Genomic DNA, 168,025 nt, shown 5'->3' with positions numbered 1-168,025 from the left:
GGTCGATTCCTATCACTCTTAGCTGTTCCATAAACCACCTCCCGCGAAGAAACTGAAGTTTCAGTGTAAGGGAGGGGTGTCCATTTCATTAGCTTGTTGGTTACGATACATCACCCTCTCAGGTAGAGATCTGGGCGGAATTCAATAGTAATATCGATGGATCGGATACCTGTTTGAATGGTGCCACCTGGTACTATGGTCTGGATGATCCTGAGGATGACAGGCTATCTCTACTCTCCGTTGCCGTGCATGAGATCATTCATGGCATGGGGTTCTCTTCATGGCTGGCCAACGATGGTGCTTCGTATATATGGAGAGACACTGAAAGCGGCGAGCGGGTAGAGTTATTTGATCCGTTTACCGTAAATATGGTCAACGCTACCACCGGAAAATCGATCACCGAATTTTCGAAGAGTAGTCGCTTACAGTTATTGCGCAGTGGGCAAAACCTCGGCTGGTCGGGCGAGCTGGTGAATAGTAAATCCGCCAACTATTCCGACGGTTTTACTAATGGCCGGGCGAGACTTTATGCCCCCGGAGTCTACAAGCCCTACAACAGCGCTTCACACTTCGACACAAGCTTCGCCCCAGATGAAATAATGGAACCTGCGTATACCAGTTTCATTTCAAGCATCGGATTAGCACGTGAAGCTCTTATCGATATCGGCTGGTCTGCTAATCCAGATAACCCACTGAACTTCCCGCCAGTATTCACAGAAATACCGGCCCAAACAACGGCAGAGGATACTTCGTTCATCGTTCAGCTAAGCGCAAGTGATATCGATGAAGACGAGCTGACCTTCGATGTATCGAGCGCTTCTGATGGCCTGTCAGCAAGTGTCAACGAATCAACCTTAACGGTAAGGCCCGACGAGCATTTCTTTGGTGAAGGCTCTGTCACTGCCTCTGTTTACGATGGTGAAAATACTGTGACCACCAGCTTTAATGTGACAGTAACACCAGTGAATGATGAGCCGGTTATTGCAGAAATTACCGATATCACCTTCCCTGAAGGGGAAACAACAACTTTCACGATCCCAGTCTCTGATGTAGATCACGACCTGGATGAGTTAAACATTTCTGCGACTACAACAAACTCTGAGTTAGGAATGAGCCTGAGCGGTCGTGAAGTTACATTTACTCCGGACGAAAATTACTTCGGAGAGGGTTCTGTAACTGTGACAGTAAGCGACGGAGAGAAACAAAATAGCCAGAGCTTTAGTGTCACGATCACCAACGTTAATGACGAACCAGTGCTTTTGACAGAGCCACACCAAACGTTGACAGAGGATACCCCTCTTACACTGACACTGACTGCAGTGGATTTGGATGGTGACGCTCTGACCTACTCAATACTGGGAACTCGTCAAGGTGTCAGCGCAGCCATCACGGGAGCAGAACTTACAATAACTCCCGATGAAAACTTTAATGGTAGCTCGTCACTGACTGTGATCGTCAGTGATGGCATTGCAGGTCGTGGAACTGCGATCAGTCTGACTGTTACGCCAGAAAATGATGAGCCTGTGCTCGACGATATAGCAAATCGCTCTTTCGAACAGGCATCGGGGGCTACGGTTGCCCTCAGTGGTAGTGACGTCGACGGCGACGCTCTGAGTTTCAGTGCGCAAAGTCTTAACCCGGAAATAGTAACCGCTACAGTCGAAGGCACCACACTGACACTGGCTGCCGCGGATGAATTCAACGGCAGTGCAACAGTATCGGTAAGTGTTACTGATGGTGAGTTGTCTGACACCAAAACCTTTATCGCGACAGTTACCGACGGGACCGAGCCATCTCCCCTCCTCATTCTGGTTGATGATCAGGTCGTAGCATCTGGCTCTGACGTTGCACTGGACTCCCTGGCACCAGTACAGCTCGACGCATCTGGAGGCAATGGTCAGTATAGTTTTGAGGTTTTCTATCAGGGTGACCGCCCTGATCTTCTTGTCGGGGAAGGTAACAGCCGTGAGCTTACACTGCCAACAACCGGTGCATTTGCTGGTGATTACCTCATTACTATCGACGATGGTTTAGCAAGCGTTGACAAGGCAACGGTTACCCTGAGCCGACCTCTACTGCTTACTACTTCAGTTACCCCAGTGATGGCAGGATCAAGTCAGGCCAGACTGATTGCAACAGGCGGCACTGTCGGCTCGGACGTGATCTTATCCATAAACAGTGATGAACTACCGGAAGGCAGCACTGCCCCAGGGTTCGCTGACAGTGAGGGCGGCACGGTCACTACTGCACCTGCAGCGGATAACTCTGCAGCTAATAACCCGGCTTCTGTATTTATAAATGCAATGGGAGCGACGCCTGGCACTTACTCGGTTGAAGCTGCTCTGAGTTCTGCACCAACCGCATCGCTTGACCTGCAAGTCGTTGCGGGAAATCAGGTAATGTTTAATGTCGTAGATAGTACAGATACTGGACTCGAAGCTCTGATTACGGTCGATGACGAGCGCACTAGTGCCTGGGGAATCCAACAAACGATGACGACGGCTAATGATGGCTCAGCAGAGCTGACTCTCCCGGATACCAGCCTCAACCTGATTGTGAGTAAACCGGGATATAAGTCAAAGGTAATCGAATATCAGGGATCTTCTGACGTGACAGTGTCCCTGGAAGTATCGGATGGCTACTACCGGTTGACTGGCCTTGTTACCGCAGAGGGTTTCGATTTCCGCTTTATACGCCCTGAACTCAAACTAACCATGTCGGATGAATCAGTACAATCGATCCGCCCGACAACGGTCGCGGATAATCAGGTACAGTTTGAGTGGATCGATGACGTTCAGGACGTATCTCCACAGACACTGACGGTTACCCACCGAAGTGCAGATGCTGTGGAGTTGGCCTTGCGACCTGACCTCGGAGAGGAGGAGGTTTCCATCTCTCTGATCGGGCCCGATGTGGCCCCTGCACCGGGCAACGCAGACAATGAGTCTGGTCAAACAGATTCAGGCAATAGCGACTCCGGCAGCTCTGGCGGCGGTAACGCAGCTTGGTTGCTTGTAACGGTACTGGCATTGATTGGTCGCCGTCGTCTGAGAACTTCCTGAAAGCGTCTGAGAACAGTGTCTCGGTAACACAGAGACACTAACAACGCTTACATGGATTAACGGAAACGCACTGGTGTGCGTTTCCGTCAGAGCTACTCTGTAATGACAGAATCCTGCAGGTAGCTCCCATGACATATCTCGCCCGCCTATTCGCATCACTGGTGTTGGCAGCCCCATCAATCGCTCTGGCGAACATCGTCATCGTCAATAACGACTCAGCAGGCGAAGGGTTTAACGATGCTACCTCGGTCTCTGCCGTGGGCGGCAACCCGGCAACTACGTTAGGCCAACAGCGCCTCAATGTGTTCCAGCGCGCAGCGGATATTCTGAACAATACCTTTGATGTTGCGGTAACCGTCAGAGTAGGCTCAAGTTTTGATCCGCTCACTTGCTCTTCGGGCTCCGCAGTTTTGGGGCAAGCAGGGCCAGCCGCATTTGACTACAATTTCAACACACGAACCATCACCCCTCATGCGCTCTATAACCAGCAGGTCGGTTCGGACGCCGACACAGGTGAAGTCGAAATAAGCGCTCAATTCAATTCATCCATAGATAACAACGACAACTGTCTGTTCAACACCAACTGGTACTACGGCTACGATGCACCTAGCGGAAACGATAACTCCCTGCTATCAGTAGTCCTTCATGAGATTCTCCATGGCATGGGATTCCTCAGTACTTTGCAGTCTGATGGAAACAGTGGTGGCGGCTGGAGTACTTCTGGTGGCTTCGTTGAAGGTTTCGACCCATATACCTACAAGCTCAAAGATGCATCTACGGGTCAGATGCTGACGGATCAGGCTGCCGGCACACGTTACAACGTGATGCGCAGCGGAACTAACCTGGTATGGAGCGGCACCGAAGCCAATGCGGAGTCGGGTAATTACTCCTCAGGTATCAACTCAGGCGAGGTACAGATGTACGCGCCGGGATCGTATGAACCAGGCTCATCGGTTTCTCACTTCGATACCGCAATGACTCCAAATGAATTGATGGAGCCGCAATATACCGAGTTCCTTGATACCGCTGGGCTCGCAGAGCAACTGCTCGTTGATATCGGCTGGAGCTACAATGCAGCGAATGCTCCGAACAGCCCACCGTCTCTGAGCGTCATAGGTAATCGCTCGCTCAGCGAAGACGGCAGCCTGAATGTCGCTCTTTCTGCGACGGACGCGGATGCTGACTCTCTCACGTACTCTCTGGGTGCCAACAGTGCCGCACTCGGTGCCAGCATCAGTGGTACCACGCTCAGCATCAATCCAATTGCTGATTTCAACGGTTCAGGAACCCTCACAGTTAACGTCACAGATGGCGAGGACACTGACTCAGAAACTATCACGGTGACGGTCACCCCGGTCAACGACACGCCAGTATTGGCCAGTATCGGAAACCAGACGGTTAACGAAGAATCGAGCACTTCTATCACGCTGAGTGCGAGCGACGTCGACGGAAACTCCCTGACCTACCAGCTAGATAGCGCAACAGCGGCACTGGGAGCCTCTCTGAACGGCAACTCTCTCAGTATCAACCCGACGACAGACTTCACAGGCTCCGGCAGCGTAACGGTCAGCGTGTCAGATGGCAGTCTGAGCGACTCTGAAACCTTTACTGTGACGGTCAACAACATCAATGATGCGCCTGTACTGTCGGCGGTATCAGATCTGACAATCCCAGAAGACACTTCAACCACAGTCACGCTGACTGCAACTGACATCGACGGCGACAGCCTGACGTACAGCATTACCAGCTCCTCAGCAGAGCTGAATGCCACTATTTCCGGCAGTACCGTCAGTCTCGCACCTGATTCTAACTACAGTGGTACGGGCAATGTTTCTGTGCAGGTGAGCGACGGCGTACTGACCGATTCAGATACCTTTGCAGTGACAGTATCCGGCACTAACGACGCGCCAGTCCTCGCATCAGTGGGCGCTCAGAGTCTTAATGAAGACGCAACTCTCAGCTTCAGTCTCTCAGCAACAGATGCAGATGGTGACTCCCTGACCTACGCCATTACCAGCGCAGACAGTGATCTGGGCGCCAGCATCTCTGGAAACTCAGTCACCCTGACGCCTGCGGCTGATTACTTCGGCAGTGGCAACCTGACGGTCAGTGTGTCTGATGGCAACCTGACGGATTCAGAAACCATCAGCATTACCGTCAATAACCTCAATGATGCTCCAGCCATTAACAGCATCAGCAATACAACCCTTGCGTGGGACAGCAGCCGGAATATCAGCCTCAGTGGCTCTGACGTGGATGGCGACAGCCTGACCTTCAGTGCCGTATCAGCAGATACTGGCGTCGCGACCGTTGCGGTAAGCGGCTCAACCCTGACAGTCACTGCAGCGACTGCAAACTCCGCGACCACAACGATTACAGTCACAGTGTCTGACGGCACCCTCAGCGCCGATACCAGCTTCTCAGTCGAGCTGACAGACCCATCAGCCGTTCCGCCGATTACAATGACGCTTGGCGGCGTATCAATCAATGACGGAGCAACCTATGAAGCCCCACTCGGAGCGCTGACAGTCACTCCGGCTGGCGGCACCGGAAATTACACGATCGGCGCCTTCTTCAACGGTGAGGATCGTAGTGAGCTGATCAGCAATGGGTCTCTGCTCATGCCGGACTCGGGTGCCTTCGCGGGAGTCTATACACTCGACGTCAATGACAGCAGCGGCAACACAGCGACCTTCTATGTTGAGCGTCCGCTTCGCCTGACCGCTTCCGTCGACCCTCTACTGCAAAGCACAGATTCTGCATCGCTTTATATCGAAGGTGCCAGTGCAGCAGCCACCATCAGCCTATCAGCCACGGGAGGCATCTCATTCACGGACACTACGGGAGCTGCACTGACCTCTATCGATGCACCGGACTCCACCGCAGACTTCAATCGAGCCAGCGTTGGCCTGTCCCTGAGTGCCATCCTCAACGGTACAGTAACCGCAACGGCAAGCAATATTCCAGACAGCGAACTCAACCTCAGTATCGTCGCAAGTCGCACAGTGACTATTACGGTGACGGACGACAGTGGCCGCCCGGTTGCTGGCGCGGACATCACTATCACAGACGAAAGAGTTGAAGGATGGGGCCTTGACGCAGACAGCGAAACAGATGCCAACGGACAAGCAACCATCACACTACCAGCGACTGCGGTAGACATTGAAATAGACGGGGATGAGTTTAGTTCAGAAGAACTGCAGGTGCCGGCCAATACCAACGCGGTTTCTGTGACTCTCGATCCGGCAGCAGTGTCATACACGCTCACCGGTCTGATTCAGGCGCAAGGCTTCAACTTTGACTCAGAACTGCCCGAAGTCCGGATTAATCTCAGCGACGGTAGCCAGTCATTGGCCGACCTGAACGAATTGAGCAATACCCGAGTTGAGTATGAGTGGACATCAACACTGGGTAGCGCACTGCCGGAGAGCATGACTGTTGACCACAGCGCCCTGCCACCGGTCACTGTGAATCTCAACCCAGCCGCGAGCTCTGAAGTTGTCGACATCACCCTGATCACAGAAACGGATGACGACTCAGCAACCGGTGCCGGAGCAGTCGAGCTTTGGGCAACACTGATACTGGTACTGCTGGGCCTTAGACGTCGTTCACTCAGCCCCAGAGCAGCTTAAGGCCCACCAGCAAGGTAATGACCTCATACAGTCGCTTAATCAGCAGATTACCCGACTGTATAGAGGTGTGCGCACCGAGGTATCCGCCGACCAGCGAGCCGGCGATCAACGCAGGAATCCAGTCCCACTTCACTTCAGCGACCGCCCCCATAGTAACGGCTCCCGTGCCATTCCAACCCAGCCCCACTGCGACCAGTGTCTGAGCGACCGCGAGTTTGTACTCGAGACCGAACCAGTACACAAGCCAGAGCGTAACGAACAGGCCGGATCCTGCGGATAAGGCGCCATTAGCAAAGCCGATAATAAACAAACCCAATGCGCCGATAGCCAACCCGGTAACGTCACGATGTTTTTCTGAAGTAGTTAATCCCAGCTCAGGGCGAAACCAGGAATACAAAGAGAGCATCAGCGTCAGGATACCGAGCGCGATTTCCGCATGGCGCCCGTTCACGTCAAGAATAAAGAGCGCGCCCAGAACAACACCCGGTGCACCCGCAAGAAAGATAACCAGCAGAATCAGTTTATCGAGATGCCCTTCTCTCAGGTGCCGCATTGTCGCCCCAAGACCAAGAGCAACTGTCGCGATTTTATGTGTCGCCAGCGCCAGCGAAAAAGGCAGCCCCATGAAAATCAGAATAGGCAGTTGAATCAAGCCGGCTCCGCCACCAGCCAATGCTGAAAACCAGTTGGCAACAACGGCAATAAGAAACAAGACCAAATGTTCTGTATACTCGATCATAGAACTCTCAGTTAAAGGGATATCCCTGCATGACTTACGCTCTCTACTATCACGACTATTGCCCATTCTGTCAGCGCGTTCTTATGGCACTGCCGAGCTTCAGTGTTGAAGTAGAAAAGCGCAACGTTATGCAAAATAGCGCATATCGAAAGCAACAGCAGGAAGCAACCGGTCGTACCACGGTACCGTGCCTGCTGATTGACGATGGTGAAACTCAGGAATGGATGTACGAATCAGGCGATATTATCCGTTATCTGAAGTCGCTCTGATTGTCTCCAGCAGCGAGCCTAACGCCTCAGACGACCCAAGCAGACGCTGAACGGTATCTACAACCGCCTGTGTCTGAGGGTCGACTTCTACATTGATCATATCCCCCACAGCCACCAGGCCAAAGGTGGTTACGTCACGAGTCTCAGGAATCAGATGCACTGCAAAACGGTCGCCAGCCACTTCCGCGATAGTCAGGCTGCAACCGTTAAGTGCGACATAGCCTTTATCTAACAGATAAGGAGCGAGATTGTCTGGTCGCTCCATCCATACCACCAGGTTATTCGCAGTCTCAATAACCTCAACGACCCTGATCTGCTGCATCACGTGACCCGATAGCAGATGACCGCCAATCTCATCACCAAACTTAGCTGCACGCTCAATATTCACGATACTTCCGGCCTCCAGGTCGCCAAGGTTGGTGACCTTCAGAGTTTGGCCAATAGCGTCAAAACTCACACGGCTACCAGTACTACTACCAGCATCACTCCCAGAGCTGGCCGGAATAATTTCCCGTGCCGTCAGGCAGGTACCATTGATAGCAACGGAAGCTCCAACCACAAGCCCATCAGCAAGCTCATCAGAGAAATCAAAAATAAAGGTCGCGAAGTCCTCCTTCGTGAGAACATCAGCAACAGCGAGTCGGGTCTGCACAATTCCAGTGAACATTTCGGGCCTCGGGTCATCACAGTTGTGGCCATTATGCACTATACTCGGGGCTTATTCATAAAAGTCGAACGACCCTCTGGAAGGTGATTTTGGACGTTAAAAAATCAGGGCTGATTCTGTCTGGTGGTGGTGCCCGAGCTGCGTATCAGGTCGGTGTATTAAAAGCTATTCATAAAATTCTCCCCAAAGGCCACTACAATCCGTTCGATGTTATTTCAGGGACGTCTGCAGGTGCGATTAACGGCGTAGCACTTGCCAGTTACGCAGAAAATTACCGGATAGGTATTAAGCACCTCGAACGTATCTGGATGCACTTCACTCCTGAACATATTTACCGCACGGATTTTCTCGGTGTTTCGCATGGCATTTTGAGAATGGCACGCTCAATGGTCATGGGAAAGCGATTTAAAAATGATCCAGTGTCGCTACTCAATAATCAGCCATTGCGGGAATTACTCGGCGAAGCCATTAAATTCGACCAGATTCAGGGCGCTATTGATAACGGCGCACTTCATGCGATCGCGGTTAACTGCTCGGGTCTTGAAACTGGAGAGTCCGTCGCTTTTTTCCAGGGGCACTACAGTATTACAAACTGGAACCGCCACCGCCGCATTGGCAAGCGCACGCGAATAACGCTTGACCACCTGATGGCATCCTCGGCGATTCCCATGATATTTCCTGCGGTTAAATTACACGGCGAATATTTTGCCGATGGCGCAGTTCGCCAGCTTGCGCCGATCAGCCCTGCACTTCACCTGGGTGCAGAGAAAGTTATGGTGATTGGTGTTTCGGGTATCGCCCATAAGCGCAAAGATCACGTGAAACCTCCGGCGGCTTATCCAAGCCCGGCGAAGGTCATGGGTCACATGTTAAATGCCGCCTTCCTCGACAGTATGGAAACCGATGTCGAGCGCCTGCGGCGCATTAACCGGACTCTGACCAGTATTCCTGAAGATGTTCGAAAGGAAGCAGGAATGGAACTCAAACCCATTGAGTTACTGGAAATTAATCCAAGCCGTTCCATTGATCAGATTGCCGGCGAGCATGCTGCTGAAATACCTAAAGCCCTGAAAATGACCTTAGGTGGCAGTGGTAACGCAGGTCAGAACGGTTCAGGTATTCTCAGTTACCTGCTGTTTTCTAAGGGCTTCTGTAAAGCACTGATTGACCTCGGTTATAGCGATGCCATGCAACGCGCCGATGAAATTCGCGGATTTTTCTCAGATCACTTTGAGGAAGAAAAGTAATGAGCACTCCGAAACGGATTGTCGTACTGACTGGCGCGGGCATTTCAGCCGAATCAGGCATTAATACGTTCCGGGACAATGGCGGCCTGTGGGAAAACCAACGCCTCGAAGACGTAGCAACACCAGAGGCCTTCGAGCGTGACCCCGAGCTGGTTCAGCGCTTCTACAACGGCCGCCGTGCACAACTTGCTAAAGTCAAACCCAACCCTGCTCACATTGCTCTCGCTGAATTTGAAAAGGAATTTGCCGGTGACTTTTTACTGGTGACACAGAATGTTGACCATCTGCATCATGAGGCTGGCTCGAAGAACCTCATACATATGCATGGTGAACTGAAAAAATCGCGTTGTCTCACTACCGGAAAAATCCACGGTCAGCAGGCAGATATTGATGCAACCAGCCTATGTGCATGCTGTGGCACAGCCAGCTTAAGACCACATATCGTCTGGTTCGGCGAAATGCCGTTATACATGGATGAAATCTATCAAGCGTTAGAGCAATGCGATCTGTTCATCAGTATCGGTACTTCTGGCAACGTCTACCCAGCAGCCGGATTTGTAGAGGTAGCTAACAGCGTTAATGCCAAAACGGTAGAAATAAACCTGGAGCCTTCACGTGGCGCCGATACGTTTCAGGAAGCTTTACACGGACCGGCCTCAGTTAAGGTCGCCGAGTTTTTATCTACAATCAGCTGAGTTTCTATCTACAATCAGCTGAGCTTCTATCTATAGCCAGCTGAGGCTCCTGCTTACCCACTTCAAAGAATACAGACATAAAAAAACCCGCCGAAGCGGGTTTTTTCAACAGTACTGAAAATCAGTCGTTGTTAGTCGAGCCAATTTTGTGGATCGACAGGTCAGCACCGTTGAACTCTTCTTCTTCGCTCAGGCGAATACCCGATACAGCCTTCACCAGACCGTACACGATAAAACCACCAATCAGAGCGACTGCGATACCAGCAAGGGTACCAATCAGCTGTGACATCAGGCTGACGCCGCCCAGGCCGCCCATGGCTTCTGTACCGAAGATACCGCAGGCAATACCGCCCCACGCACCACACAAGCCGTGCAGAGGCCATACACCCAGTACGTCATCGAATTTAGGGAACTTGTTCTGAGCAAGAGTGAACACCCACACAAACAGTGCACCAGCAACACCACCGACCAGCAGAGCACCGATTGGATGCAGAACGTCTGAACCCGCACACACAGCAACCAGACCTGCCAGAGGGCCGTTGTGGATAAAGCCCGGGTCATTGCGACCAACGATCATTGCAACAACAACACCGCCAACCATCGCCATCAGGCTGTTCACAGCGACCAGACCTGAAATGCCATCCAGCGTTTGCGCTGACATCACGTTAAAGCCGAACCAGCCAACAGTCAGAATCCACGCGCCCATAGCCAACCACGGAATGTTTGATGGTGCGAACGCGGTTACTTTACCGTCACGGTAACGGCCACGACGAGCGCCCAGCAGGAAGACAGCTGCAAAGGCAATCCAGCCACCAACACCGTGCACAACGACTGACCCTGCGAAATCGTGGAAGCCAGCACCGTACGTTTCTTCTAACCATGCTTGCAGGCTGAAACCAAAGACGGCATTCCCGTTCCAGATGATGCCCTCAAAGAATGGATATACAAATGCAACCGTCAGGGCAGAAGCAATCAGAATTGGGTAAAACTTCGCACGCTCAGCAATACCACCAGAAATAATGGCTGGAATTGCCGCCGCAAAGGTCAGCAGGAAGAAGAACTTCACCAGCTCATAACCATTGTTTTCAGTCAGCTCCGCGGCACTGGCGAAGAAGTCCATGCCGTAGGCTACCTGATAACCGATGAAGAAATAGGCAATGGTTGAGATACCGAAATCAGTAATGATTTTTACCAGGGCATTTACCTGGTTCTTATGACGTACTGTACCGACCTCTAGAAATGCGAAGCCCGCGTGCATCGCCAGTACCATGATGGCACCCAGCAGAATAAACATTGTATTCGCGCTGTACATAAGAGTTTCGACAGCGGAGTTGATACCTGTGATATCCACGAGTTGTCCTCTGATAGTTCGTTAAATGTGTATTTGGCGCGGCGCACTCTAGCGGTGCCCTTTGCGCAACATCAGGGCAAACGCCCATTAGAATCCTTCGATAGGGGAACGTTTAAGCAGAAGGCGTGCCACTTTGTCCACTTTGCGACAATCGAGCAATAGAAAACGCACAACTATAGAGCTGGCGTGCGCTAGCGTGATGCAGGAATTCGTACGCGAAAAGAATGATCAACCAAACCCACCCCAATATGGCACCAACATCTAACACAGAAAATGTGATTGCACTTTAATAGTGCATTCAATCTGCAGGCCACATCCCATCCATCATCATTGGATAGGCCACGGGCTTAAAATCAGTAAACTCGATGTCTCTGACCACCTCAAAATCACTCCAGAGCATCCGTGCCCCCTTCAACCACTGGGTCGAAGCAACGCGTTTATGAATCATCTGAAGTTCTTCAGTCGTAGCTGGCCGCGCCGGGCCAGCTTTGCCGTAGAGGCGAACACCGGGTTCCGAGGCAAAACGTCCTGTTAGCAGCGACTTAAGCCAGAACCAGCGCCCCACATTTACTGCCGACACGCAGACGCTTGGGTTCGAGTCTATGTTCTCACCCAATGACACTGCGTAGTGATCGAAGAAGAACCCTGTCTGATTATCACGGAGGAATACCGTGCCGACAGGGGTAATATGCGGAGTACCGTCAGGACAGACCGTCGCAATGGAGCAATGCACTGCTGAGGCCTGCGACTGCTCTAACGTCCGTTTGATTTGTGGCCAATTCGATTTTAACGACATGCTTTAACCCTCCCTGGTTAAGCCAAACTTAAAGTTTAATCGCGGTACGAGATTTCAAAACATACATGAATATTCTGGCGACGTTCGAAGTCTTTAGGGATCGACTTGCCCGTCACATCACGGATGCTGAACTCCGACAGGGATTCACGATCGAGGCTGAACTTACGCAGGTTGTTAGAGAAGATCAGTGTACCGCCCGGTGCCAGCCGGTCCATCGCCATGCGGATCAGGTCAACGTGGTCACGCTGAATATCGAGTACGCCTTCCATACGCTTCGAGTTTGAAAAAGTCGGCGGGTCCATAAAGATAAGATCGTACTCGCCGGTGTCGTCTTTCAGCCACTGCAGGCAGTCGGCCTGAATAAAGCTGTGCTCGTCCGGGTTCAGATCATTCGCACGGAAGTTATCCCGGCCCCAGTTCAGGTAGGTCCGCGACATGTCCACACTGGTCGTCTTAGCACCGGCTGCCGCGGCATGCAGCGACGCTGTCGCCGTATAGCAGAACAGGTTAAGGAAACGCTTACCGCTCGCCTGTTTCGCGATATACAGACGCGTCGGCCGGTGATCAAGGAACAAGCCTGTATCGAGATAATCGCGAAGATTCACCAGCACGCTCACCTGTCCTTCGCGGACGGTCAAGGTGCGCTTTTCATCGCTCTGCTTCTCGTACTGACGTTTACCACTCTGACGTTCACGGCGCTTAAGTACAATCTGCTCCGCAGGCACGCCAGTGACTTCAGGTAAAGCTGCCAGAACATCCAGCAGACGCTTTTCGGCGACCTGAGGGTCAATCGACTTAGGCGGTACGTATTCCTGAACGTGGAGCCAGTCTTCGTAGCGGTCGACAGCCACCGCGTATTCCGGAATATCCGCATCATAAATACGATAACAATGAACGTTCTCACGGTTTGCCCACTTACCGAGGTTCTTCATGTTCTTTTTCAGGCGATTGGCAAACGCTTCTACCGGGCCACGTATCGCACTCGGCTGTGGTCGTGATGAGCGTTCATCGGCAGCCCCGAAAACCAGCAGCTTGGTCTCGATCTTACCGTTCATAAACTTGTACTGTTTATCGAGAGGGCGACGGATAGCGCGGGCCAGGTCCGTATTGCCGGTAAAGATAGCAACACGCCACTCAGGCAATTTCATGGTGGCATCATGCAATTGCTGATACAAAGGCGCTAGCTGAGGTAATTCGCTCAGGCGCTCACCATAAGGCGGGTTAGAAATCACCATACCGCCCTGCTGTATCACCTCTTTCTGCACGCGCAGATCGTTAATATCGCGGCGCTCCAGATGCACCTTGCCAGCCAGCCCTGAACGCTCCAGGTTCTTGTTGGCCGCATTCAGCTGCTCAGAATCAATATCAAAGCCATACAGGCGGTTCTTCATAGCATTGATGCCATCGGTACGACGCTGGCGTGCTTCATCAACCAGCTTCATCCAGAGCTTACGCTCATGGCTCTTCCAGCGATCAAACCCCCAACCCTGTCGGTTAAGCCCTGGCGCAACATCCGCGGCCATGAGCCCGGCTTCAATCAGCAAGGTGCCGGAGCCACACATAGGATCAACGAGGGTCTTGCCCTCTTTTGCCAACTCAGGCCAACCCGCACGGATCAGCAGGGCTGCGGCCAGGTTTTCTTTTAGCGGTGCTTTACCCGGCTGTAAGCGATAGCCACGGCGATGCAGGCTGTCCCCGGAGACATTCAGAAACAGCGACAGACGTCCTTTGCGTAACTGGGCTTCGATACGGATATCGCCCGACTTATCGACCGATGGACGCACGCCCGTTTGCTCACGGAAGACATCGACCACCGCATCTTTTATGCGCTGCGCGCCGAACTGAGTGTTGTTGATAAAACGACTGCTGCCGTGAAAGTCGATACGGAACGTGGCTTCAACAGGAAATAAAGAGGGCCAGTCGACCGTCTTCGCCATTTTGAACATTTCATCGGCGCTTTCTACCTGACATTCCAGTAATGGAAGCAGCAATCGGCTGGCGAGACGTGACCATAAACACACCCGGTACGCCGCTTCGAGATCACCATGCCAATAGACGCCTATGTGGCTTTCTTTATCAACACTTCCGCCTAAGTGTCTGATTTCATCGGCCAGCAGTGCCTCGGTGCCTTTTGCACAAACAGCCAGCCAATTGGTATTTGGATCGTTATATTCTACGTCACTCATACATTCATACACTCAGGGTAATAGCGAAAAGGCGCTAAAACCTTATCACTTAGAAGAAATAATTCATTAACATTCACCGTGTTGTCACGGTACAACTGTACGTGGTCCGCCGATTTTTCTGTGGCTAACCGATGTTTTAATAACAGCGAGGAAGCAACTCTATGAAAAGACAGAAACGCGACATGCAGGAAAGAGCCTTTGCACGTGGCTACCGGGCAGGCGTAGAACGCCGCTCCAAAGATCTGGCCCCAGCAGGCCCAACACACGACGACTGGATGGCTGGTTGGCGATCCGGACGCGAAGACAACTGGGATGGTTATACCGGCGTTTCTGGTATTCATCGAATGGCGGTGTAATTACCCGCCACTGAAGAATTTTACTCCACTCCTGACGAGTTTCGTCAGACTCACGCCTCCCCCACCCGGGGAGCTTAGCCCGGCTTTGCCGGGCTTTTTATCTGCTGTTATTTAATCAGGCTTTACTGAGAGAGCGTACACACTCACCGATCAGTTCTGGACCACGATAAATAAAGCCAGAGTAAACCTGCACCAGAGACGCGCCCGCACGTACTTTATCAACCGCGTCTTCACCTTCAAGAATACCGCCAACGCCGATAACCGGCAGACGATCACCTAACACACCACACAGTCGCTCAATGGTCATGGTTGAAAGATCAGTCACCGGCGCGCCGGATAAACCACCAGCCTCTGAGCCATGTTTAGAGCCTTCAACGCCTTCACGAGACAAGGTGGTGTTGGTCGCAATGACGCCGTCGATTTCACAATCGAGAAGCGTCTGCGCCACAGTATCAATTTCTGCGTCTTCCATATCGGGCGCAATCTTCACGAAGATTGGTTTGTAGCCATGCTCCTTTGCCAGTTCGGCCTGACGCGCTTTCAACGGCATCAGCAGGTCACGTAGTGCATCGCCGTACTGCAAGGTACGCAGCCCTGGTGTATTTGGTGAAGAGATATTGACCGTGATATAGGTGGCGTACTGATAGACCTTCTCAAGGCAGATCAGGTAGTCAGATGTCGCTTCTTCAACAGCGGTATCAAAGTTCTTGCCGATGTTGATGCCCAGCACACCTTTAAACTTCGCTTTCTTTACTTGCTCAACGAGGTGATCAACACCTTTATTGTTGAAGCCCATGCGGTTGATGATGGCGCGCTCTTCCGGCAAACGGAACAGACGCGGCTTTGGGTTACCAGGCTGTGGACGCGGTGTGATAGTACCGATCTCAATGAAACCAAAACCCAGGCGCGCAAAAGCATCAATGTAATCGCCATTTTTATCCAGCCCCGCCGCCAGTCCGACCGGATTCGGAAAGGTAATTCCAGCAACGATTACTGGCTGATCTTGCACCTTCTTAGCCAGTAAGCCCAGTACACCAAGCTTCTCAGCCCTGCCCAGCATTTTCAGCCCCAGATCATGGGATGTTTCTCCATCCATCATAAACAGGAACTGTCGGGCAAGGCTGTACCAACTCATAGCTATCTCTCAATACATCAGGGTGATAATAGATTTGCGCGCATTATAGGGACTAATGCGGCCGCTGTAGATCCCTCTCGGCTAAAAAGTCAGCCGACGCGCTCAATTCCCTCGAATTTGCCTTGCTGGTTGAACAGAATCGCAAAGCGTCCGCGCACACCATCACGGGTAACAACGCGCTGCAGCACACCTGCCGGAAAGCGTACTTTCCTACCGTCAGTTGAATACGCCAGTACCGTCCGGGCATCGCCCTGATAGTAGCGGAGATACTCATCGCTGCTGATATTCAGGTCGACAATGATTCGTTGCATCATGGTGCGACTCCCTGCCGATCACCCGCAACGGCGCGTTGTTCACGCTTCACATCCTGCCGGATACGCCATTTTTCCAGCCACTCCCGAACGCCTTTTATCCAGGAAATACGGCTTTCGGTCATAAGTTCAGGGTGACGCTGAGTCAGAATAACCTCGGGCTGAAGATAATCCGGTAGCACCGCAAGACCGTGCTGGTTAAAAAGCACAGGCGCCAGTTCGCCATAACGCTGCCAGGGCAGCAGCATTGGATTACACACAGGCCCGGTATTCAGTACTTTCTCGAGCAGGCCGAGTGTACGCATCATCGAGCAGTTAACACTCTCATTCCAGGCCGGATCAATGTACTCACGCCAGTCGAATTTTGCCGCAACGACCCACTTTTCATCCTCACAAGTAACATAAGGTGGAAGTGCCCGCTCTGACAGTGGGTCCGGGTACTCCGACAGAATACGATTCCAGAACCTGAGGCCGTTAAAATTAGCGACCAGATCAGCAAACGAATACACCCCTGTGGTTTCAGCACCAAAATAGACTGACTCAGTCCACTCCCCAAATAGGAAAGCCTGCTTCAGCGGCAGAGTCATCCTCTCCGTTTCGCGAAAGTAGCTGTAACCTTCGGTGAAGAAGTGCCCGAACTTATCCGTACCGACAAAGTGCTCGCCGACACGAACGACGGACGCCACCCGCTCAGACAGAACGAGGGTCGGAGAATGCGGCCAGGTGAAGTCGCGATAGATAGAATCCGGAAGAGTCATGCGAATACGATCGAGAGCAGGATGCTGCTCAGCAAACGATTCGACCTGACCCACAATTGGCCGGGCCAATAACACACGGAAAGAGTCGTAGAGGCGGTCCACATCACAACGCGACTGCTTGGGAACACGCTGAACTTTACGAGGCTTGAGGTGTGGGGCATTGCGGTTAGCTCGTACCAGAGCACGGTCAATCCGCTGCGCCACTTCAGCATTGAGAAGCGAACGGCTATCGGCCATGTCCACGTCAGGCAACTGGCTGAAATGATCAACCTCTGCGGCCTTCGCAACAACAGGAAGAAGTATCGACAGCAGAAACGGAAGAACTAGTAATCTGATCAAAACCTGAATACACGCCAGTGAAAACCGCAGTTTGCACCGGCGCAGGCATCAGATCAAATCTCAGGCGTGGCGGCTCGCTTGCGCAAGGTCCAGAAGCTCTCTCAGAGCGACCGCTATCATCGGGAAGCTGGTCTGCTCGATACTCTTGAGGTCTTCAAGCATACGTCCCCAGCGCTCAACCAGGATGTCCTGTTCTTTCTCCCAGTGCTCAATCGCCAGTTCGAGATCCGTTTCGTCAGAATGTCCTTTAAGGATACCGACAGTTAAGGACCGCTGCTGCCAATCAAGGTCATCACGGAAACTTTCACGTGCCATCGCTTCCCAATGGTTACTCGTGGGCAGATCATTAATCTGACGCAAGAACCAGTTAAGCGACAGGTGATCACCAACACCGAAATAGGCCTGAGTAACACGTTCAACCGGACAGTCAGATTGAGCCGCCGCTTCGATAATACCCAGCGAAGAATAAAGTTCTCCGGCACCGGCAGTAAATGCCGCTAGCGTCTCAGGTACGCCCTGCTCACGGCGTTTATCGAAGTCCTGCTGCCAGCGCTTAAGCGCATCGCCTTTCAGGGTCGAGTTGAGGTTGTGAGCGATGTGTCGAACCGCTGTACCAAAACGTTCGACTTCGCTGGCGATATCGACCGCAACACGACGATTACGCAGGAACCAACGAGTAGCACGTCGCACCAGGCGCATCAGCTCTGCCATCATATTTTCCTGTACCGCCGTAGGAACTTGGTAGTCCAGCGCGCTGATCTCCCGCCAGTGTTCATGCAACGAGAAAGTATCTCGTGCTGTTACGTAGGCCCGTGCGATATCAACAATCGAGGCTCCAGTAGAATCGCCCAGGCGGTTCACAAAGGTGATACCCATATGGTTAATCATGTCATTCGCTAACTGAGTCGCGATGATCTCTTTACGCAGGCGGTGATTGTTAATAGCTTCAGAGAATTTCTTATTCAATGCATCTGGGAACGCTGTCGACAGAATCTTCGAAATGTATTCATCTGAGGTAATCTTCGACGCATTTAAACGCTCTTTCATATCCGCTTTGGTGTATGAAATCAGTACAGCAAGCTCGGGTTTCGTCAGCCCCGTATTATCGTTGCGTCGATCCTGTAACTCTTCTTCATCTGGTAGGAATTCGAGTGCGCGATTTAGCTTGCCCTGCTGCTCGTAGTCTTTCATCAGACGAATATATTCATCGAGGCGTTCGCGGCAGTCACGATATGCAAGCGCTATCGCCTGTGTCTGATGGTAGTTATTGTTCAGTACCAGATCAGCAACAGGATCAGTCTGTTCGAGGAAAACCTGATTCCGCTGTTTGCGGGTGAGATCACCATTATCCATGATCTCATTCAGCATGATCTTAATATTTACTTCATGGTCAGAGCAGTCAACACCACCGGCATTATCGATAAAGTCGGTGTAAGACGCGCCCCCATTCAGTCCAAACTCGATACGACCGAGCTGAGTCACACCGAGGTTGCCCCCTTCGCCTATAACCTTGGCACGGACGTCCCGGCCGTTAATTCTGAGTGCATCATTGGCTTTATCACCGACGTCAGAGTCCAGCTCGGACGACGCTTTGATATAGGTTCCAATACCACCGTTCCAGATCAGGTCGACTTCAGCTTTCAGCGCCGCTTTAATTAACTCATTCGGGGCAAGCTTACTCTCTTTAATACCGAAACGTTTTTTCATTTCAGGCGTAATATCGATACTCTTTGCCGAACGTAAGAATATACCGCCACCCTTGGATATCAGAGACTTATCATAGTCCTCCCAGCTGGATCGCGGCAGCTCAAACAGTCTTTTTCGTTCTTTGAAGCTAGAGGCTGAATCTGGCTCAGGGTCGATAAAAATATGCATGTGGTTAAATGCAGCAACCAGCTGAATGTGCTCAGACAACAACATGCCATTACCGAACACATCACCGGCCATGTCGCCGATGCCCACGACAGTAAAGTCATCCGTCTGAACATTCACACCGCGTTCACGGAAGTGACGTTGCACGGATACCCAGGCACCGCGTGCTGTGATGCCCATTTTCTTATGGTCGTAACCCACCGAGCCACCGGAAGCAAAACCATCTCCCATCCAGAAGCCACGATTGACCGCAATTTCATTGGCAATATCTGAGAAGGTTGCTGTGCCTTTATCTGCTGCAACAACAAGATACGGGTCAGGCTCGTCGTGTCGAACCACCGACTCAGGAGGAACGATCTCACCTTCAATCAGGTTATCGGTGACATCCAGAAGTGCACTGATGAAGGTCTGATAACAAGCCACACCTTCAGCAATAAAGGCATCACGTCCACCTTCGGTTGGTGGGCATTTCGACACAAAGCCACCCTTAGCACCGACAGGCACAATCACCGCATTTTTCACCTGCTGTGCTTTTACCAGACCGAGCACTTCGGTACGGAAGTCATCGACGCGGTCAGACCAGCGTAAACCGCCACGGGCGACCTTCCCGCCCCGTAGGTGCACACCTTCGATACGGGGAGAATAAACAAATATTTCAAACATCGGGCGCGGCAGAGGAATGTCGGTGATCTCTGACGGCTTGATTTTGAATGAAAGGTAACTCTTTGTTTTACCATCCGCATCCGGCTGGAAGTAGTTGGTACGCAGCGTTGCTTTGATCAACTCAATATAGCGACGGATGGCTCGGTCTTCGTTAAGTTGATCTACATCGTCGAGCGCTTCATGAATCTTATTTTCGACCTCAGCGACTGCCTGGTCACGATCCTCAGCAGACTGCTCACCAAGACCAAAACGCACATGAAACAGATTAACGATCTGGGCACTGATCGGAATATAACGGCTCAATGTGTCGGCGATGTAATTCTCAGAAATACCGAAGCGGATCTGCTTCATATAGCGTGCGTAGGCTCTGAGCAGCGCAATATCTTTCCAGCCAAGCTTGGCACCCAGCACCAGCCGGTTAAACGAATCGTTTTCAGCCCGGCCATCCCAGATAGCACGGAAGGCATCCTGAAATACCTGCTTTACCTCAGCAATATTAATGCTGTCAGACAGAGTATATTTCAGTGAGAAATTATGAATCCAGACACGACGACTGTCACTGCAGACAATTTCATAAGGGTGCTCGCCCATCACCCGCAAGCCGAAGTTTTCGAGCACTGGAATAATGTCAGACAGTGGTAGAATGGTGTCCGGGTTAAACAGCTTGAACCTGAGTTGGTTCTGATCGCCTTCGAGCTCCCGATAAAAAGACATACCAAGCTCACCGTTCGCAGCCGATTTTAGTGTATCCATATGCTGGATGTCGGCGACGGCAGTACGAGCAGAAAAGTCTTCACGGTAACCTGCAGGGAACGCAGAGCGGTATTCATGATAAAGAACGTTGCCACGCTCTTCACCCACCTGCTCCACCAGCGCAGCATGTAAATCATCAGTCCAGGAGCGAACCACCTGACGAATTTTGTTGGCGACAATATTTTCGTCGTAACTCAGCTCTTTCTCTGGATTCAGGCGAACGATAAAATGGGTCCGGGCCAGAACCGATTCAGAAAAATAAGTATTGAATTCTATATCGAGTGGGCTGAATTCCTGAGTCAGAATATCTTCCATCTTCTGACGTAGCTCTGTGTTGTACACATCACGCGGCGTGTATGCGATACACGATAGGAATTTACTGTAGGTGTCCTTTCGCAGATACACTCTTGTCTGGCGTCGTTCCTGAATATTCAGGACACTATTGGCTGTCTTATAGAGCTGGTCAACATCGGACTGGAACAGTTCGTCGCGTGGGTACACTTCAAGGATACGATCCAGCTCTTTCGCGCTATGGCTCGAACGCTCAAAACCGGACTTCTCACGAATCGCTGTCAGTTTACGGCGGATAATCGGAATATTGTTCGGGGTTTCGATATAAACAATCGAAGTAAACAGGCCCATGAAGCGCATACCACCGACGACGTTTCCATGTTTATCGAATCGCTTTACAACGACATAATCTGGATAGGCAGGACGATGTATACGGCTGCGGTTACCGGACTTCATAAAGTTGATCAATGAAGGACCGGTAATAAACTCGCGAATTTCAGGTTCAAGCTCCTTCAGCTGAACCCGTGACCGCGTGGTGTCTATGTTGCGGAAAATCCCAAGATCATGCGTTGGATCTCGATCTACGACCTTACCCGATTTCGCGTCACTGACAGTGAACTCATCGTACGCCAGAAAAGTGAAGTGGTTAGAGGCCATCCAGTCGACGAACTCAGCTGCTTCACTGCAGGCTTCTTTGTCATTGACTGTGCAGGCGTCACGCAGCTCCTGAGCTGTATTCTTCGCCTTCTCCAGCATTTCAGGAAAGTCGCGGACACAGCGCTGAACCTCACTCAGCACCTCCTCTATTTCCTGTGCCAGATCGGCCATCAACTGCTCGTCAGAATGATGATCTACCTCAATGTAGATAATGGCCTCTGGCGTCTTCCCTTTTCCCGGCTTGTGCCACTGACCGGTCGACTTGAAGTGACCTTTATCGTCGCGCCCAGCGTGCAATACGCAGTAATGAATGGCGTGCAACGACATCTGACGAGCATTAAGCTGCATTCGCACGGAATCAACCAGAAACGGCATGTCGTCGAAGACGATTTCAATCACAGTGTGCAGCGACTGCCATCCATGATTTTCATGGTCGGGGTTAAATACGCGTACCTTTGGCTCGCCTGCTGATCTATTCTGGATAAACTGCCAGCACGACAACGTTGCCCCGTACAGATCCTCTACTGAGCGACTCAGAACTTCATCCGAGGGCGCACCCGAGTAGTACAGGTCTGCGAATCGCGTTAACTGAGACGCAAGAGAAGAGTCATTCCGTTCGTTGATCAGAGCGTGTAAAGGTGTAAGCATTGCAGTCACTCGCCACAGGGTTCCAGTAATAGTTATGTCTAAAGCTTAGACCATCTGCCAGCTTTGCCACTTGAGCGTACGCAAGGAATGTTTACGCTACTTTACGGACATGCAGATAACTTTATTAACAAGGCGTGATCAGAGCGTTGACCGCCACTGCGGAATCTCTAAAATCCTTGTCACTCTGTAAAACAGAGGCCAACACACCGATAAGAATCAGGACTGGATTCAGATGAGCTTACAGAACGGGTTCCAACAACTCCGTGATAATTTACAGAAAACCATCATTGGTCAGCCTCAATTAGTGGAGCGCCTGCTCCTGACACTGCTAGCAGATGGTCACTTATTGGTAGAAGGCGCACCTGGCCTTGCTAAAACCAAAGCCATTAACGCGCTCGCTGACCGCATGGAAGGTGAATTCAAGCGCGTTCAGTTTACGCCCGATCTCCTGCCGGGAGACATCACTGGCACCGAGATTTACCGCCCTGAAACGCAGAGCTTTGATTTTCAGGCCGGGCCGATTTTCCACAACCTGATTCTCGCCGACGAAATTAACCGGGCACCGGCGAAGGTTCAGAGTGCACTTCTTGAAGCCATGGCCGAGCGCCAGGTAACCGTCGGCGGTGTGACACGTGCACTACCTGAAGTGTTTATGGTCATGGCCACGCAGAACCCAATTGAGCAGGAAGGTACCTACCCCCTCCCTGAAGCTCAGCTGGACCGCTTCCTGATGCACGTAAAAATTGATTACCCGGATGCCAGCGCAGAACAGTCGATTCTGCGTCTGGCCCGTGGCGAAGCGCTGGCTCATAAAGACTACGATGGCAGTAAACTGACCGAGAAACACCTGATCGCTGCTCGCAGCCAGGTACTGCAGATGCACATGAGCGAAGCCGTCGAAGAATATCTGGTGCAACTTATCATCGCGACACGTGAACCCGGTAAATACGGCGATGATCTCGCACGCTGGGTCGAGTTTGGCGCCAGCCCTCGCGGCACCATTGCGCTTGATCGCTGCGCCCGCGCCTATGCCTGGCTTGAAGGGCGTGATTACGTCAGCCCCGATGACGTACGTGCCGTAGCGCACGATGTGCTGCGTCATCGTATTCTGCTCAGCTTTGAAGCCGAAGCCAGTGGCCTGACCACAGATACTGTCATCAACGAACTGCTGTCGCGGGTACCAGTAGCCTGATGATCCGCCGCGAGTTTTCTGATGGAACAGTGATCAACCCCGCTCGCCTTGCGGGTTTGAGAGTGCTGGCCAACCTTCTGCCACTGCACCGGCAGAAGAAAATCCTGAACGAGCAATCGGGCACTCATGCCTCTCGTCTGCGTGGCCGGGGCATCGATTTTGCGGAAGTTCGGGGATACCAACCCGGTGACGACATCCGCTCAATGGACTGGCGCGTCACTGCTCGTACCGGTGAACCTCATATCAAAGTATTCCGCGAAGAGCGGGAGCGTCCCGTACTGCTGGTCACTGACCTGCGCAGTTCCATGAACTTCGGTACCCGGCGTGCACTCAAGCGAGTGGTCGCAGCTGATATTTCAGCCCTGCTGGCTTGGGCAGCGGCCATGCAGGGAGACCGCGTTGGCGGCCTGATATTCAATGATACCAACGAATTCGATCTGCGCCCGCACACCGGCCGGAAAACATTGATGGCCTACCTGCATCGTTTGGCTGAAATGCCCGTCACAGAAGCCGCAGCCGCTCAACCGCGCATGCTTGATATCTGCCGTCACTTGGCCCGCGTTGCACGCCCGGGATCTGCAGTTTATATCGTCTCCGACTGGCAGGGCTTTGATAAAGAGTGTGAGCGAGCCTTGTATAGCGTCTCCCGGCACTGTGACCTGATTGCTATACGCGTCATTGATCCACTGGAAATTCAGAAGCCTGCGGGCGACTACGTTCTGACCGACGGCCGACAACGCTCGCGACTGAGCATCAGCAACCGGGACAGCGCCGAGCAGCTCAATACCTGGCAGGAACGAACTAACCAACTGAAGCACTCGCTGCTGCACCTGCAGGCACCATTAATTGATGTTCAGACCCACGAGGACCCTCTCGATTGTCTGCGTCAGGGGATGGGCTTCAGCGCAGATCTGTCCGGAGTCACAGTATGAACCCGGGTGCCCTGCCGTTAGAAGACATCATTGAACCCGCCGCCATTGGATTATTTCCGTTGGCCTGGGGGTGGTGGGCCAGTGCAGCCGTCGCGGTTGCTGTCGTTGCCGCAATGACATGGCTATTTATTCGCTGGCACCGACATCGTGCGATGCTCACGCTCACGTTGCCGCTGCTCGATCAGGCAAAAAATGATTACGCTGAGAACGAAGACTCAACGCGGTATTGTCAAAGCCTGAACAAAACACTGAAGCGCTACCTGAAGGCCTGTGACGAAAACAGCCAACTATCACTCAGCGGAGAGGAATGGACGGCCTACCTGAACCGCATCAACCCCAGGGCGACACTGTCCGGTAAGACAATCAATGCACTGGCTCATGGCTCATATCGACGTGAACCTGAGCTGGCCATTGAATTAATCGACAGTGAGCTGCGTCAGTGGTTAAAAAGAACAACGCCAGAACGGGTGCGCAAAGGCGTCTCGAATACTGGCAGGAAGGCGCCCCATGTTTGAATTTCAGTTCCCATGGGCGTTTCTATTTCTGGTGCTGCCATTCATTGCGCGCTACCTGCTACCGGCCAGAGTTCAGGAAGACGCTGCCCTTAAAGTGCCAGACCTGAACGACTGGAACAGCACATCAGGCAGTACACAAGACAACACCGCGAGTGGTATCGGCTGGGTAGTGCCAGCGCTAGCCTGGCTGGCCTTGGTGTTTGCGCTGGCGCGCCCTGTCTGGCTCGGAGAACCGATTCGTCTGCCCGCAGAGGGGCGTGACCTTATGCTCGCGGTCGATATCTCAGGCAGTATGGATACCGCTGATATGGAGTTGAATAATCGCCCGGTGAATCGCCTCGAAATTGTTAAACACGTGCTGAACGATTTTATTAATCAGCGCGAAGGCGATCGCCTGGGATTGATTCTGTTTGGCTCGAACGCCTATCTGCAAGCACCACTGACGTTCGACCGTGAAACCGTGCGTACCTTTATGAATGAAGCGGCACTCGGACTTGCCGGGAAACAAACCGCGATCGGTGATGCCATTACCCTCGCCGCCAAGCGTATGCGCGAAAATCCGTCAGACAGCCAGGTGATTGTTCTGCTGACCGATGGAGAAAACACGGCCGGTAAAGTAGACCCCGTCAGAGCCGCAGAACTGGCTTCTGAGCTGGGCATTAAAATTTACACCATTGGTCTGGGCGCTGAGAGCATGCAAGTCCCAAGCTTCTTCGGCAGTCGTACAATCAACCCGTCACGTGAATTAAACGAAGGCGAGCTGCAAAGTATCGCCGACCTGACTTCGGCACGGTTTTTCCGCGCTCGTAATACTGAAGAGCTGAGCCAGATTTACGACTTAATTGATGAGCTGGAACCGACCGAGCGGGAGAATAAAACTTACCGACCTGAGTCCGGACTGTTTCAGTGGCCGCTGCTTGCTGCCCTGTTGCTTGGCTGGGTTCAGCTAGTGCTTGTACGACGAGGTCTGTCATGAGTGAGTTTCTGAATAACATTCACTTTATGCGCTCTATCTGGCTGATCCTCCTTATTCCGGCTGTCGTTATGACCGTCTGGCTGGCACAGCGGACGCTGCGCAAAGGTCGCTGGGATCAGTTGATTGATCCCGCACTGCAAGCACACATGCTCGACCGCACACCAGGTAAATCGTCCATCCTCGGCGTGATTGCCATATTCATTGCCTCAGCCATCGCCATCGTCGCCATATCCGGCCCAAGCTGGCAGCGCAAAGCGGTGCCTGTGATCAGTAACCCGGATGCTTTGGTGCTACTGATTGATATGTCGCTTTCAATGAACGCAACCGATGTCGCGCCTGATCGCGCCACCCGGGCAATTCGCAAAGCCACCGACATCGTCCGTGGCCGTGAAGATGGCATCACTGCAGTCATCGCCTACTCTGGCGAAGCCCATACTGTCGTGCCCTTTACTGACGATAAAGCAACCGTTGAGCACCTGCTGACATCATTGTCTCCCGAGATCATGCCGAAACTCGGTAGCCGACCAGATAAAGCTCTGACTCAGGCTCAAACGCTAATGACGGATGCCGGTGTCAATGAAGCCTCCGCCCTGCTGATTACCGACGGTATCCAGAACAAAGACGTCGAGCGCATTGCTCTCGCTCTTGGTGACTCGATTGACCTTAGCCTGATTGCCGTCGGTACGGCTGAAGGGGCCCCCGTCCCTATTGGCGAGCAGGGTTTTCTCAAAAAGGGAGATGGCACCATCGTCCTGCCAAAGCTGGATACCGCGCCGATGCAGGCACTGTATGAGGCTACAGGCAGCCGCTGGCGGGCCATGAGTTATAACGACAGTGACTGGCGCAGCCTCACCAACAGTCTTCCCGGGAGTAACGACGCCAACGCACAGGAAACAACATTCGAAACCTGGCAGGATGCAGGCTACTGGCTGACCTTTTTGCTGATCCCCATCGCCGTTGCAGGCTTTCGCCGGGGTGTACTCTTCAGCCTTGTTTTAATCCTGCCACTGCTCCCCGAAACGGCGAGCGCGAACGCCTGGAAAACGGACAACCAGCAAGCCGCTGAACTTATGGAGAGCGACCCGGCCCGAGCTGCTGAGCTGTTCAATAACCCTGAGTGGAAAGGCACAGCGCACTACCGCGCCGGAAATTACGAAGCTGCCGAAGAGGCCTTTACGCAAAGTGATTCTGCACAAGCGAAATACAACCTGGGCAATGCCCGCGCTCAACAAGGCAAGCTGGAACAGGCGGCTGAAGCCTATCGTGATGCACTGAAAGCAGATCCTGACCTGACGCAAGCGCAGAAAAATCTCGACCTTGTCGAAGAAGCAATGAAGCAGCAGGAGCAATCGTCGTCTGACTCTGAGGGTGATTCTGAAAATTCTGACAAGAATTCTCAGAACGACCAGCAACAGGACAGCTCGCAAAATAATGGTGAGAACAGCTCACAGGGCAATTCATCAGAGTCGCAGAATTCAGACCAGAATCAGAACAACAGTAGTCAGAATAACAATAGTCAGAACAACAGCAATTCCTCGGAAAATTCAGACGGTTCTTCAGGTCAGAACTCAGATAACCAGAATTCAGACTCTGAAGAGGACTCTGAACAGGAGTCAGCTGATGATGCCTATGCTGACAACATGGCTGAAAAAATGGCAGAGAAAAAGGCCGAAGAACAAGCCCAGAAGCAGGCTGAAGAAAAAGCCGGAAAGCAAGAACAGCAGAAAGCAGGAAAAGCCCAACAGCCTGAGACCGGAAAATCCGGAGATCGCGGTCTGGAAGACCAGCAGGAATCACAGAACGGCGATGAAGGTCAGGCCCAGAAACAAACGGTCGCAGAGCAACAGCGCAATGAAGAGAATGGAGAGTTCAGCCACCTGTCCCGCGAGCAGCAAGCGGCGATGGAGTCTGTACTCAACGAGGTCGAAGATAACCCGGGTCTGCTGATGCAACGGAAGTTTTTATATCAGTACCGCCAGAATGCAGATCAGACGGAAGAGGATGTTTTATGGTAATCCGCTGGATTATTACCGCAGCGCTATTAATAACCAGCCAGCTGGTACTCGCGGCTGAATTTATCTCAAGCGTTGATCGCAAACAGATTGGCCGCTCAGACCCGGTGACTCTGCAACTGCAGCATGTCGACAGCCAGGGTGGCTTTCTGAATCTGTTATCGACCGACATGCCAGACCTGTCGCCACTGGAGCGCGACTGGAATGTCGTCGGCCGCCCACGCATCAGCAAAGAAAGCTCAAACGTTAATGGTAAAAGTACCTCAACCACCCGCTGGGAAGTTGAATTATTACCCCGCCGGACGGGCGAAGTACTGATTCCGGCCCTGTCATACAAAGGCGAATACAGTGATCCTATTCGCATCAATGTCGAAGACACAGCGACGACAGAACCCGAAAAGTCCGAGCATTTTTTCTTCGAAGTGGAAGTCAGCAGCGGCACTCACTACGTACAGGAACAGCTGCTTTATATTGAGCGCATGTACTACACAGTGAATCACGATGATGCTTCTCTGTCTGAGTTCGAAGTTGCTAACGCCCGCGTTCAACCTCTCATGGACCCGAAGAAACACATTACCGTGGTTGATGGTCAGCGTATCGGTGTTTACGAACGCCGCTACGCTATTTTCCCTGAATCTTCAGGCACATTAGTAATACCGGGGCAGCGCTTCACAGCGCGTGTTACCGACCGCTATAACCGCTTCCGTGGCTCAGCAGAAACCATCGTCAGCAAACCCATCGAGTTAACCATTAATCCGATTCCTGACAGTTATCCGCAAGCGCCATGGATTCCGGCCAGCCGCTTTGTTCTGGAAGAAACATTCAGTACGCCTCCGACCGAGTGGCAGGCAGGCGAACCAGTAACCCGTACTTTTACTATCAAAGCGACCGGGCTGAATTCCGGCCAGGTCCCCCCCGTCCCTATGGCAGAAGTAGAAGGCCTGCGTTACTACCCGGACCAGACTCAGGACAACAGCTCTATTTCAGAACAAGGCATTGTGACCACGATTACTCAAAGCGTCGCCTTGGTACCGGGAGCTGCCGGTGAGCTTATTCTGCCCGAGGTACGTATCCCCTGGTGGAACACACTGGAAAACAAAGTCGAATACGCAACCTTGCCCGAGCACGTAATCACGGTCACTCCAGCAGCGACTGCGCCGCCCTCTTCTCAAACTTCACCCGGCATTTCTGAGCCCCCTGTCGAACCAGTCGCTGGCGAACTACCCGTTGATTCAGGGATCTGGAAACTTGCACTGGGTGCCTCTGTCGTTATGAATGGTCTGTTATTAGCAGTGGTTGCCTGGCTGATGCTGCGCCAACCTTCGAGTAGTGCAGCATCTGTAGTTCCGGATCATCAGGCTCGTAAAGAAGCCGCCGATAAAAAACAAAAAGAAGACGAGCACTACTACTGGCGAGAGCTTAAAAAGTCTGCCCGCGAGAACAATGCTCAGGCCATCCGTGAAAACATTATTCATTGGGCTTCAGCGGCATCAGGACGCCCGATGACCTCGCTTGCTCAGGCTGAGGTCTGGTTGAATGATGTCAGGTTAAGCGCAGCTCTGGCTGAGCTGGATGCGACTCTTTACAGCGCCGATAAAAACAGCGCTTTTAATGGAAGTAGTATTACGCTGTTAATCGAAAGAGCGATGAAAGCAAACAAATCGCAGGAAAATCAGGAATCCCTTCCCGAACTCTACTGAGCATTATCAGGCTTTGCTCAGTTTCTTATGCTCGGTTTTCATGAGCGCGCTGAGCAGTCTTATTGACTGTTCAGCTCGTCCAGTAAGGCTTTAAACCCTGCCTCATCGTACACCGTCACTTCTAGTTTCTGCGCTTTAGCGAGTTTCGAGCCCGCTTTATCACCTGCAACTAGAAAGTCGGTTTTTGCCGATACGCTGCCCGTGACTTTAGCTCCCAGAGCCTCGAGTGCCGCCTTGGCATCATCTCGTGTCATATCCGACAGTGTGCCGGTAATGACCGCGGTTTTACCATTAAGAGGCGCGTCTTCGGCACTGCTGACGGGTTCTTTTTCTTCCCAATGAATGCCCGCTTTCTGCAACTGCTCGATTACCGCGCGGTTGTGCTCTTCAGCAAAGAAATTAACGATATGTGCAGCCACAATATCGCCAATGTCATCTACCGCCACCAGCTGTTCATGCGTGGCAGACATAATGCGCTCAAGAAAACCAAAATAACCGGCAAGATTATTGGCCGTAACCACGCCAACCTCACGGATACCGAGAGCATAAATAAAGCGTGCAAGCGTCGTCTGCTTCGATTTCTCAAGAGCGTTCAATACGTTCTGCGCACTTTTCTCAGCCATACGTTCAAGCCCGGCGATATCTTCAACGGACAAATGAAACAGATCATCGAGAGTGTCAATCAAGCCCGCTTCGACCATCTGCTCGATCAGCTTATCGCCCAGGCCTTCAACGTCCATCGCCTTTCGTGAAGCAAAATGTTTAATCGCCTCTTTACGCTGAGCAGAACACACCAGCCCGCCGGTACAGCGAGCGACAGCCTCACCCTCTACTTTCTCGACATGTGACTCACAGACCGGACAAGCATCCGGCATCTGAATATCAGTCACAGTATCGGGACGACGTTCTTCAACAACAGAAACGACTTGAGGAATCACATCCCCTGCACGTCGGATAATAACGGTGTCACCGATTTTTACGCCCAACCGGGCAATTTCATCCATATTATGGAGCGTTGCATTACTGACCGTTACGCCGGCCACATGCACAGGTTTTAAACGCGCTACAGGGGTTAAGGCACCGGTACGGCCAACCTGAAAATCAACGCCCAATAATTCTGTTAATTCTTCTACCGCCGGAAATTTATAGGCAATCGCCCAACGCGGTGCTCTGGCGACAAAACCCAACTGTTGTTGTAATGCCAGAGAGTTTACCTTGAAGACAGTTCCGTCTATTTCGTATCCCAGACCCAGACGCTTTTCACCAAGGCCAGCAAAAAACTTTTCAGCCTCTTCACGACCAATTACAACTCGCATTTCTTCATTAATGCGCAGCCCCCACTTCTGGATCTGTTCGAGCGTCGCGCTGTGAGTTTCTGGCAGCGTATATTCCTCACTGACCACTCCAAGACTGTACGCACAGAATTCCAGCGGACGCTTCGCCGTGATACTGGAATCCAGTTGTCGCAGCGAGCCCGCTGCCGCGTTTCTCGGGTTAGCGAATACTTTCTCACCCTGCCCCCGCGCACGTTCGTTGTAGGCTTCAAAGCCTCCCTTGGGCATATAGACTTCGCCGCGAATCTCAATGCGCTCGGGCACATCATCACCGATTAAACGCAGAGGAATATTTTTAATCGTGCGAACATTCTGGGTGACATCTTCACCTGTTTCGCCGTCACCACGCGTCGCTGCACGCTCCAGTAAACCATCGATATACAACAGGCTGATCGCCAGACCATCCAGCTTTGGCTCACAGGCATACTCGATGTCTTCACTGCTCTTCAGGCGATCACGAACGCGCTGATCGAACGCCGCAAACTCCTCTGCATTCATGGCGTTGTCCAATGACAGCATAGGCCGTTCATGCTGAACTTCAGTGAAACCTGAGAGAGGTGCTCCACCGACCCTCTGCGTGGGCGAGTCAGAGGTGATTAACTCAGGATGATCACTTTCCAGCGCCTGTAGCTCACGCATCAGGCGATCATATTCAGCATCAGGGAGCGACGGCTCGTCGAGCACGTAATAGAGGTAATTATGGTGATTTATCTGGTCGCGTAATTCCTGAATTTTATCTTCAGGTGCGGAAGTAGAAGAGGCGCCGGATGAAGGCGCCTCTGAAAACATATCTTGCTGGCTCATACTCGTTTTTTCGCAGCCAGCCGTTGCTGGCGTTCATATTCCAATATCTGCTGACGCTCATGTTCCATCGTCTGAGTCGTCATCGCACTGTGTGACTCGTCGAGCACATCAGCATTGAGGTTACGGGAAACCACCATCGCCATTTCAGACATCGCTTCGTACGCTTCCAGAGGGCGTTTGGCCCCCGGCAGGCTCATGAAGAAACTCAGCCCCATAAAGCTCTGATCTGCCATATGCGAAGGATCAAACGTTCCCGGATTACGCACCTGTGCAACCGAGAACTGAATTCGCCCCTCACCATCAGCTTCTTCAAAACGGTGGAAAATATCTTTCTCGCCATAACGAAGGTCACAGCTGTTAAACAGGAACAACAGATCACTGCCGTTAAAACCACCTTCTTCGCGAGCGATGGTATGTATCACCAGCACCAGTTCCGGGTCGGGACGATTGGCCAATACCTCTGCATTGGCACCCGCATAATTAACGGGCTGCGAGATAACCGGCTCTTCCGGCATGCTCTCGACTTCCTGATCAAGGTGCGGATCTTCAATATATTCCGGATCTTCGACTTCTGAGGTCTGGTAGGTCTCGTCGCTCTCCTTTGAAGAACCGACAGGAGATGACGCTTCAGCTTGCTCATGAGTCTCTGAATCCTGATAAGCGTCAGACATCACATCGTCTGTGGTCGGCGCAGGATCAGTTTTAGCTACAGGCTCCGTTTGTACTGCCGGAGAAACGACTCGCGCAGGAGAAACGATACCTTCTTCGAAACTACGCTCGTCCCCCAACTCTTCAACGTCCAGCAGCACCGGCACCTTTTCATTCAGGTCGACAGGCTTAACCGTCGGGATAATATCCGCTCTCGGCGGAGTCGTTTGCGCTGCTGGTTCTGAATGTACTTTTGGCTGTGTCGATACGCCCGATGGCTCAGAAGAAGCCTCAAGAGAATGCTTGTGAGAAGCCTCCTGAAGCGGGCTTTCGTCTTCACTGTCCGAGATTGCACTGCCGATTTTCAGGTCGTCTGCGGCTGAAACCTCATCCTCATCATGGTTACCAAACGACGGCTCGCGGCGCTCCGCTGCCTGCAGGACTGAATCCGGAGTTGCGGCATCCGCTTTTTCTGATGAGCTACCAATCTGAAACTGACTATCATCTGCTGGCGTTTTCTCTGAGGCAGACGCCTTTGCAGAGGCACTGACTACCCGAACAGTACCCGGTAACTCAGGGTTGTAATCTTCGTCATCCAACTCATCCATGCCCGGCTGAATATCCAGCCGTAATGCTTCAGCACGAGCCCGCTTCATGCGGCGGAATCCATCGACCATGATAGCGGCAATAGCCAACAGGCCTATCAGGATCAATACTGTGCGCCAGCTCCACTCCATATTTTCCTCAATAATTCTTTCTGTGTTCTAACAAATATTGTCTATCGATGTCTCAGACAGACCGCTATACTGGCCTGTGTGGGGTATTACACCACGAGCAGCCATAAAGGCAAACCACCCTTTTGAGTTTCATCTCAGGTCTGTTTAATTTGTACTCAGAGCACAGAAAGGATCGTCGGTTCCCTGACGTCTGAGGTTATCTGTGAGAAGGGGTACGCCGATCTGTGGTTTTTCTGACGGCCCATGTGCGATAACGCACTTGAGCTCAGCCGTTTTCAACCATCACTGCGGCTTCTTCAACATCGACAGATACAAGTCGTGACACACCCGGTTCGTGCATGGTGACCCCCATCAGCTGGTCGGCCATCTCCATCGCGATCTTATTGTGGGTGATGTAGATGAACTGAACCTTCTCAGACATAGCTTTAACCAGACGCGCGTAACGACCAACGTTGGCATCATCCAGCGGCGCGTCTACCTCATCGAGCATACAGAAAGGCGCCGGGTTGAGCTGAAAGATAGAAAACACCAGCGCAATGGCAGTCAGTGCTTTCTCACCACCAGAAAGCAGGTGGATCGTGCTGTTCTTCTTACCCGGTGGTCTGGCCATGATGGCGACCCCCGTAGTGAGCAGATCATCCGAGGTCAGTTCGAGACTGGCATGGCCGCCACCAAAGACTTTCGGGAAAAGATCCGCGAGACCGGCATTCATGCGATCAAAGGTTTCCTGGAAACGGTTCCGGGTTTCTGCATCGATCTTACGGATTGCGCCTTCGAGAGTATCGAGCGCTTTCTCCAGGTCATCATTCTGAGAATCCAGATACACCTTACGCTCGGACTGCAGCTTGTACTCTTCAATGGCCGCCAGGTTGATCGCCCCAAGGCGTTGAATACGTTCACCGATGCGGGTCAGTTCATTCGCCCACTGTTCTTCATTCGCAGCCTCCGGCAGGCTATCAAGTACATCAGCCATGCTGAGTTTGTCTTCACGCAGCTGATCCACCAGCCCGTTCCGACGAATATCGAGGGCCTGACACTCCATGCGAATCTGTTCGAGCTTATTACGCTCAGCCAGAGCCTGCTGCTCCGCTTCAGAGCGCTCCTGCTCCAGCTGACGTAAACGTGCGTCCGCCTGTTCGAGAGCATGGCGGGCCTCTGTCATGACCTCTTCGGCCTGCAGTTTCTCTTCCTGGAGAGCTTCCATCTCAGCACGCAGCAATTCAAGGTCGGCACTGTGGTCGCGATTCTGATTAGCGTTGATCTGTTCGCGGCGCTCTTTCAGCTTCTGCATGGCTTCGGCCAGGCGACTGATTGCATGACGAGTGCTCTCCTCGCGACTGTTAAGCGCCTGAAGTTGCAGCTGTAACTGATGCAGTCGATCCTTTTGCTGGCCCGCCGCCATACGAGCCTGACTCAGACGCTGCTCGACCTCACTGCGCGACTGCTGCAGACGCTCACGCTCGTCGGTGTCTTCATCGACCGCACTCATGGCTTCCTGCCATTCAAGCCGCAGCTCAGCTAAGGCTTCGGATTCGAGTGTTCGGGTTTCTTCTGTCTCGCTCAGCGATTGCTCAATTTTTTCGGTACGCAGACGCAACTGCTCAGCCTTAGCCTGCTGACCAGACAGCGATGCTTTCTGCTCCATCAGTTTGCGTGAAATCGTCTGCCACTCCTGCTGAGCATTATCTCTTTGCTGTTCTAATGAGCGCTGACGCAAGAGCACACTCTCAAGATCGGCTTCCCACTCTTCGACGGAAATATCCAACTCGTCGGCTTCAGCATCGATTAGTTCGAGCTCCTGCTGGCGCGCAAGAATACCGCCTTCGTTATCCTGGTCCCGGGCCACCCGCAACCAGGCAGGCCCCAGCCAGATACCGTCGGGGGTTATCACTGATTCGTCCTGTGCCAACTGTGAACGCATAGCCATCGCCTCGGGCAAAGTCTCTGCAGTGCGGACTTTGCCCATCAACGAACTCAGTTTCTGATCCGTCGTCAGCTTATCGAGCAACAGGCCGCCACCTCCGGCACCTGCGCTGTTGGCCGTTGATTCCCATAACGTCAGCGTGCCGTCGGCAAAGCCCGACAACCAGGGTTCTGCAGCGTTTACGTCGTCGACAACCACCGCTTGCAGGTAATCACCCAGCACAGTTTCTACGGCGGTTTCCCAGCCCTCAGCAACCGTCAGCTGCTGCGCCAGACGGGGCTTACGGGCCAACTGATGACTCTCAAGCCAATGGGTCACACCTTCACTGCTTTGACCTAACGCGGCTTTCTGCAGAGCCTCCAGAGTCGCCTTACGCCCCAACATCTGTTGCAGGCGCTGTCGTCCCTCTTCCAGTTCTTTACGTCGGCGCTCGCTGTCTTCGCGAACGTCTTCAAGCTGGCCCCGAATCTCTTCAAGTCGTGCCTGTTGTTCTTCTGCCTGTAACTCAGCTTCGCTGACTTCTTCCTGCAGCAGGGCAAAATCGCCCAGGTCGGGATCTGAGGTCAGTTGTTCGCGCTCCTGCTTCAGGCGCTCGATCTGCTGCTCTAATCTCAGTACCTGCTGTTCGGTCGCCTGAATACGGCTCTGAGCCACATCCGCGCGTCGGGTAGGCTCACTGGCACGCTGCGTAAAAGCATCCCACTGGGATTGCCATTGGCGCTGGGCCTCTTCGGCTTCCAGCAGCTCGGCTGCATGTTCTTCTTCAGCCGCCTGAAGCATCTCGACTTCGGGCTCAAGCATTAAACGCTGCTCTGCCAGCTCTTCCTGTTGAAGCTGATCCTGCTCCAGCTGACGCTGGGTATCGAGGATGTTTTTTTCAACTTCGGCAAGATCGCTGTCGAGCTGCAAGGCCAGCTGCGACTGGTGCTCTATCTTCTGCTCCTGACGGGCAATACGGTTACCGACCTCGTAGTATTTGCCCTGCGCCGTACTAAAGGCATCGGTCCGCGCCTGATGATCGAGACGCAGCTCTTCAATGCCTGCGTCCGCTGCACGCTGCTTTGCCATATGCGCTTCGAACTGCACTTCGTGCTCACGGATCACTTTCTCGCGCTGACCGTACTCTTCATTGAGCGCAGTCCAGCGAATCGCCAGAAGTTCGGCCTTTTTCTGGCGTTCTTCTGCTTTCAGTTCTTTGTACTTTTCTGCAGCCTGTGCCTGTCGCTGAAGGTGCGCCAATTGGCGTTCTAACTCATCGCGAATATCACTGAGGCGCTCAAGGTTTTCCTGCGTGCGACGCATGCGGTTTTCGGTTTCACGACGACGGTCTTTATATTTGGAGATACCCGCAGCTTCTTCGACGTACACACGCAATTCTTCAGGCTTCGCTTCGATTAAGCGCGAGATCATGCCCTGCTCAATAATCGCGTATGAACGTGGCCCAAGGCCGGTGCCCAGAAAAATATCAGTAATGTCTTTGCGGCGGCACTTGGTGCCGTTGAGATAGTAGGTCGATTGACCGTCACGCGTTACCTGACGGCGCACACTGATTTCCGTAAATTTCGCGTGCTCGCCTTTTAAGGTGCCATCGCTGTTATCAAACACCAGATCGACACTGGCTTTACTGACCGGTTTACGTTCGGCCGAGCCGTTAAAGATTACGTCCGTCATGGCGTCGCCACGCAGGTACTTGGCCGAACTCTCACCCATCACCCAGCGCACCGCATCAATCGTGTTCGATTTGCCACAACCGTTCGGCCCCACGATACCCGTAAGGTTGGTATTGAACGGCACAGACGTCGGATCAACGAAAGATTTGAAACCGGATAATCGGATGGCTTTCAGGCGCATAGCAGGGAGGGACGTCCTTTTAACTGAACCGGGGCCATGCCACCGGAAGCCGCAATAAAGAAGATGATGTTATCACAGTTCACGAGTGACAAAAGCCGGACGGCTCTGTCGATGACGCGGGGGTCAATCCAGAGCCGGAACCGGATTTTCAGCCATGGCATCCAGTACCAGCTGGCGCTGATAAAGACTGAATTCACGGAAGAGCGGAGGCAGTTCGTCTGCTTTGCGGGCCAGAATCAATTCGACTACTTTGGCGAAAAAGTGAATCGTACGCTCCAGACCTTCCTGAGAAAAACGGATAGATAGCGCGTAGGTCCGCTGAATGGCTGGCTGAAGATCGCTCAGCAGAGTCGACAGATACGGATTATTGATGACGTCAGAAGCCGCCCGCATCAAGTCGAAGCCTGCCAGCATAAACATGAACTTGTCTTTCTTAAGTTCTGGCGACTGCAGCTTCATGGCTTGATTTAACAGGGGCATTTTATTTTCGTCAGTCCACTGCAAGGCGACCTGAGTAGCCAGCAATGTCAGCAGTGCTTCGTAGACATCATAAAGACTGTTCACCCGCTCAACGGTCAGCTCTGCCACCATAGCGCCACGGCGTGGCTGAATGGTGACCAGATGCCTGGACTCCAGCAATAACAGGGCCTCGCGAACGGAACCACGACTCACCTGCAATTCCTCGACGACGCGAGCTTCCTGGATTCGCTCACCAGAGATCAACTCTCCTTTGATGATGCGCTCCGCCAGATGGGCCGCTATTTTTTCTGCAAGACTTTCGTGGGCTACAAAACTCATAACTATACTGAAATCAGTGAGATGCGCGGCATAGTACCACATTGAGCCAATACCACATTGATATTGGAGGACTTTTGTCTTCTCCGAACCTGTAACCTATCAGAATCCATGTTAGATTGTAGGACAATATAACAATCAAACAACAAAACTAATTCAAATTCCTGTTATGGAGGCCGTATGACTCAGGCAACAGCACAGACTATCAGCGCCGATGACTGGCGTATGCAACTCAAGAAGTACGGTTATCTGATCGTTTTGATTCCGGCTGTGCTCTTTCCAATTGCTCTGTTTGGTTGGGAAGCAACCGGCAGTCAGCATGACGCTTGGTGGTATTTCCCTATTTTTGTTGTGTTCGGCATTATCCCACTGCTCGACCACCTGATTGGTAAAGACCCATTCAACCCAGATGAAGAGGCAGATGTGCCACGCATGTCTCTGGAGAAGTGGTACCCCTTCCTTACCATCATGACTCTGCCTGTCATGGCAATCACGATTGCTTACGGCGCAGCGCTCTTCTCAAGCGCAGAAGTTGGCCTGTTCGGTAAGATTGGTATGGTGATCTCAATGGGCGTGATCACTGGTATTGTCTGCATTAATGTTGGCCACGAGCTGATCCACAAGGACAGCACTCTGGAGCAATGGACCGGTGGTCTGCTGCTGGCTCTGGTTACATATGCAGGTTTTAAAGTTGAGCATATCCGTGGTCACCATGTGCATGTATCAACGCCTGAAGACGCGTCTTCATCACGCTACAACCAGACTCTGTATCAGTTCCTGCCGCACGCGTATTTCCACAATTTCATGAATGCGTGGAAACTCGAAGCGAAAAAACTGAAGCGCAAAAATCTGCCAGCGCTGCACTGGAAAAATGAACTGATCTGGTGGTACGCCATTTCAGCGGCAACCATGATCGGTTTCGGCCTGGTATGGGGCTGGATGGGTGCCCTGTTCTTCATCGCGCAGAGCTTCTTCGCCTTCACCCTGCTGGAAATCGTTAACTACATTGAGCACTACGGTCTGCACCGTCGTAAGCTGGAAAACGGCCGCTACGAGCGCACGACCCCAGCGCACTCATGGAACAGTAACTTCCTGCTGACCAACCTGTTCCTGGTACAACTGCAGCGCCACTCGGATCACCACGCTAACCCTAAGCGTCGTTACCAGGTACTGCGTCACTTTGACGAAAGCCCACAGTTACCAAGCGGCTACGCAGGCATGGTGGTACTGGCAGTGATTCCACCACTGTGGTTCAAAGTAATGAACCCACGTGTCGAAGCCTACTACAAAGGCGAAGAACATCAGCTGACTGCTAATCAGCAGGGCTAAAACGCTTTAACCCCCTTGGGGAGCCTCCGGGCTCCCCTTTTTTATGCCTGCCTCTATACGCGCCACTAAGTAACAGCCCGCGACAGACAGCACAGAATCTGTAGAATCTCATCAAAAAATAATAAAGGATTCACTATGCTTCTCTATCGCCTCGCCGTTGCGGCCCTGCTATTAACTGGATTCAGCACATCCAACGCCGCAGAAAATCCCGACTATTCGGATTCAGATAACTGGCTATGCCACCCGGAGCAACGCGATCAGAACAACGTCTGTCTTCGGGATCAGTCTGTTATTAGTGTCGCCGCCAATGGCAGCAGCTCAGTGACACCTGGCTACATCGAACAGATCCCAGCAGTCGATTGCTTCTACGTCTATCCGACCGCCTCTATGGATGTCACCGCAAACAGCAACCTGATACCGGATGCGCAAGAGAAAGACACCACCGCAATACAATTCGGTCGTTACGGCGAAGTCTGCCGTACGTTTGCCCCGGTCTACCGCCAGCGCACCCTGACTTACCTGGGTATTGGCGCACTCGGTGACGGCCTGGTGTCGGAAGAGACCATGGCAAAAGCCAACGAAACGGCCTATCAGAATGTTCGTAGTGCGTTTGAGCACTACCTGAACAACGACAGCAATGGTCGCGGCTTTATTCTGGTTGGCCACTCTCAGGGAGCACGCCTGCTTGCCCGCCTCCTGCAAGAAGAGATCGAAGACAACGACGCGCTCAGCAAACGCCTGGTGGCCGCTCATCTTATTGGTACAGGGATTTCGGTTCCTGTCGGTGAGCAAGTTGGCGGTACCTTCCAGCAAACGCCTCTGTGTACTTCGGCCAATCAGTCTGGCTGCGTCGTCGCCTACTCGACCTTCCGTAAAGGCGATCCAGAGCTGGAAATGCCGCGCTTTGGCGTTGTTTCTGAGCCAGGTTTCGAGGCTGCTTGTACCCACCCTGCTGCGCTTGCTGGCGGAACCGAAACACTTCAGGCGCGCCTGCCTTTCGATCAGCCTTACGCCTTCGACGTGTTACTGGAGATGAAAGGTTCCAGTGGCCCGTATAAAAGTTGGTGGAAAAGCCTGAGAGCCAAACGCGAAGCGGATTTTTACGCCGTACCCGGTCAGTTCTCCGGTCAATGCGTCAGAGATTCACAAGGCGCACACTATCTAGAGGTGAGCATCGACAGTGACCCGGAAGACCCAAGAGCTGACGACTATCGCGGTGAACTCATTGTAGTGAAAGGCTGGGGATTACATCTCATCGACGTAAATATCGCCCAAGGTGACCTGATCAGATTAGCGGGCGATCAGATCAACGCGTGGGATCAGCGGTAGCAAGCCCGTTGCATTCAGGGTGATGACTACTTCACCGACTGCACTAACGCAGGAATCGAGTCATCACCCATCTGCCAGTCACGATAAGGTTGATCAACCATTGCCAACCCCAGAATTGACCGATCCATGTGTCGGGCTGCTTCAGTAATAAAGTGATCAATCGGCCCCCCCTTTGCTTCGTGTGCGATAACCGCATGCACATCGTATACCTTGTACAACTGACGCTGAATCCCCATCAAGCCCAGGTCAAACAGAACAGGATCTGCCCCAGCGTCGGCAAATATAAATCCGTCAATACGGCCGCTTTCTAGTTTCCGCAGGGAGCCCTCAATTGAGTGATCTTCAATCGTAGGGAAAGGGAAAAGATTCGCATGGCCACCGTGCGTAGCAATCCGATGGTCCCCTAGGTTATCAATATCCAGCGATTCTCCCCTGCGGCTGTATAGCACAAAATTAATCGTAAAAATGGTCGTCGACGAATACCCGAAAGGCAGTGCATTATCGGTTTCATCCTGATCCTTGATCAAAGGAAAATGGAAATCAGCTTCACCAGAAGCTGCCATCATCAGAGAACGTTTAAAAGGAAAACGCTCGATCGTGATTGCCCGCCCTGTTTCTGTACGCCACTGACGAATAACATCAACAAGAGGATGTTCAGGCCCTTGACCCGGGGCATCTCCCATAAATGGTACAACAACCCTTAGCGGCTTTTCAGAGAGGGCGTCTTCGTGGGGAGCGGTAGAATCGGGTTGCGCGACCGCCTGACCGATACAAGCGGAAAAGAAAAGCGGGAGAATAGCTTTCAGCATCGTTGGGCCTCTTGTTGTGTACTCCCCCTGTACCGGCAGAATCCCTCATAGTTGGTCTTAAGGTTAGTCCCGCAACGCCCCATACTCAATGTGAATGCGCAAAAAGTCTTAGAGTATTTCCAGAGTGTGACCGCCTTCGCAATCAGACAGATATAAAGTCAGGTAGCAGAACACCGAGTATCATGTCGCGCTTCGAGGAAAACCCGCCGTCCACCGGAAACTCAATGCTCGCGCCCATCGCCGGAAACACCAGATGAAAGTACGTAAGGCTCATCAGGCAGTAAAAGAAACTGTCATTTGAGTGATTCGCCAGCGCAGGTATTTCCTCTTTCGCCTGGCTAAATAATCCATCAATCGCTTCGTGTAACGCAGCAAAGCGCTTCTGACAATATTCTGCGCGCTCGCCTTCGCCCTTGGTTTCAAGCACAAATAACCGCGTGTACTCTGGATTCTGCAGCGATATATCAACAAAACCGCAGACAACCTTACGAAAACTCTCAGCCGCACTTAGAGGAGGTTCCTCAGAGGCAGACTTATTCACTGAGCTGAACAGTGGCACCATGTAATTGGCGAAATGATCAAACACCTGATCCATCACCTGGGTCCAGAGCGCCATCTTGCTGCCGAAATGATGACGAAGAACACCGTGGCTAACGCCCGCTTCACGGGCAATATCCCTGACACTCGCCTTATCAAATCCCTGCTCTGCAAACGCCGCCAATGCTGCTCCAATAATGGCACCGCGTGTTCGTTCTGCGTCGCTGGCACTGCGTTTTCCAGGGCGCCCTGCTGTCATTCTCGGTTCCTGAATCAGTTGAGCCCCTTCGGTGTACTTCACGGCTCATGTGGTTGGTATTGCAATCAATCCCTCTATTGTCCGGGCAATTTGTGCCATTGTCATGGGCTCTGCGTTTCTTTTTAATAACACACATGTATTATTAAAAGAAAAAGGAGAAGCTCTCATGACAACCCGAAGTAATAAAGCTGTAAAACATACCGCCCCATTAGTGCTTATGAGCCTGATGCTGGGTACAGCCGAAGCCTCACTGCCCGAAGGCTACAGAATTGCCATCGAATTCGACCAGAACATCGAAGGGGTCGCCCCCGAAATGCTGGACTGGTGGTGGAATAACATTCGTACTGAAGAACGCTTTATCTCCTGGAACCCTGAACAGCACATCAGTTTCGAACTGGTTTCGCCTCCAGCCGACCCAGACTCATTGGATATTGCGGTTGGAACCGTACAGAACATATCGGAGTATCTGGGAGGCTTCACCATTGATACACAGGTCACGTGGGCTGAACCCTACAATACTGACGCCGGAGACTATCAACTGGTTGCGGAGATTGAATTCCAGAGGCTTCAAGACATATCAATCCCCGGCAACGGCTGGCTTGTGTACGACTATCAGCCCGATGAAAACCTGACAGGAACAGACGTACACGTTACGCTCCTGCTGCCAGACGTCGCTGCCATTGCATTCCCCGGAATACAGACCACCCTGACCGAGCACCTACGTTCAGACCTCACCCGTACTAGCGAGTTTTTACCGGAGCTTTTTCAACAGGAGTTCATCGAAACTGAACTTGAATCCCGAGGCACCTACCGTGTAGAGAAAAACGGCTTCTGGTTAAAAACCGTCATCGTAGATCAGGAAATCAAAGGCCTGACGCCAGACATGATGAACTGGTGGTGGGACAACATCGACAGCAGCTATCGTTACAAGCGCTGGCACCCGACTGCGCACCTGAGCTTCGAGTGGCTTGAAGCCCCCGAAAGCCCGAATAATACGACCTACTCGCCCGGGGCAGTACAAAAGGTTGATGAATACCTTGGGCCTTATAAGAATTCGCTTCTGATTACCTGGCTTCCAAAAGAAGAAGCGGCAGACCGGGTGGAATACGAGCATTGGCTCTATGCTCAGACTGATCTGGCCGGACTCAATGGCATCATGCCGCAGGATATGATTCACGAATATCAGATGAACGACACTGGGGACGGCATCGTGATGCGATCGACGTTCAATGTCCCCTTCTTTCTTAACTGGGTAATGCCAGGTTTTACAGATGAACTGGGGAAACATGCACTGCAAGAAATGCAGATGCTGCAGTATTTCTTACCCGAGCTGTTCGCAGAACAAAATCTGGAACCTGTTGAATAAGCGAAAGCCCCTCCGGACGGAGGGGCACATCACGATCTATTGATTCAGCGTACTATCAAGCCAACTATGTATATCTTCCACCACTGACTTTCGATGACTCAGGCCCAGACTGTCATTAAAGGTGTGATCAAGATTCTCGTATGCTATGAACTCGATATTATTTTTCTGAACTTGCCGCAGAGACTCAATCATCTCGCTTACTTTGGCTGGCGAAACAGAAGAATCCCGTCCTCCCTGAATAAGCAATAAAGGCGTATTCACTTCTTTGAGAATCTCAAGCTGGTCTATCGACAGCATTTGATACCACCAGTGATACCCGTGACCACTGACTTGCAAATCTGATGGCTCGCTGTTCAGGACATGATTTGAAAACCCAAGAAAACCCTGAGCGGCCTCTACTGCTTCCTCGCTGTTAGCAGCGCCCGCATCGATACTATGCAGAACATCATCAACGAACATCTGGCCACCGCCGTTAAAAGCAACAGTCGCATCGATAGTGTCTATTTCCGCCGCCAGGAGATTAGCCACGAGAGCGCCTTCACTCCCTCCCACAACAATGAATCTCGGGTAAGCAAAATCTCTGCGTACCTCCCGTAAAACTGCCTTAATATCTGAAACCCGCTGCTTCGGGCTATCGTTCTGAATATACGCATGCGGACAGTCAGACCGTTCTGCATCGGAACTGAATGCTAACTCACGCGTTATCCCATACTTCTCGATAAGAAGAAGATCTGCCTCTGGCCACACGTTCTTTAAGTTTGAAAATATCGATTCTACCTGTAAGACACTGTTGCAATCTGAACCTTGTAAAATAAGCAATAGCGTATCACTCGGGGAGGCATCTGATTTATTCAGAAGATAGTAATCAACGAGAGATCCATCTTGTCTCTTCAGCGTTTGAGTCGTAGCCTCATGAGCACCGACGACGACGGAAAAAAATATCGTCGCAAAAATTAATACCTTACGCTTCATCATATCTACTACTAAAGCCCGCTTAATTGCCTTCAGAAATATCTTCAACGAATGACACCTTGTTACCCTCAGGGTCGCAGATGTCTGCCATCTTAATCACGCCAGGATATTCCTGAACGTCACCTAAAGTGATGCCTGCATCGTTACACAACTGACGTTGCTGCTCGAGATCGTCCACACCAATCACCACTGTTGTACTGCCTGCTCGCTCCGGATCAATACTCACCTGTAGCCATGCGCCTTCCGCCAATTGCCACTCAGCGACCTCATCCACAGGAATAAGATCGGCCTCGCGACCCAAAAGTGTTGCGTACCACGCTGAAGCTTTATCGAAGTCTTTTACGGGAATCACAGCCACAAGGCTATTTATCGGGGATCTCATAGTTAGATTCGTCCTTGATCAATAATGGCTGACATATTGTCTTACATTGAACCACTACATTAATGCAGTTCTGTTGTGGTACACAACCTTATAAGTACCTGGCGTGTGAGAGAGGCTATTGAATACTCCCCGGAGTAACGCACGCGATAGCACGGAACTCCCGGGTCATATGTGCTTGATCACTGAATCCGAACTGCTGAGCAACATCAGCCAACCCAACCGCCTCATGGGTCTTCAGGAAGTCGATGACCTTTTTGACTCTAAGAATCCGCTGATAGTGCTTAGGAGTCATATCTAGCCACTGCTTAAAAATCCGCTCTATCTGGCGTTGGCTCAACTCAACACTATGATCGAGTTTTCCCAGAGACTGATTTCGTTCAACAGACCGCAATACTGCTGCCAGCGTACCAGGAACTATCTTGTTGGTAGTAAGATTGGTAGCAGCCCAACGATACAGAGCTTCGATTCGGGAGTCGGCGTCGATCGCCTCCGTCAGCTTATTGTAGATACTGTGAAGACCGTACCCCTGATCCTGCTCAGGTAGAAGCAGAGTCGCTCTATCGTAGTGACAACCAAGAACGCCGTAGCCAACAGCAGGCAGAAAGCGAATGCCCGCTAACTCGGCGCCTGGAGCCATCACAATATTCTCTGCCGTTTTCTTCGTTGGTAGCATGATGACACCTTCTGGCATAACCTGGTCGCCGATAATCAAGTCACCAGAAAGATTAAAAATGACACCACTACCTGCGTCAGAATACAGCGGTTTCGTAACGGGAGCAGACCGAGTGACAGACGCTGACCATATTCCCTGTACACAAGTGGATAGCTGCCCCGAAGGTCTGGTCAGCCGCAAGTCCAGAGCCTGTCTGAATGATCTACTGTGATTTATAGCTACCTACCTCTGGCTTAAATGTTTTAGCAATTCGGTTCCAGCTATTGATGGCATTCACCGCAATAGTTAAATCAACGATAGCTTGCTCGCCCAGCCCATCAATTGCCTTTTGATAGATATCATCACCTACAGGCTTACCAGACGTCAGGTGCTCAGCCCATTCCAATGCCACGCGCTCGACTTCCGAATAGAACGGCATATCCCGCCAGGCATTCAAACCAAGAATACGCTCGCTGGCCTCACCCTGACTCAGAGCATCTTTACTGTGCATATCAATACAAAAGGCACATTGATTTATCTGGGATATCCGAAGTTTAACCAGTTCCCAAACGGATATTGTTAACGTTTCTGAAATACTGAATTGACCTCTCAGGTAGGATTCCTGATTCATCAGAATTTCCATACCTTTATCGGCCAGGGCGAAGTAGTTTGCACGTAACGTCATATCTCATCTCCTCTTAATTTGTTAGAGCTAAGATAAGATATGACTCAGTGTGGATATTGAATATTTTCGACATTCATACAGAAATAAATGACTGTCTTCTCTTTATCCTTATTCATACCTCACTAACGCAAGGAATGCACTTTATCCTCCAGCGCCAACCACTTCTGTTTTACACTCTGAAGCCATTGATCAAGTTCGGACTTCCGCGAATGAGCATCCTCTTCTTCAGGCAGAGGCGGCAGGATATGAGCAAAATACGTGTTGTCCAATAGTCTGTGAAGAATACGTTCCCCCGGAAAAGGTTTTCCGTTATTAAGTGCTCTGGCACCTTTCAGAAGATGACGGATGTCATACTGCGTCGGGCTGATGTCAGCAACGCGCTTGGGGATACCTAGCAATTGATAAACGCCAATTTTTGCTGTTCGCACTGAACTCTCCATCGTAAAAACAACGTCATTGTTCGTCTCTACAAACTGCCCAACAAGCGCCAGATTACGACACCCGTCAGGAACGACGCGTGGACGATCTCCCGCAGCGCGAGGCATGAACTCCGCTGTAATGTATGGCATAAAAGCCGTCCGCACCTTAGTCGATGCCTCAATATCCTGTAACCCATCTTTCAACCCAAGGTGATAGCTGAGCTCCTGCAGAATTTCGCGACCTGTGCATTCGCGCATCGGTTTACTGACGAAATCACCCGGTACATCAATACGCAGAGCATAGACCCAAGCAACTAACACATCTTCAGGTTGGTCGCGAAAGTGCGGCTGTCGATTAAGTGTTACGCTCATAACCCAGGCCGAATCGGTAAAGGTAATAATGCCACCTGTTACAGTACCGCCTGAATATGGGTCATTTACCGAGAGTTCGGCGAATTTCTCTGTCAGATGTGATGGAGAGCAAGTCAGTGTTGCCGAAATCCAGGCAGAGCGATCCGTATCACTGACGAACTTATCAGGCTGACCAAATCGCGCCGACCGACGTGCAAGGTTCTGCCACAGTTCCCAGTCGCTTCCAGGCCCGGGCTCATGAACTCCCCGATCAGAGTGTGCAACCGTATCCATATCACCATAACCTGACCCTTCGGTCATTGATCCTGTCAAAGCAAATACCAGATCATCATCAGCGACCTCGATACGCTCACCATCTCCATATAAAAGGCCGGTAACCGTCAGCTCTTCACCTACCTCACTGAACTCAAGATCACGGATGCGCTCCTGCGTAACAAACTGAACGCCCTTTGCTTTCAGCATAGTTACCAATGGCAGAACAAAGCTCTCATACTGATTGTATTTAGGGAATACCAGCGCGGACATGTCGTTCAAACCATCAATTGCATCCAGAAAACGATGCATGTAGAGCTTCATCTCCAGCAGGCTATGCCAATTCTGAAAGGCAAACATGGAACGCCAGAAGAACCAGAAGTTCGTCTCAAGAAAACTCTCTGAGAAATATTGTTCAATGGTGAGATCATTGAGATCTTCTTTACGTTTCAGAAGAAGCTTCAATAACTCCCACTGGTGTTTCTTGCTCAAGCCAAAATCGCTGAAATCGCGAATCGTGCCACACTGATGCATCAAGCGCGCACGAGAATAATTTGGATCAGCATCGTTCAACAGACGATATTCGTCTAACACGCTGAAACCTTCTGGTAACTCCAGCGCCGGCACCTCCTGAAACATGTCCCAGAAGTTGTCATAATTCCAATTCATTTCACGACCGCCGCGTATAAGATAGCCCTCTTCAGCATTACCCGCACCATCCAGTGAGCCACCTTCTTTAGGCAAACTGTCATAGACAGTAATATTAGCAGCGGGCATGTGCCCATCGCGGATCAGGTAAAATGCCGCCGCTATCCCTGCAATACCACTACCGATAATATGCGCCCGACGTTTCTCAACACCGGTGGTCGGCAAAGGCCGGAAACGCATATAAGGGCCCATCATATCCGGAGGGGGAAGTGTATTACTGGATGAATTGCTCCAATACCCAGAGGTGGCATCTGCTTCAGTGGTAGCGTTACGGTAGGTTGAATCTGTCATCTTAGTCAGCACCTGCACTAGTGATTTCTCACGCAAGATAGCAGGCTGGCCGAAATGCTTTATTGACTTCAGTCAGTCGATTGGCCCACTGAGACACATATGTGTTCCATGAGAATTACCTCAACCAACCGGCTAACCGCCCTGATATTGCATACCGAGTAGGATGGTACATTCTGAACTACCGGATGCATAAATACTTGAGCAAAGAAAACCCTCCTCTGCGAAGTAACTCAGCAACTCATCCCCTGCAGCTTCATACTCACTCAAGGTTGCATTACCATGAGCGAGAAAGACACCGCTAACAACGCAGCCTAAACTCTGTTTTTTTAAAAATTCCAGAGCTGAACACACACTATTGAACGCAAACAAACAATCCGAGTAGAGATTGATATTCCGGATATCTGCAATGCTCAAATTTTTGGGCATTTCGTCGGAGAAGAGTTTACCGGCGAGATTCAGAACAACGTCGCTGATGACGGCCAGATCGTTCGATGGATTTTCAAACTGCACAAGCTCAATGTCATTGTCGTCACAGGTTTGAGATAACTGACTGCACTTATCTACAGTCAGATGATCACTCAAGCCACCGACAAAAATTGCATCAAAACCGGATTTCAAAGCCAGAGACTCAGTGATGCTATTCAGTGAAATTAAGTGGCCATGGGGTACGAATTCCAGTTCTGGCAAAGCAATGGCTAATTGGAGTTCATAGCAATCTGTTATTTCTTCAAACATTACTGGGCCTGCTCATTACTGTCTTTGCTCTTTAGGGGGCACCGAGTCTAACACTCTGAGCGCAGCAAGGATGCGTTCAGAACAATCAGATGAATCGATCAGAAATGGCCCGTGAGAAGCATACTAGCAATTAGTCGTATATGGGTGCCCTATTATTATCCAGATGGTATATTGCGCGCCAAAGTGAAGAGCATAAACGACTGATTTTATTAAATTTTCCAAGATGGGGACTTATAGCGGATGCGAGGTTTTTTAGGGGACACATTAGCAGGGCTACTAGGTAATCGGGTAGGTGTAGGTGCAGTTCCTGCCCTAGCCTTTCTGTTTATTATTTTTGTTTTTATCGGTGCCTACGATTATGCCACGCAGCTCATATTCGAAGAGCCCATTTCCGCACTGACCAACCCCTGCATGATGCTGATTTACTACCAGATCGCCTGGTTTATTTCACGCTCAGAAAACTCAAACTACTTTATGCATGCCACCGGCGTTCTGCTTGTTCCGCTGCAGGCAACATTCACGATGTGGTTAGTTCTAGCACTGATCCCAGAAAGTATTCTCGACTATCGGCATGTCTCAACCTTCATGAAGATTTACCACAAACTTCACGAGCTTGCTTTTGGTGACCTGTATAAACAGTTTGAATACTTTCCCCGCATGCGCTGGCTAGCACTCAAACACGACAGCTATTGGGCAATCATGTGGCTCATCGGCATTGTCAGCGCCTTCTGGGTGTTGTTCAACCTGTTCATGCATAAGGAATCCATGATTAACCTGGTGTCCATGCACACTAAAAAACCGAAATATGAAACGCTGGACGTTTACCTTGCTCTGCCCATAATGTGGCTGATAACCGGTTTCCTCATGGTATTGTTCTACCCGGCGATGTACACAATGTTAGATTCTTCATTGCCTGACTCCGTCACCATACCTCTTATGTGGCTGATATTACTGTCTCCGATGTACGCTGTGCTGTTACCCTCCGTGAACTGGAACCGGCCAAAAGATCAGCGACTGGCTACCTTTATTCCCAAGTTCTATTTCGTGGCACTCACTTTGTATCTCGCGTTCTGCGCCTCGGAAGCGATTCCTTATCTCCAGGACCCTTACAACGTCAAAACGATATTCGCTGACTTCTTTTTGCTGTATTCCACCGTGGCACTAATACCTTTCTGGCTATTTCTATTGGTGTATCTGATCAGAAATCCAAAACCTAAGGCTGAGAAGCTACGTGATCGAAGCATGGCCTAGTCAGAGCGGTAGTCAACCTATAAGAAGCCTGTGGAGAATCATCCTGAGAAGAATATCGATACTTCAATTGGGTAGATTAATCCAGCCAGCCAACATCTGGAGGATGTATACCATAGCCAGGGAGGCAGCTGGTATTCTTACTATGACTGACCATAGTGTTCTGCGTGGCTGACACCCAGCTGCAACTCCTGCTTTCCGGCTTTAGCATAGCGGAGAACATTCAAAAGTATAGGCAACACCTATCACAGCCTGGATTCTGATCAATCGGAAGAGAGTACTACGGTGGGTGTCCTATTAGTACTTACCCGCCCATTCATAAAGATTCGATCACTCTACATCGCTAAAGCATAGTCGTGAACTTTCGTGACAAATTGGCAGAACGATGTATCAAACCGTGACACTCTCCTTATCATTACTTCTCTGACAAAAGGAAATCCGTATCATATTTATATAGATTTTACTATTCCGGACAGAAACTAATTTATTCCGGAAATATTGGCCATATAAAACCGAAAATAATAAAAATACGGGAAAGTTTATGAATTTAAGAATTATTTCCTCTGCATTTTTTGCCCTTGTTCTTACCTCTTTATCCTGGGCATCAGATATTTCAGAAGAAGCCAAAACTTCAAAAGAAAAATCGGATGCACGGCTCAAATCAGCAATCATGAGTCAGAACATCCCACTGGAAAAACGAGTCAAAGCTCTGAAAGAGCTATACCATGACAGAACAGTCAATGGCAGGATTCACCGTCACTTCTGCATCTGGGACCCTCTAGGTAAACTCGGCCCTATTGCCTCTACTGTACAAGACCAAACAGTGCGATCTGTCCACTATGGTTTAGATGCCAGCATCACCATATTCAATAATGAACAAGAACTTATCGAGAACTTTAAAAAAGAAAAAACCTGTGATGCCATTCTTGTCCGGGGCGCGCTCGCGAGAGAGTTCAACAAATTCGCTGGAACCATCGAGGCCATCGGCGCATTGCCAGAAAGAAAGCATCTTCAGTTACTGATGCAAGTATTCACTAACCCGCGCTTAAACCGATACATGACGGACGGTGAGTACACTGTGATGGGCTTCGCCACCATTGGTGGAAACTATGCATTCATGAGGGATAAAGCTTATAACTCCCTTTCGGCGCTAGAAGGAAAACAAGTCGCGGTACAAACAATTGAAGCTCCCATGACAGCTCTGGTAAAGCAATACGGCGGAACGCCCATCGAAGGCGGTATGATGAGAAACGTACTGGCTTACACGGATGGGCGAGTTTCCTCCATGATATCCACCGCGATCGCGTACCTTGTGATGGGCAGTGGCCAATCAGGCGACTCAACCGGTGTACTCCGCAACCCTCTTTCACAATCCACCATGCAACTGATTGGTCGCGCTGAACAATTTCCAGATGAACTCGCTCAGCTACTTCGCGAGGATTTTTTATTAAAATTTAATAACTATGCGGGACGTGTAGATACCGAGATGAATCTGGTTCCTGATGAATTCTGGATCGAAACGCCAGCAGACGAGACAAACAAACTAGAAGATGCAACTCGCGAAGTACGCCTCACAATGCGGGAAAACGGATACTACGACGGCACAATGCTTCGCATTGCTCGTAAGATTCGCTGTCGGTTTAATCCAGAGAAAGCCGAGTGTGTTGATCCTGTTGAGTAGGATTACTCTGAGTGAAATCGCATGCGGTCGATGTACTCACAATGCTACTGAGTACATGTCACGTCACTAGGTATTGATATTTCTCTTACTGACGATACGCCCATCAAACTCAGGATCAGCAGGCTTACTACCATACATATCACCATAAACGGCCTCACCTTCGCCCGAAGCCCGTACGTGTACTTTGTCGGCCTGAATACCTTCTCACCGGGAAGAGGACTTTGTCCTATGCGTAGTATTTGTAATGATCGCTTGCCTTCCATCGCGAGGACTAATAATCCAGTCAGGACAGGAAGGCCAACAAAAGCGGAATAGAGCAACAACTCAGAACCTTTAAAACTACCGTAATCGTAGCAGTGTGCTTGATCAGCGTAGTCAGTGAGCCAGGGGATGAACCAACACACTACGACAAAGAAACTCGGAATCACCCACCCAGAATGCACCGCGACAATCCGCAATCTTTCCTTTCTAGTGTACTCCGGTGCATATTCAGACATGTGATAGCCATATTCCCTTGTTGGCAAAATTAGCCGAATCGAAGCTGCCCACAGGAAACCGCTATGGACACAGCTTATTGGCTGATATTCTTTCTAAAACCTAAATATAATATTACGACACTCAATGAAATCATAAACACAAAATATGACAGATTCAGAAATAGAACTCCCGAGTTAGCTTCAATTATCTTTTCTAATAGCTCGGGGGTAATAAAATTATGCATTTCCTTAACTAGTCGTTGACAGCTAACGAGATCTTTAGCTTCGGGAAAGACCGTATAACAAGAGTAGTTCTTCTTCAATATATCCAGAAGCCACCAACCGAGTAGCCAAACCAAAACTAAAAATATTATTCTAGGGACTAATTTCTTCACTTTTTTAAGCACCTCAAAGATGATCGTAGAGCTATTGAAATCATATTATTTGATATCAACAGTACCTACACTACGAATTTTAATTGAAAAACTCTGATCGGAGATGTCTAACATACAACTAACCAACTACTATTCAACTGGAAAATTTTAATCAGTATTTCTCCCCTTACGGTGACTGCCGCAGTAATTCTCACAACTCGCTATTTAGGATCTAACAACCAGAGCATAGCTCAGGTCAACGCCTTAAAAATCAGATGATTCGACATCGAAATAGCCTGTCTGAAGCAAATCACTAAAAAGCAACTAAAAGGCTATTAAAGAATAGCCAGAACCTTGCAGAATGCACCGCGACGACCTGCAACCTCCCCGGAAGTACTCTAATAATGAGTAGACCTAATTAGGAGAGGGTTACAATATCTGCTGCTTTCTTGGCTTTGGCATAGTGTTGATCCTTCAACGAATGCACCAATCCGGTTGAATAACAACCGAAGGGGTAGAGACGGCGCATCGCTGTTATTGAAACTGGGCACTACGCCCAGTCTTAAGATCAACAGAAAAAATGCCCATATCTGTGACAGCCAAAATGACATCTAAGCCAGGAATGTACTGAATTTCGTAATTGCCACGAGTGCTACCCAGAGGTACATCCCCTAATGCGAGCGTTGTTATAAATGTCAGCTGATTCCCATCTATGTCATAAGAATAGATATCGGAGTTTCTGCATAGAATATAAAGAGTATTGTCTAAAGCGGAAAGGTACGTAGCCTTAGGTGCATCCGGAGCAGAAATTTTCAGAAGATCCTCAAATACTCTGAGCCTCTCACCTGATTCCAGATCGACCCTCACTATTTCGTTCGCCAAGGGAAGTTGACCAGAAACCCAAATTGAACTCCTATCTGCATCATACTGAATGTCACTTACGGATTCAAAATTAAGATCGTCATCTATAGACTGAGAAATAAGCGAAAGCTCTCCATCATCAATGCCAATTTCAAATAACTGGTGGCCGTCAGAGGAGTAAATAACCCCACCAGAACTATCCATCGCCATCCCATAGGCTTGAAACTCATCAATTCCTGATGGCTTTATAAGGCTAATTTCTGTACGGTTTCCCGTATCCAGATCAACAAAATAAAGATTCGACCGGGAGTCCAGCACAAAAGCCTTTCTGTTTTTTCTATCAACCAACATTTCATCTATCTTACCAATATCTCCACCTTCACCAATAATTGAATCATGGAAAAGGTGATTATCGCTAGAGACTATTTCCCCCCTGCCACTATCAATGGAGTACTTACCTATTCCATCTAAATATGAAAAATAAATCTCGCCAGATTCTACATCAAAATAAGAATGGTCATAGCCACTAATTACGGACCACTTATCTACGTGGCTACTGATAACCAACTCTGCAATGCCACTATCATCAAGCCGATAAATATTACCGGTTATTACATTAGGGAGATAAACGCTGGTTGTACCTGGAAATGAAAGAACTGAGCGAAAGCCATATATTTTATTACTATCAATCCCGGATACCGCTTCTTTGACTATTTCTCCTGTGCTCATGTCAAATGAGATGATCTTATCATTATATGAATCTACTTTAAGATAGAGTGTATTTTCGTCAGCACTGATACCAATAGCAGAGTACGAGTGAGAAGTATTCTCCACAAGGATAGTTCTGTCACCTGATACAACATCCATCTTATAAAGATTATAAGATCCTTCAGTACCAGTTGTGGAATTAACATAGAAAGCCTTATCGGTATGACTATAGACCCCTCCCCTGCTGAAATAAAAGCGATCACCAATACCTCGGGGACCACCTGAGACTTCAGTTAAGGCACCACTATCGGGATCAACACGATATAGAACGTGTATTTGATCACCGTAGAAGTCAATTGCTTCACCATTGTATCCACTCCCCGTGTAATAGTAGAGGTCGCCAGTTTCCTTATCTGAATGCAAACTACCGCCCGGACCTCTCCAGGAAATTCCATCTACGCCATGCTGCTCAAGGTCGTAGTGAGCAACAGTAAGACCTCTGGAAATACTATGTACCCATAGCCCTAAATCGGAGGAGTAAATACTGTCACCATTTATTGCCAGATGACGCTCACGATTTGCATCCTCAACACTCATCAGTGGGTTTACGATACCTGTTGTGAAATCTACCTGAAAAATGGCATTTGCCGGATAGCTGAAATAGTATGCTTCTGTTTCTTGACCAATTATATTTGAACTGATGTTTCCGGGGCTGCGTAGCACGCGATAGTCATCTGAGTGCAAAACCGTGTCACCCGACAATAAAGAAACTCTGATAGTATTTATCAATGATTTATTAAGAGGGATTCCATCAGCACGCCAGAACCCATTTTCGTCGACATCTACGCTGACTGAAAATCCATCTTTAGTTACGCGAATACCATCAGTACTTTCACGATAGGCTGCTTTAATACTTCCTACGAAATCGATATCATCACCAAAATAAAGAGAATCTGCACCGGGGTACAGCAAAGTGGAAGCGTAGCTAACTTCATCTGGAATCGCCTGCTCTGCAATCTCTGCCGGATCAGAGTCACTACCAGATGCGCCCCCAGAAGAATTACCACAGCCCGATAATAAAATTGGGATAACGAAAATCAGGAGACTTATCTTCATACTGCTTCCCTATAAAGCTCAATTCCTTTGCCGCACTATGGATGACGACGCAGAGCACACTATAAAGGATATACTTCCTTAATCATAGATTTCACTGGGTATTATGAGACCATCTGGACGTATAAGTCAGTATCGAGTAATGATCGCTTACGCAGAAATTTCAATAGCGAAGGTTTGGGGCAAGGCCAGTAATTTATCTTCCAGCCAGCCACGGCGATGTTCGTAACATTCACCCGTCAATTTATCTGTTCTGCAAAGAAATGCTCGACGAATACAACGTGAAACGCAATGATAATAAGGAGTCGTATCTAGCGATATCTGATGTTTTCATGGCTTTGGCATAGTGTTGATCCTTCAACAAAGACCACCAAAGCGTATCAGAGCCTAAATTTTGTTCAATCGGAATAAAGTACTACGATGGGTGTCCTATTACTTTTTGCACTACACAACCAGCGCCTGCTGGGATTTTTCGTACCTGAAATACCAGGAATTGAGAAGAAATCACCCGCTTCTTCTAAGTGAGAGCTCACAGCGTTTGCTCCATTCTCGCTAGATTTTCGTCAGCTCAACCGCTGGGTATTACCATAGCTATCCATTTGGGCACCGTACTACAATAGTCAGTCAAAACCCTTGCATGGTGTAAGCATATATTGTTCTATGGAGTCATAATTTTCCTTACTATCTAGTGTGTAAAATCCTTCGTCTATCGCACTCGATAGATCTGATACATGTATTTCATGCACAATGACTTCGCCTGTACCACAGATAAAGCACGCCTGACAGGTCGCAAATGTTGTTGGGTAACCACAAGCTGAATTGCTTACAGCAACACCTATGCTAGTTAGAAGCTGCTTACTGTTTTCGAGCGAGTAATTTTTTTGACACTGCATGCGTTGGCGAGAGTCATAAACCCATACGTTCTTATTCGATTGGCTTACGTTGTTAGCGCATCCCAGAATACTCATTATAATACCTAGTAATAGATAATTTTTCCTCAGTGTTAACATGTATACTCTGACTCAATCCCGAATATGGTGGTAATAAAATAAAATTACACTTAAAAATTATTAGTCACTTTTACTATCATTACCAGCCTCATCATCTTCAAATATCTTCGACGGATCACCGGTATGCTGAGGCTCATCAAAATCTGGGCCATTCTCAAAAATCTCCTCAGAGCGCTTTTTCAGCTTTTCCTGAATCTCTTTTAGTCGCTCATTATTCGACTTATGTTTATCAGTCATACTACAACCTCTTGTATAGGTAATGAGGTTTCTGTTCGTGCACGTCGTCAAGTCCCATAGTACCTTTGACGTATTTATATCCGTAGCGGGAGTAATAGTTTACGAGCTCTTGGTTAGATGGGTGCATGATACGCAGTTCGTCTGCACCAATGCGTTGTGCATAACCTTCTGCTGCGAGCAGGTTTAATTGCATGACTTGCCCACGCAATGGGCAGTTGTCAGGTGCGCGCTCAACAAAATCTATTCTGAGTCGAGAGCCATTGTATGACGGGCGACCAATCGACAGGCCGCATAGGATATCAGACTTCCAGATCGCAAGCTCAAATCGCTTAGGGTAACGACGGCTGTATACGTTCTAGCCCGCTGTCCATTCCTAATCAACGTGCCGCTTATCACTCACCTCCCAAGCCTTAGCCCGAGCAAGCGAATGCGAGTCGATACCTTTCAGACTCACAACACCTTTATATTTGGGTGGTAGTGACGCTTCAGCTAATTTGCGAGCCTTTAATCGAAGTTGCTCGTATCTTCGCTCTGCATCTAAGTGTGTTGCTTGCATTAGATATCCTTATCGTAAAACTCGGCGGTTGAGTAACGGTACTACCCTACTATCCGACGATCAAGTGTGAGTATACGAACACTGATTAGGCCCCATCGCGAATAGCCTCCGGCTGATTCGCTCCCACAATGAGCCGCAGTCTCAAAGAAAGAATTGGTTCAGTGGAGAAATCAATCGCGCAAGCTTCGCGTTGCGCTCCTACAACACTGGAGGTTACGACGATAAGAAGTTTAGCTACCGCCAACACCGTCGGGAATATGATTCCCTCCTACAAATTCCCGCCCTGTCACAAATCTCAGGCACAAAAAAACCGGCCAAGTGGCCGGTTCTTTTTGCAACGTCTCGGGTTAGGAGCGCGTCGCGAGCGATGGCTGACCGAGGCAAAGATCTCTGAGCAAGCGGAGTGTAGTTAGCCTACATGAGCATTGCGAAGAGATCTTTAACAAAGGTCAGGCGAGCGCAGTAGCGCTCAGTCCATACGCTCCCACACAGTCGCGATACCCTGACCAAGACCAATACACATAGTGCTCACACCGTACTTACCGTTGTTCTGCTCCAGAACGTTGATCAGCGTGGTTGAGATACGTGCACCAGAGCAGCCCAGTGGGTGACCCAGGGCGATTGCGCCGCCGTGGATGTTGATGCGATCTTCTGCGATGTCTTTCAGCTTCAGGTCTTTGATGCATGGCAGTGACTGCGCTGCGAACGCTTCGTTCAGTTCCCAGTAGTCAATGTCAGTGGTTTCCAGACCTGCACGCTTCAGTGCTTTCTTGGTCGCTGGAACCGGGCCGTAACCCATGATTGCAGCGTCAACACCAGCAACGGCCATACCCAGGATACGAGCGCGTGGCTTGAGTCCCAGTTCCTGAGCTTTTTCGTAGCTCATCAGCAGCATGGCTGAAGCACCGTCGGTGATCTGTGAAGAGGTACCTGCAGTAACAGTACCGCCTTTAGGATCAAACGCCGGGCGCAGACCAGACAGGCTTTCAGCAGTGGTTTCAGGACGGATAGTTTCGTCCTGAGTAACCAGTACTTCTTTGCCGTCTTTATCGTGACCGTACATAGGTACGATTTCGTTCTCGAACTTACCTTCCTGAGTCGCTTTGTGCGCCAGGCGGTGTGAGCGAGCTGCGAATTCGTCCTGCTGTTCACGAGTGATGCCGTGCATTTTACCCAGCATTTCTGCGGTCAGACCCATCATGTTGGATGCTTTTGCAGAGTACTTAGACGCTTCTGGGTTGTGGTCGAAACCGTGCTGCATGTCGACGTGACCCATGTGCTCCACACCACCAACAACGAATACGTCGCCGTTGCCAGTCTGGATAGCCTGCGCCGCAGTGTGGATCGCAGACATTGCAGAACCACACAGACGGTTAACAGTCAGTGCGCCTGCTTCTTTAGGCACAACAGTCATCAGACCGATCTGACGAGCAACGTTGAAACCTTGCTCTTTAGTCTGGTTCACACAGCCCCAGATGATGTCTTCGACCAGTGCTGGGTTAACGTCTGGGTTACGCTCAAACAGAGCGTTGATCAGGTTGGCAGAGATAGTTTCTGCACGTACGTTGCGGAATACGCCACCTTTGGAACGACCCATTGGTGAGCGCACTGCATCTACTACAACTACGTCTTTTGGATTGTAAGACATGGTTTAAATTCTCCTGGTGCGCTTATTAACCGAAGTAGCTTTCGCCGTTCGCTGCCATTTCACGCATGCGATCGGTTGCCTGGTACAGATTGCCGAGGTGAGCGTACTTGTCGCACAGTGCAACGAAGTCAGCCATGCCTACAGAATCCATGTAACGACATGCACCACCACGGAATGGAGGGAAGCCGATACCGAAGATCAGGCCCATATCTGCTTCAGAAGCAGTGTCTACGATGCCTTCTTCAATACAACGTGCTACTTCGATACACATTGGAATCATGCAGCGTGCGATGATTTCTTCTGCGTCGAATTCTTTTGCGTCGGCAACAACTGGCTTGATCAGCTCGTAAGTTGTTTCATCAACAACTTTCTTCGGCTTACCACGCTTGTCGGTTTCATACACGTAGAAACCTTTGCCGTTCTTCTGGCCGTAACGTTCGTTTTCGAACATCACTTCCATGGCCGACTTGAAGTCTGCCTTCATACGGTCTGGGAAGCCTTCAGCCATCACTTCGTTGGCGTGAACGCCAGTGTCGATACCAACAACGTCAAGCAGGTAAGCAGGACCCATTGGGAAACCGAACTTCTCCATCACTTTGTCGATCTTGGTGAAGTCGCCACCGTCACGTACCAGGCCAGCGAAACCAGCGAAGTAAGGGAAGAGTACACGGTTAACCAGGAAGCCTGGGCAGTCGTTTACAACGATTGGGGTCTTACCCATTTTCTTCGCGTAAGCAACAACAGTAGCAACCGCTTCTTCTGAAGTTTTAGAACCACGGATAACTTCAACCAGAGGCATCATGTGCACTGGGTTGAAGAAGTGCATACCCAGGAAGTTCTCAGGACGCTTCAGGTCTGCCGCCAGCAGGTCGATACTGATGGTAGAGGTGTTAGAGGTGATGATGGTGTCTTCAGTTACCTGATCTTCCAGGTCTGCCAGTACAGCCTTCTTCACTTTCGGGTTTTCAACAACAGCTTCTACAACTGTGTCTACGTCACCGAAATCGCCATAGCTCAGAGTAGGACGAATGCGGTTAAGCGCTTCACCCATGGCAGCAGGCTTCATTTTCTTCTTCTCGACGCGCTTGGCCAGCAGCTTGTTGGCTTCGTTCAAGCCCAGCTCGATACCTGCTTCGTTGATGTCTTTCATCATAATTGGGGTGCCTTTCAGTGCAGACTGATAAGCGATACCGCCACCCATGATACCTGCGCCAAGTACCGCAGCCTTGTTAGTAGGCTTGGCTTTCTTGTCGTAGTCTTTTGCTTTTTTCTTCAGCAGCTGGTCGTTCATGAACAGACCGATCAGAGCGTTGCTCTCTGAAGTTTTAGCCAGCTGTGCGAAACCTTTTGCTTCTGCTTCCAGAGCTTTGTCGCGTGGCGAGTTAGCGGCTTTCTGCATAGTTTTAATCGCAACAATTGGCGCTGGGTACTGACCTTTAGTCTGACCAGCAACGAAACCTTTAGCAGTTTCGAATACCATCATGCCTTCCATCGCGTTGAGCTTCAGCTTAGCTTTTTTCTCTTCGCGACGTGCCTGCCAGTTGATCTCACCTGCGATTGCAGACTTCAACATAGCAACGGCTTGTTCGTGCAGCTTGTCAGCAGCAACAACTGCATCTACTGCGCCGTCTTTCAGTGCTTTGTCCGGGCGGTTTTCAGCGCCCATGCAGATCCACTCGATCGCGTTATCTGCGCCGATAACGCGTGGCAGACGAACGGTACCACCGAAGCCGGGCATCAGGCCCAGTTTAACTTCAGGCAGACCGACCTTGGCTTTGTCAGACATGATACGCAGGTCTGAAGCAAGGCACATTTCAAAACCACCACCCAGAGCGATGCCGTTAATCGCTGTCAGAGTTGGTACTTCAAGATCTTCGAATGCGTTGAAAATCTGGTTGGCTTCGAGGGTCCAGGCAGCGATTTCTTCTTCGCTACGCTTGAACGTTTCGCCAAATTCGGTGATGTCCGCACCTACGATAAATACGTCTTTGCCAGAAGTAACAAGAACACCTTTAACGTCACTGTTGCCCTGGATTGCTTTAACAGCAGCGTCCAGATCTTCAATAGTTACGCGGTTGAACTTGTTAACTGATTCGCCCTGCAGATCGAATTTCAGTTCGGCGATTCCGCCGTCGATCAGGGTTACCGTGATGGCTTTACCTTCGTAAATCATCAACTGATCTCCACATGGTGGTTAGCTGTTGGCAGTCAGATACCCGTTTGGATACCGCGCCGGTTGGTGAAACAAGGCTCAATTGCTTAAAAAGCAAACAATTCATACGAGCGTTTGAATCTGAGAGGCACACCTTCCCAGAGAGGCGCATGAAAGTCAATAGATCACGCCAGATTCAGAATCAGGGCATGTCGGGATATTGACGTTCATAGGCCTTTAGCACCGCTGCCGATCAGGCCAGAATTGTTACCCTTTGTAAGCGTCTATGGGCTGGATTGTAAGTTAAGAATAAACTGACGGGATTGCTTGTTAGAAAGTCACCAGAGACACATTATGAACAAGACCCGCATCACCCTTTTTGTAGCCACCTTTTTTTTCAGTTTTCGCGCTGTTGCTTCAGACCCGGCCGATATCCATACGCTTAAGGTTCAGATCACTAACGCCATGGCCAGCTTCTACATGTATCAGGGGCTGGATGCGGATCTGAAGTACGCCAACCGGGTCGATAATTCGATGGCCTCAGCCTATGCGGCAGCAAGCCGTATCATTAGTGGTTCAGAGGATGAAATCCCAGCAGACACAGCGAGCGACCTGGTCAAACGTTGGGATCATTTTAATAGCCTGATGGCTGCCAACCGCAAAGATATCGTAACCCGGGGTTATCCGGACATGCGTTTAGTGAATGACATGGGTGACGCCTGCCTTGCGTTAATTACCGCGGCCGATCAGTTAGAAAAGACAGGCGAAGTTAGTGAAGTGACTAGCCTGGCTCGCGCCCTCGCCTTCCGGATGTCTGACATCACGTCTCAGTACACAGGTCGGGGGACGAGTTACCTTGGGCAGGTATTTGTTGGGTATCAGGAACAGAGCCCGAAAGAGATGGCAGAAGACTTTGAACAGCTTCTGAACAAACTTGATGCGGTTATTCCAGAAGAAGACGAACTGCGCGTCAGTGCCATTCGTCATAAGTGGGAGTTCCTGAGTCGGTCGATTTCGAACTACAACGAAAACTCTGTCCCGTTTCTGGTGGTTAACTACAACGACAGTATCGTTGAAGCGCTCCACCAGCTGGCTGCTTCTTACGAGTGAACGACTGAGTTCAGTATTTCGGTAAGAAACGCTTCATAGGCGGCTGCGTTGGCCGTCTTGTTTTCTGCCGGCATCATGGTCACCCGGTTGCTGTATACCTCAAGCAACAGCAAATCATCCGGCAGTTCTTTTACAAGCCGTGTAACTAACTGAGCATCCTGCTCGCTGCCCTGATCATGCCAGGCAAGTCCTTCTGGCAATCCATCATTATCCCAACCTTGCTGACCAACGACGCGCCACAGAAGCTCACCGCTATCGCGCTTTTTCGGTTTCGGGTCCATCAGGGTGTAGTTGGTCCCTGTAAAGGCGTCACGAATGCCGGTTTTCGCCGAGTCCGGTTTAAAGGTGTATTGACGCACATGCAGCTTGCGCTTAATGGCATCCAGCCTGAGTGCAGCAAGGCGCGTGTCACGCGGGCTCGGTTTTAACCAATAAACCGATCCGAATACCACGAGCCCTACCAGGATTGCTATTGGCCAGATCATTCGGTCATCTCCTCCAGTTCGAGCCAGCGCATTTCAAGCACTTCCAGTTGCTCTTCTACCTCAGCAAGTTTTGCCAGAGTTGCCTGAACGTGATCCTGATCACCGCTGTAAAAATCTGCCGCTTCGGTCACGGCAACAATGGTATCCCGCTCTGCTTCCGCCGTGGCAATCTGCTCGGGCAGCATATCCAGTTCACGCTGAAGCTTATAAGACAGCTTTTTCTTTTCCGTTTTTTCAGCGGGTCTCTTACCAGACTGTACTTCTGGCTTAGTTTCGGGCTGTGCTTCTGGCGTTCTATCAGCGGACTTCTGCCCTGGCGCTTCGGCTTTTTGTGTCTTTCTATGACCGCCGGTACGCTCATGCCAGTCACTGTAGCCACCGACATGTTCATCAATATGGCCACTGCCATCAAAAACCCAAAGCTGAGTAACGACGTTATCGATAAAGGCACGGTCGTGCGATACGAGTAATAACGTGCCGTCGAAATCAATCAGGCGCTCTTCCAGCAACTCGAGAGTTTCAATATCGAGGTCATTGGTAGGCTCATCCATCACCAGTAAGTTGCACGGTTTAAGGAACAGCTTGGCCAGCATAACCCGGTTACGCTCGCCACCGGATAATGCTTTGACCGGAGTACGTGCGCGTTCTGGCGGGAATAGGAAATCCCCCAGATAGCCAATTACGTGGCGGCTCTGACCATTTACGATAACGTGGTCTTTGCCATCTGCGACGTTGTCGGCAATGGATTTATCTTCTTCCAGCACATCACGCGACTGATCGAAATACGCAACTTCGAGTTTGGTGCCCGTGCGGATATTGCCTGACTGAGGCTGCAGCTTTCCAAGTAACAACTTTAATAAGGTACTTTTACCCACCCCGTTCGGGCCGACCAGACCTATCCGGTCGCTGCGCATGACTAAGGTCGAGAAATCTCTGACCTGGCTGACGTCCTTCCACGCGTAGCTCACGTCGGTCAGCTCGAATACCTGCTTACCTGAGTTCTCAGAGCCGGTCATGCTGATGTTGGCTGTTCCCACGCGATCGCGGCGCGCAGAGTGTTGTTTCCGCATTTCTTTCAGGCGTTCGACCCGACCTTCGTTACGCGTACGGCGAGCCTTGATACCCTGGCGAATCCACTTTTCTTCTTCGGCAAGGCGTTTATCAAACAGCGCGTTTTGGGTGGCTTCGTCTTCGAGGCGCTTTTCACGAAACTCCAGGAAGCCGCGGTAATCACCCACCCAGTTGTAGAGGTTGCCCCGGTCCAGATCGACGATACGCGTAGCGAGCGCCTGAACGAATGCCCGGTCGTGACTGATGAATACCAGAGCGCCGTTAAATTGCTTGAGCTGTTCTTCCAGCCACTCGATGGTTTCAACATCCATGTGGTTGGTCGGCTCATCGAGGATGAGTAATTCAGGGTCAGTTACCAGAGCCCGCGCCAGCATGACACGGCGCTGCCAGCCGCCAGATAACTCATTAAAGCGGCTTTCTGAAGGAAGGTTCAGGCGCTGAATCATGGCATCCACACGCTGCTGGATGCGCCAGCCATCGGCAGCTTCGATTTTTGCCTGAAGAGTCTCCAGCTTTTTCAGATCAGCATCTGCACCGCGTGCTGTTTCTTCGTGATATCGCGCCAGTACCGCGCCGAGGTCACCAATACCATCGGCAACGACGTCATAAACTGACTCATCAACGCTTTTAGGAAGCTCTTGCTGCAAAGCGGCAACCCGCAGCGTATCCCGGTACTGAACCACCCCATCGTCCGGGGTTATTTCACGGTTAATGATTTTAAGCAGTGTCGACTTGCCTTCACCATTACGACCGACGACACACAGACGTTCACCGCTCTGAACATCCAGATCGACTTTATCGAGGAGAACATGATCACCGAATGCCAGTTCAACCTGCTGTAGTCTGACTAATACCATTTATTTAGCCTTTTCGTGTTTTAACGGCAGCTGTAACAACGCCGTGAGATATCGCGCGCATAGTATCAGCGAGAGCCCATACCTGCGAACTCCGGCGTAATCTTCGACTATGATTGTCCTGTACCTGCAACAATCTGTAACGTGAAATGTTACGGTCGGCCATTGTTTTAAACAAATCACGCATGTACAAAAACTGCCACCGTTGTGCACTGTTTTGGGGATTCAACGGTCAAGACAGGAGGGAACGCCGTATCGGCGCCCCCGGATTTCAGGAAAGTATTATGAGTAACGCACTGAAGCTGAGCTTCTCACACAAAGTCGCACTGGCGATCCTGTTCATTCTTGTTCTGTGGGTGATTACCGGCCCTGCACATACCGAAGATGTCACAGACCGCCCACTCTCTCAGGAAGAGCTCAGCCTGACGGTGGCTTACAAGGTACTCAAGCCTGAGATCAAAGAACGCTCGGTGAAGGTCTCGGCGCACGTCGCGGCAAACCGCGCGGTGGATATCGTGGCGGAAGTCAGTGGTAAAGTGACTGGATTGCCGGCCACCAAGGGCACTCAGGTAAACGAAGGCCAGTTATTGCTCAAAATTGATCAGCGCAACCTACCAGCCAGGCTGAAGCAGGCAGAGGCACAGCTAAAGCGTCGTAAACTCGAAACCCAGAGTACCCGCAATCTGTTCGACCGAGACCTGACCAATCAATCTGCAGTCGTCATCGCAGAATCCGAACTCGCAGAAGCGGAAGCGGCGCTGACCGACATTAAACTCGACCTGGAAGCTACACGCGTAAAAGCACCTTTCGACGGTATTTATGACCAGCGTTACGTCGAGGAAGGTGAGTACGTATCACCGGGGACGGCACTGGTTCGCGTCATTGATAACCGCACCATGCTGATCAAAGGTGCCTTATCTGAAAAGTCGATCAATGATGTCCGTGTTGGCTCTGAGGCCTATGCTGAATTGCCAACCGGCAAGCGGGTAAAAGGCACCATCCGTTTTATCGCCGCTTCAGCCTCCGCAGACACTCGCACATACGCCGTAGAGATGGAAGTCACCGGCGACCGCGACGGCCTCTATGATGGCCAGACCGCAACATTAATGATTCCTCAGGGTAAACAGGATGCCTACGAGATTTCGCCTGCCCTGCTGATTATCACCGAAGACGGCGGCCTCGGCGTTAAGTTACTCGATGAAGACAACCGGGTGGTCATTGTCAGCGTCGATATCCTTGAAGCGGGTACTGACGGTATCTGGATTTACGGCCCCCAGGGCGATATCCGCCTGATAACCGTGGGTCAGGGTTTCGTCGACATCGGCCAGAAAGTCGAAGCCAAAGAACAGGTATCTTCACGCTCTAAGAAAAACGAAGACACCGATAGCACTCAGCGGGATGACGACGCGGACGAACATCAGCAGAAGGCCGCTGAAATATGAGAAGTCTGATCGAAGCCGCTATCAACCGGCACCGCACTGTCATTATGCTGTTTGTGCTGATGCTGATCACCGGCACAGCCACGCTTATTACGATTCCGAAAGAAAGCTCACCCGACGTTACTATTCCAAATGTCTACGTCTCTGTGGTTCACAACGGTATTTCTCCTGAAGATGCCGACACCTTGCTTTATGAACCCCTGGAAACTCAACTACAGGGCCTTGAGGGACTGAAAGAAATGGTGTCCACAGCCACATTCGGACACTTGTCGATTCAGCTGGAGTTTTATAGCAACGTCGATATCGACAATGCGCTCGATGATGTACGCAACAAAGTCAATGATGCTGTTGGTGAACTGCCTGCCGACAGTGAAGAGCCTATTGTTCGGGAAATTAACGTCGCTCTCTTCCCTGTGATGGTGGTGACCGTTGCGGGTGATGTTGACGAGCATGTTCTTTATCTGGCTGCCGACGAACTGAAAAAACGCATCGAATCGTTACCGGGCGTACTGGAAGTAGACATTAAAGGTAAGCGTGAACAGGTCGCCGAGCTGATTATTGATCCTGCAAAAATGGACAATTACGGCTTATCTCTTACCGAAGTCGGCAACCTTCTCCGTAATAACAGCCTGCTCGTCGCCACAGAAGATATTAATAATGAACAAGGGCGCTTCAGTGTAAAAATTCCGGGCAGGATTAACGATATTGAAGGGCTTCTGAGGTTGCCGGTTAAATCGGTTGGTGACGAAGTGGTTCTGTTTCAGGACGTGGCCGTAGGTCGTCTTTCTTTTAAAGACCCATCTACCGGTGCACGTGTTAACGGCCACCAGGCCGTTACCCTGGAAATTAAAAAGCGTATCGGCGCTAACATTATTGAGACGCTGGATGAAGTCCGGGTCATTACAGATGCTGCCAAAGAGATGCTCCCTGAAGGAATAAAACTCGGCATTATTCAGGACGAGTCAAAGCAGATCCGCACGATGTTGAACGATCTGTTCAACAGTGTTCTGGTGGCTACGCTGCTTGTATTCCTGCTGATTCTCGGCAGCCTCGGTGTGCGCTCTTCCATACTCGTTGGCCTCGCCATTCCCGGTGCCTTCCTGATGGGGATTATGGCCATTAATGCGATGGGCGATACGCTAAACATGGTTGTTCTGTTCGCGCTGATTCTCTCTGTCGGCATGCTGGTCGACAGTGCCATCGTTGTGGTTGAGTACGCCGACCGACGTCTGGCTGAAGGTATGCGGGCGCGCGACGCTTATAACGAAGGGGCTCGCCGGATGGCCTGGCCGATCATTGCTTCGACCGCTACAACGCTTGCCGTATTCCTTCCGCTTCTGTTCTGGCCGGGTGTAATGGGCGGATTTATGAAATACCTGCCGCTGACACTGCTTTTTACCTTGACCGGCTCGCTGGTTATGGCGCTGATCGTGATTCCTGCGGTAGGCAAAGTCCTCGGACGTGCCGGGCACCATGATCAGGAAGCACTCGATGTGATTGTCGCTGCCGAAAACGGAGACTTCGACAAGATGAGCGGATTCTCTGCCCGCTACGTAAAAGTGCTTCGCAAAGCACTGGAAAATCCTGGGACGACATGTGGCATCGTTCTGTTATTTGTAACAGCATCGTTCGGTATCTACGGTGTTGGTGGGCATGGCACCGAGTTTTTCCCTGAAGTGGATGTTGATGTCGCCATGGTAGATGTCCGTGCCCGTGGCAACCTCTCATTCGCCGAGCGCGAAGCGCTGGTCAGAGAAGTCGAATATGAAATCTTCGACATGAAAGAAATCGACGCCATTTATACCTCTGTATTTGTGACCGCACCGCGTGGTGGCATGGAGTCATCCCCGCCCGACCTGGTTGGCCGCATTCAGCTGGAATTAGTCGACTGGCAGTCACGCCGTACTGCTGACGATATTCTTGCAGAAATTGAAGAGCGCACAGCGCACTTGCCCGGCATTATCATCGAGACCCGCAAAAAAGAAGGCGGCCCAGCCGGCGGCCCTCCAATTCAGTTACAACTGAGCAGCCGCAGCGAGAGCAATATTGTTCCCATGCTGGAAAAAGTATTGCCCATGCTCCGAGAAGATCCTGAATTAAAAGATGTGCGCGATGACCGCCCTCTTGATGGTGTCGAATGGCGTCTGGATATTGATCGTGAAGAAGCCGTACGCTTTGGTGCCAGTGTTGCGGAAATCGGCTCTTTGATTCGTATGATTACCGGTGGCCAGGTCATTACTCAGTTCCAGCCTGATTACGCAGATGAAGAACTCGATATTCTTCTCAGGTACCCAGAGCAAAAACGCACGATCGACCTGTTCACCGATATTAATATCAAGACAGCAAAAGGCTTGGTACCGCTCAGCCAGTTTGTCACCCGCGTACCGATTAATAAAACGGGCGATATTGTGCGCGTCGACGGCAAACGTCGCTACCTGATCACAGCGAACGTCGCCGAGGGCGTCAACTCAAACGAAAAAATCGCTGAGCTTGGTGAAAAACTGAAAGAATTCGACTGGCTGGAAGCTGAGGTTGAACCGAAATTCCGCGGTGACTTTGAGCAACAGATGGAAACGGGCATATTCCTGATGAGCGCCTTCTCTATTGCTATCTTCCTGATGGTGACCTTGCTCGTGACTCAGTTTAATAGCTTCTATCAGGCAGGCCTGATTATGAGCGCGATTATTCTGTCGGTTGCAGGCGTACTCATGGGACTGCTGATCCGCGGCGAGCCGTTCGGCATTGTAATGAGCGGCGTGGGTGTAATCTCGCTGGCGGGCATCGTGGTGAATAACAATATCGTATTGATCGATACCTACAACCAGATCCGTATGACCGGCGTGAGCGCCTTTGACGCAGCGATGCGCACGGGGGCCATCCGTCTGCGCCCTGTGCTTCTGACGGCTGTTACAACGGTCGTCGGCCTGGTACCAATGGTGATGCAGTGGAACATCGACCTGATCCATAGAGAAGTCAGTATGGGTGCTCCGTCATCGCAATGGTGGACCCAGTTATCGACCGCTATTGCCGGCGGGCTGACCTTCGCCACCGTACTGACATTGATCTTTACCCCGGCATTGCTGGTTTGGCGCGACCGCAATAAGGACCGCGACCACGAACATAATGCAAGTCACTGAAAAAAGTAGAAAAAATTGCATATAGCGTTTGACATCCGCCCTGACGCGAGTAGAATGCGACCTCGCTTCAGGGCATGGGTGATTAGCTCAGCTGGGAGAGCATCTGCCTTACAAGCAGAGGGTCGGCGGTTCGATCCCGTCATCACCCACCAAATCCTGATGCAAGAGTCTGAAAAGACTCAGTTTTTGAAAGTGGACTGGTAGTTCAGTTGGTTAGAATACCGGCCTGTCACGCCGGGGGTCGCGGGTTCGAGTCCCGTCCAGTCCGCCAACTTCAAAAACAGTTTTTGTTTCATCGCATCTACTGCCTCAAAGCGGTTTGATGATTGAGAATGATACAAGGCGTACCGCAGCGAGTACCCTGAGACATACCTACTGGTAGGCGAAGGGACGAGCGAGGAACAACGCAGTAGCAACTCAATCAGCGAAGCGATAAACGAGTTTGGGTGATTAGCTCAGCTGGGAGAGCATCTGCCTTACAAGCAGAGGGTCGGCGGTTCGATCCCGTCATCACCCACCAAATGTGGACTGGTAGTTCAGTTGGTTAGAATACCGGCCTGTCACGCCGGGGGTCGCGGGTTCGAGTCCCGTCCAGTCCGCCAACATTGACTAAGACGCTGATTAATTTAGCCTTGGTCGCGGTCCGGAATGCCGGCCCAGTCGGGTCCCGTCCAGTCCGCCAACATTGACTAAGACGCTGATTAATTTAGCCTTGGTCGCGGTCCGGAATGCCGGCCCAGTCGGGTCCCGTCCAGTCCGCCATCTTCCTCTTAGATGAAAGTCAAAGAGCTTCTCTCAAGAAGTAAAATTGAAATGCTTTCACCGCTCTCGATGCGGTTTGATGATTGAGAATGGTACAAGGCGTACCGCAGCGAGTACCCTGAGACATACCTACTGGTAGGCGAAGGGACGAGCGAGGAACAACGCAGTAACAACTCAATCAGCGAAGCGAAAAGCCTATTAGGGTGATTAGCTCAGCTGGGAGAGCATCTGCCTTACAAGCAGAGGGTCGGCGGTTCGATCCCGTCATCACCCACCATCACTTTGCAATAAAGTGAATACAATGCGGACTGGTAGTTCAGTTGGTTAGAATACCGGCCTGTCACGCCGGGGGTCGCGGGTTCGAGTCCCGTCCAGTCCGCCATCTACTTTTTAGATCCCCCTACTTCACTCGATAGTTCTTAATTAGTCTTCTTCATCTCCAACAGATCTTTACGCTCCGGTATCAGAGTTTCCGAGCCAATGTCATATCCACGTCATATTGGCTGACTATCTTTTACACATAGTCGCAGGGAAGTCTGGGAACTCGGGCAAGGATGCCTGGTCTTTTCTCCAGTAGCGACTATATTTACTTTAAGTGGCACGCTATATGCTGAATTCGTTTGAGTACTTTCTTCACGATCAGCTGTGTACTTTTAAGTCGTCGCTCAGGAAGAGTTCCTGTAGTGGCAAACCAACAGGATTGGATTAACAACAAAAAGGAGATCGAAAATGTCTGATTACATTGAAGATCTGTTAGATGTCGGCTTTGACGATTACGAAGACGACTGTGATGACGCCGTAGAGATGTAACTGCGGCTCTGCCCTAGCGGCAGTTTTCCCTATAGCGGCCCGGCGCCTCGCCGGTCCAGCGCCGGAATGCGCGCTGGAATGCCGCAGCAGACCCAAACCCCAGCAAATACGCTATTTCCCCTAATGTCAGAGACGTATCCCTGATATAACTTACCGCCAGATCTTTGCGCGTTGCGTTGAGTACATCCTGATAGGTCTTTCCTTCAGCCTGAAGGCGCCTGCGAAGCGTCCAGGGCGCCATATTCAGTCGACTGGCAACCTTACTCAGCTCAGGTGTCTCACCGTCCAGCAGCGGCGCCACAGTGCGGGCTACCTGCTCTGTCACGCTGAGACCTAGCCTTACCCTATCGAGTTCTCGTTCTGCCTGACGTTTCAAGCCTTCATAAACCGAGTGGCAACTTTGGATCACGGGTAAATTCAGTGCTTCATTTTGGAGCACTAATCGATTAGAGCCAGCGCCAAAATTCACCGGACATTTAAAGTAGCGACGATAAACATCCGCATAGCCCGGATCTGAAAACTCAATATCGACAGATTCAAGGATACCGTCGGTTTGCCCGCTGATAACCCCAAGAATGTGTGCCCAACTCGAAAGCACCGAGTCGACCACAAACAGGTTATAGGCGTTATAAGGGCTGACAGAGTAGAACTTAAGCGCAGGCTTACCCTCCTTCAACGAGAACGAACTCGCACCACGCGCATTAAAGCTCGACAGCAGTTCAAAGCCTGCAATCGCCTGACAGGCCCGACGGAGATCCGGAGCCGTCATCGCGACCAGGCCCGCTAAGCCCAATTGAGCTGGCCAGGTATGGCGGCCCATTTCTAAACCAAACCAAGGGGATTTGGTTTGCTGAATGGCATCGTGTCCGATGCGCATAAAGCGAGGAATACTGATTCGGGTATCAGGGGATGCAAGCGTTTCAGGAAGAATATTGTACTGACCCAGCAGCGCATCCGGGTCAGCACCGAGGGTGCGCATGGTGGATGCGATCACCTCGACGTAGGTAATGCTCAGATCACCCAGCTTCATGTTTGATCAGGCGTCCATTCCATCATCGTCATCCTTCTCAGGAGTGACCTCTTCACCTTCATCCGGCTCATAGAACTCAAGCAGGAATTGGTAGCTGAGCGAGAGTACCGTAATTGAAATCAGCGTCATTGAGTAGATCCCAAATGCCGCGACGATATCAGTAACTACGTTATCCAGAGACACTAGCAATAAGAACGGAAGGTTAACCACAAGAGGTAAGGCCAACGCCACGATAACCAGACGAGTACCGTTACCCTTGCTCATCCGCCAGGCCCGCCCGAGATCAGAGCCCTCGGTACCGATCGCAATTTCAGGCAAGGTAATCGACAAACGTGCGAGGATGTAGAGCATTAACATGAAGGCTGGAATAAACGCCAGACCAACCACCTGCTGCATCGCCGCAGGATCACTGGCGCCGGTCACGACTCCCAGAATTACCATCGCGACAACCGTCACGCCAAGGCCAGCCCCTGCAGAGACAAAAACCAGCTGTAATGAGCGGAGTAAGTAACGCCAGTCTGAGCGATTAGGAACTCGTAGTGCATTGCTTGGCCAGTGAGACGCATCCTGCAAAGTGAAGCGGTGTACAGTGGTCGCAAGAAGGACACTCAATAGCCCGGATATGCCCGTGACTATCCAGAATTCCAAAGGAAAGCCCATCTCCATATTTCCGCCTTCCTGTCCCATCGCAGCCATAATCGGTTCAGTAATAGCCGCGCTGTATCGATCAAGAACAACCAGTACAAGAATAATGGGGAGGAACATACTCAATAAGCGACCGCGCTTTGCCCACAGCAAAAACAACGCGTCTTTGAACAGCTCAAATACCGGGATTCTGGCTTCCAGGCCAAGCGGACTTTTCATTCTTACTCCAACGACAAACGAGTGCTAAAAAAATGCCCCTGAACAGAGGCTCTGTCAGGGGCATTAGTTTACCTGCTTTCGGAAGTATTATCCCGCAGGTGGTACCTCACCGTGCTTTTTCTTGTGGCGTGCCAGCATGCTCTCTGGTTTGAGCAGGAAGCTCGCCAGAGCAGGAAGCAGAATCAATGCACCGAGCATGTTCCAAAGGAACATAAAGGTCAGCAGAATCCCCATGTCGGCCTGGAACTTAATTGGCGAGAGCATCCAGGTTGCTACACCAATGGCCAGAGTCACGCCGGTAAAGCTAACGGCCTTACCCGTCGAGCGCAGGGTTTCAAAGAAGGCTTCCTGCATCGACTTACCAGCCAGAATCATAACTTCGAGGCGGTTATAGATATAAATACCGTAATCGACACCGATACCGACACCCAGCGCGATCACTGGCAGCGTTGCCACCTTCACACCGATATCCAGGTACGTCATCAGCGCCTGACTCAGAATAGAAGTCAACGCCAGAGGAATCAGAATACAGGCAACGGCACGCAAGCTACGGAAGGTGATAAAGCAAAGCACAAAAACAACCACGTAGACGAAGATCAACATGGTGCCCTGCGCATCAGCAATTACCTGATTCGTCGCAGCTTCAATACCCGCGTTACCAGAAGCTAACTGGAAGCGCACAGGCACCGAAGCGATTTCACCATCTTCGATCGCCTGCTCGAGTTCGTTGTAGCGATAGCCGTAGAACTTCATATCGACGTCATCGTCGTAGCTGTCTTTAAAGTTTTCGACAGCGGCGACCACAGTCTCAAGTGTCTCAGCTTTGTGATCGTTCAGGTAAATAATCACTGGCGCCATGGAGCAATCTGAATTCAGCAGTGCACCCGGCGCACGTTGAATGGAGGTATTCAGAACCGTCTGGTTGCGCGACAACGCTGACCAGTTCAGGTTACCTTCGTTCATCGATTTGGTTACCAGCTTGGACACAGTGACAAGCGAGGTCGCAGACTGAACGCCCGGGACGTTCTCCATGTACCACATGAAGCGATCCATAGCGTCCATGACTTTATATGCATTACAACGCTCAGGAGCCGTCTCGACCATAACAACAAATACGTCTGAACTGGTGGAGTAATTCCCGACCATAAAGGCGTTGTCTTTGTTGTAACGGCTGTCAGCGCGAAGTTCTGGCGCACCTTTATCAAGGTCACCAATTTTCAGATCCTGACTGTAGTAATAACCACCGATCCCCATTGCGATAGCGATAGCAATTGGAAATGGTGCAACCTTACGGCTGGCAAATGCAGAGAGGCCACGCCATACCGGCGCCTTGCTCTGAGATGCTTTATAGGCATGGTCGATACCCGGCTGGCTGATACCGATGTACGACATGATCACTGGCAACAGTACCAGGTTGGTCACGATGATCATTGCGACACCCACACTCGCTGCAATCGCCAGTTCCTGAATTACGCCGATATCAATAAAGAGCAGCGTCAGGAAGCCAATCGCGTCGCTGAGTAGTGCCAGCATGCCTGGGACATATAAACCACGGAATGCGTGACGCGCCGCCTGAACCGGCGATGCCCCTTTACCGGATTCAATCGCAATACCGTTAATGATCTGAACACCATGACTGATACCAATCGCGAATACGAGGAAAGGCACCAGAACAGAATACAGGTCGATGGTGAATCCCATCAGCGCCAGTGAACCTAACTGCCAGACTACTGCAATCAGAGATGCCACAATAGGAACGATGGTGCCGCGGATACAGCGGGAATAGAGATAAAGAAGAATCGCAGTCATCACCATAGCAGCGAGGAAGAAAAGTGCGATCGACTGTGCCCCCTCGAGCAGGTCACCCAGTTTTTTAGGCGTACCGGTGATATAAATACGGTACTGATCACTGCCGTATTTGTTGCGAATTTTTTCTTCGAGATCAGCGCTGAATGTTGCGTAGCTTAGTTTTTCACCCGTGTCCGGGTTGTACTCAACCAGTGGAACATTAATGATCGAAGACTCGAAGTTGTTCGCCACCAGACGACCAACCTGACCCGACTTCAAGACATTCTGACGAACCTGTTCGAGGCTGTCAGGAGAACCATCATAGGTGCTCGGAATAACCGGGCCGCCCTGAAAACCTTCCTCCGTCACTTCCATCCAACGGACGTTCGGTGTCCAGAGAGACTCCATTCCGGAGCGGTCGACACCTTTAACGAAAAAGATTTCGTCACTGATTTTACTCAGAGTATCCATGTAGTCCTGGGTAAAAATGTCACCGTCAGTTGTTTCGACAGCAATTTTTACGTTGGCTACACCACTTTTCATCTCATCTTTATGAACAAGGTAGTTCTGGATGTACTCGTGGTTCAGAGGGATATATTTTTCGATACTGGCATCCAGCGTAACCTTACTCAGGCCATAGCCAAATAACGCAGTCAGGGCCATCAGTACGACGATGACCAGCGAGCGATTGTTAAAGATCAGGCGTTCAAGAAACGGCTCCGATTCTGAAGACAGAATGTAGTGCTCCGGCTCAGAGGAGTAATGGTGCTTTTGTTCACTCATTGCCTTTCTCCTCGCTCATTTCCGCCTGACGTTGCAACAATTTGCCCTCTCTGCTTACCAATTGAATACCAGCGTCGCCGGCAATAACGAAATGCCCGGCTTCACTGCGAATAACTGATGCTGCGCCTTTGCGGCCAGCGATGATTGTAGATTCTGCTCCAGATAGCTGAGCGTTCAGCGTCACCACGCTACCGCCGTTACCGACCAGCATTGCACCACGATCTGAACTGAAGCCGCCCAGCAGAGTCTGCTCAGAGCCGGTATCCAGCGCCTGCCAGGTAATGCCATCGTCGTCGGAGCGATAGGTGTGTCCTCGCAGAGCGAAAAGAATCTGGGTATCCCCTTCATCCAGCAACCCGAAAAGAGAGCCGTCGTAAGGCGCTGACTGACCAACCCAGGTTTCACCCATATCGTCGGATCGAAGCATAAGCCCCATTTCACCCACAATAGTCAGTGAGCGTTCGCCGACGCGGGTAATTGCGTTGAGGTGCAGGCGATTCGGGTTTGGCAATCTTGAGCTGATTTCAAACCACTCACTACCACCGTCCATCGTCTGGAAAGCCATGCCGTAGGCCCCCACTGCAATACCTTCTTTGGCTGACCAGAAATACACATCAAGAAAGGGTTTTGTCGAGCCGGTTTCGAGGTCGTACTCGGCGTCCTGGAATGCAAATTCTGCATTCTCCAGAGCAGTCATGGCCTGCTCTACTTCCATATCTGAACCCGTTTCCTGAATTTCTTCTGAGCGCTCTTCAGCATTTGTCAGATTATTCCGCGCCGAGGTCAGCATCGCTTCGTTGGCTTTGAAGCCGTCAAACTGTTTCGTCCAGTTTAATCCACCGTCCGCCGTATTAAGTATCACGCCGTCATGGCCGACCGCCCAGCCGTTCTTTTCGTCAGCAAAATCAACGGATGTGAGGGTAGTGGTCACAGGAACGCTGCCCTGAAACCAGGTGAAGCCATTATCTGTTGAAACGATAGCGTGACCATAGGCACCAACACTGACAAGCGCGTTTCCACGTTCTGTAACATCGAGTAACAATGATTGATGCGCTTTGTCGGACGACATTGCAGGTGTCTGGAGAGGGTCCTGCCACTCTGCGAATGCTCCGGTTGATGTAGCCAGAGCCCCGGTAATGAACAGACCCGAGAGGAGGCTTAGCCCGCTCTTTTGGTTGCCTGTCCATGGCCTGACCAAATCAGAAAACATATAAAACCCCGTATTATTAGCATTATTAAAGCGGCGCTAGTCTAGCGGACAGCCCTACCACTGACTAACACGCACTTGTTACGTTATGTAATCCAGCTGGCGCTTCCCGCACCTTACTGCTACGCCCCCTTGACAGAGAAAATTAACGGGGAGGTGTTATCGGCGTCCGCGTCGACGCAATTCAGCCGGTGTGAAGTAACGATCACCCGGAGGTGGGTTACTGTAATCAATTTCTTCGGGCTCTTCGTTCGTCATGCCCTGTACATGGTAGCGGCGATCACGAAGGTCATGGAATACGTCCATGCCTGTCCAGGTCACCGGTAGCTCATAATACGTCTTAATATAGGCCATGCTCACACGCCACAACTGGCCATTCATATCGTACTGATCTGCTACCGCAATGCTCCAAGTATCTTCATCAATATAGAACACTCTTTTGCTGTAAACATGCCTCATACCATCTTTAAGCGTACCTTCAACGACCCAGACACGATGTTTTTCATAGCGGGTGTATTCTGGGTTGAGATGCCCTGGGCGCAGAATATCGTTGTAACTTGCCTCATTCGAGGTGAGACGATAGTTATTATATGGAATGTAGATTTCGCGTTTATCGATAAGTTTCCAGTTATAGCGGTCCGGTGAACCGTTATAAATGTCCGTGTCGTCGGCATAGCGTAAGCCATCTGCAGCGGCAATAGGCGTGTCGTACGCAAGGTTAGGGGCACGACGTACACGACGCTGACCAGCGTTGTAACCCCAGGCCTGTCGGGCATCGTTTGCCTGGTTGAGAGGTTCATGGACCAGTACCGCGCCACCGGCTAGACGCGCTGGTGCTTTGGTCACAGACAGATAATAGAAAAGTAGGTTATCCAGCTCTTCAATCGTTTTATCCTGCCTGTAGTAGTTGAATTCAACCTGTTGCTCTACCGTAGTCGGTGTGAACTTGCCGTCCTTATGCACTGCAACCTCTGAAGCCTGCAGCTGCAGGTAGGTGCCACGCCAGCGAGTAATGTGATTCCAGACCGCCTGGATACCCGCCTGATTTTTATTATCACTCAGGATGGGGAAAGGAATACCAGCGTACGAATAAAGAAGCGAATCACCACCGTCTGCTAATTCGGCGCGTAACGCATTCTTATAGGTGTTTTCATACACCCACTCAGGTGCCGCTGCGGTACGACGAGTTTGATATACAGGCATTTTGAAGGTGTCAGGGTAGGTCCTGAACATCTCTTTCTGACCTTCTGTCAAATTATTACTGTACTGATTCATATTCTGAGCAGTCACAGTAAACAGAGGCTGATCGTCCGGAAACGGATCAGGGTGATGTTGCCCCGGCTCTTTGTACTCAACCGGCGGCAGAGTCAGTCCACCCCGCCATGGGGGAATATCACGGCCATTGCCCTCGCGCTGCCCACCCATAGGTGTAAGGACAGACTTAAGCTGTTCGGCTTCAGAAACTGAGACAGAGGCATAGGCCTGAGACACAAACATACCACCCGCCACGCATAGCGTGGCAAGCAATGAGGAACCGCGTTTTACACGGATGACACCTGAAAGATCCATCAGATCAGTTTTCCTTAAACCAAACTCTTGCTAACAACTTCATACACGTCTTTCGAAAGACTGCCGCTATCCATGATTCGTTGCAACTCAGCTTTCATCAAGTGTGACTGACTTGGCACTAAACGCTTCCAGCGGGTCAGTGGCGTCAGGAGTCGTGAAGCAATCTGAGGGTTGCTGGCATTCAATCGGATAACCGCATCCGCCAGCAGGCGGTAGCCGCGTCCGTTTTCACTATGAAAATGACACAGTGCCTGATTCGCAAACGCACCAATGACTGAGCGCACCTTGTTGGGGTTACGCCAATCGAATGCTTCGTGTTCAAGCATTTTTTCAATGTGATCCGGCGAGCCCAGTCGTGAAGAGCCACATTGGACTGTCAGCCACTGATTCACAACCAGTGAATCGTGTTTCCACTGCTCGTAAAACGCATTCAGTGCTTCCTGCGCTTCAGCTTGATCAGCGCACGTTACGAGAACACGCAGTGCCGCCATCTGATCGGTCATGTTGTCTGCACTTTTAAACTGCGCCTTAGCCGCTTCGATACCATCCGAAGATGCGCGAGCCCAGTACGAAAGCGCCAGGTTTTTCAGCGAGCGACGGGCCATATCAGCCGGTGCAGGCTGGTATTCGGCCGGGACATTCAAGCGTTCGTAGCAAGCTTTAAAGTCTTCGATTAACGCTTCAGCCACCTCAGACAGAACCTGCTCACGACCATTGTGAATAGCGACAGGATCATAAGACTTCCGCGTTTCTGCGATGTACGCCTCGGATGGCAATGCCAGCAGATAAGCGACCATCGCCGGGTCCAGGCTCTCGTCACTGATTACACTGTGCAGTGCAGCGATGTCTTCTTTGACGAGTTTAAAACGCCCTTTCTCGGCCAGCTCAATCCAGTGCAGCATCAGTTGCTGTCCGGCATCCCAGCGATTAAAACCATCGCTGTCGTGCTGTAACATAAAGCGCAAAGCAGACTGGCTGTGCTGATAATTAATACGCACGGGGGCGGAGAAATCCCGGAACAGTGACACAACAGGCTCTTCGATCACACCGCCAAAGCTGAAAGTTTGCTCGGCTTCACGGAAATGCAGTACCTGGCTTTCTTCCGTCCAGAAATCAGGCTGATCGGGGCGCACTTCTATATCTTCACCACTGTGCGCAATGAAGCCCAGCTGAACGGGGATCCACAGCGGTTTCTTATTCGTTTGCCCTGGTGTGTCAGGGGTACTCTGGCGCAGGTTAATAGTCAGGCGTTCTGCCGCATGATCGTATTGGGTAAGTACTTCGACCACTGGCGTGCCCGACTGTTTGTACCACAGACGAAACTGGCTGAGATCAACGCCATTGGCGTCTTCCATCGCCTGAACAAAATCGTTGATGGTGACAGCCTGACCATCGTGGCGTTCAAAGTAGAGATCAGACCCTTTACGGAATCCTTCGGCACCCAGAATTTTGTGCAACATACGAACGATCTCAGCGCCTTTTTCATAGATGGTCACTGTATAGAAGTTCGAAATCTCTATGTAGGAATCCGGCTGTACCGGATGTGCCATAGGTCCACCGTCTTCCGCGAACTGAACGGTGCGCAGCATACTCGCATCTTCAATGCGTTTAACGGTCGATGAATTCATATCCGCAGAGAAACAGGCATCACGGAAAACAGTAAAACCTTCTTTGAGGCTTAACTGAAACCAGTCGCGACAGGTAACGCGATTACCCGACCAGTTGTGAAAATATTCGTGAGCCACAATGGCTTCAATACGTTGATAAGCTGCATCGGTCGCGGTAGCGGGGTTAGCAAGAACACAGGACGAGTTAAAAATATTCAGACCTTTGTTTTCCATGGCCCCCATGTTGAAGTCATCAACGGCGACGATCATGAAAATATCCAGATCGTATTCGCGGCCATAGACTTCTTCGTCCCATCGCATCGAGCGCTTCAGAGCGTCCAGTGCGTACTCTGTTTTGTCAACGTTCTGAGGTTCAACAAAAATCCGCAGCAGCACTTCACGACCGGAGCAGGTAGTGAAGTGATCATCACGAACCTGAAGATCCCCTGCCACCAGCGCAAACAGGTAGGCCGGCTTCTTATGCGGATCGTGCCAGACGACGTGCTTTTTGCCATCTTCAGTTTTTTCACTCACCGGGTTGCCGTTCGACAGCAACACCGGGAACTGTTCAGCATCGGCGATTATTTCAGTTGTAAACACTGACATAACATCCGGGCGGTCCGGGTAGTAAGTAATACGACGGAAGCCTTCGGCCTCGCACTGTGTACAATACATACCGCCTGAACGATACAGCCCTTCCAGTGCTGTATTTTTTTCTGGATATATCTGAGTGGATATTTCCAAGGTGTGTGATGCGCCTAAGCCACTAAGGGTCAGAGTTTCGTCACCCAGCACATAGTCATCGGTTGTCAGTTCGTTTCCGTCAAGACGGATACTGAGAAGTTCGAGGTCCTGCCCGTTGAGAACAAGTTCATTACCGTCCCCGACCTGCTTAAGTGTCAGAACGGAATGCACCTGGGTATAGCCATCGTTTAATTCGAATTTAAGATGGGTATCCGTCACTTCATAGGCGGGTGCTTGGTAGTCCGCTAACTGAATCGCCTTCGGTTGAGCGTCACGCATGTTAAGACTCCCTGTTCACTGTCACTCTGACGTTGTATGAGGTAAATTTCCGCAAATTGATGACTCCAGTATCGAGAATCAGGTACTGACCCTTCATGCCCATCAGGCGCCCCGATACTTCTGCGGTTTTATCGAAATTATGACTACTTACTTTGGTCGGGTATTCAATTACTGGGTAATTAAAGTGCCGGACGCTCTCGTTCGTCAACCATGTAATTGAGCCAGGACCTTGTTCCAGCTCAAGCTGATTGAGTTCTTCAGCAAAATGCTCTTTGAGGCGGTCTCTTTCTGAGACCAGATCCAGTTCTGGCGAATCGCCTTTCAGCATTGCCCGCCAGTTCGTTTTATCGGCGATATCGCGGCGGATAATATCTTCGACCAACCCAGCCAGTCGTCGTGTTGCAACTCTCGCAATTGGTAAGGCTTGCGCGGCGCCCTGGTCCAGCCAACGGGAAGGCATATTCTTCATCCGCGTAATGCCGACCTTGATGCCCGACGAATTGGCCAGGTAAACGATATGGTCGTTAAAACAAACGCGCTCGCCCCACGCTGCATCCCGGCAGGTGCCAAGGTGAAAGTGGCACTTTTCAGGGCTCATGATGCAGGAATCGCATTCCGGCAGTTTAGTAAAACAGGGGTAACAATATCCCTGGCTGAAACTTTTATTGGTTGGCCGGTTACAGGCACGACAATGGATGTCGCCCTCCCACAAGAGGGACAGGCTTTTTCCGAGAAAATCGTTGATCGGGTACTCTTCATTGTTGAGCACAAGCGAGTATGCCACCGTTGCCGCCGGGTGAATGCGCATCTTATCCAGATGGCCGGAAAATTCTGACTTACTCATTGGATATTCAGCGGTTGAGTGTCGTCGTCTTTGTCAGATTTGCACCCCTGATCGAGATATCCTACTCGTTGATCGGCAGGCACATCGTGGGTGTTTTCGTAATAGATGATAGCTTCCATGCATAATTCCCGCTGCCCATCCTCAAGCTTGCGGCCATTTGGCCAACGCCCGGTTGCAACAGCATTTTTCAGGTTTTCGTACACTTCGGGTGTGAGTGAACGGATCAGGTCTTCAAGATTCATTATTTCTCCGATTAGGATTTGGCCAGATCACGGCCAGCAGGAAGCCACACAATAAACCGCCCAGATGCCCGCCATGAGCAGACCCCGACAGGCCCGGCACCACGGTGTCTCCGAACAGCATAATCACCATAAAGAAAATCATTACCCCCAACAAGGCCGGAGGAATGCCGTAATTTATTCTGTAACGGTACTGACGAAGCCCGGTCCAGGCCGCTAACCCATAAACAACGCCCGAGATACCACCGAACGCTGGGCCAGCTAGCCACCATTGCAACAGATTTCCGCTAATGCCGCACAGTATGAGCAATGCCAGAATTCCGAAACGCTCGCCCTGACGTTCCATGGCTCCGGCCAATACCCAGATCCACAAGGTATTGAACAGCAGATGCATCACACTGAAATGCAGCAGCGTTGGTCGCCACATTTCCCAGAACGACATGTTCAGATAGGTAGAAAGCTGATTGCGGGCGTCGGGCCATAAAGACTGGCTATTCTCCAGCCATGCGTGCCAGTCATTCGAAAAATGCTGCCAACCAAACACGCAAGCCACCAGCACTATAAGAGCAACCGTTAACGGCACGGCAGTGAGCCGTTGGATGATTGAAGGGCCAGAACTCCCGACAGGCACTGGCTCCGCTAATGAGCCTTCTCTCCAGTCATCCAGCAGCTCTTTGATACGCTCGATATCGTCGGGGTCGGCAATCAATAACACCTGCTGATTACCTTCCTCGACAACGCGATGCACTATTTTCTCTGACCACAAATGCCGTGTCAGAGGCGACAGGTCAGTCTCCAGTGGAGCACTTAATACGGCCAGCGGTTGCATCAGCGCTCTTTCTTTTCAACACGGACCCAGGCAAATTTGCCCTTCTGCAGATGACGCTCGGTATCCATCCGATACGCGACCAGACGACCGTACTTCACCGCACTGTAATCGAGGCAGGCGATGTTGGGTACGATGGGCTCGGGCAAGCCTGACATCCAGTAGTGCCCGATAAACAGAGGTTTTTCGTCAGGCCCGTAAAACAGCAACTGCTCCTTCTCATCTTCACTGAGTAACGCATGCTGCAGATCTTCAGGCAGAGGGTCGGGCTGAAAAATCACATCGTTATAGCGCTGCGGATCACCCGCCCAGAACTTGGTTCTGAAGAACTGTCTGACCATGCCGTCTTTTGCCGTCATTGAACGACCATCAGGCAATTTCAGCGAGGTGCCACGCAGCATCCGGTCCAGAAACTGGTACAGAAATGAATCCGTCTGCACAGACTCAGGCAGCATCTCTTTAGTAATCTGGTTGGAGCCGTAGCGGCGCAGATACTCGTCGATCATCTGATGATCCCAGCAAGCATGGACCACCCGGAAGTGTTCGTACTCACGGAACAGAGGGATGGTCAGAAACCAATCGAGCATTTCATTGAATTCCTGCGGGTAATTCGCAAACTGCTCCAGCGTCTGTTCAACAATGAAATTGTTACGCGGTGTGTGCGGACGCAGAAACGGCTGGCGCATGCCCGCCGGCGCTTCACTCAGATAGGTAACGACGTTGTACTCGTGGTTACCCATAACAATATCGGCGTGCCCGGCTTCCACCATGTCTCGCACGATATGACACGCAAGCCGTATATTTGGCCCGCGGTCCACGATGTCTCCCAGGAAGACAACTTTGCGCTTGGGGTGCTGGTACACCCCGTTTCGCTTGCTATAACCCATCTGTTCGAGCAGGTCGATCAGCGTCAGGCCACAGCCGTGAATGTCGCCTATCAGGTCATATCCCTGATGCATATTCAGTCTCCGAGGTTACTGCTCCAGCCCAACTTAGTACGACAGATCTCGTAAAAGTTATGACCTTTCGGATGGATCAGCTTCAACTTGTGCGCCTTTTTACGAATGGTAATGCTGTCACCCGGTGCACAAGGAATGTGTGTCTGGCCATCGCAACTGATCGTTGGGTACAGCCCCTGGCTTGCATCCACAACAATTTTCACTTCTGCCTTACCGTCGACCACGATAGGTCTGCTCGACAGTGTGTGCGGGAACATCGGCACGAGAACCAGGGCATCAAGGCGCGGATGCATGATGGGGCCGCCTCCAGACAAAGCATAGGCGGTAGATCCGGTCGGCGTTGAAACAATCAGGCCGTCAGAACGCAGGTGGTAAACAAATTGTCCTTCGATGTAGAGATCAAAAGCAATCATCCGGGCGGACTTACCCGGGTGCAGAACCACGTCATTAAGACCTGTCGCAGAGCCAATCGGGTTCCCATCCCGCTTGATTTCAGCATCAAGAAGAAAGCGTCGTTCTTCTATATATTCACCATCAAGAACTGCCTGAACCGCTTCACACATTTCATCGTCCGGGCTGATATCAGTCAGAAACCCGAGGCGACCACGGTTAATCCCAAGAACAGGTGTATTAAATTTAGCAAGTGCCCGTGCAGCACCGAGAAGGCTGCCATCACCGCCCACTACGATCACCAGATCACAGATCTCGCCCAGCATATTCACGTTACTGACCTGCATTCCGTGACCAGGCATCACCTCCGCGATACGGTCGTCCAGAATGGTGTGATACCCCTCGTCGAGCAGATAACGCGACAAACGACGGATAGTATCTATCACTTTATTACTGTTCAGTCGGCCGATCAGACCGATATTGCGGAACTCTTCCATCAGAAAACTGGTAACCTCAACAAATCACGGGCTGCAGTCACCATCCTGCTGCAGCGTCTTTTTATATACTATACCGCAGAACACCAGGCTTGACCCCATGGCGACCACCCCGGAAGCATTCTTCGACATTCAGGATAAAAACAAACGCGATCTGCTCTGGAGCATCTTTGGTCCGTCTCTCCTGAGCAGCAGCGTAACACCGCCGCTAACCGAAATATTGCCAGAGCTGTGCGAAAGCCGTTTGAAAGGGACCACTCTGTCACCCGACTTTCAAAGCCCGCGCCTTGGTTTTCGTTTCGAGCAACTGTGGCAATCCGCACTGAACAGTTGCGAGATTCCGTTCATCGCTAACCAGCAGATTACCGACGAAGGCAGAACCCTCGGCGAACTGGATCTGCTGATTCCGCGCGGACAAAGCACCCTGCACATTGAGCTTGCACTCAAATTCTACCTTGGCGTCGAGGATGACTGGGTCGGCCCGAATCGCCGGGATCTTCTCAGCCGTAAAATACAGCACACCTTCGATCACCAGTTACCACTGGCTCAGAACCCAGTCGCTCTGAGTGAAATCAAGCAGCTTGCCCCTGCCCCCGTGCAATCTTTCGCCATTATGCGTGGCTGCCTGTTTGCGCCAGCGCATGATGTATCGGCAGCACCTTTGCCCGTCGAAATCAGCCCAGACCACTGGTCGGGCTACTGGTGCCCGATTGAGCAGGCTCACTACTTACCCGAAGGACACTGGTACGTTTTATCAAAACAGGATTGGCTAAGCCCGGTATTCTCTTCGTTTGCGATCACGCGGGATGAGCTTCTGAAATACCTCACCTGTGCTTATCAATATCTGAGCATCCCTCTTGCGATTGCCCGGATGGAGAAGCTCCAGAACGGTTGGGGAGAAACTGAACGTTGGATGATGGTCGCGCCTGACTGGCACAGTTAACCCCCAAACGATACATCTATAACGTTGAGTACCTAAGACCCGATACACCGCGGCGACCTTGCAGTCCGCCACTATGAACCAGCAGGCTGCGTCTTGGCTCAGTATCCTGTGCCATGAGCCAGGCCGCGAGCAGACGTACGGTATAGACAGGGTCAAGCATCAGGCCCGCCCGGTCTGCATCGGCAATCAGTTCCCTGAGCGCCGGAGATAATTTACCGAATCGCAGGTTTTCTGGCTGGTGCGCAAAACGTATCTCAGGCAGGTAGGAGGCCGCCTTTAACTGTGCCTCAAGCGCTCCCTGATCCTGGACGGCATTGACGACCACTAAGGTCTGATCAGATCTCAACTGCTCAGCAATTCCCTGCGCCGTCGTCCCTGTGCCCGCCGCAACCCAGACTTCGTCGTAGGGCTCGAACAGCGACGCAAGCAGGCCGAATCCCTCCCAGCCTTCTGGACCGTCGCCCCCCTCGGGAATCACCCAGGCATCTGACTCAACCGCCAGTTGAGTCCTCCACACTTTGTCGTAACGCATAGCGTATTGATCACGGCCGCAGAAGCGTATTCTCATGCCAGCATCGATGCAGTCCTGCAAGGTGGGCGTCAGAGGCTGTTCGGGGTAGCCCAACACCCAGGCCTCCACTGGGATGTTGAGCCGTTGTGCGGCAAATGCTAACGCATGCAGATGATTAGACCAGCGGCCGCCAAAGCTGATCAGGGATGACCTTCCCGATTCTTCCCACGCCTGGAGGTGTCCGAGCAGTTTAAAGACTTTATTACCGGACATCAGAGGATCAATCTGCTCAAGGTGCAGGCATTCAAAATCAAGGCCTCGAACGTTATGACGTGCAATCAGTCCAGAACCCATACTCAGGTCGGTAGTAGGCAGCAAGCGTTCGAGCAAATGAGTGAAATCAGACACAGCGGAAGAGCAGATAAATTTTGCAGAGAGTAGAGGTAACTAAGATGCCAGATGTAATCCTCGCTGTCATGCTACCTCGCACAGCGGAGGCTCAATCTCACTTCAGTAGCGTTTTTTGACTGCGCCAGGATCGCTGGACATGCCAAACTCATTCGTTTCTGAGGCCACTTCTTTCGATAGCGCTTTGGACAGATTGTCGTTCGGACCCTCGGGCTCGTCGAGGACCTCATTTTTCTCACCGCGATAGAGCGCAGCCGTTTTCTCGGCAATGGCCTTCACCCTCTGGTTTTTCTCCGGAAACTGAATATCAAATTCGATCAGGAGTTTACGCGCAGCTTTGTAATAGTTGGCCGCAGTCACTATATCACCACGCCCAGCAGCAACATCGCCCTGAGCGGTGTATGTATCTACCTCGCGCTCCAGCAGGGTCATCTTTAGGTAACGCCGATACTCGACCATGGCCGTCTCGGAAATCTGCTTCTTCTTTGCCATAAAGGCCAGCGCTTTGAGCACTGCCGAGAATTGCCGGCGGCCGTATTTCAGCTCGCGGTCGCTCTTCAGAACACGGCGACAAGGGCCATCAGCCTTAATTTTCTGTTCGTAAGGTTCCGCATCAAACTGCCCTGCACCAGCATCAGTCCCAGCCTGGCTTGCCGCCAGCGCGTACAGCTCTTTCACCCGTTCCAGCACGGCCGACTGAATGTCGCGGTGACTGTCGACCAGCATCAGGTACTCCAGCGCCTCGAGCAGGTCTCCGGCCTTCTGACGGATCAGTCGCGCCTGATTCTGCTTCGCCTGTTTCTTCTGCAGGTTGCGGTTATAAACAACGGCACCAAGCATGATTAACGTCAGCGGTACAGCGATCGCCAGAACCAGTCCGATTGCCGACATATTTTCCAACTCCGTATGTTTTGTGCTATTCCTGACAACAGGTGGCAAAGTTAAATAATGGGTGTTGATCTACCAAAGTTTAGCAAGTTTCTGACTGTCCGCTGATTTACTGCGCTGATCATGAGACTTGACCTCACCCCATGTTTTGGTTTTAAAGTGTCGCCTAATTGAGCCTGTCCGGCGTCTTCATCAAGCCGGTCAGTGGAATTTCAGGCGCTGGCATCCTCTGCCCGCGCCCTATTAAGGTATCTGAACGGACTATGGGCAAATCACTGGTGATTGTGGAGTCGCCTGCTAAGGCGAAGACGATCAATAAGTATCTCGGCAAAGATTTCATCGTAAAATCCAGTGTCGGCCACATCCGCGACCTGCCCACCTCGGGGGGAGCAACCAAGTCAGATCCGAAAGAACGTGCCCGTCAGGCAGCCCTGACGCGCAAGATGTCCCCGGATGAGAAAGCCGAGTACAAAAAGAAGAAGGCGCATGATCAGTTGATTAACCGGATGGGGATCGATCCGGATAACGACTGGAAAGCCAGCTACGAAGTGCTCCCAGGTAAAGAAAAAGTTGTCGAAGAACTGCAGCGTCTGGCAAAGAATGCCGACCAGATCTATCTCGCAACGGATTTGGACCGCGAAGGGGAAGCCATTGCGTGGCACCTGCGGGAAGTTATCGGCAGCGAATCAAAACCATACCGTCGTGTGGTGTTTAACGAAATCACCAAGAAGGCCATTCAGGCGGCGTTCGAGCAGCCCTCAGAGCTGAACATCAACCGTGTGAATGCACAGCAGGCGCGTCGTTTCCTCGACCGTGTTGTTGGCTTTATGGTTTCCCCTCTGCTGTGGGCAAAAGTCGCCCGCGGCCTGTCTGCGGGGCGTGTTCAGTCCGTTGCCGTTCGCCTGATCGTCGAACGCGAACGTGAAATTCGTGCCTTTATTCCAGAAGAGTACTGGGAAGCCTTTGCCAATCTGAAATCAGACAGTGGTGATGACCTGCGGGCGCAGGTGGTAAAAGCCGCCGGCAAAGAATTCCGCCCGAACAACGAGGCTGATACAACGTCAGCACTGGATATCATCCGCAAAGGGCCGTTCAAGGTCACCAAGCGCGAAGACAAGCCAACCAGTTCCCGCCCTGCGGCACCTTTTATTACATCGACGCTGCAGCAGGCCGCGAGTACCCGCCTGGGCTATAGCGTTAAGAAAACAATGACACTGGCTCAGCGTCTGTATGAAGCCGGTTACATCACCTACATGCGTACGGACTCAACGAACCTCAGTCAGGATGCCGTGGCCAGCGTTCGCGATTACATCAACGACAAACTGGGCGCGGAGTACCTGCCGGATAATCCTCGCCAGTACAGCAGCAAGGAAGGCGCACAGGAAGCGCACGAAGCAATCCGTCCTTCTGATGTCCGCCTGCGTTCCGGAGACCTGTCGTCCATGGAGCCGGACGCCGAGCGCCTGTACGACCTGATCTGGCGCCGCTTTGTTGCCTGTCAGACCAACGATGCCAAATTCACCAGTACTACCGTAACGGTTCACTCTGGTGACTATGAGCTTCGCACGAAAGGACGCGTCATCCGCTTTGACGGTCACCTTAAAGTACTGCCACCTGCTGGCAGCAAGGGCGACGATGATGTTCTGCTCCCTGACGTTCAGGAAGGTGATGTACTCACTCTTGAAGAGCTCGAACCGAAGCAGCACTTCACGAAGCCGGCTCCGCGTTTCTCTGAAGCTGCATTGGTTAAAGAACTCGAGAAGCGTGGCATTGGCCGCCCTTCTACCTATGCTTCGATTATTTCGACCATTCAGGATCGTGGTTATGTCAGTCTGAAAGGCCGACGCTTCTATGCTGAAAAGATGGGCGATATTGTCACCAGTCGTCTGACAGAAAACTTCACCGACCTGATGGACTACAGCTTTACCGCCACAATGGAAGAAAAGCTGGATGAAATCGCCGACGGTGATGCTAACTGGAAGGCGGTACTGAACAACTTCTACAACGACTTCACCGATAAGCTGGAAGAAGCTGGCAGTGAAAATGGCATGCGTCCGAACGATCCTGTCGACACGGACATTGAGTGTCCTACCTGTAGTCGCCATATGCAGATTCGTAATGGTTCTACCGGTGTATTCCTCGGCTGCTCAGGTTACAGCCTGCCACCGAAGGAACGCTGCACCCAGACACTGAACCTGATTCCCGGTGATGAAGTCATCAGCGCTGACGAAGATGACGAGGCAGAAAGCCGCCGCCTGATGGATAAGCGTCGTTGTAAGATCTGTGATGCCGCCATGGAAAGTTACCTGCTGGATGAAAAACGCAAAGTACACATCTGCGGCAATAACCCGGACTGCGAAGGCTTCGAAGTTGAGGAAGGTCAGTTCCGCATCAAAGGTTACGACGGTCCAACGCTCGAGTGCGACAAGTGCGGTTCTGAAATGCAGCTCAAGTCTGGCCGCTTTGGTAAGTACTTTGGCTGCACTAATGACGAGTGTAAGAACACGCGTAAACTGCTGAAAAACGGTGAAGCTGCGCCGCCTAAGATGGACCCGGTCCCGATGCCGGAGCTGCAATGCGAAAAAGTGGAAGATACCTACGTACTACGTGACGGTGCCAGCGGTCTTTTCCTCGCAGCCAGCCAGTTCCCACGCAAACGTGAAACCCGTGCACCACTGGTATCAGAGATCATTCCTCACAAGGATGAGATCGATCCTAAGTACCACTTCCTGATGAGTGCGCCGGAAAAAGACAGCGACGGCAACCCGACCATCATCCGTTATAGCCGTAAGTCCAAAGAACAATACGTGATGACGGAAAGCGAAGGAAAAGCGACCGGCTGGAGCGCAACCTGGGACGGCAAACAGTGGAACATCACTGAAAAGAAAAAGGCGGCCCCGAAAAAAGCAGCCGCCAAGAAGACCACAGCTAAAAAAACAACGGCTAAGAAAACAGCCGCCAAGAAAGCTGCAGAGTAAGTCATAATCAGCAGCAATGGCCAAAGGCGCTACCGAGGCGCCTTAAGCCCCATAAAAAGGCCTTAAATGTGCCCTTTTTTTAATAATTTCTTCTTATATCTTTCACCGTTTTCTCACTGGTAGTCTGAAAGTCTCTGAGTTCAGAGAACTACTTACCTGTTCGCAGGTTTCGGATATCACAAAAGGAAACTTAAAAAATGAAAGGATTTATTGCTCTCTTCGCTCTTGCCATCTCCCTGACCTTCTCTTCAGTTCATGCTGAAGAGCCAAACGGCCCGGTCAATATCAACACGGCTTCCGCTGAAGAGCTCAGCGAATTAAAAGGTGTTGGCAAAACAAAAGCAGAAGCCATCGTTGCTCACCGCAACGAACATGGCGAGTTCAGCAAGGTCGAAGACCTGACACAAGTCAAAGGGATTGGCGAATCGATTCTGAAATCTAACCGCCCATTGCTGAGCCTCGAGTAAAACCTGAAAAATCAGGCAACAAAAAGGAGGCTATAGCCTCCTTTTTATTTTCATTTATATTTTTAACTCAAGCTCTCTGTAGCTTATTCAACGAAAGTGCAACGACCCCACTCGCAACGCACAATACTCAGAGGCTGATCATCACACTCAACGTTATAGATTTCGTAAGGCCACTCTCCTTTAATCAGGCTCACACCTGAGCGGTCGCAACTTTGCTGGTCAGACAGCTTTTCAACAACGTAGAGCGAACGTCCGTAACGCTTACCAGTTGCTGTTTCAACTATGCCTTTGCGCTCACGGTAAGTACCCTGCTCACTCGCAGCGGTAGCCTCCAGACTGGCTAGAGCCTGCTGAATATCCTCTGAGCCTTTAATATCCCACTTGCCTGCCTGATATTCTCCAAGGATCTTCACACACAGAGCTTCTTTATCGGAAGCGCCGTCGAGCTTGTTACGAACCGTCTGCACGGCGCGTTCCTGTACTTCCCAGGTGAGCCCCATGGCGACCCGGGCTCCCGTATCCAGACGGGTATCAGTCACGGTAATCAGGTTGTAAGCGAGACCGAAGTCCGCAGCCTCGACAGCATCACCGTTGCGTTGCCACCAGTCTGCTCGTGCAGTTTCCGCGGCGTAATTAGCGCGACCACTAACCGCAGCGCATTCATAACGCCAGGTATTCATCATGGTATCGGCCTGAAGCGCGTAAAAAATAGCGTCCCCTTTGGGAGAGAATTGGTTACTTGCGCAACCCGTCAAAAAGGCCGCTGCCGCAAAAACAGAAAACAATGCTCTGGTCATTTTGATTCCTTATCTGAAGCGCTGAACAAAGCGCGGACCTCAAGTGCCGTAAACGGCCAGTTAAGTTCTTCGCCCGTTATTTCGTTACGAAGGACCGGTATCCGCAGACCGTAAAGATCTACGCCACCTTCAATATCGGTAATATCTTCAATGTATACGGTCACCGCAAGGCCCTCTGCGCCCTCAGTCACAATTGCAGCAGCCTGATCACACAGGTGGCACTCGGAAGTACCAAGAAGAACGTAGCTCAAGGTTGGTTTACCGAAATAAAAACAGGTAGGAAAGTATACCGCCGCCAGACGTGTAATCCTATCTGGCGACATGTTGGCCGGTTTCTATCCGGCTAGAAGAGAATCAACGATTAAGCAGCTTACTCAGACCATCGTTAAATTGGCGCAATGCGTCCAGCCGAGATTCGTCCGGAGCCAGCGCCTCGAGCATTTTCTGCAAGGTATCTTTTGGCTCAGCAAGCGGTCTCGCGCGATCCAGGGCTTCGGTATAGCTCTTGACGTAGTCGGTAATCATGTTCTGCTGCGACTCAAGGCGCTGCGTTGGTAACGACGGACCAGATTCCCCGTAGGCACGAGAAACGCTCGAGAAGCTTCGCTGGCGCAGCTCCAGGCTCATAGAAGCCAGTTCATTGCCATCAAAGCCTAGCTGCATGGCCTCTTCGAGTGCCGCACCTAGGTCGCCACCGTAAAAAGTCTCGCTCAGTTTACCCACATCGTCGAACAGGGTTTGCAGGGCATTAAGCTCTCCTTCATCCAGATTGCCATCAATCTGCATATCAAACCGGCTGGAAAATGCACTCGCGGTAAGGCTCATTCCCGGCGTAGTCAGGCTGATGCCACCCTCTTTCTGACGAAAATTCACCGTCACCTTGTCACCGTCGCGGGTCACGACCTCAAGCGACAGGCTCTGTGATGATCTGGTGCCAGCAAGAGTAAAACCTGTGGGGGTTGCGCTTTGCGGAGCGTCATCACGCTCAGGGACTTTGGGTGTCAGTAAATCTGGTTTCTCTCCGGCCTCAATCTGCTTCAGCCCTTCGGCAATGAGCGCTTCGCCCTTATCGATATCGGCTGCCAGAGACTCATCAAGGCGACCTAAGTCTTCAAGAATTGCACGCGCTTCACCATAACCTTTAGCGATCCCCTCTCGGGCCGCCTCCAGACGTTCAGCAATGCGTTCCTCGGAGGCTCCTTCTGCGCGAAGGCCTTCCACACTCTGATAGACATGGCGAAGTATATTGGTCGCTGTGACTTCCGGACTTTGCGTAGAAACAGGTTGGACTGACTTGGTATCCGCCACCTCAGCAGGTTTATTGGCCTGAGCCGAACGATTTGCTGCACCTTGCGACTGAGTGGACTCCTGTGGAGACCGCTGGAGATTACCCAGGCTCTTGCCGAAGTTCTGAAAACCCGCACTGGAGAATGATGAAAAAGACGGAATGTTCATAGCAAGCTCCGCTGTAACCGATGAGTGTGACTTCTATATCGGTCAAGGAGCTGCTTTCTTGAGTAGAAACCGCCTGTTCAGCGAATATTTACATTAAGTTGGCGTGTGCTGTCCCGGATGGCGCAGATCAATCAGCTACGACGGCTGTTGCGATACTCAACCGGCGTCTGATTTGTCCAGCGCTTGAAGGCCCGATAGAAGGTACTGGGTTCAGAAAAGCCGGTGAGGTAGACGATCTCATCAATGCTTTCATCGGTACCCGACAACAGGCGCTTGGCCAGGTTGCACCGGTAGTCCGCGAGCAATTGATTAAAGTTGGTCCCTGCCTCAGTCAGACGCGTTCTTAATGTGCGCGGCTTCATGTCCAGACGCCCCGCCACATCATCAAGGTTAACCTGACCTGTCTCAAGAACTTCACCAAAAACCTTGTACACGCGCGAGACGACGTCCTGACGCTCCAGCTTGGCAACGTGCTCACTGGCTAGTTTTTCATGCAGTTGCAGTAACTCAGGTTCGGCATGCAGTGACGGCAGATCCAACAGGCTATCATCAAACCGGATACGGTTCTCGCTGCACCCGAAACGCACATCGCAATCAAAAATACGGCGGTGTTCTTCGCAATTCTCTGGCGCAGGGTGCGTAAATTCAATTGCTGCCGGGCGGAATTGCTCGTCGGTCACATACTCAAAGAAGCGCACCAGCCCAAGAACCATGCATTCATTCAGGTGACGCAGGCCGGTCACTTTGTCACTCGCTGATTCGACTTTTACAGATGCCTGATGGCTATCGATCTCAATACTCGCCTGAGAAGCATCGCTCAACAGACGCTGATAACTCAACGCCCGTTTCAACCCTTCTCCGAAAGTTGGACTCGACAAAAAGAGGTACTGCAACACCTGTCCTTTGTAGACAGGCATGTTTTCGCCGAGGTGAATACCAATGTCCGGGTCACCGGATACGTCCTCCATCACGCTCCAGAAAATAATCTGGGCGTCATGCGGGGTACGCAGATTGCGGTCCTGCAGTACCTCGGGTGTGACACCCAGGCGCTGCCAGACGTCATCAGCATTGATCCCCATCTTCAGCATCGCATGATGCGCCAGTTGGATCATAATGCCGGAGTCGCGCAATTCAGCCATTCCACCAGACATAAGTGTTTGATATTCCAAAAAGAAGAGAGTGCGATTTTGCCAGATACTCGGCCGTCTGCAAGCCTTATTGACCGATCTGACGCAGAACCCGCGTGATTGCGCCAATGGTGAGCTGCTCTGGCCGGCCTACTATCTGGCTTGATATGTGTCAGAAAAGAGTTTTTTCAGGACTTTATTTATGTATCACGCTACCCGTATTGAATTAAAAAAGCTTCCGAGCGTCGCAAATCACACTGTGCGCTCTGCGTTTTCGCGCAACACAAACATCCGCAACCCTGAGTTGCCAAACATGGATGCGGTCATTTACGGCCACGTTCCGAGCAAAAAGAATGTCAAAGACTACGCCAGCATCTGCGGCTTTGACACCAAAAGCGAATTTTTGCCAATCACTTACCCACATGTTGCTGCTTTCAAGCTACACATGGAGCTGATGCTGCACCGTACCTTCCCTCTGGGCATCATGGGTATGGTTCACGTAGCCAATAAGATTACTCAGCACCGCGGTATCAAATTGGGCGAAGCTCTGGACGTTCGTGCGTTCTTTGCCGGCTCCAACCGCACGCACAAGGGTCTGGAAGTCAGCCTTCGTACCGAAATCCGCATCGGCATGGAGCTTGTTTGGGAAGGCCTGAGCACTTATCTGGCGCTGCTGCCAAGCAAAGGTATCGAGAAGAAAGAAGCAGAGCAGTTGCTTCCTGAGAACCCTGAATACAGTGAAAGTGAAACCTGGACGCTGCCATCAAACCTCGGTCTGAAGTACGGCCCGGTTGCCGGTGATCCAAACCCAATTCACTGGGGCGTAATCGCTGCCAAGGCATTCGGCTTCAAACGCCACCTCGCACACGGTATGTGGACCAAAGGACGCGCCGCTGCAAGTGTTCACAAAATGCTGGGGTCCGATGCCGCAGAAATCTACGTTGAATTTAAACGTCCAATTTTCTTGCCGGCAAAAGTAGAGCTGCACTCAGGTAAAAAAGGTCAGGAAATTGATTTTGAAGTGGCAGCGACCCGTAACGACGACGTTCACCTTGCAGGCTACATTAAAGCCCTGTAAACCGAACTTAAGTGCCCGGTCTTGGCCGGGCGCTTAGCTGTCCTCTGCCGCTCAGGCTTCCTCTTCAGCGCTCTCTGCGTTTCCACAAGACAACCACCGCATGGCATCACCAATATTGCCGAAAAGCCTGACGGGATAAGAAGGCGCGTGATAGGAAAGAAACATCGATGTCAGATGTTGCAACATAAAAGAATCACCGATCACTGCGACAGCCTGCGTCGAGGCTTGCACCAGTGGGTTCGAGGCGTATATCTGAACTTCGAAATCAACAGTCAGAACATCCGAAGCGATGATGGCGACAGACTTAGGTGACTTACCTACTCTATGTACACGCTGCTTATAAAGAGTGCGCATTAACTCGAGACTTAAGTGGCTGATCCCGCTCAGGTCATGTACCACAATATCATTTTCAACTCTTATTTCCGGCGCGGCCCCTGCGCCAGTGTCTCGAATTGTCATATTTTAATCAGTTATAAAAAAATGAATGACCTCAACCTATCGTGAAATAGCGAAAATGAAAACCATCCGGATGCACTTTCTCATTATTAAATACCAACTTCGGAAGACAATCTTCAAAACAGGTTAAATAATGCGCTCTGGGGACTGTAAGTTAATCACATCATTGTTATTATGCGGTGTACTGCCGACTGCTGAAACCTGAACAAGTTTTAGTGAGAAGATGGCCCAACAATAACAAGAATGGATATACATCATGCGTATCTCTGCCACACTGACAGCGCTCACTCTGGCATTATCTGGTGTTACAGCCAGTGCTGCTGAACCAGAAAGCTTTGGGGGATTTCTGGGGATGACTGGATCTTACATCCAGACCAGTGACATCGACGAAACAGATTTCGCAGCTAAAATCGTTTTCGGTCCAAACATTACAGAGAATCTGTCTCTGGAGTTCGGCCTGATGGACTTTGGTGAAATGTCATATAAAGACCCTTCACCAATTCTCGTTGAAGATGATCCGACAATCGCCCCACTGCTGAGCGGCGCCAGTCAGGGAGATACCGACCGCAACAGTAACGACAACGGCATTCCGGGTGAAACTATTTACACTGGCCCCGAAAGCTACCAGGCGCGCAGTATCCTGGTGAACCTGCGCTACAACTTTGAGTACACCCAAACACTGGACTTCTTTATCAAAGGCGGCGCCAGTGCATGGATGGCTGATGTCGAGAAAACCCGCATCACATACTATGGTGACGGCACGTATGGCCTTAAGCAAGATGCTGGTAAGAATGAAACATCCGGCGTAGAACTCATCACCGGTGCCGGCCTCCTGTGGAATCCCTGGGCGGGTCTGAATGTTCGCGCAGAGATTGAGTCCACCTCTCTCGACAGCTTTTATATTGAGCCTACCAGCTTCTTTCTATACAGCCTCGGTCTACAGTACGAATTCTGATCAATAGATTGGCGTAACTTGTCTACAAACAATTGATAACCCTTAGGGAACTAAGGGTTTCATTTGATGTCGTATAGGCCGGTTTGTACCTCGCTGCCTACAAAGTGCTACTCGAGGTAACAGGTGACAATTTTTGTCACCCGGTATACCATGCAACGGTTGTCTGCTGTGGGACCAGGAAAGTCCGGCAAAGCAGACGTTGAATAACAACAATCCCAATAATAGTTACCAGCGTATGAACATGGATAAAGGTTACGTCTCAGCAGCGTTAATCCGCCCGGTGATCGAGAACTCAGGTATCCGGTCGATTGATCAGCTGGCCGAGCAGGATGCTGATATACAGCGCGTCGTTAAACAGCTCAAAGATAATGATTGCCGGATTCCGGTTGAAGATGCAGACCATGTCATTGCAAAACTGATCCGTCAGTCAGGCAATGAAGCGCTGTGTGTTCACCCGCCGCACAAGTTTAATACTCAGAGCAGTTGTCAGTTACAGAATCTGTTTCTATGCAGCAATACTCTGCGCGAAGCACTCTACTATATGGAGAAGTTTGCTCCCCTGCTGAGCGATCTCCTCGAAATTAATGTGACGCGTACCCGCGAGGGCACCATCAAGGTGAAGCTGCCTGTCGGCGAATCTGCGTACATGTCTGATCAGCGCCACCGCTCTGAGCTGATGCTCAGTGTTCTGCTCAACTGGATGCGTCAACTGTGCGGTAATCGACTGAATTTGCTTGGCATTAACCTGCCCTATCCTGCAACCCAATATCAGCAGGCTCAGGCGCAGTTATGGAATGCGAAGCTGAATTACAACTCCGGAGAGTGCGCTATCCTGCTTTCTGCAGGGGCACTGGATGAGGGGCTACATAACACCAACCCGCACATCCTTAATATGATGAAACGGGAAGTCGAAGAGCAATACCGTAAACTGGCCCGGTCCGGCTCCCTGGCTGACCGCATTCGCAAAGCCCTGTTGCAAGAGAAGGTTCGTCTGAACGCCAACCAACAGGAAGTAGCGGGATACTTTCATATCAGCGCCCGGACTCTGAACCGACACCTGCACCGCGAGGATACCTCGCTGAAACAGATCGTTACTCAGGTTCGCCTGGAAATGGCGAAGAAGATGCTGACCGACTCGGAAGATCCAATTGAGCAGATTGCTCTCAATATCGGTCTCTCAGGACGCAGAACTCTGGACCGGATATTCATCAAAGAGATGAATATGTCACCGGCTCAATATCGACAGAGATTCCGCCAGAAAGTCGCACTCGTCCACTGATAAAGGGTTGGCGACGGTCCTTTATCAGTGAGTTGTACCGCCTGATCATTCGTCGCGATCAGGCGATTCCAGCCAGACGGATGCGCGTAAGAGCCAGCACTGACAGCACATCCGTGATACGACCATCCTGTGCCATCTGAAACGCCTCCTCAAACGGCAGGCGTCGCACCGTCAGCACTTCGGTTTCTTCCGTGTCACTCGGCCCTTCGGTGAGCCCCCGTGCGACAAACAGCAGACCTTCTTCATCTGTGATGCAGTTACTTAAGTGCACTCGCCCGATTGGCGTAAGTGACTCTGCAATGAGTCCACTTTCTTCACGAAGCTCTCTGAGTGCGCAATCCTCGGCGGACTCTCCCTTAGGAGCGCCGCCCATCGGGATCTCCCAATGATATTCCTGCAGAGGAAACCGGTATTGCCCCACCAGCCAGGTATCCCCGTTATCAGCGATGGGTACAACACCGACCGCTCTGTTTTTAAAACTGACGGTCCCATAGATGCCGGGGTTGCCTGCAGGATTGAGCACGTCATGATGCTCTACCTTAATCCAGGGATTTTCGTAAGCCGTAGTAACGGACTTAGTTTTCCAGGGATTTTCTTCGCTCATAGTATTTCCAACTCTGTGATACTGCAATCCAGACAAGGCCTGCAATTGCACCAAACATATGCGACCTTGCTTCGGTTCTTCCACCCACCATCTCTGAGTTTGCCATGTCATCGTAGAAGCCAGTCTGTTCCCAAATCACTTTGACAACAATAACCAGAACGACAATCAGGCGAACTTTCGGTGAATAATACGGCGATGGAGCAATCGCGACCAACATAGCACCGTGAAGAGCACCGGAGAGGCCAACGTAGTAGTAAAGGTCGTCAGCAAAGATAAATAAGCCGACACCAGTCACCAGACACAGCCAACCCCACGCGAGAAGCTGCAGACGCAGTGATGCCGAGGGTGAAGTGACATAAGCAGCGAGGGCGAGTGCCGCGAGATTGAGGAAGAGATGACCGGAAGAAAGATGCACAAAGTGAGCAGAAAGCAGTCGCCACCACTCTCCCGCTTCAATCGCTACACGGTCAAAACGCAGGTGCTCAGTGGCTGAGACACCAGCACCAAAGACAATAACGGATATAAGCCCGATGCCTATCCATACGGACCGGGCCAGATAGTTTCGCACGAAAAAGCCTCTGAAAAAGAGGCAGTGTATCACCGAACAGGTCGTCTTCTCAGCAGCCCGATACTAAGTACCAGACACAACAAGCCCATTGAGCCACCGCCACCAGATGACGAAGACGAGGAAGAACTGGCCGTCGCTGGAGCGCGCTCAATTGGCTGATCGCTGCTACTGACGAGCAGCTTCACGCTCAGGTCAAAGCTAGCGTCCGCGAAGGCATAATCCAGCCTTTCTTTGACTTTGGTTTTTCCACTGGGAGTCCCCTGAATATCAACCAGGAAGGGGGCATGTTGACCCGAAGGCTCACTAATGATCTGAAGGTAAATAGTATCGACCGGAATTTCAGGCGGAGAATCAAACAGCAGACGATTCCAGCCCTCCTGGACACTGCTCGTCTTCTCCACCAGACGTCCTTCACCCGAATACCGCGAAGCGCTGGTGTAGAGGCCGAATTCAACGGTACCAGAACCATGAGCGTAAAAGTCGATGCCATCAATACTCAGTACATCACTACTCACAGGCACAGTTACCAGCGCATAACCGTCACCACCATAGGCACCCCAGGTTGCGTTCGCCGGAAGTTCGTCATAGCCAATAGCAAAGCCTTTTGGCTTGATACTGGACTGCACGTTCAACTGAGCACGATCGCCTGAGGCGACGGATGTCAGGGTCACTTTACCGCCCGCCAGGGTGACTGACGAAGCGCTCTCAATCATAATACCGCTGCTGTCCGTCGATATATCAGAGCCACTATGGCTGGTTTCCGCGATCACCAACCTTTGCGAATGCCGCGTGGCCAGGCTGGACAGAGCTCCAAAGCCCCGCCAGTCATCAATCTCGGTAATCATCAAGCCCTCTGATGGCAGGCCACTATCAAAACCCTGACGAGTCCTGTTCTCAACCATCAGACGCTTACCATGGCGATAATCGTCCAGGTCGATACGTAACACCTCACCGCCGTCAGTCGCTGAATTCAGAAAGATACCCCCGGTATCCGAAACGCTGTCTGAAAAACCCAGAAATTCCCGCGACCAGCCAATCAGGTGCGCCGGTTTATCGCCCGCGTTACCACCACCGGAATTCCAGATACCAAAGCTCATCAAGCCCCAGCGACCGATCGACTCTCCGAGGCCGATGCTCTCGTATAGGTCAGGCAGATCAAACAGCAGGTGACCGAGTTCATGAGCCATCAGACCAATCGTCGCCATATGTTGCTCGTGCTGCTCGCCAAACATGGTGTATTCAGAAATCCAGACACCGCCGGTGTTTACTGCAGGAACCGAAGACTTGTGGGCCCAGACTCTAGGATGGGTTGTGGCCGAACTCGCGTACGCCTGCTCGAAACCGGCCGCAAGTACAATGACACCCAGCTCCGATGGATCCAGCCAGGAATCACCGTTACGATCATACGAGCTGAGATTAATTTTGCCGCCCAATGCCTGGACCGCCGACGTGACCAGATTACGGCTTTGTGTTCCGTAGGAAGAACCGAAGTCAGGGTGTGCGCTACTGAGTGTCATACGAACTATGCCATCGCCGCTGGTACCGTCTGACTCACTCGCAGGCACTATGCGGAACTGCTGCCCTGATCCTTCAAAGAAATACGATGAAACGCTGTCGCTGGAACCGAAAATTCGTGCCGATATCTCAGCATCACTGTATTCAAAACCCTGATCCGAAAAAGCCACACGAATAACAACCAGCGGCTGTTCGAAGGCACCTCCCTCGTAGCGGTATGGCGTTCGCACAGGAGGATTGGCTTGAGCGCTGACAGTACTGCTCACCTGGCGTGCTTCCTTCTCCTCAGGCTCCTGATAGGATGCTGACCGGCCGAATTCTTCCCCTGTATTTGTGGCGTAACGATTGTTCTGCAGGCGCGCAAGATAATAAATACCCTGCTGTTCGACAAGATAACGCCCGTCCTCAAGCATCATGTAAGGCGCGGAACGAGAGCCTAACAGCATAACCCTGTGGCTATCGCCGTTCAGCAAGTGCAGATCCGCCCACTCCAAAGCAGGCGGAGTCTGAGCATGCCCCAGCTGCCACCCAGTGAGGAACAGACTGAAGAAAATGATTCGAATCATTGAACAGGCCCGGTGAAAACGTCTTCGCTTTAACTCTAGACGTGTCAGGCCACTTTTTCAGGCGGGTGTAACAGTTTCACACAATTGCTGTACCAGACCACAACACTTAACAGATTGCGTTAACTGAACAATTGATCATTTACTTATAGAGGCGCCTTCGGGGACTGACATGTACCCAGTTTTCCCAGACGTTTTTCGAGGTAGTTAATAATGGCTTCAGGGCTGTATATCCAACGATCGCCACTTCGGGTACATATTCTCAGACAGGGAACCCGGCTCTCACCGCCGCCTTTCACCAATTCATTGCGATAGGCATCAGCGCGTTCGACTTCTTTGGTCACTGGATGCAGCCCGGCTCTCTCTAAATAGCGCTTAACCGATATCGACGATGGGCACTGCCTGGAATAGTAAAGGTGCATTCTGCGGGATTCGCGATTCAGCAAAGTCTGTTCTTCTGCAGGTCGCTCGATCGGCTTAACCGGAAGGAATCGGTCTACCAGACCGAGTGTTTTGCCTTTGATATGTCTCGTCAGATTCATAACTGCGTCATGGGACCTATGGTCTGATTCTGAAAAAACAGGGCTCTGCTGGCCAACCCTGTGCCGGTAAGCATTTTTGCTCACCAACTGCGGGCATTCTATTCATGGGCGTAAGGATTACTACCCCTTGAGGAAAATATTTATTCAATTTCGGTCAATTATGCGCCGAAGGTCGAATGATTAACTAAAACCACACCGAGCATCATGGCCAACATAGTGACCACAAGAAGCCAGCGCGACCGCTGGCAGAACTTGCATGGTTTCTTTTTCGCCATTACTCAATCACTTTGACACGGTCGAACGATGGCAGACTCGTCCAGGATTCCCAGTGCATCCAGACAGCCACCGCCTTACCCACAATGTTCTTCTCCGGTACGAAGCCCCACATACGGCTGTCTCCGCTGTTACCGCGATTATCGCCCATCATAAAGTAGTGGCCATCAGGAACCGTCCACTCACCTTCAGGGCCACCCCAGAGTGCAGCCTGCCCTGTCTCCCGATCACGCCCGGGCAGCCACTTAACCACAGGGGTCGCGTTGTCCATGGTCTCTTCACCGAGCACCATGGTCGGTGCGTAGGCAGGTTTGCCGCCTAATACTTCTGTCGGCACAGGTTCGCCATTCACCGTTAATCTCAGATCACGATACACAATGTGATCTCCCGGCAACCCAATCACACGCTTGATGAAGTAACGCGAGTCTTCCGGCGGAAAAAACACCATAACGTCACCACGCTGAGGTTGATCTACAGGAATAATAGTAGACCCGTTCCCCGGCACACGCAGGCCATAACTGAACTTGCTGACCAGAATAAAATCACCGACCTGAAGGCCCGGCTCCATCGAGCCCGAAGGTATCTGGAAGGGTTCAAACGCAAACGAACGCAAGACAAAGACCAACGCCAGAACCGGAAAGAACTGCCGGGACTGGTCAATCAGAAACGGTTCTTTCGTCGCTTCCAGGATATTCTCCTGAGACGCACCGCTTTGCTCCAGCGCATCAACACGCTGCTGTCGTTTATGACGAAGAAAGAGTCGATCAACCAATACGACAAGACCCGTCAGGCCCGTGGCCACCATGAGAATCAGGGGTAAATCAAGTTCCATAAAAGTGTCATATTCCTGCTGCAGGCTTACGCTAGACTAGAGGCCGGCCCATGCAACACTGCTGAGGATGCAGATTTGCAGGCGTGTCTGTCCGCTGTTAGGTATGGCATTCTAACTGGCGGTGTTATTGATAGCCACCCGAATAAGGCCTGAAACACACTCAGGTCAGGTAACGTTCTGATGACCCGAATACGTACCCGAGATGGTATAGAGCTGGCCTACGAATCCATGGGGCCAGAAGATGCGCCGCCCGTCATCCTGATTATGGGACTGGGAGCGCAGATGCACGTATGGCCAACCTCATTGTGTCAGCGTTTAGTCGATGCTGGCTTTCGCGTGATACGTTTCGACAACCGTGACACCGGGGCATCGACCTCCCTCGACGAGCACGGTAACCCGAGTCTTATCCGGGTGTGGCTGGGACGCCGTCTGAACCGTAAGCCACGCGTCCCTTATACCCTCAAGGATATGTCCCGCGATGTGGTAGCCCTGATGGATGAACTTGGACTGCCCAGCGCTCATCTCGTCGGCGCCTCGATGGGTGGTATGATTGCGCAGATTCTGGCGGCGAAGAAACGCAAACGGGTCCGAAGTCTGACGTCCATTATGTCGTCAGCGTCAGCGCCAAAAGTCCCCGTCAACCAACTACAGGTAATGCTTAAACTCGCCCGACGGCCCGTACAGCGCAACAGAGATGAGCACTTCCGTTACATCACCCGGATGAGCGAGGTAATAGGCAGTCCGGGTTACCCCATGTCCGAAGCAGAAATACAGCGCCTTGCAGAAACGAGCTGGGAGCGGACATCCAGCCCTCTTGGCTTTAAGCGCCAGCTCGTCGCTATCACTCACGCCGGTGACCGCCGGCGCCTGTTGCAGAAAATCAAGGCACGTACGCTGGTGATTCATGGTGCCGACGACCCACTGATTCCGGTCACCATGGGCATAGAGACGGCTTCGCTGATATCTAAAGCCAAGCTCCGTGTCATTACCGGCATGGGACACGACTTTCCCGAGGCTCTGGTCCCCAGGCTAAGTCGGTTGCTGATCAAACACTTAAACCGTGCAAACAGCGAATGGCAGCAGAAGCTGAAGAAGAAAAAGCGTGCTGAAATCCCGTCGAAGAAAGCAGCCAACGAAGACAGCGGTGACCCGATGGATTGGCTCGAGCCACTGGATAAGCCGGATCAGTCCGGCTGATATCCACTGAACTGACGCGCCATTTCGGCGGCGTAGTTGTCGGTCATGCCTGAGATGTAGTCGAGTGCCCGCATGTAGGCTTCATACAATGTCCAGTCGGCGCCTGGGGCTGACCGTCCCATCAGCTCAATGATGCGCCGGTTACGGAATGTCGCCTTGCCCGTCTGAACATTCTCACGCACAGCACCCAGAAAGTTTTCCAGCAGCACGGACAGAGTGGCATAAGAGCCGACTTCGATCGCAAGCTTTCGACCGTCGTTAAAGATTCGCTCCCGCGCCATCTGCTTGGCACCGCCGACCAGATTGCGGACCTCATCCGGGCAATAATCAATAATGCTGCCCTGCAGAGTGCCACTGAGCAAAGCGTCCTGTTGACGAATAAAGGCACTGGCCACAGCATTGACCATGGCCTCCATCGCCTGACCACGCAACATCTGCAAGCGACGACGAGGGTTGTCCGCTTTCTCGAGGTCATCCAGGATTACCTCCCACTGCTCACTCAGCAGCGGCTGAATCAGATTCTCCACTTCTTCATAACGCAGCAAACCAAGCTCAATACCGTCCTCAAGGTCAATCAGGCCGTAGCAGATGTCGTCGGCGGCTTCGAGCAGATACACCAATGGATGACGACACCACGCGTTCTTGCCAGTCGGCAACAACCCCAGACTGGAAGCGACCTCTTTCAGCACCGGCAATTCCGTATTAAAGCAGCCAAATTTCTTTTCTTCGCCACGCGCAACATAGTCGACCGTCCAGGGGTACTTGAGAAAAGCGCCAAGCGTTCCGTAAGTCAGACGCATTCCGCCCTCAAACCTGTGATACTCCACCTGAGTAACGATGCGGAAACCCTGAGCATTACCCTCATAGGTCTGGAGATCAGCAGCTTCGTCAGGGCTGAGGCCCTCAAGAAAATGCGCGTTACGAGGATCTACAAAAAAATGCCGGATAGCGTCTTCTCCCGTATGTCCGTAAGGCGGGTTGCCGATATCGTGCGCGAGGCATGCAGCCTGAACCATAGCACCAACGTCACTGGCGTCCACGTGCCCCGGCAACTGCTTACCCAGCATCTGCCCTACGCGGATACCCAACGAGCGACCTACACAACCAACTTCCAGACTGTGTGTCAGTCGCGTATGAACATGATCATTCTCACTCAGCGGATGCACCTGAGTTTTTCTGTCGAGACGACGGAAGGCTGAAGAAAAGATTATCCGGTCGTAATCTTTATGGAATGGCGTACGTCCACTTTCCAGAGCGAGGCTTCCCTGTTGCTCACCAAACCGGACTGGTGAGAGCAACTTCTCCCAATTCATCATCGCGACTTGCTCCTGCTGATCCACATTTTTGCCCCTTGCTTTGTATGCTCCGAGTATACCTTGGCATGACACTAATTACCCTTGATTGAGATTCATTTCTGGTTATCCTCATCGCCCTACTCGAAAAAACAGTGTGCGATTATGTTAGTCCGCTACTTTGAGACCATTCTGAAACACCCACTGATCACGCTTCTTCTTGTTGCCACTACCTTATCAGGCCTTGGAGCGGGTGTTGCGAACCTGACGTTTACCAGCGACTTCCGCACTTATTTCAGCGATGAAAATCCGGAGCTTCAGGCCTTTGAAGCCATGGAGGACAGGTTTACGCGGCAGGACAATCTGTATTTTCTGGTTTCCTCACAGGATGTATCGCTGTTTTCACCACGCGGGCTCGAGCTGGTCGAATTCCTGACAGAAAGCGCATGGGCCCTGCCCCATGTACAGCGCGTGGATTCAATGCAGAATTTCCAGAATACCGAGGTCGATGGTGACGAGCTGATCATCGACAATTTTTACCGCATAGATGAACTACCTGACGACCTTCATGCCCTGCAGAAAAAAGCCATCAACCACCCTGATATGTTGCTTAAAAACATCAGCGAGGATGGTGAAGTAACCGGTATCAACCTGACCCTTTACCTGCCGGACGGCGACTCAGCAAAGGCGTCCTCAGAAGCAGTAAATTCAGCCCGGCAGTTTCTGGAACAAGTCCGCCCGGACTACCCTGAATTTCAGATTGAATTGAGTGGCTCTGCGGCATCAAACGTAACCATGGGAGAAGCCATCAGTCAGGACATTAACTCTCTGCTGGTGATCTCCTTCTCAGTAATGCTGGTTATCATGCTGGTCATGCTGCGGACGTTTTCTGGGGTTGTGCTGGTAACGGCGCTTATCGGGATGTCGGTCCTGATTACCCTGGGACTGTTTGGCTGGCTGGGCTACACCATGACCCCACCGACCGGTTTCGTCCCGACCGCGGTCATGACCATCACGGTTGCCGATACCATCCACATCCTCGTGTCTTATTACTATCACCTGCGGGAAGGTGATAACAAACGTGACGCACTGATGAACAGTCTCACGATCAATTTCTCACCCGTGTTTGTTACCAGTATCACCACCATGATTGGGGTACTGGCCCTGAATACCAGCGATTCTCCTCCGTACCGCGACATGGGCAATATGATTGCTGTGGGTGTAATGGTCGCCTGGGCGCTGACCATCACTTTTTTACCGGCGGCATTGCAATTACTACCGGCTCCCACCCGCTATAAGGCTCGTGGACAAAGAGTGTGGATGGATGCCTTTGCCAACCGCGTGATCAAACATCACAAGGTACTATTTGTTGTGATGCTGGCCGTCGTCGCAGGAAGTGCCACCATGGCCAACCGGAACATCATTACGGAACGCTGGCATGAGTTTTTCGACGAATCATTTGAGGTACGCCGTGCCGTCGATCACATTGAAGAATCCCTGAAGGGCCTGCACGCGCTCTACTTCGTCGCCGACTCAAAACAAGCAGACGGCATCAATAACGTTGAGTTTTTAACACAACTGGATGCATTCGATCGCTGGCTTGAAGCTCAGCCCGGCGTTGTCCATGTAAGCGCTCTCAGCGACACGATAAAACGCCTGAATAAAAATCTGCATGAAGACAACGAAGACTGGTATCGCATACCAGAGTCGTCTGAGGCAGCCGCTCAGTATCTTTTACTGTATGAGCTTTCCTTACCTATGGGGCTGGGACTCGATACCACGCTTACCAGTGACCGCAGTGCGACTCGACTCAGCGCGACGCTTGAGCGCACTGACTCAGCGAGTATCCGGGAGCTGGAAGCACGCGCGGTCGAGTGGGCAAAGACACATGCGCCACTGCTTAATATTACTGAGACAACGGGTCTGGATGTGGTGTTCGCCAACCTGACACACCGCAATGTATCGTCGATGCTGGAAGGAACGGCACTGGCATTGGTATTGATTTCGTTATTGATGGTTGCCGCGCTGCGCTCGTTCCGTCTTGGCGTCATCAGCATGGTGCCGAATGTTTTCCCTGCTCTGATGGCCTATGGGCTCTGGGGTATTCTGGTGGGACACGTCGACACCGCCACCTCAGTGGTTGCCTGCCTCTCTTTGGGGATTGTCGTCGACGATACCGTGCATTTTCTGAGTAAGTACAACTACGCGCGCGTGACTCTGGGTCGGAATGTCGAGGATGCGATTCGTTATGCCTTCCAGACAGTCGGCGTCGCCTTACTTATCACGTCAGCAATTCTGGTTGGTGGTTTCACCGTTATGGAGTTTTCACACTTCCTGCCAAGCCGGGCGATGGGACTCTTACTGGCACTGACTATTGCCGTTGCACTGATCATCGACTTTCTGCTGTTGCCGCCACTGCTACTCCTGGTGGACCGGCGCCAGCAATCCACTCTCGATGATGCCGTCAAAGATAAACTGAACGGCCAGAGCGCACAGTAATACCCCCATTACCCGCATAATCACATGCATTCCGGTTACCCCCAGCAAGCGGGTAATCGGAGTTGCAGCAAACAGACAGATCAACGTCAGAATCATAATGGCCAGAATGCACACAACCACGGTGGCTTGCTGATAAATATCGCTGGCGTGGGCCATCATCAGCATAACGGCCCCCATACTTCCGGGCCCGGCAATCAGAGGCAATGCCATGGGGAACACAGAAACATCCTGACGCTCCTGTGTTTCTTCGTCCTCAAGTTCGGTTGTACTGCTGGCCCCCGAAGTCCTCGCAAACACCATTTCGATACCAATCAACAGCAAAATAATGCCACCGGCAGTACGTAATGAGGCCATCGAAATTCCCAGAACGGACAACAAGGCCTCACCCAGGATGGCGAAAATGAGTAAGACTATAGTCGCAACCACAACAGACCGGATCGCCGTTTTCTTACGTTTCTGATCCGAATATTCAGATGTTAACGCCGCAAAAATAGCGGAAATATCAATCGGACTGACCGTCGCAAACAGCGTGGCCAGTGTGATTGCAGCGATTTCTAGCACAACTCAACCTTGTTTTATCCTGTTCAACTTTGACTCTAGCACTCCCCCAAAGTCGACTCCAGTGAATGCCCGTAATCCGGGCGTTAATACCAAGGTCTAGCTGTTCTGCGACATCCCTCAAGGCTAGTTTGGTGAAGTACCAATAAAAACGAGGAGTGGGTTATGGCTTTCCGGTCTGACGAAGATAAAAAGGCCTATTGGCAAAAAAACCTGAATCTGATGTTCGTACTGCTGGTTATTTGGGCAGTCGTTTCATACGGGTTTGGCATTCTGTTGCGTCCAGTTCTGGATGCGATTCCGGTCGGTGGTGTAGGCCTTGGCTTCTGGTTCGCACAACAGGGGTCCATTTATGTGTTCCTGGCCATTGTGTTTATTTACGCCAAAAAAATGCGCGAACTCGATCGTGAGTTCGGCGTTGATGACGACGAATAAGAGGAGCCTGTTATGGATCTGCAAACCCTGACCTATATTGTTGTCGGCCTTACCTTCTCGCTCTATATCGGTATTGCCATCTGGGCACGAGCCGGAACAACGGGCGAATATTATGCTGCTGGCCGCGGCATTCACCCGGTCGCCAACGGTATGGCAACGGCCGCGGACTGGATGTCAGCCGCATCATTTATCTCAATGGCGGGTCTGATTGCCTTTAAAGGCTACGACGCCTCTATCTTCCTGATGGGCTGGACCGGTGGTTATGTGCTGCTGGCACTCTGCCTTGCACCTTACCTGCGTAAGTTCGGTAAGTTCACAGTGCCTGACTTTATCGGTGACCGCTTTTATTCAAGCACCGCCCGTATCGTTGCTGTGATCTGTCTGATCGTAGCGTCGCTGACCTATGTAATCGGTCAGATGAAAGGTATTGGTGTGGCCTTCTCCCGCTTCCTCGACGTTGACTACGCGACCGGCCTGTACTCAGGTATGGCGATCGTATTCTTCTACGCCGTACTCGGTGGTATGAAGGGTGTTACCTACACACAGATTGCGCAGTACTGCGTACTGATTTTCGCTTATACCGTCCCTGCGGTATTTATCTCACTGAACCTGACCGGTAACCCACTGCCTCAGCTGGGCCTGATCGGTGACACGGCTGACGGGACACCGCTTCTGCTGAAACTCGACCAGACGCTGGTTGACCTCGGTTTTGCGGAATACACGGCCCAGAAAGGCGGTACCTTCAATATGATGATGTATACCCTGTCGCTGATGCTGGGTACAGCCGGTCTGCCACACGTCATCATTCGTTTCTTCACTGTACCTAAAGTGAGCGATGCCCGTACGTCTGCTGGTTGGGCTCTGCTGTTCATCGCTATTCTGTACACCACAGCACCGGCTGTTGGCTCGATGGCACGTCTGAATCTGACCAATACCATTCAGCATGGTGAAGTCGGCGATCCGCAAGGCAACCTTGTCTACGAGGAACGTCCAGATTGGTTTAAGAACTGGGAAAATACCGGACTGTTGCAGTTTGAAGATAAGAACGGTGATGGTCGTATTCAGTACTACAACGATGGCAATGCGGAATTCGCTGCGAAAGCCGAAGCCGAATACGGCTGGAAAGGCAACGAGATGGTGAAAGTCGACCGTGACATTATGGTACTGGCCAACCCTGAAATCGCGAAGCTGCCGGACTGGGTGATTGCACTGGTTGCCGCCGGTGGTCTTGCCGCTGCACTGTCTACCGCTGCCGGCCTACTGCTGGCGATCTCAACAGCGATCTCTCATGACCTGCTGAAGCGTACCTTTATGACAGGCATCAGTGAGAAGAGCGAACTCTTATCAGCGCGTATTGCGATGGCCGGCGCGATTCTGGTGGCTGGCTACCTCGGCCTGAATCCTCCGGGCTTCGCAGCGCAGGTAGTGGCTCTCGCCTTTGGTCTGGCTGCGTCTTCGATCTTCCCTGTACTGATGATGGGTATCTTCTCAACGAAGGTGAACAAACAAGGTGCAATTGCCGGTATGCTGGCGGGTCTGTTGAGCACCCTGCTCTACATCTTCAGCTACAAAGGCTTCCTGTTTATTCCCGGCACTGAACTGCTGGCGAATACTCCGGACAACTGGTTCCTTGGTGTTTCACCAGAAGCCTTCGGTGCACTGGGTGCCTTGCTCAACTTCGTCGTGGCGTTTGTGGTATCGAACATGACGGCACCTGTGCCTGACGATATCCGCCAGATGGTTGAAGACATCCGTGTACCGAAAGGTGCAGGAGACGCTCAGGATCACTGATTAAAGCAGTGGTTCTAAACAAAAAAAGCCCCGGCAGTGCCGGGGCTTTTTTTTGGATCTTCAATCGCCTGTTAGCGCAGCGTTTCGACAAATTCGATAACAGGCTCAGCACTGCTGGCCTTAAAAAACAACAGTGGTGACATGGTACCGATAATCGTCACGTGGGACGTACCTTCCAGTTGCTGAATAGCGACATCTTTACCGGCTTCCTGAAGCTTGTCTGCCATGGCAAAGCTGTTTCTTTGCGGGTCAACCAGGTCATCATTTTCAGGAACCAGAAGCAGCGCAGGAACAACAGCCTCGGAAGCAAACTCAATTGGGTTCGAATCTGGCGGATAATCCGGATGAAAGAATACAGGCCTCACCTCTTCGATTTTGATCGGATACAGATCGTATGGTCCGGCAATGCCTACCCAGCCATTTAAGACGTCTGAACGATCGAGATTCTCACGACCAAGCCAGGTCTTATCAAGTGCCATCATGGCCGCATTGTAGGCGCCTGCACTATGGCCAACCAACGTCATTCTCGGGTCAGGATTGTACTCCTGAAGATCCCCGGAGCGGATAATTTCGGATAACTTACGCACGGCTCCGGCGCTGTCGTACAGAAACTCGGGGTAACGCACTTCCGGATAGAGACGGTAGTCAGCAACGGCGACAATATAGCCTTCACTGGCCAGTCGCCGGCCGACAAAGCGGTAGTCGCTGCGAGAGCCACTATTCCAGCTGCCGCCATAAAAAAAGAGAATAACTGGTGTCTTCTCTTCCGGTGGACGACGTTCTTTTTTCTCAGGAAGGTACAGATCGAGCTTGTGGCGTTCGTGCTCACCGTAAGCGATGTCTTTACGAAGATCTGCGTTGTAAACGTTCGAAATTCCGTTCACGAGGCCCAATGGGCTACATGCACTTAAGATCGAGGCTATGGGGAGCCAGATCAATTTTTTCATTAACTCTGAACCTGAGGAGTAAAAGATCCGACATCAACCAGATCAGAAATACAAAAAGCCGGCCCTCGTAAGCAGCCAGCTTTCAGCTTATTGGTAAATCAAAGAACGGCCAGAGCGGCGTCGTAATCCGGCTCGTCGGCAGTTTCACCCACTTGTTCGATATGCAGCACAGAGCCATCCGTATCAACAACCACAACAGAGCGTGATAGCAGCCCGGTCAGCGGCCCTTCAACGAAGGTTACGCCGTAGTTATCGCCAAAACTGGAGCGGAAAGTGGAACCAACGAGTACGTTATCAATGCCCTCGGCGCCACAGAATCTCGCCATCGCAAAGGGCAGATCAGCAGAGATACAGACAACAACAACGTTATCCAGAGACGCGGCTTTCTCATTAAACTTACGCACAGAAGTAGCGCAGGTAGGCGTATCAACAGACGGGAAGACGTTCAGAATAACCCGCTTCCCCGACAGGCTATCAAGAGTCAGATCACTGAGATCTGCGGCTGCAAGAGTAAAACCAGGCGCTTTTGAACCTACTGGTGGCAGCTCACCAGCCGTTGAAAAAGGATTGCCTTGCAAAGTAACAGTTGCCATGAGTCGTCTCACATCGATGAAATGGACGATTACTATGCTATGGCTCGATAGGTCTTTCAATCATTCTTAGTAAAGAAAATCCCGATGGCGACAAAACAGTTCTTTCACCATCGGGAACAAACTCATTGATGAATGATATCGGGGCGCATAGGCGCCAGCGAGCGTATCAGTCGGTTCTGAGCAGTCTGAGGCGTTCCTGCATCATCCATAGCTGCCTGTAGCAGCTCGACTACCCGATTAAACTCCGCCTTTGTTATCTTCATGCCGGCATGAACGTCTTTCATGGAGTCACCGGTATACTCACACGGCCCACCACTTTCATGACAGAACTGCTCAATGAGTTTTTCTCGAAGTCGGGTGATATCCGTGCCTTCGAAAAACTTTACGATGTTCTGGTCGAAAGATATTTCATTAATAAAATTATCAACGATTTTCTCTACGCCTTCTTTGCCACCGAGCTCCTGATAATAATCATCCGCCTGAGCGACATTGAAACAGGCCAGGCCCGTAAACAAGGCAGCAATACAAGTCAATTTTTTAATCATGATACTTCCTTATTTAAACCAGCTTGAAATAGAAAAGTAAAAGCCATCCTGATCTTCGCTACCGGCAATACTACCGAGGTCGGCATACGCCAGAGTCAGATTGACATTTTTATTAGGGAACCAGGCGACGAAAAGATCGCTGAAGCTGTCTTCGTCAAATGCACTCAGGTTATCCGGCTTTTTCCGGTATTCAGCCCCTAGGGCCAGGTCATCCGTCAACAGCACCAGAGCTGATACTTCAGGCTGTAATGTGTAGCCTGATTCATCATCGCCACCGTATCCCAGCAATCCCATCTGGTTAGCCTGCGTTGCCCGCAATGTGGCATTCCATAAAAAGTGATAGCCTGCGACAGCCGCCAGATGAACTTTGGTCGCAGACACGTAGTAATCAATGCCTGAATCGCTATCTTCGGCTCCTACCGCGTCTGCAATATCGCCATCGAGAAGTCGTTTGTACTGAATACCTGCTGCGACTTGTGGTAGAGCACTATAAATAGCATCACCATAAATCCGGTATTTGGCTCCGTAAATTTCCTGCCTCAGATCTCCTGCTACGCCTTTAATCTCGAAGCTTTGCAGAGCAGCACTGATTTCAAACCGATTGTCGTAACTGGCTGAAACCCCATTTACCTTCAGGCGGAAATCCTGCACGTCGGTCGACGTGTGAAATGCACCAATGGAATATTCGCCTTCATCGGCATAGCCGCTGATGACCGCCCATGGAGTCAGACCACCGCCAGCTCCACCCTCAAGCTGAGTGACGCCAGATGTCGCTATCAAGCGTGAACCGGCATTGACATCAGCGACGGCCAGAGTGGATATGGCTACCGCTGTTAATGTGATTAGTTTAGTCTTCATTTTTCCTCCACCAGACGGTCTGGATTAAATTCCTGCAACCATTGCCCCAGTGCATCCCGGGACATGGGTTTAGCAATAAAGTATCCCTGAATATAGTCGCATCCGAGCGTAGCCAGGAAATCAAGAGACTCTTTGTCCTCAACGCCCTCAGCAATCACTGAAAGTCCCAGCTCATGGGCCATGGAAATCGTTGAGCGAACAATAATCTGATCATCTGCACGGCTCGCTAGTCTCAGTATGAAACACTTATCGATTTTCAGTTCGTGTACGGGCATCATCGCTAGCTTCGACAGTGCTGAATAACCGACACCATAATCATCGATCGATAGTCGGAAACCGCGACTACGATAGTAATTGAGTAGATCCAGTGATTTGTCGACATCCGTCATCATGTCCCGCTCGGTGACTTCCAGACAGATATCTGCAGCATCCAGATTATTTTCAATCAGCTTCTGATCAATCAGCACCCGCAAGTTATCGTTGCTCAGATCCTGAGCTGACATATTGATCGATAACTGCAATGAAATTCCGGCTCGCTTCATATCTGCCTGATCGTCCAATACCCGGCCTATTACCCAGGACGTGACCAGGCCAATGAGTCCCGTCTGTTCTGCGAGTTCGATAAACATATCAGGTGGGATAAATCCCTCATCCGGATGAAACCAACGGATCAGAGCTTCGGCTTTCTCAACTTCCCCGGTACGCACGTTGTATTTCGGCTGGTAATACATCTGCAACTGGTCGTCGTCGTTCTGGAGTGTTTCTTTCAGGTATTTAAGAATTTTCACCTTTTTCAGGTGAACTTTATCCTGACCTTCACGGAAGTAATAAAGCGGAGTCGCTGTGGTGATCGCATGCTCTAGTGCGACCTTGCCCCGGCGCAGAAGCTGTGACGGCGATTCCGCCTGATCAGGGTAAACAATAAATCCCGCGCGATAGTCTACCGTCAGACTGAGATCATCTATTTGCATAGGTGCAGCCAGGTCGTTCAACACTCGCTGACAGGAAAGAATTTTCTGCGCCGTCGTTTCCTGATCCTCAGTTACTGGCAGCAGCATTGAAAACTCGTCTGCCGAGTGTCTTGAGGCAATCCCCTCAAGAGCAACTTTCTGTAAGCGCTTAGCAACGGTGACCAGACATTCGTCACCAATCTCTATACCCAGTGTGTCGTTGATGGTTTTAAAACCGACCAGATTTAAGCCGAGGAGAATAAAGCTATCACCACGCTCAGCAATTCCCGAGACGGCTTCAATCATGGCATCACGATTCAATAAACCCGTAAGTGAGTCATGCGATGCCTGATAAAGAATGCGCTCTTCACGTTCCGCCAGGTCCACTTTCATGCGACGGAAAGCCCGCGTAAGACTACCGATATCAGAGCTGGTTACGGGTATTTCAGACATATCGCTGTATACACCACGCGCTATTTCACGTGCTTTTCCCGCGAGAATAATGAGTGGTTTGGTCAATCTATGACTGATAACAAAGCTACCGATCACTGCAATAATCAGGACCAGAACAGCAATAGCCAGAATCTGGTTTCTGATAAATTCATAAGATTTAAAATAGGAGGACAAGTCCTCGGTCATAAATACTTTTACGTTGCTGTCTCCCGAAGAGAGATCAACTTCTCGGCTTGAATATTTCTGCACCCGCTGAAACGGCAATCGCACAAGGCTGTTCAGGTTCTCTGGAGCCCGGATAGCCTCAACAACAGAACTCAGATCCGGAAGCGATGTTTCTACTACCCAGTTGGCCTGCTCGCCGGGTAGACCATTGGCAAAGGTGAGGTGAATATTAGGTTGTGCGATCCATTTACGGATATCTTCCGGACGCACTCTGGTACCAATGCCTGCCATGGCCGTGAGGCGGGGCGCCCGCACTGGAACAAGAGCCATGTGATAGATAGCATCACCTATCACTAAAAAGTCAGCGAACGTTTTACCCGCCCTGACCTCGCCCATGGCCCGATCGTAAGAAAACCTCTGTCCACGAGTAAGTGTTGGCTCGGTCGATGCAACAACGCGTCCATCCAGGTTAACGATTACCATCAGATCCGAGCTCACACGTTCGCCATGATTCTGCAGCATACTGAGAATCGTTTCCGCATCATTGGTGGCTACAGCCTGCTTAAAACCAAAATCTGATACCAGCAAAGAGGCGTTGCTAATCAGTTGCTGCCGGCGGGCATAAATCGCAGAAGTAAAACTCCGGACTCCGTCACGCATCTCCTGATTAACCGTCTCGCGGATTGCGCTACCGCTGCTGAACAAGACCAACAGAAGCACGGTGCAGGACGACACCACGACCAGAGCCGCAGTAAATGTCAGAAGCTGAGCGCGGAGGCTGAATGGCGCACCTTTTGAACCGAGCACCCGATTACCTTCTCATTCCATTGCCAAAACCGCCGTGATTGTGCGAGCTGGCTTTGGTTTCAATTGGTGGGAGTTCTGGGTTAATAGCAATCAGGTAAGCTCTTTCACCGCTCTGATAGTTTTGCAGCCCCTGAGTAGTCAGGGTGATCTGATCGGTTTCGACGGCAGACAAGCGCTCATGCCAGATTCGCACCTCTGTTATATCCCCCGAAGATTCAATAACGGACTCCCCAAGACTGTCGGTGACTGCCGATACAAATTCGGGTGGCGTCACATAGATGTAGCCGATCATGTCATCATGAATATTACACCCAAGCACGACGATACCTGGCTCAGCGAACTCAATCGGTGCTTCGGGTACATCGGCATACAATTTGATCTCAAAGACCTTGGGCGCAGAAAAGGAATACACGTGGTGGCGGATGTTGTCGCTGTTGGGGAAAGAAACAAGATCGTTTTGATTGACGGTAAGTACACGTGGTGCAAACTTCCGGTCTATCTGATCCATCAAAGCAATAGTCTTTGCCACTGGCGCCGGACTGTCCGTTCGGATAGATACCACGGCATGTTCCATAGGCTGTCCAGCCATATCCGTAATCTTGATTCGATACTCCTGCGCAGATGCCCGAAATACGATAAGAAGACAGGAAGAAAGAACGAGTGCCCGAACGAAAAAGCCCCCCAGTATGTCATTCATACGACGCCATGCTCCTAAGTTACAGTCAATACGCTGACAGTTAACGGTTTCCAATTCGATGAACGGCGCACTCGCGACTCGTCGTTGGTTTGCCCATCGCTATATATTAAACGTAGTCAAGAAGTGCCTTTCCCGCAAAGTCTGAATTGGAACGAGCGAGGGTAAAGCGGGCATCAGAGGCTCTCTTTTCGAGCCATCAGGAAGCAGAGTGTCGCTGCAGTTTGATAAACATAAGCGCGGTGGATACCACATCGCCAAGCGCTGTGTGGCGATCAATCACAGGAACGTTCAGATCTCGTGCCAAGCCTTCAAATGTGAGATCAAGGTTCACCTCGGGGATATAGCGACGTTTCTGCCGGACATAGATCTCAGATACTTCAATAAACCGATTGGGTAATTCAAATCCGTAAAGTTCCCGGGTGTAGCGGTTCAGGATCGCTCTGTCATATTCAATGTAGAAACCACAGATCGGACGGTTGCCAACAAAATCGAGGAACTGCTGTATGGCATCTGCGCTCGCAACACCATATATGCGGTCTTCTTGCCTGAGATAGTGAACCCTGACAGCGTCTGGATGGGTAATGGCATCAGAACGAACGGTCAGGTCCAGCGCCGAAGATAGCTCGATTGAGCGGCCACTGACCACCACCGCAGCGAGGCTTAATAACTGCCCCTTCTTTTTGTCGAATTCGCTGGTTTCGCAATCGACCACAACAACATCGTCACCGGTGTAAGGCAGCTCCATATGCGCCCAACGTTCCGGAGGAGGACGATAGCCCGGGAGTCGACGACGAAGCCAAAGAGGTAACCTCACAGGTTCTCCAGATGGTAGTGGCTGATCAGCCATTGTTTGAACTTCTTCACTCGATGCAACCCATGACGTAATAACGATCGGTCAACACTGCGTAACTCAGACACTTTCAGCTGCTGTGTCAGCCCGGGGTTCTTTTCCGCTTTCTCAAGTTGGTGACGCAGCCGTATTCTGAGAAAGAGTACAAGGGAGTCTTTAAGTCCCTGCGCGACATCCGGGCTCAGCACTTCCTGCTCCGAGAGGCGATCAATACGGTCAAATGTATTCGTTTCATAAAGCCCATGCTCGAATGCCAGAGCGCGGACGCCGTGCACCAGAGGGAAGATTCCTCCTTTTTTAATATCAATAGCACCATGATCTTCGCGGATATTCCCCAGCAGGGTCAGCGGTGTTTCAAACTGTAACGCCGGTCGGGCAAACCAGGAGGAGGCAATACTGGATCTCAATGATTCCTGATGCCAGGCACTGCGAACTTCGTCAAAGAGTTCTTTGTTTCCTGCAACAGGTTCAGCATCCATCAGTATGGCCATATTCATCATGGCTTCGGGGGATGAGTTATTCAGCCATTTACCAACACGTGCCCGCCAGTCTCCCGCCGTGTGAATCCAGGCATCGTTAATGAACATGACCCCGCCCGGGCAACGCGGATAACCGAAATCAAGCAACACCTGATGAAGCTTCTGCAGCGATGGCATCAGCGCATCTTTGACATGATCATCACGAATGATGATGGCATTGTCCTGATCTGTTTTCAGGATCTGCTCACCCCGGCCCTCGCTACCCAGCACCAGAAGACAAACCTGAGAATTCAGTTTTTCAGGTACAAGTAACTCGAAAGCTTTTCGGATAAGTCGACGATTTAGCGTCGTGATCAGTGACATAATTGCCATCACTTTGACACCCTGACCTGACAGGTTAGCTATAAGATTCTCCAGACGTCCGGCTGCGACAATCAAATCCTCCAGTGAGCGGGCCTGTTCAATCCGCATGGCCACAATATGAGAGTGCGTCGAAAATGTACTGAGCATATCCATCAGTTCCAGTACGCCGACAATTTCCTGATTTCTGGTAACAACAACGCGTTCAATCTGATGCTGCGTCATTTTAAGCAACGCATTGAAGAGGTACTCCCCCTCCTCCACCGTGACCAGGTCAAAGCAGGCGACATCGGCGACACGTGTGTCTTTTGGAAGAGAATCATTAAGTACAGCATGCAGCAGATCAGAACCTGTCACTATTCCACGACGATCACCGTCACGAACCAATAACGCATCGTGCTTTTCATCTCGCATCATCCCGGCCGTTCGAACCAGAGTCGTCTGGCCGGTAACGTACACAGGCGTGCGCATAGTGTCGCTATCAACCTGCGCCAGAATAAATTCGGAAACCTCTCCGCCTCGCTGCTCCACCAGAGATTGTTGTGTGCCCAGATCTGTTCTGAAATAGACAGAGAAGTCATCTGAGCTATTCAGAAGCTGAATAAAATCCTTTGCTTTCAGGAGATAACACAGAGTTTCTTCTATGGCCGTAAATCTGTGCTTGCAGCTACTTTCCAATACCGCTCGTACATCAAACATGTCTTCGGTGCCGTATTGCGTAAACACTTGGCCATCGCTTCCGGTTTCTTCAACAACGCCCTTATACAGAATATAGATACCCGGTGACGCCTGCCCCACATCAAGAATCACTTCACCAGCAGGAAAAAAAACAAGGTCCAGTCGACTTTTAAGCCACGCCAGCTCTTTTTCACCAAGAAAGCTAAAAGGAGGCTGATCAAGATTAATCTGCAAGCTCATTTGTCACTGTCTCCTTCCCTACGTGACGGGTGGTACCAACGGGATACAAACCACATGACCAACACCGCCACACTCAAAGAAAATAGTGCGGGGTGACGCCAGGAGAAAAAAGATTCTCCACTTCCTGAAAGATTGCCCCAGATCAGAGGGCCGGTAATGACTGCGATCAGGGTTGCTGACAAGCCTGCGAGACCTCCAGACAAGGCTCCAGCTGAAGTGAGCCGGTCACAATACAGTGCCCCCAACAACAAGGGCACGTTCACACTGGCTGAAAATGCAAATGCTAAGCCTACGAGATTAGCGACATTTTCCGTTTGCCAGAGTAACGCCAAAGAAGCTGCGAAGACGACTGTCACGCTTGATGCCAGCCTGTGCAAATGACGCTCATTCCATCGCTTACTACCGCCAATCACGGTTCTGGCATACCAGTCATGAGAAAACGCAGAGCTACCAGTAAGAATTAAAGAGGTCATAACCGAAAATAATACGACCACAAGAATCGCCACAAGCACAGCAGCGAGAAACTCTCCGCCGATAAGTTCAGCCAACCTGACTAATACCAGATTACTGCCTGCTGCTGTTACTGACGCTTCTGGTTGTCCGAGAAGGTGCACTGTAAGGAATCCGAGGAGGATAATCAGTATATAAAATATTCCGATCATCCCTGTGGCATAGAATACCGACATACGTGCTCGCCGCTCATCTGCGACGGAAAAAAACCGACTCATGACATGCGGCAGTCCCACCGGCCCGAGAATCAAAGCAATACCAAGACTAAACAAGGCTAATGGTGAGTCCTCACTAACAGCGCCGTTTACCGGCGGATTACTGGCAAACCATATATCAATACTGAATAATTCAGAAAGGCTGGAACTTACCCTATCAAAGGCAAGCATGGTCAACACAAGCATCAGTATCATGACCAGCCCTGCCTTAATCATCTGTGCGCGAGATGAAAATATCATTCTCCCTGTCAGCGCCGTGACTAGTGCCACACCTGTAAGGCCGGCCAGAACGATTTCATACTTCACACCAAAAATATAATTGAGTAGCCAGGTCATGGCAACCAGCTGGGCAGAGAGATAAATCACTACGACAGGGAAATACCCCAGGGTAGCGACAAGCACAATACGAGGGTCTGAAAATCTACTTTTAAGAACATCAGCCAGAGTAAAATGTCCGATTGTTCTCAGCTTATCTGCAAGCAAAATCAGAATAATCGGCCAACCAGAAAAAAATCCGACGGCATAGAGAAGTCCGCTGTAACCAGAAAACAGTATCAGACCAGTAATGCCCAGTAATGATGCTGCTGACAGATAATCTCCTGTAATAGCGAGTCCGTTCCTCAGACCGCCATACTCGCGACCTGTGGCGTAGAATTCAGCGGCGGTGCGAATCCGATTAGCACTCCAGATCATCAGAATCATTAAAGGAAGTGCAGTCAGGACAAAATACAGTGCCGTATTACTCATCAGCATTAAACCTCGACGTCCTGCCTGATCCGTTCGAGCTCATCATCAAATACAGTGTTCATTTGTTTGACGTAAACGCCAGTCACCAGGAACTGAAACAGGATAAGCATGATGGCTGCAGGAATGAGCCAAGGAGTCGGATTCTGTGCACTGACCGGCTGCAACAGTACCTGAGGGAAAGAGACAAAGACAAAAAGAAAACTCAGGTAACAGGTAAGCAACACGACGGCGACACTTGCACGATACTGCCGGATACGGACCCGCAATCGCTGATACTCTGGATGTATCAGAAGCTTCGCACGATACTCTTTGGCGTTCGAGTTTTGACTGAAGTTGAGATGCGAGGGCATTGGCCGGTCCCGGGCAAATACTGGACTATCAGTTTACCGCCTGAGCTGGCTTTTCTCTGCCCTACCATAGTAGAAGTGAAAAGCTCTATCATATCGCTGCGTTCTGGCCCAATAATTGAAGATGCATCTGATGAAAATAGTGTTAGGCTGAAAGAAAATAACCGGAAAAATGTATGATTCCTGACTGGCATCTACTGCTTCTTTCACTAGCTTATATCGCCATTCTCTTCGCAGTTGCCTGGTACGGCGACAAGCGTGCGATTTCAGGTAACCCCGTCCATAACCGCCCACTGGTGTACAGCCTTTCACTCGCAGTCTACTGCACGTCCTGGACGTTTTACGGTGCGGTCGGTCAGGCCGCCAGCAGTGGCTGGCTGTTTATGGCGATATATGTCGGCCCGATTATATTTCTGTTGCTGTTATGGCCACTCCTCGAACGCATTATCCGTATCACCAAAGAGAAGCGCCTGACATCTATCGCCGATTTTATTGCCACCCGATATGGTAAAGACCATTCACTGGCCATTCTGGTCACAGTGGTTGCAGTTGTTGGGGTGATTCCGTATATCGCGCTGCAATTAAAAGCCATTTCGACGACCTACGAGTTACTGACCCAGCCGCTAGGGTTCAGCCACCCTATTCCCGAACTGATATTTCAAGACACGGCTTTTTATATCACTCTGCTGATGGCACTTTTTGTCGTCATGTTTGGCACCCGGGATATTGATGCCAGCGAGCAACACCCCGGCATGATACTGGCTGTCGCATTTGAATCTGTCGTAAAGCTCGTCGCCATGGTGGCGGTCGGCCTCTGGGCGATTTATTCACTTTATGATACGCCAGGCGATGTGGTGCGTATTGCCCGAGAAACGGACCCTAACCATCCGCTGTTTAACAGCAGTTTCATCTCTGTCTCCTTTATGCTCCAGACTTTGCTTGCCGGCATCGCCATTCTTTGTTTACCGCGACAGTTTCAGGTAGGAGTAATCGAGAACGAGTCCACAGGCCACATCCAGTCGGCACGATGGATGTTTCCTCTCTACCTGGCACTCATGTTGTTATTTGTTGCGCCACTGGCACTCTCCGGCCATCTGTTTATGAAAGACCTTGGCTTCTCGCCCGACTCATACGTTGTCAGCCTGCCATTGACCATGGGGGCAGACGCTTTAGCCATGTTTGCCTTCATCGGTGGCGCCAGTGCTGCCACGGGTATGATCATTGTCGCAACCATTGCGGTCAGCACCATGATTTCAAATGAAGTCGTGCTGCCTGTTATTTTCCGCCGTCAGCAACGTGACGGACAGCAGCTGGAATCTGTTCAACAGCTGGTTCTGACAGTCCGTCGTCTTGTTATTGGTCTGCTTCTGTTGAGTTCATATGTCTTTTACCGCTTCGCCGGAGGGCTGGAGTCTCTGGCAGCGATCGGTCTTCTGTCGTTCGCTGCCATCGCTCAGTTCGCGCCCGCGCTGTTTGGCGGATTACTTTGGCAAGGCGGTAATCGTCAGGGGGCCATTGCGGGTATTCTCGGTGGCATATTTATCTGGTTTCAGCAGCTGTTCTGGCCCGTTGTCAGCCAACAGCTGGGCGCAGACAGCGTCGATGTGCTCATACCATACGCCCTGCTAGGTTTCGATATGGACGATTTCAGCTTCGCTGTCATTGTCAGCCTGATGGTTAACATCACGCTATATATTGTATTTTCTGTGGTCTCTACAGCTCCTGTAAGAGAGCGTATGTTGGCGAACGAGTTCACCAGTATGCGTGCAGCACCGGAGCGACGCCCGAAAAGCAGCCTGGACTGCAAAGTCGACGATGTCAGGGTCGTTCTGGAACGTATTCTTGGTCAGGAAAAATCTGATAGCTTCTTCCACGTTTATCAGGGAACGCACGGCCTTCAGTACGACAATGCCGCCGCTTCAAATGAACTCTTACATGATGCTGAAGAGCTGCTCGGCTCTGTCGTAGGGTCATCTTCTGCACGATTGATTTTTTCTACTTTATTGGGCGGCGAGCAGATCCAGCTCAAGGATCTTACTCTTCTCGCCAGCGAAGCATCTAACGCCTATGCTATGAGTCGGGAACAACTCCAGGCAGCGCTGGAAAATATTCGACAAGGTGTCAGCGTTATTGACCGCGACCTCAAGCTCGTCGCCTGGAATAACCGCTACTCCGAGCTCTTTGAATACCCCAGTGGCTTCATACACGTAGGTAAACCTATAGAAGACGTCATTGCTTACAACGCCATGCGTGGCTTCTGTGGCGAAGGCGAAGTCGAAGAACAAGTGCAACGCCGCATGCAATTCCTGAGAACAGGATCCGCGCACGAGTTTGAACGACAACTACCGAACGGTGTCGTCGTTTCCATGCAAGGCCATCCAATGCCGGACGGAGGCTTCGTAACGAGCTTTACAGATATTACCGTTCACCGGCAAGCGGAGCGTGCTCTCAAAGAGGCGAACATCAGCCTTGAACGTCGGGTAGAAAAACGCTCCGAAGAACTGGATGAACTCGCTGCACAGCTGATTGAAGCCAATCAGAGTAAAACACGCTTCCTTGCAGCTACGGGCCATGATCTTATGCAGCCGCTGAATGCGGCTAAGTTGTTTGCCTCTACTCTGGCCCAACAATCTCTTTCAGAAAAACAAAGTGAACTATTGCAGCACCTTGAAGGGTCTTTGCAATCTGCAGAGGAAGTACTCTCGCATCTTGTCGAAATATCCAAGCTTGACTCCGGTAATATGGAACCGAAACCTATGCCTGTGTCATTGGAGAGGATTCTTAAACCGCTTCGCGACGAGTTCGGTGCGCTCGCGCAGGAGCGTGGTATCAAATTAACCGTCCGCCATACCACTGCCTGGGTAATAAGTGATGCTCACTGGCTACGCAGGATCATTCAGAACTTTATCAGTAACGCTGTCCGTTACACCGAAAGTGGCGGTATTCTGGTTGGCTGTCGCTTTCGTGGTGACACCCTCAGATTAGAAGTCTGGGATACAGGCCCTGGAATACCGGATGATAAAGTAGAAGAAATATTCCGTGAGTTCCGCCGTCTCAATAACACACGGCAAGACAGTAAGGGGCTGGGGCTCGGGCTTGCGATTGTTGAGCGTATGGCAAAGCGGATGGATCATCCGATTCAGGTAACATCTAAGCCAGGAGCAGGAACCTGTTTCGCTATTACTCTGCCCTTAACCGCAGCTCAGGCTGAAGAGGCGGTAGCAGTTCATACCACGCCGCAGGCTGCCAGCTTCGCGCATCTGAAGGCCTTCTGCATCGATAATGATCCGGAAGTCCTGGAAGGCATGAAAGCTCTGCTCTCAAGCTGGGGCTGCGACATTTTCGCAGCCCAGAATGAAATTGATGCGGAAGATATCCCATTTAAACCCGACATCATGCTGGCTGATTTTCAACTGGACGGCGATGTTACGGGGCTGGATGTGATGTCGCGACTGCGGGAAAAGTTTGGTGATATTGAAATTCCGGGCATTCTGATTACTGCAGACCCGCGCACACAAGTGGCTGAAAAAGCGAAACAGGATGGTTATCAATTCCTCGGTAAGCCTGTAAGACCGGCATCCCTCAGGGCATTGATGCGCCGCATTGCCAAACACTGATACGGCAGACAGACATAGAGGCCTTACTCGGCCTCACCAACCGGATCTGATGCCAGGTCATTACGTTCTATGTCGAGCGTCTGTACAGCAATCACCGCCTGAGTCCGGGTGCGTACGCCCAGCTTGCGAAATATTGCCGTGACGTGCGCCTTAATCGTCGCTTCACTGACTTCCAGGTCATAGGCGATCTGCTTATTCAACATACCTTCCGACATCATTGTCAGCACCCTGAACTGCTGGGGCGTCAGGCTTGCCAGTTTTTGCGCCAGATCCATAGATACTGTGTCTGGTGCATGCTGATGCTGCCGGGCTTGCTTGGGTAGATAAATATCCCCTTTGAGCACCTCACCTATAGCAGCAGAGATCTCTTCCAGCGACGAAGACTTAGCGATGTACCCCGATGCTTCGTGATCAATCGCCTGACACATAACGGCAGGGTCTTCACAGGCAGACACAACCATCACCGGTATCTCAGGGTAATGAGAACGAAGGAATACCAGACCCGAATAACCGTGCGCCCCAGGCATATTGAGGTCCAGAAGAATCAGATCTGTGTCTGTATGGCCTTCAACCACGGTCTGAAGCTCCGGCAAGGACTCAGCCTGAACGATCTCAGCATCTGGTGCTATCTGGCTGACAGCCTGCTGTAACGCAGTACGGAACAGAGGATGATCATCTGCAACAATGATCTTTTGCGCTAGTTGCATAGCTAACTCCGGCAAAGATTTATTTTTATTATGGGCCAGATACAGAAAACCGGACAGTTTGTCCGGTATTCCTTTCAGGCCGACCTCAGCGATTTAACCGCTGATCAATCAAAGTATCAACCACCGTTGGATCAGCGAGTGTGGAAGTGTCCCCCAAGGCATCATGCTCGTTGGCGGCGATCTTGCGAAGAATCCGGCGCATGATCTTACCTGAGCGAGTCTTAGGCAGCCCCGGCGTGATCTGAATTAAATCAGGGGTCGCCACCGGCCCGATCTCTGATCGCACCCAGTCACGCAGCTCTTTTGCCAGCTCGTCTGAGGCTTCTTCGCCCGCATTTAACGTTACGTAAACGTAGATGCCCTGCCCTTTAATGTCGTGCGGATAACCCACAACCGCAGCCTCTGCGACCTTGCTGTGAGCAACCATCGCACTTTCAATTTCTGCGGTGCCCATGCGGTGTCCGGATACATTGAGAACATCATCGACCCGTCCAGTAATCCAGTAGTAACCATCGGCATCGCGACGTGCGCCATCACCGGTGAAATACATACCGCGGAAAGTAGAGAAGTATGTCTGCACGAAGCGCTCATGATCACCATAAACACTGCGTGACTGGCCCGGCCAGCTATCAACCATCACCAGATTACCGTCGGTAGCACCTTCGAGAATCATACCCGAGTTGTCCACCAGCGCTGGTTGAACCCCAAAGAACGGACGGGTTGCCGAGCCCGGCTTCATATCGGTCGCACCCGGTAATGGCGTGATCATGATGCCGCCAGTTTCCGTCTGCCACCAGGTATCAACAATTGGGCAACGCTCGTCACCAATGGTTTTGTAGTACCACTCCCAGGCTTCAGGGTTGATCGGCTCACCGACCGAACCAAGCAGACGCAGAGAAGACCGGCTGGTACCCTCTACTGGAGCGGTACCTTCAGCCATCAGCGAACGAATCGCTGTCGGAGCGGTATAAAGAATATTGACCTTATGCTTATCAACGATCTGCGACATACGTGCGCTGGTCGGATAATTCGGTACACTCTCCATCATTACGGTGATACCACCGTTAGCGAGCGGACCATACAGCAGGTACGTATGCCCGGTAATCCAGCCTACGTCTGCAGTACACCAGTACACATCACCATCGTGATAATCAAATACATACTCGTGCGTAATTGACGCCCAGACCATGTAACCGCCTGTAGTGTGCAGTACTCCCTTCGGCTTACCGGTCGAGCCCGAGGTATAGAGAATAAATAACGGATCTTCTGCACCCATCTCTTCAGCTGGGCAATTTGGAGAGGCAATCTTAACCAGATCTTCGTACCAGACATCGCGCGCATCATGCCATGCAATGTCACCTCCGGTCCGCTTAACAACAATGACCTTTTCCAGTGAACGAATGCTTGGGTGAGTTAAGGCTTCGTCTACGTTAGCTTTCAGAGCAACGGCCCGGCCAGCGCGGACACCTTCGTCTGCGGTGATCACGATTTTGGCATTACTGTCTTCAATACGCCCTGCCAGTGCATCCGGCGAAAAACCGCCAAAGACGACCGAATGAATGGCGCCGATACGGGCACACGCCAACATGGCGACGGCCGCTTCGGGAATCATCGGCATATAGATGCATACGACGTCACCTTTGCGCACACCCTGACTCCGAAGCGCGTTACCGAAACGGGATACTTCGTCATGCAGTTCGCGATAGGTAATAGTGCGATCTTCTTCTGGGTTGTCGCCTTCCCAGATAATAGCGGTCTGGTCTCCACGGGTTTCCAGGTGGCGATCCAGGCAGTTGGCAGCCGCGTTGAGTGTACCGTCCTCAAACCAGCGGATATCCACGTTGTGATCATCAAACGATACGTTGCGGACTTTACTGAAAGGTTTGATCCAGTCGATACGGTCGTTAGCCTGATCGCGCCAGAAGCCCTCTGGGTTCACCACTGACTGCTGGTACATTTCCAGGTACTTTTCATTGTTGATCCAGGCGCTGTCGGCGTATTCTGGTTTCACGCTGTAAATCTTTTCATTCGCCTTTGGCTGATCACTCATTATTATTTCTCCTGTGAAAACACGGCCCTGTCACGGCTTCCGATTGGTTTCAGTGTCTGCAATCCTGCGCCACACCTGAATTAGACGATGGTCTAGCGATGGTTTGCCCGGATAATCAACTGCCCGCCCCGTTCTGAGACTTCAGGTCTTCATTTCTACTTACTCACAGACTAGTCAGTTAAGTCACAAGAGACAACAAAAGCACCCACTCCCCAAAGCAGTTTTTCTCTTTCAGGCCAGACTTTCTGGTGACCGTATATATGCCTTCGACTTAAGTGGCTTCGACTATTGGCTAATTCCGCTGCACAGATTTTGTGCACCATAGTGAAATTGCTCAAACAATAATCAGGAGAGTAAGCATGCGCAAAACACCCTTAATTCTGATGGCCGCAGCACTACCCATGGCTGTGAATGCTGCTAACACCGAGTTCAGCTTCGGCGGTTTCATTAAAATGGATGCCATGCTGAGTTCATATTCCGATGGCAACGTGAATGACGGACTGGGCAGGGAATTTTATGTTCCGTCTACCATCCAGCCTGGAGTCGAGCCAGACACGACAGAGCTTGATATGACAGCCCGAACGTCGCGTTTCAACTTCAAAACTGTCACGGACGTCGGCAACGACAAATCCGTCACGACATTTATCGAGCTGGATTTTGAAGGTGCGGGCGGTAACGAGGTCGTTTCGAATTCCTACGGTCCACGCCTGCGCCATGCCTTTATCAAATACGACGGCTTACTCGTCGGTCAAACCTGGTCAAACTTTATGAATGTGGGCGCTCTCCCTGAGTCTGCTGACTTTATTGGCCCAAGTGAATCCACCGTATTTATCCGCCAATCTCAGGTGCGCTATACCATGGGCGACCTCGCGATTGCTCTGGAAAACCCGCAGACAACCGGTGCCGGCGATAGCGGTGACAACGGCATGATTCCGGATATCACTGCCAGCTACAAAATCAAAGCGGGCAACGCTGATCTCGTAGCTGCTGCTCTGGTGCGTCAACTAACCTACGACGGTGCTCTTGAAGACGACGACACCACAACTATCGGTTATGGCGTCAATCTGTCCGGTAAAGTAATGATCGGTAAAGACGATCTGAAATTCAGCGCAACCGCTGGTAGCGGTGTTGGCCGTTACGTTGGCTTGGGTGCCGTCGCGGATGCCTCTCTGGTAGGCGACGACCTCGAAGCCAGTGAAACAACCGCTGCATTTATTTCCTACCGTCACCACTGGAACAGCGAATGGCGCTCAAGTCTGATCTACGGCATGCTGTCTGCAGATTATGATGATGCTGTAACGTCTGGAGTGACCGACGCCTCGAGTGTGCGCGTCAATCTAATGCGCTCACCAGTTGAAAAACTGACCTATGGCGTCGAATACAGTACAGCGACCGTTGAACACCTCACCGGGGTAGGCACAACCGACGAAGCCAGTATGAACCGTATTTACTTCACGACTAAGTATGCCTTCTGATTTCTGAAACCTTCGTTCGCAAACCATGAGCCCGGCAATTGTCGGGCTTCTTACATTCCGTTACCAGAGATGTTCACCTCAGCAAGAGATGGCAGAATTGTACTCCCCAGCGTCCATTTACCTTCATCTGACAAATAGTCTCCCTTAATGGCCAATCCCGACACTCCCGCGATAAATGTGACTTCCTAGCTTTTATTAGAACCAAATAAACAACAATAAGACTGAAAACGTCAAAATTACGCTCAACCTATTACCAAGTAGTTGAGACAGTCGCCAACTAATTGTTTTTACGTATATTTCTCATTCAATTAACACTTTATCAGTTAATTGACGCGTAACATTACCGGCCTTAACATTACGCAACAATGCAATTTGTTACGCAATTGGACCGGTGTTTAGTCATCGACATATCGCGAAACACATAATATTACTTGGGGAAGTAATCATTTGAATCTGGCTCTACCTGCTACCGCCAGTGGGCAAGTGTCTTGTGCCAGCCGTAACCAGAGCCGATGGTTATCCGCTCTGGTTTTTTGCGTTGTTACGATTCAATTATTTCTCTTCAGTGCCATCTCTCAGGCGAAAGAGATAGAGCTGTATAAAAGCTATGCAGGCAACATTGCCTTTGCTCTGACCGGGGCCTCTCTGAGAGACGGCAGCTCATTCAACCAATGCCAGGCGCTGCAATCCTCCAGCGCGACGTTACAGATTCCGGCTGGTAGTACCATTCGTGCCGCCTACCTTTACTGGTCAGGTTCTTCGGGCCAGCCCGACAACACCGTATCTCTGAACGGTGCCACAGTAAATGCGGGCGTCTCTTACAACCTGGTCGTTGAAAACCGTAATTACTTCAGCGCCCGCGCGGATGTCAGTAATCGTATCAACGGCTCTGGTATTTATAGCGTTAGTGGTCTGACCTTCGACACCAGCCAGGTGTTCTGTGATGTGGCTAATGTCTATGGCGGCTGGGCTTTGTTGGTGGTGTATGAAAATACCAATGAGCCTCTGCGGGTGGTCAACCTGTTTGACGGCTTCCGCGATTACTGGGGTAGCTCAATTACTCTTACCCCAAGCAACTTTATAGTCTCTGACAACCCTTCACTGAAACAAGGTCGCCACGGCCATATCACCTGGGAAGGTGACGCAGGGAACTCTCAGACACTCAACGGTGTGTCCGAAGCTCTGGTTTTCAACGGCAGTAACCTGACTGGTACGGGCAACCCCGCGGGCAATCAGTTTAACTCATACTCCAATAGCACCAGCTCGAACACATCAGGGGTAGACCTTGATGTTTATCAGATTGGTAATTTCCTGCAGGCAGGCCAGACCAGCGTCACCACAACGTATTCTTCTGGTCAGGACCGGGTTTTTCTGAGCGCCGAAATCATCAGTATCCCGAATGAAGCTGTCAGCGATCTGGCGGTCGATATTCAGAGCTTCGATACCCTCGTATCCCGTGGCTCTGATATTACCTACAGCTTATCAGTAACCAACCAGGGGCCAAGTAATGAGCCTGCAGGCAGCGTCATCACCATTCCCCTCGGCTCTGAGACAAGCTTCGTCAGTGCCGAAGGTACCAACTGGAACTGTTCTGCCAATGCATCAGCCGTGGTCTGTACCTACAACTCACCACTGACAATCAACACGACCACCCCACCACTGTCTATGCTTCTGTCTACTGCTGGCAGTACCGCAGGTAGTGTTACCACGGAGGCGACCGTCAGCGGCGTCAATTTTGATAACAACCTGTTCGATAACACAGATGCGGTCAGCATCAACATTCAGGATGCGGACTTTTCGGCGTCGGTGAAAAGCGTAACAGACCTGAACGGTGGCCAACTGTATCCGGGTGACACACTTCGCTTCACCATCGACCTGATCAATAACAGTGATTTCAACGCTAACAATGTGACGCTTACCGATAACATGCCGCAATACATCAGCGGCTTTAATGTTATCCGCCAGCCTGCGGGCAGTGTTAACAACAGCCAGCCAGCTACGGCAGGGTCTAATGGCACTGGCGTCGTGGTCATCAATAATATGTCGGTTGCCGCCAACGGCAGCGAAGAGATTGTGATAGATGCGACGGTCTCGGCCAGTGCGCCACAGGGTGCTGTGATCTCCAATATAGCAGTGGTTAGCTCGGGTTCTTCCGATACGCAAATCGCCGCTCCACCCATTACGGTAGCCTCGCAGAGCCTGAGCAATGGCGAAATCCTTTTGCGGGACAGCCTCGCGGGCAATCTGAATTATGAGTTATTAGGTGGCCATTTCCGTCAGGGCACGAATGGATGTCAGACTCCCCTGGCCTCGTCAAGCGATTCCATTACACTTCCCGCGGGAAGCAACGTCGAAGCTGCTTACCTGTATTGGTCCGGTTCGGGTAACGCCGACAACACGGCTACGTTGAATGGCGCTCAGGTCACTGCGGGCTATACGTACGAGCAGTCTTACGTCATCCCTGGGCAACAGGGCCAAAGCTTTAATTCCATTTACTATAGTTCGCGCGCTAATGTCACCGGTTTGGTCAACGGCTCGGGCACATACACAGTCAGTGGTGTAAATTTCACGCGAGCACAGACCCCTTACTGCGATTATGCGACAGCATACGGTGGCTGGGCACTTCTGATTATCTATGAAAATGCCAGTGAGCCGCTACGTGTGGTTAACCTCTACGATGGCTTCCGCTCGTTCCGTGGGCAGTCGATTACATTAGCCCCCGATAATTTTATTATTTCGCAGAACGCCCAATCTCTCGGCGCGAAACACGCGCACATCACCTGGGAAGGCGACGATAGCAATTCACAAAGCTTCAATGGTCAGAATGAGGCTCTGGTATTCGAGGGCAATAGCCTCACCGATGGCGGTAATCCAACGAATAATCAGTTTAATTCGTTCTCGAACGTCAAGGGCAGCAGCCCGGGTGTCGACATCGATGATTTTCAGGTAGGACAATATCTGACGCCGGGTAACACCTCAGTAACAACCACCTACTCTTCCGGTCAGGATCTGGTTTTTCTTACCGCAGAAATCATCAGTGTACCGAATGAACCTGTCTCCGACCTCATACTGGATACCAGCGCACCTGCCCGCATATCCCGCGGGGCCGATGCAATCTATACCTTCACCGCGTCAAACAATGGTCCTTTGGACGCGCCTCAGGGAAGTGTCATCCGCATCCCATTGAATGACGGCCTGACGCTCGATAGTTACTCAGGTACTGACTGGAACTGTTCAGTCAGCGGCAGTGAGCTGCTGTGTACCTACAATCAGATTATCCCTGTCGGTAATCAGGCACCGCCCCTGACCGTTGTTTTTGATACGTCGGCGACCACACAAAGCCAGATCAGTGGCAATGCCAGCCTTAAAGGCGTGAACTTCGACAACCGCCTGGCCAACAATACCAATGATCTGACTGTTCAGCTGCAGGACGCGAATCTGTCTTCATCAGTCAAAAGCGTGCTCGATCTCAATGGTGGTCAGGTCCTGCCCGGAGACACCCTGCGCTATACCATGAGTCTGTCGAACAGCAGTAACTTCAACGCGACCGCTGTGACCCTGACCGACCCGATGCCGGCACTGATCTCTTCATTCAGTGTATTCAGCCGTCCAGGTGGTTCCGTGAATAACAGTCAGCCTGCACCTGCTGGCGACAATGGCACAGGCATCGTTGAAATCAGTAACCTGACTATCCCAGCAGGCGCAACCGTCAACGTCGTGATTGACGCTGTCATTTCTGCTGGTGCACAGGATGGACAGACAATCACCAATATTGCGACGGTGGGTAACCCAGCGGTCAACTATTCGCTGACATCCCCGACCGTCACCATCAATAACGCGCTGGGCAACAGCGGCAACAAACCGCTTTATCTGCAACCCGACAGCACGCTCACCCGGATTGCCGATACGTCAGGCGGTTTTCAGGTAGTGAATGATCAGCAGACGGTTCAGTGGACCCTGACTCCGGCACTCCAGACCGATGTGGAACTGGATTACTCCAGCCCTATTCCGGTGACATTGCGCCTCGAGAACAACCTGACGGCAGGCCAGGGCAATAACAACGAATATCAGCACAACGTAACCGTCTCTCTGATCAGAGTAAGCAACGGGTCTTCAACAACCATTGCGTCAGATACCCAACAGGTGAGTCTGCTGACGGCAGCGAATACTGTCTCAAGTGATTCTGTGCGAACCTTCCAGTTTGATATGGCCGTCTCCAGCAACCAGCCATTACTCGCTGGGGATGCCCTGCGACTGGCAGTCACTCAGAGCCGGGTCGGCGGTTCAGCAGCCTTCCCGCAGTATCGCAATATCCGCGTCTACAGCTCAGATAACGGTGTTATTTCATTGGTGGCACTGACGTCCAATACTGTGATCAGTGTCGACCTCGTTGAGCTGTACGATCAGGCTTATCCAGACGGTAATCCGGTCAGCTCCATCAACCCGGGAGCCGCTTACTTCATCCGCGCAGATGTCACTGACCCGTTTGGAGCCTACGACGTTACGAACACCCGGCTGACCATTAATGCTGCCAGTGGTGAGGTTCCCGTCAGCCTGGCTGTGATGTCCACGGTGAATACCACACCTTCAACGGTGACGGTCGAGTACCCCTACACCACAGCATCCGACGCTCAGAGCGGCGACTGGTTGTTCACCGTCAGGGCTGATGAAGGCTATGAAGGCACCGTCTTTAATGTTCGGACAGTCACTGTGCCTCTGCTTCAACCGGCCCAGTTGAGCATGAACAAATCTCTTCAGGTTACCGAAGATCCACTGAATGGCAGCGCCAATCCTAAGGCCATTCCGGGTGCCTTGATTGAATATCAGTTAACTGTGACCAATACCGGCGAAGGCACCGCGGATGCAGACACTGTGACCATTACCGACAGTCTCCCAGCAGATACAGCATTCTTCGTTGGTACCGACCCTTCAGTCAGCCCTGTCACTCTGACTGAAGGCACAACAGCCAGCACACTGACACTGAATTTTGAAAACCTGACGTCGACTGCGGACGATGTCGAGTTTTCTGACAACAACGGCACCACGTTTGACTACCAGCCAACGCCGGATGCCGAAGGTTTCGATCCGCTGATAACAGATGTCCGAATCCGTCTCGGAGGCACTATGCCGGGTACGGATGAGGGCGGTAGTCCTGAGTTCAGTATTTTTTATCAAGTAAAGGTCAACTAAGGAGATCCCTATGAAGACCATCAGTAAAATCGCCCTGCTGACTGCGGGTCTGGCTGCCTCTACGGCAACCTGGGCTGCAGGTACTGACGCGGGTGCAATCATTACCAACACCGCAACCGCTACCTTTGATGATCCGGCAACGGGCAACACTGGCAGCACGTCAGCAACAGCACCAGACATCACTGTTGCTGAGCTGATCAACGTTAACGTCACTGCAGAAAACACAGTACCGGTGGAAACTCAGCCGGGCGGTGCTAATCAGGTGCTGGAATTCACCGTCACCAACACGGGTAACGGTACCGAAGCCTTCACTCTGACTGCAGCCAACCTTGCTGGTGATGACTTTGACGCTGAAAGCGTGACTGTTTACCTCGACAGCAACAACGACGGCGTATTCAACGCTGGCGATCAGGTAGTGACTGCTGACCTGGTACTGGACGCTGACGAATCTGCAACTGTCTTTATCGTGGGTAACATCCCAGGCACTGCAGCTACTGGCCAGCAGGCAGAACTTGAACTGACTGCTACATCAGCAACGCCAGGCGCTGCAACTGCTGCTCCGGGTACTCTGCTCCCAGGTCAGGGCACCAACACACCAGCCGGTGCTGTGGTTGGTACTGCGGTTACCGATACAGACACGGGTACCTTCGTGGTCGGCACTCTGATCACTAATGCCTACGTTGATCTCGATAAGTCTATCGAGAGCCGTCAGGACCCATTCGGTGGCACCACCGATATCCCGGGTACTGTTGTGACCTACCTGATTACTGCAACGGCCGTTAACGGCGACGTTAACAACCTGGTGGTGGCTGACTCTATCCCACTGTCTATGACACTGGTCGCTGACTCAGTAACCATCGACGGCGCTGCAAAAACTGATGTTGCCGGCGACGACGAAGTCGATGTTGCGGGTTCTGACGTATCAGTAGATCTCGGCACCCTGACTGAAAACACAACAGTAGAAATCCGCCTGCAGGCTGAAATCAACTGATATTGAGGTGACATATGCGCTTACTGACCACATTACTCCTGCTCCTGCCTTTGTCGGCATTTGCCACAGTCAGCCTGGAATCACAGCCCTATAAGGTGGTGATGGCTACCCAGGACGACGGAAGCGTGGCTGAAGAGTGGGTGGAAGCCGACAAAATCGCTCCTGGCGACAAAGTCGGATACCGCATCACGTACGTCAACACCGGCAGCGAGCCGGTCAGTGGCGTCACCATCAAGAACCCTGTGCCAGAAAACACTGTTTACATTATGAACAGTGCTAATGGCGCAGGTACCTCCATCACTCTGTCGGTGGATGGTTCTCAGTTCGCTCCGGTGAGCGAACTGAACGTACTGGAGAACGGCGAAGTCCGTCCTGCCGGTGCGAAAGACATACAAAGTATTCGCTGGATTGTAGATGCGCCTGTCGCGCCATCCGCAACTGGCTTTGTCGAATTTCAGGTCCGGGTTAATTAATCCCAGGCTGGAGGTGAAATATGAATAAACACGTAAAACTGATCAGCCCCGTTGTACTGGCAACACTCAGTACACTGTCGTTTCAGGTTCACGCCGCCGGGACTGCTGCCGGGACCGAGGTCACTAATACAGCCATTCTGAACTACCAGATCAATGGAGTAGATCAGGACGCTGTTGAAGCTCAGGACGTATTCAACGTCGACATTAAAGTCGACTACGCCCTGACACGTCTGTTGACCACAGAACCTAATCAGACCTCGCTTGAGGCTGACAATGTCACCATTGCTGCGGTTCAGATTACCAACGACGGTAACTCGCCGACGTCGTTCACGGTTGCAGCTGGCAACGAAACGGGCACAACGCTCGATGTTAACGGCACCACCTACACCGATAACATCGATACAGGTACCACCTACAGCTACTACGTCGATGATCCGGTGAATGGTACTCCGGGCGTGCTGGATGCTGCAGACACTCTGCTAACAGGTCCGACCGCAGAAGTACTGGCCGACGAAACCATCACTGTGTTTATCACAGTACCGAAAGCAGAAATCGACGGTGCAGATAAAGACGTCGCTCTGACCACAGTCACAGTGAACGGTGTTGCTTCAACCATCGATGGGACGACTTATCAGCTGGATACGGGCGATAACGATCCGACTAACGGCTCAGAAGATGATGCTGCCATTGCTAACGGCGCAACCACCATCGAAGTGGTCTACGCAGACACTGACGCAGATAACCAGGAAATCCTGACGGATGCACTTGTTCTGGTGTTCCCGAACCTTGATGGTCTGGGCAACCTGACGAAGACATCCGCAGTTATCAGCGATCCTCTGAATGGCACTGACAACCCGAAAGCCATTCCTGGCGCTGTGGTTGAGTACACCATCACCCTGACCAACACGGGTACTGCGGATGCGACCAACGTGGTTGTTACTGATGCGATTCCTGCTGATACCACCTACGTGGCAGACAGCCTGCTGGTCGCAATGGACGGTGCTACAACCCCGGTTGCGGTCGATGCGGCTATCGCAAGCTACGACTCTGGCACGGACACAGTCACTGTGAATCTGGGCACTGTCGATGGCGATGCTGACCCTGCGAATCAGGAAACCAACGTCATTACCTTCCAGGTAACGATTGACTGAAACGATGGTTAACCAGGTTAACTGACAGGAAATGTTAATGAGATCTCTGTTCCCGACACTGACAACCCGACTGCACCGGAGCGCCAAGCACGCTCTGGGCGTCCTGTTGTCTGTGTTGCTGGCACACTCTGCGCAGGCGGCAGTGACGCCAACCGGAACAGAGATCACTAACACTGTTATAGCGACCTATTCTGTCAACGCAGAAAGCTTTACCCGCAGTGACTCGGCCAGCCTGACGACTCAGGAAGTAAATCCGGGTCCTGTGGTTCCTACCCCAGCCAGTATCCGTCTTGCTCATATTGATGACGATGGCACGCCATTAACTCTCAATGGCACCGACTATGGCGATGGGCAGGGTAACTTTACTTCGTATACCGGCTTTGAAGATGAAAATGGCAACACCATTAACTTCCCGGCCACTGTGAATATTTCTGATGATGAATTCGGTTACCGTGCAGGTGAGCCGGTCATCATCATTGTTGAAGATCAGGATAAGAACCTGAACCCAGCGCGTCCGGATACCATAGTTGTGACTATCACAACACCAGACGGCAGTGATACCGAACAACTGACCCTTTTTGAAACCGGCGATAATACAGGTATTTTCGCTGCCGTCCTGCCGAGCCAGGATACCAATCAGGGCACACAGCCCTACGACGGTATTATTTCGGTGAAGACAGGCACAGAGCTTTCGGTAAGCTACACCGACCCGACGGACCCTGCCGACAGCGTTGCTGCTCAGACTCTGTTTAATCCGGTGTCCCGAGTATTCAGCTCCAGCGATGGCAGCCCGGTGAACGGTGTCAGCGTAACTCTGATGAATGCAGATACCGGACTACCAGCAACTGACAAGGTATTCTACGAAGACGGTGTAACGCCCTACCCCGTTACGGTTGTCAGCGGTCCGGCTAACGGTGTTCAGGCCAGCGCTGTTACACCGGAGTTTGCTCCGGGACAATTCTGGTTCCCATACGTTGAGGACGGTAACTACTTCCTCGAAATAGAGGGGCCGGCCACCTTCCGTGTACCATCGGACATCGACGATGAGACCCTGCGCGGAACACTCAATGGCCCGTTTGATGTTACAGGTATTTCACGCGGCGAAACGTTCAGCGTTAACAATCAGGTATTCCGCACAGATATCGGTGCTGACCCACTGGATAATAGCCTGCTGCTGAGCAAACAGTCTGACTACAATGAAGCCGGCATTGGCGACAGCCTCAAGTTCACCATTAACCTCGTTAACAACGAAGTTGATGCCAGCGACGTCACTCTTGTCGACCAGCTGCCCGCCGGTCTTCGCTACATGGAAGGCTCTGCCCGCCTGAACAACGAGAAAGTCGACTTCGACCTCAGTCGTGATGGCCGAACCCTGACTCTGCCCATTGCCACCATCGGGGCCTTCGAGCGACTGCAACTGACCTATGTTGCGCAGGTCACAGCATTGGCGAAAGGCGAAGTGGTTAACCGGGTATCACTGAATGACGATGTGCTGGTCGCAAACGATGCCAGCGCTAAAGTCATTATCCGCGATGAATTCTTCAAAGATACGGCCCGCCTGTTCGGTCGTATCTACCTGGATGATTGTGAAGGCAATCAGGCCTCGGTCGATGGTGTACCGGATATCCGCCTGTTTATGGAAGACGGCACCTATGTCGTGTCAGATGAAAATGGCGAATGGCACATCGAAGACGTCACTCCGGGCACCCACGTTGTGCAGATGGACACGGCCACCATCCCGCCATACATGGAACTGATGGAGTGTCCGCAGCGCGGCTTCCACGCTGGTCGCAGCTACAGCCAGTTCGTTGATGTGCAGCCGGGTAGCTTCTGGCGCGTTGATTTCTTCCTGAAGATGCGCGAACCGGAAGTCGGAGAAATTCGCCAACAACTTGACCACGCCCTGCTGCCATTCACCGCGGAAGAAATGAGTGAGCGTCCATACGCTTCACCAGTGGATCATAAGGTTCGTTATCGCTTTACGCTGGATGGTAACGGCCTGCCACTGCAGAACGTGACAGGCATGATTTCACTGCCAGAAGGTCTGGTCTACGAAACTGGCTCAAGCACACTGGATGGCCGGGCAATTGAAGACCCGACAGTCACTTACGGCAATCTCGTTTACCGTCTGAACGACAAGCCTGAAAAATGGCAGAACGTTATTGAGTTCAATGCGTACATCAGCGACCTGGCGCCTATGGGTGAACTTGTCACCCGAGCCGTTACACGATTCCAGGCGGACGCCCAGTCACCGCAACAGATTCAGCCGGTCAGCACGTCGATTAAACTGGTGCTTCCACCCAAAGAAGAAAACGTGAAACCTGTCGTACCGCCAAAGTTTGCTAACTTCTCTGACATTCTGACGGAGGAAGACAAGCTGAATCTGGTGAATGTGATTGAAGCGCTGGACGGTCTCGGCAACCTCGAGCTCAAAGTGATCGGCCACACCGATAGCTCACGAATTTCCAGCCGCGTGCAGCATATCTTTGCCAATAACCAGGTGCTGTCTGAAGCGCGTGCTGATTCGGTTGCCGACTTCCTGGCCAAAGAGCTCGGGATTTCACGTTCGCAGATTATCTCAGAAGGACGCGGCCTGACTGAGCCCGTCGCGACCAACCGAACCGCCGAAGGCCGCGCACAGAACCGACGTGTTGAGGTGAAGGTCCTCAACGCTGATGCGGTGGTTGATCTGGCAAGTGCTGGCAGTGACGTTCAGGTCGCTAAAGTACAATCTCTGATTCCCGGCCTGACCGGATTAATGGCCACAGCGGCGGGTAATCCGGCACGCCTGCCGTCCGAAATGGCCGTCCCTGAGTATGACGAAAACTGGTTCCGTACCGCGCCTGATGAAGCTCAGTGGATCTGGCCACCGCTTGATCGCAGCCCATCAATCAGCTCAACCAAGATTGCGGTATCTCATTCCAAGAAACAACGCGCTACGCTGACCTTAAACGGCAAGCCAGTGAGTGCTCTGAACTTTGACGGTAACACCAGCAGTAAAACCCGTGACCTGGTGATCAGCCAGTGGCGTGGTGTAGACCTGATGTCTGGCCCTAACCATTTTGAAGTAACGGTAATGGACACCGCCGGCCGTGTGGTGAAACGCATCAAGAAAACCGTGCACTTTGCCGAAGCGCCAGCCAAGGCCGAGTTTATAAAAGACGAAAGTATGCTGGTCGCCGACGGTATTAATCCGCCTGTCGTGGCTGTGCGTCTGACGGACAAAGAAGGCTTCCCGATTCGCGCTAACGTTCAGGGGCAGGTCGAAATCCTTGAGCCATACACTCTCTATAGTGAACAGCGCGAGCAGGAAATCAGCCCGTTGACCGACATGCAGAAACCTGCGTATCAGGTTGGTCAGGATGGTATTGCACATATTCGTCTGGCCCCGACTTTCCGCTCGGGAGAGGTGGTCATGCGCTTCAAGCACAGCAATGGTCAGACCGACGAAATCCGCGCCTGGCTGAAGCCAAAAGAACGTGAATGGATCTTTGTAGGTCTGGGTGACCTGGCCGTTGGCTACAACGCCAATGGTGGCAACAGTGACTCAATGAAAGCCGCCGGCGTTGATGACAACATTTACCACGACGGGCGTCTGGCCTTCTTCGCTCAGGGTCAGGTTCTGGGCGAGTGGCTGGTCACTGCAGCTTACGACTCGGGCAAAGAAGACGCCGAGCCTTTCGCGCGCCTCATTGAGCCAGACCGGTATTACACCCTCTACGGTGACGCCAGCCAGCAGCAACTCGATGCCAGCTCAGCCCGTAAACTGTATGTCCGGGTTGAAAAAGAGCGTTTCTACACAGTATTTGGTGATATCGACACCAACCTGACCGTCACAGAGCTTGGCCGCTACAGTCGTAAACTGACCGGTATCCAGACCGTGTATCAGGGCGACATTGCTGAATTCTCCGGTTTCGTCAGCCAGACGGATCAGGGCTTTATGCGTGAGGAAATTCAGGGGGACGGTACGTCCGGTTTGTATCGCCTGGAAAATCAGCAGCTGGTACTCAACAGCGAGCAGGTTCGCCTGATCGTCCGCGACCGTTACCGCAGTGAGAACATCCTGTCGACCACCACTCTAACCCGTAACGTCGATTACGTAATCGATTACTCTGACGGCACGCTCTACTTCAAAGGGCCAGTCGCCAGTACAGATGATGCCTTTAACCCGCAGTACATCGTTGTCGAATACGAAGTCGAATCAGACGGAGATCTGGGCTACATCGCCGGTGGCCGCGCTGGCGTGAAGCTGCTTGACGATAAGGTTCGTGCCGGCGTAACGACTATTACGCAGAATCAGAGCGGCGACGACCGTCATCTGCGCGCTGCTGACGCGACTCTGAAGCTGGGTAAAACCGAAGTCAAAGCCGAAATTGCTCAGTCTGAAGAAGTGGTTTCTGGTAACGCTGATACTGCGAACGCTCATCTGGTTGAAGTCTCTCACCGCGACGAGAGATTTGATGCCCGTGCCTATATCCGGGAGCAGGAAGATGGCTTTGGTCTGGACCAGACATCCGTCGGCGAAAATGACTTCCGCAAAGAAGGTATCGAAGGTAACTGGTACATCAATGATGATAACCGCCTGCAGGTCATGACCTTCCACCATCTGGGCCTGACTACCGGATTCGATAGCTATCAGGCTCAGACTGACTGGATTCATCGCCTAAGCGATAACCAACAGGTTTCTCTGGGCTTGATCGCTGCCCAGCAGGAAAGTCTGGATAACACCTTATATACAGACCAGCTGAGTCTCGGGTACAGCCAGCGCGTCCTGAATAATCGCCTGACCCTGAGCAGCCAGCTGCTGACAAATATCTCTGAACGCTCGGATGCCTACGACCGTATGCTATTGGGCGCTGATTATCAGATCAGCCGCAACTACAGCATCTTCGCTGAACACGAAACCGGATTCAGCGATGATGCACCGGAGCGTTCTATTATGGGTCTCCGCGCAACGCCTTGGGCAGGCGCCCGTGCAGAGCAAAGCATTGAACAGGTTGAAGTCGATGATAACTATCGCCTCTTTGCGGTATCTGGCTTAACACAGGACTTCCTACTCAACGATAAGTGGAGCCTGAGCGCTGGCTTTGAGCAATCCAAAGACCTTGAGAACAGCGTGCCGGTGGAAGATGCCACCACAGAAAACTTCCACGCAGTCCACGCGGGTTCGGCGTTCAGAACCGAACAGTGGCAGTGGAATAACCGTCTTGAATACCGCAACGGCACGACCCTCGATAAGTGGGTAGCACGCAGTAATCTGTATCACCCACTGAGCGATGCTCTGGCCGCAGGCGGCAGCGTCGACTGGTTTAATGAATCAGGCACCGAATACTACGCAAACCAACTCGACCTGCGTTTTGATCTTGCCCTGCGCCCTCGCGTAAACCCGTATGCATTGCTGTGGCAGACGCGCTGGGTTCAGGACACCATCGGCGGTATTGGTGCCCCTGACCGTACCCGCAAACTGATTAACAATGCGCATCTGAACTGGATGATCACCGGCCGCGATCAGCTCGCCGGACAATACGGCATCAAGCGTGTTCTTAACCAATACGATGGCGATAATTACGCCTCGACCACAGATTTCATGGCCGCAGAATGGCGCCACCATCTGACAGACCGCTGGGATGTCGGTGCCCATGGTCGCCGTCTACACGGCTACGAAGCAGGCCAGGTAAGCCACGGCGCAGGCCTCTCCGTTGGCTTTATTCCAGCGACCAACACCTGGGTTGGCGTGGGCTATAACTTCACAGGCTTCATCGACAGCGACTTTTCTGCGGCGAACTTCACCGCACAGGGCGTCTATCTGAAACTGCGCTTTAAAGCCGACCAGGATTCTCTGGCAGCCATGCGCGCCGCCTTCCGTTAATACGCCTCACACCCGTCAGGGACTTCAATGGGTGTGACACAGGTCTCATAAGACACCTCTATTCAGGCCATCTTTTCTGTTTTAATAGCCGCATGCGTAAACAGTTACAGGAAAGATGATGACGCCGCGTGACCGCCTGATTGATGAACATGGACAACCTCTTTTTGGGCGCTTTGACACCCCTGTCAGCGATATAAATTTTCGCGACTATAAGCTGCGTACCCCGATGGGAAAGCCAATCCTGCCTAAAAAGCGTGATCAACACTTTAATCAGTTTCAGTTTGTTTCTGTTTCTGCAGATCCTTTGTTCATCGGTCTGGCTATTGTACGTCTTCGTTTCGCCAGTCATGCCTTTCTGTATTTGTATGATCAGTCAGCAGAACGCTGGAAAGAATATCGTTTCACCCGCCCCTTCCGTCGTGGACTCCGCTTTGGACAGCAGCCTAATCAGGATATCGTCAGCTTCGTAAAGGGCCGGAACCGGCTGACGATTAAAGCCAGTAACCGACCCGGCGTACGTCAGGTGCGGGTCAGCATGGCCGATGGCACCAGTATTCGGGCCAGTATCGATGAGAGCACGCATTACCTTCCTATGTCGGTCTGTACCCGGACCGGCTTCAGCGGCTGGACATACACGCAGAAAAGCAACGCTCGGGTATGTCAGGGGGAAGTTCAATGGCAGGGCCGTACATATAACCTCGAATCTCTGCGGGCACTCGCCGGTGTCGACTGGACGGGCGGTTACATGCGCCATGAAACCAGCTGGAACTGGGCCAGTATTTCCGGGCGCCTGAACGATCAACGTAAGATCGGGCTGAACCTGTCTGCTGGCGTGAACGAAACTGGCTTCAGTGAAAATACGCTATGGATAGATGGGGTACCGACGGTCATGCCCGGCGTCCATTTTCAGTTTAACCGGGACGATACAGACTCTGGCTGGTCAGTCACATCACACGACAACAGCATACGTCTCCACTTCGATCCGGTAGTGAATTATCACGATCACACTAATGCCATCATCGCCGCCAGTAACTTCCGCCAGTACCTGGGCAGATACAGCGGTGAGATCGACCTTCCCCACGAGACCATCCATATCGACAATCTCTGGGGACTGGCCGAAGACCATTACGCGCGCTGGTAATGATCTTTACTTGTTCTATCTGGCTTTATGGCTTTGTTATTCGCCGCTGACCTGCTCTGAGATAGTCACCTGAATGGCCTCAGAGCCTCTGGTCGGAACATTAAAGACCTGCCCCTGCCAGTCTCCCGCCTGAGCCATTGGCTGGCCGGATAGAGAAACTCGGGCAGTAATGGTCACCTCATCAACGTCACCAATACTGGCGCCTGCTGCCATCGCCATCGAGTTATCCAACACGACCGTGGTCGGCAACTGGGAAACCACAAGACGCTGAACTGCGAGTGGCATCGGCGGCCCATCCAGCTTACGCGCCAGAACAAATACGGTTGCGTTTACAGGTACCTGCTGACGAACGTCGTCTGACAGCGCAACGGTAACTTCAACTCGCGCAGGGACCATCCAGCTCAGGTCAACACGAGTGCCCTGCTCTTCCAGCACTTCAGCAGCGCGGCCAATACCATTAGCAATGGTGCGGGCTTCCATACTGCCTTCCGGCAACTGTATCCAGAGAGCCTTCCAGTGTTCGATGGCTTGCTGATAATTACCCAGTTCATAAGCCATGATTCCGGCCAAACCCAGCGGTTTACGCTGGCCTGGCGCCAGTGCCAGCGCTTCTTTCAGGGTATTGTAGAGCTCGTCCGTAGCCTGCTGGCCGGTCGAGAAGAAGCGCGCCTGAACCATTGAGGTCATGATGGCCGCCCGGTCCTGCACCTGTTCATCCGGAAGCTTGGTTAGTAGATTTTCGTAAGCTTCTGCCGCTTCGGCAAAGCGTGCTTCTGCTTCCAGTAGCCGCCCTCTCAGGAACGCCCACTCCAGATTCTCGGGGTCGCGCGCGCCCGCAGAATCAAGTCGCTTCTCCAGTTCTTTGTATTCAGTTTCAGATAACTCTGACGTTGCCGAGTATTCCAGTAACTGCGTAGCCCGCACTTCGTTGCCAGCCCCCCAGCTCATGTACAGTGAGTAGGTCGCCGCAAGAGACAGAAGAATCAGAAATGATGTGAAGGCAAAACGCGCAGCCTTACCCGGCCCGGTGTGAAATCCTGCCGCTTTGTCCGCAGCAGCCAGCAGCTCCCGGTCCAGCTCAAGCATCATCGCCTTACGGTCGTCTTCACTGATATCCATCGCCTCAACATCAGCTACCCGCTCTTTATAGAGTCTCAGGTTTTCCTGAGCCTGCAGTTTACCGGGGGTTGCCGCTTCAGCCTGAGCATTACGAATAGCTGGATATAACAGCACCAGCAGAAGTACAACCAACAGGCCGATCAGACCAGTAATCATTTGTTTTCCTCATCGAGACTGGATTTCAACGCTTCGAGGCGGGCTCGCTCTTCCGCAGACAACTCGGCAACGGGCTGAGCCTGCTGGCGTCGCAAAAGTGCCAGCAGCAGAATTCCGAAGAGTAAAAGAAGTGCGGGGCCTCCCCACAACAGCAGAGTATCCAAGCGAAATGGTGGCTTATAACGAACAAAATCACCGTAGCGATCAACCAGATACGTCACGACTTCATCGTCAGACTTACCTTCCTGCATCAGCTCATACACCTTGTCCCGGAGATCCGCAGCGACCGGCGCATTGGAATCCGCCAGATTCTGGTTCTGACACTTCGGGCAACGCAGGTCTTCCGCCAACTGCTCAAACCGTGCAGCATCTTCCGGGTCCTGAAACGGATACTTGTGCCCATCAATCACCGACCACGAAGGCAATGCAATCAGGCACAACAACCAAAGACAGTGTTTCATTGCATCTCCCCGAATTGTTTACCCAGAGATTCCCAGACCACAGGGTTCAGGTCGCCAATGTGCTTACCGCGGATAATACCTTCTGAATCAATCAGGAAGGTTTCAGGAGCGCCATACACGCCCAGCTCGAGGCCAAGCTTTCCCTGAGGATCAGACAGGTTGTATGCATAGGGATTGCCGTAAGCCTTGAGCCAGTCCCGTGCTTTCATCACATCATCCTTGTAATTAATTCCGATGATGCGGATGCCCTGCTCTGCCAGCTCATTCAGAAAGGCGTGCTCGGCTTTGCATGTCGGGCACCAGGTTGCCCACACATTCACCAGAGCCGGTCGCCCCTGCAGATCTTTCGTTGTCAGGGTTCTGCCGTCTTCGACAACACCCAGCTCGAATTCCGGAAATGGCTTACCGATAAGCGGCGACGGCAAACTGGTTTTATCTTCGATGCCCAGGCCTACCCAAAAGACCAACCCCATCAGAGCGAAGATCACCAGCGGGATAAATAGCAGCAGACGGTTCATGCCAGCTTCTCCTTTTTCTGACGACGGCGGTAACGCTTATCCAGCACGGCCATAAAGCCACCGAGCGACATAAAGATAGCGCCCAGCCATACCCAACGCATGTAAGGTTTAACCTGCAGACGCATCCCCCAGGCGTCACCTTCCAGGGCTTCACCCATAGAGATGTAAACATCACGGAATAGAGTGACGTCTATCGCAGCCTCGGTCATAACACTGCCTCGGGCGTGATAACGGCGCTTCTCCGCAGTCAGCACTTCAATCTTCTTTCCTTCTTTGTAGAGATTGAACCGCGTCGCCTGTGATGTGTAGTTAGGCCCATCTATCGTTCCGGCTTCAGTAAATTCGAACTGATAATCACCCAGAGTTTCTACCTGCCCCGGTACCATGCGCACCGATTTATCGATGCTGTAATTGGACACCATAGTGACGCCGATAATCGTCACAGCAACACCCACGTGCGCGATCACCATGCCCAGATAACTCACACCGAGTGAGGGGATTTTGCCTAAACGGCCTCTCGATTTTTTCCACACATCGGCACAGGTCGCAAAGATCAGCCAGAAAGAAATACCCAACCCAAGAACCACACTGCCGTTCACGGCTTCAGACAGCAGCAGCGCCACAACAATCGCGAACACGATGGCCAGAATGCCAGCGATCCACAGCTGGCCGCCGAGTCGACTGACACGATCGGACTTCCATCGGGTCATAGCACCCACACCCATTAATAGCGCCAGCGCCACGGTCAAAGGAACAAACATGGTATTGAACCAGGCCGCGCCTACCGACAGCTTACCCAGCCCCATAAAGTCGTACACCAGCGGGTACAGTGTGCCGGTTAGTACCGCCAGAGCCATCACCACCAGCAACAGGTTGTTAACCAGCAGTGCAGTCTCCCGAGACACAACTTCATACCGCCCCACCGAGGCGACGGTCGGCGCCTTGAGCGCGTAAAGCAGCAAGGAGCCGCCAACACATATCCCTAACAAGGCAAGAATGAATACGCCCCGCTCCGGGTCGGATGCGAATGCATGCACCGACGTAAGAACGCCAGAACGCACCAGAAAAGTCCCCAACAGACTCAGAGAGAAGGCAAAAATCGCAAGCAGCACCGTCCAGCTTTTAAACAGACCACGCTTTTCTGTCACAGCAAGAGAGTGCAGTAACGCCGTTGCTACCAGCCAGGGCATAAGCGATGCATTCTCTACCGGGTCCCAGAACCACCAGCCGCCCCAGCCGAGTTCGTAGTACGCCCACCAGCTTCCCAGAGCAATACCGACGGTCAGAAAGATCCAGGCAGCCGTGGTCCATGGGCGTGACCAGCGCGCCCAGGCAGCATCAAGACGACCGCTCATAAGTGCTGCGAGAGCAAACGCAAAGGCAACCGACAGCCCCACATAGCCCATGTAGAGAGTCGGAGGGTGTACGATCAGACCAAAATCCTGCAGCAGCGGATTGAGATCAGCACCGTCCTGCGGCGGGCTTGGCAGAATACGCGCAAAGGGGTTGGAAGTTTCCAGGGTAAACAGGATAAAACCCACCGATACCATCCCCATGATCGACAGCACACGCGCAACCATATCCAATGGCAGTGAGCGGCTGAGCAAAGCAACGGCTACGCCCCACAGGCCCAGCATAGTGACCCATAGCAGCAGCGAGCCCTCGTGAGCCCCCCAGACAGCACTTATTTTATAAGGCGTAGGCAGCAGGCTGTTGCTGTTAGCGGCCACGTAAGCAACCGAAAAATCATCCATCACGAAACTGGTCGCCAGCAATACCAGACTGATCACCAGAAACAGCGCCTGACCCACGGCCAATGGGCGCGCATAGCCCATCAACCAGAGCTGCCCACGGTTTACACCGAAGAGCGGAATGATGACCTGCAGGACGGCCATAATGAAGGCCAGTATCAGTGCAAACTGCCCGATCTCCGGCAGATGAAGCATTGCGGTATTCAGCATCAGTAGCTTGCCTCCTTGGCCGCTGCTTCCATCTGGGCTTTACCGTCCTGATGGGCCTGCTCCAGCGCTGCCTGAACTTCAGGCGGCATGTAATTTTCATCGTGTTTCGCCAGAACCTCTGAAGCAACAAACAGTCCTTCTGTGTTCACTTCACCCAAGGCCACAATCCCCTGACCTTCACGAAACAGGTCCGGCAGGATACCGTCATAGAAAACAGGCACTTCAGACTGACCATCGGTCACACGGAAGGTAACCCCTAGCCCCTGCTGATCGCGTTCAACGCTTCCTTCAACGACCAGACCACCCGCACGAATCGTGCGGCCCGGTGGCACTTCGCCGTTAGCAATCTGTGTCGGCGTCTGAAACAGGTTGATGTTCTGTGACAGTGAGTACATGGCCAGCCCGACCGCAGATGCTACAGCCAGAACCAGAAACAGAATCAGATGCAGACGTTTTTTACGCTGAGGGTGCATTACGCTTCTCCCGACGCAGACGCTGGGCCTGCTCTTTCAGTAAACGACGGCGATGCAGAATCGGCTGCATCACAACAAAGGCGATGATCACGGCGGTCAGTCCGTACGAAAGCCAGACATAAAAACCGTGTTTTCCCATCGCAATAAATTCAGCTAACGAAGAAAATTCCATCAGGACTCCAGAATCTTTCGAACCCACTGGCGTTTACGCTCATGCCAGAGGATTTCGTTACGTGTACGCAAAATGACGACCAGTGCGAAAAACAGATAAGTACTGACAATCATGATCAGCAGTGGCCAGAGCATATCCGGGTGCATGGACGGTTTCTCGGTCAACTTCAGAGTGGCTGGCTGATGCAGCGTATTCCACCACTCCACCGAATACTTAATGATCGGAATATTCACCAGACCGACCAGCGCGAGAATAGCCCCCGCCTTGTACGATGCTTCCTCTGACTCCATCGCCTGCTGCAGCGCCATTACGCCGAAATAAAGAAACAACAGCATCAACATAGACGTCAGGCGCGCATCCCAGACCCACCAGGTGCCCCAGGTCGGTTTACCCCAGATAGCCCCCGTCAGCAGCGCGATCAGGCAGAATGCCGCACCGACAGGCGCAATCACCTTCGCCACCCAGGCGGCCATTTTCATACGCCAGATCAGGTACACAGCACCGGCAACCGCCATCATCATATAGGCACTCTGAGCCAGCAAAGCCGCAGGAACATGGATGTAGATAATTCTGAAACTATCGCCTTGCTGATAATCTGCAGGCGCATACAGCAAACCAAGCACCAGACCCACGATCGCCGAGCCACCTGCCGCTAACGCTAACCAGAAGATCCAGCGCTCGGTCATTTCATAGAACCACTTCGGTGATCCGAGTCGATGATAGAGTCGTACAAGCCACTGCCACATATTCAGTTACCGCGATAAATTCAGTTTTAAGGCTGCACCAGCAGCAAAAGGGGTTAATGCCAGTGCCAGCGCTAACATGGCGCCCAACATAGCGACCTGGCCATTGTAAGCCATTCCGATCCCTGCGTGATAAACCGCACTGGCAGCAAAGATCAGCACAGGGACGTACAGAGGCAGAATCAACAGCGTCAATAACAGACCACCGCTTCTCAGGCTGGCAGTCAGCGCGGCCCCGACGGCGCCCAGCAGACTCAGAACTGGGGTTCCCACGGCCAGGCTGATAAATAAAGCGAAATAGGCGTCTTCCGGCAGATGCAGCATCACACCTAATAAGGGCGACATCAGAGTCAGAGGCAGGCCGCTGATGCACCAGTGCACCAGGGCTTTTCCCAGCGACATCGCATACAGAGACTCCCCCGATGCCAGCCATTGCTCCAGTGAACCGTCTTCAACGTCGGCACGGTACAAGGAGTCCAACGACAACAGCGTCGCCAACAAGGCGGCTACCCAGATCACGCCTCCAGAGATTTTTGAGAGAAACTCAGGATTCGGGTCGACCGCCATCGGAAACAAAGCCGCGACCATAAGGAAAAACATCAGAGGATTTGCCCACTCACCAGGATTTCTGGCAGCCAGCAAGAGGTCTCGACGAACCGTAGCCCGAACCAGGCTCATGCGACACCTCCGAGCTCTATCCGACGTAAACCGGGAATACCTTCAAGCGCATGATGACTGGTAATGATCACAGCACCGCCGTTCGATACGTGAGACTGCAGTTCGCGTTCAAGCCACGAAACACCGTCCTTATCCAGAGCAGTAAAGGGCTCGTCCAATATCCATAGAGGTGCCTTGCTGACTTTTAAACGAGCCAGCGCAACACGGCGTTGCTGCCCGGCCGAGAGTTGCAGGCAGGGAGTATGCTCGTAACCCGCCAACGCGACCTGTTCGAGAGCGTCCCAGAGTTCCTCTTCCGATGCTTTATCCTGCGCGGTCAACCAACGTAGATTCTCGAGTGCGGTCAGGGATTTTTTTACCGCGGACAGATGTCCCATATACAAGCGGTGATGGGCATACTCAGAGTACACCGTCGTCATAGGCGCATTGTGCCAGAGCAGTTGCCCATTGAAATCGCGGTTCAGCCCGGCCAGCAACCTCAGTAACGTCGTTTTACCGGCACCATTAGGACCTGCCAGCTGGATCAGCTCACCATCTGAGATACTCAGCGACAGCCCTTCGAAAAGGACACGGTCATCACGCTCGCAATAGAGTTCGCTCGCGCTGAGTAATGTTTGCTGGGCGCCCTGCTGTGGCGTCATCAGAACCTCGATTTCCGGGCCATACTATGGCCAAATAAGTGAAGCGCCAGTGAGTCATCAATAAATCTGGCGCACGCATTATACCGAAAAAGCCAACGACAACGCTGAGCCAGCGCAATAAAGATTTGTCAATCTGCGCCGATAAGGTGAACTATGAAAACACCTGATATGCCCCTGATACAGAGCGCGCTGACAAAGGCTGTACGCAGCGAAACGTCAGGGGCTTCTGCTGCGCGCTCATCGTCAGCTGCTTCGTCGGGCTCTGCCGCGAATTCAGACGTCGAGTTTTCAGCCACAGTGACAGCGAGCCGGCGTACTTCTGAACCTCCAACATCCGGTCGCCAGACGAGCGCTGACGTCACTGATAGCGCGAAGAATAACGTCAGAGAAAACGGCTCACGCGACAGAAACCCCTCAAGCCCAAACAACTGGCAGATCACAGTCACCTCTCAAGGGAAGTCGCTGAACCTTCAGAGCTCGCATCCCTTACCGGTAGGCGCCGAAGTATCATTGCGGGTGACCGAGCAAACGCCGCCCAGTGTCGTAATTACAGAGATTAAGCTTCCACAAAGTCAGGCGTCACCGACATCAACCAACCCTGCCTCTCAGGCCTCCGGGAATGCTTCGCTGGCCTCACAGTTACAGTCGATGGCGCAACAGTTGCAGTTAACCGCCGCGCTTCAGCTCGCCAGAGCCAGCAATGGCATAACCACTTCCTCTGCCATCCTCCAGCAGAACCCAACCTCTGCCTCTGGCGCAGGCGCTACAACGTCTTCCACAGCAGCGTTACCGGATACGATGAAAGCCTTACTGATGGCGCGTGCAGGCTGGTCACAAGGGAGTTCACTGCCGACAGGATCAGTGGCAACATCGTCAGGACAAGCTCCAACCCAGGCTGCCTCAGTATCTAACGGGTATTCAGTCGGTGGCAGTACTGGACTGCGAGGCCCCTCTGTCGCGACAACCTCTACCCCCGACTACAGTGCTGTTCTGCGTGCTGTGTTAAATGATCTGACATCTGCCGGAGCTAACAGAAATAGCCAATCCAGCCTGTTGCAAGCGACCGAGTCGTTAGTCAGAAACCTGCCCGATGCGGCGCAACTCAGTTCACCATCAGGCCTTCACAAAGCCATATCCAATAGCCCACTGAATTACGAGAGCCAGTTATTTCGTCTCGCGGCGACACCGCAGGGCAGTGCTTCTGCGTCCGGGTCCGGTGAGCCTGTTTCATCACCGACAAACGTCGCATCTGTTTTTAAGGCGCTCTGGAGCAAGGCCTCTGCACACGCTGGAGCCCCAACAAGTTCAACGGCAAGCTCAGCGGCGAACGGCGCATCAGAGTCTTTACGTCAGTCCATCAGCACCGACACCTCTGCGATCACCAAGCCATCGCTGCTATCTGCGATTGAAACACTGCAGAAGCAACTGTCTTCTGAGGGGCCGGCTAATTCTGAGACAAGTGCCGCCCAGCTGGCCGCTCTGCTAAGTAGCTCATCGGCCAGTTCAACCGCAAGTTCAGCACTGCAAAGCTCGCCGGTCATTCCCGGCGATAACCTCAAAGGATTACTCCTGTTTATTTTGGGGCGCAGTCAAAGCAACCCAGCCTCCACGTCAGAAGGCGCTGCAGGAAGCGCTACGATGGCAGCGGCACGATCAGGCGCCCAGACCAATCCATTGGCTGGTGCGCTCAACGAGGGGCTGCGACCCGAAACCTTCCGTTTACTGCAGACCGCTCTGTCCCAGACCGAATCCGAGCAGGTTCGCCTGGTACAGACGCAGGATACAACACAGTATCAGGTCCCTCTGATGTGGCGGGACAACGACACGGTCAAGCAGGACCTGCTGTGCCTTAAACGGGATGACGATCAGAGTGCATCAGAGGATGGCCAGAAGAAACAGTCGCGCTGGCAGATCACCCTGCACTTTGATCTGGAAACGCTCGGCCCGCTGGATATCGAACTGGACTTATGTCCCCCTGCGGTATCTGCGACCTTCTGGTCAGAAACCTCAGATACCCTGTCGGAAATTCAACAGGCATTGCGACCACTGCGAGAAAACTTGACTTCACTCGGAGCAGACGTGGGCGAGCTGCGAGCGCGCCATGGGCGAAAATTACCCGGCGAACAGCCAGTTATAAGACATTCACTGGTGGATATTCACACATGACGATTCCTGAGCACCTGCTGAACGCAACCGAAGCCATTGCTCTGGCCTACGATGGCGAACACGCCCCTCACGTCAGTGCCAGCGGCGAATACGATCTTGCACAAGCCATCATTTCCGTCGCCATCGCGCACGAAGTCCCGGTGTATGAGAATGCCGAACTTGCCACCTGGCTGGGGCAACTTGAGGTCGGGGAAGAAATTCCTGAGCAGCTCTATCAGGTGATCGCTGAGATCCTGGCCTTCGTTTATCGCTTAGAAGGCCGCCTTCCGGGTCAACCGAAAGGCAGCAAGTAAACCCGATCTGTTACCGAAGCACTGAGGGACCTCAGTGAATGCTCTCGGCCTGATGTTCGAGGGAAGCCAGCAACCAGCCAATGTGTGTTTCGACCACATCATCAGGAATCAGATCAACGCCTGAGAGTAGCTTCGGCAAGGCTTTGTAGTAGTAAGTATCAATGAGACCATGTAGGGACGAAACGAAAAACAGCGCCAATTGTTTCTGTCGTGCTTCTGAAGCAGCAGAGATGGCCGGAACCGCATCTGCCAGCATTGATAACAGGTGCGACTGCCATTCTTCGGCCAGACGATCCACCTGAAGCAACACGTCACGATCGACAACTTCCGGGTCTGTCAGCGTCATTTTAGGTGGCTGGAACATCAGCTGGTAATAGCCCGGTGAGCGCTGCGCAAACTGAATCAGGTGCCCGGCAAAGTTATAGAGTGCCGAACGCGGGTCAAGATGCTGACTCATCTGCTCGTTAATATCCTGAAACGCCATTTCAAAACCGCGGCGACGGGTAAAAACGAACAGAGATTCTTTGTTAGGGAAGTAGTTATAGATGTTGCTTGCTGTCATCCCGAGTTGAGATGCCAGCTTTCGCATCGACAGATGATGAAAGCCAACCTCAGCCATCACGTGCGACGCGCTGTCCATAATTCGTTCGCGCTGCGCGGCAATTTCTTCCGGTGTAAACGGCTTTTTAGGCATAGCTGACCCCAAATGCTCCAATCATGTACGCATGTTTATTAGAATTTTTCGCTGCACTTCATGTACATAGTCAGGAAAGCGACTATAAAACGATCAATCATTGATAAAATCAAGGCCATTAGAGGCCTAACCTCAACAATCCCCCACACTTTAAGGGACTATCCTGTCCAGCACCAGACCAAACCCGCCAAATTCCTCATCAGGCTGTTGGCAGCATCCATCAGTAACCGACTAAGAGACGTTTGAATCTACCCGTGATTTGATTCAGGACAAGATGCCCGGCTGATCGCAAGCGTATTCTTCTGCTCATTCATCGTCACTTACTTCTTCAATACTTATTCAAATATTCAAAAAACAGGCCAGCACATGTCGCAACACCTTACCTGGGACCCACTGATGATCCAGCGTTATAACCGCGCCGGGCCGAGATACACCTCTTATCCTACAGCGGTGGAATTTACACCGGCGACATCTGATGCCTGTGAGCGCTCCGCGCTGGCTGCTGACTCTGATAAACCACTATCGCTCTACTTTCACATCCCTTTCTGCCGTCACGTCTGTTACTACTGCGGCTGCAACAAAATAGTGACAAAACACAGAGACCGCGCAGAAGCCTACCTGGCAGAGCTTTACCGTGAAATCGATCTGAAAGCGGCATTGGTTGACCGCTCACGTCCGGTTGAGCAACTGCACCTGGGGGGCGGCACGCCAACGTACCTGAGTGATGATCAGTTGCGACAACTGATGACATACGTTCGTCAGAGGTTCAGCCTTCAGGATAACGAGAGTTCAGATTTCTCGATTGAAATTGACCCTCGAGAGCTGGGCCCTGACACCCTGAAGACCCTACGGGACCTAGGCTTTAACCGCGTCAGCTTTGGTGTTCAGGATCTGAACGAGCGTGTGCAGATTGCTGTGAACCGTGTTCAGCCAGAGGAAATGATTGAGGCTGTGATGCGAGACGCGCGGGCGCTGGGGTTCAGGTCTATTAATATTGATCTTATCTATGGTTTACCTCACCAGACCCGATCAACCTTTGCCGAGACACTGGAGCGCATCATCGATATGCGCCCGGACAGACTCTCCATCTTTAATTACGCTCACCTGCCAGAGCGTTTTATGCCTCAGCGTCGCATTAACTCAGAGGACCTCCCGGATGCGCCTGAGAAGCTGGCCATCTTCGGTACGGCCATCACCAGGCTCGATCAAGCGGGCTATCAATACATAGGTATGGACCACTTCGCCCTACCGGACGATGAGCTGGCCATTGCTCAACAGAAAGGCAAGCTACACCGTAACTTCCAGGGCTACACCACTCATGGTAACTGTGACCTGATCGGCTTCGGCGTGTCTTCCATCAGTCAGATTGGCTCTTCTTTTTTCCAGAACCAGACGGACCTGGGCAACTGGGGCGAGCAACTCAACAAGGGGCTGCTTCCAACGATGCGGCAAGTTTCATCAACCACAGACGACCTGATCAGAAAGACAGTCATTATGAGCCTGCTCTGTCATCTGACGGTTAAGTTCGATGATCTGAATACACTCTTTGCCATCGACAGCCGCTCCTATCTGAGTCGCTCGACAGAACAATTGCGTGAAATGGAAAAGGATGGACTGGTGACGGTTACGAGTGAAGCCATCAGTGTTACCAATGCCGGACGCCTGATGGTCCGTCAGGTATGTATGGCGTTTGATGCATACCGGGATGAGAACGAAACTCGGCGGTTTTCTAAGGCCATCTGAATCGCTTTATCGCCCTGCCAGAGCTATGTATCGAACGATGTATCGAGCGATGTGGCACCAGACCTACTCTGGCTGCCACAAACGCCAGTGGTGATCGACGTACTCAAGGTAAAGGGTCGCTTCAAAGGGCTTTTCTTCGGACTCCATAGCGCGCCTGAGAGGTCTTGCACGCCTGAAGACCGGCTCGCTGATCCAGCCTGCCAGACCGTCGACAAACCACCGGATATTTACTTCAACAAACCAGCGAGCATCACGCTCGATCGGATCCGTCATCGTCACCAGCGACTTTATACGCCGTGTACCGTATGACACCCCAGCACCTGCGTCATCTAACCAGTAGTAACGCCAGCCAACGACCACACGCTTGCGCCCCTTTTCTATCTCTTCGGTGGATATGCGCCTCTCCCGCCCAATCAACGCCATCTCAAAGAGTTCAGCCAGCTGACTGGCCTCAGCGCTGCGATCTGACTGCGATAGAGTCAATGGCAGGGACGCTGGTTTCCAGTATAAAGTTTCACCTGCATAATCACGATTGAGCACCTCAATCGCTGCTTCCGGACTGATATAAGGGACGGCGTGTGAAGACGCACAGAAAAACAATAAAAATATCTGTAACAAAGGTTTCATAATTACCTCCATGCACTTAGGATAGCCGCTTTCTGACAGGCCACACGAGAGGTAAGGTTCTGCACGGAAATGTCATCCGTTTGTCACAGAACTGTTATAAATTCCGGCGTGAAAAAAGAAACAGGAAAACACATGGCACAGTCTAATGCCCAACTGAGAGCCACTGAACCAGCAACCGGCATGGTGGCACGCATTACTTCAGATCCGCGTGAGATTCGTCAGGCGCTTGAGCTGCGATACCGTGTTTTTGCCGAAGACATGGGTGCAGACGTTCAGGGCGCAGACATGGGCATCGATAAAGATCGCTTCGATGACATCTGCATGCACCTGATCGTAAAGGACAACGAGACGGATACCATTGTGGCCTACAGCCGTATCCTGACCAATGACTTGGCAGCACGCGCCGGCGGCTTCTATTCGTCTACCGAGTTTGATCTGAGTCAAGTCCTGAAGCCGGGCAAGACGTACATGGAAATCGGTCGTACCTGTGTTGATCCCGATTTCCGCACCGGGGCCGCCATTGGCTACCTCTGGGGATTCCTCGCCGAGTACATGGAAGTCAATCGCATCGACTATCTGATGGGGTGTTGTTCAATTCCTGTATCTGGTGGTTTCGAGCAGGCCAACGCCATCATGGATCATCTGCGTGAGAAGCACATGACCCCTGATAACCTGCGCGCTGTGCCAAAAATTCCGGTACCTGCGACCAGCACCGAACTCGACGGGAAGTCTCTGGTGCCGTCATTGCTGAAGGCCTACCTGAGAATTGGCGTAAAAATCTGTGGTGAACCGTACCTGGATGCAGACTTCGGAGTCGCCGACGCTATGATTCTGCTGCGCCGGGAAGATATGAACTACCGCTTCCTCAGCCGCATTCTGCGCGGCTGAAGAATCAGACAGTGGGGCTAATTGCCCCCTGTCTTTCAATTGGTCATTAACGACCGGACAGAGGCGAGATCAACCGTTTCGCTGTAACGATTCCGTCCACCCGCTTTAGCGGCATACAAGGCTTCATCTGCCGCCTCAATTAACGCATCCATACTGTCTGACGAAGACGGCTCCGCCCAGGCTAATCCCATACTTACCGTTAGGATGTCGCTCGTATCTGACGCTTCGTGAGGCATTGCTGCTTCGGTCAGCGACGACCGGATTCGGTCCGCAACGACCTTCATGCCGTCAAAATGAATGGATGGCAGAACCACAGCGAATTCTTCACCGCCAAAACGGGCGACCAGATCCCGCGGGCGCTGCACCTGCTCTTTCAGCGTCGCTGCTACTTTCTGCAGACAGTGATCGCCCTCAAGGTGACCATAGTGGTCGTTGAACGCTTTGAAATGATCGATATCCACCATGATCAGGCCAATATTGCCGCCCTCACGCTTCGCTCTCAGCCATTCAGCTTTCAGAAAATCATCGAAATAGCGACGGTTTGCAATACCGGTCAGGCCATCAGTAACAGACAATGATTCCAGACGCTGCATTTCTTTGCGCGTTGCCAGCAGCTGATCAATCCGGATACGACACAGTTGAGAATTAAGCGGCTTACGCAGATACGCATCGGCACCTGCACCCAGTGAAGAAATTTCCACATCGTCATCATCAGGGCCCATCACAATCAGACCGATCTGACGGGTTTCAGGGTCCTGCTTCCAGTAATGGCAGAAACGCGACAATTGCTGTCCGGTAAAATTCTGATCTACAACTAACAGGTCTGGCTTGCGGTCTGGTTGATCGATCCAGTAATCCAGTTGCTCCTGATTCATCGCGCTTACCAGCGATACTTGCTTACCCAGCGCTTCACCAAGCTGAGCCTGCACAGACAAAGTTTCGTCTGCAATCAAAATAATGGGTTCTGTTGCCATAAATCCGGCGCCCCGACCGTTGTCCAAGTTGGGCTGGCCTGAGTCGCAAAACCGTTCACTGTCTGCGCTGATGACTCTCAAACCTGCCTTGAATATTATCGGCCAGCATATCGTATTCTTGCGGCTTGTTAATAAAATTTAACGATTAATTACTGGACGTCAGTTTAATTAAAAGTTAGGCGCTTTTTTTCGTCAGTTTATTGTCAACCCTTACCCGATTTGTCCTATTTCAAGCAATCCCTATGGCTGGCAAAAAGCCATTGTTACCGGCATCTTCAACCCCTGTAGAGGAACCTGATAAACTAAGTTCATGTTTTCAACAGGAGTTTCTCCCTATGTTCGTACGTACGATCTGCCTGTATGGCCTCGCAATGGCGGCTTTTCTCTTTTCCGGTTGCAGTAATCAACTGGACGTCGCGACAGACTTCACCGTTGATAAAACGATCAGCAAAGAGAAACTCCCGGACTTTTCCTCCTACACCAATGTCAAAGAGAAGAAACAGGCCTTTTTCTCCTTTATCGAACGCCTGGCCGATGAGGCAAATAGGGAGATCATGGCCGAGCGTTCGGCCTTGCTCGCTATCAAGGAGTATGGGAAGTACGACGAGCTGGATGACGACGCGAACGAGTTTCTTCAAACGCTGGCCTCAAAGTACCGGCTCGAAGACGTGAAAGAAACCAGCAAGCTGGTAGAACGCCTGTTAGTGCGTGTAGCTCCGGTTCCGCCAAGCCTGGCCATGGCACAGGCGGCCAACGAATCAGCCTGGGGAACCTCAAGGTTTGCAGTGAAAGGTAACAATCTGTTTGGTCAGTGGTGCTTCAGCAAGGGCTGCGGTATTGTGCCTGAGCAGCGAGCTGGCGACGCATTCCACGAGGTAGCCTCTTTCAAGAGCCCCTACGCCAGCGTACGCAGCTACATGTTGAACATTAACCGCCATGACGCGTACCGCGAATTACGCCGTATCCGCTCAGAAGCAATGAAAAACAAAGGCTTTGCCAGCGGCACTGTGGTCGCCGGTGGGCTCGAAAGTTATTCCGAGCGAGGCCATGAATATATAGATGAAGTGCGCAGCATGATCAGATTCAACAAACTGGGAAAGTACGATCAGCCGGAAACCTCTGATTCATGACAGAGTCACATATCGAGGTCACGCTCATACGTCATCACTGGCTTCCTCTGAAGCGACGCAGTATCTCAGGCACCGTAACCTGGCTTTCTACCGACGGCATGACCGTCATCAGCCAGGGACAAATGCCCATCGGCGCCCGGGTCAACCTGACGATTTCCGCTGCAGAACATGAATTAAAGAATATCCCGGCTCAGATCGTTCGCGCAGAACCCGGGACACAGGGCAGCCGTTACAGCCTCCGCTTCCATAAAGAGCGGCTTTTAAGGCACGACGGCGATATCACCTTGAGATTACTGGGGTACCTGGCAAGCCAGGATATACGGCCTGAGTAAACCCGACTCACCTTACGGACAGGAGATAAATACACCGATGGAAGGCTCGGTACTGGTAGTTAACTGTGGCAGCTCCTCCCTTAAGCTTGCCCTATACAATAGCGCTGAAGAAACCACCCCTGTTATAGAGGCTAACGCCGAGCGCCTGGGTACAGAACAAGCTTCATTGTCTGTCTCAGGTCAGATCGAACTTCAGACCTCGGGAAGTATGGATCACAATGCCGCACTGACCGCATTCATCAAGGCCGCGGAATCCCAGCTCAAGGGACTCAGAGGCATTGGTCACCGGGTTGTCCATGGCGGCGAATCTTTCATCGAGAGCTGCACGCTGGATCAGCACACCATTGCCGAGCTCAGGAAAGTTTCCGGACTGGCACCACTGCATAATCCGATGAACCTGATGGGGATCGAACTCTGCGGTGAATTACTCCCGGGCGTGCCCAACGTTGCTGTCTTTGATACCGCATTTCACCAGACCATCCCTGAGTCGACGTACCTCTATGGCGTGCCCTACGCCTGGTACGAAGAATATGGCGTCCGTCGTTATGGATTTCACGGCACCAGTTATCGCTTCGTTGCTGCCGAGACCGCACGGCGGTTGCAGCAGTCGCCCGAAGACCTCAATCTGATCATTGCTCACTTAGGCAATGGCTGCAGTGCCTGTGCAATCCGCCAGGGCAAATCTGTTGACACAACCATGGGGCTGACTCCCCTCGAGGGCCTGGTGATGGGCACCCGCAGTGGTGATATTGACCCAGGGCTGATTGAGTTTATGAGTGAGACCACAAAACAGCCACTCGATGACTTGATGAATACGCTGAACCGCGAGAGTGGATTACTGGGGATGTCTGGTGGACTCAGCAACGATATGCGAACTCTCCTTGAAGCGGAATCCGAGGGGGATGAGGCTGCTCAGCGCGCGATTGATGCATTTTGCTTCCGTACTGCCCGTCATCTTGCTGCACTCAGCACTAACTTCACACACACCGATGCAGTCGTATTCACCGGCGGTATTGGCGAGCATGCGGCCAATATCCGTCAGCGTATTCTGGCGTGCTGGAAGAATATTCCATATCGCCTCAACAGCGACTTTAACCAATCGAACGGCAACGAAACCGGACGAATCAGTGAACAGGGCACCCCCCTGGTGATGGTTGTACCTACCGACGAAGAGCGCATGATCGCGCAGGACACATACAGGCTGACATCTGACCATGATTAATATTTTCATCGCCCCAACCGATACTGAAAGCGGCCTGACGACCATCAGCCTGGGACTGATTCAGGCACTTGATGCTCAGGGGCTGAAAGTTGGCTTCGTGAAACCGATCGCCCCTGGCTCATCGGCCAACGAGCGCTCTACACAGCTTATCCGCAGTGTTCTCCACCTGGACACCCCAGAACCGATGGCACTGGCAGATGTTCAGCAGTCTGTGAGTAATGGCATGCTGGATCGTACGCTGGAAGATGCTGTCGGCCTTCACGCTCAGGTCGCAGAAGGCTGCGATGTGGTGATTATCGAGGGCCTGGTACCAGATCGGAGCGAGCCGTACACGGCCAAGCTGAATGTCGAAATTGCTAAAGCTATGGGGGCAGACGTATTGCTGGTCACCAGCGCAGAAGGCAAAAGTGCCAGCCAGATTCGTTCAGACCTGAAATTGCAGGTCGGACTCTTTGGCGGCAAGAAAGCCAGCATGATGGGCTGTATTATTAACAAGGCCGGCGCACCCGACATTCATGGCGCATTACCCACATCTGAAGAATCTCCTGCGGATATGCCCCCGGCAGGCTGTAGCGCCAAAGAGTGCGAGCAGATCACGATTGATGACTGCCCTGTTCTCGGCGTCATTCCATGGCAGGCGGACCTCCTCAGCCCACGTACGCTTGATATTGCCCGTGCGCTGAAAGCAGACATTATCAGTGAGGGCGACATTGATCAGCGGCGCGTGGCACGCATCACTCTTTGCGCCCGCACACTGACCAATATGATCGACCACCTTCGCCCCGGAACACTGGTGGTGACGCCAGGAGACCGGGATGACATCATTGTCGCCAGCGCAATGGCAGCGACCAATGGCACGCCACTCGCTGGATTGCTACTCACGTCGGGATACACACCAACCGATGCCCTGCACAATCTGTGCGAGCGTGCATGGCAAACCGGCCTTCCTGTTCTGAGTGTTGATACCGACAGCTATTCCACCGCTAGGGCACTGACGCACATGGACACCCACGTCCCCGTCGACGACACCGAACGGGTCAAGCGCATTATGAATTCAGTATCCCAGCACCTTGATGTTGAAACACTGTCTGAGAGAATTGGTGCGCCACATACTCCACGCCTGAGTCCGGCGGCTTTCCGCCACCAGCTGGTATCACATGCGAGAGCCAACAAGCGCCGGATCGTGCTTCCTGAAGGTGAAGAACCGAGAACCATTGCTGCTGCAGCCATCTGCCAAAGCCGCGGTATCGCTGACTGTATTTTGCTGGGGCACGAAGAAACGATCCGTCAGGTTGCGCGCGCGCAGGAAGTTGAGCTGCCAGATGATCTGAGTATCGTAAATCCAGACGATGTCCGCGAGCAGTACGTTGCGGGCATGGTTGAACGCCGTAAACATAAAAATCTGACAGAGCCTATGGCGCTTGCTCAGCTGGAAGATAACGTCGTGCTCGGCACCATGATGTTGGCACAGGATGAAGTCGACGGGCTGGTATCCGGCGCTATCCATACCACGGCGAATACGATCCGCCCTGCTCTACAGCTGATCAAAACAGCTCCCAACGCCAAGCTTGTGTCTTCTGTGTTCTTTATGGGTCTGCCAGATCAGGTTCTGGTCTACGGTGACTGTGCTGTGAACCCGGACCCCGGCCCCGAAGAACTGGCAGATATCGCAATTCAGAGTGCCGAATCCGCCATGCAGATGAATATCCCAGTGCGCATTGCCATGCTGTCATACTCGACGGGCGAATCCGGCAGTGGCGCAGACGTAGAGAAAGTCCGGGAAGCCACCGCCATCGTACGTGAGCGCCGTCCTGATCTGGTAGTCGATGGGCCTTTGCAATATGATGCGGCCACCACCGCCAGCGTTGCCAAAAGTAAGGCGCCGGACAGCCCGGTCGCAGGACAGGCAACCGTGCTTATCTTCCCGGATCTGAACACAGGTAATACAACCTATAAAGCGGTGCAGCGAAGTGCCAACGTCATCAGTATCGGACCGATGCTGCAGGGTCTCGCGAAACCGGTAAATGACCTGTCACGTGGTGCTCTGGTAGAAGACATTGTCTACACCATCGCCCTGACAGCGATTCAGTCCCAACATCAGAAATAAGGTATCTGACATGCCACCGATCGTAACCGGCATTATTGCAAGTCTGCTGCTGTTGATTAACACCCTGTTCTGGGCGTGCTTACTCTTTCCGCTGACTTTCCTTAAAGTGATCATCCCCATCGCGCCTGTGCGCAAGTTACTTACAGCTCTATTGGCAGCTGTGGCGAACGCCTGGATCAGCTGTAACTCTGGCTGGATGATCCTGACTCAGAAAATGGACTGGACGATTGAGCGTCCTGATAATCTGAGCCGCAACGGCTGGTACTTTGTACTGAGCAATCACCAGAGTTGGGTCGATATTCTGGTACTACAACACACATTAAATGGCCGGATTCCGCTTCTGAAGTTTTTCCTCAAACAGGAACTTATCAAGGTGCCTATCATGGGCGCAGCCTGGTGGGCACTCGATTTCCCGTTTATGAAACGCTACAGCAAAGAGTACCTGGCGAAACACCCTGAAATGAAGGGCAAAGACCTGGATACAACACGCGCGGCCTGTGAAAAGTTCAAAGACATGCCGACCAGTGTGATGAATTTTCTCGAAGGCACACGCTTTACTCAGAAGAAGCACGATGAAACCGGCTCGCCTTTCAAACACCTGCTGAAGCCCAAAGCGGGTGGCATGGCATTCGCCATGAGCGCTATGGGAGATCAGTTCCAGTCAATACTGGACGTGACCATCAACTACCCGGACGGCATTCCAACCTTCTGGGATTTTATGCAGGGTAAAATGCCGCGCTGCAATGTCGTTGTCGAAGAGAAACCGATTCCAGCCGAATTGATTAATGGTGACTACGAGACAGACGACAGCTATCGCCTGCATTTTCAGCAATGGGTACAGAAGCTCTGGGAAGAGAAAGACGCCCGCCTGGAAGCCCTGCGTAGCGGTCAGTAAAACTCAATCACAAACGCCGGTCAGCTTGATGTAACTGACTGGCGTTTGACCTGATTTCGGCCATTGCCTTTGGCCTGATAAAGCGCCATGTCTGCACGCTTCAGCAGCCCCTCATAATTATCACCTGCTCTGGGAATCTCAGCAGCCACTCCCACACTCACAGTTGCAACACTATGAGGGGAACCTGCATGAGGAATGTTCAGGCCCGCGATCGACTCACACAGCTCCTGCGCTAGTTCTTCGGCTTGATTCAGCGTTGTCTCAGGCAAAACGATAACAAACTCTTCTCCGCCATAACGTGCGCAGACATCCCCCGGACGCCGACAGAACTCAGCCATTTTCTGCGCAATACTACGCAGGCAAGAATCCCCCTGCTGATGGCCATACTGGTCGTTATAGGCTTTGAATAAATCAACATCGACCATCAGAGCCGCCAAAGGCTCATTACTACGCAGGCAACGTCTCCATTCTTCTGATAGCTGAGTTTCCGCGTGACGGCGATTGGCAATCCCCGTCAGTGAGTCAGTCGTCGACAACTGCTGCAGGCGCCTGCCAAGATACTGCAGCCTATCAGCCTCGAGTGCCAATAAGCGGTTTTTGATGAAGTCAGTGCGGGTACCAGACTCAATCGTATATGACAGATAGGATGCCATAATGACCAGTATCGCCCAGAAAAGGATGTAATAAGGCGCCATGGCCATGGCCAGACGGTTCACTTCGGTCAATTCAGCGGGACCCGGCAGCAAAACGATAAACGCGGTATAACTCAGCAACATGGCCAATGAGCAGGAAAACATCGCGCGATAATTGCTGCGCAGGCCGAGTAAAGCAAAGACCTGCATGGGAATCATACCCAGATGGTAGAAATAGCCCCAAGGCAGATCTACGATATAAATATTCCAGAGCACCGACAGGAAGCATATATACACTCCGACCACCAGGGCGTAGAGAGAATATGGTGCAAAGCGACTGCGGGGAATCCAGATGATCGCCAGCATCAGAAGCACAGCGATAAGTACCCGGATACTGAACAACATGACTGACTGGGCGCCACCAAATGAGAAATCTGCCCAGCCAAAGACCACGAAGACCAGCAAGCCAGACATGATGACACGCAGATCCACGCTGAAAAACTGACGGAGACGAAACGATTGATAACTGGCCTCTAAGGCTGCTGGAAAACGCCCACCTGCTTTTTTACGCTCGATCAGGCTGGTTAGCATATTGATCTGGCTTTCAAGGGGCCTTAAGGTATCGCTGTCTCGCTGAACGTTGGAACTGGGCAACTTCACTCCCGGTTTGCTGTCGTTAGTACATCACATATCGGCCTAAGTTTAGCCCAACCAGAAATATTGTCACTGAGGAAACTATGAAGGTCTACGACGACATTACCCAGTCAATCGGCAACACCCCACTCGTCCGCATCCGTAAACTGACGCAACACCCGCGTTTATACGCCAAACTTGAGAACCGGAACCCGGCGCATTCGGTCAAGTGCCGCATCGGCGCCAACATGGTCTGGCAGGCCGAGCAGGATGGCCTGCTGAAGCCCGGCATGGAGATTGTCGAGCCTACCAGCGGCAATACCGGTATTGCCCTTGCTTTTGTCGCGACAGCACGCGGCTACAAAGTCACCCTTTGCATGCCGGAAACCATGAGCGTAGAGCGCCGTAAGGTGATGCAGGCTCTGGGTGCTAACCTGGTACTGACTGAAGGTCCTAAAGGCATGAAAGGAGCAGTTCAGAAGGCGGAGGCGCTCCTGGCCGAGTCGCCTGAAAACCGAATTATGCTGCAGCAGTTCGAAAACCCGGCCAACCCGGCTATCCACGAAAAGACAACGGGCCCGGAAATCTGGAACGATACTGACGGAACCGTCGATGTTATTGTTGCAGGTGTCGGCACTGGCGGCACGATCAGTGGTTGTGCCCGCTACCTTAAAGGTCAGAAGAGCTCTGTTGAAGCGGTCGCCGTTGAACCTGCGGATTCTGCCATCATTACTCAGAAAATCGCAGGTAAAGAGCTGACTCCGGGGCCGCACAAAATTCAGGGCATCGGCGCTAACTTTATTCCGGGCAACCTCGATATTTCATTGCTGGACAGAGTTGAGCCTGTCTCCAACGACGACTCTATGGCAATGGCACACCGGCTGATGTCCGAAGAAGGTATTCTCGCGGGTATCTCGTGCGGAGCAGCTATGATTGGCGCTCTGCGCCTGGCCGAAGATCCTGCCTATGCAGACAAGACCATCGTTGTCGTTCTCCCAGACTCTGGCGAACGCTACCTGACCTCTCCTCTGTTTGAAGGTTTCTTCGATAACTGAGATGAGTGACCTGTTCGGGCAAACCATGCTGCCGGATGGCAGCATGGAATATTTTCCCCATTGGTTATCCCGCGGGAACAGCGATAAATTACTGAGTCGCCTGCTGTCTGACATTGCCTGGCAGCAGCCAAGCATCACCATCTACGGAAAAAGACACCCGATTCCACGGCTGCAAGCCTGGATGGGAGATCGCCCTCATACTTACCGATATTCAGGAACAGATTTCACGTCTGTTACCTGGCCAGACTATCTTGCCTCGTTAGCAAAAGAACTGTCCCAAATAGCAGGCGTTGAATTTAATTCGGTGTTGCTTAACCTCTATCGCAACGGACAGGACAGCATGGGGTGGCACAGTGACGATGAGCCTGAATTAGGCGAAACACCAGTGATCGCCTCTTTAAGCCTGGGAGCGGAAAGAGATTTCACGCTACGGCCCAGTGGTGCAACGCGTCAGGCACACTCCCTGCCCCTTCAACACGGTAGCCTGCTCATCATGAAGGCTGGCATGCAGTCCGATTGGCAACACGCACTCCCAAGGCGTGCTCGCGTGTCAGAGCCACGCATTAACCTGACCTTCCGCAAAATTATTGCCGCCTGAATTCAGCCTGCAAGCGAAGCATCAGTACCGGCGTCGGCTCCCAGTCGTTTTCACGAGTCCAGATGTACTGAGGATGTAATTCAGCAAACATCCAGTCGTGATAAATACGTCGACGCAGACGTACGCCGAATTCATAGGCGTCAAAAGTGGCACCGTATTCCGTGTCCCCCGTGGCTTTCGCCAGAATGGCGTACGCATAAATCGGGTTGATTTCATGGTACAGGCCAGCGCCGTACATCAAAGTAAAATAGTCATTATTGAGGAGATATTCGCTCTCCATTTCATAGCGGAATAAGCGCTGCGTATCAATCGGACGGTCAAAGGTCAGATCCGTCACAGAGCCATAACCATCCGAGGTATAGTAATTAAGCTCCTGACGGAAGGTGAAGTTCCAGTAGTCAAAATACACGGGGCGCTTAGCCCGAAAACGCACAAACGGATCTGGCGGAATTCCCCAGCGTATACCGGCATCAACCGATGAGCTCCAACGCTCTGTTTGTTGGATAATAAATCGCAGTGCGGAACTGTAGGTAACGTTATCAGGGCTTTCTAATACCTGCGACTCGCGAACGTCCTCGTCTTCCGATTCCAGCAGAAGATTTAATCTGTCATTAGTATGAGGAAGTTCGATATTGAGGCTGACTCCAAACTTGTAGTCCACCGGGTCACCCAATTCACGGCGCGTAAAAAAAGAAAATTTTGCGTGGCTGCCATGCCCCTGAACATCAGTCACATCATCATTAAAAAAACGATCGACGAAGAAACTATCAATCCCGCCCGACAGATTATCCAGATGATCAATCAACCAACGACGTGACCGTTCTGCCATGTCATCAGTCACTTCTGTCTGAACATCTTCTTCAGTTTCTGGTTTCTCGGGCCATACGGTTCCGTAAGGAATAAGCGTTGGCTCGTCGAAGCCGCTGGCCAGACAGTCTGATAAAAAGAATACGAACAGAGAGGCTGTTAAAAATGCACTGCGAATCATCGGATAGGATCGTGGTGTATCAGAATTTCAGCTCGCGGAAAACGCTCCAGAATTCTCTGCTCAAGCGCTTCCCCGGTTGCATGTGCCTGCTTTAACGACTGCTCTGCGGAAAGCTCAAGATGGAATTGCACAAACTGAACCACACCCGACTGGCGCGTCTTCAGGTCATGGTAACCCAGGACCCCGTCAGCCGTATTAATGATATTTATCAGCTCCGCCTCATCATCTGCATCCAGTGCCTGATCCATCAATACAGCAAGAGCCTCTTTAACGATAGTAATAACCCCGAACACCAGTATTACGGCAACGAGTAACGCAATGACGGCGTCAAGCCACAATACGCCCCACATAGCACCGACAAGAGCTACGATAACGGCGATATTCGTCAGAATATCACTGAGATAATGTGCCGAATCTGCTTTAACCGCGAGTGATCCGGTTTTACGCCAGACATAACGTTGGTACATCACGAGGCATAGGGTGGCTAACGTAGAAAAAGCCATCACGCCAATACTTTCAGGCAGGGCCGTTAGTTCCTGTGGTTTCAACAGACGATCGATCACATGAAGCAGCAACATAGTCGCCGAACCGAGGATAAACGCTGACTGCATTAATGCAGCCAGCCCTTCTGCTTTGCTATGACCAAAAGGATGTTCGTCATCCGGGGGCATTAGTGCATAACGTATTGCGAAAAAGTTGATGAGGGAGGCC

The 168,025-nt window shown here is 51.7% G+C and carries 128 protein-coding genes, 6 tRNA genes and 1 pseudogene (1 of these 135 running past the window's edge); 55 read left to right on the top strand and 80 right to left on the bottom strand.

Features of this window, described 5'->3' with window-relative positions; translation table 11 throughout:
• Window positions 1-173: 173 nt before the first annotated feature.
• Window positions 174-3,062, top strand: coding sequence for a tandem-95 repeat protein (locus tag BW941_RS02855; protein WP_076514160.1), 2,889 nt, complete (start codon window positions 174-176; stop codon window positions 3,060-3,062).
• Window positions 3,063-3,190: 128 nt separating this feature from the next.
• Window positions 3,191-6,694: a tandem-95 repeat protein gene (locus BW941_RS02850; RefSeq protein ID WP_076514159.1), complete on the top strand. Its 3,504-nt coding sequence runs from the start codon at window positions 3,191-3,193 to the stop codon at window positions 6,692-6,694.
• Here the strand turns inward: BW941_RS02850 and BW941_RS02845 are convergent.
• Entirely contained in the window at window positions 6,675-7,433 is a 759-nt protein-coding gene (locus BW941_RS02845) for a sulfite exporter TauE/SafE family protein (RefSeq protein ID WP_076514158.1), read from the bottom strand. The genes BW941_RS02850 and BW941_RS02845 overlap by 20 nt on opposite strands.
• A 29-nt stretch (window positions 7,434-7,462) precedes the next feature.
• On the opposite strand from BW941_RS02845, the gene BW941_RS02840 reads away from it, so the two are divergent.
• A complete protein-coding gene (locus BW941_RS02840) occupies window positions 7,463-7,702 on the top strand; it encodes a glutaredoxin family protein (RefSeq protein ID WP_076514157.1) in 240 nt (79 codons plus the stop codon).
• On the opposite strand, the gene BW941_RS02835 is transcribed toward BW941_RS02840, so the two are convergent.
• Window positions 7,677-8,369 carry a riboflavin synthase subunit alpha gene (locus BW941_RS02835; protein ID WP_076514156.1) on the bottom strand — a complete coding sequence of 231 codons (693 nt, stop codon included), beginning with the start codon at window positions 8,367-8,369 and terminating at the stop codon, window positions 7,677-7,679. The genes BW941_RS02840 and BW941_RS02835 overlap by 26 nt on opposite strands.
• A gap of 89 nt (window positions 8,370-8,458) precedes the next feature.
• Here BW941_RS02835 and BW941_RS02830 point away from each other — a divergent pair, with 89 nt between their 5' ends.
• Window positions 8,459-9,616, top strand: coding sequence for a patatin-like phospholipase family protein (locus BW941_RS02830; RefSeq protein WP_076514155.1), 1,158 nt, complete (start codon window positions 8,459-8,461; stop codon window positions 9,614-9,616).
• Complete coding sequence (gene cobB / locus BW941_RS02825; protein WP_076514154.1) at window positions 9,616-10,311, top strand: Sir2 family NAD+-dependent deacetylase; 696 nt, start codon at window positions 9,616-9,618, stop codon at window positions 10,309-10,311. Before BW941_RS02830 ends, cobB begins: the two co-directional genes overlap by 1 nt.
• Window positions 10,312-10,432: 121 nt before the next feature.
• On the opposite strand, the gene BW941_RS02820 is transcribed toward cobB, so the two are convergent.
• The 3 genes from BW941_RS02820 to rlmKL form a co-directional block, all read right to left on the bottom strand.
• The gene (locus tag BW941_RS02820; protein ID WP_217693559.1) at window positions 10,433-11,656 is read right to left on the bottom strand and encodes an ammonium transporter; all 1,224 of its coding nucleotides are present in this window, start codon (window positions 11,654-11,656) and stop codon (window positions 10,433-10,435) included.
• A gap of 304 nt (window positions 11,657-11,960) precedes the next feature.
• Entirely contained in the window at window positions 11,961-12,458 is a 498-nt protein-coding gene (locus BW941_RS02815; protein ID WP_076514152.1) for a pyridoxamine 5'-phosphate oxidase family protein, read from the bottom strand.
• 35 nt (window positions 12,459-12,493) lie between these two features.
• Complete coding sequence (gene rlmKL, locus BW941_RS02810; RefSeq protein WP_076514151.1) at window positions 12,494-14,644, bottom strand: bifunctional 23S rRNA (guanine(2069)-N(7))-methyltransferase RlmK/23S rRNA (guanine(2445)-N(2))-methyltransferase RlmL; 2,151 nt, start codon at window positions 14,642-14,644, stop codon at window positions 12,494-12,496.
• A gap of 161 nt (window positions 14,645-14,805) precedes the next feature.
• On the opposite strand from rlmKL, the gene rmf reads away from it, so the two are divergent.
• On the top strand, window positions 14,806-15,000 hold the full coding sequence (gene rmf, locus BW941_RS02805) for a ribosome modulation factor (protein WP_068437823.1): 195 nt from the start codon (window positions 14,806-14,808) through the stop codon (window positions 14,998-15,000).
• Between the two features lie 115 nt (window positions 15,001-15,115).
• Here rmf and BW941_RS02800 read toward each other — a convergent pair whose 3' ends face one another.
• The 4 genes from BW941_RS02800 to BW941_RS02785 all read right to left on the bottom strand — a co-directional run bounded on the left by BW941_RS02800 (window position 15,116) and on the right by BW941_RS02785 (window position 22,427).
• The gene (locus BW941_RS02800) at window positions 15,116-16,135 is read right to left on the bottom strand and encodes a quinone-dependent dihydroorotate dehydrogenase (protein WP_076514150.1); all 1,020 of its coding nucleotides are present in this window, start codon (window positions 16,133-16,135) and stop codon (window positions 15,116-15,118) included.
• 89 nt (window positions 16,136-16,224) lie between these two features.
• Complete coding sequence (locus BW941_RS02795; protein WP_245820026.1) at window positions 16,225-16,449, bottom strand: DUF2835 domain-containing protein; 225 nt, start codon at window positions 16,447-16,449, stop codon at window positions 16,225-16,227.
• Window positions 16,446-17,543, bottom strand: a complete 1,098-nt coding sequence (locus tag BW941_RS02790; protein ID WP_076514149.1) for a hypothetical protein — start codon at window positions 17,541-17,543, stop codon at window positions 16,446-16,448. Before BW941_RS02790 ends, BW941_RS02795 begins: the two co-directional genes overlap by 4 nt.
• Before the next feature lie 60 nt (window positions 17,544-17,603).
• On the bottom strand, window positions 17,604-22,427 hold the full coding sequence (locus tag BW941_RS02785; RefSeq protein ID WP_076514148.1) for an NAD-glutamate dehydrogenase: 4,824 nt from the start codon (window positions 22,425-22,427) through the stop codon (window positions 17,604-17,606).
• A 232-nt stretch (window positions 22,428-22,659) separates the two neighbouring features.
• On the opposite strand from BW941_RS02785, the gene BW941_RS02780 reads away from it, so the two are divergent.
• Genes BW941_RS02780 through BW941_RS02755 form a run of 6 tightly spaced genes read left to right on the top strand, consistent with a single transcriptional unit; the run spans window position 22,660 to window position 29,754 of the window.
• Window positions 22,660-23,619 (top strand): AAA family ATPase, encoded by a 960-nt coding sequence (locus BW941_RS02780; RefSeq protein ID WP_076514147.1) that lies wholly within the window; start codon window positions 22,660-22,662, stop codon window positions 23,617-23,619.
• The gene (locus BW941_RS02775; protein ID WP_076514146.1) at window positions 23,619-24,551 is read left to right on the top strand and encodes a DUF58 domain-containing protein; all 933 of its coding nucleotides are present in this window, start codon (window positions 23,619-23,621) and stop codon (window positions 24,549-24,551) included. The genes BW941_RS02780 and BW941_RS02775 overlap by 1 nt, the downstream gene beginning before the upstream one ends.
• A complete protein-coding gene (locus BW941_RS02770; RefSeq protein WP_076514145.1) occupies window positions 24,548-25,066 on the top strand; it encodes a DUF4381 domain-containing protein in 519 nt (172 codons plus the stop codon). Before BW941_RS02775 ends, BW941_RS02770 begins: the two co-directional genes overlap by 4 nt.
• Window positions 25,059-26,042: a vWA domain-containing protein gene (locus BW941_RS02765; RefSeq protein WP_076514144.1), complete on the top strand. Its 984-nt coding sequence runs from the start codon at window positions 25,059-25,061 to the stop codon at window positions 26,040-26,042. The genes BW941_RS02770 and BW941_RS02765 overlap by 8 nt, the downstream gene beginning before the upstream one ends.
• The gene (locus BW941_RS02760; RefSeq protein WP_076514143.1) at window positions 26,039-28,057 is read left to right on the top strand and encodes a VWA domain-containing protein; all 2,019 of its coding nucleotides are present in this window, start codon (window positions 26,039-26,041) and stop codon (window positions 28,055-28,057) included. The genes BW941_RS02765 and BW941_RS02760 overlap by 4 nt, the downstream gene beginning before the upstream one ends.
• Window positions 28,051-29,754, top strand: coding sequence for a BatD family protein (locus BW941_RS02755; RefSeq protein ID WP_076514142.1), 1,704 nt, complete (start codon window positions 28,051-28,053; stop codon window positions 29,752-29,754). The genes BW941_RS02760 and BW941_RS02755 overlap by 7 nt, the downstream gene beginning before the upstream one ends.
• 59 nt (window positions 29,755-29,813) lie before the next feature.
• Here the strand turns inward: BW941_RS02755 and ligA are convergent, their stop codons facing one another.
• The 4 genes from ligA to BW941_RS02735 form a co-directional block, all read right to left on the bottom strand.
• The gene (gene ligA, locus BW941_RS02750; RefSeq protein ID WP_084188538.1) at window positions 29,814-31,892 is read right to left on the bottom strand and encodes an NAD-dependent DNA ligase LigA; all 2,079 of its coding nucleotides are present in this window, start codon (window positions 31,890-31,892) and stop codon (window positions 29,814-29,816) included.
• Window positions 31,889-33,277 carry a cell division protein ZipA gene (zipA, locus tag BW941_RS02745; RefSeq protein ID WP_076514141.1) on the bottom strand — a complete coding sequence of 463 codons (1,389 nt, stop codon included), beginning with the start codon at window positions 33,275-33,277 and terminating at the stop codon, window positions 31,889-31,891. Before zipA ends, ligA begins: the two co-directional genes overlap by 4 nt.
• A 265-nt stretch (window positions 33,278-33,542) precedes the next feature.
• A complete protein-coding gene (smc, locus tag BW941_RS02740) occupies window positions 33,543-37,052 on the bottom strand; it encodes a chromosome segregation protein SMC (protein ID WP_076514140.1) in 3,510 nt (1,169 codons plus the stop codon).
• A gap of 123 nt (window positions 37,053-37,175) precedes the next feature.
• Window positions 37,176-37,850 (bottom strand): GntR family transcriptional regulator, encoded by a 675-nt coding sequence (locus BW941_RS02735; protein ID WP_068437017.1) that lies wholly within the window; start codon window positions 37,848-37,850, stop codon window positions 37,176-37,178.
• 177 nt (window positions 37,851-38,027) lie between these two features.
• Between BW941_RS02735 and BW941_RS02730 the strand changes: the two genes are divergently transcribed.
• Both BW941_RS02730 and BW941_RS02725 read left to right on the top strand, forming a co-directional pair.
• Window positions 38,028-39,176, top strand: a complete 1,149-nt coding sequence (locus tag BW941_RS02730; protein ID WP_076514139.1) for an alkane 1-monooxygenase — start codon at window positions 38,028-38,030, stop codon at window positions 39,174-39,176.
• Between the two features lie 135 nt (window positions 39,177-39,311).
• On the top strand, window positions 39,312-40,505 hold the full coding sequence (locus BW941_RS02725; protein WP_076514138.1) for a DUF3089 domain-containing protein: 1,194 nt from the start codon (window positions 39,312-39,314) through the stop codon (window positions 40,503-40,505).
• 26 nt (window positions 40,506-40,531) lie between these two features.
• Here BW941_RS02725 and BW941_RS02720 read toward each other — a convergent pair whose 3' ends face one another.
• Together BW941_RS02720 and BW941_RS02715 are read right to left on the bottom strand one after the other, a co-directional pair.
• On the bottom strand, window positions 40,532-41,314 hold the full coding sequence (locus BW941_RS02720) for a type 2 periplasmic-binding domain-containing protein (RefSeq protein ID WP_076514137.1): 783 nt from the start codon (window positions 41,312-41,314) through the stop codon (window positions 40,532-40,534).
• A gap of 142 nt (window positions 41,315-41,456) precedes the next feature.
• Window positions 41,457-42,110, bottom strand: a complete 654-nt coding sequence (locus BW941_RS02715) for a TetR/AcrR family transcriptional regulator (protein ID WP_076514136.1) — start codon at window positions 42,108-42,110, stop codon at window positions 41,457-41,459.
• Between the two features lie 166 nt (window positions 42,111-42,276).
• Between BW941_RS02715 and BW941_RS02710 the strand changes: the two genes are divergently transcribed.
• Window positions 42,277-43,476: a DAPG hydrolase family protein gene (locus tag BW941_RS02710; RefSeq protein WP_076514135.1), complete on the top strand. Its 1,200-nt coding sequence runs from the start codon at window positions 42,277-42,279 to the stop codon at window positions 43,474-43,476.
• Window positions 43,477-43,512: 36 nt separating this feature from the next.
• On the opposite strand, the gene BW941_RS02705 is transcribed toward BW941_RS02710, so the two are convergent.
• The 6 genes from BW941_RS02705 to BW941_RS02680 all read right to left on the bottom strand — a co-directional run bounded on the left by BW941_RS02705 (window position 43,513) and on the right by BW941_RS02680 (window position 48,944).
• The gene (locus BW941_RS02705) at window positions 43,513-44,451 is read right to left on the bottom strand and encodes an alpha/beta hydrolase family protein (RefSeq protein ID WP_245820025.1); all 939 of its coding nucleotides are present in this window, start codon (window positions 44,449-44,451) and stop codon (window positions 43,513-43,515) included.
• Window positions 44,452-44,470: 19 nt separating this feature from the next.
• Window positions 44,471-44,830, bottom strand: a complete 360-nt coding sequence (locus BW941_RS02700; RefSeq protein WP_076514134.1) for a VOC family protein — start codon at window positions 44,828-44,830, stop codon at window positions 44,471-44,473.
• A 115-nt stretch (window positions 44,831-44,945) separates the two neighbouring features.
• On the bottom strand, window positions 44,946-45,521 hold the full coding sequence (locus BW941_RS02695; RefSeq protein WP_245820024.1) for a helix-turn-helix domain-containing protein: 576 nt from the start codon (window positions 45,519-45,521) through the stop codon (window positions 44,946-44,948).
• 184 nt (window positions 45,522-45,705) lie between these two features.
• Window positions 45,706-46,167 carry a carboxymuconolactone decarboxylase family protein gene (locus BW941_RS02690; RefSeq protein WP_076514133.1) on the bottom strand — a complete coding sequence of 154 codons (462 nt, stop codon included), beginning with the start codon at window positions 46,165-46,167 and terminating at the stop codon, window positions 45,706-45,708.
• 122 nt (window positions 46,168-46,289) lie between these two features.
• Entirely contained in the window at window positions 46,290-48,209 is a 1,920-nt protein-coding gene (locus tag BW941_RS02685; protein WP_076514132.1) for an oleate hydratase, read from the bottom strand.
• Window positions 48,210-48,341: 132 nt separating this feature from the next.
• Entirely contained in the window at window positions 48,342-48,944 is a 603-nt protein-coding gene (locus BW941_RS02680) for a beta/alpha barrel domain-containing protein (RefSeq protein ID WP_076514131.1), read from the bottom strand.
• 240 nt (window positions 48,945-49,184) lie between these two features.
• Between BW941_RS02680 and BW941_RS02675 the strand changes: the two genes are divergently transcribed.
• Window positions 49,185-50,195: a hypothetical protein gene (locus tag BW941_RS02675; RefSeq protein ID WP_076514130.1), complete on the top strand. Its 1,011-nt coding sequence runs from the start codon at window positions 49,185-49,187 to the stop codon at window positions 50,193-50,195.
• 538 nt (window positions 50,196-50,733) lie between these two features.
• The gene (locus BW941_RS02670) at window positions 50,734-51,873 is read left to right on the top strand and encodes a putative solute-binding protein (RefSeq protein ID WP_076514129.1); all 1,140 of its coding nucleotides are present in this window, start codon (window positions 50,734-50,736) and stop codon (window positions 51,871-51,873) included.
• 1,384 nt (window positions 51,874-53,257) lie between these two features.
• Here the strand turns inward: BW941_RS02670 and BW941_RS02655 are convergent.
• From BW941_RS02655 to fadB, 5 genes and pseudogenes are all read right to left on the bottom strand, one after another.
• Window positions 53,258-55,408, bottom strand: coding sequence for a hypothetical protein (locus BW941_RS02655; protein WP_076514126.1), 2,151 nt, complete (start codon window positions 55,406-55,408; stop codon window positions 53,258-53,260).
• 150 nt (window positions 55,409-55,558) lie between these two features.
• Window positions 55,559-55,726 (bottom strand): annotated as a pseudogene (locus BW941_RS18110) (transposase); the annotation flags it as partial.
• Window positions 55,727-56,475: 749 nt separating this feature from the next.
• Window positions 56,476-56,652, bottom strand: coding sequence for a hypothetical protein (locus BW941_RS17795; RefSeq protein WP_175607847.1), 177 nt, complete (start codon window positions 56,650-56,652; stop codon window positions 56,476-56,478).
• A 1,025-nt stretch (window positions 56,653-57,677) separates the two neighbouring features.
• A complete protein-coding gene (fadA, locus tag BW941_RS02640; RefSeq protein WP_076514123.1) occupies window positions 57,678-58,856 on the bottom strand; it encodes an acetyl-CoA C-acyltransferase FadA in 1,179 nt (392 codons plus the stop codon).
• Between the two features lie 25 nt (window positions 58,857-58,881).
• Entirely contained in the window at window positions 58,882-61,029 is a 2,148-nt protein-coding gene (gene fadB, locus BW941_RS02635; RefSeq protein WP_076514122.1) for a fatty acid oxidation complex subunit alpha FadB, read from the bottom strand.
• Between the two features lie 333 nt (window positions 61,030-61,362).
• Between fadB and BW941_RS02630 the strand changes: the two genes are divergently transcribed.
• Window positions 61,363-62,118: a hypothetical protein gene (locus BW941_RS02630; RefSeq protein ID WP_076514121.1), complete on the top strand. Its 756-nt coding sequence runs from the start codon at window positions 61,363-61,365 to the stop codon at window positions 62,116-62,118.
• Here the strand turns inward: BW941_RS02630 and BW941_RS02625 are convergent.
• Window positions 62,109-62,603, bottom strand: a complete 495-nt coding sequence (locus BW941_RS02625; RefSeq protein ID WP_076514120.1) for a hypothetical protein — start codon at window positions 62,601-62,603, stop codon at window positions 62,109-62,111. The genes BW941_RS02630 and BW941_RS02625 overlap by 10 nt on opposite strands.
• Window positions 62,600-64,531: an ATP-binding cassette domain-containing protein gene (locus tag BW941_RS02620; RefSeq protein ID WP_076514119.1), complete on the bottom strand. Its 1,932-nt coding sequence runs from the start codon at window positions 64,529-64,531 to the stop codon at window positions 62,600-62,602. The genes BW941_RS02625 and BW941_RS02620 overlap by 4 nt, the downstream gene beginning before the upstream one ends.
• Before the next feature lie 281 nt (window positions 64,532-64,812).
• Here BW941_RS02620 and BW941_RS02615 point away from each other — a divergent pair, with 281 nt between their 5' ends.
• The 8 genes from BW941_RS02615 (at window position 64,813) to BW941_RS02580 (ending at window position 70,248) form a co-directional block, all read left to right on the top strand.
• A complete protein-coding gene (locus tag BW941_RS02615; protein ID WP_076514118.1) occupies window positions 64,813-65,970 on the top strand; it encodes an efflux RND transporter periplasmic adaptor subunit in 1,158 nt (385 codons plus the stop codon).
• Complete coding sequence (locus BW941_RS02610; protein WP_076514117.1) at window positions 65,967-69,104, top strand: efflux RND transporter permease subunit; 3,138 nt, start codon at window positions 65,967-65,969, stop codon at window positions 69,102-69,104. The genes BW941_RS02615 and BW941_RS02610 overlap by 4 nt, the downstream gene beginning before the upstream one ends.
• Before the next feature lie 76 nt (window positions 69,105-69,180).
• Window positions 69,181-69,256 (top strand) — tRNA-Val (locus tag BW941_RS02605).
• 42 nt (window positions 69,257-69,298) lie between these two features.
• Window positions 69,299-69,375, top strand: a tRNA-Asp gene (locus tag BW941_RS02600).
• 173 nt (window positions 69,376-69,548) lie between these two features.
• A tRNA-Val gene (locus tag BW941_RS02595) sits at window positions 69,549-69,624 on the top strand.
• A 5-nt stretch (window positions 69,625-69,629) separates the two neighbouring features.
• Window positions 69,630-69,706: transfer RNA gene (locus tag BW941_RS02590), tRNA-Asp, on the top strand.
• Between the two features lie 361 nt (window positions 69,707-70,067).
• A tRNA-Val gene (locus tag BW941_RS02585) sits at window positions 70,068-70,143 on the top strand.
• Between the two features lie 28 nt (window positions 70,144-70,171).
• A tRNA-Asp gene (locus tag BW941_RS02580) sits at window positions 70,172-70,248 on the top strand.
• A 441-nt stretch (window positions 70,249-70,689) separates the two neighbouring features.
• Here BW941_RS02580 and BW941_RS02575 read toward each other — a convergent pair.
• The 11 genes from BW941_RS02575 to BW941_RS02525 all read right to left on the bottom strand — a co-directional run bounded on the left by BW941_RS02575 (window position 70,690) and on the right by BW941_RS02525 (window position 84,302).
• Entirely contained in the window at window positions 70,690-71,706 is a 1,017-nt protein-coding gene (locus BW941_RS02575) for an AraC family transcriptional regulator (protein WP_076514116.1), read from the bottom strand.
• A gap of 6 nt (window positions 71,707-71,712) precedes the next feature.
• Window positions 71,713-72,570: a hypothetical protein gene (locus BW941_RS02570; protein WP_076514115.1), complete on the bottom strand. Its 858-nt coding sequence runs from the start codon at window positions 72,568-72,570 to the stop codon at window positions 71,713-71,715.
• An 87-nt stretch (window positions 72,571-72,657) separates the two neighbouring features.
• Window positions 72,658-75,141, bottom strand: coding sequence for an efflux RND transporter permease subunit (locus BW941_RS02565; RefSeq protein WP_076514114.1), 2,484 nt, complete (start codon window positions 75,139-75,141; stop codon window positions 72,658-72,660).
• The gene (locus tag BW941_RS02560; RefSeq protein ID WP_084188530.1) at window positions 75,134-76,351 is read right to left on the bottom strand and encodes a WD40/YVTN/BNR-like repeat-containing protein; all 1,218 of its coding nucleotides are present in this window, start codon (window positions 76,349-76,351) and stop codon (window positions 75,134-75,136) included. Before BW941_RS02560 ends, BW941_RS02565 begins: the two co-directional genes overlap by 8 nt.
• Before the next feature lie 156 nt (window positions 76,352-76,507).
• Window positions 76,508-77,917: a DUF1329 domain-containing protein gene (locus tag BW941_RS02555; RefSeq protein WP_084188529.1), complete on the bottom strand. Its 1,410-nt coding sequence runs from the start codon at window positions 77,915-77,917 to the stop codon at window positions 76,508-76,510.
• Between the two features lie 14 nt (window positions 77,918-77,931).
• Complete coding sequence (pepN, locus tag BW941_RS02550) at window positions 77,932-80,547, bottom strand: aminopeptidase N (protein ID WP_076514112.1); 2,616 nt, start codon at window positions 80,545-80,547, stop codon at window positions 77,932-77,934.
• Between the two features lies 1 nt (window position 80,548).
• Window positions 80,549-81,391, bottom strand: coding sequence for a DUF2797 domain-containing protein (locus tag BW941_RS02545; RefSeq protein WP_076514111.1), 843 nt, complete (start codon window positions 81,389-81,391; stop codon window positions 80,549-80,551).
• Window positions 81,388-81,633 (bottom strand): YeaC family protein, encoded by a 246-nt coding sequence (locus tag BW941_RS02540; RefSeq protein ID WP_076514110.1) that lies wholly within the window; start codon window positions 81,631-81,633, stop codon window positions 81,388-81,390. Before BW941_RS02540 ends, BW941_RS02545 begins: the two co-directional genes overlap by 4 nt.
• Window positions 81,623-82,459, bottom strand: coding sequence for a rhomboid family intramembrane serine protease (locus tag BW941_RS02535; protein ID WP_068442077.1), 837 nt, complete (start codon window positions 82,457-82,459; stop codon window positions 81,623-81,625). Before BW941_RS02535 ends, BW941_RS02540 begins: the two co-directional genes overlap by 11 nt.
• Window positions 82,459-83,415, bottom strand: coding sequence for a metallophosphoesterase (locus BW941_RS02530; RefSeq protein WP_076514109.1), 957 nt, complete (start codon window positions 83,413-83,415; stop codon window positions 82,459-82,461). Before BW941_RS02530 ends, BW941_RS02535 begins: the two co-directional genes overlap by 1 nt.
• A 2-nt stretch (window positions 83,416-83,417) precedes the next feature.
• Complete coding sequence (locus BW941_RS02525) at window positions 83,418-84,302, bottom strand: NAD(+) kinase (protein ID WP_076514108.1); 885 nt, start codon at window positions 84,300-84,302, stop codon at window positions 83,418-83,420.
• A 97-nt stretch (window positions 84,303-84,399) separates the two neighbouring features.
• On the opposite strand from BW941_RS02525, the gene BW941_RS02520 reads away from it, so the two are divergent.
• A complete protein-coding gene (locus BW941_RS02520) occupies window positions 84,400-85,242 on the top strand; it encodes a DUF1853 family protein (protein WP_076514107.1) in 843 nt (280 codons plus the stop codon).
• 16 nt (window positions 85,243-85,258) lie between these two features.
• Here BW941_RS02520 and BW941_RS02515 read toward each other — a convergent pair whose 3' ends face one another.
• Together BW941_RS02515 and BW941_RS02510 are read right to left on the bottom strand one after the other, a co-directional pair.
• Entirely contained in the window at window positions 85,259-86,161 is a 903-nt protein-coding gene (locus BW941_RS02515; RefSeq protein WP_139325715.1) for a 1-aminocyclopropane-1-carboxylate deaminase/D-cysteine desulfhydrase, read from the bottom strand.
• Between the two features lie 102 nt (window positions 86,162-86,263).
• On the bottom strand, window positions 86,264-87,052 hold the full coding sequence (locus BW941_RS02510; protein WP_076514105.1) for a hypothetical protein: 789 nt from the start codon (window positions 87,050-87,052) through the stop codon (window positions 86,264-86,266).
• Window positions 87,053-87,312: 260 nt separating this feature from the next.
• On the opposite strand from BW941_RS02510, the gene topA reads away from it, so the two are divergent.
• Together topA and BW941_RS02500 are read left to right on the top strand one after the other, a co-directional pair.
• Window positions 87,313-90,027, top strand: coding sequence for a type I DNA topoisomerase (gene topA / locus BW941_RS02505; RefSeq protein WP_076514104.1), 2,715 nt, complete (start codon window positions 87,313-87,315; stop codon window positions 90,025-90,027).
• A 197-nt stretch (window positions 90,028-90,224) separates the two neighbouring features.
• A complete protein-coding gene (locus BW941_RS02500; RefSeq protein ID WP_076514103.1) occupies window positions 90,225-90,494 on the top strand; it encodes a ComEA family DNA-binding protein in 270 nt (89 codons plus the stop codon).
• Window positions 90,495-90,577: 83 nt separating this feature from the next.
• Here BW941_RS02500 and BW941_RS02495 read toward each other — a convergent pair whose 3' ends face one another.
• From BW941_RS02495 to BW941_RS02480, 4 genes are all read right to left on the bottom strand, one after another.
• Window positions 90,578-91,291, bottom strand: a complete 714-nt coding sequence (locus tag BW941_RS02495) for a hypothetical protein (RefSeq protein ID WP_068442058.1) — start codon at window positions 91,289-91,291, stop codon at window positions 90,578-90,580.
• Window positions 91,288-91,542, bottom strand: a complete 255-nt coding sequence (locus BW941_RS02490; protein ID WP_068442127.1) for a glutaredoxin family protein — start codon at window positions 91,540-91,542, stop codon at window positions 91,288-91,290. The genes BW941_RS02495 and BW941_RS02490 overlap by 4 nt, the downstream gene beginning before the upstream one ends.
• Before the next feature lie 103 nt (window positions 91,543-91,645).
• On the bottom strand, window positions 91,646-92,746 hold the full coding sequence (locus BW941_RS02485; RefSeq protein WP_068442055.1) for a DUF5610 domain-containing protein: 1,101 nt from the start codon (window positions 92,744-92,746) through the stop codon (window positions 91,646-91,648).
• Window positions 92,747-92,877: 131 nt separating this feature from the next.
• The gene (locus tag BW941_RS02480) at window positions 92,878-93,897 is read right to left on the bottom strand and encodes an AraC family transcriptional regulator (RefSeq protein ID WP_245820023.1); all 1,020 of its coding nucleotides are present in this window, start codon (window positions 93,895-93,897) and stop codon (window positions 92,878-92,880) included.
• Window positions 93,898-94,075: 178 nt separating this feature from the next.
• Between BW941_RS02480 and BW941_RS02475 the strand changes: the two genes are divergently transcribed.
• Window positions 94,076-94,951: a MaoC family dehydratase gene (locus BW941_RS02475; RefSeq protein ID WP_068442048.1), complete on the top strand. Its 876-nt coding sequence runs from the start codon at window positions 94,076-94,078 to the stop codon at window positions 94,949-94,951.
• A gap of 51 nt (window positions 94,952-95,002) precedes the next feature.
• On the opposite strand, the gene BW941_RS02470 is transcribed toward BW941_RS02475, so the two are convergent.
• Window positions 95,003-95,410, bottom strand: coding sequence for a DUF7793 family protein (locus tag BW941_RS02470; RefSeq protein ID WP_076514102.1), 408 nt, complete (start codon window positions 95,408-95,410; stop codon window positions 95,003-95,005).
• Between the two features lie 253 nt (window positions 95,411-95,663).
• Between BW941_RS02470 and BW941_RS02465 the strand changes: the two genes are divergently transcribed.
• Together BW941_RS02465 and BW941_RS02460 are read left to right on the top strand one after the other, a co-directional pair.
• Window positions 95,664-96,362 (top strand): hypothetical protein, encoded by a 699-nt coding sequence (locus BW941_RS02465; RefSeq protein ID WP_076514101.1) that lies wholly within the window; start codon window positions 95,664-95,666, stop codon window positions 96,360-96,362.
• A 133-nt stretch (window positions 96,363-96,495) separates the two neighbouring features.
• Window positions 96,496-97,641, top strand: a complete 1,146-nt coding sequence (locus BW941_RS02460; RefSeq protein WP_068442040.1) for an AraC family transcriptional regulator — start codon at window positions 96,496-96,498, stop codon at window positions 97,639-97,641.
• Between the two features lie 58 nt (window positions 97,642-97,699).
• Here BW941_RS02460 and BW941_RS02455 read toward each other — a convergent pair whose 3' ends face one another.
• From BW941_RS02455 to lepB, 5 genes are all read right to left on the bottom strand, one after another.
• Window positions 97,700-98,245: an NUDIX domain-containing protein gene (locus BW941_RS02455; protein WP_076514100.1), complete on the bottom strand. Its 546-nt coding sequence runs from the start codon at window positions 98,243-98,245 to the stop codon at window positions 97,700-97,702.
• Window positions 98,217-98,813, bottom strand: a complete 597-nt coding sequence (gene rrtA / locus BW941_RS02450) for a rhombosortase (protein WP_076514099.1) — start codon at window positions 98,811-98,813, stop codon at window positions 98,217-98,219. The genes BW941_RS02455 and rrtA overlap by 29 nt, the downstream gene beginning before the upstream one ends.
• Before the next feature lie 29 nt (window positions 98,814-98,842).
• On the bottom strand, window positions 98,843-100,894 hold the full coding sequence (locus BW941_RS02445) for a M6 family metalloprotease domain-containing protein (protein WP_076514098.1): 2,052 nt from the start codon (window positions 100,892-100,894) through the stop codon (window positions 98,843-98,845).
• A gap of 143 nt (window positions 100,895-101,037) precedes the next feature.
• The gene (locus tag BW941_RS02440; protein WP_068442029.1) at window positions 101,038-101,433 is read right to left on the bottom strand and encodes a glutaredoxin family protein; all 396 of its coding nucleotides are present in this window, start codon (window positions 101,431-101,433) and stop codon (window positions 101,038-101,040) included.
• A gap of 274 nt (window positions 101,434-101,707) precedes the next feature.
• Window positions 101,708-102,538 carry a signal peptidase I gene (gene lepB / locus BW941_RS02435; protein ID WP_076514097.1) on the bottom strand — a complete coding sequence of 277 codons (831 nt, stop codon included), beginning with the start codon at window positions 102,536-102,538 and terminating at the stop codon, window positions 101,708-101,710.
• 180 nt (window positions 102,539-102,718) lie between these two features.
• On the opposite strand from lepB, the gene BW941_RS02430 reads away from it, so the two are divergent.
• Window positions 102,719-103,735, top strand: coding sequence for an alpha/beta fold hydrolase (locus tag BW941_RS02430; protein ID WP_076514096.1), 1,017 nt, complete (start codon window positions 102,719-102,721; stop codon window positions 103,733-103,735).
• Here BW941_RS02430 and BW941_RS02425 read toward each other — a convergent pair.
• A complete protein-coding gene (locus tag BW941_RS02425) occupies window positions 103,723-105,048 on the bottom strand; it encodes a deoxyguanosinetriphosphate triphosphohydrolase (RefSeq protein WP_076514188.1) in 1,326 nt (441 codons plus the stop codon). The genes BW941_RS02430 and BW941_RS02425 overlap by 13 nt on opposite strands.
• A 144-nt stretch (window positions 105,049-105,192) precedes the next feature.
• Here BW941_RS02425 and BW941_RS02420 point away from each other — a divergent pair, with 144 nt between their 5' ends.
• Window positions 105,193-107,526, top strand: a complete 2,334-nt coding sequence (locus BW941_RS02420) for an efflux RND transporter permease subunit (protein ID WP_076514095.1) — start codon at window positions 105,193-105,195, stop codon at window positions 107,524-107,526.
• On the opposite strand, the gene BW941_RS02415 is transcribed toward BW941_RS02420, so the two are convergent.
• On the bottom strand, window positions 107,446-108,087 hold the full coding sequence (locus BW941_RS02415) for a MarC family protein (RefSeq protein WP_068435166.1): 642 nt from the start codon (window positions 108,085-108,087) through the stop codon (window positions 107,446-107,448). The two genes, BW941_RS02420 and BW941_RS02415, sit on opposite strands and share 81 nt — an antisense overlap.
• A gap of 162 nt (window positions 108,088-108,249) precedes the next feature.
• Between BW941_RS02415 and BW941_RS02410 the strand changes: the two genes are divergently transcribed.
• Window positions 108,250-108,519: a DUF4212 domain-containing protein gene (locus BW941_RS02410; RefSeq protein ID WP_076514094.1), complete on the top strand. Its 270-nt coding sequence runs from the start codon at window positions 108,250-108,252 to the stop codon at window positions 108,517-108,519.
• Between the two features lie 12 nt (window positions 108,520-108,531).
• Entirely contained in the window at window positions 108,532-110,310 is a 1,779-nt protein-coding gene (locus BW941_RS02405; protein WP_076514093.1) for a sodium:solute symporter family protein, read from the top strand.
• Window positions 110,311-110,381: 71 nt separating this feature from the next.
• Here BW941_RS02405 and BW941_RS02400 read toward each other — a convergent pair whose 3' ends face one another.
• The 10 genes from BW941_RS02400 to BW941_RS02355 form a co-directional block, all read right to left on the bottom strand.
• Complete coding sequence (locus BW941_RS02400) at window positions 110,382-111,194, bottom strand: alpha/beta hydrolase (RefSeq protein WP_245820022.1); 813 nt, start codon at window positions 111,192-111,194, stop codon at window positions 110,382-110,384.
• Window positions 111,195-111,355: 161 nt separating this feature from the next.
• Window positions 111,356-111,850, bottom strand: coding sequence for a thiol peroxidase (tpx, locus tag BW941_RS02395; RefSeq protein ID WP_076514091.1), 495 nt, complete (start codon window positions 111,848-111,850; stop codon window positions 111,356-111,358).
• A gap of 122 nt (window positions 111,851-111,972) precedes the next feature.
• A complete protein-coding gene (locus BW941_RS02390) occupies window positions 111,973-112,395 on the bottom strand; it encodes a group I truncated hemoglobin (protein ID WP_068435155.1) in 423 nt (140 codons plus the stop codon).
• A 9-nt stretch (window positions 112,396-112,404) separates the two neighbouring features.
• Complete coding sequence (locus BW941_RS02385) at window positions 112,405-113,253, bottom strand: DUF3034 family protein (RefSeq protein ID WP_076514090.1); 849 nt, start codon at window positions 113,251-113,253, stop codon at window positions 112,405-112,407.
• Window positions 113,250-115,628 carry a bifunctional diguanylate cyclase/phosphodiesterase gene (locus tag BW941_RS02380; protein ID WP_076514089.1) on the bottom strand — a complete coding sequence of 793 codons (2,379 nt, stop codon included), beginning with the start codon at window positions 115,626-115,628 and terminating at the stop codon, window positions 113,250-113,252. The genes BW941_RS02385 and BW941_RS02380 overlap by 4 nt, the downstream gene beginning before the upstream one ends.
• 4 nt (window positions 115,629-115,632) lie before the next feature.
• Entirely contained in the window at window positions 115,633-116,325 is a 693-nt protein-coding gene (locus BW941_RS02375; protein ID WP_084188523.1) for a cupredoxin domain-containing protein, read from the bottom strand.
• Between the two features lie 196 nt (window positions 116,326-116,521).
• Window positions 116,522-117,139: a 3'-5' exonuclease gene (locus BW941_RS02370; protein ID WP_175607846.1), complete on the bottom strand. Its 618-nt coding sequence runs from the start codon at window positions 117,137-117,139 to the stop codon at window positions 116,522-116,524.
• Window positions 117,136-118,932, bottom strand: a complete 1,797-nt coding sequence (locus BW941_RS02365; RefSeq protein WP_076514087.1) for a DUF294 nucleotidyltransferase-like domain-containing protein — start codon at window positions 118,930-118,932, stop codon at window positions 117,136-117,138. Before BW941_RS02365 ends, BW941_RS02370 begins: the two co-directional genes overlap by 4 nt.
• Window positions 118,929-120,404, bottom strand: a complete 1,476-nt coding sequence (locus tag BW941_RS02360) for a solute symporter family protein (protein ID WP_175607845.1) — start codon at window positions 120,402-120,404, stop codon at window positions 118,929-118,931. Before BW941_RS02360 ends, BW941_RS02365 begins: the two co-directional genes overlap by 4 nt.
• 5 nt (window positions 120,405-120,409) lie before the next feature.
• Complete coding sequence (locus BW941_RS02355) at window positions 120,410-120,754, bottom strand: DUF485 domain-containing protein (protein WP_068435142.1); 345 nt, start codon at window positions 120,752-120,754, stop codon at window positions 120,410-120,412.
• 173 nt (window positions 120,755-120,927) lie between these two features.
• Between BW941_RS02355 and BW941_RS02350 the strand changes: the two genes are divergently transcribed.
• Complete coding sequence (locus BW941_RS02350) at window positions 120,928-124,368, top strand: PAS domain-containing hybrid sensor histidine kinase/response regulator (protein ID WP_076514085.1); 3,441 nt, start codon at window positions 120,928-120,930, stop codon at window positions 124,366-124,368.
• Window positions 124,369-124,391: 23 nt separating this feature from the next.
• Here BW941_RS02350 and BW941_RS02345 read toward each other — a convergent pair whose 3' ends face one another.
• Together BW941_RS02345 and acs are read right to left on the bottom strand one after the other, a co-directional pair.
• Window positions 124,392-125,075 carry a response regulator gene (locus tag BW941_RS02345; RefSeq protein WP_076514084.1) on the bottom strand — a complete coding sequence of 228 codons (684 nt, stop codon included), beginning with the start codon at window positions 125,073-125,075 and terminating at the stop codon, window positions 124,392-124,394.
• 85 nt (window positions 125,076-125,160) lie between these two features.
• The gene (gene acs / locus BW941_RS02340) at window positions 125,161-127,125 is read right to left on the bottom strand and encodes an acetate--CoA ligase (RefSeq protein ID WP_068435137.1); all 1,965 of its coding nucleotides are present in this window, start codon (window positions 127,123-127,125) and stop codon (window positions 125,161-125,163) included.
• Window positions 127,126-127,484: 359 nt separating this feature from the next.
• Between acs and BW941_RS02335 the strand changes: the two genes are divergently transcribed.
• From BW941_RS02335 to BW941_RS02305, 7 genes are all read left to right on the top strand, one after another.
• On the top strand, window positions 127,485-128,600 hold the full coding sequence (locus BW941_RS02335; RefSeq protein WP_076514083.1) for a DcaP family trimeric outer membrane transporter: 1,116 nt from the start codon (window positions 127,485-127,487) through the stop codon (window positions 128,598-128,600).
• Between the two features lie 447 nt (window positions 128,601-129,047).
• Window positions 129,048-133,790, top strand: a complete 4,743-nt coding sequence (locus BW941_RS02330) for a beta strand repeat-containing protein (RefSeq protein WP_139325714.1) — start codon at window positions 129,048-129,050, stop codon at window positions 133,788-133,790.
• A gap of 10 nt (window positions 133,791-133,800) precedes the next feature.
• On the top strand, window positions 133,801-134,781 hold the full coding sequence (locus BW941_RS02325) for a hypothetical protein (RefSeq protein WP_076514081.1): 981 nt from the start codon (window positions 133,801-133,803) through the stop codon (window positions 134,779-134,781).
• A gap of 14 nt (window positions 134,782-134,795) precedes the next feature.
• Entirely contained in the window at window positions 134,796-135,254 is a 459-nt protein-coding gene (locus BW941_RS02320; RefSeq protein ID WP_076514078.1) for a DUF11 domain-containing protein, read from the top strand.
• Window positions 135,255-135,274: 20 nt separating this feature from the next.
• Window positions 135,275-136,405 carry a DUF11 domain-containing protein gene (locus BW941_RS02315; RefSeq protein ID WP_076514075.1) on the top strand — a complete coding sequence of 377 codons (1,131 nt, stop codon included), beginning with the start codon at window positions 135,275-135,277 and terminating at the stop codon, window positions 136,403-136,405.
• 37 nt (window positions 136,406-136,442) lie between these two features.
• A complete protein-coding gene (locus BW941_RS02310) occupies window positions 136,443-142,274 on the top strand; it encodes an OmpA family protein (protein WP_076514072.1) in 5,832 nt (1,943 codons plus the stop codon).
• Between the two features lie 118 nt (window positions 142,275-142,392).
• Window positions 142,393-143,415 carry a DUF2804 domain-containing protein gene (locus tag BW941_RS02305; RefSeq protein ID WP_076514070.1) on the top strand — a complete coding sequence of 341 codons (1,023 nt, stop codon included), beginning with the start codon at window positions 142,393-142,395 and terminating at the stop codon, window positions 143,413-143,415.
• A 36-nt stretch (window positions 143,416-143,451) separates the two neighbouring features.
• On the opposite strand, the gene ccmI is transcribed toward BW941_RS02305, so the two are convergent.
• The 9 genes from ccmI to ccmA are packed head-to-tail and all read right to left on the bottom strand — an operon-like array spanning window position 143,452 to window position 150,337.
• Window positions 143,452-144,690 (bottom strand): c-type cytochrome biogenesis protein CcmI, encoded by a 1,239-nt coding sequence (ccmI, locus tag BW941_RS02300; RefSeq protein WP_068443659.1) that lies wholly within the window; start codon window positions 144,688-144,690, stop codon window positions 143,452-143,454.
• Complete coding sequence (locus BW941_RS02295; RefSeq protein WP_068443657.1) at window positions 144,687-145,151, bottom strand: cytochrome c-type biogenesis protein; 465 nt, start codon at window positions 145,149-145,151, stop codon at window positions 144,687-144,689. Before BW941_RS02295 ends, ccmI begins: the two co-directional genes overlap by 4 nt.
• Window positions 145,148-145,669 (bottom strand): DsbE family thiol:disulfide interchange protein, encoded by a 522-nt coding sequence (locus BW941_RS02290; RefSeq protein WP_076514068.1) that lies wholly within the window; start codon window positions 145,667-145,669, stop codon window positions 145,148-145,150. The genes BW941_RS02295 and BW941_RS02290 overlap by 4 nt, the downstream gene beginning before the upstream one ends.
• Window positions 145,666-147,630, bottom strand: a complete 1,965-nt coding sequence (locus tag BW941_RS02285) for a heme lyase CcmF/NrfE family subunit (protein WP_245820021.1) — start codon at window positions 147,628-147,630, stop codon at window positions 145,666-145,668. The genes BW941_RS02290 and BW941_RS02285 overlap by 4 nt, the downstream gene beginning before the upstream one ends.
• Window positions 147,630-148,103 (bottom strand): cytochrome c maturation protein CcmE, encoded by a 474-nt coding sequence (gene ccmE / locus BW941_RS02280; RefSeq protein WP_068443654.1) that lies wholly within the window; start codon window positions 148,101-148,103, stop codon window positions 147,630-147,632. The genes BW941_RS02285 and ccmE overlap by 1 nt, the downstream gene beginning before the upstream one ends.
• Complete coding sequence (gene ccmD, locus BW941_RS02275) at window positions 148,087-148,275, bottom strand: heme exporter protein CcmD (RefSeq protein WP_068443651.1); 189 nt, start codon at window positions 148,273-148,275, stop codon at window positions 148,087-148,089. Before ccmD ends, ccmE begins: the two co-directional genes overlap by 17 nt.
• Window positions 148,275-149,021, bottom strand: a complete 747-nt coding sequence (locus BW941_RS02270; RefSeq protein ID WP_068443649.1) for a heme ABC transporter permease — start codon at window positions 149,019-149,021, stop codon at window positions 148,275-148,277. The genes ccmD and BW941_RS02270 overlap by 1 nt, the downstream gene beginning before the upstream one ends.
• A gap of 6 nt (window positions 149,022-149,027) precedes the next feature.
• On the bottom strand, window positions 149,028-149,696 hold the full coding sequence (ccmB, locus tag BW941_RS02265) for a heme exporter protein CcmB (protein ID WP_076514063.1): 669 nt from the start codon (window positions 149,694-149,696) through the stop codon (window positions 149,028-149,030).
• A complete protein-coding gene (ccmA, locus tag BW941_RS02260; protein WP_068443647.1) occupies window positions 149,693-150,337 on the bottom strand; it encodes a cytochrome c biogenesis heme-transporting ATPase CcmA in 645 nt (214 codons plus the stop codon). Before ccmA ends, ccmB begins: the two co-directional genes overlap by 4 nt.
• Before the next feature lie 153 nt (window positions 150,338-150,490).
• On the opposite strand from ccmA, the gene fliK reads away from it, so the two are divergent.
• Together fliK and BW941_RS02245 are read left to right on the top strand one after the other, a co-directional pair.
• Window positions 150,491-152,503 (top strand): flagellar hook-length control protein FliK, encoded by a 2,013-nt coding sequence (gene fliK, locus BW941_RS02250; protein WP_084188519.1) that lies wholly within the window; start codon window positions 150,491-150,493, stop codon window positions 152,501-152,503.
• On the top strand, window positions 152,500-152,796 hold the full coding sequence (locus BW941_RS02245) for an EscU/YscU/HrcU family type III secretion system export apparatus switch protein (protein ID WP_068443640.1): 297 nt from the start codon (window positions 152,500-152,502) through the stop codon (window positions 152,794-152,796). The genes fliK and BW941_RS02245 overlap by 4 nt, the downstream gene beginning before the upstream one ends.
• 31 nt (window positions 152,797-152,827) lie before the next feature.
• On the opposite strand, the gene BW941_RS02240 is transcribed toward BW941_RS02245, so the two are convergent.
• The gene (locus BW941_RS02240; protein ID WP_076514057.1) at window positions 152,828-153,490 is read right to left on the bottom strand and encodes a TetR/AcrR family transcriptional regulator; all 663 of its coding nucleotides are present in this window, start codon (window positions 153,488-153,490) and stop codon (window positions 152,828-152,830) included.
• A 366-nt stretch (window positions 153,491-153,856) separates the two neighbouring features.
• On the opposite strand from BW941_RS02240, the gene hemN reads away from it, so the two are divergent.
• A complete protein-coding gene (hemN, locus tag BW941_RS02235) occupies window positions 153,857-155,233 on the top strand; it encodes an oxygen-independent coproporphyrinogen III oxidase (protein ID WP_076514055.1) in 1,377 nt (458 codons plus the stop codon).
• A gap of 63 nt (window positions 155,234-155,296) precedes the next feature.
• On the opposite strand, the gene BW941_RS02230 is transcribed toward hemN, so the two are convergent.
• Window positions 155,297-155,860, bottom strand: coding sequence for a hypothetical protein (locus BW941_RS02230; RefSeq protein WP_139325713.1), 564 nt, complete (start codon window positions 155,858-155,860; stop codon window positions 155,297-155,299).
• 132 nt (window positions 155,861-155,992) lie between these two features.
• On the opposite strand from BW941_RS02230, the gene BW941_RS02225 reads away from it, so the two are divergent.
• Window positions 155,993-156,748: a GNAT family N-acetyltransferase gene (locus tag BW941_RS02225; protein WP_076514050.1), complete on the top strand. Its 756-nt coding sequence runs from the start codon at window positions 155,993-155,995 to the stop codon at window positions 156,746-156,748.
• A 35-nt stretch (window positions 156,749-156,783) separates the two neighbouring features.
• Here the strand turns inward: BW941_RS02225 and BW941_RS02220 are convergent, their stop codons facing one another.
• A complete protein-coding gene (locus BW941_RS02220) occupies window positions 156,784-157,722 on the bottom strand; it encodes a GGDEF domain-containing response regulator (RefSeq protein WP_076514048.1) in 939 nt (312 codons plus the stop codon).
• 335 nt (window positions 157,723-158,057) lie between these two features.
• Between BW941_RS02220 and BW941_RS02215 the strand changes: the two genes are divergently transcribed.
• The 5 genes from BW941_RS02215 to yihG are packed head-to-tail and all read left to right on the top strand — an operon-like array spanning window position 158,058 to window position 163,408.
• Window positions 158,058-158,852, top strand: coding sequence for a glucosaminidase domain-containing protein (locus tag BW941_RS02215; protein ID WP_076514046.1), 795 nt, complete (start codon window positions 158,058-158,060; stop codon window positions 158,850-158,852).
• Window positions 158,849-159,184, top strand: coding sequence for a PilZ domain-containing protein (locus BW941_RS02210; RefSeq protein WP_076514043.1), 336 nt, complete (start codon window positions 158,849-158,851; stop codon window positions 159,182-159,184). The genes BW941_RS02215 and BW941_RS02210 overlap by 4 nt, the downstream gene beginning before the upstream one ends.
• 37 nt (window positions 159,185-159,221) lie before the next feature.
• Window positions 159,222-160,406 carry an acetate/propionate family kinase gene (locus BW941_RS02205; RefSeq protein ID WP_076514041.1) on the top strand — a complete coding sequence of 395 codons (1,185 nt, stop codon included), beginning with the start codon at window positions 159,222-159,224 and terminating at the stop codon, window positions 160,404-160,406.
• Window positions 160,399-162,513 carry a phosphate acetyltransferase gene (pta, locus tag BW941_RS02200; protein WP_076514038.1) on the top strand — a complete coding sequence of 705 codons (2,115 nt, stop codon included), beginning with the start codon at window positions 160,399-160,401 and terminating at the stop codon, window positions 162,511-162,513. Before BW941_RS02205 ends, pta begins: the two co-directional genes overlap by 8 nt.
• 10 nt (window positions 162,514-162,523) lie before the next feature.
• On the top strand, window positions 162,524-163,408 hold the full coding sequence (gene yihG, locus BW941_RS02195) for a 1-acylglycerol-3-phosphate O-acyltransferase, YihG family (protein WP_076514035.1): 885 nt from the start codon (window positions 162,524-162,526) through the stop codon (window positions 163,406-163,408).
• 20 nt (window positions 163,409-163,428) lie between these two features.
• On the opposite strand, the gene BW941_RS02190 is transcribed toward yihG, so the two are convergent.
• The gene (locus BW941_RS02190) at window positions 163,429-164,694 is read right to left on the bottom strand and encodes a GGDEF domain-containing protein (protein WP_139325712.1); all 1,266 of its coding nucleotides are present in this window, start codon (window positions 164,692-164,694) and stop codon (window positions 163,429-163,431) included.
• An 83-nt stretch (window positions 164,695-164,777) separates the two neighbouring features.
• Between BW941_RS02190 and cysK the strand changes: the two genes are divergently transcribed.
• Together cysK and BW941_RS02180 are read left to right on the top strand one after the other, a co-directional pair.
• Window positions 164,778-165,728 carry a cysteine synthase A gene (cysK, locus tag BW941_RS02185; protein WP_076514031.1) on the top strand — a complete coding sequence of 317 codons (951 nt, stop codon included), beginning with the start codon at window positions 164,778-164,780 and terminating at the stop codon, window positions 165,726-165,728.
• 1 nt (window position 165,729) lies between these two features.
• Window positions 165,730-166,326 (top strand): alpha-ketoglutarate-dependent dioxygenase AlkB family protein, encoded by a 597-nt coding sequence (locus BW941_RS02180; protein ID WP_076514028.1) that lies wholly within the window; start codon window positions 165,730-165,732, stop codon window positions 166,324-166,326.
• Here the strand turns inward: BW941_RS02180 and BW941_RS02175 are convergent.
• Both BW941_RS02175 and BW941_RS02170 read right to left on the bottom strand, forming a co-directional pair.
• Complete coding sequence (locus tag BW941_RS02175) at window positions 166,313-167,314, bottom strand: hypothetical protein (protein WP_076514025.1); 1,002 nt, start codon at window positions 167,312-167,314, stop codon at window positions 166,313-166,315. The two genes, BW941_RS02180 and BW941_RS02175, sit on opposite strands and share 14 nt — an antisense overlap.
• A protein-coding gene (locus BW941_RS02170) for a cation diffusion facilitator family transporter (protein ID WP_076514023.1) crosses the window boundary here: on the bottom strand, window positions 167,311-168,025 show its 3' portion. 155 nt of this gene lie beyond the right edge of the window; 715 of the gene's 870 nt are visible here — the last part of the coding sequence; its start codon lies off the right edge, out of view; it ends in the stop codon at window positions 167,311-167,313. Before BW941_RS02170 ends, BW941_RS02175 begins: the two co-directional genes overlap by 4 nt.

Origin of the sequence: Thalassolituus maritimus, from assembly GCF_900156675.1 — a bacterium.
Lineage (GTDB): Bacteria > Pseudomonadota > Gammaproteobacteria > Pseudomonadales > Oceanobacteraceae > Thalassolituus > Thalassolituus maritimus.
This window is presented reverse-complemented; position numbering and strand designations above follow the sequence as displayed.

Excerpts from the sequence above, each read along its gene's own strand:
- BW941_RS02850 (WP_076514159.1), top strand. The coding sequence starts at position 3,191 with ATGACATATCTCGCCCGCCTATTCGCATCACTGGTGTTGGCAGCCCCA.
- BW941_RS02845 (WP_076514158.1), bottom strand. The coding sequence starts at position 7,433 with ATGATCGAGTATACAGAACATTTGGTCTTGTTTCTTATTGCCGTTGTT.
- BW941_RS02840 (WP_076514157.1), top strand. The coding sequence starts at position 7,463 with ATGACTTACGCTCTCTACTATCACGACTATTGCCCATTCTGTCAGCGC.
- BW941_RS02835 (WP_076514156.1), bottom strand. The coding sequence starts at position 8,369 with ATGTTCACTGGAATTGTGCAGACCCGACTCGCTGTTGCTGATGTTCTC.
- cobB (WP_076514154.1), top strand. The coding sequence starts at position 9,616 with ATGAGCACTCCGAAACGGATTGTCGTACTGACTGGCGCGGGCATTTCA.
- BW941_RS02815 (WP_076514152.1), bottom strand. The coding sequence starts at position 12,458 with ATGTCGTTAAAATCGAATTGGCCACAAATCAAACGGACGTTAGAGCAG.
- rlmKL (WP_076514151.1), bottom strand. The coding sequence starts at position 14,644 with ATGAGTGACGTAGAATATAACGATCCAAATACCAATTGGCTGGCTGTT.
- rmf (WP_068437823.1), top strand. The coding sequence starts at position 14,806 with ATGAAAAGACAGAAACGCGACATGCAGGAAAGAGCCTTTGCACGTGGC.
- BW941_RS02800 (WP_076514150.1), bottom strand. The coding sequence starts at position 16,135 with ATGAGTTGGTACAGCCTTGCCCGACAGTTCCTGTTTATGATGGATGGA.
- BW941_RS02795 (WP_245820026.1), bottom strand. The coding sequence starts at position 16,449 with ATGATGCAACGAATCATTGTCGACCTGAATATCAGCAGCGATGAGTAT.
- BW941_RS02785 (WP_076514148.1), bottom strand. The coding sequence starts at position 22,427 with ATGCTTACACCTTTACACGCTCTGATCAACGAACGGAATGACTCTTCT.
- BW941_RS02780 (WP_076514147.1), top strand. The coding sequence starts at position 22,660 with ATGAGCTTACAGAACGGGTTCCAACAACTCCGTGATAATTTACAGAAA.
- BW941_RS02775 (WP_076514146.1), top strand. The coding sequence starts at position 23,619 with ATGATCCGCCGCGAGTTTTCTGATGGAACAGTGATCAACCCCGCTCGC.
- BW941_RS02770 (WP_076514145.1), top strand. The coding sequence starts at position 24,548 with ATGAACCCGGGTGCCCTGCCGTTAGAAGACATCATTGAACCCGCCGCC.
- BW941_RS02765 (WP_076514144.1), top strand. The coding sequence starts at position 25,059 with ATGTTTGAATTTCAGTTCCCATGGGCGTTTCTATTTCTGGTGCTGCCA.
- BW941_RS02760 (WP_076514143.1), top strand. The coding sequence starts at position 26,039 with ATGAGTGAGTTTCTGAATAACATTCACTTTATGCGCTCTATCTGGCTG.
- BW941_RS02755 (WP_076514142.1), top strand. The coding sequence starts at position 28,051 with ATGGTAATCCGCTGGATTATTACCGCAGCGCTATTAATAACCAGCCAG.
- ligA (WP_084188538.1), bottom strand. The coding sequence starts at position 31,892 with ATGAGCCAGCAAGATATGTTTTCAGAGGCGCCTTCATCCGGCGCCTCT.
- zipA (WP_076514141.1), bottom strand. The coding sequence starts at position 33,277 with ATGGAGTGGAGCTGGCGCACAGTATTGATCCTGATAGGCCTGTTGGCT.
- smc (WP_076514140.1), bottom strand. The coding sequence starts at position 37,052 with ATGCGCCTGAAAGCCATCCGATTATCCGGTTTCAAATCTTTCGTTGAT.
- BW941_RS02735 (WP_068437017.1), bottom strand. The coding sequence starts at position 37,850 with ATGAGTTTTGTAGCCCACGAAAGTCTTGCAGAAAAAATAGCGGCCCAT.
- BW941_RS02730 (WP_076514139.1), top strand. The coding sequence starts at position 38,028 with ATGACTCAGGCAACAGCACAGACTATCAGCGCCGATGACTGGCGTATG.
- BW941_RS02725 (WP_076514138.1), top strand. The coding sequence starts at position 39,312 with ATGCTTCTCTATCGCCTCGCCGTTGCGGCCCTGCTATTAACTGGATTC.
- BW941_RS02720 (WP_076514137.1), bottom strand. The coding sequence starts at position 41,314 with ATGCTGAAAGCTATTCTCCCGCTTTTCTTTTCCGCTTGTATCGGTCAG.
- BW941_RS02715 (WP_076514136.1), bottom strand. The coding sequence starts at position 42,110 with ATGACAGCAGGGCGCCCTGGAAAACGCAGTGCCAGCGACGCAGAACGA.
- BW941_RS02710 (WP_076514135.1), top strand. The coding sequence starts at position 42,277 with ATGACAACCCGAAGTAATAAAGCTGTAAAACATACCGCCCCATTAGTG.
- BW941_RS02705 (WP_245820025.1), bottom strand. The coding sequence starts at position 44,451 with ATGATGAAGCGTAAGGTATTAATTTTTGCGACGATATTTTTTTCCGTC.
- BW941_RS02700 (WP_076514134.1), bottom strand. The coding sequence starts at position 44,830 with ATGAGATCCCCGATAAATAGCCTTGTGGCTGTGATTCCCGTAAAAGAC.
- BW941_RS02695 (WP_245820024.1), bottom strand. The coding sequence starts at position 45,521 with ATGCCAGAAGGTGTCATCATGCTACCAACGAAGAAAACGGCAGAGAAT.
- BW941_RS02690 (WP_076514133.1), bottom strand. The coding sequence starts at position 46,167 with ATGACGTTACGTGCAAACTACTTCGCCCTGGCCGATAAAGGTATGGAA.
- BW941_RS02685 (WP_076514132.1), bottom strand. The coding sequence starts at position 48,209 with ATGACAGATTCAACCTACCGTAACGCTACCACTGAAGCAGATGCCACC.
- BW941_RS02680 (WP_076514131.1), bottom strand. The coding sequence starts at position 48,944 with ATGTTTGAAGAAATAACAGATTGCTATGAACTCCAATTAGCCATTGCT.
- BW941_RS02675 (WP_076514130.1), top strand. The coding sequence starts at position 49,185 with ATGCGAGGTTTTTTAGGGGACACATTAGCAGGGCTACTAGGTAATCGG.
- BW941_RS02670 (WP_076514129.1), top strand. The coding sequence starts at position 50,734 with ATGAATTTAAGAATTATTTCCTCTGCATTTTTTGCCCTTGTTCTTACC.
- BW941_RS02655 (WP_076514126.1), bottom strand. The coding sequence starts at position 55,408 with ATGAAGATAAGTCTCCTGATTTTCGTTATCCCAATTTTATTATCGGGC.
- BW941_RS17795 (WP_175607847.1), bottom strand. The coding sequence starts at position 56,652 with ATGACTGATAAACATAAGTCGAATAATGAGCGACTAAAAGAGATTCAG.
- fadA (WP_076514123.1), bottom strand. The coding sequence starts at position 58,856 with ATGTCTTACAATCCAAAAGACGTAGTTGTAGTAGATGCAGTGCGCTCA.
- fadB (WP_076514122.1), bottom strand. The coding sequence starts at position 61,029 with ATGATTTACGAAGGTAAAGCCATCACGGTAACCCTGATCGACGGCGGA.
- BW941_RS02630 (WP_076514121.1), top strand. The coding sequence starts at position 61,363 with ATGAACAAGACCCGCATCACCCTTTTTGTAGCCACCTTTTTTTTCAGT.
- BW941_RS02625 (WP_076514120.1), bottom strand. The coding sequence starts at position 62,603 with ATGATCTGGCCAATAGCAATCCTGGTAGGGCTCGTGGTATTCGGATCG.
- BW941_RS02620 (WP_076514119.1), bottom strand. The coding sequence starts at position 64,531 with ATGGTATTAGTCAGACTACAGCAGGTTGAACTGGCATTCGGTGATCAT.
- BW941_RS02615 (WP_076514118.1), top strand. The coding sequence starts at position 64,813 with ATGAGTAACGCACTGAAGCTGAGCTTCTCACACAAAGTCGCACTGGCG.
- BW941_RS02610 (WP_076514117.1), top strand. The coding sequence starts at position 65,967 with ATGAGAAGTCTGATCGAAGCCGCTATCAACCGGCACCGCACTGTCATT.
- BW941_RS02575 (WP_076514116.1), bottom strand. The coding sequence starts at position 71,706 with ATGAAGCTGGGTGATCTGAGCATTACCTACGTCGAGGTGATCGCATCC.
- BW941_RS02570 (WP_076514115.1), bottom strand. The coding sequence starts at position 72,570 with ATGAAAAGTCCGCTTGGCCTGGAAGCCAGAATCCCGGTATTTGAGCTG.
- BW941_RS02565 (WP_076514114.1), bottom strand. The coding sequence starts at position 75,141 with ATGAGTGAACAAAAGCACCATTACTCCTCTGAGCCGGAGCACTACATT.
- BW941_RS02560 (WP_084188530.1), bottom strand. The coding sequence starts at position 76,351 with ATGTTTTCTGATTTGGTCAGGCCATGGACAGGCAACCAAAAGAGCGGG.
- BW941_RS02555 (WP_084188529.1), bottom strand. The coding sequence starts at position 77,917 with ATGGATCTTTCAGGTGTCATCCGTGTAAAACGCGGTTCCTCATTGCTT.
- pepN (WP_076514112.1), bottom strand. The coding sequence starts at position 80,547 with ATGCGTGACGCTCAACCGAAGGCGATTCAGTTAGCGGACTACCAAGCA.
- BW941_RS02545 (WP_076514111.1), bottom strand. The coding sequence starts at position 81,391 with ATGAGTAAGTCAGAATTTTCCGGCCATCTGGATAAGATGCGCATTCAC.
- BW941_RS02540 (WP_076514110.1), bottom strand. The coding sequence starts at position 81,633 with ATGAATCTTGAAGACCTGATCCGTTCACTCACACCCGAAGTGTACGAA.
- BW941_RS02535 (WP_068442077.1), bottom strand. The coding sequence starts at position 82,459 with ATGCAACCGCTGGCCGTATTAAGTGCTCCACTGGAGACTGACCTGTCG.
- BW941_RS02530 (WP_076514109.1), bottom strand. The coding sequence starts at position 83,415 with ATGCATCAGGGATATGACCTGATAGGCGACATTCACGGCTGTGGCCTG.
- BW941_RS02525 (WP_076514108.1), bottom strand. The coding sequence starts at position 84,302 with ATGGAAGAGTTCCGCAATATCGGTCTGATCGGCCGACTGAACAGTAAT.
- BW941_RS02520 (WP_076514107.1), top strand. The coding sequence starts at position 84,400 with ATGGCGACCACCCCGGAAGCATTCTTCGACATTCAGGATAAAAACAAA.
- BW941_RS02510 (WP_076514105.1), bottom strand. The coding sequence starts at position 87,052 with ATGTCGGCAATCGGACTGGTTCTGGCGATCGCTGTACCGCTGACGTTA.
- topA (WP_076514104.1), top strand. The coding sequence starts at position 87,313 with ATGGGCAAATCACTGGTGATTGTGGAGTCGCCTGCTAAGGCGAAGACG.
- BW941_RS02500 (WP_076514103.1), top strand. The coding sequence starts at position 90,225 with ATGAAAGGATTTATTGCTCTCTTCGCTCTTGCCATCTCCCTGACCTTC.
- BW941_RS02495 (WP_068442058.1), bottom strand. The coding sequence starts at position 91,291 with ATGACCAGAGCATTGTTTTCTGTTTTTGCGGCAGCGGCCTTTTTGACG.
- BW941_RS02485 (WP_068442055.1), bottom strand. The coding sequence starts at position 92,746 with ATGAACATTCCGTCTTTTTCATCATTCTCCAGTGCGGGTTTTCAGAAC.
- BW941_RS02480 (WP_245820023.1), bottom strand. The coding sequence starts at position 93,897 with ATGTCTGGTGGAATGGCTGAATTGCGCGACTCCGGCATTATGATCCAA.
- BW941_RS02475 (WP_068442048.1), top strand. The coding sequence starts at position 94,076 with ATGTATCACGCTACCCGTATTGAATTAAAAAAGCTTCCGAGCGTCGCA.
- BW941_RS02470 (WP_076514102.1), bottom strand. The coding sequence starts at position 95,410 with ATGACAATTCGAGACACTGGCGCAGGGGCCGCGCCGGAAATAAGAGTT.
- BW941_RS02465 (WP_076514101.1), top strand. The coding sequence starts at position 95,664 with ATGCGTATCTCTGCCACACTGACAGCGCTCACTCTGGCATTATCTGGT.
- BW941_RS02455 (WP_076514100.1), bottom strand. The coding sequence starts at position 98,245 with ATGAGCGAAGAAAATCCCTGGAAAACTAAGTCCGTTACTACGGCTTAC.
- BW941_RS02445 (WP_076514098.1), bottom strand. The coding sequence starts at position 100,894 with ATGATTCGAATCATTTTCTTCAGTCTGTTCCTCACTGGGTGGCAGCTG.
- BW941_RS02440 (WP_068442029.1), bottom strand. The coding sequence starts at position 101,433 with ATGAATCTGACGAGACATATCAAAGGCAAAACACTCGGTCTGGTAGAC.
- lepB (WP_076514097.1), bottom strand. The coding sequence starts at position 102,538 with ATGGAACTTGATTTACCCCTGATTCTCATGGTGGCCACGGGCCTGACG.
- BW941_RS02430 (WP_076514096.1), top strand. The coding sequence starts at position 102,719 with ATGACCCGAATACGTACCCGAGATGGTATAGAGCTGGCCTACGAATCC.
- BW941_RS02425 (WP_076514188.1), bottom strand. The coding sequence starts at position 105,048 with ATGAATTGGGAGAAGTTGCTCTCACCAGTCCGGTTTGGTGAGCAACAG.
- BW941_RS02420 (WP_076514095.1), top strand. The coding sequence starts at position 105,193 with ATGTTAGTCCGCTACTTTGAGACCATTCTGAAACACCCACTGATCACG.
- BW941_RS02410 (WP_076514094.1), top strand. The coding sequence starts at position 108,250 with ATGGCTTTCCGGTCTGACGAAGATAAAAAGGCCTATTGGCAAAAAAAC.
- BW941_RS02405 (WP_076514093.1), top strand. The coding sequence starts at position 108,532 with ATGGATCTGCAAACCCTGACCTATATTGTTGTCGGCCTTACCTTCTCG.
- tpx (WP_076514091.1), bottom strand. The coding sequence starts at position 111,850 with ATGGCAACTGTTACTTTGCAAGGCAATCCTTTTTCAACGGCTGGTGAG.
- BW941_RS02390 (WP_068435155.1), bottom strand. The coding sequence starts at position 112,395 with ATGATTAAAAAATTGACTTGTATTGCTGCCTTGTTTACGGGCCTGGCC.
- BW941_RS02385 (WP_076514090.1), bottom strand. The coding sequence starts at position 113,253 with ATGAAGACTAAACTAATCACATTAACAGCGGTAGCCATATCCACTCTG.
- BW941_RS02375 (WP_084188523.1), bottom strand. The coding sequence starts at position 116,325 with ATGAATGACATACTGGGGGGCTTTTTCGTTCGGGCACTCGTTCTTTCT.
- BW941_RS02365 (WP_076514087.1), bottom strand. The coding sequence starts at position 118,932 with ATGAGCTTGCAGATTAATCTTGATCAGCCTCCTTTTAGCTTTCTTGGT.
- BW941_RS02360 (WP_175607845.1), bottom strand. The coding sequence starts at position 120,404 with ATGAGTAATACGGCACTGTATTTTGTCCTGACTGCACTTCCTTTAATG.
- BW941_RS02355 (WP_068435142.1), bottom strand. The coding sequence starts at position 120,754 with ATGCCCTCGCATCTCAACTTCAGTCAAAACTCGAACGCCAAAGAGTAT.
- BW941_RS02350 (WP_076514085.1), top strand. The coding sequence starts at position 120,928 with ATGATTCCTGACTGGCATCTACTGCTTCTTTCACTAGCTTATATCGCC.
- BW941_RS02345 (WP_076514084.1), bottom strand. The coding sequence starts at position 125,075 with ATGCAACTAGCGCAAAAGATCATTGTTGCAGATGATCATCCTCTGTTC.
- acs (WP_068435137.1), bottom strand. The coding sequence starts at position 127,125 with ATGAGTGATCAGCCAAAGGCGAATGAAAAGATTTACAGCGTGAAACCA.
- BW941_RS02335 (WP_076514083.1), top strand. The coding sequence starts at position 127,485 with ATGCGCAAAACACCCTTAATTCTGATGGCCGCAGCACTACCCATGGCT.
- BW941_RS02325 (WP_076514081.1), top strand. The coding sequence starts at position 133,801 with ATGAAGACCATCAGTAAAATCGCCCTGCTGACTGCGGGTCTGGCTGCC.
- BW941_RS02320 (WP_076514078.1), top strand. The coding sequence starts at position 134,796 with ATGCGCTTACTGACCACATTACTCCTGCTCCTGCCTTTGTCGGCATTT.
- BW941_RS02315 (WP_076514075.1), top strand. The coding sequence starts at position 135,275 with ATGAATAAACACGTAAAACTGATCAGCCCCGTTGTACTGGCAACACTC.
- BW941_RS02310 (WP_076514072.1), top strand. The coding sequence starts at position 136,443 with ATGAGATCTCTGTTCCCGACACTGACAACCCGACTGCACCGGAGCGCC.
- BW941_RS02305 (WP_076514070.1), top strand. The coding sequence starts at position 142,393 with ATGACGCCGCGTGACCGCCTGATTGATGAACATGGACAACCTCTTTTT.
- ccmI (WP_068443659.1), bottom strand. The coding sequence starts at position 144,690 with ATGATTACTGGTCTGATCGGCCTGTTGGTTGTACTTCTGCTGGTGCTG.
- BW941_RS02295 (WP_068443657.1), bottom strand. The coding sequence starts at position 145,151 with ATGAAACACTGTCTTTGGTTGTTGTGCCTGATTGCATTGCCTTCGTGG.
- BW941_RS02290 (WP_076514068.1), bottom strand. The coding sequence starts at position 145,669 with ATGAACCGTCTGCTGCTATTTATCCCGCTGGTGATCTTCGCTCTGATG.
- BW941_RS02285 (WP_245820021.1), bottom strand. The coding sequence starts at position 147,630 with ATGCTGAATACCGCAATGCTTCATCTGCCGGAGATCGGGCAGTTTGCA.
- ccmE (WP_068443654.1), bottom strand. The coding sequence starts at position 148,103 with ATGCACCCTCAGCGTAAAAAACGTCTGCATCTGATTCTGTTTCTGGTT.
- ccmD (WP_068443651.1), bottom strand. The coding sequence starts at position 148,275 with ATGGAATTTTCTTCGTTAGCTGAATTTATTGCGATGGGAAAACACGGT.
- BW941_RS02270 (WP_068443649.1), bottom strand. The coding sequence starts at position 149,021 with ATGTGGCAGTGGCTTGTACGACTCTATCATCGACTCGGATCACCGAAG.
- ccmB (WP_076514063.1), bottom strand. The coding sequence starts at position 149,696 with ATGAGCCTGGTTCGGGCTACGGTTCGTCGAGACCTCTTGCTGGCTGCC.
- ccmA (WP_068443647.1), bottom strand. The coding sequence starts at position 150,337 with ATGACGCCACAGCAGGGCGCCCAGCAAACATTACTCAGCGCGAGCGAA.
- fliK (WP_084188519.1), top strand. The coding sequence starts at position 150,491 with ATGAAAACACCTGATATGCCCCTGATACAGAGCGCGCTGACAAAGGCT.
- BW941_RS02245 (WP_068443640.1), top strand. The coding sequence starts at position 152,500 with ATGACGATTCCTGAGCACCTGCTGAACGCAACCGAAGCCATTGCTCTG.
- BW941_RS02240 (WP_076514057.1), bottom strand. The coding sequence starts at position 153,490 with ATGCCTAAAAAGCCGTTTACACCGGAAGAAATTGCCGCGCAGCGCGAA.
- hemN (WP_076514055.1), top strand. The coding sequence starts at position 153,857 with ATGTCGCAACACCTTACCTGGGACCCACTGATGATCCAGCGTTATAAC.
- BW941_RS02230 (WP_139325713.1), bottom strand. The coding sequence starts at position 155,860 with ATGAAACCTTTGTTACAGATATTTTTATTGTTTTTCTGTGCGTCTTCA.
- BW941_RS02225 (WP_076514050.1), top strand. The coding sequence starts at position 155,993 with ATGGCACAGTCTAATGCCCAACTGAGAGCCACTGAACCAGCAACCGGC.
- BW941_RS02220 (WP_076514048.1), bottom strand. The coding sequence starts at position 157,722 with ATGGCAACAGAACCCATTATTTTGATTGCAGACGAAACTTTGTCTGTG.
- BW941_RS02215 (WP_076514046.1), top strand. The coding sequence starts at position 158,058 with ATGTTCGTACGTACGATCTGCCTGTATGGCCTCGCAATGGCGGCTTTT.
- BW941_RS02210 (WP_076514043.1), top strand. The coding sequence starts at position 158,849 with ATGACAGAGTCACATATCGAGGTCACGCTCATACGTCATCACTGGCTT.
- BW941_RS02205 (WP_076514041.1), top strand. The coding sequence starts at position 159,222 with ATGGAAGGCTCGGTACTGGTAGTTAACTGTGGCAGCTCCTCCCTTAAG.
- pta (WP_076514038.1), top strand. The coding sequence starts at position 160,399 with ATGATTAATATTTTCATCGCCCCAACCGATACTGAAAGCGGCCTGACG.
- yihG (WP_076514035.1), top strand. The coding sequence starts at position 162,524 with ATGCCACCGATCGTAACCGGCATTATTGCAAGTCTGCTGCTGTTGATT.
- cysK (WP_076514031.1), top strand. The coding sequence starts at position 164,778 with ATGAAGGTCTACGACGACATTACCCAGTCAATCGGCAACACCCCACTC.
- BW941_RS02180 (WP_076514028.1), top strand. The coding sequence starts at position 165,730 with ATGAGTGACCTGTTCGGGCAAACCATGCTGCCGGATGGCAGCATGGAA.
- BW941_RS02175 (WP_076514025.1), bottom strand. The coding sequence starts at position 167,314 with ATGATTCGCAGTGCATTTTTAACAGCCTCTCTGTTCGTATTCTTTTTA.